Source organism: Streptomonospora nanhaiensis, from assembly GCF_013410565.1.
Taxonomy (GTDB): domain Bacteria; phylum Actinomycetota; class Actinomycetes; order Streptosporangiales; family Streptosporangiaceae; genus Streptomonospora; species Streptomonospora nanhaiensis.
In genome coordinates this window covers 3,656,494-3,882,388 of sequence record NZ_JACCFO010000001.1, presented here as the reverse complement: position 1 = coordinate 3,882,388, position 225,895 = coordinate 3,656,494, and the positions used below count along the sequence as shown (strand labels likewise).

Below are 225,895 nucleotides of genomic sequence, written 5' to 3'. Positions count from 1 at the left end.
CTGCGCACTCGCTAGAGGCTTTTCTCGACAGCACGGGATCACTCACTTCACCAAAAACGGCTCGGCATCACGCCTCACCCCTCACAGGGCACGGATTTACCAACACCCCGGGCTACACGCTTACCCCCGGACAACCACCGCCGGGTAGAGCTACCCCACTGCGTCACCCCATCACTTGCCTACACACCCATCGGATCCCAGACGCACCACAAGGCCAGACCCGAAGGCCCAACCCCAGACACGCCCGGTTAGCATCAGGGCTATCAACATGGACGCGCACAAACGGGTACGGGAATATCAACCCGTTATCCATCGACTACGCCTGTCGGCCTCGCCTTAGGTCCAGACTCACCCTGGGCGGATTAACCTGCCCCAGGAACCCTTAGTCAATCGGCGCCGGAGTTTCCCACTCCGGTATCGCTACTCATGCCTGCATTCTCACTCGCACACCCTCCACCCCAGATCACTCTGGAACTTCACCGGACGCACGACGCTCCCCTACCAACCCACACTCGCGTGCAGGCTCCACAGCTTCGGCGGTGTACTTAAGCCCCGCTACATTATCGGCGCAGAATCACTTGACCAGTGAGCTATTACGCACTCTTTAAAGGATGGCTGCTTCTAAGCCAACCTCCTGGTTGTCTCAGCAACTCCACAACCTTTCCCACTTAGCACACACTTAGGGGCCTTAGCTGATGATCTGGGCTGTTTCCCTCTCGACTACGAAGCTTATCCCCCGCAGTCTCACTGCCATGCTCCACTCCACCGGCATTCGGAGTTTATCTGACCTCAGTAACCTTGTCGGGCCCATCAGCCAAACAGTAGCTCTACCTCCAGGGAGCACCACACAACGCTGCACCTAAATGCATTTCGGGGAGAACCAGCTATCACGGAGTTTGATTGGCCTTTCACCCCTACCCACAGCTCATCCCCCAGGTTTTCAACCCTGGTGGGTTCGGGCCTCCACGAAGTCTTACCTCCGCTTCACCCTGGCCATGGGTAGATCACCCCGCTTCGGGTCCACAGCATGCGACTCAACGCCCTATTCAGACTCGCTTTCGCTACGGCTACCCCACCCGGGTTAACCTCGCCACACACCACGACTCGCAGGCTCATTCTTCAAAAGGCACGCCATCACCCCACACCAAAGCAGAGCTCTGACGGCTTGACAGCACACGGTTTCAGGTACTATTTCACAACCCCTCACCGGGGCACTTTTCACCTTTCCCTCACGGTACTCGTCCACTATCGGTCACCAGGACGTATTCAGGCTTAGCAGGTGGTCCTGCCAGATTCACACGGAATTCCTCGGGCTCCGCGCTACTCGGGAACGCATCCAATGAGACATGCCCTGCCTTCACCTACGGGACTCTCACCCACTACGGCGCCGCTTCCCAACGGCTTCAGCTAACAGAACACACCCCACACCAGGCCGGCAGACCCAGTACAGACACGCCCCACAACCCCACGAACGCAACGACTGCCGTCTATCACACGCCCGCGGTTTAGCCACCATCCCCTTTCGCTCACCACTACTCAGGGAATCACTATTGTTTTCTCTTCCTGCGGGTACTGAGATGTTTCACTTCCCCGCGTCACCACCAACCGCCCTATACATTCAGGCAGCGGCAACCCGACACAACTCGGGCTAGGTTTCCCCATTCGGACACCCACGGATCACAGCTCGGTTGACAACTCCCCGTGGACTATCGCGGCCTCCCACGTCCTTCATCGGCGCCTGGTGCCAAGGCATCCACCGTATGCCACACATACTTGGCCACCACAGATACAAGATGCTCGCGCACACTATCCACAAATCAAAACACCAGCCACACACCCAACCACAACCCCACAAACCCCACTCACAGAGGCTTGAGACCACGGGTCTTCATCAGGGTGGCAAGCAGGAAACAACCAACGGTTGCCCCCTCAGACACCCAACAGCGCGTGACAACATCCTTCGAACCACCCCGGAAACAGCCACCCAGGCCAGCCTGCACAACGCAGACCAACCCAGGCACCAACCGGGTCCACTTACGAGTCCGCCGGCATAACGGAAAAACAACCGGCTCAAAAGACTCCTTAGAAAGGAGGTGATCCAGCCGCACCTTCCGGTACGGCTACCTTGTTACGACTTCGTCCCAATCGCCAGCCCCACCTTCACTCACTCCCTCCCCGAAGGGTTAGGCCACAAGTTTCGGGTGTTGCCGACTTTCATGACGTGACGGGCGGTGTGTACAAGGCCCGGGAACGTATTCACCGCGGCATTGCTGATCCGCGATTACTAGCGACTCCACCTTCATGGGGTCGAGTTGCAGACCCCAATCCGAACTGAGACCGGCTTTTAGGGATTCGCTCCACCTCACGGCATCGCACGCCCACTGTACCGGCCATTGTAGCATGTTTGCAGCCCAAGACATAAGGGGCATGATGACTTGACGTCATCCCCACCTTCCTCCGAGTTGACCCCGGCAGTCTCCCATGAGTCCCCACCATCACGTGCTGGCAACATGGAACAAGGGTTGCGCTCGTTGCGGGACTTAACCCAACATCTCACGACACGAGCTGACGACAGCCATGCACCACCTGTCACCGATCCCAAAAAGGACCCACCATCTCTGATGGATTACCGGCGATGTCAAACCTTGGTAAGGTTCTTCGCGTTGCGTCGAATTAAGCAACATGCTCCGCCGCTTGTGCGGGCCCCCGTCAATTCCTTTGAGTTTTAGCCTTGCGGCCGTACTCCCCAGGCGGGGCGCTTAATGCGTTAGCTACGGCACGGGAACCGTGGAAAGCCCCCACACCTAGCGCCCAACGTTTACAGCGTGGACTACCAGGGTATCTAATCCTGTTCGCTCCCCACGCTTTCGCTCCTCAGCGTCAGGTAAGGCCCAGAGACCCGCCTTCGCCACCGGTGTTCCTCCTGATATCTGCGCATTTCACCGCTACACCAGGAATTCCAGTCTCCCCTACCTACCTCTAGCATGCCCGTATCCACTGCAAAACCGGAGTTAAGCCCCGGACTTGCACAGCAGACGCGACACACCACCTACGAGCTCTTTACGCCCAATAATTCCGGACAACGCTCGGACCCTACGTATTACCGCGGCTGCTGGCACGTAGTTGGCCGGTCCTTATTCCCCACCTACCGTCAACCCCCACCGATATGGGGGCCTGCGTCAGTGGTAAAAGAGGTTTACAACCCGAAGGCCGTCATCCCCCACGCGGCGTCGCTGCGTCAGGCTTCCGCCCATTGCGCAATATTCCCCACTGCTGCCTCCCGCAGGAGTCTGGGCCGTGTCTCAGTCCCAGTGTGGCCGGTCGCCCTCTCAGGCCGGCTACCCGTCACCGCCTTGGTAGGCCACTACCCCACCAACAAGCTGATAGGCCGCGAGCCCATCCCCAACCGAAACAACTTTCCACACACCACCATGCGGTGGCGTGTCGTATCCGGTATTAGACCGGGTTTCCCCGGCTTATCCCAGAGTCAGGGGCAGGTTGCTCACGTGTTACTCACCCGTTCGCCGCTCGTGTACCCCGAAGGGCCTTACCGCTCGACTTGCATGTGTTAAGCACGCCGCCAGCGTTCGTCCTGAGCCAGGATCAAACTCTCCATTAAAGGTCTTCAATCCTGACCGGCCCACCCACACAGGGCGGACCCATCAAAGGAACCCCGAACACCCGAGGGTGTTCAACGGGGCCAAAACAAACATGGCACAAAGAATGTCATACACGCGCTGTTGAGTTCTCAAGAAGCAACCGCTCACCGGGTACAAACCCCGAACCCACTCAATCGGCAGGCCCGCAAAGGCTCTTCCCCCACGGGGCGGATCAATCTCCGCGTTTCCGCTTTGTTGTGTCTTCACATTATCAGGCGTTCCACGCCCCGCCAAATCGGCGGTTTTGCTGAATACCCGAAAACATCCGCACGCAACACCTTTGGGCGCACATGGCGAATCACACCATAAACGATGCGAAACAGTCCTTGTGCCCGATAAGGCGTTGAGGTGAGATGCGGCCACGCCCACCGGATGGTGTTCGTTGCGACCGGAAGACCGTCGCCCGAGCGCGCTGAAGACTCAGCACTGTTTCAGGCGGCTCGACCGAGAATAGCCGGGGAGTCTGCCACTGCCAACTCGCACGACAGTGATCTGGGTCACTTGTCGTGCCTGGGTGTTGCCCCGCTCGGGCGACGTCCGCCTGGGCCCCTCTCTGCCGAGGCTTCCGCGCGAACTCCCCGGTCCTCCCCGGTTCCACGACAGAACCCGCAGCTCCCTGCGCGCGAGCCCGCCCCCTGGCCTCGGCCTCGCCACGGTACCCGGTGGTCTCCGTGTCCCGCTGGATGCCACCGCCGACCCCGGCCCTTCCTCCTGTCCTCTTCTCCTCTCCCTGCTGCCTCCCCGCCCTACCCCTGCCGCGGGCCCGCCCCTGCGCGAGCCGGCCCGCGCCCTCACCCCGCTGCCGACCCGACGCCCCCGGCTCCGCCTCCTCCGGCGCGCACGGCGCTATGAATATTCCCCTCCGCATTTGTCACCGCGGTGACAAGGAAGCCCCATAGCGCCATGTCACGGCCGCCGCCCGCAATGATCGCCGTTTCCATCCCGAGCACGCGAATAATCGCCGATTCCCTTGAATCGGGAGCATGGACACTTCCATGATTACTCGTGTCGGCTTTATCAACCGCACGGTCGATTCCACCCCGGCACCCCTCCGCCCCGCTCGCTCTGCTGCGGAGTCGACCGCCCGAAGTGCGTTGTCGCACGTGCGCGCCCCGCCGCCCCCGGGGCGCGCAAGGAGGCTCCCCCATGGCAACGATGGTCGAAGAATCCCCCGGTCCCCCCAGCGACTTCGAGCACGACGCGTCGGCGGAGGAGCACGGACACACCAGTTGGAAGCGCTTCGCCCTGCTGACCGTTCCCGCCGCCGTGGGCGCGGGCGCGCTGCTCTTTGGAATCATGAACGGCGCCATCGCCGCGTCGTTCGCCGTTTCCGGGCAGCAGTTCAAAATCTCCGCCGACGAAATGCGCGGCGAGGGCGTGGCCATTTACGGCGGTATCGACTACGACCTGCGGCAGAACGTGCACCCCGTCGCAACGGCCGCCATCCGCGACGCCGAGATCGACAACCTGTGCCAGTCCGTCCTCACCGAGTTCCCCATCCTGGGCACGGTCTCGCTCAAGCTGTCCGCCGGCACCGGCGACACCCCCGTGCACGCCACGAACCTGTTCATCGACATGACGCGGATGTCCGGCGACACCCGGTTCGGGGACATGGAGATCGGCCGCGACGCCTCCACCCTGGACCAGGGCCCCGCCAACGCGCGGGGCATGCAGGACCTCTTCGGCATGCAGGGCGAGACGCTGACGGTCAGCGGGCTGGAGCAGACCGCCTGGGCCGCCAACGCCGGCACCTTCCGGCTGAGCGGACTCGACCTCGCCGTCGCGCGCGGCGACGACGAGTGCTTCTGACGTGGCGCGGGGGTGACTCGCATGAACCCTGGCACCGCTCCGGCCGGCCGTGCGCGGCGCCGGCCGCTGCCGTTCCGCCTCTGGACGCGGCTGCGCAGCTGGCGCCGCCGGCGCCCCTTCACCGGCGGCCTGCTGGCCATCCTGTCCGGCGCGTGGATCTGCGCCCTGCCGCTGGCGCCCGTCACCGTGATGATCGCCCAGGGCATCGCCGGCGTCCCCTCGGTGCTGATGGGGGTCTTCCTGATGGCCCTGGGCATGATCGTCTGGGCCCAGCCCCGCCAGGCCACCATCGCCGGGGTGCTGACGGTCCTGATCGGGCTGGCCGCGCTGGTCATGTCCAACCTCGGCGGGTTCGTCGTGGGCAGCCTGCTCGCCTTCGCGGGCGGCGGGCTGATGTTCGCCTGGCGCCCCACGCCCCGGGTGCGGCGGCGCGACCGGCGCCGCGCCGCGCGGGCGGCCGACCCGGTGGGCGCGCCGGCCCCGCGTTCCGCTCCGGCCGAGGGCGGCGGTCCGGCGCCCCGGCCCGGACCCCGCCCGGGCGAGCCCGTGGACCGGCGCCCGCCGTGATCTGCTCCGCCGCCTGAACGCCCACCGCAGCCGGTGGCCGCGCGGATACGCGGCCGCCCCCGGAACCGACAGCCACGCGCTGAACCCCGCATCGGTCGGCTTGGGGTCGTGGACCCAGGCGCGTCGACCGGCCGGTGCGGCCGCGAGGGCGGCGATCGGCGCCGCCCCGCCTCGTATCCGCTCCGGAAGGAGTCCGTCACCCCATGACCAGGACCGACATGTCGACGAAGCGCCCCTCCCACCCCTCCCGGGCCCGCGCCCGCGTGCTGCGCGGCGGGTTCGTCGCGCTGGCCGGGCTCGGCGCGGTCGCGCTGAGCGCCGGTACCGCGCTGGCGGCCGACCCGACGACCGTCACCCCGGCCGGCGCCTACTTCTCGGCGACCGCCACCACGAGCGCCACCTTCACCGTGGGCGGCGTGACCGTCACCTGCGACACCTCGGCGACGACGCCGACGCAGCCGCTGGGCACCGACGCCGCCAACCAGGTCCCGGCCCAGAACAGCAACCCCGACGGGACCGTCAGCTCGGCGATCAACCCGCCGACGTTCGAGGACTGCACGACCAACATCCCGCTGGTCAGTGCCGTGGTGACGACGTCGGGCTCCTGGACCATCGCCGCGCAGGGCGGCGCGTCGCCGACCGCCTCCCTGGTGCTGCCGCAGGGCGGCCTGGTGGTGCAGACGAGCGGGCTGGCCTCGTGCCGGTCCACCGCCGCGCCGGACGCGCCGGCGACCGTGACCGGTGCGTGGGCCAACGGCGACCCCGCGACACTGACGTTCTCGGGTGTCTCGACCCCGGTGGAGACGACCGGCGGGTTCGGCTGCCCGACGGCGGAGCCCTCCGCGGCGTTCTCGGCGGTCTACGAGGTCGCCAACGAGACCGACCCCGCCACCCCGATCGCGATCCAGTAGGGCCCCGGTCCGCCGGTCCGGCGGTCCGGTGACCGGGCGGGCGCCGGCTCCTCTCGGCGCCCGCCCGGTTCGTCAGCCGGTGCGCCGCGTGAGCACGGCGCCGAGGCGGGCCAGCCCCTTGCCGATCTCCTCGGGGGTGTGGGTGGTGAAGGAGAGCCGCAGGGTGGCGGGGTCGGGACGCTCGGCGTAGAAGGGGGCGCCGGGGACGAAGGCCACGCCGTTGTCCAGGGCGGCGCGCAGGTGGCTCTGGGCGTCGGCGCCTTCGGGCAGGCGCACCCAGACGAACATGCCGCCCTGGGGCCGGGTCCAGGTGCTGCCCGGGGGCAGCGCATCGGGGAGGCCGGCGAGCATGGCGTCGCGGCGGGGGCGGTAGGCGGCGCACAGCCGGTCGATGTGGGCCGGGAAGTCGGCCTCGGCCAGGTAGACCGCCGCCGCGGCCTGGTCGATGGTGCTGGTGTGCAGGTCGGCGGCCTGCTTGGCGACGGCGAGCGAGGGGCGCAGGGGTTCGGGGGCCCGGACCCAGCCCAGGCGCATGCCGGGGGACATGACCTTGGACATGCTGCCGAGCACGACGGTGCGGTCGGCGGCGCCGTCGTAGGCGGCGAGGGAGGGGAGCGGGGCGCCCGCGTAGCGGAGTTCGCTGTAGGGGTCGTCCTCGACGATCCACAGGCCGTGGCGGGCGGCGACGGCGGCGATGGCGGCGCGGCGCTCGTGGGGGAGGGTGCGGCCGGTGGGGTTCTGGAAGGTGGGGACCAGGTAGAGCAGCTTGGGGCGGTGCCGCTGGACGGCTTCGGCCAGGGCGTCGGGGTCGGTGCCGTCGTCGTCGGTGGCGACGGTGGCCACGCGCGCCCCGGCCAGGCGGAAGCACTGGAGGGCGGCGAGGTAGCCGGGCTCCTCGACGAGGACGGTGTCGCCGGGGTCGAGCAGGGCGGCGGCGACGAGGGAGAGCCCCTGCTGGGAGCCGGTGGTCACGATGACCTGGGCGGGGTCGGTGGGCAGGCCGCGGCCGGTGTGGCGGGCGGCGATCCAGTCGCTCAGGCGGGGGTCGCCCTCGGTGGGGGAGTACTGGAGCGCCCGGCGGGGGTCGTCGCGCAGGACGCTGTCGAACGCGTCACGCAGGCCGTGGCTGTCGAACAGCTCGGGCGCGGGCAGCCCGCCGGCGAAGGAGACGAGGTCGCCGTGCTTGGCGCTGGAGACCAGCGCGAGCAGGTCGCGCACCGGGGAACTCCCCACACCGGCGAGGCGGGCGGCGGGCGGCGGAGGGGGCGCGGGCTGGACCATGAGGGCTCCTTGTGCGGCGGACGTGCTGGTGGAGGGTCCAGCCTACTCCGGAGTTCCTGAATATGAGATTGATTTCTCAACATATGAGACATCTTGTAAGCGCATCGATGCTTTCCGGCCCGCCCGCAAGCCCGCGCAGTGACGGTCCCCACATTCGCCTCCGGGCCGGCCTGGAATAAATGCGGATGCATTATCTTTCTAGGAAGGTAAATCGCACCCGCATTACCCACCGGAGGAAACGGCCATGAGCGAGCCTGTGAAGCTGAGTGTCATCTACTACTCCGCCACCGGCACCGGCTACCAGATCGCGCGCGAGATCGTGGACACCGCCGAGAAGGAAGGCGCGGAGGTCCGCCTGCGCAAGGTCGCAGAGCTGGCCCCCGAGGCCGCGATCGCCAGCAACCCGGCCTGGGCCGCCAACGCCGAGGCCACCAAGGACGTCGCCGAGGCCACCCCCGACGACATCGTCTGGGCCGACGCCGTGGTCTTCGGCTCGCCGACCCGCTACGGCAACATCACGTCGCAGCTGAAGCAGTTCATCGACACCCTCGGCCCGCAGTGGCAGCAGGGCCTGCTCGCCGACAAGGTCTACAGCGGCTTCACGTCCTCGGCCACGCTGCACGGCGGCCAGGAATCCACGCTGCTGGCGCTGTCGAACACCTTCTACCACTTCGGCGGCATCATCGTGCCCCCCGGCTACACCGACGCCAGCAAGTTCGCCGACGGCAACCCCTACGGCACCTCGCACGTCGACGCCCAGGGCCAGAACGCGGTGGACGACGTGACCCGGACCGCCGCCCAGGTGCAGGCCCGGCGCGTCGTGCGGGTGGCCGCCGCCCTCAAGGCCAGCCGCGCCGACAGCTGACCGGCCCCGCCGGTCCCCAGGACCGCGCCGGCCCACAAGGCCGGCGCATGGGCGGGCCGACTCCGGCCCGCCCATGCGGCGGCGCACCCCTGACCCCGGTGCGCGCGCCGCTTTTCGGCTTTTCGGGGCCGGTCGAGGTGCTCAGGTGGCGGGCTCCACGCCCGCCGGCGGACCCGCGGCGGGCTGCCCGGACCCGCCCGCGGAGGCGTAGGACTCCGCCTGGAGGCTGAAGAGCTGCCGGTAGCGCCCCTCGGGGCGGGCCACCAGCTCGTCGTGGGTGCCGTGCTCCACCACCTCTCCCTCGTGCAGCACATAGATGCGGTCGGCCATCTGCACCGACGCCAGGCGGGGGTGATCAGCAGGACCGTGCTGCGCGCCGCCGCCGCGTGCAGGGTGTCGAACAGCCGCTTCTCGGCGCGGGCGTCCAGGGCCGCGGTGGGTTCGTCGGCGATGACCAGGTCGGCGGTGCGGTAGAGCCCGCGGGCGGCGGCGATGCGCTGGCGCTGGCCGCCCGAGAGGTCGGCGCCGTCGACGAACCGCTTGTCCAGCAGGGTGTCGAGCCCGTGCGGGAGGTCGGCGATGACCGCGTCGGCGCTGCTCAGTTCCAGCGCGCGCAGCAGCCGCTCCTCGTCGGTGTCGGCGGACATGGTGATGTTGCGGCGGGCGCTCAGCGGCCACTGCGTGTAGTCCTGACTGATCAGCCCGATGCGCTCGCGCAGCAGTTCCGGCGACAGCTCGGCGGTGTCGACTCCGCTCCAGCGGATGACGCCCTCCTGCGGGGTGTACAGCCCGGAGACCAGCCGGGCCGGCGTGCTCTTGCCCGATCCGTTCTCGCCGACCAGGGCCACCACCTCGCCCCGGCGGATGTCGAGGTCGACCCCGCGCAGCGCCGGGCGCTCGGCGCCCGGGTAGCACAACACCAGCCCGCGCGCGCTGAGCCCGGTGAAGCGGACCGGCGGTGAGCACCGGAACACCGGTTCGATCCGATGATCCGCCGCCGCGGGCGTGGGCGACAGCCGTTTTCCGTGGACGGGGGTGTTGGGGTGGGACCGGATCACCCGGTGGGCGCCCCGCGGTGGGCCCGCGCCGTTGCCGCAGGCCCGCAGGGTCGGCGCGGCGCAAGCGCGGCGGTACGGACGGCCGAGCGGGGCGGGTAACGGTCGGACCGGAACGGCCCGGGGCGGCGGACGGCGCGCTCAGGCGCCGGGGTCGGAATCGGGATCGGCGGTGCCCGCCGGGCCGGGCTCGCGCACGCCGTTGACCAGCCCGCGCACGACCGGGCGCAGCAGCGCCACGACCTCCTCGGCCGGGGCGTCGGCCAGACCGTCGAGGCGGAGCAGGCGGCGGCCCACGACCACGCCCAGGATGGCGGCCCCGATGATCCCGGCCCGCACGTCGGCGTTGTCGCCGGGCATGGCGGCGGCCGCCTGGCCCTGCTGGGCGCTGACCGCCGCGCGGACGTCGCTCGCGGCCTCGGGGTGGGTCAGCATCGAGCGGAGCATGGCCAGGGTGGCGGTGGCGTCGGTGTCGAGCTTGTCGGCGAAGGACGCCAGCAGGAGTTCGGCGACCTCGTCGGGGGTGCCGCTGATGGGAGCCTCGGGCGCGGCCTCGGTCGCCCGGGAGAACAGCTCCTCCTTGGACCCGAAGTAGCGCATCACCAGGGCGGGGTCGGTGTTGGCGGCGGCGGCGACGGCGCGGATGGTGGTGCGGTCGTAGCCGGACTCGGCGAACAGGGCGCGCGCGGAGGCGAGGACGCGCTCCTCGGTGCGGCGCCGCCGCTCGGCGCGGGTGCCCGGGCGCGGGGTGCCGGTCGGCTGCGGTGGGGTCACGGCTCGATTGTAGGCATCGGTCTACAGGCGTTGACCGAAACCCCGAGCGCCTCTAGGCTCTGAATTCAGTCAACGATCACCGGCCGCGACTACCCCGCCCTGCTGGGCGACGGGCCGGTGCCCAACGCGCTGGGCGGGTGGGTGCTGCTGGTGCTGGCCGCGCTCGTCCTGACGCGGGTGGACTACGCCGGAGCCGCCGCCACCGCCTTCACCTCGATCGCCGCCGGCGTGCTGGCGATGGCCCTCTTCCAGCGGCGCGCACCGGGTGAACCGCCTGGCGGGGCGCTCCGGCCCGGCGCCGCGCGCGACGCCGCGGGCCTAGCCCGTTGACGGGGGAGGAGGTCGGCGCCCCGCCCAGTGGCCGTCGGCGATCGGCGACCGCGCCACCTCAGCTGTAGCGGCCGGCCAGGTAGCGCTCGCGGCACTCCGCCCGACGCAGCTTGCCGCTGGAGGTCTTGGGCAGCGTGCCCGCGTCCACCAGGACCAGGGAGTGCACGCCCACACCGTGCCGCTCGGCGATCGCCGTGCGCACGCGCGCGGCCAGGCGGCGCTCCGCCAACTCGTCCAGCACCACCCCCTCGGCGCGCTCGGCGATCACCACCAGGTACTCCCCCTCGCCGTCGTCCACCGGCACGGCCGCCGCGTGGCCGCGCCGCAGCGCCTCGGCCGCGCCCGGCGCCGCCGCGACGGTGGCCTCCAGGTCGGCCGGGTGGTGGTTGCGGCCGTCGATGATCACCAGGTCCTTGAGCCGGCCCACGACGAACAGGTGCCCGTCGTCGACGAACCCCAGGTCACCGGTGCGCAGCCAGTCGGCGGGCTCATTGGGCGCGGCGTCGGCCCGCCGGCGCCCGTAGACCTCGGCGGTGGCGGCGGGGCTGCCGTGGTAGCCCGCGGTGACCGCCGGTCCGCGCGCCCAGATCTCCCCGACGTGGCGCGGGGGCAGCCCTATCAGCGTCGCCGGGTCGACCACGGCGAACTCCTGTCCCCAGGCGGTGCCGCACTCCACCACCGCGCGCGCCGCGTCACCGCTGCCCTCGGCGGCGGGCACCGCCTGGCCCTTGGCCAGTTCGCGGCGGTCGCAGGCGAAGACGCGCGGCCGGGCACCGGGCGGGGTTGCCGACACCAGGATGGTGGCCTCGGCCAGCCCGTAGGCGGGGGCGTGCGCCTCGGGGGTGAAGCCGTAGGGCGCGAACACCCGGGTGAACCGGTCCAGACTCGCCGGGCGCACCGGCTCGCTGCCGTTGACCAGCGCCTTCAGCGTGGTGAGGTCGAGGCCGCGCAGTTCGTCCGCGGGCGCCGCCTCGGCGGCGTCGCACAGCATGCCCAGCGCGAAGTCGGGGCAGGGCGCGAAGGTGCCGCCGTGCTCGGAGATCAGCCGCAACCAGCGCAGCGGGCGCAGCACGAACTCCATCGGGTCGAAGAGGACGGCGTGGCAGCCCAGGTGCAATGGCACGGTGATGGCGGCGGCCAGCCCGAAGTCGTGGAACAGCGGCAGCCACGTCACCGAGACGGAGGCGGCGTCCTGGCCGAACGCGCGCCCGGACTGCTCGGCGGTGTGCGCGATGTTGGCGCGGGTGACGCGGACGCCGCGCGGCGCACCGGTCGAGCCGGACGTGTACTGGAGGTAGGCGACCTCTCCGGTGGCCGCCGCGCCGCCCCGCTGCGCGGCGCTCATCCGCTCGACGTCGCGCGGCGGGGCCGGGGCGGCGGTGTCCAGGACCACGGGCGCCGGGTCCGCACCCGCCCCGCCGGTGAGCCGCGCCACGGCCGAGGCGTGCCCGGCCGTGGTGAGCACGCAGGCCGGCGCGGCCTGGCCGAGCAGCGCGCGCAACCGCCCGTTGTGCCGGAACGGCACGGGCACATACAGCGGGACCGCGCACACGCCCGCGTACAGGCAGCCCAGAAAGGCGGCGGCGTAGTCCAGGCCCTGCGGGCAGCAGATCGCGGCGGTCCGGTCGGGCGGGCAGTGCGCGCCGAGGAGGGCGGCCACGCGGCGGGCGTGCCGGTCGACGTCGGCGTAGGTCCACGTGGCGGGGGCGCCCTCGGGGTCGGCCGCGAAGTCGACGAAGGTGATGGCGGGCGCGTCGGGCCGCTCGGCGGCGTGGTGGCGGATGCGGGCGAGCAGGTCGGGCGGGACGGTCATGCCGGTCCTTTTCGTTGGGTGTGGCGGTACGGGGCGGCGCCCCGGCGGGAGGGGAGGGTGCGGCTGCGGGGCGCCGCCGGCGCGGCGGCCGGGCCGGGCGGGCCGGCGCCGTCGCGCCCTTCACCCGCGCCCATACCGACCACCCCCGTCAGCGCAGGCAGGCCCGCAGGTAGTCGCGGTCGACGGCGGGCTCGCGGGGGCAGGCGAGGCCGAGTTCGGTGAGGGCGGTGTCGGCGAACGTGCGCGTCATCCGCCCCATCGGCAGGATCCCGGGCACGAGGTCCCCGAGCACGCCCGGCGCGCGCAGGTCGGGCAGGCGGGGGTCGAGGACGCACGGCACGCCCACCCGCTCGGCCACGGCCTCCACCAGAAGGCGGGCGGGCACGTGGTCGGGGGCCACGACGTTGAGGGTGCGCATCGGGATGCCCACGGCCTTGCTGCTCGCGTCGGCCATGGCCCGGGCGGCGTGCTCCACCGGCAGCACGTTGACCGGGGCGTCGCCGTCGCCGGGCACGGCGATCCCCGCGCGCACCTGCGGGTAGCGCTCGACCAGCCAGGCGGCGGTGTCGCGGGCCACCACCAGCGGCTGGGCGGGCGCGCCCGGGTAGGGCGGCAGGTCGCTGGTGAGCAGGGCCAGGCGGAACACCAGCACGTCGCACTGCGGGTGGGCGGCGGCCCAGCGCCGCACGCGCACTTCGGCGTCGTACTTGGAGCGCTCGTACTCGCTGCAGAAGCCGTGGGAGTCGTCCAGGTCGTCGTCGCCGATGACGCCGTGCGCCCGCCGGCCGGCCACCGCGAACGTGCTGCTGTGCCGGAACGCGCGCAGCCCCGGGCAGTGGTCGGCCAGCGCCAGGACGTTGCGCGTGCCCGCGAGGTTGGTGCGGCGCACCTCGGCGGAGACCGCGCTGAGGCCGGTGTGGGCGGCGTTGTGCCACAGCACGGTGGTCTCGCGGACCAGCGTCGCGCGGTCGCCGGGGTCCAGCCCGAGGTCGCGCCGGGTGATGTCGGCGTGCACCACCCGCACCCGCAGCGGGAGCGCGTGCAGGTCCCCGGGCGGGGCGCCGCGCGCCCGAAGGAACGCGGCGACGCGCTCCAGCACCGGCGCGGGGCCGGACCGGGCCAGGACGATGACCCGGTCCTCGCGGTCGAGCAGCTCCGCCAGCAGCCACAGGCCGACGAACCCCGTGGCGCCGGTGACGGCGCTGGTCACCGGGCGGCCTCGGGCTCGGCGCCGTCCGGGCGCGAGGCGGGGGCCGCGGCCCCGGGGGCCCCGGTGGCCGCGCCCGCCCCGGTGCGCGCGGCACCGCCCGTGCCGCCCGTGCCCCCTGTGCCGCCTTCGGGCGAGGGCGCCTCGGCGGCGATCGCGTCGGCGATGAACTCCGCCAGACCGCCCAGCGTGCCGCCGGTCCACAGCAGCTTGGTCGGGATGCGCACCCCGGCGCGCTGCTCGATGCGCGTGCGCAGCTCCAGCGCGCGCAGGGAGTCGATGCCGAGATCGGTGAGCCGGACGTCGGGGCCCAGCTCCCGCGCCGAGTCGCCGATGATCTCGCCGAGCTGGTCGGACAGGTACTCGGCGATGACGGCCGCGCCCCGGCCCTCGGCGATCGCGGCCAGCGCCATGGCGATCAGCTCGGTGTCGCGCCCCTCGCCCTCGGGCGCCCGCCGCTGCCGCGCGAGGTCGGCGAAGTACGGCGACTCCAGCGCGTGCGGCATCACCGCGCTCCACAGGTCGATGTCGACGGGCAGGTAGCCGGTGCAGGCGCGGTCGTGGCGCAGCAGCCGGTCCAGCGCCGCGATCCCCTCGTCGGGGTCGATCATGGTCATGCCGCGTTCGGCCAGGTGCGCCCCGGCGCCGTCCTCGCCCCACGCGCCCCAGGCCACGCTGGTGGCGGGCAGCCCCTGGGCGCGCCGCCACACCGTGAAGGCGTCCAGCCAGGCGTTGGCGGAGGCGTAGCCGGCCTGTCCGGGCGAGCCCACCAGCGCGGCGGCCGAGGAGAAGCAGACGAACCAGTCGAACGCGCGGCCGCCGGTGGCCTCGTGCAGCCGCCAGGCGCCCTGGGTCTTGGCGTGCCAGGTGCGCTCCAGGGTGGAGTCGTCGAGCAGGGCCACGGTGCCGTCGGCGATCACGGCGGCGGCGTGGGCCACCCCGCGCAGCCGGGCGCCCTCCGCCTCGGCCTCGGCGACCAGTTCCTCGGCGAGTCCGGGCTCGGCGATGTCGCCCCGCACCACGCGGACGTCGGTGCCGCCCGCGCGCAGCTTGCCGATCACCTCCTCGGCCCGGGGGCCCGGCGCCGAGCGCCCGTTGAGGACGAGGCGGGCGGCGCCGGACCGGGCGAGGTGCGCGGCCAGCCGCAGCCCGATGGCGCCCAGGCCGCCGGTGACGATGTAGGCGCCGTCGCCGCGCACGACCGGCACCTGGTCGGGGTCGAGCGCGATCTCGGTCTGGGCGGTGGGGGCGGTCAGCACGAGCTTGCCGATGTGCTGGGCGGCGGCCATGGTGCGAAACGCCGCCGGCGCCTCGGCGTAGGGCCGCGCGGTGACCGGGACGCGCGGAGCGCGGCCCGCCGCGATCTCGTCGGCGACCTCGGCCAGGAGCCCGGCCATGAACGCCGGCCGGCCGGCGGCGAGCGCCTGGAGGTCGACGCTGGCGAACACGATGTTCCTGCGGAACGGCGCGGGGTCGATCCCGTTGCCCGCGTAGATGTCCCGCTTGCCCAGCTCCACGAACCGGCCGCCCACCGCCAGGGCCTCCAGGCCGGCGCGCTGCGCCCGCCCGGTGAGGCAGTTGAGCACCACGTCCACGCCCGCGCCGCCGGTGGCCTCGCGCACCTCACGCGCGAAGTCCAGGCCGCGGGAGTCCATCACGTGCTCGACGCCGAGGTCGCGCAGCAGGGCGCGCTTGGCCTCGCTGCCCGCCGTGGCCAGCACGCGGGCGCCCATGGCCTGGGCGATGTGCACCGCGCACAGCCCCACGCCGCCCGTCGCGGCGTGGACGAGCACGGTCTCGCCGGGCCGGGGCCGGGCGAGGTGGCGCAGCGCGTACCAGGCGGTGGTGAGGACGCAGGGCAGCGCGGCGGCCTCGGTGAGGTCGGTGTCGGCGGGCAGCGGCAGCACGGCGGCGGCCGGCACGACGGCGTGGCTGCTGATACCGAGGTCGCCCATCATGGCCACGCGGTCACCGGGGCGCGGTGCGGTGACACCGTCACCGGCGCGCACGACGGTGCCCGCGCCGTCCATGGCCAGCGGCACGGTCCCGGGGTAGAGGCCCATGGCGCCGAGCACGTTGGCGTAGTTCAGGCTGACGGCGTGCACGCGGACCTCGACCTCGCCGGGGCCGGGCGCGCGGCGCTCCGCCGCGACGGCCTCGAAGCCGCCGAGGTCGCCGGGGGGTGCGCAGGCGCAGCGCGAGGGCGTCGCGGTCGGGGTCGCGCCGTTGGCGGCGGCGGTCCTCGGGGCGCAGCGGGGCGTTGCGGAGCCGCGCCACCAGGCGCGTGCCGCCGCGCAGCGCGATGTCGCGGTCGGGGTCGGCGGACAGGACCTCCGCCAGGATGTCGCCGGGCTCGGTCGCCGCGTCGGCGTCGACGTGGCGGACGTCGAGTTCGGGGTGCTCGTGGCACGCCGACCGGGTGAGGGCGCGCAGCGGCGCCTGGTCGGCGGCGCGGCCGTCGCCGGGGCGGACCGGGTGGGCGTCGCGGGTCACCACGGCCAGGGGCGGCGGGCGGTCGCGGTCGTCGCGGACCAGCGCGCGGAGGACCCGCAGCAGCGCGGCGGCCGATGCGCGGGCGGCGGCGGGGTCGGGGGTCGCCGCGGCCGGCGGGGCGAGGAACACCACGCCGTCGGCGGCGGCCAGCGCGGGTACGAGGCGGTCGGCGGTGTCGGTGTCGTCGCGCGGCGGATCGACCACGCGGGCGGTGCCGCCGCGGGCCTCGACGCACGCGGCGAGGGCCGCGGCGTCCTGGGCGCCGGCCGGCCCCACCACCAGCCAGTTTCCGGGGGCGGCGGGTGCGTCGGTGGCGGTCGCGAGAGCGCCCACCCCGGCCGGGCGCTCGTCCCAGACGACCTGGTGCAGGCGGGCGTTGAACGGGTCAAAGCCGCCGATGAGGGTGATCCGCGCGTCCTCGACCGCGGCCATCGGCTCGCCCTGGGCGGAGTAGAGCACGCAGTCGCCGGAGATGTGGCCGTCGTCGACCTGCCTGCCGCTGATGGCGCAGTACCCGGCGGTGAGGCCCCGGCCCAGCGGGCGGATGCGGCCGAACGAGGTCGGCAGGCCGAACCGGGTGTGCGCCCCGCTGAGGAACGCCGCGGCGGAGGTCTGCAGGCAGGCGTCCACGAGCAGCGGGTGCAGGCGGTAGGCCTCGGCGCCGGCGCGCTCGCTCGGGGCGATCGCGACCTCGCCCGTGCCGGTCAGCTCGCCCGACTCCGCCGACGTGCCGAGGCGCCGCACGCCCTGGAAGGCCGGGCCGAAGCGCAGCGGCGCGTCGCGCAGCCGCTCGTAGAACTCCGCGCCGTCCAGGACGTCGGTGTGGGCGTCGACGCGCCGGTCCAGCTCCTCGGGGGCGACCGGCGCGGGGCGGTCGGCGCCCTCGGGGGCGCGGACCAGCGTGGCCGAGCAGGTGGGGATCCACTCCCCGGCCTCGGGGGTGTAGACCTGGAACGCCGCGGTCTCGGCCGCGAGGTCGAGGTCGGCGCGGACCGCGAGGCGGGTGTCGTCGTCAACGGTCTGGAAGGCGGGCACGCTGAGGTCGCGGACCTCCACGTCGGCGGGCTCGGCGCCGAACACCTCGCACGCCGCCGCCACCGCCATCTCGATGTAGGCGGCCGCCGGCAGGAACGCCACCCCGTTGAACCGGTGGTCGGCCAGCCAGGGGTGGCTGCGGGTGCCGATGTCGGCGCTCCACACGTGGCGGCCGTGGTCGTCGGGCAGCCGCACCACGGTGCCCAGCAGCGGGTGGCCGGAGCGCCCGCGCTCGGCCGTGCTCTCGGTGGTGGGCACCAGCAGGACGCGGTGGTCCCACGCGGTGGGCGGCAGCTCCACGGGCGCGCCCGCGGGGTGCTCGCGCGCCCAGTCGATCCGGCCGCCCGCGCAGAACGCGGCCCCCACGTGGGTGCGCAGGCTGGTGACCGGGTCCTCGCCGCGCCGGATGGAGGGGGTGGCGGTGACGGTGCGGCCCCGGTGCCGCCCGGCGGCGGCGATGGCGTGGGTGAGCAGGGGGTGCGGCGACAGCTCGGCGAAGACGCGGTGGCCGTCCTCCAGCGCGGCCTCGACGGCGGCGGCGAAGCGCACCGGTCGGCGCAGGTTGCGCGCCCAGTAGTCGGCGTCGAAGGCGGGGAGGGCGCGGGGGTCGTCCTCGACGGTGCCGTAGCAGCGCACGGCGGGCGCGCCGGAGGCCGGCGGCCGCGCAGGCCGCAGGTCGGCGAGTTCGGCCGCGATACCGGGGAGCAGGTGGTCGGTCAGCGGGGAGTGCGGGGCGCCGTCGATGACCACCCGGCGGGCGGGGACGTCGGCGTCCTCCCACTCCTCCACGAGCCGCTCGATCAGGGCCTCGGGACCGGCCACGACCGTGGACTCGGGCGCGTTGAGGACCGCGACCACGGCGTCGCCGGCGCCGAAGCGCTCCAGGTCGCGGGCGGTCTGCTCGGCGGACAGCTCGACGGCGGCCATGGCGCCGGCCAGGCCGGTCATCAGCCGGGAGCGGCGGCAGACGATCCGGGCGCCGTCGGCCGGGGTGAGCGCCCCGGCGACGACCGCGGCGGCGACCTCGCCCATGGAGTGGCCGATGACCGCGCCGGGCTCGACGCCGTGGGCGCGCCAGGCCGCGGCCAGGCCCAGGTGCATGGCGTAGAGCGCGGGCTGCACCCGGTCGGCGCCGGTGATGGGGTCGGGCGCGGTGATCAGCTCGCGGACGGAGATGCCGGACTCGGCGCGGATCACCGGCTCCAGCTCCGCGACGGCCGCGGCGAACGCGGGTTCGGCGCGCAGCAGGTCGGCGCCCATGCCCGACCACTGCGAGCCCTGGCCGGAGAACACCCACACGACCTCGCGGGCCGCGCCGGCGGGCGCGGTGCCCGCCGCGGTGCCCACGGCGGCGCCGATGCGGCCGCCGGCCGCCGCGCGCAGGCGTTCGGCGAGCTGGGCGTGGTCGGCGGCGGCCACCGCGATGCGGGCGGCTCGGGGCGCGCGGCCGCGGGCGAGGGCGTGGCCGATGTCGGTGAGCGGGGTGTCGGCGCCTTCGGCCTCGACCCAGTCGGCGACGCGGCGCGCGGTCTCGGCGGCGGCGGCCGGCGAGCTGGCCGACACGGGGAAGACCAGCGGGCCGGCGGCGGGGGAGGGCCGGGCGGCCGGGGCCGGTGCGGCGGCGGGCGCGCGGCGGGGTTCGGGCGGGCTCTCCAGGACGACGTGGCCGTTGGTGCCGCTGAACCCGAACGAGGACACCCCGGCCAGGCGGGCGGCGTCGGCCCGCGCCCACGGCTCGGCCTCCTGGGGGATGTAGAGACCGGTGCCCTCGGCGCGGATCTCGGGGTTCCACGCGCGGAAGTGCGGCGTGGGCGGGACGGTGCCGGTGCGCAGGGCCATCACGGCCTTGAGGATGCCGACGATCCCGGAGGCGCACTCGGTGTGTCCGAGGTTGGCCTTGCTGGAGCCGATGGGCAGGCGGCGGTCGCCGCCGGAGCCGGAGCCGTAGACCTCGGCCAGGGCGCGGAACTCGATCGGGTCGCCGAGCGGGGTGCCGGTGCCGTGGGCCTCGATCATGCCGATGTCGGCGGGGTCGGCCCCGGCGGCGGCGAGGGCGGCCCGCAGGACGGTGGTCTGCGCGGTCTCGGAGGGCGCGACGATCCCGTTGGAGCGGCCGTTGTGGTTGACCGCCGACCCGCGCAGCACGGCGAGCACGCGGTCGCCGGCGCGCCGGGCGTCGGCCAGGCGCTTGAGGACGAGGACCCCGGCGCCCTCGCTGCGCACGTAGCCGTCGGCCTCGGCGTCGAAGGCGCGGCAGCGGCCGGTGGGCGAGAGCATGCCCCACTGGGAGAAGCTGATGCTGGCGCCGGGCCCGAGGATGAGGTTGACGGCGCCGGCGAGCGCGAGGTCGCACTCGCCGCTGTGCAGGCTGCGCGCGGCCAGGTGGACGGCGGCCAGCCCGGAGGAGCATGCGGTGTCGACGGCGATGGCCGGGCCGTTGGCGCCGAGGAGGTAGGCGATGCGTCCGGCGGCGACGGAGTGGGTGTTGCCGGTGGAGAGGTAGGCCTCCGGCATCCGTTCGCCGCCGGACACCAGGGGTGCGCAGCGCAGCATGTAGTCGACGTGGGCCAGGCCGGCGAAGACGCCGGTGGCGGTGGCCTCAAGGGAGGTGGCGGGGATTCCCGCGTGCTCCAGGGCCTCCCAGGCGACCTCCAGGAGCACCCGCTGCTGGGGGTCCATGGCCAGGGCCTCGGTGTCGGAGATGCCGAAGAACCCGGAGTCGAAGCCGCCGACGTCGTCGATGTAGCCGCCCCGCCGGCCCACCGTGCGGCCGCGCACGCCGGGTTCGGGGTCGTAGAGCCGGGCGGCGTCCCAGCGGTCGGCGGGGACCTCGCCGATGGCGTCGCGGCCCTCGGCCAGCAGGCGCCACAGGGAGCGGGGGGAGTCGGCGCCGCCGGGCAGGCGGCAGCCCATGCCCACGACGGCCAGCGGCTCGTAGGCGCCGGGTTCGGCGGTCGGCACCGCGGGTGCCGTGGCGCCGGCGGGCGAGGGCGCCGATGCGGGGCTTGCGGTCATGGGGGCTCCGTTCCGGGGCGGTGTGTCAGCCGACGGGGTCGTCGTCGGGTGTGCCGGCGCGCTCGGGGGTGCCGGTGCGGCCGGGGCCTCCCACCGGCCCTGCGGCCCCGGTCAGGTGGGCGGCCAGGGAGTCGATGGAGGGGTAGCGCCACGGCAGCAGGACCGGCACCGGGCGGCCCAGGCGCGACTCCAGTTCGCCGCACAGCGAGACGGCGTCGCGCGAGGAGAGTCCGAGAGAGAGGAAAGGCAGGCGGGGGTCGACGTCAGCGGGGTCGGTCCCGGTGCGCCGCGCCACGGAGTCGATCAGCAACGCCCGAACCTCGGCTGTGCCGGCGGTGGACCCGGTCATCCGAATTCCCCGATTTCCTCGCTGCGAATGACGGGCGAGCACCCGCCCGAACCAACGGAATTCGATTATCCCCGCAGCACCATTGCGCCGCAACACTCTTCCCGGGGATTCCAAAAACGCCAATTCCGCATTTCCCGGATAAAGAACCGGAAACGCGCGCAGACAATGAGGGATTCCACCCATCGCCCGAATGGGGGTTTATCCGCCCGGAGCGGCGGCGGGCACCCTCTGGGGGCGGCGGAGCCGGTGACCGGCCGACACGGCGGCGAGGCGTCGCACCCGGCTACGGGACGCGACCGGGGACTCCGCGGCGCTTGGCGGGCTTTGACCCGGCGAACGGCGTGAGTATCGGCAGTTTTCCCCAATCGCGACCGGCCGGGGAACACCCTAACGACCCGGGGGACCGCCGCCCTGCCGCGGCGCCGCACGACCGGACCGACGGTGAACGGCCGGGCGCATTCTGAAGAAACGAACCGTTCGCCCCGGTCCGCACGGAAAACGCGGAAAACGAGGGCTGCGGCTTTTTCCGGCCCGGGGTCCGCCAATAGGCCGCCGGATGGACGGACCCGTGCGCGTCCTCGGCCGCCGCCGGGGCATGGCGGCCGGGTCGACATGCCGATGTGCCGATGTGCCGATGCGGCGCCGTGTCCGCGGGTCGGCACGGCGGCGGGCCGGCGCCGCCGCCGCGGCTCAGACGAGCCAGCGGCCGTCGCGCATCAGGTCGCGTTCGGCCAGCTCGTTGACCTCGCGCCAGGCCTGGACGCGGCTCGGGCGGACCCGGAAGTAGCGGTAGTCCGCGAGCCCCCGCGGGTCGAATCCGGTCTTGGCGGCGAAGGCGTCGAGCGTCGTGTCGGGCAGCTCGGCGGCCGCGACCACCTCGACCGTGCCGTCGACCAGGACCACGTCGCGGGTGGGGCCGATCCCGAGCCGCACCCGCCCGGAGGCCGCCAGGTTGCGGCCGGTCGGGCTGGTGATCGGCGTGGCCAGCAGCAGGGTCTCGCCGTCCCAGAGGAAGGACAGCGGCACCAGGTAGGGCAGGCCCCCTCCGGCGGTGGCCACCCACAGGTCCACGTCGGCGGCGAGCCGGTCGAGGGTGTCCTGCTTGCGCTGCCGGGGCGCGCGGGGCGGCGGTGCTGCGGTCACGTTCGCGTCTCCTCCGTGGTGGGTGGGGGGTTCCAGACTGCCACGGCGGCGCGGCGCCCACGCGGGCGGGATGGGGCCCGGCGGGCCGCCGCGCGCGTATGGGAGCGCTCCCATACGCGCGCGGTCGGCTCCGCCGGGTGCGGCGGACGCGGTGGGGGGCGTCAGCCGCGCGGGGTGCAGGTGGGCACCGGCGCGGAGTTGGTGCCGCTGTGGGAGCCGGTGAACCCGAACGACGTGCTCTGCCCCGCGGAGAGGTCGCCGTTGTAGCTCTTGTTCACCGCGGTGACGGCGCTGCCGCTGGAGGTGACGTCGGCGTTCCACGCCTGGGTGATGCGCTGGCCGTTGGTGAAGGTCCAGGTGACCTGCCAGCCGTCGATGTCCTCGTCGGCCGTGACCTCGACCTCGCCCTGGAAGCCGCCGCCCCACTGGTTGACGACCTCGTAGGCGGCGGTGCAGCCGGCCTCGGGGTCGGGCGTGGGGCTGGGGTCGGGCGAGGGCGTGGGGGAGGGCGAGGGGTCCGGGTCCGAGCCGTCGTAGACGCTGGCGGTCTCGGCGGTCTCGACGATCCCGTTGGGGCCGTTGAACAGCCGCTGCCCCCACGAGGTCAGGGTGTCGGGGTTGAAGTCCTCCACCAGGTCGAGGTACTCCACCCCGCCGCCGTTGCCGCTGTAGGACCACCCCAGGTAGCCGATCCCCAGGTCCTCGGCGGTGGCGAGGATGGCGTCCTCGTCGGGGTTGCCGTCGCTGTGGTTGTGGCCGAACTCGCCGACCATGATCGGCAGCCCGGCGTCGACGTAGAAGTTCAGGTAGCTCTGGATCTCGGCGGCGGTGTCGTAGACGCCGTACATGTGCACGTCGAAGATGAGGTTGGCGGCCGGGTCGCTCTGGAAGATCTGCCGGGCGTTGTCGCGCATGGTGAACGACCAGTCCTGGCCCCAGTTGGGGGCGTCCACCACGATGGTGTGGTCGAACCCGGCGTCGCGGAGCCGGTCGATCGCCTGGGTGGTGGCGCCGGTCCACTGCTGGTAGTTGGTGTTGCCCCACGGCTCGTTGCCGATGTTGAGCAGCACGTAGGGCTCCTGGCCGGCCAGGACGTCCTGCATGTCGATCCAGTAGTCCACCGCCTGGTCCAGGCTGGCCGCGGCGCCTTCCTCGCCGTAGCCGGTGGTGTCGTGGACCTCCAGCACGCAGATCAGCTTGTTGGCCTTGCACTCGGCGATGACGTTGGCGAGGTCGGCGGCCTCGGTGCGGGTCCAGCGGTGTCCGCTGCTCAGGACCACGCGCACGGAGTTGGCCCCGAGGTCGGCGATCTCGGCGAAAGACTCGGTCTCGCCGGTGTACCAGGCGTGGGGGTGGTTGACCCCGCGGAAGACGAAGTCGTTGCCGTTGGCGTCCACCAGGCGGCCGTCGCGGATCTCGAAGCCGGTCTCGGCGTGGGCCGGCTGGACGACGAAGAGGAGGGAGAGTAAGAGGGCGGCCACCGCCGAGGCGGTGATGGCGAGGCGTGTACGCATGGGTGTTTCCTCAAGGTGGATGTCGTCACGGGTCGTGGACCCGGAACGTGAACGGACGTACCGGCCGGCCGGACGGCTTCCCCCTGAAGCGCCATCGCAACTATAAGCGACGTGACTTTGTTCACTCAACTGCTGAAGTAAGAAACAGCCCGGCGCGCGGGCCGCCGCGCCGCCGGGTGGCGGGGAGGTCCCGCGCCGCCGCCGGGCGGCGGCGCGGGAGCGTGCGGATCAGTCCTGGAGGGGGTCGGTGTCGACCGGCGCCCTGCCGCGTTCGACCCGCCACCAGCGCGTGACGCCGATGTCGGCGAGGAACGCGGTGTCGTGCCCGGCCACCAGCAGCGCGCCCCGGTAGGCGGCCAGCGCCTCGGTGAGCTGGCGGACGCTGTCGAGGTCGAGGTTGTTGGTGGGCTCGTCCAGGACCAGCAGCTGGGGCGGGGGGTCGGCCAGCAGCAGGCACGCCAGGGAGACGCGGAACCGCTCGCCGCCCGAGAGCTCCCCGGCGGTCTGGTCGACGCGGTCGCCCCGGATGAGGAAGCGGGCCAGGTTGGCCCGGACCTCGTGCGGGGTGGCCGAAGGCGCGGCGGCGCGGACGTTGTCCATGACGCTGAGCCGGTCGTCGAGGATGTCCAGGCGCTGCGGGAGGTAGCCGATGCGGTCGGTGGCGCGGACGACCCGGACCACGGGGTGGTCGGCGCCGCCGGTGATCGCCCGCAGCAGCGTGGTCTTGCCGCTGCCGTTGTCGCCGACGAGGGCGATCCGCTCGGGGCCGCGCACGTAGAGCGCGCCCTGCGGGGTGGCGAGCTGGAGGACGTCGCGTCCGGCGGGGACGTCGGTGTCGGGCAGCGCGATGCGGATGCGGTCGTCGTCGCGGACGGCGGCCTCGGACTCCGCCAGCGCCTGTTCGGCCTCCTCCACCTTCTCGGTCTGCATGATGCGGTGCTTGCCCGCCGACACCTGGGCCTCGCGCTTGCGGGCGTTCATGACGATCTTGGGCTCGCGTTTGGACTCATACATCTTGTTGCCGTAGCGGAGCCGGCGGTCGAGCTTGGTGCGGGCCTCGACGAGCTGGCGCTTCTCGCGGCGGACCTCGGCCTCGGCCGCGCGGACCATGCGCTGGGCGGCCTCCTGCTCGGCGGCGAGCTGTTCGGTGTAGGCGGTGTAGTTGCCGCCCCACGTGCGCAGCCGGCCGTCGCGGAGTTCGGCGATCTGGTCGACGCGGTCGAGCAGTTCGCGGTCGTGGCTGACGACCACCAGCACCCCGCGCCAGGAGTCGACGGCCTCATAGAGCAGGCCGCGCGCGCGGCGGTCGAGGTTGTTGGTGGGCTCGTCGAGCAGGGTGATGGCGGGCCGGCGCAGGAGCAGGCCGGCGAGTCCGGTGAGCACCGCCTCGCCGCCGGAGAGGGTGCCCACGGTGCGGTCGAGCGGGTCGCCGGTGCCGGACGGGCCGAGGGAGATGCCGAACCGCGCCAGCTCGGCGATCGCGCGCTCCTCGATGTCCCAGTCGTCGCCCACGGCGGTGAAGTTGGCCTCGGAGGCGTCGCCGGCCTCGATGGCGCGCAGGGCGGCGCGGGTGCGGGCGATGCCGAGCAGGTCGGCGACGCTCTGGCCGGTGTCGAGGGTGAGCCGCTGGTCGAGGTAGCCGACGTCGCCGACGGTGGTGATGGTGCCGGAGTCAGGCGCGAGCCGCCCGGTGATGAGCTTGAGCAGCGTGGACTTGCCGGACCCGTTGCGGCCGATCAGGCCGGTGCGGCCGCGGTCGAAGGCGGCGTTGAGGCCGCTGAAGACGGCGGTGCCGTCAGCCCAGTCGAAGGAGAGGTCGGTGCAGACGATGGAGTGTGACAAAAGGGGCCCCTGGAGTGTTGTGCCGGATGAACGAACGGGTCTCGACCAGCGCGGTCCCGTTGAACAGGCGCAACGTGGGGTCCTCCTTGTCGGTTGACGGCGGGTGCCAGCCGCCGACGGCGCGGTGCCGCACGCTCAGTATGGCACACGCGCCGCCGCTAATGCAACATCCTTCGCATTACGTGGTCGGCGGCGGCCGCACCGGTCTCTCCCGGGGCGGCCGCCGCGCGGGCGGACCGCCGAACGGACTACGAGGTGAGGCCGTGGCCCACCGGGAACAGCGGCTGCTGGCCGTCGCCCTTGTTGATCGGCTCCTGGTCGACCGAGGCCGGCCAGGTGACGGGCAGCCGGCCGGTGAACTCGCGGCGCCCGAAGAGGACGTCGGTCATGCCCGCGCCCTCGGTGCCCGGCAGCCATGAGGCGACGAACGCGTCGGCGGTGCGCAGCTCGTCGCTGACGACCAGCGGCCGCCCCGACACCAGCAGCGCCACGCAGACCTCGGTGCGCGCGCAGATCTCGCGGAGGTTGCGCTTGTCCTGGTCGCTGAGCGCGAGCGTGGCGCTGTCGCCGCGGCCCTCGGCGTAGGGGGTCTCGCCGCCCACCCAGATGCCGATGTCGCCGGAGTAGTCGCCGCCGGTGTCGGTGCCGACGTACTCCAGGTCGGTGGCGGTGCCGGCGGTCTCGGCCTGGATCGCCTCCCAGAAGGTGGTGCCCTCGGTGATGTCGCCGCTCTGGCCCTGCCAGGAGATGGACCAGCCGCCGAGCTGGTTGCCGAGGTCGTCGGCGGTGCGGCCGCCCACGACGATGTCGGCGCCGGAGCCGGCCGACAGCGGAAGCACGCCGTCGTTCTTCAGCAGCACCTGCGACCGGGCGACCGCCTCGCGCGCCACGGCGCGGTGGCGGTCGGAGCCGACGTCGTCGGTGTGGGAGCGGTCGGTGAACGGCCGCGCGAACAGGTCCTGCTGGAACTTGAGGTCGAGGATGCGGCGGACGGCGTCGTCGACGCGGGCCTCGCTGATGCGCCCGGCCTCGACCTCGCTGACGATGGTCTCGATGTTCAGCCGGTAGTCGTCGGGCACCATGATCATGTCGACGCCGGCGTTGATGGACTTGCGCAGCTGCTCGGCGTAGGTGTCGCCCTCGACCTGGCGGACCCCGGCGTAGTCGGAGATCACCACGCCCTGGAAGCCGAGTTCGCCCTTGAGCACGTCGTTGATCAGGTAGTCGTGCTCGTGCATCTTCAGGCCGTTCCAGCTGCTGTAGGACACCATGACCGAGGCGACCCCGGCCTTGACGGCGCTGCGGTAGGGCGGCAGGTGGATCTCGCGGAGTTCGGCCTCGCTGAGCCGGGAGTCGCCCTGGTCGATCCGGTAGCCGTTGTCGCCGGTGCCCCAGGTGGTGCCGCCGTCGGCGACGTAGTGCTTGGCGGTGGCGGCGACGCCGTTGGGGCCGAGCCGGTCGCCCTGGAGGCCGCGCACCGAGGCGGCGGCCAGCGGCTTGACGATCGAGGGGACCTCGCCGAAGCCCTCGTAGGTGCGGCCCCAGCGGTCGTCGCGCGGCACGCTGACGGCCGGGGCGAAGGTCCAGTCGATGCCGGTGCCCAGCACCTCGCGCCGGGTGATGTCCTGGACCCGCTCGACGAGCCGGGAGTCGCGGGTGGCGCCCAGGCCGATGTTGTGCGGGAAGACCGTGGCGCCCTCGACGCTGTTGTGGCCGTGGACGGCGTCGATGCCGTAGATCAGCGGGATGCCGAGCCGACTGCGCAGGGCGTGCCGCTGGTAGTCGTCGTACATGTCGGCCCACTCCTCGGCGGTGCCGCCGGCCCGCCCGCCGGGGCCGCTGCCGCCGCCCGACAGGAGCGACCCGATGCCGTATTCGGCGAGGTCGTCCTTGTTGTCCATGACGTGGGCGTGGTCGACCTGGGTCATCTGCCCGGCCTTCTCGGCGAGGGTCATCTGCGCCAGGCAGTCCTCGGTGGAGGTGCAGCGCGGCGCGGCCGAGGCCGTGGGAGCGGCCGCCGTCATGAGGGGCAGCGCGAGGGCCGCGGCCGCCAGCGTGCACGCCGCGGCGAGCGGCCCGGGCCTGCGGGGTCTCACGGATCGGGTATGGGGACCTGCCATCGTCAACCTCCTTGTGATGCGCCTGCTGCGGCGCTGCGAAAGCCCGGCGGCCCCACCCCCGGCGCGATTGCCCCGACGGGCGATCACCTCTCTCCGTGGTCACGCCAATCCATTCGGTGACTTAACGGTAAATAGGCGGTCATGGAAGCGTCAAGAAGTCCACACCCCTGTGGACGACGCGATCGGCACCCCCCTGCCGACCGGTGGCCCCCGGGCCGCGGACCCGCAACGAGAGGTACTGCGAAGTCGTCCCGAGGGCAAGCAACGCGCCGGACCGCAGGTCAACGGGGTTTCGGCCGGGAACCGGATACAGGGCTCCCCAGGTGGCCGCGGTGTCGCGCCCGGAATCGACATGTCGGCGTGCCGCCGTACCGCCATGCCGACCAGTCGACGTGGCACGACGGTGCCGCGCGGACGGGGCGCACCCGGTCGCGGGCCGCCGCCCCCGGCACCGGAGCGGCCGGCGCGGGCGCGGACCCGCCGCTCAGCGCGCCGCCGCCACCCGGGCGTCGACCCACGCGCACAGGTCCTTCAGCGCGGCCTCGACCCGGTCGCGGTCGCCGGTGGCCAGGTAGTCGCCCTCCAGGCCGGCGTAGGCCGCGTTGAGCAGGGTCGCCGTGGTGCGGGCCGCCGCCTCGGACATGCCGCGCCGGACCAGGCAGGTGCCGACGAACTCGGCGCGGCCGCGCACGAAGCCGGGAACCGGCAGGGGGAGGCGCCCGGCGGCGGCCAGGCCCTCGATCTCACGGATGAGGCGGGTCATGGCCACCTCGTCGGGGCCGAGGTTGCGCCGCCAGGCGTCCTCGACGATCGAGCCGACGGGGACCGCCGGGTCGTCCCATCCGGGGGTGGCGCGCAGCGCGGTGTGCTGGCGTTCGTCCAGCCGCTCCAGGACGGCCGTGAGCAGGGCGTTCTTGTCCGCGAAGTGGTGGGTGAGCACGCGGGTGCTCTGCCCCAGGCCCTCGGCGAGCCCGCGGAGGGTGAAGTCGGCGATGCCGGTGCGCGCGAGCTGCTCGATGACCGCGTCGACCACCGCGCGGCGCCGCTGAGGGTCGGCGGTCCTGGCCATGTCGCAGCACCTCCCCGTTTCCCGCCGAGGACACTGTGACACATCCATTAGGGAAACAACTGTTACCCTAATTGCATGCCGACTTCCTCTCACCGGACGCCCCTGTGGCTGGCCGCACTCGCACTCGCCGCCTTCGCGGTGCAGACCGACGACTTCGTCATCATCGGCGTGCTCGCGGCGATAGCCGAGGGCACGCACGTCTCGGAGACCGCCGCCGGGCAGCTGGTCACGGCGTACTCGCTGATCTACGCGCTGACGGCGCCGGTGTGGGCCGTCGCGCTGGCGCGCGTGCCCCGCCGCGCGCTGCTGGTGTGGGCCCTGACCGTGTTCACGGCGGCCAACATCGCGGTGCTCGCGGTGGACGGCTACTGGCCGCTGATGGCGCTGCGCGTGGTGGCCGCGCTGGCGGCGGCCGTCGTGCTGCCCACGGCGCTGGCGGTGGCGGGCGCGGCGGCTCCGGCCGACCGCAAGGGGCGCTACCTGGCCGCGGTGATGACCGGGCTGACCGGCGCGATCCTCATCGGCGTGCCCGCGGGCACCTGGATCGGCGCGGCCTTCGGCTGGCGCGCGACGTTCGTGTTCGGCGGCCTGCTCGGCGCGGCGGCCCTGCTCCTCGCGGCGCCGTCCCTGCCGCGGGAGAGCGCGGAGGGTGCTTCCGCGCCCTCGCGGACGGCACTGGTCCGGCCGCTGCTGAACACCGCGGTGGCCGGGGTGCTGGCCGTGACCGTGCTGGCGGTGGCGGGGAACCTGGCGTTCCAGACCTACATCTCGGTGCTGCTGAGCGGGATCGCCGACGTGGGCCCGCGGCTGCTGGCCGTCCTGCTGGTCTGCGCGGGAGCCGGCGGACTGGCGGGGACGCAGGCGGCCGGCCGCCTGGTCGACCGCTTCGGCGCGTCGGCGACCTTCTTCACCACGGGGGCGCTGTTCTGCGCCGCGATGGCCGCGCTCGCGGGGCTGTGGCTGCTGCGCCCGGTCCCGGTCGCGCTCGCGGCGGTGCTCCTGGTCGGCTGGTCGGCCGCCGCGTGGGCGATCCCGCCGACCCTCCAGGCCCTGATGCTCTCCCGCACGGGGACCGAGGCGGCCACGCAGGCGATGGCGGTGCACAGCGCGTCGGTCTACGTGGGCGCGGCCGCGGGGGGTGTCGCGGGCGGAGCGGCGCTGTCGGCGGGCGCGGGGCTCCTTCCGGTGGCCGCGGCGGTCTCGATGGCGCTGGCCCTTGCCGTCTGCGGCGTGACGGGGCGGCGGGCGGCGGTGCCCGCGCAGAGCCCGTGATCCCCTCGGCGCCCATCGGCGTTCCGCGGGAGGGCGCGGGCACCGCCCGGCCCTCCCCCTGTGCGGCACGCGACGTGTTGGCCGGGCAGGGGGCCGGGTAGTCGGTCCGCCGACAGGCGTTCGGACGCCAACCACCGCACGACGAGGAGGCACGCCATGGCGGGGGAGAGAACAGGGCGCGAGGTCCGGCTGGCCGCGCGGCCGAAGGGGGAGCCGACGCTCGCCGACTTCGAGGTCGCCGAGGTCGCGGTGCCCGAACCCGGCGAGGGGCAGGTCCTCGTCCGCAACACCTGGATGTCGGTCGACCCCTACATGCGGGGCCGGATGGACGACGTGGAGTCCTACATCCCGCCCTTCAAGCTGGGCGAGCCGATGACCGGGAGCGCGGTCGGCGAGGTCGTCGCCTCCCGCTCCGACTCCGTCCCGGTCGGCGCGACCGTCACGCACTTCCTCGGCTGGCGCGAGTACGCCGTGCTCGACGCCGACTCCGCCACCGTGGTCGACGCCGAGGCGGCGCCCGCGCGCGCCTACCTCGGGCCCCTCGGCTCCACCGGGCTCACCGCCTACGCCTCGCTGGTCGAGGTCGCGCCCGTGCGCGAGGGCGACGTGGTGTTCGTGTCGGCCGCGGCCGGGGCGGTCGGCAGCGTCGCCGGGCAGATCGCGCGCAAGCTCGGCGCCTCGCGGGTGATCGGGTCGGCCGGGGGCCGGCGCAAGACCGCGATGCTGCTGGACGACTTCGGCTTCGACGCCGCCATCGACTACAAGGCCGGGCCGGTCGCCGACCAGCTCGCCGAGGCCGCGCCCGACGGCATCGACGTCTACCTCGACAACGTGGGCGGCGACCACCTGGAGGCCGCCCTCGGCGCCGCCCGCACCGGCGCCCGGTTCGCGCTGGTCGGCGCCATCAGCGTCTACAACGCCACCGAGCCCGTCCCGGGTCCGAGCAACCTGTTCCTGGCGGTCAAGCGGGAGCTGACGCTGCGCGGGATGCTCGTGCAGTCCTACCTGCACCTCTTCCCCGAGTACGTGCGGCGGGCCGGTGAGTGGCTGGCCGACGGCGGCCTGCGCACCGAGGAGACCGTGCGCGAGGGGATCGAGGCGGCGCCGGAGGCGTTCCTGGGCATGCTGCGCGGCGAGAACGTCGGCAAGATGCTGGTCCGCCTCGCCGACTGACCGCGGGAGCCGCCGCGCGCAGGGGAAAACCGCTTCCCGCCGCCGGACCGCGCGTGCGAGCCTGGCCCGCATGCCTACGACACGACGCGAGCTGCTGCGCTGGCAGTTCGAGATGACCTGGTCCCTGTTCGAGTACCACCTGGAGCGGCTGCGGCCCGACGACTTCCTGTGGGAGCCGGCGGCGCTGTGCTGGACGATGCGCCGCGACGCCGCCGGCACCTGGCGCCCCGACTGGGCCGAGACCGAGCCCGATCCCGTCCCCGTGCCCACGATCGCGTGGGTGACCTGGCACATCGGCTGGTGGTGGGGTGTGGCTCTGGACCACGCGCAGGGGCGCACGCCCCGGGAGCGCGACGACATCGTGTGGCCGGGGCCGGGCGAGGCGAGCGTGGAGTGGCTGCGCGGGCTGCGGGCGGAGTGGACCTCGGTGCTGGACCGCCTTGAGGAGCCCGACCTGGACGCGGCCGCCCCCTTCCCCTGGCAGGGCGACCCCGGCATGACCGTGGGGCACATGCTGGCCTGGCTGAACGCCGAGCTGATGAAGAACGCCTCCGAGATCGGGCAGCTGCGGATGGTGCGCGCCGCGCGGCGGTCCGACTGACCCGGGGCGCCGGCCTTGCCTTGACGTTGACGGCAAGGTCTAACGTCAAGGCATGCGCATCGGTGAACTCGCCAGACGCGCCGGGACCACCACCCGAGCGCTGCGGTTCTACGAGTCCCAGGGCCTGCTGAGCGCGCGGCGCGCGCCCAACGGCTACCGGGAGTACGACGAAGCCGACTACCGGCTGGTCAGCGAGATCCTGGCACTGCAGGCGGCGGGCCTGAGCCTCAACGACACGCGGCCGTTCGTGGACTGCCTGCGCTCGGGGCACGAGTCCGGGGACTCCTGCCCGGACTCCATCGAGGTGTACCGCCGCAAACTGGCCGACGTGGACGCCTGCATCGACCGCCTCAAGGAGGTCCGGGCGGGTCTGGTCGTCAAACTCACCGACGCGCTGGAGCGGCAGCCGGGCATGTGCAACATGACCGGGCCGCTCCCCGGCGATACCCCAGGCGACGAGGAGCCGTAATGCCACAGACGAGTGTGTCCGGCCGGGTCACCGCGGTCACCGACGCGGAGTTCGAGGAGCGGGTCCTCAACGCCGACGGACCGGTGCTGGTCGACTTCTGGGCGGAGTGGTGCCCACCGTGCCACATGATCGCCCCGGTACTGGAGGAGATCGCCGCCGAGCGCGCCGACTCCCTCACCGTCGTGAAGGTCAACAGCGACGAGAACCCGCTCACCGCGCGGGAGTACCAGGTGATGTCGCTGCCGACCCTGATGCTGTTCCGCGGCGGCCACCCCGAGCGCGTCCTGGTGGGCGCCCGCCCCAAGGCCCGCCTCCTGGCCGACCTGGTCGACGCGCAGGAGCGCTGACCCCCGGGCGGGGCGCCGTCCACCCCGCCGGCCGACGACGCCCCGCCCACAGCCTGTGGACAACCGGAGCACCGCGAGCGGCGCGCACCGCACACTGGCCCAGGCCACCCCCGAGCCGCCCAGGAGCCCCCCGGTGACCCACCCCCTGCCGCCCCACCACCCCGGCCCCCTAGCCGTCCCGGACCAGCGACCGCAGCCCTCAGCGAAGCAGCCCTTGCCTTACCTCCCCCGGAACGTGACTCCCGAGGTACACGTCTCCCGGATGGTTACCGCAGAGAGTTCCGGAAGAGCCGGTTCCAGGCGCCTCCATATCCACTGCGCCAGATTCTCGCTTGTCGGGTTTTCCAGTCCAGGAACCTCGTTGAGATAGTAGTGATCAAGTTGTGCCCGAATAGGCTCGAAAACCTGCTTCACTTCACCGAAGTCCATGACCCAACCCGCCTGCGGGTCGACTTCAGCGTCCAGGTGCACGGTCACTCGGTATGAATGCCCATGAAGACGCGCGCACTTGTGCCCTTCCGGGACACGGGGAAGCCGATGGGCCGCCTCAAAGGTGAACTCTCGAAATATTTCCATCTAACGAATCCCCAGATATTTGTGCGTCTGCAGCGAGAGCCGCCACCGGGGGTTCTTGAGGCAGTATTCAACGGCTGCCTCGGTGTTGGCCGCCAACTCAGGACCATCCATCGGCTGCAACCGGAAAACACCGAAATCCAGATGTTCGAACTGTGCGGGGTCACCTCCGGCCTGCGGGTAGACCAACTTCAGTTCGTCGCCCTCGGAAACCACCAGCTCAGCCCCGATTTTTGGACTTACGCACAGCCAGTCAACTCCTCGAGGCGGACGCCGGGTGCCATTGGTCTCGACAGCTACCTCAAAACCTCGCTCGTGTAGAGCGGCCACAGCCGCGTCGTCCAACTGCAAGAGCGGCTCACCACCGGTGCACACCACGAACCGATGGCCCCGTGATTCCGACGGCCAGGCGCGCTCAACCGCGTCCGCCAATTTCTCCGCCGATTGAAACCGCCCGCCCCCAACGCCGTCCGTGCCAACGAAATCGGTGTCGCAAAACTTGCAGATCGCCCGATGGCGATCTTTTTCGTAGCCGGTCCACAGGTTGCAACGTGACATGCGGCAGAAGACCGCAGGCCGGCCGGCGTGGCTGCCTTCTCCCTGCAGAGTATAGAAGATCTCTTTGACAAAATAACGCATAATTAGGCGTCCTGATACCGGATCGGGTCAGTGACGCCGGCCTCGGAAAATCCCTTGAGCCGGAGCAGGCATGTGTCGCAGTGCCCGCACGCCCTTCCCTGCTCGTCGGGGTCATAGCAACTCGAAGTCAGCGAGTAGTCCACACCAAGGCGAAGCCCTTCGCGGACGATGTCCGCCTTCGACATCTCGATTAGAGGCGAGTGAATCCTTAGCCGCTGCTTTCCCTCGACCGCAGCGCGCGTCGCGAGATTGGCCATCTTCTCGTACGCCTCAACGTACTCGGGCCTGCAGTCGGGATACCCACTGTAGTCCACCGCAGTGATTCCAGTGAAGATGTCAAACGCCCCCACGACTTCGGCGTAGGCCAATGCATAGGAGAGGAATACCGTGTTGCGGGCCGGAACGTAGGTGATCGGCACGCTCGTAGAGGCGACCTCGTCCACGCTCTCGTGCTTGGGAACGGAGATATCATCAGTCAGCGCCGAACCACCGAAGACGCGAAGATCGATGTCGGCAACCACGTGTCGCACCACGGACATCGTCTGAGCGACCCTTTGCGCTGCCTCGAGCTCGACGCTGTGGCGCTGACCGTATCGAAAGCTCAGCGCGTAAGGGGCAAAGCCGCGGTCTTTCGCGATTGCCAGGACGGTGGTGGAGTCCAGGCCCCCGCTGAGCAGCACGATCGCAGGTCGCTCCATGTCATCGCCCTTCAGTTGACAGCAACATCCCCGCGAGCATAGCGCTCGCAACCGACCGGTAGAGTAGCGGGCGCTCATGCCCGAGTTAGAAGCACAGGGAGTCAGTCCGCGTGAGGCAACTGTCGTTGGTAGTTACCTGCACGGACCGCAAGATAACGACTCCGGACCCAGACTTGCGGGTGCAGACGCTCCCCGAGGGGGACGTCGACCATCGGGTGAGCGTCTGGACGGCTCGCATCGACCGGGCTGACGATCATCTCCCCTTGAACCGGCTCTACAAGGGTGAGCACTGGGTGCAGGTCGGTGCACTGATCGAGCGCGCTCGTCAGGCGGGTTTCACTCCTGAACTGTGGGTGGTCTCAGCTGGGCTGGGACTGCAGCCCGCCTTAGCGACCGCCCCTTCCTATGCCGCCGCGCTCAGCCCTCGGCACGCCGACTCTGTGGCCTCCACCAGCGAGGAGCGGATCCGCTGGTGGGCACGTCTCCAGGCAGCGCGAGGAGCCGCCCGCCTCCAGGACTTGGCCAAGCGTGGCCCCGTGCTGCTTGTACTGTCTGAGGTATACGCCACGGCTTTGAACGCGGAACTGTGTGCGTTGGGTGAGGCAGGAGATGACGTCCTCCTTGTGGGAGGAGACAGAGACGTGACCGGTATTCAACGCGTGCCGGCCAACAGGGCCTTGCGCCGCGCTCTGGGTGGGACACTGACGAGCCTGAACGTCCGCATGGCGATCTCCTGGCTCGAACACTGCAGCCCAGCCGGTCGTCTGACGTCGTCCGACACCACTGCCGCCTGGACTCGGTGGGCGGAGTCGGTGCGATCCCCCGAAAGGTATGACCGCACACCTATGAGTGATGAAGCCGTACGTGCGTTCATCCGCGTACAGACGGAGCAGCATCCCGAGTACTCCAGGACAAGACTGCACCGACTGCTCCGGGAAAGCGGAAGGGCCTGCGAGCAGAAGCGGTTCGCCATGCTGTACGCACAGACGATGGGCGCCTGATGGGCGGTCGCGTCCTCAAGCGCCGGGCTCTGCGCATTCACCAGCACTCCGAAGTGCCGCTCTATGTGTTCACCCTGGCGGCCGAGGAGGTGAGCCAGGTTGCCGATGTGGCCCGCATCTCGCGCGACGATGCGGGAAAGCTCATCGGATACCAGCGCCCGGAGAAGAAGCAGCATGTCAAGCAGATCCTTGAGTACCTTGACAGCGATGAGGTCCTCTTCCCCAATGGATTGATCCTGGCGCTGCCCAAGTCGGTGCGCTTTCGTTCGAGTCCCGGCCCCTCCTCCTTTGACGGCCTGGCGACCAGCGGAACGCTGGAGATCCCACTTCCTGAATCCGACGCCGAGCCTCGCCCCGCCTGGATCGTCGACGGCCAGCAGCGCAGTCTGGCGTTGTCCCGTACCCGGAGGACAAGGCTGCCCGTCACCGCCGCCGGCTTTGTCGCCGAAGACATCCCGACTCAGCGCGAGCAGTTTCTTCGCGTCAACACCGTTTCGCCGCTCCCGAGCAATCTTGTCTCAGAACTCCTGCCAGAGGTGTGGACCCCGCTTCCCGCCAAGCTGTCGGCACGAAAACTGCCATCGGCCCTGGTAGACGTGCTCAACCAGGATCCTGAATCCCCGCTGCGCGGAATGATCAAACGAGCCTCCACCGGCTCGGACAAGCGCGGCGCGGTGATCGCTGACAACGGCCTGATCACCGCGATCGAGGAATCGCTGAACTCATCCGCCGGTATCCTATTTTTGCACCGAAACCTGTCCAACAACACCACCGACACAGTCACCATCCGCCGCCTTCTCATCACTTATTGGTCTGCGGTGCGTGAGACGTTTCCCAACGCATGGGGACTGCCTCCTACAAAGAGTCGCTTGATGCACGGAGTCGGAATCCGAGCCATGGGCCGCCTTATGGACAAGGTCATGGCGAATGTGGACTTGAACACCGAAGATCCGATTCTCAGCGCACGCGGAGAATTGTCGGTAATAAAAGAACAATGCCATTGGACACAGGGACGCTGGCCGGAACTCGGTGTCAACTGGAACGAACTTCAGAACACTCCGCGACATATCAGCACTCTCTCAAATTTCCTTATTCGTGTATATGTTCAGGCTAGGGCAAGCGCGTCGTGAAGTTCTATTTCCCCGATAGTCAGGACCTGGTCAGCCCCACCTATGATTTCCTCAGCGATGAGTACTCGCCAACGCGCGTACGCCAACGTGACGACCTCTACGCCCACGAGGTAGTCGGATCCCAACCCTACGACGGCATCCTCGTCAGCAAGGCGATTGTCGACGGATCAGCCAAGGGTTCGGGAAAGTACACTTCGGCGCAACGCGCGCGACTCTACCGAATGGGGGTACGCCGTTTCTTCAGACTTCCGGAGGGTATGGAATCCCTGGGTGACTGCGGTGCATTTAATTACATCGACGAGGAGCATCCTCCGTATACCGTAGATGAAGTGCTTGACTTCTACGAAGGGTGCGGTTTCGACGCAGGAGTAAGCATTGACCATGTCATCTTCGGGTTCACTCCAGCCGCCGATGACAGAGACGTGGATCCCGCGTGGGTGGACCGCCGATCCATATCGTTGAACCTGGCCGAACTCTTCATTGCCGAAGTCAGGCAGCGCAAGGCCAGCCTCGAACCCGTAGGCGCAGCCCAAGGCTGGAGCCCGAAGAGTTACGCCGACAGCGTCCAGCAACTGCAGGCAATGGGCTACCGCCGGATCGCCCTCGGCGGAATGGTCCCCCTGAAGACTGCCGAGATCCTCGCGTGCCTGGAAGAGATTGATGCGGTAAGGGCGGACGACACACAACTCCACCTCCTTGGCATCACCCGTGTTGACAGCATGGCGAAATTCAAGGACTACGGCGTAACGAGTTTTGACAGCACCTCAGCGTTTCGACAGTCCTTCATGGACGATCGCAACAATTACCATACCCGGAACGAGTCCTTCACCGCCATACGTGTACCACAGGTTGACGGAAACCCGTCCCTTAAACGCCGCATACTGTCGGGAACAGTATCCCAGGCAGAGGCGGTTGTAGCCGAACGAGAATGCCTCAAACGACTCCGCGCCTTCGACCTAGGTGAAGCCGACCTCGATGACGTGATCGATGCCTTGGCGATATACGAGGCACTCGCCAATGGCCCGAAGAAAAAGAGCTATATCGATTTCTATCGTCGAACCCTTGAGGCTTCCCCCTGGAAAACATGTCCCTGCGCCCTGTGCCGAGAGCACGGGATCGAAATCGCGATCTTTCGGGGCACAGAAAGAAACAAACGCAGGGGCTTCCACAATCTGACTGTGCTCGAATCAAAGATGCGGGAACTCGACATCGCATGATGGATGCCTGGTATCCTGCCATCTGACCTAGGAGATAATGTGGCCGATCGTTACACCCTTCGACTGCCGGCCTTGGAGATTCGCCAAGGAAGTCGACGGATCTACTGCTTCGCCGTGGACGGCAAGAAGATGCACGGCTTTGCCGCGGTGTCTCGAATCCACAGGGACGAAGAGAAGAATCTGCAGGGGTACCAGCGGCCCGAAGTACTGAGCCACATCCGCGCCATCCGCCGCTACCTGGAGTCCGACGGCGCCATGCTGCCGAACGCCATCGTCTTGGCGTTCGACCGCCGAGTAGAGTTCGTCAGCCACGGCCCGACCGGGAGTGTTGACTACGCGGTGCCGGGGGAGCTCGTCATACCGGTCGACGAAACCCAGTCCGACGACGAGAAACCGGCGTGGCTGGTCGACGGCCAGCAGCGTAGCGCGGCGATTCGCGACGCCGATCTTGCGGAGTTCCCTGTTGCCGCAGTCGGCTTCATCGCCGATGGTCCCGCCGAACAGCGTTCCCAGTTCATCCTGGTGAATTCCACCAAGCCGCTGCCCAAGGGGCTCATCCACGAGCTTCTTCCAGAGACCGCCGGCCATCTCCCGCCCTCGTATGTGCGGCGCCGTCTCCCTGCGAAGCTGATGACCCGGATGAATATCGATCCCGAAGGACCGTTCTACGGCAAGATCGCCAGCCCCACGGCTCCGGACGGGTACATCAAGGACAACAGCATCCTGAAGATGCTGGAGCACAGCATCTTCGAAGGAGCCCTGTTCCAGTACCGCAACCCCGTCGACGGCTCCGGGGATGTCGACCGCATGCTGCTCCACCTGCGGTCGTACTGGAAGTTGGTCCAGCAGACCTTCCCCGATGCCTGGAGGAAGCCGCCGCGGAACTCCCGCCTGACGCACGGTGTCGGCATTCAAGCCATGGGCTTTGTGATGGACGAACTTACCGAAGACATGCCCGCGGAAGGCGTCAAGTGCGAGCGGGTCAGGGCTGCGCTGCAGAGCTTGGAGCCCCATGTCGCCTGGACGTCCGGCACGTGGAAGTTCGGCGAAGGCGACGAACGCAAGTGGAACGGCCTTCAAAACACTCCGAGTGACGTGCACCTGCTGCACGCGCATTTGAAGAAGGTGATACGCAGGGCCGGGGTGCGGATCTGACCCCTCCGGAACCGCGCAATCACCGTGCACAAGTTGCGGGGTGCGTCCGCCGGCCTCCCTCTGGGCGCACCCCGCTACCGCCCCCTTCTACAAAGCCTGGGCGTAGGTTTTGAGCCCCGCAACAGCCTCTTGCACCAATGACGCCGATCCGCTTCCCCGGGCATACCTGATTGCATCCTTGTCCGCATAGGACTGGATGAACCCGGTCGCCGCGTGGGTGGCACAGCGGGTGGCAAGCACCACAACATGGGCGTTGCGCGCCTTTTCTCGGAGAGAGGGGGACCCCACCTTCTCGTGGGCTACCGAGACCTTCACTGCTGGAGCCACCCGCTCCAGCTCCTCTTTCGTACGGCTGAGCACCCTTTCATCGAGGGAGTAGAGCAGAAGGGACACGGGAGGGATGGCGGTGAGGGGGTCCTTCTCCTCCGGTTCCGCAGCCTCCTCCCATTCATAAGCGATCCCGAGCTCGCTCGACAACTTTCGTGCGAAGTCGCGCATCGAGGGGTCGAGGCGGCGCTGATGCTGGTGGAGCGGATTGAGCAGCGCCACCGCGAGGTTGGTCCGGGCGTCGGGCTCCGGGCAGGCAGCCAACACCAGCCGGTCCGCGAAGTCCAGCGCCTCTATTGCCTTGTCGGGAGACACCCACTGCGGGCATGTACCTCGCAGCGTCTCCAGCAGTTCCGTGTAGGCCACTGCCGGCGGCGACGACCGCAGAGCGATCTCCGTAAGCGAGTGCAGCACCAGGAGGTCGACAGGAGCGAACTTGTCGAACGAGACCGCGTAGGTGATGAGTTCCATCGCGGTGGCGGGAGCCGACCTGTCATAGCCGACGGCCTCGATGAAGGGACTGACCAGCGATTGCCAGACCCTCTCCCACTGTGCATCGTCCAACTCCCCGAGACGCTGACTGAGTTGCGTGTCGTACTCCGCCGGCGAGGGCCATTCCCGCCAGATTTCGTCGGTGCTGGCACTCTTGCTGTCGATGGCACCGGCGGCTGCCAGGTCGATCAACTCCAGCCAGGACTGCGGCTTCGCCCTCGCCGCGTCTTCGTCGGCGCTCGGTGTATCAGGGGTCGCCTTTTCCGGCACGGTGCGGGCATCGGGCGCGGGGCGGGGATGCCGCAGCAGCAGAGCAGCCGCCTCCCGCGCGACGCAGACGGGTACCGCCGCCTCACGGCCGCCCTGACCCAGCGCGGCCCATATCCGGTCGACATCGGCGGGGTGCCTGCGTCCCAGCGCGGCCGTCAGGAGCACGGTCACCGCCTCATCGCCGTACTTCAGGGGATCCTCGTGCAGGGGGAGGTTGATGGGCCCCGCATCGCGGAGAGTTGCGATCGCAGCCTCGACATCTTCTCGCTCCAGCGGACTCCGTAGGTGCACCGAGTACACCGCGTTGAGCACTGCCTCTTTCACTGGCACGGGCGGGTCCTGGCGAAGGACCCTGCCCAGCCCTTCCATGGTGAGAAGTTCTGCGGCCAGACCGAGGCGATCCAAACGCTTGATGCGGAGGTGGGCGAGGTTGGTCGCAGAGACTCCCCCGCGCGCCGCGATCTCCTCGAGCAGCGACTCCGAGAGCGGCGCGCCTCCAGAGGTGAGGGCCGCCTGGAAATCGGCGAGCAGTCTCCCCAACGGCTTGGGGATGCGCCATTCCCGCCGCGGGCCGACCATTGTCACCTGCTGCATCAGTCCCAGGGCCTGCCGTAGGGCAACACGGTGGTGGGGGGCCTTGCCTGTCTCTACGACAAAGGTGGATCGCTCCTGTGCGAACTCGATGACGGCTGCATCGACAGGGTCGCTGGGGTCCAGACGGGCTGGAGCGGCGATCCCTTGAGTAGCGAAGCTCGGGCCGGCGAACGCTTGAAGGAGTTCACGGATGTAGGGGACATCGGCGTCTTTAAGCGCGATCACGTAGATCCCAAATCGATCATCGCTTCTGACCAGGCGCGGCAGAACCACGGGAGCGTCGCTTACGACTTCGAGGCGGTCCAGGAAGGGGCGATAGAGATCGGGATACTGGCGAATGTAGTCGTAGGCATCGTTGCCAACGCCGAAGAACCGATCAGCGAGCGTCTTGAGGCGGCGGCGAGCCTCAGCGACTCTGTCTGGTTGCGGGGGGTTGCTGTCGGTCACCACTCAGACTCTCCACTGTTGCGCGAAGTCCAGGTGCGTCTGGGAGACTCCGCGGCTGTCGACTGTGTACGTCACCTGCTCTTTACTGCTACCGAGCCCGTTGACCGTGAAGTTCATCGACCCGGTCAGCATCCAGTCCCGCCCGCAGATCGTCTTCTCGTGGACGTCGGGATCGAGAACCACGTGCAGTCGCCGATTGTCGCGCACCAGGGAGCGGAGACGGGCAATGAACGTTTCGTTGTGCGCCCCCGGTCTGGTGACCACATGGACTCGCGCCCCCGCGGCGGCGATAAGCGCGAGCATCTCCGAAAGTCGGCATCTCGCCGATGGGCTTCCACCGAGGACCGCGTCGAACGCTCCGCGGGAGTTGTCGAGCACCTCGACGTCACTGATCCAGCCGGAGACGACCCAGAGGTCGTGTCCTGGCGCGATGAGTTCGGCAAGCAGCACCGACGCGATCAAGGAGTCCGCCCGCAAGCCGGTCCCGACACCGGTGCGCACGGTCCGTTCAAGACTGCTCACTGCTCGGCCTCCCGAAGCTCGACCCGGACCCTGAACTCACTGCCGTATCGGGTGATGTCCTCGACCTCGCCGTAGATCCGCATGACATCGCGGTCGACAGCCAACGCCGGTATGCGCGCCACGGCATCGCTAAGGGCCCGGCGGTCACCAGTGGGGCAACTCAATTCGACCGCGCCGGCATCGGCGATCGCCTCCTGGTAGCGCTGCTGCCAATCGGGGTCCGTGACGTCGATGCGGGGCAGGCGCTCGTCGTATGCGGCCTCGAGAAGGAGGCGGTCGAGAACCATCGGCCGGTCCAAGAACGGCTGGTAGTGCTCCAGGTGGTGATTGCGCGCGCGCTCTCCGCGCGGCCAGAGCACACTGAATGCCTGATCCGCGCTGAGTTTTTGACGCCCTCCGATGTCGAGCTTGCCGGAACCGACGGTGTAGGCGATGATTCGCGCGTCGATCTCGATTCCGAGCCGCTGCTGGAGCCGGTCCCACGCGCGAACCAGGCCCAAAGCGGCCGCGTCGGTGTCAGGGCCGCTACCAGGGCGAAGAAGGCGCGTGGAGAGCGAGGCGATGGCGCTGTGCTGCGGCGGTCCGTCGAGTTCCGTCCACGCGTCGCGGAGTTGGCGCAGGGCATGGTCGGACTCCTCGGCCGACTGTGCCGCTCGAAGGCGTTGGACGGCCTTTGCCGCGGCGCCTGAAGGGGAGTCGTGCACGACGTGCTGCAGGAGCCGGGTAAGTGTGGCGTCGACGTACTCGTACTCGTTGGGCTGCAAGGACTTGCGCACCAGGGACCAGAAGCGCCGCGGATCATCACTGTAGAACCGCACCAGGTTCTCGATGACCCCCAGACCGCCGATCGAGGTCTCGCTGAGCCAGATGGTGGCCGGGGTGCCCGGCGAATGCTCTTTTTCGACGTCGACGATGATGTCGGTGTCCTGAGCGTCTGGACAGGCCCGGAGTGTGGCGTCGAGAATGGCGGCAGCCAAGGTGTCGGCGTAGGCGCGGTGAGCAAGGACCGCCGTGCGCTCGGCCACGTCCTTCGCGACGAGGAGTTGGCCGGCGCGGTCCAACGCCTCGATGACGACGGGATCGTGGCTGAGTTCGGTCAGTGCGGCGCTGAGCCGACTGGCGACCTGCGACGGCGACTCGGCCGTCTCGTCGCCCTCGCGGTAGAGCACGCGGAGGATCTCGTCCAGCCGGTCCCGCCAAGAGCCGTTTGCGAGGGTGGCCAGCACCTCCTCAGAGCTGCGGTCGGTGTCGTCCAGGCCGGCAAGGGAGAACGCGGTCAGGTAGATGAGAGCCAGCCAATCGCGCTGGAAGGTGTTGGCCACCTCGGCCAGGCGCGGATCCTCGGCGACCGTGCGGAAGAACGCTTTGGAGCGCCATTCCGGTGACTGGAGGTAGTCCTGGACCGACGGGTCGCCGCTGTCGAGAGGGGCGATCCGGATCCGCATCGCGTCCACATCGAGGGTGAAACCGAGCGCTGTGGGCCGGCCTCCATGGGTGTAGGTGATTCTGCGACGCTGGCTGCCTCCATTCCCCTGCCAACTGACCTCGCAGTCGGCTCCATAGGTCAGGCGACGAACCTCGACCGCGTTCCCCCCGACATGGGTCGCGAAGGCCACTGACATCACTCGGGAACGCCATGGAGACGGATCAGGGACATCGGCTTCGCTCGGGGGGATGTCGTCCGCCCCGGAGATTTCCGTGGCCCAGAGCGGCCGGCCTTGGGAACGGTCGGCGATGTCGTCGGGCGGCGTGCTCAGTTGGATGCGGTCCGGGCGAATGACCTGGATGCCCGGCTCCGCAGCACCGGACCGCCATTCTCCCTGAGGATGCGCCTCGCACACGATGTCCTCAAGTTCGAGGACATCACCGTCGCCGTCGGGAATGGGCAGCCAGGTGCGGTGGTCGTCGCGCTTGTGGCCGTAGCGGCGGCTAACGCGTCCCGGCACGGCTTCCCTGAGAGCCTTGGCCACCGGCATGTGCTCCTGGGTCTCACCGTCCCCGAACGGGAGATCGAATGTGACCTCCGGCAGGTTGAGCGAGTCGAAGAGGGTGCGCGTGATGAACTCAGGCAGCACCGCGTTCGGCGCCGCGCCCGGATCGTTGCTGAGCGGTCGCCATTTGCTGCGCAGGCGACGCAGTGCCGTGGGAGCGACACCGAGCAGCAGCGATCGCGGTTGCTCCCACAGAAGCGCCTGCACCTCGTCGGCATCCACCTGAAGAGCCCGCTCAAGGTAGCGCGCAAGGTCGGTGTGCAGATCTTCGTCTCCGCGCAGAAGGCTTTCGATGCGATCTGCGAGCCAACTGCGATCCGGTGAGTCAGCCTTGTTCAGGTCCCACGGCTGCGACAGCAACTGGCGGGCGTCGGCCCAGCCGTACCTGTGGCGGAGGTCGCGCCCGAGCCAGTCGATGAAGACCTGGGCGGCCTGGATCTTGAGCACGTACCGATTGCCGACCGGCAGGCTGCGTGCCTGCAACTCCGGAGCGAACAGAGACTCATAGCCCTGATAGGCGAGACGGTCGCGACCGTAGTCGGACAGGACGACGATGGTTACCGGCCGGGTGCCCCGCCGCCGACCGGCACGCCCGCGGCGCTGGAGGAACGCCGCCGAATCGTAAGGTGCCTTGTGCTGGAGGACAAGACCAACGCGGGGATCGTTGAACCCCACCTCCAGCGAGGCGGTGGCGACGATGAGGTCGGCGCTGTGGCTGACACCGGTGTCCTGGGACGACGTGCGTCCTACTTCGAGCGCGTGGGCCGTCAGTCCTCGATCGAGGTGGTGCCCGATCTTCGTGACGAGGTCCCACGACTGGCCGTCGCGGTAGCGAGCGTCGTGCTGAGGCAGGTCGGGGGACCGCAGCGCCGCGAGAACCGTCCTTCCCCCGGCGAGGCGCTTTCCGTACCGCGACTGCTTGCCTTCAGCGTCACGCAGATCGTTGTAGAAGCGGTTGGTGACGTCGAGGTCGTCGGTGAAGACGAATCCGGTACTGCCGAAGAATTGGGCCGCAGGGTCGTTCGGATACTCCTTGGGTACCAGGAACCGGCCGAACAGCATGGCCGTCTGGATGGACGTGGAAAGGAGGCTGGTGCCCGAGGTCGGGTCTCCCCGGAGAGCGATGGCGTACTCACGGCTCTCCTCCTCCATGGCGTCAGGCGCGGGCTGAATGTACTGCACGTCAGACGGCGACAGTCCCGTCAACTGCGCGAAGAACCCCTCTGCGTCTTTCAGCGTGGCGCTCAGACCGACGAAGGTGACGCCTTTCTGGGCGGCGTGGCGCCATCGCCGCAGTAGCAGGGCCACCTGGGCCCCTTGGATACCGGAGTAAGTGTGCACCTCGTCGAGCAGTACGAGGGAGGGGCGGGGGCCACCCAACCAGCCGAGAAGGCTGCCGAGTTCCGGATTCGCGCTGTGGCGGTTGAGCATCTCCGCCGTCGCGAACAGAAGGTCCGGGCGCCGGGAAAGCAAAGTGTCGCGGGTGAGCGCGAGGCGCCCTTCCGGGATGGTGTTCCCGCACTTGGCACATACCAGTCGCTCGATGTTGCCCCTGCGATCGTTCTCCCGCCAGACCAGGTCGCCCACGGCGCATCGCGGGCAGGTGAGATATGGGCATACCCACCCTTCGCGGACCCGACGCCAGTTCTTGTAGAGGGAGCTCTGGGTTTTGTCGAGCTCCTGGGCACGCCATAGCGTGTCGGCGTACAACGCACCCAACCGCAGCGGACGCCCTGATCCCCTGGCGAACGCGTCGGCGATGACTTCCGCGGTGCTCAGGGCCTCGCGCACCTGGTCCCGCAGCAACTCCACCCTGGGGTAGATAGCCAGGGTCTGTACAGGCGGAACGCCCTTGCCGGCCGCCTCGGCCATTGCCGCGAACGCCGGCAGGTAGAAAGCAAGAGTCTTACCGCTGCCGGTGCCCGCGCCTACGATGACGCCTCGGCTCTTCCCGCTTCGCAGGGAACGAAAAACCGCCTCGGTGGCGTCCACTTGGAAGCGGGAGAGGTTGCGCGCCCCGATCTGCTGGGCCGCGACCTTGCCGGCGAGGTCACTCCACCCCTTGAGCCGTGACAAGTGCCCCAGGGCCTCAGCAGGGGGGACGTCCCGCTTCGGGTATCGGCGGGGCGCCGTGTGCAGGCGGTAGTCGGCGACAAGGCGCTTGCCCTTCTGCCACCAGTTCTCCGGGGGCTCCGCAGACGAAGGCCACGTCTGGAACACCTGCCGCAACTGCGCCGTGAGCCGCAAGGCCTCAGCGAACCTGCTCCTGTACTGCGGGGGCACCGTTCCGGGGACCTTGAAGAGGAGTGCCCGTTGACACAGGCGTTCCAGTACCGCCTCAGGTGTTGTGTCAGTGGAGGCGGACGGGTCATCGGCCAGTGCGCGCTCGATGGCCTGACGCACCTCGTCTTCAGACAGGCTGCCGCCGGTGACGCCCCACGAAAGCAAGGGGAGTTCCTTGTCTTCGAGCTCGTTCAGCAGACGGTTGATGAATTCGGGGGGTAGCACCGTCAAAGTTCCTTCCTGCGCAACTCGACCGCGCCGTCCCACGCATGGGTACGCAGCAGCGCGACCTCCTCGTCTGTCAGATCGCGCAGGGTCAGGCCGCCGCGATCCAGGCGCTCGAACAAGGCCACGAGTTCTTCGGGGACATCCCCGAACTCCTCCAACTGCTCCTTGAGGTGGTCGTACTGAGAGAGGAACATCGTCAGCGTGGTGGCGGTCGGCACGTCAGCGGCGGCTTGTTTCCTGAGATCGCGCAGCATTCGACGTGCCTCGTCCTGGCGGGTCCGCTCAAGAACCGGGATGTTGCGCAGGGGCAACGAGGCCAACCGCTCCTGCGCCCAGGCGTGCCAGCCCTCCTCTACCTGGGCGGACACCTCCTTGGCTGTCCTTTCGATGTTCCTTCGTGCGTCCGTGAAGGCACGATTGTCGGGTAGACCACCCGCCGCCTTGCGTCGCAATGTGTCAAGGGCGCCCTGTGTCGACGTGCGGGGCATGTCCGCAGCGGTGTGGGTGGCAAGAGCCTTTGCGGCCTCGAGGCTGCTTCGGAGTCCACTCAGAGCGGCGGTGGTCTCGTCGACTCGTTGAGCGACACGCTTGGCCTGCTCCACCCCTTGGTTACTGGCGTCCAAGCGGCGGATCTCACTCTGGAGCTTCAGCGCCTTGTCGAGCACCGAGGACGGCTCGGGCGCGGTCACTGTTCCGGCTCCTTTTCATACTCGGCCACGAGAGCCCCCCAGTCGTCAAGAAGGCCCTGGACTCGCTCTGCGGCGGAATCCCCGAGGGAGTCACTGCGTGCCGCAGCCTGGGCCAGTGCTTCATCCAGCCATGTGTCACCGGCGATGAGGAAGGTATGAATGACGTGGAGGGATTCACCCCTATCCCGAGAAGCGGCGATGACTCGCGCCTCCCAACGCTCCCCCTCGTGTATGTCCCGGACCTTCGTGAGGTCGCCCTCCAGCGTGCCGACCACCTGCCAGTCAGCGGCCGCCGCTTTATCGATCAGGTCGGTGAGGCGTCGCTTCGTCTCTGAGGACGGGCCCAGACCCACCGAGGCTGTGCCATCAAGGGCTTTCGCCACCGCAGCGGCCGCTTCCCGCCCAGAATCACCAGCGGGCAACCGCTTCCGCACACTATCCAGGCGCTGCGACAATTCCGCTACTTGCTGTTCGATCAGCGATTCCCAGTTGGAAAACCCCCGCACCGCGTCCGCAATCCAGGAGGGGAGCCTGTCCGGCGGCACCCACCGCCATACAGAAGCCGCCTCCCGCAGGAGGGGGAGAGCACGCGCCGCGTCGATGAGACGAACGGCGCCCGTAGTACCTTGGGCCACGCCCAGACTCAAGCGCAGCCGTTCCACGAGATCGCGTCTGCGGGCCACGTGGTGCTCGAGGACCGAATTCCACTGGCGGATCCTCACCTCGTGGTCCTGGCGCTGCCAGTCCTCGCCGTAGTCCAACGCCGCGGAAAGCAACTGCTGCTCACTCATATCGGGCCGGGCCTGGCCGGCGAGCGCTGCTCCCAGCAGTGATGCGCGGATCCCCATGACCAGATCGGAGTCGTCGATCTCCAGTTGCCGGCGGATCTCCAAATTGAAGGTGCGGGCATGGACATCTGCCAGGCGGGCAAGCCGCCTGACGTCCTCCGCACGCGGGCGACCGGCGTTGGCCTGGATTTTGACCAGGCTCTGGAAGAACAGGCTGTTGGCGGCGCTGCGCCTGAAACGAATGGGGGCCGAATCCGCGCCAATGCGGTTCTCACCGCCAGCGCCCTCGATGGAAACGATGACCGAGGAATTCTGCCAGACCTTTTCCGACTTCAAAGCCGTCTTGGTTATCTCCTTCATCGGCGGGGACTGCCACCGGTATCGAAGCCTGACAGCCTCCATCACGATGCCGCGGATCTCGCGAGCGACCGCCTGCGGAAGGACCTTCTCGCGGCTCGCCCACTCCTCGATGATCAGGAGGCGTCGACGCAGCGATTCGGGAAGTTGTTCGCCTTCTGAAGGAACGGACTTCGCCTCTGTCGCCTCTACTCGCCTGTCAGGAGACCTCGGCGGCGCCAACCTGCCGAGGGCGTCGTCGTCCTGCGGTAGCGGCCGGAAGGCGAACGCACCGAGAATACCTGCCTCGATGTCCCGGGGGTCATCCGGCGCATCGCCCCAGAACTCCAATAGGAGTTTGCGACGTTCTCCGTCCAACTCGTCGAGGAGATCCACCTTCTCGGAGACTGGAGTGCTCAACGCCTTGTCCTGCTCTACCTGTCGGAACCTCTCGCGGAACCTGCTGTCGGGGAAGGTTCCTTCCGCGATCGCCGAGGCGTGCTCCACCAGGACCGGCCGCACCACGCTCCCGAGCACTGTACGAGGAATGAAGGCCAATGGCTGGTTGGCCGGAGCGACGGAGTGCACAGCGCGGACGAGGGCGGGACGGTTGAAGGGGTAGAGCCCGTATCCCTCCTGGGTGACCCCGAAGGCGTTATGGCACTCCGCCATAACCGGACATGTCTCACACTGGTTGGGAGCGTTCTTCCCCCCCAGGCGCTCGATCGCCTCGCGCCCCAGGCGGGCGGCGTTGAGGTAGCGGCCGACGAAAGAAGCGATCGGTTCCGTGCCGATGTCGTCTTCGCTGAACGGGACGTCCAGGTCGTAGACGTACCCCGCCGTGGCGGCGGAGACCCGGGTCATCGCGGTCTCCGGAAGATCCTGGAAGTAGCCGGTCGTCACAGCCATCAACGTCCGCACGGGCGCGTACTTCACTCGTCCCTCGCGATGGGCGGCCTCGGTCACCGCGTCGAGGAGTTCCCGCTGGACCCCTTGGATAAGGGCGAAGTCCTCGATGAGGAGCACGATCTCCTTGCCCTGGCGGGCGTATGCCTGCCGCACCTGGAGCATGGCCTCATGCAGCCGCCCCGTTCCCAGGTTCGCGACGCTGCGCACCGCGGCTTCCAGGTGCTGGTTCAAAAGGTCAACGGCGGCCGCCTGCAGAGCCGACCGCGCCACCAGGTGCCGCATGAGGCCGGCGGACACCTTGGCCGCCTGCGTCGGGTCTTTGAGGTCCAGCGGCAGGTCGTCGACGGTGAAACCGGGCGGACGTTCCGATGCGGTGCTCTCGCGGTTGTGCAGCAACTGGTGAGCGAGCTGGGGCACAAACCTGCCTGGAGCCAGCATGTGCTCCTGGATATAGGGGTCCTGGAGGATCGTCGCCAGTCCCCTGGGCCCGACGAGCACGCGCGCGTCCCCCGACATCTCCCTGCTGCTGGTCGCGGCGAGCGACTCATTGAGGGCATTGATAAGGCGACGCGCCACCGCGGTCTCGTCCGCGCCTTCGCTGAAGGAGTTGATGTCGTTTCTCAGGCTCGTCAGAGCATCGTCCTCGATCCCGCGGAGGAGTTCCTCGATCACGGCTTTGAGGCTGGTCCGCGACTTCTCCAGATAAATCACCTGGCGCTTGTCGGATGGGGGGACCTGTTCACGCACCCAGCGCACCAGATGGGACTTGCCGGATCCTGAGTCGCCGACCACCGGCATCAGAAGCGCGCCTGTGTCGGCCCTCCGATTCAGGAAGTCGCCGAGGACGGTCGTTTCGTCGACCACCGAATCCGTATCGGTCGGGGTCAACCGCCGTCCTTGGATCCGTGCCCGCCGGATTCGGAGGGGAGCGTGCGTGGCGAGGAAGACGGCCGGCGAAGGGCTAATCGCCTCGGTGTTGATCGTCGTGGCCGCGTTTTCCGGTGTCCAGCACAGGAAGCCTTGAAAGTCAGCCACGGATCTCCTCCATCAGGCGAATGGAACTGCATTGGAGCGGATGTACTGATTCGGGGTCATGGATGCTGAGCCAGTGGCGTGCGTCGGCATCACGCTCGAGTGTGATCCAGCCTTCGTGCTCTCCCCTGAGGAGTGCGAAGGACAGCGCCGCTCCGGCCGCGTCCTCGCCTGGCGAGGGAACGCCTACGGCGACGGAGTACTCGCCGCCCGGCAGCACCGGCAATTCGCGGCGGAGACGGTGCAGCATGTCCACGGCCCCGAGCGCGTCCCCGGGGCTCCAGCATCGCCTGAGTACCTGTTTAACCGCCAGCGTGCAGTCGGGTGTCAAGCGGTCGGTCCACAGGGACGGAGCGGCAAGCCCGAGTGCGGTCGACCAGTAGGCGAAGCGCGTCCATCTGAAGTCGTTGATGATCGCCGGTCTGACCTGGGGCTTGAGGGCATCCTTCTGCCGGGCCTGCGCCTCCTCCCAGTTGAGAGCCGTTTGATGAGGTTCGAGAGACAGGAACCAGCACAGCGCCCGCGTGAGGTCGCGGGCATCCTTCTGGCTGTCGTTTTCGCCGATCCCGGTGTTCCATTGAGGTGCCAGCACCGCGTCTCGCAGCACCTCGTGGAAATGGTCCGCATCGTGGCCGTCGCATTGCCGGGCCGCGCCGGCCAGCGCGAGTTGACCACCTTCATCGGAAACCAGCCCGTAGTCGCGCAAGGTGTTCACGGCAAAGGTGAACATCTTCCCTTCGTCGCGCAGGGCCGGGGGGTTCAGCAGTTCCCTGACTCGTTCGAGCCGCATCGGCCTCTTGGCGGTGCTGAGCAGGCGCACCACCGTCCACATGGGTGTCGGAAGCGATGCGGGGTCGTTGAGAAGAGCCACTACAGGGTCCTCCAGGCAGTCTGGACCGAGATGCTCGGGGTGTGGATGTCGGCGAGAGGGGAACCAGGTCTGTCTGGATGCTCCAGAGTTCGAGGATGGACCAGGTAGAGGACGTCCGCACTCTCGAAGCGCAATCGCGTCAGGTAATCCATGGCGGTGGCCTGGGAGCCGAGAACCCAGATCACAGGGCGGGGATGCCTCTGCAAGAGGTCGCCGTCGTTGTCGTGCACGACTGGATGGGGCAGCGCGCCAGACTGGATCTCCCGTACTTCGGCAGCGGTCAATCCGTCGCCGCCGATGGTTGGCATACCTCGGCGGCACAGGACCGTCAGCAACTGCGGGAGGAGGTGCCGGCGTTCCTGCTCGGTGTCCCAGGTGATGCTGAGGCAGGTCTGCCCGGGCGGCAGGAACCTCCCAAGAACCCCGCCCGGGTGGTGTTCGGGCCATGCGACCACTGGCGGGACCGGCACCCATGGCCGCCGGTAGAAACCCACCAGGTCCTGACCGGGCAACCCCCCGTTGCGGCAACTGGGGCACCCTCGGCACGCTGCGGCGGTGGTCAGCCCTTCAACGACGTAGTACTCCGCGAGGACCTCGCCGATGCATCTGTCTCCCCGCAGCGCTGAACGGAGTTGTTTCAGACCGAGTCGCTGGCTCTCTAGAATGCGCTTCCTGGTTCGATCGAACGTTTCCAGAAAGTGCGTTCGATCATTCGTCCTGCCATCGCGTAAGGCAACCACGATGGAACTGACGACCGTATCGGAAGGGGCCCCTACATACTTCTCCCCCGGATCGTCCGCCGCTTCAGAGGCCGGGTCCGAGGCTTCCGGAGCCGAAAGGGTGATCATCCCGGCTCTGGCCATGAGGTTGAGCGTACGGATGTTCCAGAGCCGATTCTGATCATAGCCTTCCGAGAGGTGGGAAGGTAGGACGTCAAGGTTTACGCGGAATGACTCAGTGCCCCTCTGACGGGAATTGTCTTGGTACATGGCCTTCCAGCGATCCTCGGCCTTCTCCGGCCCGATGATCCGCGTGGAGTTGAGTTTTTCGGCAACGGGCAGATCACCGCGCGTGGTCGCCAAGTACGCCAATGAAGGTGTGCCGTCCCGTCCACCGCGCCCGACCTCCTGGTAGTACCGGTCCACCGTTTCCGGAAGACAGGCGTGCACGATCGTCTTGGCGTCGGGGATATCGACTCCGAGACCGAACGCCGAGGTCCCCACTACCACGTCGAAGAGGGTAGGCACCGGGCCAGCGAGAGACCGACCGCCCCAGCCCTCCAGAGCTGCTTTACGGGTATCGTCATCGGCCTTTCCGGTGATGTGCGTAACCCGTTGCAGACCGGCGTCGCGAAGCCGCGTCGTCCATGCTTGGGCGTCCTCCACCCGGGACACGTAGAGGACCATCGGTCGAGGCAGCAGCGTCAGAGCCCGCAGAACCGCGGTCGTTCGCGCCTCCTCGGAATCAAAGGTGTCGACGTAGTAACTCGGCTCCTCCCGGATCTGCGAAGCCCAGACGAACTCAGTGCCCCCTCGGCCGCCGAAGAGGTCTCGGATCGTGTTGACCTGCTCCTCCGTCAAGGTCGCGCTCATCGCGACGGTGCGCGGGGCACGCCCTTCGGGAGCGATGCGCAGCCATGTGCCGTGCTGGCCGGCGATCGCCTGGTAATCCGGGCGAAAGTCCGTCCCCCACTGGTCGACCAGGTGCGCTTCGTCGATGACGAAGTAGTGGAAGAGGCCGCTCTCCGCGACGTCCTCCAGCGTCTCCTTGAGTCCTTTGGCGACGGACTCGGGCGAGGTGATCAGCACCTTCTGCCGACCTGAGCGAAGGTCGTCCCGCAGGCACTCCTTGATGTCGTCGGCCAGGCCGCCGGTGTAGGCGTAGTGACCGCTCGGCGAGCCGTGGCCGGTCTTCTCCATGATTCCGCGGAGCCGCTGCTCCATGTCGAGCGCCAGCACGACGGTCGGTACGACGATCACCGAGACACCGCTCTGCCGTCCCCTCAGCAGTGCCGCCGCGAACGCCACGTTCGTCTTGCCGTTCCCGGTGGGGAGACACACGACGGTTGTGCTTCCGGGCGGGGCGAGGACGACGCTCCGCGCCGCCTGCCGCTGGCCGGCCGAGAGGTAGTTCCCGAAGCCGACTCCAAGAGCGGTGTCCCAGAAAGGATCGCTCGCGCAGTCCTCGAACTGTCGTCGCTGAACGGAGTCGGCGCCGAGGTAGACCTGTTTCAGATCGGCCTCCGCCGCGGCGGCCGCGGTTCCTTCGGGGGTCGGCGGGTGCCAGGGGTCGGCCCAGACGTTCAGTGTCCCCTCCGCCGTTGGCAGCACCCGGCAGTGAGCCTCTTCCCATTGGTCCTGCGTTGGGAACTGCGGCACTGACGGGATCACCAAAGGCGTTTGGTTGCCCCGGGCATGGGCTTCCAGCAGGACCTGCCGGGTGATGGCGGCGATGTCCCGCCAGCCCGCCGAACCGTCGTCAAGGCCCGCAAGGGCATCCCTAAGGCGGCGGACGGTGCCCGAGAGTTCGCGTTCGACGTTGGACTTCGGCCATTCAGCGAAGAGGCGACTCGCTTCCGCCCAACCGTCATATGCCACTTCGCACCCTTTCGAACCCCGACCGCACAATGCAGGACGCTGCCACAACCCGAACGGTTGGCTCGGAAAGTCCTTCGATCAGCGCTTCGGTGACATCGACGTTCAGCAGCAGGCTCTCCGAGTCGCTCACCAAGTGGCCGGCGGCATGGCGGGCCAGAGCCTGTGCCCGGATCACGGCGTTGCGCTCGCGGGCCCGCTCCTGCGCCTGGGCGCACTTCCGCTCAAGGTCGGTGACCTCGGTCAGTCGCTCTCGGCATATCCGCTCGGCCGCGCGTGCGGCCCCTTGGTATCTGTCCCAGCCTCCGAAAATATCGATAAGTCCCTTGATTCGCTGGAGGTTGTAGTTCCGATCTCCGGATTTCTTGTCGTAAGGACGTCCCAACCAAGCATTCAACTGCGGATCTGTCACCGGCATGTCACTTCCGGACGGAATCCAGACCCTGAGCATGAAAGGGGGAAGGACCCGGTCCGCCTGGCGCCTCAGTTCGGTACTGGCGTCGAACGATCCCGTGTCCAGTTTCAGCGCACCGCCGATATCCGCTTCCACGAGGAAATCGAAACCGAAGTACGGAACGGGCGCTCCCGCGAAGGAACGGTCGAGTCGGCGGAACGCGGCCGCCTGCCCCCGGTCGTCGATACGGAGCAGGGAACCCAGGGCGTCGACGAGAGGGTTGCCGTGCCGGAGAATACGGGTGCCGGGAGTCCGCAACGCGGCTGAGCGGTTGAAGACTCCCTGCGCGGACTCCGGCCGGATCCGCTGCCTCTCCCGGCCCCAGAGCCTCGGATCGAGCAGGGGCTGCGAACCGGTGATGTCGAAGACGTCTCTTCGCCTTCCCTGAACCTGGCGCTCCTCGGCACGGAGTTCGATCCCACCCATGCCGGAGGTGTAGTGCAGCAACGCCTCGCGGGTCTCACGCCACCGCGTTTCGAACTCATTGAGCGCGAGTGCGACGTCATGGGTCTCCGAGACTGTGGAGTGGATGGACTCAAGCATGTCCATCTTGTCGATCGCGGCGCGTGCGGCGGCCAACTCCGCCCGGACCGTGCCGACGCTTTCGGCAAGCCCGTCGACGCTCTGCTCAAGTGCGAGCCGCCAGGTACGCGGCAGTCCTTCGGCGATCGCGTCCTGGAGCGTGGAGACGGATTCGGTGAACAGCCCGTAGCCATTCTCCAGCAGTTCCGCCCAGGCTTCGGTGAGGGTATCCGCATCGACACCGGCTATTCGGTACTGGTCGGCCGGTGCGGACGCGTGGATCGTCTCCATACCGCGATAACGGTCGATCCGTCCGAGCCGCTGCTCCAACTGGTTAGGCGACCAGGGGAGCCGCGCATGGACGACCGTGTCGGCGGTCTGCAGGTTCAGCCCGTCTTCAGCGGAGTCGTCGGCGATGAGTACGGCGGTCTTGACTTCGGGGGACCGCCACGCTGAAACGGCGCGTTCAGCCTCGTCGGCGCCAACCCGGTGAGTGTGTTCGCCGATTCGCACCTTCGGGAAGCGTGCGCGCATCCGTGCCGCCAGTTCCACAGCGAGCGTTCCGGGGCCGCAGAAAACGACGGCGCGCTTCCCTCGAAGCACCGGCACGATGGCGCGGATAAGCCCGTCGATTCCCGCTGCTGTACCGCCTTCGTCGGTGAGGCGGGCCTCAAGCGAGTCGAGCACGGCGTCCTCGACAGTGAGGACCGGGGCTTTGGCGAGTGCGGCCTGTTCCCGGGAACTCAGGCCAGCAGACCTGGCTCCGTCCGGATCACCGCGGACACGCCAGCGGAGCGCTCCAAGGAGGTCTCCCGCCACGACTCCGCAGCGGGAGGCGAGGACCGCCAGGACCATGGCGTAGGCCGGGGCATCCTCGGTGCCACCGGTGTCCAACAGGTAGTCCCAGACCGCGCTCTGCCACTCGGACACCGCGACTTCGGTGGCTTCGTGGACCGGGGTATCCACGCGCAGGGGGGCGGGCGCCTGCCGTCCGCGGACCTCGTAGGGCGCTATGTCCGAATCCGGGTCATCCCGGAGGACTGTGTCGCGGCGGTGCCGAATCACGCGTCGATGCAGCCGGTATGCCTCGCTGAGGTGCCCTCGCACCGCTTGGATACGTGCCGTGAGTTCAGTCGGAGCTACGCCGGACTTGAGTTCGTCATCCTCGTCCAGCAGGTCCAGGACCGCGGAACTCAGTTCGTCGAAGCGCCTGTCTTCGGCGGGCAACTGCTCCCGGATGTCGGCGATTGAGGACGGAAGCAAGGGAGTGAAGTCACTGTCCAGGCCGTAGACGCTGTCGGCCAGACGTTCACGCAGTTCGTAGCGGTGCTGGAACGATTCGCGGTCGTTCCAATCGTAGAGAACGGGATCGAGCAGATGAAGCAGGCCCAGGTGGGTCGTGTAATGGGAGGTGACCGGTGTCGCCGAAAGCAGCAGCAGTCGCTCGGCGGAATGCGCGAGGGCGGTCAACTCCCGATAGGGAGACTCCTCCGGCCCGCTGTCCTGAACCAGCCGGTGAGCCTCGTCAACCACGAGGAGATCACAGCCGTGGTGGGACGTCCAGCGCTCGGGGTCTTCGTGGGCCACGACCTTGACCTTCGCCGCAGGGAAGTCACTGATGAAGAAGCGGTCCAGCAGTTCACCGATCCACTGGCGACGCAGCATCTCGGGGGCGAGGACGGCGATATGGGCGTTCCGGTTGTCGATCAACGTCTGCCGGATGACGAACCCGGCCTCGATGGTTTTTCCGAGGCCGACCTCATCGGCCAGGAGGTACCGCTGCACTGGATCGGAGAGCACGGTCAGCGCGGCATGCACCTGATGGGGATACAGTTCCACGGCGGACGAGAGAAGCGCGAACGTGCTGGCGCTTGCACACCGCTGTGCGATCAGGTTTCGGAGCAGCCCCATCCGCGCGTCCTGGAACGCGGACTCGCTGCCGCCGGCGGCGAGGACGGTTACGGGGTCGCGGACCGGGAGGTCCCAGCGGATGCGCAACTGCCCCTCGGCAACCGGCAGGTCGTACTCGGCGTTCGGGAACCGGATGAAGTAGCGGTCGTCTCCCGACGCCCCCATGACCCGGCCGGCCATCCATACACCTGTATCCGGATTGCGCCAGTACACACGCGTCTCACGCTCAAGGCGTACACGTCTGCAGTCCGACGCGGCGATCCACTCCGAGCGGGCGACGGGCTCGGCAGTCGATTCGAAGAAGTCGACACGCACCCTGGCCCCGTCGATGACGCCAATGCGACCGACCCCCGGGGAATCCGAGTATGCGACCATATGCCCGATCTCGTAACGAGGCGACATCCTTCTCCTCACGCAGGACAGTTAATACTCTCAGCGACGCGAGGGCAGGACAAACCGTTGGCCGACATTGGAAACCGCCCTAATTCCGTTGCCGGCCCGATACCGACTGTCAGCCATCCTCGTTCCCGCAATCGCGCGCCCGCGCCCGGCACCACTTCGTCCCAAAACGATCATGAACTGACTGCGGTGAATGCCGTGTCGCAGGATGACGATTTCTGTATTGAGACAAGACCTTGCCGACTTCCGTCTACATGCCTTGACCTGGACAAACTCATAAATCCAATGATGGAAAAGCGCGACCCGGTACGGGCCGTAGCCGCCCGCGGCCTCATTCGCCTGTCGGCATCAGCTTCCGGCGCCAGCGCAGCTCACCGGCGTGGTGTTCGCCGGTGGGGGTGAGGCCCGCGGCGGTGGCCACGGCGGCGGAGGCGTCGTGGGCCGGGTGGATGTGGGCGGTCACCTCGCGCACCCGGTGGCGGGTGAGCCAGGCGACCAGGGCCCGGGCCGCCTCGGTCGCGATTCCCCCGCGCTGCCACGGGGTGCCCACCACCCACGCGACCTCGGCGGTGCGGCCGTGGTGCGACGTGCGCACCGTGGCCTGGACCGTGCCCGTCAGGCAGCCCTCGCGGCGGAGCCGGATCACCCAGTTCAGCCAGGACACGTCGGGGTCGGGGCAGCCCGCCACCAGCCGCTCGTAGCGGGAGCGCAACTCGGTGCGGGTGTCGGGGCGGCCGCCGGTGAACGCGTGCAGTGCGGGGTCGGCCAGCACCGCGGCCATCTCCTCGGCGTACTCCGCGCGCAGCGGCAGCAGGTCCAGGCGCCGGGTGGCGATGGGCCCCGCCTCGATGCGGCTCATGCCGGGACCGCCGGGGTCAGCGCGGTGCGCTGCGGCCGGCGGCCGCGCCCGTGGCGGGCGCGGGACAGCGGGGGAGGGAGGCGGGGCGATCGCACGGACGGTCTCCTGGGGGGTGGAGGCGTTGCCGCGACGGGCGAGAGGTCGGCGCGGCGGGCGGACCGCGGCGGCCCGACCTCGCCCCGGCACGCCGGTCACGGCATTGTCGCGGCGGGAGCCGCCCGGGCGGTACTCCTTTTCCACTTCCACTCCGGTGGCCGCCTTTCCGGCCGAGGACCGGGCGCACCGCCGATGGTGGGGGAGCCGACGGCCGCCGAGGGGCGCGCGCCGCTGGCGGAGCCGGGCGTCGAGGCCGCTTTTAGGGTCGCGCCAAACCGCCATGGCGACGTGTCCGCATGTCGACATGGCGATGAACGGCGGAGGTGGGCGGTGCGGGCCCACACGCCGACGCTCCGCGGCGGGGGCCGCCGCCCGGAGGGCATCGGGTGGCGGCCCCGCCGCGGAGCGGGGCCCTGGCTCAGCCGCAGGCGTAGAGCCGGAGGCCGCTGTCGTCGGATCCGCCCCAGGCCGAGGCGTCCACCGGGGCGCAGTTCCGCTGGACCCACTCCTGGCGCTCGCTGCCGCCCATCGGCCCTTGGGCGGCCTGCGCGGTGCCGTCCGCACCGCCCGCCCCGCTCGATGCGGTGGTGTCGGCGGTGTCCGCGCCGCCGGATTCGCCGGTGTCGGCGGTCGCGCCGCCCGGAGCACCGCCGCCCATTCCCCCGCCGAGCAGGACGAACCCGAGCTCGCCCGACTCCTTCCACCGGGCGAGCTGCTCGACGGAGGGCGCGTCGTCGGATCCGGTGAACCCGCCCATACCCACCACCGCCAGGTCGGAGTCGATGATGTAGGACGTCGCGCTCATGGCGCCGCCCTCCACCGCGAGCGGGACCGCGGCGCCGCCCGCGTTCTCCGCGACATAGGCCAGCATCCGGCGCTGCTCGTCGGTCAGCGACTCCCCGCCGCCGCCCGGCCCGCCCGGCGTGCCCGACCCGCCGGAGGCCGTGTCCCCGGCCTGGTCCGCGCCCTGCGGCGCCTGGCCCTGCGGCGGGGCGCCCCGCGGCCCCCCCGGACGGCATTCCGCCCTCGGAGTCCCCGCCTTGGGCGCCGCCGTCCGGACCGCCGCCCATGCCGCCGGGGCCGCCCATGCTGTCGGCGGGGCCGGCCATGGGGTTGGTGCCGTTCATCGCCCCCGAGGCGACCGCGGCCGCCAGCCCCGACCACGCGGCCGGAACCGCCAGCACGGCCGCCAGGCCGAGCGCGAGCGCGGCCCGGGCCAGGCCGCGGCGGCCGCCGAACCGCTGCGCCACGAGCAGTACCACCGCCGCCGCCGCGAGCCCGAGCTCCAGGTAGCCCGCCCACACATGCCACTCCGGCGTGCGCCAGACGACCGCCGACGACCAGGCCGCTGTGGTCAGGACCGCCAGCGGAAGCAGCGGCCACGCCCGGCCGGCCGGGCGCCTGTACCACCCCCAGAACCGCACCAGCCCGGCGCCGGCCACGGCGGCGATCGCGGGGGCGAGCATGGTGGTGTAGTAGGGGTGCATGGTGCCCTGCGCGAAGCTGAGCACCAGCCCCACCACCAGCCAGCCGCCCCACAGCACCCAGCCCGCCGCGCCGCGCCGGTCGAGCGGGCGGCCCGCGCGGCGGCGCAGCACCGCCGAGGCGGCCACCGCCGCCAGCACCAGGCCGCACAGCGGCAGCAGCCAGCTGATCTGGCCGGCGAGCTGCTCGTTGAACATCCGCAGGAGCCCGGCCTGGCCGGAGAACCCGCCGCCCGGACCGCCGCCCCCGCCCGGCATGCCCTGGGCGGCGCCGGTCGCGGTGCCCGCGGCCGCCTCCGCCGCGCCCTGCGGCGCGCCGCCGCCCGACCCGCCCGCGCCGCCACCGAGGATCCGGCCGAAGCCGTTGTAGCCGAACACCAGGTCCCAGGCCGAGCCGTCGGTGCTGCCGCCGATGTAGGGCTTGGGGGCGGGCCACAGCACGGTCAGCGCCACCCACCAGAACGAACTCGCCACCAGCACCGCCCCGGCCACGCCGAGGTCGAGCGCCCTGCGCGGCCACGGCGCCCGGCTCGCGATCAGGTAGGCCGCCGCGAACGCGGGCAGCACCATCCACGCCTGGAGCATCTTGGTGAGGAACCCGCAGCCCACCAGGAAGGCCGCCAGCGCGGTCCAGGCGGTGGCGCGCGGACCCTCGGCCGCCCGCGTCATGGCGTAGGCCGCGCCCACCACCAGCAGCACCAGCAGCGTGTCGGGGTTGTTGATGCGGTTGATGGCCACGGTGATCGGGGTCAGCGCCAGGATCAGCGCCGCCAGCAGGGCGGCGTTCTCGCCCGCCCAGCGCCGCACGGTGCGGTGCAGCAGGAACACGGCGGCCACCCCGGCCAGCGCCTGGGGGAGCTGCACGGCGACCGTGGAGAACCCGAGCAGCTTCACCGAGGCGACCTGCAGCCACAGCGCCATCGGCGGCTTGTCGACCGTCACCACCCCGGCGGCGTCGAGGCTGCCGAAGAAGAAGTTCTTCCAGATGGCCGACATCGACTTCACGGCGGCGGTGTAGTAGGTGTTGCCCCACGACCCGCCGATCCCCCACAGGTACAGCGCGGCGGCCAGGCCGCAGACCGCCGCCAGCGCCCAGGGCCGCCATCGGCGCCAGGGCGGGCGGGCCGGTGGTGCGGGCGGCGCGGTCGCGCGCGCAGCGGGTGCGCTCGCGGTGCGGTGGGACATCAGTCCTCCTCCTTGGCCGGGGTGCCGGTGCCGGGCCGGAAGACCCACGACCGCAGCAGCACGAAGCGCAGCGCCGTTCCGGCGGCGGACGACACCACGAGGACGCCGACCTCCAGCCACCGGGCGGGGTCGGGGGCGAGCGCGTGCAGCGCCAGCAGCGCGCCCGAGGTGAGCGCGTAGTACAGGGCGAACACGGCCAGCCCCCGGACGTGGGCGCGCCCGCGCGCGCCCCCCGGGCGCGAGAACGTGTGGCGCCGGTTGGCCTCGGTGTTCCACAGGGTCGTGGCGACCAGGGCGGCGAGGTTGGCCACCAGCGGCGGCAGCCAGGCGCGCAGCACGGCGTAGAGCACCGCCGTGGCCCCGGTGGACACCGCGCCGATCACGGCGAACGACGCCAACTGCCAGGGCAGCCCGCCGCGCGGCGGGGCGAGCACGGCCCGCGGGTGAGCCGGCCGGGGCGCGGGCCGGCGCGGCAGCCCGGCCACCCGGGCTGCGCCGGTGGCCTTGGCGCGGGCCACCCGCGCCAGCCCGGCGAGGTCGTCGAGCGCGGTGCGCACGACGTCGACGCGGGTGTCGACGTCCTCGATCCAGTCGACCGGGACCTCGTGCACGCGCAGCCCGTTGTACTCGGCGAGCAGCAGCAGTTCGGTGTCGAAGAACCAGGCGTCGTCCTGGACGTGTGTGAGCAGCGGGCGGACGACGTCGGTGCGCGCGGCCTTGAACCCGCACTGGGCGTCGGAGAACCGCGCGCCGTGCGTCCAGCGGACCACCGTGTTGTAGGCCCGCGAGATCAGCTCGCGCCGGCTCCCGCGCACCGTCCGCGCCCCGGGAGCCAGGCGGCTGCCGATGGCGATGTCGGAGTGCCCGTTGACCAGCGGCGCGATCAGCGGGAGCAGGGCGTCCAGGCCGGTGGACAGGTCCACGTCCATGTAGACCACCACGTCGGCGTCGCTGTAGCCCCACGCGGTGCGCAGCGCCAGGCCCCGCCCCTTGCGGTCCAGGTGCAGCATCCGCACCCGGTCCAGCTCCTGGGCCAGTTCGTTGGCCACGGCCAGGGTGCGGTCGGTGCTGGCGTTGTCGACCACGGTGACGCACCAGTGGAACGGCATCCGCTCGGCCAGGTGCGCGCACAAAACCTCCAGGCACCCCGGCAGCGCCCGCTCCTCGTTGAACACCGGGACGACGATGTCGACCCACGCGGTCGCGGGCCGCGCCCCGGCTCCCTCCCGGACGGCCGCGTCTGCCACTCCCGTCATCTCGATCACCTCTCTTCGCTCAGGGGCACCCCATGAAGCCGAAGAGAGGTGGGGCGTCTGCGGGAGAAACCTGGCAGAACCCTGGGAACCGGCCGCCCCGCCTGCCGGTCGGCGCGGGCGCGGCCGGGGCCGGCGCCGCCGCGGTGGCCTGCCGAACCGCCATGGCGACGTGTCCGCATGTCGACATGGCGATGATCGGCCGAGGTGGGGAGTGCGGGGCCCGCGCGTCGGCGGGGCTCGGCGGTCGGCCGCCGGGCGCCGGAGGATGTGGGGGAGCCCACGGCGGCCCGGCCGGGCCGGACGCCATGTCGACACGTCGCCGAATCCACCCGGGAAGCGGCCGGGCGGGCGGCGGCCCGCCCCGCGCCGGAAAATGTGGGCGGCCGCACGGCTTCACCGGCCTCCCGGCTGGGCAGTGGGCCCGCGAGTACGGCGGCGGTGACGGGCGCACCACCCGCTCCCCCCGCGGATCCGGTCCGCCGCCGCCGAGGGGCGGGGTCCACCCGCCGGAAACCAGGGGGAGGTGGGCGGCCGTGGACGTCCTGAGCCGCAACAACGTCGTGGTGACCGGCCGCGCCGACGGCCGGGCCGTGGTCCTGGCGCACGGCTTCGGCTGCGACCAGAACCTGTGGCGCCTGGTGGCGCCCCGGCTGGAGCCGGAGTTCCGCGTCGTCCTCTTCGACTACGTCGGATCGGGCGGCTCGGACCTGTCGGCGTGGAGCGCCGAGCGCTACGGGACGCTCGACGGCTACGCCCGCGACGCCGTCGAGGTGTGCGAGGCGCTGGACCTGCGCGGCGCGGTGTTCGTCGGCCACTCGGTCAGCGCGATGGTGGGGGTCCTGGCGGCCGCCGCCCTGCCGGAGCGCATCGACGCGCTGGCCATGGTCACCCCTTCGCCCCGCTACATCGACGACGAGGGCTACCGGGGCGGGTTCAGCACCGCCGACATCGACGAACTGCTGGAGTCGCTCGACTCCAACTACCTGGGCTGGTCCGCCGCCATGGCGCCGGTCATCATGGGCAACCCGGAGCGGCCGGAGCTGGGCAAAGAGCTGGAGAACGCGTTCTGCGCGACCGATCCCGTGATCGCCGGCGTGTTCGCCCGCACCACGTTCCTGTCCGACAACCGCGCGGACCTCCCGTCGGTGGCCATCCCGACCCTGGTCGTGGAGTGCGCCGAGGACGCGATCGCGCCGCGCGAGGTGGGCGCCTACGTGCACGCCGCCATCCCGGGCAGCCGCCTGGTCACCCTGGACGCCACCGGCCACTGCCCCCAGCTCAGCGCGCCCCAGGCCACGGCCGACGCGATCGCCGCCTTCGCGCGCGGCCTGGCGTGATGCGCCGGGCCGGCCGTGGCCCGGAGCCGGCGGGCACCGGGGGCGGCGAGGGCGGCGGCCCCGGCGACTCCGCGTACGCGCCGCTGCTGGAGGACAGCGCGGAGGAGCTGTACGAGAGCGCGCCCTGCGGCTACCTGTCGACGCTCATGGACGGCACGATCGTCAAGGCCAACGCCACCCTGCTGCGGTGGCTGGGCCGCGAGCGCGGCGCGGTCGTCGGCCGGCTGCGGTTCGCCGACCTGCTGACGGTCGGCGGGCGGCTGTACCACGAGACCCACTTCGCGCCGCTGCTGCGCATGCAGGGCGAGGTCCACGGCATCGCCCTGGAGATCCGGACGGCCGACGGCTCCCGCCGACCGGTGCTGGCCACGTCGGTCGTCAAGACCGGGGAGGACGGCGAGCCGCTGCTGATCCGCACGACGCTCACCGACGCCCGAGACCGGCGCTCCTACGAGACCGAGCTGCTGCGGGCGCGCGGCGCCGCCGAGGACGCGCAGCGGCGGGCCGAGGAGGCGCAGCGTGAAGCGGAGGACGCGCGGCGCCGGGCCGAGTCCGACCGGGCGCGGCTCCAGGAGGCGCTGACCGTCCTCCAGCAAAGCCTGCTGCCCGACATGCTGCCCACGATCCCGGGCCTGGAGGCGGCCGCGCACTACCACACGGCCTCTCCCGACCAGGTCGGCGGCGACTTCTACGACCTGTTCCCCCTCGGTGCCAACCGGTGGGGCTTCTTCCTCGGCGACGTGGTCGGCAAGGGCCCCGAGGCGGCCACGCTGACCTCGCTCACCCGCTACACCCTGCGCGCCGCCGCGCTCTACGCGGACGAGCCGACGGCGGCGCTGGCCGTGCTCAACGCCGTCCTCACCGAGCGCGACACCGGCGGCGACCCGCGCTACTGCACCGCCCTGTTCGGGCTGCTCGAACGCGAGGGCGCGGGGTTCGACGTGCGGCTGGCCGGCGGCGGCCACCCGCCGGCCATCGCGGTGCGGGCCGAGGGGGGCGCCGAGCCGCTGGAGACCCCGGGCGGAATGGTGGTCGGCATCCTGCCCGACGCGCCGTTCGCCTCCGCGCGCACCCGGCTGGCGCCCGGCGACAGCCTGCTCCTCTACACCGACGGCCTCACCGAGGCGCGCGTCGGCGGCGACCGCCACCTGTTCGGCGAGGACGCCCTGCGCGCGTTCGCCGCCGAGCACGGCCGCGACGGCCCCCAGGCCCTGGTGCGCGCGCTCGTCGGCCTGCTGGACGACCTCGGCGAGGGCCTCAGCGACGACACCGCCCTGCTGTGCCTGGGCGTGCCCGCCGCGGCGGCTCCCGCCGGCGGGCGGTCCCTCTAGCCGCCTCCCCTTGCGCCTTCGCGGCCCGCTGCGAAGATGTCGGGTTATGAGTCGGTGGGGGAGGACCGCCTGGGCCGCCTCGGCCACGGTTCTGGCCGCTGTGCTGGTCGGGTCGGGCCTGTGGGTGAGCGGCGGGACGTCGTGGCAGGCCGTGGAACGCCTTGGCTGGCTGGCCGGTGTCGGGGCGTTCGTCTTCCCGGTGACCGGCGTGTGGGTGTGGGCGCTGCGCTCCGCGGGCGAGCCCGAGTCGGCCCCCCGGCCTGACCGCGGCGGCTGGTGGTCGGCCCCCGTGCGCGAGGTGGACGCCCTCCGCGCCGGAGCGCACCGCTCCCAGGAAGGGCTGCCGCCATACGTCGCGCGCGACCGCGACGCCGAGCTCGCCGACCGCGTCGGCGAGGCCGTCGAACACGGCGGCATGGTGCTGGTGGTCGGCCCCTCCACGACGGGCAAGACCCGCGCCGCGTGGAACGCCGTGGCGAACCACCTCGGCGACCGCCACGTGTTCGTCCCCGCCCCGGGCTGCGACCCCTGGGCGCTCCTGGGCGCCGTCGCCGAGCACGCGCGCCGCGGGGGGCGCGCCGTGGTCTGGCTCGACGACCTCGACCGCCACCTCCGCTACGGCACCGACATCGACCAGGCCGTCGTCCAGCGGCTCCACGAGGCGCACGCGGTGATCGTGGCCACCATGCGCCAGGGCCCCTATGACGACCTCACCTCCTCCGCCGCCGGTGAGCGCGGCAGCGCGGAGCGGAACCGGCAGCTCGTCCGCACAGCCGTGGTCCGCATGGACCGCACGTGGAGTGAACAGGAGCTGGAGCGCGCCGCCGCGAGCGGCAGCCGGCCGCTGGCGGACGCCGCGCGCCGCCAGCGCGCCGATCGGGGGCACGGGGTCGGCGAGTACCTGGCGTCGGCGCCCCAGCTCCTGGAGCTCTGGCACGCCACCAGGGACCTCGCGCGCGGGGAAGGCGGCCACCCCCGCGGCCACCGAGTCGTGGCCGCCGCCGTGGACCTCGCCCGGATCGGCGTGGCGCGCGCCGACACCGCCCTGCTGGAGGCCGCCCACCACGCCTACCCGCTACCTCCCGTGCTGCGCCCGGAGAGCTTCGCGGAGGCTCTGGCCTGGGCCACGCGGGAGCACGAGAACACCTGCGGCCTCCTGCTGCCGGCCGGCGACGGCGACCCGGACCTCTGGCGCCCCTTCGACTACCTCGTCGACGAGACCGACACACCGGTGCCGCCGCAGCTGTGGGACATCGTCCTGGACCGCCTGGACGACCCGGACGCCCAGGTCGCCTTCGGCTGGGCCGCCTACGACACCGACCGGTTCGCGGTCGCCGAGGCCGTCTGGCGCAAGGCCGCCGAGGTGCGGAGTCCGCGCGCGCTCAACGGCCTGGGCTGCCTGTGCCTGCGCCGCGGCGACGCAGGGGAAGCGGAGTCCTGGTTCCGGCAGGCCGTGGACGCCGGCCACACCGGTGCGATGTGCAACCTGGGGATGGCGCTCTCCGACCAGCCCGGCAAGGAGGGCGAGGCGGAGACGTGGTACCGCCGCGCGATCACGGCCGGGTCGGTCGCGGCCATGACCAACCTCGGCGTCCTTCTCTCGGCGCGGGGGGACAAGGGCGAAGCGGAGTCCTGGTACCGGCGGGCCTGGGAGAAGGGCAGCGCCAAAGCCGCCGCCAACCTCGGCCATCTGCTCGCCGACAGGGGCGACCACGACGAGGCCGTGGTGTTCCTGCGGAGTGCCGCTGAGGCCGGCGGGACGCGCTCCGTGGGCCGCCTGGGGAGGCTGCTCTACCAGCGGGGTCGGCCCGAGGAGGCGGAGGCGTGGCTGCTGCGGGCGGCCGGCAGCGGCGAGACCGACGCCATGATGTACCTGTTCCGCCTGTACACGGAGCGCGGGGAGCCCGAGCAGGCCCTGTCCTGGCTGCGCCGGGCCGCGGACGGCGGCAGCGCCCTGGCGATGTACGGCATGGGAGCGCACCTCACCGCCGACGACCCGGCGGAGGCGGAGGCGTGGTTCCGCCGCGGCGCCGAGGCCGGGCTCCCCGCCGCGGAGTACGCGCTGGGAGTACGGCTGAAGGCGAGAGGGGAGTCGGCGGAGGCGGAGGCGTGGATCCGGAAGGCAGCCGACACGGGGGAGCCCTCCGCGATGTTCGCGCTGGGAAAGGACGCCTACCAGCGGGACGATCGCGTCGAGGCCAGGCGCTGGTTTCACCGGGCCGCCGAAGACGGCCACAGCCCCTCGACGCTCTACCTCGGCCTGCTGTGCGAGGAGGAGGACGACCCCGCGGGCGCGGAGACGTGGTACCGGCGGGGTGCCGACGCCGGTGACGTGGACGCCATGACCAACCTCGGCTACCTCCTCCAGCGCAGGCGCGGTCCGCACGAGGCGGAGGCGTGGTACCGGAAGGCGGCAGAGGGCGGCCGGCTCCGCGCCATGACCCACCTCGCGGACATCCTGGTCGGCCGGGACGAACACGACGAGGCCGGGGCCTGGTACCGGAAGGCCGCGGCAGCCGGCTACCCACGGGCCATGGCGCGCCTTGGCGACCTGCTGTGCAGGCAACGAGAGTTCGGCGAGGCCGAGGAGTGGTACCGGCGCGCCGCGGACCGCGGCGACGTCCACGCCATGTGCGGGTTGGGCGCCGTGTTGGAGAAGGCGGGAAGAACCGCCGAGGCCGAGGCCTGGTACCGCAAAGCGGCCGACGAGGGGCATGTCCCCGCGCACTTCTTCCTCGGCCGGCTCCTGGACGGCCGCGGAGAGGCGGACGCGGCTGAGGCGGGATACCGCGCAGCGGCGGAGAGGGGCTACATCCCCGCTATGGCGAGCCTCGGCGCCCTGCTGTACAGCGGCGGCGAGCCGGCCGAGGCGCGGTCGTGGTGGCTGCGTGCCGCCGAACGCGGCGACACCGATGCCATGCGCCGTCTCGCGCGCGCCCACGAGGAGCAAGGCGACTACGGACAGGCCGAGTCGTGGTGGCGGCGCGCGGCCGAGACCGGCGACGCCGGGGCCATGGTGGGCCTGGCCCTCCTGAAGGAGACGTCCGGGGACCGCCGCGAGGCCGCGAAGTGGTACCGGCGCGCGGCGACCCGCGGCTTCCACGACGATGTCCGGCGCCTCCTCGCGCTCCGACTCCTCATGGTCTTTCCCGCGCCGCTGCGAACCGGCATGTTCCGGCGCCTGAAACAGTGGGAGGCCGAGAACCACACCCGCGTGGAGGCTGAGCGCGGCGACGCCGAGGCCATGGCCGAACTGGCCGTCCTGCTCCACCGCCAGGGGGACGCGGCGGCAGCCGAGCACTGGCTGCGGCGTGCCGTCGACGGCGGGCACACACCCGCCATGGTGGATCTCGCCGAACTGCTCGCGGACCGGGGCGAGACCGCGGAGGCCGACGCCCTGCTCCGCGCGGCGGCCGGCAGCGGAGACACCCGCGCCATGACCCGGCTCGGTCTGCGCGGGGAGGAGCGGGGCGACACCGAGGAAGCGGAGTCCTGGCTGCGCCGCGCCGTTGAGAACGGCGACACCGATGCCATGGTCCTCCTCGGAGGGCTGCTGCTGCGCAAGGGCGAGACCGGCGAGGCAGACCGCCGGTGGCGGCTGGCCGCCGACACCGGCCACCCCGCGGCCATGGACGTGCTCGGCATCCAAGCCGAGGAGCGGGGGGAGGTCGACGACGCGGAGCGGTGGTACCGGCGCGCGGTGGAGGCGGACCCCGACGGAAGCGGGTCCGACGCCATGACCAACCTCGGCAACCTCCTGGAGACGCGGGGCAGGATCGCCGAGGCGGAGGAGTGGTATCGGCGCGCCGCCGCAGCGACAGGGCGGTTCCGACCGGTCGCGCTGCTCAGCGTCGCCCTGGGCAAGCGCAAGAGGCGGCTGCGTGCCGCCCTCTGGCGGCGACGGGCATGGCGCCTCGCCACCCCCGACGACGCCGCCTCCCTCGCCCGCCTGCTCTCCGAGCGCGGAGACCGGCGGGAGGCGGAGCGGTGGTCCCGTCGCTCCCCGGAGGGCGGCCGGCCCGCCGCGGGCCCCGCCGACCGGGCACACCCGACCGGTTCCGGGTGAGGCCTTCGCGGTCGGCACGGGCACCCGGCGACCGCGAAGGCCCGGCCTCTCACGGGAGAGGCCGGGCCCGGTCCTGTGGAAACCGTGGGCGCACCAGGAGACGTGCACCCACCCGCACCACCGGCGGGCGGACGCGGCGCTGGGGACCGGGCGCCGGCCCGCGGCCCGAACCGCGCCCGCCCGGCCGCTATCCGGCGTCTTCCGCCGGCCGCGCCGCCACCGCCGCCAGGCCCTCCGCGCAGGAGGCGTACCTCGGCCGCCAGCCGAGTTCGGCCGCGGCCCGGCCGCAGTCGAGGCGGATGCGGGTGCTCACCAGCAGCGAGTGCAGGTAGGGCGCGGGGCGCAGCAGCGCGCCGGGGACCCGCACGGGCCGGGGCGCGCCCGCGGCGGCCGCGAGGTGGTCCAGGAACACGTCCATGCCGACCGGGGTGTCGTCGGCGATGTTGTAGGCCCGGCCCGCGCCGCCGTGGTGCAGCGCCGCCACGGTGGCCTCCGCGGCGTCCTCGATGTGGACGGGGTGCAGGACGGCGGCCCGCCGCGGCGCGGGGAGCAGCCGCCTGCGGGCCAGCCGCATCATGGACAGCGTCGACGGATCGCGGCCGTAGAAGAGCCCGTAGCGCAGGGCCACCCCCTCCAGTCCGGCGGCGCCGAGCACCTGGTCCTCGTTGGACCGCAGGGAGCGCAGGTGCCCGTCGAAGGCCCCGCCGTCCGGCACCGCGAAGGGGTCCTCCTCGGTGAGCGGCCGGGTTCCGTGGTCCCTCCACCCGTAGCCGAGGAAGAAGGACTGGGTGACGAAGCGCTTCGCGCCGGTCGACTCGGCCGCGCGCATCAGGTTGCGGGTGCCCGCGTCCCGCAGGGCGTCGGTCGCCGCCAGGTCGCGGTGGCGCAGGGGCACGCCGGTGATGGCGGTCGCCTGGTGGACGACCGCGTCGACGTGCTGCCCCTCCAGGGCCCGCGCGAGGCCGTCGGCGTCCATCACGTCGGCCACGACCGGCTGCACCCGCGCCGCCCGGATCCGCTCGGCACTGGCGGGGCGGCGGGTGAGGGCGACCACGGAATGGCCGGCCGCGACCAGCCGGGGGAGCAGCGCGCGCCCGAGTGAGCCGGTGGCGCCGGCGAGCAGGACCCTCATGCCGCCGCCTCCCCGTGCTCGGGCGTCCGCCGCCGGCGCAGGTGGACGGCGAGCGCGCAGCCGCCGACGAGCGCGAAGGCCAGCAGGATCAGGGGGTCGGAGGCGTGCCCGCCCTGCTCCCGGTCCAGGTGGTGGTTGAGGGCGTGGAAGGCATTGGTGAACACGAACCCCGCCAGCGCCACCGCGACGACGTCGCGCCACCACACCGCGGCCGCCATCATGAGCCCGATGGCGATCTGGAATACTCCGGCGTCGTGGAGGAAGTGCTCGTGCTCGGGCCACCCGGCCCACTGGGCGAACCCCGCCGGGTCGACGCGGCACCACGCCCCCACCGCCGCCATCGCCGCGGCGCCCGCCAGAACGACGCCGGCGACGAACCCGCGCGCGCCGGCCTGCCTGTCTCTCATGTACGTGTCCCCCTTCTCGCGTGGACTCGCCCATGGGACAGGCGGGAGGCTCCGGACGTGACATCCCGGCCGCGGTGTGGCCCACGCCACGCCCGCGAGTCACGGAGCGGCCGCTCGCGCCCTCTTGCGCGGCGATCCCCACGACGCCGAAAGGAGCCGCCGATGCAGCCGCCGGAGGAGGACGAGCGGTCCGCGTTCCATCGGCACCGCGGCCTGGTGTTCACGCTCGCCTACGACATCCTGGGGACCGTGGCCGACGCCGAGGACGTCGTCCAGGAGACCTGGCTGCGCTGGGCCGGGGTCGACCCCGCCGGGGTGGACAACCCGCGCGCCTACATCGCGCGCGTCGCCACCCGCCTGGCGGTCGACCGGCTGCGCCGCCTCCAGCGCCTCCTCCGGGAGGACTACGTCGGCCCGTGGCTCCCCGAGCCGCTGGTCGAGCCCGCGGACCCCGCGGACGGGATCGCGCGCGCCGAGGCGGTGACGTTCGGCCTGCTGGTGGTCCTGCGAACGCTCTCGCCCCTGGAGCGGGCCGCGTTCGTCCTGCGCGAGGCGTTCGGGTTCGAGCACGCCGAGATCGCCCGGGTGCTGGACCGCTCACCGGAGGCCGTGCGCCAGCTCGTCCACCGCGCCCGCCGCCACGTCCAGGAGCGCCGCCCCCGCTTCGAGGCCGACCGCCACGCCGCCCGCGCGGTCGCCGAGCGCTTCGTCGCCGCCGCGGTCGGCGGCGACCTGGCCGAACTGCTGACGGCCCTGGCGCCCGACGTCGTGCTGTGGAACGACGGCGGCGGCCGCGCCCCCGCCGCGCTCCGCCCGGTGCGGGGCAGCGACAAGGTCGCCCGGCTGCTCGCCGCGGTGGGCCCGGATTTCGCCGGGTTCACCCCGGTGTGGATCCCCTCCGGCGGCGGCCCCACGGTGGTACTGATCGCCGAGGACGGCCCCCGCGCCGTGGTGGCCGTCGAGACGGACCCGTCAGGCCGCTTCGTCCAGGCGGTCCACGCCCTGGCCAACCCCGACAAACTCCGGCACGTCAACGCCGCGGCAGGAAGGCCCTGACCGCAGGCGCGGACCGTGGCGCACGACCGGCGCACGCGAGACACCCGAAAGGCCCCCGCCCAAGGGACGGGGGCCTTCTCGCAGCTCTACGGGGTGGGCGTACCAGGACTTGAACCTGGGGCCTCATCCTTATCAGGGATGCGCTCTAACCGACTGAGCTATACGCCCGTGTTCCGGCTGGAACTCTACCGCATGTGGTGGACCGGGGCGAACCGGTTACCTGCGGGGAAGGGGGTCGGCGCGGGGGTTTCCGCGCTTGGCCTCCTGGTTGAGTTTAGCCGAGAACGAGGGCTGCTCGGGACGGGGTTACTCGGTCTCCGACAGGGTGACGTCGATGCCGCCGACGAGGTCGGCCGCGAGGTTGTAGAGCATCGCGCCGATCGTGGACAGGGACGTGATCAGGATGATGTTCAGCGCCCCGATCAGGCCGGTGTAGCCCAGGACGCGGGCCGGGGAGAACCACTGGTCGGGGTTGAGGTTCAACTCGTCGCCCTCGCCGCCGTCGGTGAGGGAGGAGATGAGGTCGGTGACCGCGTCGAAGACGCCCAGGCCGGACAGGATCGCGTAGAGGACGGTCACCGCCACGAAGAGGATGATGAAGCACACCAGCGAGATCACGAAGCTGAAGCGCATCACCGACCACGGCTCCACCCGGCTGACCGTGAGGTGGGCCTTGCGGGTGGACTTCGCGGCCTTCACCGAGGGCTCGGGCGTGCTCGGCGCCATCATGGACACTCCCCTTTGCTCGGCCTTCGCCATCGCGGGGGCCTCCTTCGCCGATCGGGAACCGGAAGACTCGCTGGACGCCGTGCCCGAGGCGGTGCCCATGGGGGAGTCGCCGGTCCCGGACGCGCTGGACGTGCCCGACGTGCCGCCGGAGCCGGACGCGCCCGCCTCGGCGCCCGCCGGGGAGGTGCCGCCGGTCGGGCCGGACGTCGTAGTGGTTGTTCCACCCGAGGCCGCCTTCGACACACCCGAGGCGCCGGCCGGCGAGGCCGACCCCGAGGCGGTCGTGGCCTTCGGCGCGGAGCCGCCGGGCTCCTCGGACTCCCGGGACTCCTTGTCCGGCTTCGCCGCGGCGGCCGCAGCGGAGGACTTCGGTGCCGACTTCCCCGACGCCTTCGCCTTCCCGGACGCCTTTCCGGCCGGCTTGCCCGCCGACGTGCTCGCCGGCGTGTCCGCCGCGTCGGCCGAAACCGCCTTCTCGGCCTGTTCCGCTTCTTCCGTGCTCACGGTGCCTTCCGCCTCGGTCTCCTCGGGAGCGGCGGCGGAATTGCGTTGCGTGTTCTCAGACTTAGCCACGTTACCGCTGGACTTTCCATGTGACGGGTGGAACCGGATCAGGGGGGATGGCTGCGCGTGGGCGCTCCGCGTCCGCGGGCGTCGTGCCACGGGAGCACACTCTAGTGCCCCTGTCGGGGATCGTCCGAAACAGCACGCTGGGGGCGTCCGATTCGACCGGTTCGGTCTCGGGCCCGGCCCACCCCGCGGCCCGGGCCCGGCGGCGGCCGCACCGCCCATGGCCGCGCCCGGCCCTCCTCCCCGCTGCCCCCTGAGCGCGCTCTCACACGGCCCCTGGCGGCCGGCCGAGCGTCCGCCCGGCGCGGGGGCGGCACGGCGACGGCGGCCGCCCCAGAGGCCCGCTGAGCCCCGGGACGACCGCCGTCCTGCCACTGCCGCACGCGGCGCGCGCTACTCCTCGGACCGCGACTCCTCGCCCGGCGCACCCGGGTCGGCCGACTCGCCCGAGTCCGCCGATACGCCCGGCTCGGCCGCGGACCCGCCGCCGCCCGGGGTGGCCGACTGCTCCTGCAGCCCCGGCGTGCCCTCGGTGATCTCCTCGTCCTCGCCGGCCTCGGCGTTGCGGGCGATGGCGACGACGTGGGTGCCCTTGGCCAGGTTCATCAGCCGCACGCCCATGGTGGCCCGGCCCGACTGCTTGATCTCGGCGCAGCGGGTGCGGATGACCCCGCCCGAGGACGTGATCGCGAAGACCTCGTCCTCCTCCGGCGACACCATCAGCGCGCCGACGAGCTTGCCGCGCGCCTCGACCACCTTGGCGGTCAGCACGCCCTTGCCGCCGCGGTTCTGCACCGGGTACTGGTCGGCCGGGGTGCGCTTGGCGTAGCCGCCCTCGGTGGCGACCAGGACGTCGGCCGCGCCGTCGGACTCCCGGATGACGTCCATGCTCAGCAGGTAGTCGCCCTCCAGGAACCGCATGCCGATGACGCCGCTGGTGGCCCGGCCCATCGGCCGCAGCGACTCGTCGGACGCCGGGAACCGGATCGCCTGGGCGTCGCTGCTGATCAGCAGCAGGTCGTCGGTGGGGAACACCAGCCGCGCCGCGATCAGCTCGTCGTCGTCGCGCAGGTTGATGGCGATGATCCCGGCCGACCGCGCGGAGTCGAAGTCCTCCAGCCGCGACTTCTTCACCAGGCCCTGCCGGGTGGCCAGCACGAGGTAGGGCGCGTCGTCGTAGCCGCGCAGCGCCATGACCTGCGCGATCTCCTCGTCAGGCTGGAACTCCAGCAGGTTGGCCACGTGCTGGCCGCGCGCGTCGCGCGCCGCCTCGGGCAGCTCGTAGGCCTTGGTGCGGTAGACCCGCCCCTTGTTGGTGAAGAACAGGATCCAGTTGTGCGTGGTGGTGACGAAGAAGTGCTGGATGATGTCGTCCTGCTTGAGCTGCGCGCCCCGCACGCCCTTGCCCCCGCGCTTCTGCGCACGGTAGCCGTCCAGCCGCGTGCGCTTGGCGTAGCCGCCGCGGCTGATGGTGACGACGACGTCCTCCTCGGCGATGAAGTCCTCCATACGCATGTCACCCTCGAACGGGATGATCTGCGTGCGGCGGTCGTCGCCGTACTTCTCGACGATCTCGGTCAGCTCGTCGCGGACGATCGCGCGCTGGCGCTCGGGCGAGGCCAGGATGTCGTTGTAGTCGGCGATCTGCTCCATGAGCTCGTCGTACTCGGCGGTGAGCTGCCGGCGCTCCAGGGCCGCGAGCTTGCGCAGCTGCATGTCCAGGATCGCGCGCGCCTGGATGTCGTCGATCTCCAGCAGCCCCATGAGGCCGGTCTTGGCCTCGTCGGCCGACGCGCTGCCGCGGATGAGCGCGATGACCTCGTCGATCCGGTCGATGGCGCGCAGCAGCGCCCGCAGGATGTGCGCCCGCTCCTCGGCCTTGCGCAGCAGGTAGCGGGTGCGCCGGACGATGACCTCGATCTGGTGGGCCACCCAGTGCCGGATGAACTGGTCCAGCCGCAGCGTGCGCGGCACGCCGTCGACCAGGGCCAGCATGTTCGCGCCGAAGGTCTCCTGCAGCTGCGTGTGCTTGTACAGGTTGTTCAGCACGACCTTGGCCACCGCGTCGCGCTTGAGCACGATGACCAGGCGCCGCCCGGTGCGGCCGCTGCTCTCGTCCCTGACGTCGGCGATCCCGGAGATCTTGCCGTCCTTGACCAGGTCGGCGATCTTCAGCGCGAGGTTGTCGGGGTTGACCTGGTAGGGCAGCTCGCTGACGACCAGGGCCTGGCGGCCGCGGGCGTCCTCCTCGATGTCGACCACCGCGCGCATGGTGATCGAGCCGCGCCCGGTCCGGTAGGCCTCCTCGATCCCGCGGCGGCCCACGATCAGGCCGTAGGTGGGGAAGTCGGGGCCCTTGATCCGCGCGATCAGCTCGTCCAGCAGGACGTCGTCGGGGGCGTCGGGGTGGGCGAGGTACCAGTTGACGCCGTCGGCGACCTCGCGCAGGTTGTGCGGCGGGATGTTGGTGGCCATGCCCACCGCGATGCCCGAGGAGCCGTTGACCAGCAGGTTGGGGAACCGCGCCGGCAGCACGACGGGCTCCTGGGAGCGGCCGTCGTAATTGGGCCGGAAGTCGACGGTCTCCTTGTCGATGTCCCGCAGCATCTCCATGGCCAGCGGCGCGAGCTTGCACTCGGTATAGCGCATGGCCGCGGCAGGGTCGTTGCCGGGGGAGCCGAAGTTGCCGTTGCCGTCGACCAGCGGCATCCGCATCGACCAGGTCTGCGCCAGCCGCACCAGGGTGTCGTAGATGGGGCTGTCGCCGTGCGGGTGGTAGTTGCCCATGACGTCGCCGACGACGCGGGCGCACTTGAAGTACCCGCGGTCGGGTCGGTACCCGCCGTCGTACATGGCGTACAGCACGCGCTGGTGCACCGGCTTGAGGCCGTCGCGGACGTCGGGCAGGGCGCGCCCGACGATGACCGACATCGCGTAGTCGAGGTAGCTGCGCTGCATCTCGACCTGGATGTCGACGGGCTCGACCCGCTGGCCGCCGCCCGCGTCTTCTTCTGGGGCTTGCGGTGTGTTCGCATCCGTCACGGGATGAGAGATCCTTTTCTGCTAGTTCGCTGCCGCGGGATGTCGGGGCGTCAGATGTCGAGGAAGCGGACGTCCCTGGCGTTGCGCTGGATGAAGGAGCGCCGGGACTCGACGTCCTCACCCATGAGCACGCTGAACATCTCGTCGGCCTGGGCGGCGTCGTCGAGGTTCACCTGGAGCAGCACGCGATTGTCGGGGTCCATGGTGGTGTCCCACAGCTCGGCCGCGTTCATCTCGCCGAGGCCCTTGAACCGCTGCACCAGGTCGCGCGGCCGGGGGTCGCGCTTGCCCGCGGCGATGCCCGCGCTGATCAGCTCGTCGCGCTCGCGGTCGGAGTAGGCGTAGTCGGCGTCGGAGCCGCGCTGGTCCCACTTGATCTTGTAGAGCGGCGGCTGCGCCAGGTACACGTGGCCGGCCTCGATGAGCGGCTTCATGAACCGGAACAGCAGGGTGAGCAGCAGGGTGCGGATGTGCTGGCCGTCGACGTCGGCGTCGGCCATCAGGATGATCTTGTGGTACCGCAGCTTGGCGGCGTCGAAGTCGTCGTGGATGCCGGTGCCCAGCGCCGTGATGATCGACTGGACCTCGTTGTTCTTCAGGATCCGGTCGATGCGCGACTTCTCGACGTTGAGGATCTTGCCGCGGATGGGCAGGATCGCCTGGTAGTGGGGGTCGCGACCGCCCTTGGCGGAGCCGCCGGCGGAGTCGCCCTCCACGATGTAGATCTCGCACTTCTCCGGCTCGGTGGACTGGCAGTCCGACAGCTTGCCGGGCAGGGAGGTCGACTCCAGCAGGGTCTTGCGCCGGGTGAGGTCGCGCGCCTGGCGTGCGGCGATGCGGGCGCGCGCCGCCTGGCTGGCCTTGGTGACGATGTCCTTGGCCTCGCCGGGGTTGCGCTCGAACCAGTCGCGCAGGTGCTCGTTGGTCACCCGCTGCACGAACGACTTGGCCTCGGTGTTGCCCAGCTTGGTCTTGGTCTGCCCCTCGAACTGGGGGTCGGCCAGCTTGACCGAGATGATCGCGGTCAGGCCCTCGCGGATGTCGTCGCCGGTGAGGTTGTCGTCCTTCTCCCGCAGCAGCCGCTGCTCACGCGCGTAGCGGTTGACGATCGACGTCAGCGCGGTGCGGAAGCCCTCCTCGTGGGTGCCGCCCTCGGCCGTGTTGATGGTGTTGGCGAAGGTGTGCACCGACGACGTGTAGGACTGGTTCCACTGCATGGCGATCTCGGCCGAGATGCCGTCGCCTTCCTCCTCGAAGGAGATGATCGAGGCGTGGGCGGGCTCCTTCGTCGTGTTGATGTGCCGGACGAAGTCGGAGATGCCGTCGGCGTAGTGGTAGGTGCGCACCACCGGGGCGTCGTCGATGAACTCCGGACGCTCGTCGCGCAGGGTGATGGACAGCCCCTTGTTGAGGAAGGCCATCTCCTGCAGGCGCCGGGCGAGCGTCTCGAAGTTGTAGGTGGTGGTCTCGAAGATCGAGCCGTCGGCCCAGAACGTGGTCTGGGTGCCGGTCTCGTCGGTGTCCTCGTCGCGCGAGAGCGGGGCGGTGGGGCGCGCCATGCGGTAGCTCTGCCGCCAGACGCTGCCGTCGCGGCGGATCTCGACGTCGAGCCGGGTGGAGAGTGCGTTGACCACGGTGACGCCGACACCGTGCAGACCGCCGGAGACGGCGTAGGACTTGCCGTCGAACTTGCCGCCGGCGTGCAGCACGGTGTGGATGACCTCCACTGCCGGGCGCTTCTCGACCGGGTGCATGTCGACCGGCATGCCGCGTCCGTTGTCGGCCACGCGGACGCCGCCGTCGGCCCGCAGGGTGACCTCGATGGCGGTGGCGTAGCCGGCCAGCGCCTCGTCGACGGAGTTGTCCACAACCTCTTGGACGAGGTGGTGCAGACCGCGCTCACCGGTCGATCCGATGTACATGCCGGGGCGTTTGCGAACCGCCTCGAGCCCTTCGAGAATCGTGATCGCTGAAGCGTCGTAGGCCAAGTGGAAACACCCTCCTGCTGGGGACGCCCGCCATCCGGTGCCCCCGAGGCATGGGGAAGGCCGCCGGGCCGTACCGCGTGCAGCGCGAGGATGTACCGCCGGTACAGCACCCGCTGGACACCGCGAACCGCCCCGGTTCCCGCCGCCCTCTCTTGGGGCGGGCTATACCGGCGGAAGCGTCCGAAGAACCGGTTCCATGATACCCCCCGCGCGGCCGGAAAGTGGCATTCGCGGCGCTGTGCCGCCCGAGGAGGCGTGAACAGAGCGGGACCGGACTCCCCACACGCACCCACCCCCGCCGACAATTCCCCGCGCCGTTCAGCGCCGCGCAGCCCCGGGTGATGCGCGAGGCGGGTGCCACCCCACGGTAATCGCGGGGTCACCGGTGCGTCAGGGTCTCAGGTGACCCGGCGGGGACCGGGGCCGCGCCCGCGACCGGGCGCCTGGACCTTGATGGCGTGCACGCTGCCGTGGCCCAGCTCCTCGTTGAGCCGCCGCACGAGGTCGCGCGCCATGGCGCGGGCGTGGGCGGCCATGGTGGGGGAGTCGGCGGCGATGACCAGCTCGCCCGCCTCATAGGAGACCGGCCGCAGGTGCTGGGCGTTGAAGTCGCCGACGATCTCGGCCCAGCGGCCGAAGACGCCGCCGATGGCGACCTGCTCCTGCCAGCCGTGCTCCACCAGCCAGGCGCGCACCGCGTCGCCGAACAGCTGGGGCTCGTTGCGGGAGCGGACCGGGCCGCGCCGCGTGCGGCGGGGGCGCCGGTCGGGCGCCGCGCCGCGCTCCTTGGCGGCCGCCTTGGCCTGGGCGAGCGCCTGGCGGGCGAGGTCGGCGCCGCCGAGCGCGGGCGGCTCGCCGCCGGCGGGCGGGACGGGGGAGTCCTCAGACACGCTCCACACCTCCTTCGCGCACGCGGAAGCGCGCTCCCTGGAGTTCGGGGGGGATGTCGGCGTCGACCGCGGCGCTGACGAGGACCTGCTCGGCGTGGCGGACGTGCTCGGCCAGCCTGCGGCGGCGCTCGCTGTCGAGTTCGGCGAAGACGTCGTCGAGCAGCAGCACGGGGTCGTCGCCGTCGGCGCGCAGCAGCTCGAACCCGGCCAGGCGCAGGGCCAGCGCGTAGGACCACGACTCCCCCTGGCTGGCGTAGCCCTTGGCGGGCAGCTCGTCCAGCCGGAGGTGGAGGTCGTCGCGGTGCGGGCCGACGAGGCTGACACCGCGCTGCAGCTCCTGCACCCGCACCTCGGCCAGCGCCCCGCGCAGGATGTCCACAAGCTGTGGACGGTCCAGCGGCGGGTGCTCGGCCTCGGCCAGCGCCGAGGACCGGTACTGCAGCACCGGCGGCCCGCCCGAACTGGTCAGCTCGCCGTAGGCCTTGGCCACCAGCGGCTGGAGCTCGCCCACCAGAGCCAGGCGGGCGGCCAGCAGTTCGGCGCCGGCCGCGGCCAGGTGCTCGTTCCACACCTCAAGGGTGGACAGGTCGGGTTCGCCGCGCTTGAAGAACTGCGCCGAAGCGGACTTCAGCAGGGCGTTGCGCTGCTTGAGCACCCGCTCGTAGTCGGCGCGCACCCCGGCCATGCGCGGGGCGCGGGCCACGAGCAGCTCGTCCAGGAAGCGCCGGCGCTCACCGGGGTCGCCCTTGACCAGGGCGAGGTCCTCGGGCGCGAAGAGGACCGTGCGCAGCAGGCCGACCACCTCGCGCGGACGGGGGACCGGCGCCCGGTTCAGCCGCGCGCGGTTGGCCTTGCCCGGGTTGATCTCCAGGTCCACCACGGCCTGGCGGTCGTCCTTGACGATCGCCGCGCGGATGATGGCGCGCTGGGCGCCCTTGCGCACGAGGGGGGAGTCCGTGGAGACCCGGTGGCTGCTCTGCGCGGCGACGTAGCCGATCGCCTCGACCAGGTTGGTCTTGCCCTGGCCGTTGGGACCGACGAACGTGCTGATCCCCGGTTCCAGCTCGATGTGCACCGCCGCGTAGGACCGGTAGTCGGTCAGCTGCAGGTGTGAAACGTACATCCGACCTCTCCCGCCTCGTCTGCCCGGTTGCGCGCCGGGACCGCGGCGGCGCGGGTTTCACGTGAAACCCGTGAAACCCGCGCCGACATGGGTCCGCGCCGCCGGAGCGGGTGCCGAAGCCCCCGACTGGACCGCCGCGGCGGTCCGGGCCCGCCTCCGGGCGGCGCGGAATACGTCTGCCGTGCTCAGGCCCGGGGCGTCTGCCCGGGGTCGTCGGTGGCCCGGGTGACCGCGTGCCCGCCGAACTGGTTGCGCAGCGCGGCCACGACCTTCATGGCCGGGCTGTCCTCCTGGCGCGAGGCGAAGCGCGCGAACAGCGCGGCCGAGATGACCGGCGCGGGGACGGCGTGGTCCACGGCCGCCTGGACGGTCCACCGGCCCTCGCCGGAGTCCTGGGCGTAGCCGCGGATGGACTCCAGGTCGGGGTCCTCGCGCAGCGCCCGCACCAGCAGGTCCAGCAGCCAGGAGCGGACCACGGTGCCCTCGCGCCAGCTGTCGAAGGTGCCGGGCACGTCGTCGACGATGTCGGAGGCGGCCATCAGCTCGTAGCCCTCGGCGAACGCCTGCATCATGCCGTACTCGATGCCGTTGTGGACCATCTTGACGAAGTGGCCCGCGCCGACACCGCCGGCGTGCACGTAGCCGCCGCCCTCGTCGGGGGTGAGCGCCCGGAAGACGGGCTCGGCGCGCTGGACGTCCTCGGCGGCGCCGCCGACCATGATGCCGTAGCCGTTCTCGCGGCCCCAGACGCCGCCGCTGACCCCGGCGTCGAGGTAGCGGATGCCGCGCTCCTTCAGCTCGTCGGCGCGGCGGCGGTCGTCCACGTAGTGGGAGTTGCCGCCCTCGATGATGAGGTCGCCCGGTTCGAGCACCTCGGCGAGCTCGGTGATGGTCTTCTGGGTGGGTTCGCCCGCGGGCACCATCAGCCAGACGACGCGCGGGGCGGTCAGCCGCTCGGCGAGCTCGCCGAGGCTGGCGACATCGCGGACGTCGGGGTCGAAGTCGAACCCCACCACGTCGTGGCCCTTGTCACGCAGGCGGGCGGCCATGTTGCCGCCCATTCTGCCCAGGCCGACCATACCTAGTTGCATGCTCGTCTCCCCCAATGCGACCTGTGGATATGTGGATCGTCCGGTACCCGCGCCGCGGTCAGCCCGACAGCCGGACCGGCATGATCAAGTATCGGTAGTCGGCGGTCGCACCGTCGTCGGCGGGCTTGCCGGTGATGATGGCCGGCTTGGTCGAGGTCGTGAACTGCAGGCGGGCGATGTCGGAGTCGATCGCCGTGAGGCCGTCGAGGAGGAAGGCGGAGTTGAACGCGATCTGGATGTCCTCGCCCTCAAGGGAGGAGTCCAGGACCTCGACCGCCTGCGCCTCGTCGCCGGTCCCGGCCTCCAGGACCAGGCGGCCGTCGCCGAAGGCCAGCCGCAGCGGGGTGTTGCGCTCGGCCACCAGCGACACGCGCTTGACGGCCTCGATGAACTCCGAGCGCTGGACCTCGGCCACGGAGTTGAACGTGTCGGGCAGCAGGGCGCGGTACTTGGGGAACTCGCCGTCGAGCAGCCGGGTGGTGGTGCGCCGGCCGCCGCCCTCGAAGCCGATCATGCCCTCGCCGGAGTCGGCGGCCGACAGGGCGATGGAGACCTCGGCGCCGCCGGTGAGCGACTTGGCGGTGTCGGCGAGGGTCTTGGCGGGCACCAGCGCCACGGCGGAGACGTCGGGGTTCTCCGGCTTCCAGGCGAGTTCGCGCACGGCCAGGCGGTAGCGGTCGGTGGAGGCCAGGGTGACGGTGTCGCCCTCGATCTCGACCCGCACGCCGGTGAGCATCGGCAGGGTGTCGTCGCGACCGGCGGCCACGGCGACCTGGCTGACGGCGGCGGCGAAGGCGTCGCTGCCGATGGAGCCGGTCATCTGCGGCATGGCCGGCAGGGTCGGGTAGTCCTCCACAGGCAGGGTGAGGAGGGTGAACTTCGCGCTGCCGCAGGCCACGGTGACCTTGGCGCCGTCGGTGCTGATCTCCACAGTCTGTGGAGGAAGGTTGCGGACGATCTCGGCGAGCAGGCGTCCCGAGACGAGCGTGGTGCCGGGCTCCTCGACGTCGATCTCGACCGAGACCTGCGCCGAGACCTCGTAGTCGAAGCTGGAGAGCTTGAGGCGGCGGCCGCCGTCGTCCTCGGTGGCGTCCAGCAGCATGCCCGCCAGGACGGGCACCGACGGGCGGACCGGCAGGCTGCGGGCGGTCCAGGCGACGGCGTCGGCCAGTACGTCACGTTCGACCCGGAACTTCACAATCCGACTCACTTTCCTCGAAACCAAGTGGCCCCTGTGAGTGATGGGGGCGGTGTCGCGGCGGTGGCACCGGACGCGTCACGGGGACGGGTTCACACCGTACCCGGATTCGCGGCCGTCCGCTGCCCACCACACCCGATCGCCGGGGCCGCCGAGGCGGCGGCGGAGCGAGCGGGGAGCGCCGTCCACAGATCCGGGGCTCAGCCGATTTACCAAGCCACTGATCGTTAAAAAGAGGCGTCGTAGTAATAGGGGCTGTGGAAAGTGTGGACAACCGGTGTTTGCGCAGGTGAGCCCGGGAATTTTTATCCACCGGACCTGTGGGCGGCGGCTGGGGAAAACCGGCCGCGCTGTGGACGGCGTTCGGCTGCGCACAGGTTGTCCACCGGTTGTCCACCGCCGCTCCACAGGTTATCCACGGGCCGCGCACAGGGCCGGGGACGGCGGCGGTGCGGGGCCCCCGGCCCCGCCCACAGGTCATCCCCAGACCGTCCCCAGGTTGTCCACCGGTAACGGGAGGTTATCCGCAGGGTTGTCCACGGGTTGTCCACAGAAATGCCGCGTCCCTGGGGAAAACCAGGGCCGGCGGCGGGGAAATCGCGCGCGAAACAGACCGGAATCGGCCGCGGCGGGGCCGGCCGCGTCAGCCGTTGCGCGACTGCTGCTTGATCCGGTTGGTCAGTTCGGTCACCTGGTTGTAGATGGACCGGCGCTCGGCCATGAGGGAGCGGATCTTGCGGTCGGCGTGCATGACCGTGGTGTGGTCGCGGCCGAACTGCTGGCCGATCTTGGGCAGCGACAGGTCGGTCAGCTCCCGGCACAGGTACATCGCGATCTGCCGCGCGGTGACCAGCACGCGCGAGCGCGAGGTCCCGCACAGGTCCTCGGTGCTCAGCCCGAAGTAGGACGCGGTCTGGGCCATGATCGCCGAGGCCGTGATCTCGGGGCCCTCGTCGTCGGGGATCAGGTCCTTGAGGACGATCCCGGTCAGGTGGAGGTCGACCGACTGCCGGTTGAGGCTGGCGAAGGCGGTCACCCGGATGAGGGCGCCCTCGAGCTCGCGGATGTTGGTCGAGATCTTGCTGGCGATGAACTCCAGCACCTCCGGCGGCGCGGCCAGGCCCTCCTGCGCGGCCTTCTTGCGCAGGATCGCGATGCGGGTCTCCAGTTCGGGCGGCTGGACGTCGGTGATCAGGCCCCACTCGAACCGGTTGCGCAGCCGGTCCTCCAGGGTGACCAGCTGCTTGGGCGGGCGGTCGCTGGAGATCACGATCTGCTTGTTGGAGTTGTGCAGGGTGTTGAAGGTGTGGAAGAACTCCTCCTGCGTCTGCTCCTTGTTCTCCAGGAACTGGATGTCGTCGACCAGGAGCACGTCGATGTCGCGGTAGCGCCGGCGGAAGCCGTCGGCCTTGCCGTCGCGGATCGAGTTGATGAACTCGTTGGTGAACTCCTCGGAGCTGACGTAGCGCACGCGCGCGCCGTCGTAGAGGCGCTGGGCGTAGTGGCCGATGGCGTGCAGCAGGTGGGTCTTGCCCAGCCCCGACCCGCCGTAGATGAACAGCGGGTTGTAGGCCTTGGCCGGCGCCTCGGCCACCGCGACCGCCGCGGCGTGGGCGAACCGGTTGCTCGACCCGATGACGAAGGTCTCGAAGGTGTACTTGGGGTTCAGCCGCGCCGGCTCGGCGGAGGTGTGCGGCTGGTTGCCCCCGGCGGTGTCGGGGGCCGCGGGCGGCGGTGCGCCGGGCGCACCGGGGGCGCCTCCGGGGGCACCGCCCGCGGGGTCGGCGCCGGGGTCGCCGTCGGCCGGCCGCTGGGGCTGCTGCTCCCAGTGCCGGCCGGGTGCGGCGGGGTGCCCCTGCCGGCCGGGCTGCTGCCAGGCGGCGGGGGAGTCCCACTGCGGGGCCTCCCACCGGTTGGGCGCCTCCCACTGGGGCTGCTGGGTCTGCCAGTCCTGCTCGCCGTAGGACGAGGGGCCGGGGTAGGGGCCGCCGCGCGGCGCGAGCAGGTCGTCGCCCTCGCCCGCTGCCGGACCGGGGGAGTCGGGTCGGCGGGGGTCGCCCGGCCGGCCGCCGGCCGGGGGCCGGCCCTGGTGGGGGTGGCCGAACTGGCCGTCGGGGACGGCCTCGGCGGGCGAGGGCGCCCCCGGGAGGTCCTCGGGCATGATGGTCGGCTGCTGCCACGGCGGGCGCTCGCGGGCGGGGTCGGCGGTGCCGGGGCCGTAGGAGCCGCCGGGCGCGGGCGCGGCGGCCGGCGGCGGCTGCACGGCGGTGGGGTCGACGGTGACGGCGACGCGGATCTCGCGGCCCAGTTCGGCGGAGAGGGCCTGGCTGATCGCCGGGCGCAGCCGGGTCTCCAGGACCTCCTTGGCGAACTCGTTGGGGGCGGCCAGCAGGGCGGTGTCCTCGATCAGCCCCAGGGGACGGGTCTGCGGCAGCCAGGCGCGCTGCTGCGGGGGCAGCGTGCTGTTGTCGAGGCTGCTGAGCACGCTCGACCACACCATTGCGAGGTTGACCTGTGCCTCAGACACGGTGACCTGCCATGGTTCGTCCCCTTCTCAATGGTCTCCTCGTGGTGCGGCTCCCCGCCGCGCCCGGTTCGGGTCAAGGGAGCCGGACGGTCCATTGTCCCGGTTGGCGGGGCGGGCGCCGGACGCGGGCCGCGGGGCGTTCGCGGACGGGCCGCACTGTGGGCAACCCGGGGTGGTGCTGTGGGTAACCCAGGGTGGTTCTGTGGACCGGTTGTGTATGTCGACGTGTGGACGAGGTGACGCGGCGGCAGCGGCCCCCGGCGGGCTTCCACAGCCGCCTGCGTGCCGTCCACATGTTGTGCACGTCCTTGTACACAGCCTGGCAGACACCCCAGGCGACTGGCGACTTATCCACAAAGCGCAGGTCACAGAATCGCACAACGCGGAGTGGGGTTGTGGACACCGGCGCGGGGCGGCAGGCTGTGCACACGGCGGTCGCTCGTGCGTTGTCCACAGCTTAGGGGCGCCGCCGGGGGATGCACAGCCTGTGGAGACCGCGTTCGCGCCCTGTCCACAGCCGGGGCGGGCCGGATCCGGCCCCGCGCGGTGTCGGGCCTGGTGGGAAGCCGGGCCGGGGCGGCCCGTTCCGGGGCGCTCCGCGGGTTGGGTATGCTTGGTCAGCAATCCGTCTGTGTGTGAGGGTGCTTTCACGTGGCCGCACGTTTCGTGCTGCCCGGAGCGGCGCACCCCGCGAGCGGCCCCCGTGGCCGCTGGGCGCCCTCAGACCGCCGCGGACGCCCCAGCGGCGTCGATTGGGCGCAGACACCCGCGTCCCGCAGCCCGCGGGGCCGCTGAAGTACCTCGATACCCGCCCTGGAGCCCTGCAGTGAGCAAGCGTACGTTTCAGCCGAACAACCGGCGCCGCGCGAAGGTCCATGGTTTCCGGCTGCGCATGCGGACCCGCGCCGGCCGCGCGATCGTCGCGGCCCGCCGCAAGAAGGGGCGCGTGCGGCTGACCGTGAGCCAGTAGCGGCCACGGTCGACCGATCGACCTTACGGGCCGGCTGCCCTAGCGGCGGTCGGCCCTATGTGTGTGTCCGGTGCCCGCCCGGTTGAGGACCCCATCCCATGTTGTCGCCCCAGAACCGCATGCGCCACAGCGCCGAGTTCGGCCGCGTGCTGCGCTCCGGGCGGCGTGCCGGGCGCGAGGCGCTGAGCGTGGCCTACCTCGCCCCCGGTCCCGGCCCGCACGCCCCGCCGCGCGTGGGGTTCGCCGTCAGCAGGGCGGTGGGCAACGCCGTGGTCCGCAAGCGCGTCCAGCGCCGGCTCCGCCACCTGATGCGGGCGCGGCTGGGTGCGCTGCCGGACGGTAGCCTGCTAGTAGTGCGGGCCAAACCCCTGGCCGCGTCCCTTGGACACGACTCGCTGGCCGCGCAGCTCGACGGTGCCATCGCCTCGGCGATGCGGCCCCGCAACGCGACACGCCGTCGCAAGGGGCCCGACACACCGCCCGAGCCGCGGTCCGGCGGAGATCGGGCGGGTTCATGACTGACGACAGACCGAGCCTCGCGGCGCGGGCGCTGGTGGTGCCCATCCGCGGCTATCAGCGGTTCATCAGCCCCGCCCTGCCTCCTGTCTGCCGTTACTACCCCTCCTGCAGCGCCTACGCCGTTGAGGCGCTGCGGGTGCACGGTGCGCTCAAGGGGTCGTGGCTGGCGGTCCGGCGGATCGCTCGGTGCCACCCGTTCACGCCCGGCGGGCTGGACCCCGTTCCTCCGCGCAAGGGCGCCGCCGACCGCGACGCCTCCACGCCCGGCCCGGGGACCGCACCGGGACCACTGGAGCAGTAGCTGAACTGAAGTCAAGAGGAGTTGGCCGGTGCTGGACCCGCTATACAACGCCGTCGGCTGGGTGCTGATCCAGATCCACTCGGGGCTGACTGCCGTCGGACTCGATCCCGACAGCGGTTGGGCCTGGGGTCTGTCGATCGTGCTCCTGACCGTGCTGATGCGGCTGATCATGGTGCCGCTGTTCGTCAAGCAGATGCAGACGCAGCGCAAGATCCAGGAGATGCAGCCGCAGCTGCTCAAGGTGCGGGAGCGCTACAAGAACGACAAGCAGCGCCTCCAGCAGGAGCAGATGAAGCTCTACCAGGAGAGCGGCACCAACCCCCTGATGGGCTGCCTTCCGCTGCTGCTGCAGATGCCGGTCTTCTTCGCGCTGTTCAGCGTGCTGCGCAGTGTCGCCCAGGGCCAGGCGCAGTACGGGTTCACCCCCGAGCTGGTCGTGAGCGCGCAGAACGCCGCGATCTTCCACGCGCCGCTGGCGGCGCAGTTCCTGATGAGCGAGCAGGAGTTCGCCAGCTACAACGCCGACCCCCTGCTGGCCCGCGTCGTCATCGCCATCGCCTGCATCATCATGGGCACCACGACCTTCCTGACGATGCGCCAGAGCATGAAGCGCAGCGCCGGCACGCTGGCCCCCGACAACCCCATGGCGCAGTCGCAGCGGATCATGATGTACCTGGCGCCCGCCTTCGGCCTCTTCGGCCTGGGCATGCCCATCGGCGTGTTGATCTACTGGGTCACCTCGAACGTGTGGACCATGGGGCAGCAGCACTTCATCTACCGCAACCAGCCGGCTCCCGGCGAGGAGGGGGCGAGCAAGCAGGCGTCCCCCAACGGCTCGGCCAAGGGGCTTCTGGGCAAGCGCAAGGAGAGCGCGCCAGAACCGGTTGAACAGCCTAAGATCGAGCGTAAGCAGCCGAAGAAGCAGACGCGGGCGAAGCGATCCGGCGGAAGCCCGCGCAAGTAGGGCCGATAACGGACGAGTGCGCAGGCAGCCTTGAGCCCTGGAGGCGCACCGCCGGCATCCGCACAGACGTTAGGAGACAGCTCGCTGTGAGCAACGGCAACACCGACGAGCCGGTGGAGGAGCGCGGGAGCGTCGCCGTGGCGGACGCCCCCCCGCCGGAGGACGACGAGGCCGCCGAGCCGGTCATCGACATCGAGGCCCTGGAGCGCGAAGGCGACATCGCCGCCGACTACATCGAGGGTCTGCTCGACATCGCCGACTTCGACGGCGACATCGACATGGACGTCGAGGGCGACCGCGCTCTCGTGTCCGTCGTGGGCGCCACCCTTGACGAACTCATCGGCGAGAAGGGCGAGGTGTTGGAGGCCCTGCAGGAGCTGACGCGCCTCGCGGTGCACCGCACCACCGGCAACCGCAGCCGGCTGATGCTCGACATCGGCGGCTACCGCGACTCCCGGCGCAAGGCGCTCAGTCGGCTGGGTGCCGAGGCGGTCGACGAGGTCAAGCGCACCGGCGAGGTAAAGCCGCTGTCGCCGATGACCCCGTTCGAACGCAAGGTCGTGCACGACGCTGTCGCCGCCGCCGGGCTGCGCAGCGAGTCCGAGGGCGAGGAGCCCAACCGCTACGTGGTGGTCTACCCCGCCGACTGAGGCGGGCGCGGCCGGTGCCGGTCCACCGGCACGGAGCGGCGTACCGCGAAGGTTTCACGTGAAACACCGATGTCCGGCTTCGGCGCCCCTCACGCATAGCATCGTGAGGGGCGCCGCTGTTTCTACGTCCCGGAGATTTCCCGCCATGTCGACCTGTCGATTTGCCGTGCTCGGATTGGAAGGGACCAGGTGGTGACTGATGGCCTCGGGTGCTGACCGGAGTGTGGCACCGCCCGAGCACGCACCGGCGCTGTTCGGGGACTCCCTTCCGCGCGTGGAGCGCTATGCCGAGGTGCTGGCGGCCGCGGGCGTGGAGCGCGGGCTGATCGGCCCCCGCGAGGTCCCCCGACTGTGGGAGCGGCACATCATGAACTGCGCCGTGGTGGAGGAGTTGATCCCCGAGGGCGCCACCGTGGTGGACATCGGCTCCGGTGCCGGGCTGCCCGGAGTGGTACTGGCGCTCATCCGCCCCGACCTGTCGGTGACCCTGCTGGAGCCGCTGCTGCGGCGCACCGTGTTCCTGCGGGAGTGCATCGATCTACTGGAGTTGACCAACGTCGAGGTGCGGCGCGCGCGGGCCGAGGAGGTGCGGTCGCAGGTGCGGGCCGACATCGTGACGGCGCGCGCGGTGGCGCCGCTGACCCGGCTGGCGGGATGGGCGCTGCCGCTGCTCGGCAAGGGCGGCAGTCTCCTGGCGCTCAAGGGGGAGCAGGCCGAGGCCGAACTCGAAGAGGCCCGTGGGGATTTGTCGGCACAACGGCCTTGCGTTGCTGATGTGATCCGGGTCGGGCGCGGTAAAGTCGAACCCGCTACCACGGTTGTTCGCGTGACCGTCACATCCGAGGGCGACCATTCTCATGCATCCCGATCGCGCCGCTCTGCGGGTGGTGGCCGAAGAAAACGCGGACGGAAGAGGTGAAGTCATTCGTGCCCCAGAACCAGTCCGACGGCGCCTATGTTTCACGTGAAACACCGCATTGGGAGGACCCAGCCATGCCCGCCGATGTTTCACGTGAAACCGATGTGGACCTGATGGCGCCGAAGGCCGATATCGACGTCGAATTCGATACGCCCATCGCCCGTGCCGCCCGCGCCGCCATGTCGGTGCGCGGGGTGCACGAGGAGGTCTGGCCGCGCCCCGCCGAGTGCCGCATCATGAGCGTCGCCAACCAGAAGGGCGGCGTCGGCAAGACGACCACGACGGTGAACCTCGCGGCGTCGCTCGCCATGCACGGCAACCGCGTGCTGGTGGTCGACCTTGACCCGCAGGGCAACGCCTCCACCGCGCTGGGGATGGAGCGGGGCGCCGACTCCCGGTCGATCTACCACTGCCTGGTCGAGGACGAGGAGATCCGCGACCTCGCCCGGCCGGTCCCCGACATCGACAACCTGTGGTGCGTGCCCGCCACCATCGACCTCGCCGGCGCCGAGATCGAACTCGTCTCCCTGGTGGCGCGCGAGTCGCGGCTCAAGCGGGCGTTCTCCGCCTACGACGTCAGCGACCTCGACTACATCTTCATCGACTGCCCGCCCTCCCTCGGTCTGCTGACGGTCAACGCCATGGTGGCCTGCGAGGAGGTGCTGATCCCGATCCAGTGCGAGTACTACGCGCTGGAGGGCCTGGGGCAGTTGCTGCGCAACGTCGAACTGGTGAAGTCGCACCTGAACCCCGGCATGGAGATCAGCACGATCCTGCTCACCATGTACGACGGCCGCACCCGGCTGGCTTCACAGGTTGCGGATGAGGTACGCGGACACTTCGGAGATCTGGTACTCAAGACATTGGTGCCCCGGAGCGTCCGCGTCTCGGAGGCCCCCAGCTACGGGCAGTCCGTGATGACCTATGATCCGGGCTCCTCGGGTGCGGTGGCCTACATGGAGGCGGCGCGCGAACTCGCCTACCGGGCCAAGACGGGCGCCAACAACTGATCATGGGACGTGAAGGGAGACGTCGGTGAGCCAGCAGCGGCGCGGTCTGGGTAAGGGGCTGGGGGCGTTGATCCCGCAGGGGCCCGAACCGTCCGGCCGGGACGGTTCGCCCTCGGGTGAGCGCCGCCCGGAGCCGGTCAACGGCGCCTACCTTGAGGAGATCGAGGTCGGCGCCGTCACGCCGAACCCGCGGCAGCCCCGCCAGCACTTCGACGAGGAGGCCCTGGAGGAGCTGCGCGCCTCCATCGCCGAGGTCGGCCTGCTGCAGCCCATCGTGGTCCGCAAGCTCGGTCCCGACCGCTACGAGCTGATCATGGGCGAGCGCCGCTGGCGCGCCAGCAAGGAGGTCGGGCTCGACCGCATCCCGGCCATCGTCCGCGAGACCGGCGACGACGACCTCCTGCGCGACGCCCTGCTGGAGAACCTGCACCGCCAGCAGCTGAACCCGCTGGAGGAGGCCGCGGCCTACCAGCAGCTCCTGGACGACTTCGGCGCCACCCACGATGAACTCGCCAAGCGCATCGGCCGCTCCCGCCCGCACATCACCAACACGCTGCGCCTGCTCAACCTCTCGCCGTCGGTCCAGCGCCGGGTGGCGGCCGGCGTCATCAGCGCCGGGCACGCGCGCGCCCTGCTCTCCGTCGACGACTCCGAAGCCCAGGACCGCCTGGCCCGCCGCATCGTCGAGGAGGGCCTGTCCGTGCGCGCGCTGGAGGAGTTGATCGTCCTCGGCGAGACCGGCGGCGCCTCGGCCAAGACCCGCCGCTCTCCCGCGCGCACCGCGCCCAACCCGGCGGTCGAGGAGTGGTCGCGCCGCCTCTCCGACGCCTTCGACACCCGGGTGAAGATCAACCAGGGCCGCAACAAGGGCAAGATCGTCGTGGAGTTCGCGACCATGGAGGACCTGGAGCGCATCATCGCGGCCATGGCGCCCGGCGCCACCGACCGCTAGGCGGTACGCCTCCTCCGTACGGGGGCGGATGCGCGCCGGTGTCCTGATACGCCCGCCGCGCGGAGACGTGTCCGGCGTATGCCGCCATGCCGCCACGTCGGCAGGTCGGCACGTCGACATTCGGCCGGCCCGGCGCCGCCGCGCCCGGAGGCGGGGCCGCACCGGCCCGCGCGGCCCTTCGACCACGTGGGCGTCCGGTCGGGCACAGGCGCCGGAGCCCCTCAGATCGGCCTTGAGGCGTTGGCCGGCCCGACCCCGTGGCGGGAGGTGGGCCCGGCCGTGGACGGCCCGGACGGTGCGGCTGAGGGCGCCTTCGCTCCCGTGCGGGCGCCCAAGGGCGCCGCGGGCTACCGCCTACGATCGGGTCCGGGCGCACCGCCGGAGTCGGCCGCCCTCGGCACCCGGGGAGGGGAGCGATCCGGATGAGCAGGGAGACCACGGGCACGCTCGCGGCGGCCGGCGCGGGACTGCCCGCCGGCGTGCGCGACCTCGTCTACGTGCGGCGGGCGGGCTGGTGGGCTGACGAGTCCCTGCGGTTCGACGCCTCCGGCGCCGAGGTCTGGCCGCGCGACCTCCACCCGGTGCAGGCGGTCACCGTGCACCACACCGCCCTGGGCGTCGCCGCGGACCCGCACGAGAGCGTGCGCGCCGTCTACCGGCTGCACGCCGTCGAGAACGGGTGGGGCGACATCGGCTACCACCTCCTCATCGACCCGGCCGGCACGGTCTACGAGGGCCGCCACACCGGCGGCCCGGTGCCGGTGTTCGCGGCCGCGCCGCTGCCGGGCCGGGCGTCGGCGGTCACCGCCGGACACGTCGGGGGCCGCAACCCGGGCAACATCGGGGTCTGCCTGCTGGGCGACTTCACCGGCGCGATGCCGACCGAGGCGGCGCTGTCGAGCCTGGTGTCGGTGCTGCGCACCCTGTGCGCGCTCGCCGGCGTGGACCCCCGGGCGGGGGTGGCCTACGTGAACCCGGTCACCGGCGACCGCGCCACGGTACCGGGCACCGCGATGCACCGCGACTGGGGCGGAACCGCCTGCCCCGGTGCGGCGTTCGCCGCACGCTTCGACGAGGTGCGCGGCCGCGTCTGACCGCCGACTGAGCCAGGCGCAGAAAACGCCGACGGCCCCGAGGACACGTCCTCGGGGCCGTCGTTCGGTCCGTCGGGTGCTGGGCCCCACGTTTCACGTGAAACAGCGAACCCGGCCGCGCCGCGCCTAGCGGATGAACTCCTCCAGGTCCTGGAGCAGCTTGCGCTTGGGCTTGGCGCCGGTGATCTGCTTGACGACCTCGCCGTTGCGGTAGACGTTCATGGTCGGGATCGCCATGACACCGGCGTCGCGGGGGGTGTTGGGGTTCTCGTCGGTGTTGAGCTTGACGATCTCGAGCTTGTCGCCGTACTCGTCGGCGATCTCCTCAAGGATGGGAGCCACCTGGCGGCAGGGACCGCACCACTCGGCCCAGAAGTCGACCAGGACCGGCTTGTCGCTCTTGAGGACGTCGGCCTCGAAGCTGGCGTCGGTGACCTGCTTAAGGTTGGACACGGTGAAACTCCTCGTCGGATCGCGTGAGCGGAGAAGGGACAGGGGGGTGCCGGGCGGCCCGTGCCGCGCGGCGGCCGGAGGGCCGGCGGAGGGACGGGCGCCTAGGCGCCGTGCTCGGCCAGGTAGCGTTCGGCGTCGAGCGCGGCGGCGCAGCCGGTGCCGGCGGCGGTGACCGCCTGGCGGTACTGGTGGTCGACCACGTCGCCGGCGGCGAAGACGCCGGGGATGTTGGTGCGGGTGCTCGGGTGGTCGACCGCGAGGTAGCCCTCGGAGTCGAGGTCGAGCTGGCCGGCGAACAGCTCCACGCGGGGGTCGTGGCCGATCGCCACGAACAGGCCGGTGACGTCGAGCTTGGACTCCTCGCCGGTGACGGTGTTGCGCAGCCGCACCCCCGACACCTTGGCGTCGCCCAGAACCTCGACGACCTCGGTGTTCCACTCGAAGCGGATCTTGTCGTTGCCGAACGCGCGCTCCTGCATGATCTTGCTGGCGCGGAGCTCGCCCCGGCGGTGGATGACCGTGACGGAGCGGGCGAAGCGGGTGAGGAAGGTGGCCTCCTCCATGGCGGTGTCGCCGCCGCCGACCACCGCGATGTCCTGGTCGCGGAAGAAGAAGCCGTCGCAGGTGGCGCACCAGGAGGTGCCGCGGCCGGAGAACTCCTCCTCGCCGGGTACGCCGAGCTTGCGGTAGCCCGAGCCCGTGGCCACGATCACCGTGCGGGCGCGGTGGACCTGGTCGCCGACCTTGACGATCTTGGGGTCGGCGGTGAGGTCGACCTCGGTGACGTCGTCGGGCACGAGTTCGGCGCCGAACCGCTCGGCCTGCTTGCGCAGGTTGTCCATGAGGTCGGGGCCCATGATGCCGTCGGGGAACCCGGGGAAGTTCTCGACGTCGGTGGTGTTCATGAGGGCGCCGCCGGCGGTGACCGAGCCCTCGAACACCAGGGGGCGGAGTTCGGCCCGCGCGGCGTAGACCGCCGCGGTGTAGCCCGCGGGTCCCGATCCGATGATGATTACGTTGCGGACGTCGCTCACGGTGGTCGGCCCTCCGGTCGGCTCTGCGGGCCGGGTTTCCGGCGGCCCGCGTGGAAGTCGTCTCTACCAACAGATGGTAGGGCCGGGTGATTCCCGGCGCCGGTCAGGACGTGTCGACCTGGCGATTCGCCGACAGGCCGACTTCCCGGCCGCCTGGAGGCGGGCCGCGGGCCGGTACGGAAACCGGCCCCGCCGCGGGGTGCGGCGGGGCCGGTGGAGCGGCGTTCCGGGCCGGTCCCGGACCCGGGCGGGCGCGCTAGGGCGCGGGCGCCTCGGAGCGGGCCAGCACGGGGTCGTCGCCCGAGCAGCCCTCGGGGACCACGACCACCTCGTAGGACTTCTGGGTGCCGCCGCCGGGCTTGGTGCCGAAGTACATCGCCCACGCGGCCTCGGGGCCGCTCCCGGAGTCGAACTCGGCGAAGTCGATGAGCAGCGGGTGCCCGCCGGCCTCGGGGCCGAGCCTGTGCGCGCACGAGGAGACCTCGGAGGGGACGGCCGAGGGGTCGGGCCGGTTGGCGTCGGCCGGGCCCTCAGCGTCGCCCTCAGCGCCGTCGGGGGAGGTGGGGTCGTTCTCGGTGAGTACCGACTGCGCCTGGGTGGCGAGTTCGGCCTCGGTGTACACTGTGCCGGTGGAGACCAGCAGCGGTTGGTAGCTGAGCGCGGTGTCGCCGCCGACCTCGCCGCTGGGCGCGGAGGCCGCCGGAGGGGCCCCGGCGCCGGAGTCCATGGTCATGCCGTTGAGCACGGCGGTGCCGCCGCCGACCACGACCACGGCGGCCGCGGCCACCGCGAGGTAGTTGACCCAGCGGTTCGCGCCGAACCCGCGGCGGCGCATCGGCACGACGTTGGACGCGCCGGGCACTGCGGCGGAGGAGTCGGTCGCGGGCGCCGTGCCGGTGCCGCCGGCGCGGCGGGCCTCGCCTTCGGCGCGCAGCGCGTCGTCGAGGCGGGCGGCCAGCGCCTCGGGCAGGGGAGGTGCGGGCACCTCCGCCAGAACCCGCGATACTTCGGCCAGCCCGGCCTGCTGCTCGGCGCAGGTGGCGCAGTCCAGCACGTGCCGGCGGACTGCGTTCTCCTCGTCCTCTTCCAGCAGTCCTTCGGCCGACAAGGCGAGAGTCTCCGCGTCCACATGAGACGTCACGATCTCCTGTCACCTCCTCTCGGGGATGTGACGTCTCGGGGGCTTCCAGGGTTCCGCAGATGCGCGAGATATGGCAGAAGTCGCGCCCGTCCCCGGGCGCAGCGGCTCTTCACGGTCCCCGGCGCGATCTCCAGGATCTCCGACGCCTCGTCGACGCGGTAGCCCAGCATGTCGACCAGGACCAGGGCCATGCGCTGCTCCTCGGGCAGCTTGCCCAGGGCGGCGTGGACGTCCATGGCGGAGTCGGAGTGGCCGGTGGGGTCGGGGGTGGTGTGGCGGGTGCGCTCGTTGGAGAGCACGTCGAGCGTGGCGTCGTCGGTGGGCACGGCCGGGCGCACCATCTTGCGGCGCATGCGGTCGTGGCAGGCGTTGATGACGATGCGGTGCAGCCAGGTGCTCACCTGTGCCTCGCCGCGGAAGCGGTGGGCGCCGCGGAACGCGGAGAGAAACGCGTCCTGGAGGGCGTCGGCCGCCTCCTCGGAGTCGCCGAGGACGCGGATCGCGACAGCCCACATGCGCTCGCGGTGCCGCCGGACCAGTTCGCCGAACGCCTGGTCGTCACCTTGAGCGTGCCTGGACAGCAACTCCTTGTCCGGCAACTCCTGAACCGCGTCAATCACCGTCGTCACGTTTTCCCGCGCAGCTCGACCTCGTTGATGGTCCCCCGGTAGTCAGCGCCATCCTGGGGCAAACTAGTGAACCATACGACCACATATCGTCCTTCGGCCGGATCGGAGAGTTCGATGTCGACCTCTCCGCTCACGTTCTCCTGGGTCGCGGCCGGCGACGACCCCTGCCCGAGTTCGGCGGGGTCGGTGCTGTCGCCGACGAGCACCTCCAGGTTGGCGGGGCCCGGGCCGAGGTTGAGCGTCAGTTCGTGCACCTCGGTGGTCTGCCCCAGGTCCAGCAGCAGCCCCACGCCCGGCTTGAGCCGGCCGAAGTCGGCCGACTCGTAGCCCTCGGTGCTCCACCCCGTGGAGGGGTCGCCGTCGATGGCCAGCGCGGCGTTGTCGCCGTGCTCGTTGCCGTCGCCGTTGGGGGGCGGGTCGTAGCCGTCGGCCGAGGCCGGCTGGATCGCGGTGAGTTCGGCCTGCTGCTCGTTGTTGGTGGAGTTCTGCGCGCCGCCGGTGTCGGGTTCGTCGCCGCCGCTCATGGTCGAGCCGATGTTCCAGGCGACCACCACGACCCCGACGAACACCGCCAGGGCCAGGCCGCCGACCAGGGCGCGGGTGATGGCGCCGGTGGTGCCGCCGCCGGAGGAGGAGCGCCGCTCGCGCCGGGAGGGCGCGGGCCGCTGGCGCGGGGGCGCGATGGGGGCCGCGGCCGCCGCGAACTCCCCGGAGAGCCGCGAGGTGCCGCGCGCGGGCTCGGGGGCGCTGTGCGGCGCCGCCGGCAGCGGGACCATGCGCGGCACCCCCGCCAGGGCGTCGGCGATCGCGCGGGCGCTGGTGAGCGGCCCCCCGCCCAGCGGTGCCTGGAAGGCGGCGCGGCAGGCGAGGTCGTTGAGGTCCTTGGGGATCCCCCTGCGGATCTGGCCCGGCTGGGAGGGGACTCCGCCCGCCAGCGGTGCCGCGGGCAGGCCGTTGTGCGCGTGGCCGGGCCAGTGCGCGGTGAGCGCGGCGTAGAGCAGGCGGCCCAGGCCCTGGGCGTCGGCGGTGACGGGGTTCTGCGAGCCGATGCCGCGCAGGGCGGCGTCGACGCCGATCCCGGTCACCTTCACGGCGCCGCCCACGGTCCAGATGAGCTTGCCCGGGGTGAGGTTGAGGTGGTGGAGTCCGGCGGCGTGCGCGGTGGCCAGGGTCTCGGCGGCCTCGGCGACCAGGCCGGCCGCGCGTTCGGGGGCGAGGGGGCCCTGGGCCAGCAGGTCGGTCAGGGACTGCCCGGCCACCCACTCCTCGACCACGTAGGGGGCCGAGCCGCGGTCGTCGGCGTCGAACACCTGGGTGACGCGGGAGTCGGCGATGCGGCTCGTGGCGCGGGCGGCGCGCACGACCTCACTGGTGCGGGGGAAGTCCTCGGCGAAGGTCCAGACGGCGACGAGCCGGGCGAGGGTTTCGTCGGTGGCCTTCCACAGGACGGCGCCGTCGGTCTGGCTCACCTGGGAGTCGAGTCGGTACCGGCCTGCGAGTCGGGCGCCAGGCTCAATCATGAAGGTGCTCATGCCGGGAGTGACGGACGTGACGGCCGACCGAGGACGCCTGCACCGGGGGGTGCCGGAAAGGGGAGAGCTCGGGGGTGTCCGGCCGTGTCGTTGTCTGTCCCCAACCTCCCTTCGGGCAGCTCAGAAAACACGTGGACAACGGCGAAGAACTGCCGTTCCATGCTAGGACGCCTGAGTGGGGCCTTCGGTGGACAGTTGTGGGCTGGTGGGCGAGCATTTGGGTCCTTATGTCGATTACACATGGTCATGTCCGCCTGGTGATCAGCGGCGCAGCAGACGGTCGCGCACCATGTCCAAGAAGGTTGTGACTTCGGTCACACCAAGGCGCTGGGCGACGAGGACGAACAGCAGGCCGCCGACCACCCCGCCCGCCGCCATGGCCAGCAGCGACGGCAGCACCGTGCCGGGCAGGAGCCCGAACATGAGGATCATCGCCACCCCGAACACCGCGCTGGGCACGGTCGCCGCGTGCAGCAGCAGCAGCGTCCGCAGGATCCGCCGCCCGTCCAGCCCGTTCATGCGGGCGCGCAGGCCGCGCCAGGCCAGCACCGAGCCCACCACGTAGTACAGGCCGTAGGCCACCGGGAGCAGCACCACCACCAGCCGGGGCGGCGCCGTGAACAGCAGGGTGACCGCCAGGGCGGCGTGCGCCGCCTCGGCCGGGAGCGCGATCAGCGACGGCGTCTTGGTGTCGCCGAGCGCGTAGTAGACCCGCATCAGCAGCTGGAACAGCGTGAACGGGATGAGCATCACCGAAAAGACCATGAGGATCCGCCCGATGCCCTGGGCGTCGGCGACCGTGGTGCTGCCGTTGGCGTAGATCAGCACGCAGAAGGGGATGGCGAACACCACCATCGCCACCGAGATCGGCACGATCAGCACCGACGACAGCCGGAACCCGCGCGAGAAGTCCGCCCGCACCAGGTCCTTGCGGCCGTCGGCCACGTGCGCGCTCATCCGCGGCAGCAGCGCGGTGATCACCGAGACCGCGATGATGGCGTAGGGCAGCTGGAACAGCATCGACGCGTACTGGTAGGCGGTGATCCCGGCGCCGGCGGCGGCGTCACCCGACTCCGCCGCCCGCACCCCCGCCCGGGTGGCGACGTTGGTGGTCACCAGCAGGCCCGCCTGGGCCACGCCGATGTAGAGCATCATCCAGGCCGCGGTGCGCACGGCCTCGCCCAGGCCCGACCCGCGCAGGTCCAGCCGGGGCCGCCAGCGGAACCCGGCGGCGAACAGCGCCCACACCAGCACCAGCGCCTGCACCACCTGGCCCAGGGTGGTGCCCAGGCCCAGCAGCGTCAGCTGGCCGTCGGTGATGGACTCCGGCGTGCTGCCGGGGCCGGCCACCACGAGGAACATCGCGCCCACGGCGATGATCACCAGGTTGTTCAGCACCGGCGCCCACATCGGCGCGCCGAACCGGTTGCGGCTGTTGAGCATGGCGCTGGCGATCCCGCTGGCGCCGATGAAGAAGATCTGGCCCAGCAGGAACCGCGCCAGCAGCGTGGCGGCGTCGTGCTGGCCGCTGGTGAACTCGCCGGCGTAGAGGCGGATGAGCAGCTCGGCCGCCGCGATCCCCACCACCGTGATCACGGCCAGAACCAGCAGCATCACCGTGAAGAGCCGCTGCTCGGTGGCGGTGCCGCCGTCGGCGTCCTGCTTCTTGCGCTTGACCAGGAACGGCACGAACACGCTGGCCAGCAGGCCGCCGATCAGCAGGTCGTAGACGGCGAAGGGCACCATGTTCGCCGTCTGGTAGGCGTCGCCGAGGAGTTGGGTGCCCAGCGCCGCCGCCAGCACGATGGTGCGGACGAACCCGGTCGCGCGCGAGACCACCGTGCCCGCGGCCATCAGCGCACTGGAGCGCAGCAGGTTGTCGGGGGCGGCGTGCGCCGCGCCGCCGATCTCGTTGCCCTCCTCGCCCGGGCGGTCGGCGGTGCCCAGGTCGCCGTAGTCGGCCGGGTCGTGGACGACGACCAGCCCGGGCTCGGGATCGGTTCCCGGTTCGGTGCGCTCGACGGCGTCGAGGACCTCCTCGGGCATCGGCAGTCGCCGGCGCGGCCGTGGCGCGGGCGGACCGGTCTGGTCGTTCGACACCGGTGAAGCCATCTTCCTGTGGTGCTTCCTGTGGGCGGCGGGGCCGGCTTCGTCCCGGGGACGGGGGTGACGACGACGGCCAGCGGTGGGGTGCGGTCGGCGGCCCGGCGGCCGCACCGCCGGCGCCTACCGTCGCAGACGGGAGCGCACGAGGTCCAGCGCCGCCGACAGTTCCCGCACCCGCAGCGCCCAGGCGCACAGCAGGAACAGCACTCCGCCGATCAGGCAGCCGACCACGGGGGCGCCGAGGTTGGTCCAGATCCCGGGCCCCACCTGCGTGGTGAAGAACCACAGGACGCCGAAGCCCGCGGCGACGCTGGGAACGGCCGCCGCGTGCAGCCGCAACAATGTTCCACCGATGTGCCGCCCGTCAAGCCCGCCCAGGCGGCGGCTGAGGATGGTACCGGCGATGACCAGGCCCGAGAGGAACGAGAGCATGAAGCCTGCGGCCACGCCCGCCACCACGCGGTCGGGCGGCAGCACCGCGTAGGCGGTCAGCGCCAGCGCGCCGTGCACGCTGACGTTGGCGATGCTGATCAGCGCGGGCGTGCGGGTGTCGCCCATGGCGTAGAACACCCGCAGCATGAGCTGGAAGACGGTGAAGGGCACCAGGCCCAGCGCCATCACGGCCAGCACCAGGCCGATGTTGGCGGCGTCGGCGGCGGAGGTGTTGCCGCGCGCGAACACCAGCGTGGCAACGGGCACGGCGTACAGCGCCAGCGCCAGGCCCAGCGGCACCAGCACCAGCGCCGAGATCCGCAGCGTGCGGGAGAACCCGGCGCGCACCTCGTCCCAGCGCCGCTCGGTGGCGTGCGCGCTCATCTGCGGCAGCAGCACGGTGATGAGCGAGACCGCGATGATGGCGTAGGGCAGCTGGAACAGCGTGTAGGCGAAGTTGTAGGCGGTCAGGCCGGCGCCGACGTCGTGGCCCTGGCGCACGCTCTCGGCGCCGGCGCGGTTCACGAGGTTGGCGGTGATGAGCAGCCCGAGCTGGGTCATCAGGGTGTAGAGGAACATCCACCCGGCGCTGCGCAGCGCCTCGCCCAGGCCCGAGCCGCGCAGGTCCAGCCGGGGCCGCCAGCGGAACCCGGCGCGCCACAGCGACCCGAGCAGCACCACGAGCTGGGCCGCCATGCCGGCGGTGGTGCCCGCGCCCAGGAGCACCAGTTCGCCCTGGGTGACGGTCTCGACCGTGCGGCCGGCTCCGGCCACCCACAGGAACAGCCCGCCGACCGCGATCACCACGATGTTGTTCAGCACCGGCGCCCACACCGGGGAGCCGAACCGGTTGCGGGTGTTGAGCATGCCGCTGATCAGGCCGCTCAGCCCCACGAAGAAGATCTGGGCGAGCAGGAAGCGGGCCAGGTAGACGGTGACCTCGGCCTGGCGGGGGTCGGAGTCGCCCAGGTACAGCGCGGTGATGGGCTCGGCCGCCAGGACGGCGGCGGCGGTGACCACCAGCAGCAGCACGACCGCGCCGGTGAACAGCCGGTTCTCGGTCTTGACGCCGCCGTCGTCGTCGCGCATCCGCCGCTTGACCAGCAGCGGGATCACGACGCTGGCCATCAGGCCGCCGATCAGCAGGTCGTTGATGATGAAGGGGATGGTCTGCGCGGTCTGGTAGGCGTCGCCGAGCAGTTGGGTGCCCAGCGCGGCGGCGATCACGATCGCCTTCACGAAACCGGTGACGCGGGAGACCAGCGTGCCCACGGCCATGATGGCGCTGGAGCGCATCATGCCGCCGGAGCCGCCCGAGCCCTGCTCGCCGCTCGCGCCGCCCGTGGGCGCGGTGGGGTCGTCGGGGCCGCTGGGGCCGGGAACGGGGGGGTCGTCGCTGCCGTTCGTGGTCTCGGTGGCCACAGGCCGGCTCCTTTCGGGATTGCGTGGGCAGGGCGAAGCGCCGCGCAGCGGGGGATGTCCGCCTTGCTCAGCCACCGGCCGGGGAGTCGCCGGTGCCGCCCTTGCCACCGGAGGGCGGGGCGGTGTCGGGGCCGCCGGGCCGGGTGGAAGGGGGTTCTTCCTCATTCTCCTGCATCGGGGCGGGCGACTCGCCCGGCGCCGCGCCGCCGTCACCGGCGGAGGTGTCCTGCTGGGCCGTGCCGGTGCCCTCGGACACGGCGCCCTCGGCGTCTTCCGCGCTTTCGGTGCCCTCGGTGCCCTCGGGGGGTTCGGCCGCGGCGGCGGTTTCGCGCCCGCGCCGCCACTTGCGCAGCGCTCGCGGGGTCAGCGCGGCCACCAGCACCAGGGCGCCCGCGCCGCTGATCACCAGGGCCTGGGTGCCCATACCGGTGGCGTTCACCGACAGGAACTGCTCCTCGGCGATCGGCTCGCCGCTGATGTTGTGCAGGTTCATCTGGATCATCGTGCGGCCGTTGACCCGGGCGGTCAGCCGCACGTAGACGGTGGTCCGGTCGCCGGGGCCGATCTCGATGGGGTCCTGGATGGGGTCCTGGTAGTTGCCGATGGCCAGCCGCTCGGGGTTGGCCGACAGCAGCGACAAATTGACCCGGACCGTGTGGTCCTCCAGGTCGTTGGCGATCAGCACCCCGATGGTGCCGGTGGCGCTGGCCAGGGTCACCGGCTCGGAGGGGATGATGCGGACCTTCTCCATGTCGGTGCGCACCGCGTCGGCCACGCGGTCGACCGCGGTTTCGGACAGGTCGTCGCGCTCCCGCCAGGCCACCGACTCCAGCCGCAGGACGGCGGGCCGGAACGGGTCCTCCTCGTCGACCAGAATGCTGTTGAAGAGCCGGATGTTGCCCCGGATGTCCTTGACCTCGTCGAGGTAGGACCCGCTCAGCTCGGCGCGGGACGCCGAGCGGGGGTACTCGGGGCCGGTGCGGTCCTGGCCGGCCGCCCCGCCTTCGGGGCGGACGTCGTTGAGGTCCACCGGCTCCAGCCACGGCAGGGTGTCGGTGGCCTCCAGCACGCCCTGGGCGAAGCCGGCGCCGGGGTTCCAGTCGGCGGGGGGGTAGGCCACCACGGTGCGGTCGGTGCCCGGACGCTCCGCGGCGATCATCGCGGTCTCCGCGGCGAACCGCTGCTGGGCGAGCGCCGCGTCGCCGGGGTCGGAGGTGTCGGCGTCGAGCACCTCGGTCAGGCCGCTGTCGGCCACCAGGGCGGTGCCCTCCTCGCCCTCGCCCAGGTCCAGCGGTGCCGCGGCCGAGGGGGTGTGGCCCACCCACGAGGCGGCGGGCATCGCGGCCTCGCGCAGCAGGAAGCCGGTGGCGCCCATGCGCTGGTACAGCTCGCGGGTGGGGGTGTTGAGCATGCCGTCGGCGGGCACGGCCAGGGCGGGCTCGGCGGGCAGGCCCAGCACGCGCTCCACGGTGTCGTAGCCCAGGGCGATCGCGGTCTCGGCGTCGCTGTCGAGGTCGTGCCGCAGCAGGGCGGCGAGGTCGGCCGAGGCGTAGGGGGTGGCGATCACCGCGTCGTCGGCGAGCGCCGCGCGCGCCTGGTCCAGCCAGACCTCGGCGGCGGCGCTGGCCTCCATGTCGGCGGGGGCGGTGGCGGCGCCGTCGTCGGCCATCACCTGGTAGGGGGAGGTCAGCCGGTCGATGTCGTCGAGCAGGCCGGGGTCGACCGCCCAGGTCACGGGTACCGCGGGGGAGTCCGCGGAGCCGCCGGACCCCGCGCCGCCGGATTCCTCGTCGTCGGCGCCGCCGCCGGGCGAGGGCGACGCCGAGGCGCTGGGCTCGGCTGACTCGGTGGGTTCGGCGGATTCGCCGGGCTCGGCGGGGTCCAGCGACACGTCGTCGTTCTGCGCGCCCGCGGTCAGCAGGCGGCCGAGCCGCCCCTCGGGGGCGAGGCTTTCGGTCAGCGAACCGCCGAGATAGGTGTCGTCGTCGGCGCGCTGAGGGCAGTCCATCAGCGGCCACACCCACGCGATGCCCACGGGGTCGGGCGCCGACCCGCCGCGGTAGGGCAGGAAGGTCCGCTTGGCGCCCATGTCCGCGCCGGCGCCGTTCACCGCCTCGACCACCATCGGGTACACGCCGAACTCCGAGAGGTCCAGGTCGGCGGCCTCGACGCGCAGGGTGAACTCCGCGGACTCCCCGGGCTCCAGGCCGCCCTCGATCTCGGTGTCGGCGCCCACGGACTCCGGCTGCACCCCCTCGCCGGCGGCGTAGGCGTCCAGTTCGGAGCGGTCGGCCACGCCGGTGGTGGAGTAGCGGAACCGGACGGTGACGTCCTCGACCGCCCGCTCGGTGGTGTTGGTGACCTCGCCGGTGATCTCGACCGTGCTGTTGCGCCCGACGGAGGTGGGGGTGATCTCCTCCACGACGAGCGGATCGGGCCGGTTGTCGGCCTGGCCCGGGTCGGCCGCGGGGGCCTGCGCAGGACTGAACGCGGCCAGGGCCGGGAGAAGGGCGGCGGTCGTGGCCGCGACCGCGCCTACGTGAAGGAGTCGACGCACGCCAGTTGGTCTTCCATGAGGTTGACGATGGCCCGCGGGGGATGTGGATGCTGATGCACGGTGCCGCGGTCTCGCGGGTCGCTGCGAACGGCCGAACGGGGCGGCGGATGTCGCGGTGGACTGGTGTGCACAATACCGCTTCGGGCGGGGCGCTCCGAAGCATTACGGCCCGCGCGGAACGCGGTCGTTGCCCTTCCGGATCGGATCGTCGGATCAGCGGGGCACTCCCGGGCCCCCGACCGGCGCCGATTCGCAACACGGGACCGCGACACCTAATCTCTGGTGGTGTGCCGAATTCAGCGCTTCCAGGTGAGACCCCCCGCCAGCCGGTGACCGGTGAGGCCGCCCCGCCAGGCCGCCTCACCGGCGAGCAGCGGGCCGCCGTCTCCGACCTGTTCGACTCGATCGGCACGGTCCTGGCGGAGCTGGGCGAGCTGTTCACGCGCGGCGGCCACGAGATCGCGCTGGTGGGCGGGCCGGTGCGCGACGCCCTGCTCGGGCGCCCGGTCAACGACCTCGACCTCACCACCGACGCCGTGCCGCAGACCATTTTGTCGCTGGTCGACGGCTGGGCCGACGCCGTGTGGACGGTCGGCATCGACTTCGGCACGGTGGGCCTGCGCAAGGGCGGGCTGCAGCTGGAGATCACCACCTACCGCAGCGAGTCCTACCAGCCGAAGTCGCGCAAGCCGGAGGTCCACTACGGCACCTCGCTGTACGAGGACCTCGTGCGCCGCGACTTCACCGTCAACGCCATGGCGGTGCGGCTGCCCGACCGGGAGTTCGTCGACCCCTTCGGCGGCCTCGCCGACCTGCGGGCGCGCCGGCTGCGCACGCCCGGCCGCCCCGAGGACTCCTTCACCGACGACCCGCTGCGCATCATGCGCGCGGTGCGGTTCGCGGCCCAGCTGCGGATGTCGCCCACCCCCGAGGTGCGCGAGGCCGCGGCCGCGCTGGCCGACCGGCTGTCGATCGTCTCGGCCGAGCGCATCCGCGACGAGCTGACCAAGCTCATGGTCAGCGCCGACCCCCGCCGGGGCGTGGAGCTGATGGTCGACCTCGGCGTGGCCGAGCACGTGCTGCCCGAGATTCCCAAGATGCGGCTGGAGATCGACGAGCACCACCGGCACAAGGACGTCTACGAGCACTCGCTGACCGTGCTGGACCAGGCGATCGAACTTGAGCGGGCGCGCGGCATGGCGCCCGACCTGGTGCTGCGCCTGGCCGCGCTGCTGCACGACATCGGCAAGCCCAAGACCCGCGCGTTCGAGTCGGGCGGCCGGGTCACCTTCCACCACCACGAGGTCGTGGGCGCCTCGATGGCCAAACACCGGCTCGGCGCGCTGCGGTTCCCCAAGGACGTCATCGCCGACGTCAGCAAGCTCGTGGCCCTGCACCTGCGCTTCCACGGGTACGGCAAGGGCGAGTGGACCGACTCCGCGGTGCGCCGCTACGCCCGCGACGCCGGCGACCTGCTCCAGCGGCTGCACGTGCTGACCCGCGCCGACTGCACCACTCGCAACCGGCGCAAGGCGGCGGCCCTGGCCCGCGCCTACGACGACATCGAGCGCCGGATCGAGCGCCTGGCCGAGGAGGAGGAGCTGAACAAGGTCCGGCCCGACCTCGACGGCAACGAGATCCAGGAGATCCTGGGCATCGGTCCCGGCCCGGTGGTGGGCAAGGCGTGGCGGTTCCTGCTGGAGCTGCGGCTGGAGAACGGCCCGATGGAGAAGGAGGCCGCGGCGGCGGAGCTGCGCGCCTGGGCGAAGCGGCACGCCGACACGGACGCCTGAGTCGACATGTCGGCGAACCGCTGAAGCGCTGAGTCGGCGAACCGACGGCGGGTGAAGCGGCGGCGCCCGGGGCCGGGGGCGCTGTGACACCTGTCATGGGCGCCCGGCGCGAAACCTCACCGCCGGGCGATGACGGTGTCATCTGGCGGCCGGGCGCGGTGGCGGCTGGAATGGGGGCATGGACCCCCACTCCTCCACCGGCGGGCACGCGGCGCCGACCCTGCCCGAGCGGCTCTACCTCCTCAGCTACGACCTGGACCGCGACCGTCTCGACCCCTACAGCGGCCTGTACCGCCACGCGCTGCTGCGCGGCGCCGCCCTGGCGGAGCTGTCCCTGCGCGGCCTGCTCGCCGACCAGGACGGCAAGGCCGCCCGCCGGGGCGGCGACGGCGAACCCGAGGACCCGCTCCTGGCGCGGGTCCTGGCCGAGGTGCCCTGGGACCGGCCGCGCCGGTGGACCGGCCTGGTGATGCGCGAGCCCGGCGCGGCCGAGCGGACCGTGCGCGAGCGGCTGGCCGAGGCCGGCGTGATCACGGTGCGGACCCGCCGCCTGCTCGGAGTGGTGCCGCTGCGCACGGTCACCCCCCTCCGCCCCGACGAGATCCGCCCGCTGCGCGAGCGGGTGCGCGCGGCGGTGCTCGGCGGCGACCCGGCGGCGGCGCCCGTCGAGGATGCGGTTCTGGCCTCGCTCGCGGTCGAGGGCGACGTCGGCAGCGTGTTCACCGGGCGGGAGCGCCGCGCGAACCGGCACGCGATCGCGGCGCTGCACGCCCATGTCGACGCGGCCGTCCCGGGGGTGCGCGCGGCGGTCCGCGTCGTCGTCACCAACGCCCGCTCCGGCGGGTAGGCGGATGCGGTCGGCGGGCCCCCGCGCCGGGGTGCCCCCGAGCGGGTCGCCGAAGCGCTTTGTCGACATGCCGACCGGGCGGCGCGACGGGGCGCGTCGGACACCCTCCGGCCCGGGGACGGGCGGGCCGGAGGACCGGCGGCGCGCCGTGCCGACATGTCGACACGGCGCCGGACCGACCGCAGACCGGCTGCGCGCCCGGCCGGACCGCCGCTCAGCCCTGGTCGGCCGCCACGGCCGCGCCCCCGCCGCGCACCGCGCGCGCCCGCGCCGCCCACAGGCAGGCCACCAGGCCGTACCCGGCGGCGAGCGCCACCACGGCCGCCGCACCGGTCCCCGCCGGGGGCACCGCGACGGCCGCCACGCCCGCGCCCGCCACGAACACCGCGTTGAACAGCATGTCGTAGACCGAGAACACCCGGCCCCGGTACGCGTCGTCGACATGTCGCTGAACCAGCGTGTCGACCGACACCTTCACGCCCTGCGAGACCACGCCCAGCGCGAACGCGGCCACCGGGAACAGCGCCGGCGAGAACGGCAGCCCGAACACCAGGAGCGCGGCGCAGCCCGCGCCCAGCAGCGCGGCGATCCAGGTGTCGGTGGAGACCCGCGCGGTGGCCCACGGCGTCGCGACCGCACCCGCCAGGAACCCGGCGGCCGAGGCCCCCAGCGCCACCGAGAACCCGGCGAACCCGGCGACGCCGCCGGCCGTGAAGGTGTTGTTGTACAGCAGCAGGGTCATCAGCGTCATGACGCCGTAGCCCAGCCGGTGGGCGGCGATGGTGGCCAGGCCGTAGCGGGCCGGGCGGCGGCTCCAGATGTGCCGCGCGCCGTCGGCCAATCCGCCCGCGATCCGCCCGAGGGCGGCCCGGACGGCGGCGGGCTGCTCGGCCAGGTCGGGGCCGAGTTCGGCGCGGCCCAGCGTGAGGGCGATCGGCGCGGCCGCCGCCATCGCCGTCGCGGCGCCCAGCAGGACCAGGGCGGTGCCGGTGGCGCCGTCGCCGCCGAGCAGCCGCAGCCCCGCCGCCGCGCCGGCGCCGGCGAAGGCGGCCGCCGTGCCGCAGGAGGGGGTGACCGCGTTGGCCATCATCAGCTTGGCGTGCGGCACCACGTGCGGCAGCGCGGCCGAGAGCGCGGCCAGCAGGAAGCGGTTCAGGCCCAGCAGCGCGAGCGCGGCCATCAGGAACCCGGCGCCGTCGGCCCCCGCCCAGACCAGGGCGGCCGTCGCGGCGGCCAGGGCCGCCTTGGCCAGCGTGGACCACACGAGGACTTGTCGACGTGACCACCTGTCGATGAAGACACCCGCGAACGGGCCCACGACCGAGAACGGCAGCAGCAGCGCGGCGAAGGCCGCGGCGACCTGGCCGGCGGTGGTGTGCTGCTCGGGGGAGAAGAAGACGTACCCCGCCAGCCCGGCCTGGTAGAACCCGTCGGCGAACTGCGAGACCAGCCGTACGGCGAACAGGCGGCGAAACCGCGGTCCCTGGAGCACGTCGCGGAGATCGCGGTAGAAGGACACCCGCCCAGCCTAGGCGCGGCGGGGCGCGGCCGCGGGCGGCGGGGCGAACCGGGTGGCCGGGCGTTGCCCCGCCGCCCGTTTCGCGTGAGGATGTGCCGTCGGTCCGGGTGCCCGCCCGTGTCCGGCGCCCTCGTTTTTTGTTTCTTGTGCCGTCAGTGCCGTCAGTGCCGTCAGTGCGGAGTGCCCGTGTCCGAGTTCGCGCCCATGTTCGACGACCCGCGCGCCGTCCCCTTCGGCGGGATGGACGAGAGCCGGATCCTGCCCGCGCTGACCGAGGTCCTGGACTCCCTCGCCGACCTGCCCAAGCTCCGGTACGCGCAAGGGGCGATCGCCCGGAGACTGGAGGAGTTCGACCACGCGCGCTTTGCCTACCACGGGTTGTGGACGACCACGCGCGAGGTCTACGGCGACGCGCGGCAAATCCTCGACCTCGGCCTCGACCGCGCCGCCGGCACCGACCCCGACACGCGCGAACGGGTCCGGCGCCTGCGGGAGGCGGTGGACGCGCTGCCCGGCTCCGCGGCAGTCGACCCCGACTTCACGACCGAGCGCGCAACCGCCGACTCCGCCCGGCACCTCGGGGTGGACGACGAACACGTCCGGCGCAGGTTGGGCGAGGGCCTGCGGTTCCTCGCCAACGCGGCAGCGGCCTACCAGGAGCGCCGGCGCGCACTGGAGGCCGGATGGGCGGCGCTGCGGAGGGCGCTCGACTCCGCCGAGGCCGTGGTGCCCGGCGACACGGCGGGGCGCGGCTCCCTCGGCGGGACAAACGGCCGCCACGGGGAGATCGGCGAGGCGGCCCGGCGGGGCTGGGCCCGGCGCGGGTCGGAGCGGGAGCGGCGGACACCGGCGGCGCGGCCCGCCCCCGAGGTGCTCGCCGCGCTGGAGATCGTGGACGGGGAGCTGTCGCTCCGGGGCGGCGACGGCCTCCTGGCGGAGTCGCGGGAGTGGCTGGAGCGGCTGACCGGGGACCGGGCCCCCGAGGCGTTTGCGGCAACCGGACCGCCGGCGGGCGCGGCGTCCCACCCGGCTGTGGACGGGGCGGCCCGGCCGGTCGTGGACAGGGCGGCCGGGCAGGCTGTGGACGGGGCGGCGGGGCCGCCCGCGCGCACCGCCGAGGCCGCGCCCGGCCGGGGCGGACGGCCTCCGCTCTTCCCGCGGAGTACGGGCGGGCCCGATACGCCCTTCGGCGGCGTGGACGACCGCGAACTCGCGGCGTTCCTCACCGGGCTGGCGGGATGGCACGGAATCGAGCCGGTGGTCGGTGAGACCGAGACGGCCCGCGACTTCCGGGAGTCGCGCGACCGGTACCGGTTCCAGCTGCCGGTGGCCCAGGAGGCCTACGAGCGGGCCCGGCGGCTCGTGGCCGAGATCGACGCCGTGGAGGTCCGGTCCGAGCCGGCCGGATCGGGAGCCGACCGCGCCGGCCTGCGGGAGGCCAGGCACCGGCTCCGGCAGGCGATGGACGACCTGCCCGGCCACCTGGCGCTCGCACCGGCGCGGACCCTGGGCGCGGCGTGGGAGGGACAGCGCGGACACCGCTCCGCAGAGTCCATGAGCCTCGACCTGGCCCTGTACAACCTCGACGCCGCCGCCACGGAGTACGGCCTCCACGGCAACCGGCTGGGCGCGGCCGCGCGGGAGCTGTCCGCCCTCGTCCGCGAGGTCCGGCCCGCGGTGGAGGCCGCCAAGGCAGCGGCCCCGGCTTCACCGGTCCCCGCCCTGGCCAACCCCAAGCTTCCGAGGAACCCCGCCACCACCCGAAGCGCCCCCCCACCCGCCCCCGGACGCACCCACCGCCCCCGGACACCACCCACCCCCACCGCGCCGCACCGTGACGCCGGTCGACCGAGGGGGTGCGGGGTGCGAACCCGTCCTACAGGTCGGCCGCCTTCACCGCCACCAGGAACGCCGCCCACTCGCCACGCGGGACCCCCGGCATTGGATGCTGGCGGCCCTTTCCTCCGCGAGCCGGATTGCCGAAAAGGACAACCGACTGAAAACCCCCTCCGGAAACCGAAGGGGGCGCGTGTGCAGGTCTAGGGATAGGGGACGTGCACCGGGTAGTCCACAGTTACAGCTCGGAACGATGGTGCGACCCATTCGTAGTAGAGAATCGGCCCCTCGCTGTCGCTGTACACGGATGTTCCCGCCAGAATAGGTGAGTCTGCGGGGATCTCAAGGGCCAGTGATTCGCGTTGGTCTGAGGTTCTCGCCTCCCAGTAGTCCCGACCGTGATCCGCTCTGCGCTGGGTCCTCTCGGCGAGTAGCGCCAGGATGTTCGGAATCGGGGAGGGTTCCAGGAGTTCCGGCACCTTCGCCGTCCACGCGGGGTCCAGCCAACTCACGGCCAGGCGGTATGGGTTGCCATCGCGGCTGGTCACGGTTTCTCGGCGCACCACTGTGCGGTTCAGAGCGTCAGCATTGGTGCCGAGGGCCGCTCCCACGCTCGGCAGCATCGGGACAATCGCCGCCCCTGTCACAGCGATGTCGTCGGCCACCTCCCGTGCTCCAGTCCGCTCCGGCGACAACGGCAAGGCGCGCGGAGTGGTGCGAACAGTGGCACCTCTTTGCGTGACATGCACCAGCCCTTCGCCCCGAAGCTGCCAAACAGCCTTCTGGGCGGTTCGCGGGCTGACGTTGAATTCCTCCGCGAGGGCTGCCATGGGAGGGAGGCGGTCCCCCGGACCGAGGGCGCCGGTGGCAATCCGCTCACGTAGGGCATCAGCGATGAGGCGGTAGGGCGGGTCGGGTCTGGTCATCGATACATCATCCCTGGATTCGGCATGAGCCCCTTCACGGTGGTGCTATATATAGGGTATATATATCACGGAGTCAGCTCAGTCAGCCAGGGTGGGCTGCATAGACGGTGGATCACGTGGCCCTGTCGGTGACTGGACACCGACAGGGCCGGAGCCCCGACCTGAAGGAGCCAGGTGGAGACCCATGCCGAACTCTATACGTCCTACAACGCCCTATACGCCCCGTCATTCGGACACGCGGCGGCGCCGTGTTCGTACCAATCGAGTACGGCCCTACGTGTTGTTCCTGTGCCCCGATCCGCAGTGGGGGCAGCGATGAATGTCCTGGTGACCGCCACGACCTTTCCCGGCGAACCGGTGTCGGTCCCTCGCGCGCGGCATTGGATGCTGGCGGCCCTGAACACGGCCGGGGTCCCGGTTCCCGAGGAGCGCCGGGCGGCGGCTCTGCTGCTGTGCTCCGAGGCGGCGACCAACGCCGTCCTGCACACCGGCAGCGCGGGCACGTGCTTCCGGGTCCGCCTGCACGCCTTTCCCGGCCGCATCAGGGTCGAGGTCGAGGACGGCGGCGGCCCGACCCGACCTGTGCTCGTCACCGCCGCGCCCGCCGACGAGCACGGGCGGGGACTCGGCCTGATCGACCACTACGCCGACGAGTGGGGGCCGCGCGCCACCGGCCCCGGGATCTACTACGTCCTCACCTGGGATGCCCGATCCGTCACGGCGTGAACGATCCGACGCGGTCCGGGAAGCGCAGCCTCCCTCGGCCAACGACACCCGGCCGCCCCTACGCCGCTCCCGCCCCCGGCCGCACACGGCTCGGGGCGGGAGCGCCCTACCCCCTGGAGATCATGAACACCCCATCCGCACACCCGCGCTTCTACACCCCCGGCGAGGTCCAGCGCATGTTCCGGGTCAGCCCCGCCACCGTCAGGCGGTGGGCTGAGGCGGGCCACCTGCGGACCGCGCGGACCCTGGGCGGCCAACGGCGCATCTACGCCGACGACGTCGACGCCCTGCTCACTCCCTCGGCCGCAGAGGAGACCCCGCGCGGCTGACGCCGACGGGGGAGGCGGCTGCTGTTCCACGTGAAACAGCGGTGGCCGGTCCCGTTGCGGCGGGACCGGCCACAGGTCGACACGGCGATACGGCGATAGGGCGATTGAGGGACAGGGAGACAAGGCGAGGTGCGGGGCGGCTACTCGCGGTAGAGGGTGCCCTCGGAGACGCTTGTGGAGCCGTCGGACATGGTGCTGCTCACGGTGATGTCCAGCATCCCCTCCCCGGCCGGGACCAGGGTGACGAAGCCGTTGTCGACGCAGTCGGGGTCGTCGGCCACCGAGTAGGAGAACGTCATCTGCGTGTCGCTGGGCTGCACCTCGGAGATCTCCCAGCTGCACCGGCCGTCCTGCTCGGTGCCGAGGTTGTACTCCTCGCCCTCGACGGTGTCGCCCGAGACCGTGACGGTGGCCGACCACGTGCCCATGGGGGCGCCGCCGGCGTCGAGCTGGTCGAGGTCGCCGTCCCACACGCCCTCGTAGGGGGCGAGCGCCGACTGCTCGGCCGTGCCGCCCGACCCGCCGGAGCTGCTGAGCAGCCACAGCCCCACGCCCCCGACCACCACCAGGACGGCGACGCAGACGCTGATGGTGACCAGGACGAGGCCGACGTTGCCGCCGCCGCCCTTACCGCTGGGATAGGACCCGGTCGGCTGGCCGCCGGGGTAGCCGCCGGCGGGGTAGCCCCCGCTCGGGTAGCCGCCGGGCGGCGGGTAGCCGTACCCGCCCGCGGGCTGCCCGCCGGTCGGCGGGCCGTATCCGGGCTGCGGTCCGGGGCCGCCCGGCCCCGGTGGCGGCTGCTGCCATGGTCCCGGCCCCGGAGGGGGGCCGGGGTCCTGGGGGTAGCTCATCGAGGCTCCTTGACCTGCCCGGGCCCACGCGCCCGGATCGGCTTGACTGGAAGGCCATTATGGCCCGCAGCCGCCGCGCGCTCGATCCCCGTGGAGAGCGCCCCCGGCGGCCCCGGCGGCGCCCCCGGCGGCTCCCGGGCGCCCGCGTCCTTCCGGCGTCCGGTCCCGCGCCGTGAGCCGGACGGTCCGCTCCGATCCTCCGGCCCACGGCTCTCCCTCCGCGTCCGCCGCGCCCGCGCCGCGCGCGGTGCTCAGGCGGCGGAGCGGATCAGCGGTCCACCTCGCCGGCGATGAACCGCTCCACGAGGTCGTGCGCCTCGCTGTCGCTGTACTGCTCGGGCGGGGACTTCATGAAGTAGGACGACGCCGAGGTGATCGGTCCGCCGATGCCCCGGTCCTTGGCGATCTTGGCGGCCCGGATCGCGTCGATGATGATCCCGGCGGAGTTGGGGGAGTCCCACACCTCCAGCTTGTACTCCAGGTTCAGCGGGACGTCGCCGAAGGCGCGGCCCTCCAGCCGGACGTAGGCCCACTTGCGGTCGTCCAGCCACGGCACGTGGTCGGAGGGCCCGATGTGCACCGCGCCGGCCTTCAGCTCGTGGGGGATCTGGGAGGTCACCGAGCGCGTCTTGGAGACCTTCTTGGACTCCAGCCGGTCGCGCTCCAGCATGTTCATGAAGTCCATGTTGCCGCCGAAGTTGAGCTGGTAGGTGCGGTCCACGACCACACCGCGGTCCTCGAACAGCTTGGACAGCACGCGGTGGGTGATGGTGGCGCCCACCTGGGACTTGATGTCGTCGCCGACGATCGGCACCCCGGCGCGGGTGAACTTCTCGGCCCACTCGGGGTCGGAGGCGATGAACACCGGCAGCGCGTTGACGAACGCGACCCCGGCGTCGATGGCGCACTGCGCGTAGAAGCGGTCGGCCTCCTCCGAGCCCACGGGGAGGTAGGACACCAGCACGTCGGCGCGGGCGGCCTTCAGCGCGGCGACCACGTCGACCGCGTCCTCGGTCGACTCCTCGATGGTCTCGCGGTAGTACTTGCCCAGGCCGTCGAACGTCGGCCCGCGCTGCACGACCACGCCGGTGGGCGGGACGTCGCAGATCTTGATGGTGTTGTTCTCGCTCGCGGTGATCGCGTCGGCGAGGTCCTGGCCCACCTTCTTGGCGTCGACGTCGAAAGCGGCCACGAACTCCACGTCCCGCACGTGGTAGGGGCCGAACCGCACGTGCATGAGGCCGGGGACCCGGGTTTCGGGGTCGGCGTCAGAGTAGTAATGGACGCCCTGGACGAGCGATGCCGCACAGTTGCCTACACCCACGACGGCTACGCGTACCGAACCCATTGGTCCTTGCTCCTTCTTGGTCGCTGATTGGGACGTGAAAGCGCGCCGCGATGGCGCGCCGGGCGGGGGCGGCGCGGGGCCGCCGCCGTGCTTAGTGCCGGCTGCCGGTGGGTGGTGGTCCGCCCTCGCGAAGGGGGGCGTTTCCGCTGATGGTGGCATCAGCGGCGGGTGCGTGCTCGGCGCACCGCCGTTCCCGCCGGATGAGGTCGTCAAGCCAGCCGACTTCGCTCTCCAGGGCCTCTGCCCGGTGGCGGTGCAGTTCAACGGTGTAGGGGTCCTGGCGGGGATCGGCCAGGAGCTCCCGGAGGTCGGCGAGGCGCTCCTGAAGGCGCGCCCGCCGGCCGTCGAGGATGCGCAGCCGCACTTCGGTGCGGGTGCGGCCGAACAGCGTGAAGTGGACACCGAAGCACTCGTCGTCGGTGGCGGCGGGGGTGCTCTCCGCGAGGAGGTCACCCAGCCGGTCGCGTCCGCTGTCGGTGAGCCGGTAGACGATCCGCGAGCGCCGGCCGCCCGCGCCCTCGCAGTGGGAGGACACCACCAGGCCCTCGCGCACCATCTCCTTCAGGCAGGGGTAGAGGGAGCCGTAGGAGAAGGCGTGGAAGGCGCCGAGTTCGGAGTTGAGGCGTTTGCGCAGCTCGTACCCGTGCATCGGCGCACCGGCGAGATGGCCGAGAACGGCGAGTTCCAGTACGCGGGCGCGTCGGCCGCCCATGCCCGCCACCTCCTACCCGTCTGCCCGTTCCGGCCCGTTGCCTCCTGCGGACCGCGCCCGCGCCAGACCCGCTGCGTAGTTCAGCCGTACCCGGGCGGATATTTGTTCCCGGCGGGCGCGCGCGGTCGGTGCCCCGGCCGCCGGGCTCCGGCGCGCCGGGCGGCGAACCACGGCGGAAAGGTGGCGGACGCGGCTCAATGCGTGGTTTATCCGTATATGACTATATCGCCGTGATATAACGCAACGCTCTGTTGGCTATCTAACACCGCGCCCCCCGGCCGCTCCGTCCGCCGAGCCGCGCCGGAGCACCCGACCTGGAGGGTTGTGACCCGGGCCTCAACGGGACTCCGCCGCAGCCGCGATCGGCCGGCCGCGCGGCCCCGCTACGGTGTCATCCCGGCCGTCCAAAGGCGGCCGGAGAGCCCGTGTCGGCCAAGTACGCTCACGCCTGGGTTGTGCTACGCGCCGTGGTCGCTCTACCGTGACGGGTGCTCCAACCGTGACCGTTCGGTGCTCCTGTGGTGTCCTAACCGCGGGCGCGGCGGTTCACACGGGTCGCGGGCAGTCGCACGGCCCAACGCTCGACCGGGTTGCACCGGGTCTTTACGCCTAGAGGTCGCCGACAGGAGGAAGCAGAGGACAACGTTTCCGGAGTGGTCGAAAACCAATCGCGGTAGTCGGGCGTCCCATATCCGGACGCATGAACCTCCGAAACCGACGGCGCGTTTCGACCCGGCTCCCGGATTCCCTCCGCGTGGGGCCTTCTCCCACTTACCCGAGTCGTAAGGCCGATCGGCCGCTGAACAGCAATCGAGGACGCGTGAGTACCGAAAGACGACGGAATGCCGGCGGGCGCCGCCGGGCCTCTGGCCCGGCGGACGGCGCGCGCGGCAACGGCGGCAGGCGCAGGGCGCAGGGCCCTGCGGGGGACGAACGCTCTGCCGGTCGCCGCAGGCCGCCCGCCGACGACAACGGTGGTTTCTGGGACGAGGGCGGCCGCGGCGCGGCCGCCGCGGGCGCCGGCGGCGCGGCGGGCGGCGGACGGCGCCGTCCCCCCGCCGGCGACGACGGCTTCTGGGACGACGAGCGCCCCCGCCGCCGCTCCGAGGGCGGCGACCGCGACCGCGGCCGGTCCAGCGGCGCGCGCTCCGAGGCGGGCCCCCGCTCCGGCGGGCGCCGCCGCGCCGCGCCCGAGCGCGGGCGGCGCGCGGCCGCCGCGCACGGCGCGCGCTCCGAGGGCCGCGGCGGCGGGCGCCGCCGCGCGGGCGGCGACGACCCCGACGAGTACGACGACCGCGGTCCCGTCAAGCGCTTCTTCGCCAAGGCGTGGAAGCCCGCGCTGATCACCTGCGCGCTGATGTTCGTCGCCGGCGTGGCCGTGCTGGGCATCGCCTACGCCAACACCCCCGACCCCCGCACCCTGGACCAGCAGGACAGCGCCCAGATCGCCGCCACCACGATCAAGTACGAGAACGGCTCGGAGGCGGTGACCACCGGTGAGCTGAACCGGGTCATCGTGCAGCGCGAGAACATCCCGCAGTCGGTGGTCAACGGCGTGCTCGCCGCCGAGCAGCGCAACTTCTACGAGGAGCCGGGCATCTCGATCTCCGGCACCATGCGCGCCGTGCTGACCGCCGGCGCCGCGGGCGGCGGCTCCACCATCACCCAGCAGATGTCGCGCAACTACTACGACACCCTCTCCCAGGAGCGCAGCTACACCCGCAAGCTCCGGGAGATCCTGATCTCGATCAAGGCGGGGCAGACCATGCACCCCGACGAGATCCTGGAGAAGTACCTCAACACCATCTACTTCGGCCGCCAGGCCTACGGCGTGCAGGCCGCCGCCCAGGCGTACTTCGGCAAGGACGTCAGCGAGCTGAACGACGCCGAGGGCGCGTTCATCGGCGCGATCATCCAGCAGCCCGGCAACTTCGAGAACGTCGAAGGCAACAAGGCCATGGAGGACGTCCTCCGCGAGCGCTGGGACTACGTGCGCGACGGCCTGGTCACCATGCACGAGGAGAACCCCGACCTCGGCCTGCCCGCCAGCGAGGCCGACAAGCTGGAGTTCCCCGAGACCATCCCCTACGGCACCGGCGACGAGATCGAGGGCCAGGAGGGCTACATCCGCGACGCGGTGATCAACGAGCTGCAGACGCGCTACGACCTGTCGCCCAACCAGATCGCCACGGCCGGCTACACCGTCGAGACCTCCCTCGACCCCAAGCTGATGACCGCGGCCGAGGAGGCGTTCGCCCAGACGCTGCCCGACATGCCCCCCGAGACCGTCCAGGGCCTCGCGGCGGTCGTGCCCCAGACCGGTGAGATCCGGGCCTTCTACGGCGGCACCGACTTCACGCAGGACCCCAACAACTCGCTGACGCTGCGCGCGCAGGCGGGTTCGGCCTTCAAGCCCTATGTGCTGGCGGCCGGGCTGGAGCAGAACATCAGCCTGCGCAGCGAGTTCAACGGCGACTCCCCGCAGGAGTTCCCCGGCGTGGGCGAGCCGATCCAGAACGACAGCAACAAGGACTGGGGCCAGGTCGACCTGGTGGAGTCCACGGCGCACTCGGTCAACACCAGCTTCGTGCAGCTGGCGATCGAGGTCGGTCCGCCCGCGGTGGTCGACATCGCCAAGGCGGCCGGCATCCGGGAGGAGCAGTTCGAGACCGCCGAGATGGGGCCCAACATCGCGCTGGGCACCTACCAGGTCACCGCGCTGGACCAGGCCGCGGGCTTCGCCACCTTCGCCAACGGCGGCGTGCACATGCCGCAGCACATGATCACCAAGGTCACCAACGCCAACGGCGAGGAGATCCAGCCCAACGACGCCCAGCAGCTGGAGGAGGGCACCCCCGCATTCAGCGAGGAGACCGCGATCGACGCCACCTACGCCATGACCCAGGTGGTCGAGAACGGCGGTGGCGACGCCGCGGCGCTGCCCGACGGCCGCCCCGTGGCCGGCAAGACCGGTACCTCCAACAGCGCCAAGTCGGCCTGGTTCGTCGGCTACACCCCGCAGCTCGCCACGGCGGTGGGGCTCAGCCGCGACGACGGCGAGGCGCTCGTCATCCCGGGCGTCAACGACGTCTACGGCGGTACGACCTCGGCCAAGATCTGGCGCGCCTTCATGGCCGAGGCCATGAAGGGCCAGGAGGTCGAGGAGTTCGCCGACCCGGTGTGGAAGGGCGAGGAGGGCCGCTACGGTCCCACTCCCGAGCCGAGCATCACCCCCAGCGAGGAGCCCTCGGAGACCGCGAGCGAGACCCCCAGCACCACCCCGTCGCAGTCCCCGACGCAGTCGCCGCCGACGACCCCGCCCACGGACGACGACGACTGTGACGGCCTGCCCTGGGAGTGCGAGGACGAGCAGGACACGGGGAGCCCCGAACCCCCGGGCCCGCCGGATGGCGACCCCGACGACACGGGTGAGCCGCCGGGCTGGTTCCGCCGGTTCGGGAGTTCCGGGGACTAGTGTCGGTGAGTTCTGCTGAGCGGGCCGGCGGCGCTGCCGCCGGCCCGCCTTCTGTGTCCCCCGAGGCGCGCCGCACCACCCTGTGGCTGGCCGCGCTCGGGGCCCTCGGTGCCGTGGCGGCCTACCTCGCGAAGTGGCCGTGCCGCTTCGGCGGGGCCTGGAGCGACGGCACCCAGTACGCCGCCGGCTGCTACAGCGACGTCTTCCCGCTGTACTTCCGCGACGCCCTCGACTCCGGCTCCGTCCCCTACCTCGACGTCCCCACCGAGTACCCGGTGCTGACCGGCGGGCTGATGTACGCGATCGCCCGCGGGGTCTCCTGGCTGCCCGACGAAACGGCCCGCGCCCTGGGCTACTTCGACCTCACCGCCGCCGTCATGGGCGTGTGCCTGGTCGCCACCGTGCTGGGGATCGGCCACATCGCCGGACGCGGCGGGATCGCCCCCGTGCCCGGCGCCGCCTTCCGCCCGCGCGCGGCCCTGCTCGCGGGCGGGCTCGTGGCGCTGGCGCCCGCCGCCGTGCTGACCGGGCTGATCAACTGGGACCTGCTCGCCGTGGCCCTGTTCACCGGCGGGCTCGTGGCCTACGCGCACGGCCGGCAGTGGAGCGCCGGCGCCCTCTTCGGGCTCGCCACGGCGGCGAAGTTCTACCCGTTCCTGGTGTTCGGGCCGCTGTTCGTGCTGATGGTGCGCGAGCTGGTGCGCCGCGAGGGCGGTCCCGGCGCGGTCACCGTGGGCGGGTTCCTGCGCCCGCTGGCCGCCGGCGCGCTGGCCTGGGGCGCGGTCAACCTGCCGGTGTACCTGGCGGCACCGCGCAACTGGGCCACCTTCTTCACCTTCAGCCAGGAGCGCGGCACCGACTGGGGCTCCCTCTACTACGCCCTGGGCGGGTACGGCGTGTTCCCCTCGGGCGACCTGGACCTGGTCAACGCCACCGGCATGGCGACCCTGGTGGCGGCGTGCGCCGGGGTGGCGGCGCTGGCGGTGCTCGCGCGCCGCCGTCCGCCGCTGGAGCAGCTGGTGCTGCTGGTGGTGGCGGCGTTCCTGCTGACCAACAAGGTGTGGTCGCCGCAGTTCGTGCTGTGGCTGCTGCCGCTGGCGGCGCTGGCCTGGCCGCGCCGGCTGCCGGCCGCGCCGGCGCTGGTGGTGTTCGGCCTGTGGCAGCTCGCCGAAACCGGCTACTTCTTCGGCATCTGGCAGCACCTGCTCTGGGTGACCCAGCAGGGCGGCACCGCGGTGCCGGGCTCGGGCACCGGGCTCGACGTCGGCGCCTACTCGCTGCTGCTGCTGGGCCGCTGGACCACCGTGCTGGCGGTGTGCGTCCTGACGGTTGTGGACAACCTCCGCGGCGGCCGCTCCACGGTGTGACGACTGGTAGCCTTGGCGTTTGTCTGGCTCAATGCCCTCCTGCCATGGAGAGACCATGGCCGCGACAGTCCAGAGGAGGTACGAACGCCTATGCGTCGTTATGAAGTGATGGTCATCCTCGACCCCAGTCTCGACGAGCGCACTGTGTCGCCGTCGCTGGAGCAGTTCCTCGGAGTCGTCCGCAACGACGGCGGCTCGGTCGAGAAGGTCGACGTCTGGGGCAAGCGCCGTCTCGCCTACGACATCGCCAAGAACTCCGACGGCATCTACGCGGTCATCGACCTCACGGCCGAACCCGCCACCGTCAAGGAGCTCGACCGCCAGCTGAACCTCACCGAGGCCGTCCTGCGCACCAAGGTCCTGCGGCCCGAGGTGCACTGACCCGCCCGCGGCGCCCATCCGCCGGCGTCCCCGCTCATACGCCTGATCCGACTACCTAACCCGGAGCCAACCCATGGCAGGCGAAACCCAGATCACGCTCGTCGGCAACCTCGTCGACGACCCTGAACTGCGATTCACCCCCAGCGGGGCCGCGGTCGCCAACTTCCGCGTCGCCTCGACCCCGCGCACCTTCGACCGCCAGAGCGGCGAGTGGCGCGACGGCGAGTCGATGTTCCTCACCTGCTCGGTGTGGCGTCAGTACGCCGAGAACGTCGCCGAGAGCCTGCAGCGCGGCATGCGCGTCATCGTGCAGGGCCGCCTCAAGCAGCGGTCCTACGAGACCAAGGAAGGTGAGAAGCGCACCGTCTTCGAGATCGACGTCGAGGAGGTCGGCCCCGCGCTGCGCAGCGCCACCGCCAAGGTGACCAAGGTGCAGCGGCAGGGCGGCCAGGGCGGCGGCGGATTCGGCGGCGGTGGCGGATTCGGCGGCGGTGGCGGCTACGGCGGTGGCGGCGGCCAGGGCGGCGGCTACGGCAACCAGGGCGGCGGCTTCGGCGGCCCCCAGGGCGGCCGTTCCGGTCCCCCCGCCGACGACCCGTGGGCGACCAGCGGCGGCGGTGGCTTCGGCGGCGGCGGCGGGTTCTCCGACGAACCCCCGTTCTAGCCGGGGCGCACCGCACACCCCTGTCCGATTGACCATCCCCGGGTGTTCCCGGGGCTCTTGCAAAGGAGCACCACGATGGCGAAGCCGGCAGCGCGCAAGCCCAAGAAGAAGGTTTGCCTGTTCTGTCAGGAGAAGCTGTCCTACATCGACTACAAGGACACCACTCTGCTGCGCAAGTTCATCTCCGACCGCGGCAAGATCCGCGCGCGTCGGGTGACCGGCAACTGCACGCAGCACCAGCGCGATGTCGCGACGGCGATCAAGAACGCCCGCGAGATGGCGCTGCTGCCCTACACCAGCACCGCTCGCTAACGGGGTAAGGAGGTTTTGTCGTGAAGCTGATTCTGACCCAGGAGGTCACCGGCCTCGGCGCCCCGGGCGATGTGGTCGAGGTGAAGGACGGCTACGGCCGCAACTACCTGCTGCCGCGCGGGTTCGCCATCCGGTGGACCCGGGGCGGGCAGAAGCAGATCGACTCGATCCGCCGCGCCCGCGCCGCACGCGACATCCGCAGCCTGGACGACGCCCAGCAGGTGGCGGGCCGGCTGAACTCGCTCAACGTCAAGCTCCAGCAGCGCGCCGGTGACGGCGGGCGGCTGTTCGGGTCGGTCACCGCGGCCGATGTCGCCGACGCCGTGAAGGCGTCCGGCGGCCCCGAGGTCGACAAGCGCCGGATCGAGATCCGCAACCCGATCAAGTCGGTGGGCGACCACAAGGTGCAGGTGCGCCTGCACCCCGAGGTCACGGCCACCATCAAGCTGCAGGTGCAGGGGGTCTGACCCGCCGCACCGGGCCCGCGGCCCCGGCCCCCGCGAGGGGACCGGGGCCGTCGTGCGTCCGGACCCGCGCCCGCGACCGCCCCGCCGCGCCCGAACACGCCTGATTTCTCTGGGTTGTCAATTCGTCACGCTGTGTAGCCTATCTTGTCCTGTGGGTCTGGAACTCCACAGGAAGGATGTGGCCGCTATGTGCAGCTATGAGGGGGCACCGGGGCGGCCGGGTGTGCCGCGCCGCAGTGTCCTTCGGGGAGCCGCCCTGGCGGCGGGCGGAGCTCTGCTGGGCGGGGTCGCCGGCCTCGCGGCCCCGGGCGCGGCGCTCGCCATGGAGGAGCCGCGCATCTACACCCGGAGCGAGTGGGGCGCGCGCTCGCCCAAGCGCGCCGCCACGGTGCTGTCGCAGGCGCCCGACCTGATCGTCGTGCACCACACGGCCACCGCCAACAGCACCGACTACTCCAAGAGCCACGCCGCGGCGCTCTCCCGGTCGATCCAGAACCACCACATGGACACCAACGGCTGGGACGACACCGGCCAGCACCTCACCATCAGCCGAGGCGGCTACGTCATGGAGGGGCGCAACCGGTCGCTGCCGGCCATCCGGGCGGGCGACCACGTGGTGGGCGCGCACACCGCCGACCACAACTCCCACACGGTGGGCATCGAGAACGAGGGCACCTACACCTCCGCCGAGCCCACCCGGGAGCTGCTGAGCGCGCTGATCGAGACCTGCGCGTGGCTGTGCCTGGTCTACGGGCTCAGCCCGTCGAGCGCCATCGTCGGCCACCGCGACTTCAACGCCACGAGCTGCCCGGGCGACAGCCTGTACGCCATGCTGCCCCGGCTGCGCACCGACGTGGGGGCGCGGCTGCGCAGCCTGGAGGCGCGGCTGGTGCTGCGCGACGAGGCCGACCTCCCCGAGGAGCACCTGCCCACCTACCCGCGGGTGCCGGTGGACGAGCGCGCGGTGGAGTTCTACCACGGGCCGGCGCTGGGCTCCGGAGAGTCCTGAGGACCCGTCCGGGTTCAGGGGCGCGCGGCCCCGGCCACCAGCCAGGCCCCGCCGCGCGCCCGCGCGCCCAGCGTGATCCCGCGGGCCAGGATCCACACGGCGAACGCGATCCACAGCCAGGTGAGCCCGTGCGGCGACCCCGCGGGCAGCGCGTAGCGCACCAGGGCCGCGCACGGCAGGAACGCCAGCATCGTCCAGAAGCTCGCCCAGGCCAGATAGCGCTGGTCGCCGGCGCCCATGAGGATGCCGTCGAGGACCATGACCACACCGCTGAGCGGCTGCAGCAGCGCCACCACCAGCAGGGCCGACAGCAGCAGGCCGTGCACGTGGGGGTCGTCGGTGAAGGGCAGCGGGGCCCACGGCCGCAGCGCGAGCGTCAGCACGGCGAACACCACCCCGGCGAACACGCCCCACTCGACCATGCGGCGGGTGGCCGCGCGGGCGCCCGCGATGTCGGAGGCGCCAAGGTAGCGGCCGATGATGGCCTGCCCGGCGATGGCGATCGCGTCCAGGGCGAACACCAGCAGCGACCAGATCTGCGTGGCCACCTGGTGCGCGGCGAGTTCGGGGTCGCCCAGGCGGGCGGCCACGGCGGTGCTGACCAGCAGCACGACGCGCAGCGAGACCGTGCGCACGAACAGCGCGAACCCGGCGGTGGCCGAGGCCCGCAGCCCGGCCAGGCTGGGCGCCAGCCCGACCCCGTGGCGGCGGGCGGCGCGCACGACGACCACCAGGTAGGCGCCGGCTCCGGCGGTCTGGGCGATGACCGTGGCCCACGCCGAGCCGGCGATCCCCCAGTCCAGCACCAGCACGAACCACGCGCACAGCACGATGTTGGCGACGTTGGTGCCCACCGCCACCAGCAGCGGCGTGGTGGCGTCCTGCAGGCCGCGCAGCACACCGGTGCCGGCCAGGATGACCAGCAGCGCGGGGGTGCTCAGCAGGCTGATCCGCAGGTAGACCACGGCGTAGGGGGCGACTGCGGGTGAGGCGCCCAGCGCCTGGACCAGCCAGGGCGCCGCCGGGTAGCAGACCGCCACGATGGCGGCGCCGATCAGCACGGCCAGCCACAGGCCGTCGACGCCGCTGCGCAGCCCGGCCGCGGTCTGGCCGGCGCCGAAGCGGCGGGCCACGGCCGAGGTGGTTCCGTAGGCCAGGAAGACGCACAGGTTGGCCAGGGTGAGCAGCACCTGGCCGGCTACGCCCAGTCCGCCGAGCGCCTGGGTGCCCAGCGTGCCCACGATGGCGGAGTCACTGAGCAGGAACAGCGGCTCGGAGACCAGGGCGAAGAAGCTGGGTACGGCGAGCCGCAGGATCTCGCGGTCGTGGGTGTGCCGGAACGGCGGGGCGGGCAGCGCGCCGCGCAGGCGGGACAGGGCTGGCTTCACGGGCATGGCACTGCGACAATACCGGACACGTGTTCGAGGCTGTGTGCACAGGTTATCCACGGCTCGCGAGCAGCCTGTGGATAACCTGTGGAAAGCGGGCTGTGAACTTTCTTTCGCGCACAGCCGGTGCATAAAGTCTTTGCAGGTCAGAATGGGTGTATGCGACCTGTGAATTAGTTGTCCACAGGTGTTGTGCACAAGCTATCCGCAGGATGGCCTGCCTTCGTCCACAGGATCTCCCCAGCGCTGTCCACAGGCCGCTTTGCGCCGCGGGTGCTCCAGTCGCGACAATCCAAGCCCGGGCATGCTGGACATGTTCGCGAACGTGAAGCAGGGGGAGTCCACGTGAGCGTCGCCGACCTACCGCCGGAGAACACCGGCGCCGGCTTCGAGCGCACACCACCGCACGACATCATGGCCGAGCAGAGCGTGCTGGGCGGCATGCTGCTGTCCAAGGAGGCCATCACCCAGGTGGTCGAGATCGTGCGGTCCGCCGACTTCTACCGGCCGGCGCACCAGACCATCTTCGACGCGGTGGTCGACCTGTTCTCGCGCGGCGAGCCGGTCGACGCGATCTCGGTCAACGCCGAACTCACCAAGCGCGGCGAGATCACCCGGGTTGGCGGCGCCCCCTACCTGCACACCCTCACCGAGGCCATCCCCACCGCGGCCAACGCCGGGTACTACGCCCGGATCGTCGCCGACCGCGCCGTGCTGCGCCGCCTGGTCGAGGCGGGCACCCGGATCGCGCAGATCGGCTACGCCGGCGACGGCGACGTCGACGACCTCGTGGACCACGCCCAGGCCGAGATCTTCCGCATCGCCGAGAAGCGCACCGGCGAGGACTACCTGCCGCTCAGCGACATCATGCCGGGCGCGCTCGACGAGATCGAGGCGATCTCGGCCCACGACGGCTCGCTGACCGGCGTGCCCACGGGGTTCACCGACTTCGACGCGCTCTCCAACGGCCTGCACCCCGGGCAGATGATCATCATCGCCGCGCGTCCGGCCGTCGGCAAGGCGCTCGCGCTGGACACCCCGCTGCCCACCCCCGAGGGCTGGACCACCATGGGCGAGGTCGCCGTGGGCGACCGCCTGCTGGCGCCCGACGGCAGCCCCACCCCGGTGGTCGCGGCCACCGAGGTCATGACCGGCCGCCCCTGCTACGAGCTGCGCTTCGACGACGGCACCACCGTGGTGGCCGACGCCGAGCACGAGTGGCCCGTCCTGGCGGGCGACCGGGCGAGGCGGGGCGAGCGCGTCGAGCTGTGCACCACCGCGCGGCTCGCGGCGTGGCTGGCCGACACCGGTGGCGCCTGCGGCCCGGTCGTCGCGGCGCCGGGCGGACCCGCCCTCCCGGCCGCTCCACAGCCTGTGGACACCGCGGGCGCGGCCGCCGCGCACCGCGCCGGTGCCCTCCGTGCGGCCGGCGGCGTGGCCACCGCGCCCCGGCGGGCCGCCGTGCGCCGGGTGACCGGTGCGCGGCGCGTGCCCAGCGTGCCGGTGCGCTGCGTGCAGATCGACCACCCCGACCACCTCTACCTCGCCACCCGGGCGCTCATCCCCACCCACAACTCCACCCTCGCGCTCGACTTCGCGCGGGCGGCCTCGATCAAACACCAGCTCACCAGCGTCTTCTTCAGCCTGGAGATGGGCCGCAACGAGATCGTCATGCGGCTGCTGTCGGCCGAGGCGCGGGTGCCGCTGCACACCATGCGCTCGGGGCTGATGACCGACGACGACTGGGCGCGGCTGGCCCGGCGCATGGGCGAGGTCGCCAGCGCGCCGCTGTTCATCGACGACTCCCCGAACCTGTCGATGATGGAGATCCGCGCCAAGTGCCGGCGGCTCAAGCAGCAGCACGACCTCAAGCTGGTCATCGTCGACTACCTCCAGTTGATGAGCTCGACCGGCCGCGTCGAGAGCCGCCAGCAGGAGGTCTCGGAGATGTCGCGGTCGCTGAAGCTGCTGGCAAAGGAGCTGGAGGTGCCGGTCATCGCGCTGTCCCAGCTCAACCGGGGGCCCGAGCAGCGCACCGACAAGAAACCCCAGGTCAGCGACTTGCGCGAGTCCGGAAGCATCGAGCAGGACGCGGACATGGTCATCCTGCTCTACCGCGAGGACGTCCACGAGAAGGAGTCCCCGCGCGCCGGCGAGGCCGACCTCATCGTGGCCAAGCACCGCAACGGCCCCACGGCCACCGTCACCGTGGCGTTCCAGGGCCACTACAGCCGCTTTGTCGACATGGCGCCGGGCTGACATGCCGACACGGCGCCGTCCCCGCCGGACCGGCGGGGCGGCCGCTCGGGGCGCCGGGGCATCATGGCGGCCTGGATCCGGTCCTGCCCCGCACCGGCTGAGCGGTCGGCACCCCGGCACGCACCGCCCTGGCGGAGGAGTGCGCCGCGTAGGGCTTCAGCAGGCGGCCGCCGGTGGACCGGCTGCTCCCCGGGCGAGGAGTGCGCCGCGGCGGCCCGGCGCCCGCGGCACAACGGAGCGGCCCCGCGCCGTCGGGTCGACGGTGCGGGGCCGCTGTGCGAATGCCGTGTCGCGAGGTGCCGCGCGCCCCACTAGGCGCGCTCGGCAGCGGCCGCCTTCGGGGCGGGCTTGGCGGCGAGGCCGCGCGGCCAGGCCACCCAGCCCATCAGGCCGATGTAGAGCAACTGCTCCAGCAGCCGCGGCACCAGCGGGGTCGCCGGGTCGCCGGCCAGGGGCACCTCGTTCAAAGCGGCGTAGGCGTTGGCCGGGAACATCAGCACGAACAGCAGCGCCAGGCAGGCGGCGGCCGACCGCCGGGTGCGCGGCCACACCAGGCCCGCGGCGCCGGCGAGTTCGAGCACGCCCGTGGCGTACACCAGCAGCTCCGGGTACGGCAGCTGCGGCGGGACCATGGCCACCATGTCGGCGTGCGTGGGCATCACCGTCACCGACGGCGGCACGAAGTGCGCGCTCGCGGTGAGCAGCAGCATGGCGGCCATGCCGTGGGCGGCGCTGTCCCGCCAGGTGGCGAAGCGGCGCACCCCCAGCGCGCCGAGCCCGCGGAACGCCGCCGTGGACGCCCCCAGCGCGATCAGTGTCACGTTCATGTCTCCCCCTCCGAACTTGTCACTGTCTAGTTTGCCCCGATCGGGCAATCTTGTCAATGACTAGATCTGGGGTAGGCTGCTGTCATGCCAGAACGCACCGGTTACCACCACGGGGACCTGCGCCGGGCGCTGCTCGACGCCGCCGTCGAACTGATCGCCGAGCGGGGCACGGCCGCCGTCAGCCTGCGCGAACTGGCGCGCCGCGCCGAGGTCTCGCACGCGGCCCCCGCCCACCACTTCACCGACAAGGCCGGGCTGTTCACCGCGATCGCCGTCGACGGCTTCCGCATGCTCGCCGACTCCCTCGCGGCGGCCGAACGGGCGGGGGAGGTGCCCGAGCCCGTCGACCCCGACAACCCCTCGGGCGCGCTCTACGAGATGGGCCTGCGCTACGTGCGCTTCGCGCTGGAGCACCCCGGCCACTTCGACGTCATGTTCCGCTCGGAGCTCTACCACGCCGACGACCCGGAGCTGGCCGCCGCCTCGGCGCGCGCCGCGGCCCTCCTTGAGACGGCCGTCCCCGGGGGGCCCGGCGGTCCGCGCACCCCCGCCTACACGCTGGCGGCGTGGTCGGCGGCCCACGGGTTCGCCGTGCTGTGGCGCGAGGGCGTCGTCGACACGTCAATGCGCGGCGACGACCCCGAGAAGCTCTTCCGCCAGGTGGCGGCGGTGCTCTTCCACGGCTACACCACCACCCCCGCCGGCTGAGACCCCGGCACCGGCGGACGGTGGGGAGGGGGCCGGTGCGCCCGCGGCGGCGCGCCTCGGGCACACTTTCCTCACATTCGCCGGGCACCGGGAGAATCGGATGCGCTACGCCGAAGGCCCCTCCACCGAACGCGAGACCACCGTCGCCGCGCCGCCGCAGCGGGTGTGGCCGCTGGTCACCGACATCGCGCTGCCGTGCGCCTACAGCCCCGAACTGTGGAAGGTCGAGTGGCTGGCCCCCGCCACCGGCCCCGCCGAAGGCGCGCGGTTCGCGGGGTTCAACCGCCACCCCCGTATCGGCGAGTGGCGGACCGTGTCCGAGATCGTCGAACTGAAGGCGGAGAGCACGTTCGCCTGGGCGGTGCTCGACGTGGACGGCCGGTTCGGCCCGCCCATGCGCACCGCCGCCGCGCCGATGGCGCTGTGGCGGTTCACCCTGGAGCCTCGCGGCGGCGGTACGCTGCTGCGCCAGTCGGTCCGCCTGGGCCCCGGCCCCTCCGGGCTGAGCGTGGTGATCGACCGCATGCCCGAGCGCGAGGAGATGCTGGTGGCCCACCGGCTGGACGAACTCGCCAACGGCATGGCGGCCGTGCTGGAGGGCCTGCGCCTCCGGGCCGAGACCGGCCCCTGAGCCGGTCGGCGGATCCGGTCAGTGCCACCGCACCGCCGCACCCGGTCGAAAACCCGTTGCGGACAGTGGCCGCGCCCCGCCACCATGCCCGCATGGAGCGCAACGAGGCGCGGGGTCGGCCCCGCATTGGCGTGGTCGGACTCCGGCGCGGGCTGCATATGGCCGAGCACTGCCCCCGGGTGGGCCTGGAGGTGGTCGCCGCCTGCGACCTCGACCCGCAGTGCCGGGCGCAGGCCGCGCCGCGGCTGCCGGGCGCCGCCGTCGCCGAGCGCTGGCAGGACCTGCTGGGCACCGACCTCGACGGCGTCATCCTCGCCAACGACTTCGACGCCCACGCCGAGCCCGCGGTCGCCTTCCTGGAGCGCGGCGTGCACGTGCTCTCCGAGACCGCCGCCTGCGCCGGGGTGGAGGAGGGCCGCCGGCTCATAGCGGCCGCCGACGCCTCCGCCGCCACCTACTCCTTCGCCGAGAACTTCGTCTTCCACCCGCACGTGCGGCTGCTGCGCGCGGCCGTCGAGTCCGGCGAGATCGGCCGCCCCGTTCTGGTGGAGGCCGACTACCTGCACGGGATGGCACCCGAGGCGGTCGACGCCCTCGTGGGCGACCCCGCGCACTGGCGCGGGCGCATCGCCGCGACCGCCTACTGCACCCACACCCTCTCACCCGTCCTCGCGGTCACGGGGGCGCGGCCCCTCGACGTCGCGGCCCACACGGTGGACGGCGACCGTCCCGACTCGGCGGCGGTGCTGGTCGTGCGGCTGTCCACGGGCGCCCTCGCGGTGACCCGGCACGGGTTCCTCCAGGGCGAGCCGGACAGCCACTGGAGCTGGGTCTCGGCGCGGGGCACCCGCGGCCTGGCGGAGTCTGTGCGGGCGCCGGGGGAGCGGTCCTGGTCGCTGCGGGTGCGCACCGAGGCGTGGGCCGCGCCCGGCGGCGTGCCGCGCGAGGAGGAGCGCACCCCGCCGCCGCTGGAGATCGGGGGCGGCGTCGTGCCGCGGGCGGACGAGGGCACGGTGCTGGTGCTGGAGGCGTTCCGCGCCACGATCGCCGACGGCGCGCCGCCCGCGGTCGACGTGCGCGCGGCCGTGGCGGCGTCCCTGGTCGGCGTCCTCGGCGCCGAGTCGCTGGCCAAGGGCTCGGCCCCGGTACCGGTGCCCGACCTCGGAGCCGCCGACTGACACCGCGCCGGGACACCCGACGCGCCGAAGGCGGGGGGTCGGGTGGCGGTGATCGGTTCGGCCGTTGCTGGTTGGGGTGGCGACGGGGCGGCGAAGGCGGTGGGTGGCTGGGCCCGGCGGAACCGGCGCCGGCGGCGGGTGGCTGGCCCGCGTCGGTGGCGCCGAGGGCGGTGGGGGAGGGCCGGGCGGAGACCGGTGCTGGTGTCGGGAGTCGAGGTTCGGAGGGGCGGCCCGGGGAGCGGCCGCGCGTGCCGGTCGTCCGCTCAGCCGCGGTTCGACGGGGCCCGGTGGCGGGTGGCCGCCGCGAGCGGTCGTTTGTTCCGTATGTCCACTTTGGAGTGGCGACGGGGCGGCCCAGTGGGCTTGGCGGCTCGTTATGCCCACGATGTGAGACGACAGGCGAGCTCCCCGGGGGTGCTAGGGGTGGAATGCCCGTTTCAGAGAGTGACGATCGTGCGGTTCCGGCCGCCTGGGTGACCGCACGTGCGAGATCGTCCCGCCTTCAGCGAATTTGTCTCATAAGGTGAGACGAAGGCGGGAAGTAAGCGGTTTCCGGACACTGCGCGGGGACCGGAGCCCAACCGCTCAGCGGGCCGCTCATCGCCGGACCCACCCACCTGCCGCCCTCGGCGCCCCGCCCTCGCCCCCATCTCCCATCCCCACCCGCCTGCGGACGGCTGCCGACTCGGCCGCGGATGGATTTGTCGACAAATCGACATTCCGCGACCCGGCCCCTCCGCTCAGTCCGGTGCCGAGGCCGCCCCGGCCGTCTCGGGCAGTCGGCCGACCACCGGGTTGCGGGTGCTCTGGAAGATCACCGAGGTCCGGAACCCGGCGATCTCCTTCCTCTTGCTCAACTCGTCCAGCAGGAACGCGTGCAGCCGGTCGAGGTCCTGCACCGCCACGTGCAGCACGAAGTCGTCGCCGCCCGCCAGCACGAAGGCCGACAGCACCTCGGGCAGCACGCTGACCTCCTCCTTGAACCGCACGATGACCGGCCGGCTCAGCGGGCGCACCTGGATCGACACCAGCGCCTGCACACCGCGGTTGAGGGCGGCGAGGTCGACGTCGGCGTGGTAGCCGCGGATCACGCCGCGCCGGGTCAGCGAGCGCACCCGCTCCAGGCAGGTCGAGGGCGCCACCCCCAGCCGGCGGGCGAGTTCGCGGTTGGACTGGCGCGCATCCGTTTGGAGTAGCCGGATGATCTCCGCATCAAGTTCGTCCATGTCCATAGTATGACGCGAATTCCGACCGAACGTTCGATTCGGAGTGGCTGAGACCGTCCGTATGTATAGGTTCTCCCGCGTACGCCGATCACTTGGGGAGGCGCGCAATGGCGCTGCGGACGAAGCTGGTACTGGTCGTGGACGAGACGCTGCCGATGGCCCACGCCGTGAACGCGGCGATGGTCACCGGGCTGGCTCTGGGCGGGCGGCTGCCGCACCTGCTCGCCGCCGACGGCAAGGACGCCTCGGGCGGGGTGCACGCGGGGCTGAACCCCAACCCGGTACCGGTCCTGACGGCCGGCTCCGCCGACCTGCGGGCTCTCGCCGAGGCGGCGCGCGCCGACGACGAATTGACCGTGGTGGGGTTCAACGAGGTCGCCCGGCGCAGCCGCGACTACGCGGCCTACCTCGACGCGCTGGCGCTGACCCCCGCCGAGGAGGTCGACTACGTCGCGGTCGCGGTGTTCGGGCCGCGCAACCGGGTCAACCCCCTGACCAAGCGGCTGCCGCTGCTGCGCTGAGGCGCGGCCCCCGCCGCGCGAGGGAGCGCCGCCGGGCGGGGGCGCGGACCGAGCGGGCGTGCGCGCCGATGGCATGGGAACGGCCAAGGGGCGCGCACGACCGAGGGGGCCGACCGCGTGCGCGGTCGGCCCCCTCGGCGCAGGGCCCTGCCCTGCGAGTGCCCGGGATTTAGATCCAGCGGGCCTCCGGCCGCGTGCGGCCGGTTTCGTCGGTGACCAGCTCCCAGGTCAGCAGCGGCCGGTCGGAGGCGACGGCCTCCGCGGCGACGCGCGGCTGGGGCATGGCTGCGGCTGCGGTGCGGGCTTCACCGCTCCGGCGCCGCAGCACGCTGGTGCGCGTGCGGCGCGGGGCCTTGGCGGTACGGCCGACCTGCGTCGCCGGGCTCACCGGGTTCACCATGGCGGCACCCCCTCGTTCGTTCTTAAGAAGTCTTAAGTTAACCCGTCGTTCACCTTGGCGTCAATTCTGATTCGCCTGACAGGTGGGGGTTTGGGCCGGTCCGGGCGGGATTTTGCCCCCGTTGACAAGGGCGGACGCCGCGAAGGTGAACAACAGGTGAACAAAAAGAAGCGCCCGCCTGTCGGCGGGCGCTGGGGTCAGCGTGGGTCCACGACCGTTACCGGCTGCCCGGTTACTCGTTCGGATCCTTGAAGATCAGCCCGACCACCTCAAGGTAGAGCTGCTCGGGATAGGGCACGAAGTTGATCCTGCTCAGCGCCTGGTCCTGACCGGCCGACTCCATGACGAAGGTGCCGTAGCCCAGGAACCGCCCGAGCAGGGTGCGCTCGAAGCGCATGTCCGTGACCTTGCCCAGGGGCATCATGTTCACCTGGCGGGTGATCAGCCCCTGCGTCAGCAGCAGCCGCTGCGACGTGATGACGAAGTAGTCGACCGACCACCCGGCCACCCGCCAGACGAACCACACCAGGATGAGCAGCCACACCCACCAGATGACCGCCAGCACGGCGGCGCTGGAGGCGACGACGGTGTTGCTCAGGATGCCCGCGATGATGAGCGCGCCGAGCACCGCCGCGACCGGCCCGATCAGCACCGCGGGGTGCCGACGGATGGTGACGACGTCCTGTTCGTAGGGCAGAAGGTAGCGGTTGACCGAGGCCGGAGCCCGGTTCGGCGGTGCGACGAGCCTCATGGCCGCCTGGTCCTTTACGCGCTCAGGGTGTTGACGAAGCGGGACAGCGACTCAGCGGCGGACATGAGCCCCCCCACGCCGGTCTGGATGACGCCCGCCGCGCTTTCCGGCTGCGTGAGTAGATAAAACGCGACGAAAGCGATGAGGGCATACCCCAACCACTTCTTCAACCTCGCCATGACCGACTCCCCACGAATGCTGGTGACCCACTGACCCAAGCTGATTGTTACACCGACATTCAGACCCGTAAAGCCAGATGCCCGTAATCGGCGTGGCGTTCGGGGCGGAACGGATGTGGTACCGATCACGGCACCGCGCCGGCGGGGCGGGTGCTCACCGGCGCTCGGCGAAGGCGAGGGCGAGAACCTGCAGGTGCTGGCGGGCGATGCGCTCCACGAGGTCGGCGGTGGCGCGGCCGGTGACGTCGAGGGCGCCCTGGCGCGCCGCGTCGACGCATCTGGTGACGGTGGCGGGATCGTGCACACCGGTGAACTCGGCGTTCAGCCGGTCGACAACGGGGGAGAGGTCGCGCGGCGGGCTGATCTTGTCCGGCATCTCACTCCTTGAGGGGTAAGGGTGATCGGTTGCGCTGTGTACCCGGGTACAGGCGCTCGGTAACCACCCTCGGGGTCAAGATTGTACGTCGGGGCGGACGTGGTGTTCACGGGGGGAGGGTCGGTGCTGGGTGTCCGTCGGGCGAACTGGGGTTATGCGCGTGGGATGGTCGGCTCGTGGCTCATTACCATGATCGCCCTAATGTGTCACGACTCCGTCTCGGAATGAATTCGGCTGTCGCAAACCACGGGCTTCGGCATGCGCGGAACGCGGGGGCAGGGTCGGGTGAGCCTCGTGCGACCTACGGCCGTTGATTCCCCCTTTTCGGACGTTCATTCCTCCGTTTTGAGATTGATACAAAAAACGCGGCCAACGCCGCGCGGTCCGGAGGCGGGCCGGGATCAGACGCTGCCGTAGAGGCGGTCGCCGGCGTCGCCCAGCCCGGGCAGGATGAACCCCTTCTCGTTGAGGCGGTCGTCGATGGCGGCGGTCACCACGCGCAGCGTCGCGGCGGGCTCGCCGACCTTTTCGGCCAGGGTGCGCAGGCCCTCGGGCGCGGCCAGAAGGCAGATCGCCGTGACGTGGTCGGCCCCGCGCTCCACCAGGAGCCGCATCGCCGCCGCCAGCGTGCCGCCCGTGGCGAGCATGGGGTCCAGGACGTAGCACTGCCGGCCGGACAGGTCGTTGGGCAGGCGGTCGGCGTAGGTGGCCGGGCGCAGGGTCTCCTCGTCGCGGGCCATGCCCAGGAACCCGACCTCGGCGGTGGGCAGCAGCCGGGTCATGCCGTCGAGCATGCCCAGCCCGGCGCGCAGGATGGGCACCACCAGGGGGGTGGGACGGGTGAGCTGCACGCCCGTCATCGGCATCAGCGGTGTGTCCACCGTCACGTCGGCCACGCGAACGTCGTGGGTCGCCTCGTAGGCCAGCAGCGTCACCAGTTCGTCCGTCAGCCGGCGGAAGGTCGGGGAGTCGGTGCGGACGTCGCGCAGCGTTGTCAGCTTGTGCGCGACGAGCGGGTGGTCGACGACCAAGGTGTCCATTGGGCACTCCGATGAGCTGGGGAAACGATGGGGAATCGGCGTCTGAGTCTATCGACGCGCGCGTTGCCTGCCGCCGGGCGAGCGCGGGGCGGCGCCCCCGGGCCGGCGCCGCCGCCCGCGACGGGGTTGGCCATATCGTTCTGCCGGGCACCGGATGTCCGTTCTAATAGGACCTGTGAGCGCCGACTTCTACCACGAGGACGATTCCCTCCGGGGAAACCGGGCCGCGGACGACCGCGACCGCTACGATGACGCCGCGCCGGACGATCTGCGATCCTGGCCCGATCACAGCCGGGCTGGTGGGGTGACGATGACGGAACTCGAACTGAGCGACGACGACGGAAGCGGCGACTTCGCCGCGGTCGCCTACCGCGAGGAGAACTACTGGGACGTCTACCTGCTGCCGGTGGCACTCACCCAGGACTTCAAGGGCGTGCTGCACGCCCTGCGCCAGCAGCCCAGCATCAGCGGCGCGATCGGCCTGCTGTCGATCGGTGACGACTTCTTCGTCATCGTGCGCGTCTACGGCGACGACGTCAGCCTCTTCCTCTCCGACGTCACCGCCTCGGTCGACTGGCAGGTGGCGCGCGACGTTCTGGAGTACCTGGACATCGACGTCCCCGACGACGAGGACCTCGACCAGGTCCTGCCCGCCGGCGACATGTCGATCCTGGCCGACCTCGGCCTGGACGAGATGGAGTTGGGCGCGCTCGCCGGCGACCTCGACCTCTACCCCGACGAGGTGCTGGCCAGCATCGCCGAGCGGATCGGATTCCAGCAGGCGTTCCAGCGTGCCGTCGACTCGATGGGGTAGGGACTCCTACCGATCGGTCTAGGACCACGGCGGGCCGCCCCCACGGCCCGTCCGACGCCCGCGAGAGGGGACGGGAGAGCGGTGGCGATCTTCTCAGCGGTCTTCTGCCGCGGCCAGGACGACGAGTGGAGGGGTGTCGGCGTCGAGGGCGACCTCGCCGAGGCCGCCACCATCGACGACATCGCCGACACCATGCGCGACGTCTCCGGCGCCGCGGCCGAGGGCACCATGGTCCTGCTGGTGGAGGCCGACGACGAGTGGTTCGCGGTCGTGCGCGTGGACGACCACACCGACCCCCGCGTCTTCCTCTCCGACGTGCGCGTGGTGCACGAGCACCCCGTCGCCGCGCTGCTGCAGCAGAGCGGCGGCATCGAGGCCCCCGAGCAGACCGAGGGCACCGGGCAGAAGCCCTACCCCGTGCCGGGCGGCGACACCGAACTGCTCGCCGACATCGGCGTTCCGGCGGGCGACCTGGTGTCGCTGACCACCAGCGAGGGCCTGCTGCCCGGCGACGTGCTCGCCGAGATCGCCGAGCGCGCCGGCTTCGCCGAACCCCTGGACGCGCTGCGGCTGTAGCCGCCGCCCCCGTGGAAGAGGACCCCGCCGGCATGACCCGAGCCGAGATCGACGCCGCGCTGCGCCTGGCGCTCGCCGAGAGCGCGCGCACCGCCGAGAGCGGCGACGTCCCGGTGGGCGCGGTGGTCCTCGACCCCGGGGGCGCGGTGATCGGCACCGGCCGCAACCGCCGCGAGGCCGACGCCGACCCCACCGCCCACGCCGAGGTGCTGGCCCTGCGCGCGGCGGCGCGCGCCCGCGGCGAGTGGCGGCTGGCCGGCTGCACCCTGGCGGTCACCCTGGAGCCCTGCACGATGTGCGCGGGCGCCGCCGTGCTGGCCCGTGTGGACCGCGTGGTCTACGGCGCCCGCGACCCCAAGGCCGGCGCGGCCGGCTCCCTCTGGGACGTCCTGCGCGACCGCCGCCTCAACCACCGCCCCGAGGTGGTTCCGCCCGACCTCGTCTCGCCCGGCGTCGCCGACGCCTGCGCCGCCGTGCTGACCGAGTTCTTCGCACGCCGGCGCATCCGGTAACATGGTCGGCGGTGGAGTCGCCTAGTGGCCGATGGCGCTCGCCTCGAAAGCGAGTAAGGGGCAACCCTTCGTGGGTTCAAATCCCACCTCCACCGCCACATCCGCCCGTTCACCCAGGTGAGCGGGCGGTTTTTTCGTGCCCGGTCCCGGCCGCCGCGCCCCGCCGCGCGTTCACCGCGCACGCAGGCGCCTCAGCCGGCCGCCGCGGCGACCACCGACTCCGCGGTGCGGACCACGTCGGCCAGGCGGGTGTGGTGGGCGCCGGGCCAGTAGACCCGGCCGCAGGACCGGCACCGGCTGAAGGTGTCGTGGCTGCGGCGGGTGCCGGGCTCCACGAGGTGGGCCACCGTCTCCTTGGCGGCGGGTGCCACGTCGCCGTTGCACGCCGGGCAGCGCGTCCAGGGGGCCAGCGGCGGCGCGAAGCGGCCGAGGACGTCGCGGAACTGGTCGTCGGGGTCGTGGCCGTGCACGTAGGCGCCTGCCGTGAGCGCGCGGCGGTGCAGCAGGCGGCGGTCCTGGGTGAGCAGGGCGCGCCGCTCGGCGTTGGCGATCTCCACCAGCGTGTCGTCGTCGAGGTCGTTGGCGTAGGCGGTGTCGACGCCGACCAGCCGCAGGCGGCGGGCGAGCGCGCCCAGGTGGACGTCCAGCACGAAGCGCGGCGCGAACGGCAGCCGCTGCGGGCGGCGCACGCCGGCGACCTCGACCGTGTCGCCGGGCGCGGGCCGGTGGGAGTCGGGCACGGCGCGCCCGCCGACCGACAGCCGTCCCACCTCGGTGAGCGGCACGCCCAGTGCCTGCACGAGGTGGCCGAGCGTGGCGGTGGGGTCGTGGGGTGCGCGCACCTCGCCGTGCCGGTGGGCGTGGGGCAGGAAGAAGCGCAGGTCCGCCGCGAACCGCAGGCGCACTCCGGGCCGGTCCATTCCTCCAGGATGCCAGACGCCCGCCGGGTCGCCCGGCGGGCGCGGCCGCGGCCCGTATCAGGCCGGTGTCACCCCGCGGTGGGCCGGGGCGGTGCGGCCTCGTGCAGGCTGCGGTAGACGGGCATGAGCCGGTCGATCTGGCAGATCTCCAGCACCCTGCGGACCGCGCGGTTGGGGGCGGCGACCCGGATGCGGCGGCCGGCGGCGTGGGCGGCGCGCTGGGCGTCGACGAGCACGTGCACCGCGGCGGAGTCGCAGAAGACGGTGTCGGTCATGTCCACGATGAGGGTCCCCGGCGCCGTCTCCAGCAGGGCGGTCAGCCGGTTCAGCAGTTCGGCGCGGTTGTAGACGTCGATCTCCGCGGGCATCGCGGCCACGACGGGCCGGGAGCGGGAGTGGAGCGAGGTTGCGAATGCCGTGACCATACGACCGGTGTCCCTTGGATCCGAAAGCAGGAGGAGAGGCCAGTGGGCCGGACCGGACCGCCGGTTCGGCGGCCTTTCTCCTGTCTACCAACCGGCCGCTCAAGCCATGGCAAACGCCGGTTATGGATCGGCCATGAACGGGGGTGTCGGGCGGTTCACAGTGAATTCGATGTTTGGCGCGCCCTGTGGCGGGCAGCGAAACCATGGGTCCGGAGGCGCGGCCCCAAAGTACGGAGACCGACCATTTCGGCGGTCGTCCGCCAACCGCTTAGTCCCATCCTCGGAACGGGCATCGGCTTCCGGCAGGTGAGTGATGAAACAACCCACGCAGATCGTCGCCAAGGTCGACTACATCGCGCGCGGCGCCATTGTGACCGTGCCGCAGAGCATCGAGCCGTGGCACTGCATGTGCCTTCGCGGCCAGCTCCTCTGGCTCCTCAACGAGCGCATCGAGGAGCTCGTCATCGACTTCAGCCCCACCATCTCCTGCGCCCCCGGCATCGGCGAGGTCATCGAGCGGGTGCACACCCGCACCCAGGCGCACGGGGTGCGGCTCTCCCTCGTCCTGGGTCCCGACTCCGCCGCCGCGCGGGCGCTGCACGGCACCGGCCTGACCCGCCTGCTGCGCGTCCACTCCGACCGCGCCGAGGCCGAGGACCACCTGTACCGCGCCGCGGGCGCGCGGGCCGCCGCGCGCGGCTCGGGGCCGCTGCCCGCCCCGCGCGACCCCGGAGTCGTTCCGCAGGCGTCCTGACCCCCGACCCCCCGCCCCCGCAGGTCCTCACCCCCGTCCTCTGCGGCGCCCGGCCCGCCGGCGCCGCCGCGGCGTGCGCACGTCCGGGCCACCCGGGTCCGCAGGACCCCCGTGTCGGGCCGCCTTCCGGGGCGCGGCGCAGCGGGTCCGGTGGCACCGGTCCGCGCCGCGCCCTGCGGGCGGCACCGGTGCCCGCCTGCCCGCCCTTTCCACCGGCTCAACCGGTTTCCCGCGCGCTGCGGCGGGGCGCGCGCCGCCGTGCCATCCCGCTCCCGCGCGCGCAATGCCGCGGGAAACGCGCGCGGCGGGCCGCCCCTTTTCCCCGGACGCACCAAAACACACCGGCCTTTGCCGGAATCGCCGGTGTGGCGTACCGCAAAGCGTAAATATCCGGTAAAGCGGGAAGAAGTGCTAGCGGGCCGCTGTGCGGACAGGGGAAGGGGCACGCCCTGAATGGATCCGACGCCGCTGTACCTGGAACCCCGCCTGGACGATCCGCTGGCGTCGCTGGTGGAATCCGCGGAGTTCCTGCACACGCTCACCGACGCACTCGGATCCCCGCTCAACATCGTGGTCCCCGACCAGGCCGCGGCCAATGTCGAGCGGTTCCGCGCGGTGTTCCGCCGGCACAGCCTCGGCGGTGAGATCTGCTTCGCGCACAAGGCCACCCGCTCCAGCGCCCTCGTGCGGCGCCTGGCGGCCACCGGCGCCGGAATCGACGTCGCCTCGCTCGGCGAACTCCAGCACGCGCTGGGCGCCGGGTTCACCGGCGACCGGATCGTGGCCACCGGGCCCAAGGACCCCGAATTCCTGTGGCTGGCCGCCCGCACCGGCGCCGTGGTGCACCTGGACGGCCTGGCCGAGCTGGACGGGCTGGCCGAACTCGTCCGCAAGCACGGCCTGCCGCGCGTGCGCGTGCTGGCGCGGCTGTCCGGGTTCGCCTCCACGGGCGTGCGCGTGCTCAGCCGGCGCAGCCGGTTCGGCGTGCCCGCCGCCGGACTCGACCGCCTGCTCGACGCCCTGGAACGCCACCGCGACGCCGTCGAGCCGATCGGCACCGCCTACCACCTCGACACCACGAGCCTGGACGAGAAGGCGCTGGCCTTCGAGGGCTGCCTGGTGGCGCTGGACGCCCTGCGCCGCCGCGGGTTCTCCCCGCGCGCCGTCGACATCGGCGGCGGGTTCGGCACCGGCTACCTGGCCGACGGCGCGCAGTGGGAGCGCTACACCACCGAGCTGCGCCGCGCCGTCCTGGGCGAGCGCCCGCCGCTGACCTGGGGCGGCCACGGCTACGGCCTGCGCGCCGAGGGCGGCACCCTGCGCGGCGCGCTGGGCCTCTACCCCGCCCACCGGCCGCTTTCGGGCCCCGACTACCTCGACCGGCTGCTCGCCCGCACCGCGCCCGGACTCGGCCGCGGCCTGGGCGCGCTCCTCCTCGACAGCCTCGGCGACCTGCGGATCGCGCCCGGCCGCGCGCTGCTGGACCAGTGCGGGATCACCCTCGCCGCCGTGGCCGAGGTGCGCCGCGAGGACTCCGGCGACACCGTGGTGCGCCTGGCCGCCAAGGCCGACGACATCGGCCTGGAGGACCACGGCGTGCTCGTCGACCCGGTGGTGGTGCCGCGCGCGCCCGCCGCCGACCCCGCGCCGGCGGCCGTCTACCTCACCGGCAGCCTGTGCCTGGAGTCCGACCTCATCACCCGCAGGCTGGTCCACCTGCCGCGCCTGCCCCGGCCGGGCGACCTCCTCGCCTTCGCCAACACCGCCGGCTACTGCATGGACTTCGGCGCCACCCGCGCCCAGGGCCGCCCCGGCGCCCGCAAGGTCGCCGTCCACCGGGACGCGGGCCGCTGGCAGTGGTGCCTGGACGACCGCTACTGGCCGATCGGCCGCACGGGAGGCACGCCGGCATGAGATACGACAGCATCACCGACGCCATCGGCGACACCCCGCTGGTGCGGATCGCCCCCGAGGTGCACGGGCTGCGCAACATCGACCTCTACGCCAAGCTGGAGATGCTCAACCCGTTCGGCTCGGTCAAGGACCGCGCCGCCTGGAACATGGCCCGGCACCGGATCGCCGACGCCCAGGCGCGCGGGGCCACCGTCGTGGAGCTGTCCAGTGGCAACACCGCCAAGGCGCTGGCCGTCATCGCGGGCATGCACGGCCTGCGGTTCAAGAGCGTCACCAACCGCATGCGGGTGCCCGAGATCAAGGACCTGCTCCTGCTGCTGGGCGCCGAGATCGAGGAGCTGCCCGGGCAGACCGAGTGCCTGGACCCCGACCTCGCCGACGACCCGCTCACCGCCGTGCACCGCGAGCTGACCGCCATGGGCGACGCCCACCTGCACACCGACCAGTACTTCAACGAGCGCAACACCGAGGCGCACGCGGCCGGCACCGGGCCCGAGATCATCGCCGACCTCGACGGCCGGGCGCCCGACTGGTTCATCGCCTGCGTGGGCACCGCCGGGTCCTCCACCGGGGTGGCGCGGGTGCTGCGCGCCCACGACCCCGGGGTGCGGGTGGTCGGGCTGGTCGCCGGGAAGTCCGACTTCATCCCCGGCATCCGCGACATCGACGAGGTCCGCGAGGTCGGCCTGTTCGACCCGGCGGCCTACGACGCGATCGACCCGGTCAGCACCGACGACGCCGTCGACGGCATGGTCACCCTGATGCGCCGCTGCGGCATCCTGGCCGGTCCCACGGGCGGCGCCGCCTACACCGGCGCCGTGCGCCGGCTGCGCGCGGTCGACGACACGCTGACCGGGCGCGCCACGGCCGTGTTCATCGTCTGCGACCGGAGCGAGAGCTACCTCGGCTACGTCCGGCGCCACCGCCCCGAGCTGTTCGACCGCGCGGCCGCCGACCCCAACACCGTGGCGTCGGTGAGCGCCGCCGAGGCGAGGTCGGCGGCGGCGCTGGACCCCGCGGCGGCGCGCGAGTGGATCGCCCGGCGCCGGCCCACCGTGGTCGACCTGCGCAGCCCGTTCGCGTTCCGCGCCCTGCACATCGAGGGCTCGATCAACATCGTGGACGAGGTCTTCGGCGAGCTGGTGCGCGGCGGACTACCGTTCGGCCGGCGCCAGCCGGTGCTCCTGGCCTGCCCGGTGGGCGAGCAGTCCGCGCGCTACGCCGCGCTGCTGGCGCGCATGGGCCACGAGGAGGTCTACAGCCTGGCCGGCGGGATCATCGGCTGGCGCGACGCGGGCGCGCCGCTGGTCGCCGACTGAAGGGCGCCGCGCCGCGGGCGGCGGCGAGCGGGCAGGCAGGGGGAGGCGTGGCGGAGGGGGCGGCCATGACGGGACGGCGGACCGAGCGGCAGACCGAGCGGGCGACGGACGCGGCGGTGGAGCTGGCGGCGTGGCAGCGCCCGCTGCGCGCGCAGTTCCCCATCATCGCGGGCAACCCGGAGCTGGCCTATCTGGACAGCGCGGCCACGGCGCAAAAGCCCGAGGCGGTGCTGGACGCCGTGCGCGCCTACCTCACCACCGCCAACGCCAACGCCGCCCGGGGCGCCTACCCGTGGGCCAACGCGACCACGGACCTGGTCGAGCGGGTGCGCGAGCGGGTGAAGGCGTTCCTGGGCGATCCCGCCCCCGCCGCCTCCGCCGTGCACTTCACCGGCGGCACCACCGAGGGGCTGCGCACCGTCGCCCGGGACTGGCTCACCGGCCACCTGCGCGACGGCGACGAGATCGTGGTGCCCTTCGCCGACCACCGCGCCAACCTCGACCCCTGGCTGGAGGCCCGCGACCTGCTGGCCCGCCAGGGGGTGCGGATCGCGGTGCGGGAGCTGCCCTACCAGGACTCCTCGGGCGACTACGACTACGCCGCCCTGGCGGCGGCGGTCGGCCCGCGCACGCGGTTCGTCGCGGCCACGCACGTGCACCACGTCTACGGTGTCGACATGAACATCGACCGGCTGCGGCGGGCGGTGGGACCCGAGCCGGTGATCTGCCTGGACGCCGCGCAGAGCGTGGGCCACCTGCCCGTCGACGTCGCGGCACTCGACGTCGACTTCGTGGCCTTCTCCGGGCACAAGGCGCTCGCGCTGCCGGGTACGGGCGCGGTGTGGGCCCGCCAGGCGCGCGGCGCCCCGTTCACCCCCGGCGGGTGGAGCGGCACGCCCAACACCGCCGGGATCGCGAGCCTTGAGGCGGCCCTGGACTGGCTGGAGGACGCCGGCCCCGACCGCGTGCGGCGCTGGTGCACCGCGCTGACGGCCCGGCTCACCGACGCCCTGCGCGCCCTGGACTCCTACGAGGTCCTGGGCTGCCGGCTCAGCCTGGCCGCCGACTCCGCGGTGCAGCACCGGGTCGGCCTCGTGGCGTTCCGCCACCGCGCGATCTCCTCGGGCGACCTGGGGTTCATCCTGTTCAGCCGGGGATTCATGGTGCGCACCGACAGCCACTGCCAGGCGGGGGCGGCGGAGTCCGACGGGTCGGTGCGGGTGAGCGTGCACGTGTACAACACCGTCGAGGAGATCGACGCCCTGGCCGCCGCCCTCGCGGAACTGGACTGACGCCCCAACGACGGGCGCCGTCGGCCGGCGTGGAGGAGCCGGCCGGCGGCGCGCCGCGGGCGATCACCCCTCTTCGGCGACGTCCAGGGCCGTGCCGTACAAACGGTCGACGCGGACGCGGATGACCACGCGGCGCTCGGCCACCTGCTGGGCGAGGAACGCCGCCTCGGCCTCGGGGCCGTCCAGGGCTGGGATCAGCGACAGCAGTTCCCGGCCGACCGCGTCGCCGGGAGCGGTGGTCTCCGCCGACACCTCGGCCTCGCCCTCGGCCACGGCGAAGGCCCACGGTCCCGCGCTCACGTGCACGGCCGCCCGGGGGTTGCGGCGCAGGTGGCGCACCTTGAGCCGGTCGGCCGTGGCCGACACCCGGACCACCCGCTCCTGCGGGCTCCAGTGGTAGAGCACGGTGGACATGTGCGGGTGGCCGGACTTCTTGACGGTGGCCAGCACGCCGAACCGCTGCTCGCTCAGCAGCCGGGACAGCTCCTCGTCGGTGAGCACCCGGGGCGCCGGGCCGGCGGGGGCGGATGCGGTGGTGGTGTCGTCCATGGTCGTGGCTCCAGTCAAAGGGCGGGGACGGGGAACGGGAGTGGATGGGGTCAGCCGCGCGGAGCGGCCGAGGCGCCGCCGGGGCGGCGCAGGACCGTGAACGCCACCGCGAAGGCGGCGGCGATCAGGCCCGCCCCGACCGCGAAGGCGGCGGCGATCAGGCCCGCCCCGACCGCGAAGGCCAGGTGGTAGCCGCCGGTCAGGGCCGTGGCGGTGTCGGCGCCCGCGTCGGCCAGGGCGCCGGTGCGGGCGGCAGCCAGGGTCGAGAGGACGGCCACGCCCATCGCCATGCCGATCTGCTGGGTGGTGTTGAACAGGCCCGAGGCCAGTCCGGCGTCGGCCTCGCGGGCGTCGGACATGCCCAGGGCGGTGAGCGCGGGCAGCGCCAGCCCGAACCCGGCGGCCAGCAGCATGGCCGGCAGCAGGTCGGTGGCGTAGTCGGCCTCCACCGGCACCCGCACCAGCAGCGCCAGCACCCCGAACAGCAGCACCAGGCCGGTGAGCAGGACCGCGCGCTCGCCGAACCGGGCGATGAGGCGCGGCGCCACGACCAGCGACACCACGCCGATGACCACGGCGGCGGGAAGCATGGCCACGCCGGTCAGCGTCGCGCCGTAGTCCAGGACCCGCTGGAGGTAGAGCGCCACCAGCACCTGGAAGGAGAACAGCGCGGCCACCATCAGCACCTGCACCAGGTTGGCGCCCCACACGCTGCGCGAGCGCAGCACCCGCAGCGGCATCAGGGGGGTGCGCGCGGTGGCCTGGCGGGCGACGAACCCGGCCAGCAGGAGCAGCGCGAGCGCGCCCAGGCCCAGGGTGGACCCCGAGGCCCAGCCGTGGCCCTCGATCCGCACCACGGTGTAGATCGCGAGCATCAGCCCGGAGCTGATCAGCAGCGCGCCGAGCACGTCGGCGCCGCCGTCGCGCGCGGCGGGCCGGTCGGCGGGCAGCACCGGCAGTGCGACCGCGATCGCGGCGACGCCGATCGGCAGGTTGATCAAGAAGATCCAGTTCCAGGCGAGCGCGTCGGTGAGCACGCCGCCCAGCACCTGCCCGATGGACGCCCCCGCGGCGCCGGTGAAGCTGAAGACGGCGATGGCGCGGGCGCGTTCGCGGGGATCGGTGAACAGGGTGATGAGGATGCCCAGGGCGACCGCCGAGACCAGGGCGCTGCCGACGCCCTGGGCGAGGCGGGCGGCGATCAGCACGGCCGGGGTGCCGGCGGCGCCGGCCAGCACCGAGGCGGCGGTGAACAGCGCCATGCCCGCGAGGAAGACCCGCTTGCGGCCGACCAGGTCGCCCACCCGCCCGGCGAGCAGCAGCAGGCTGCCGAAGGCGATCAGGTAGGCGTTGACGACCCAGCTCAGTCCGGCGGCCGAGAAGCCGAGGTCGCTCTGGATGGCCGGCAGCGCGACGGTGACGATGCTGCCGTCCAGGACCGACATCAGCATCGCCGACGACAGGACGCCCAGGGCGATCCAGCGCCGGCGCGCGGCCGGAGCGGTGCCGGACCCGGCGGTGGTGCCGGTGGTGGGTAACGCGGCGGTGGCGGTCATTGCTCTCCCCGTCCTCGGTGGTGACGAGAAGAACCATAGCAGAATGTTTTGTTGCAGACGATCTATTGCGGATCTTTTTTAGGTCCGCTGGCGGGCCCGGCGCACCGGCTGCGGCTGCTCGACGGGCTCGGCCAGGTGGCCCCGCGTCAGCCGCTCCAGCGCGCGCAGCAGCACGGTGCGCTCGTCCTCGGGCAGCGACTCCAGGGCCTCGCGGTGCACCCGGTCGACGATCTCCTGGCTGCGGTGGGCGATCTCGGCGCCGGCGTCGGTCACGGCGATGACCCGCGCGCGCCGGTCGGTGCTGGAGGGCCGCCGCTCGGCCAGCCCGGCCTTTTCCAGGGCGTCGACGGTCACCACCATCGTGGTCTTGTCCATGTCGCCGATCTCGGCGAGTTGGGCCTGGGTGCGCTCCTGCCCGATCGCGTGCACCAGCACGCAGTGCATGCGGGCGGTCAGCCCGATCTCGGCGAGGGCGGCGGCCATGCGGGAGCGCAGCACGTGCCCGGTGTGGTCGAGCAGGAAGGAGAGGTCGGGCTCGGCGTTGGGAGGTGCCATGGCGGTCATGGCCTCAGCCTAGCAATCCGGTCCGTTGCGGATTATCGCCAACGGATCGGACGGCGCCGCACCGGCGCGGGCGTGCCTGCCGGTGCCCGGCGGCCGCAGCCGGGCACCGGCAGGCGTCACGGGGGTTCGGGTGCCGCCGAGCGCGGTTCCGGGGCCGCCTGGCCGGCGCGCCCGGTCGCCCCCTCGGCCCACGGAGCGCCGGCGCCGTAGGCCGCCGCCACCAAGCGCCGGTCGAGCTTGCCCGTGCCGTTGCGGGGCAGCGCCGGCGCGACCACGGCGGAGCGGGGGATCTTGTAGGCGGCGAGCCGCCCGGGCAGCGAGGCGAGCACCTGCGCCGGATCGACGCGGCGGCCGGCCGCGGCCACCAGCACCGCGTGCCCGACCTCGCCCCACAGGGGGTCGGGCACCCCGATGACCGCGCAGTCGGCGACGTCGGGATGGCGCAGCAGCGCGAGTTCGACCTCGGCAGGATAGACGTTCTCACCGCCGGAGATGATCACGTCCTTGACGCGGTCGACCACGTGCACGGTGCCGTCGGGGGCCACGCGGGCGGCGTCGCCCGTGCGCAGCCAGCCGGAGGCGAACGCCGCCGCGGTCTCCTGCGCGCGGCGCCAGTACCCGGCCATGACGTTGGGGCCGCGGGTGAGCAGTTCGCCGGTCTCACCGGGGGCCGCCTCGGTGAGGTCGGGCCGCACCACGCGGACGTCGGTGAACATGTGGGGCAGGCCGCCGAGTCCGGCCGGCGGCTCCGCGCCCGCGCCCGTGCCGCCCGCTCCCGCGCCGTCCGCGAGCAGCACGCCGGGCGCCGCCTCGGTCAGCCCGTAGCCCCAGCGCAGGGGGACGCCCCGGCGCGCGTACACATCCGCCAGGTCCTCGGGCACGGGAGCCCCGCCGCACACCAGGGTGCGCAGGGACGACAGGTCGGCGCTGGACCAGGCGGGATGCCCGGCGATGCGGTGGTACATGGTGGGCACGCCGAACATCGCCGTGACGCGGTGCCGCTCGATGAGGCGGAGGGCCTCGCCGGCGTCGAAGGCGTCCATGAGGACACAGGCGCCGCCCTTCAGCAGGACGGGCAGGGCCAGCATCCCCAGGGCGCCGGCGTGGAACAGCGGAGCGGCGACCAGGGCGACCTCGCCGGCCGTCAGGTCGGTGTCGACCAGCATGTTGACGGCGTTCCAGGTGAGGTTGGCGTGGGTGAGGACGGCGCCCTTGGGCCGGCCGGCCGTCCCCGAGGTGTAGAGGATGACGCAGGGAGCGTCCGGCGGGACGGGCTCCGCGGCCGCCGGGGCGGAGGAGGGCGCCGGCGGGTCCGCAAGGTCCGGTGTGTCCAGCCGGAGCCTCGGAGGTCCGGACGGCGGCGCCGGCAGCGCCGAGGCGGCACCGGTGTGCAGGAGGACGCGGGCACCGCAGTCGGCCAGCTGAAAGGCGATCTCCGGGGCCGCCAGGCGGGTGTTGAGCGGTACGAACACCGCGCCCAGCAGGCCGGCGGCGAAGAAGGCGTCGAAGTAGGCGGGCTGGTTGGGTCCGAAGAAGGCCACCCGGTCGCCGCGCCCAACGCCCCGGCCGCGCAGGACGCCGGCCAGGCGGCGGGCGCGCCCGTACATCGCGGCGTAGCCGATGGCGGAGTCGCGGTGGATCAGCGCGGTGCGGTGCGGAGTGCGCCTGGCCCGCCGCTCGGCCCAGGACCCCACGCTCATGTCGTACACGGTGCCGCCTTCCGCCGAATCGGCCCGCCCGTACCGCGAGAGGAGACGCCGCGGCCACGTCTGATCACGTATAGTGCCATGGTGATTACTTTACGCTCTCACGACTGGGGGAGAGGGCTGTGGCAACTGCCGGACCGGGCACTTCGCTCCTGATGGACGTCCGCCTGCGGCTCAGCCCCGCGGCGGAAGAGGTGGACACCCGCGGGGAGCCCTCCGTGTGGCGCGCCCCGCTTCCCGACGGCTCCCGGGTCTGGGTGGCCACCGGCCACGACGCCGTGCGGAGCGCTCTCACGGCTCCCTCGTTCCGCAAACCCGTCGTCCGGGGCGGCGAGCGCTGGGAGCGCTACCTCCACTTCACCGACCCGCGGACCACCGGCTCCATCGTCCGCAGCATGCTCAACGCCGACGGCGAGGACCACCGCCGGCTCCGCGCGCTGGCCGCCCCGGCGCTGGGCCCCGATCGGCTGCGGGAGGCCGCCGCCCACGCCGCGCGGCTGGCCGAGCACCAGCTCGACCTCGTCAGCGGCCATGGGCGCGCCGACCTCGTCCACGACTTCGCCCACCCCTTCGCGGTCAGGGTGGTCACCGAGCTCTACGGCTACCCGCCGGAGTTCACCCGCCGGGTGCTGCGGCTTCCGCGGTGGTCCCCCGCGCCGGTGTTCTCGGCCGCCGGGTCGCCCGAACGCGAGCGGTACGGCGCCGAGCGGGAGGCCATGAGCGCCCTCCTCGGCGACCTCGTGGCCGCCAAGCGGCGCGCCCCGGGCCCCGACCCGATCAGCGAGATCATCGCCCGCGCCGACTCCGCGGGCCTCGACCACGGCCAGGTGACCTCCACCCTCTTCATCCTGCTGGTCGCCGCCTACGAACCGGTGACCGACTTCCTCACCACGAGCCTGTACTGCCTGTGGCAGCGCCCCGAGCTCCTCTCCGACCCGGGCGCCGCCGTCGCCGGGCTGTCCGAGCTGCTCCGCTACACCAGTCCGCTCGCGGTGACCATGCCGCGCTTCGCGGTCGAGCCCACCGAGCTGGGGGGCGTGGAGCTCGCGCCCGGCGACGCGGTGGTCCTGCACCTCGCGCTCGCCAACCGGGACCCCGAGCGCTTCCGCGACCCCAACCGGCTCGACCTCACCCGCCGGGTCGACCACGACCTCGCGTTCGCCCACGGCCCGCACTACTGCCTGGGTACGCGTCTGGCCGTGCTGCTGTGCCGCACCGCGCTGGAGGCCGTGCTGCGCCGACTCCCCGGACTCGTCCCCACCCAGCCCCTGGAGAATCTGTCCTGGCAGCCGGGTTCGTTCGGCCCGCTCTCCCACCTGCACGTCACCGCGGGGCTGAAGGAGCTCCCCGTCGCCTTCGAACCGCAACCGCCCCGCCGCCCGGCCGTGGAAGCGGCCGTCTGATGGCCCGCGTCACCGGCCTGTCCGTGCTGACCGCCTACGGCAGCGGCCCCGAGGCGCTGTGGGACGGCCTGCTCTCCCAGAAGCCCGCCACCAGCGCCGTCACCCGCTTCGACACCGCACGCCACCGTGCGCACGACGCGTGCACCGTGCCCGGCACCCCCGACACGTTCGCGGAGCTGGCGCGCCTCATCGACGACGCCTGCGACCAGGCCCGCCTCTCGCCCGCCGAACGCCGGCAGGCGCCGCTCGTCCTCGCGGTGCACGCGGGCGCCGACACGGCGGACCGCGCCACTCGGCTCGCGGCGGCCTGCGGGCTGCGCGAGGTGCGCACCGTCCACACGGCCGCCTGCGCGGCCGCCTCGTCCGCCGTGGCCGAGGCCGCCCAGCTCGTCACCGACCGCACCGAGGACCGGGTCGTCGTGGCGGGCGCCAGCTTCGTCGACGCGAGTATGTTCGCCGCCTTCGACGACGCGGGCATCCTCGCTCCCGACGGTGTCGCCCGGCCGTTCAGCGCGGGGCGCGACGGCCCTGTCCTGGGCGACGGCGCCGCCGCCGTGGTCGTGGAGCGCGCCGGAGCCGTACGGCCCTGGCTGCGCGTCGCCGGATGGGGCAACGCGGCCGAGGCCCACCACGTCTGCCGGCCCCACCCCGAGGGCGCCGGGCCCGCCGCCGCCATCACGGCGGCGCTGCGCCGGGCCGGGGTCGGACCCGACCGGGTCGGCTACGTCAACGCCCACGCCACCGCGACCCCCGCCTTCGACGCCGGAGAGGCCGCGGCCGTCCTGCGCGCCCTGGCGCCCTACGGCGCCCAGGTGCCGGTCAGCTCCACCAAGGCGCTGCACGGCCACTGCCTGGAGGCGTCCGGCCTGGTCGAGCTGGTCGTCTGCGCGCTGGCGCTGCGGCACAACGAACTCCCCGTCAACGCCGGCCACCTCGGTCCCGACGGCGACTGCCCCCTCGACCTCGTCCTCGAACGGGGGCGCGAGCCGCGCGCCGACCACGCGCTGAGCCTGAACACCGGCTTCGGCGGTGTCAGCTCCGTCCTTCTCCTTGCGAAGTCGTGAAACCGAAAGGCGTGCCATGCACTTGACGGTGCGGTCAGAGGCCCGGTGGCCACCCCCCGGCTCCCCGTCGGAGCCGCTGCCCCGCCTTCCCCGGTTCGAGGCGTCCACGTTCGGCCCCCTGATCGTGGCCGCCGCCGAAAGATGCCTGGGCGCCCACTACGGCGCACCGCCGGTGCCGCCGGAGGCGGGACGGCGTATGGCGCTCGTGCTGGCGGCCACCCGGGGGGACGTGGCGACACAGGCCGCCATCGACGACGCGGTGGCGCGGCGTCAGCCCGTCGCACGGGAACTGCTGTTCCAGAACGTGCCCAGCACCGCGCTCGGCCATCTCAGCATCGTCTGGGGCCTGACCGGGCCGCTCATCACCACGCTCGCCATCGGCCCGCCCGAGCACGCCGCGGATGCCACCGCCGCCCGCGTCCTCGCCTCGGGGGACGCCGACCGCGTCCTGGCCGTGGCGGTCGATCCGGGCGGGGCCGCGCCGGGCACCGCCACCGCCCGCCTGCTCGCCGGTGGGCGATGACGCCCGCACACCGACCGCACGACCACACTTTCGCCGTCTCCACCGACGACCGCAAGAGGCTGTTCATGACCATGACCCCGCAGGCCCGGACCACCACGGCCGAGCTTGGCTTCCCCGCGATCCTGACCCCCGAGGCACTGGAGACGGCGGCCGACCCCGTTCTGGTCCGCCTTGACGAGGGCGCCCGGACCGCGGTCGCGCGGTGCCACGACTACCTGCACCGCTGCCTCGCCGAGGGGCGCGAGATCTACGGCGCGACCACGGGGTTCGGTCCCCTGGTCGGCTTCTCCGGGCGGGACGAGGCGGCCGACCAGTGCGAGAACCTGCTCTGCCACCTCGACGTGGGGCAGGGGGCCGACCTCCCGCCGGGCGTCGCCCGCGCGGCGCTGCTGGCCCGGCTGTGGAGCCTGGCCCACGGCCGGTCGGGGGTGGCGCTGGAGGTCGTCGACGCCCTCAGCGCGACGCTCGCCACACCGTTCGCCCCCGCCGTACCCGAGTACGGCTCGGTGGGCGCCAGCGGCGACCTCGCCCCCATGGCCCACGCCGTCCGGTCCCTGCAAGGGCGCGGCGACGCCTACCTCGGCGCCGTCCGGATGCCGGCCGGCCGGGCCCTGGCCGAGGCCGGGTTGCAGCCCCTGTCCCTCAGCGGCCGGGACGCGCTCGGACTCGTCAACGGCACGCCGGTCACGGCCGCGGCGGCGGGTCTGGCACTCGCCGCCCTCACGCGCTCGCTGGCCTCCGCCACCGCGCTGACCGCCCTGCTCGCCGACATCCTCGGCTGCCGGACCGAGTTCGCCGCCCCCGAACTCTTCACCGCGCTCGGCCACGACGACACCGCGCGCCAGGCGGCCGACCTCCGCGCGCACCTGGCCGGCCACCGCCCCGGCGGGGAGCGCGCGCTCCAGGAGCCGTACACGCTGAGGTGCGCGCCGCACCTCATCGGAGCCGCCGCCACCAGCCTGCGGCACGCCCGCCGGGTCGTCACCGACGACCTTAACGGCGTCAGCGACAACCCGCTCTTCATCCCCGAACGCGACCTCATCCGCCACGGGGGCAACTTCTTCGGGCAGCAGGCGGCCTTCGCGGCCGACCTCATGTCCATCACCGCCGCGCAACTCGGCAACCTCGCCGAACGCCAACTCGACCTGCTCATCGACCCCCGCCGCAACGGCGGACTCAACCCGATGCTGGCCGAGCAGCCGGGGCGCGACCACGGCGTCCAGGGCGTCCAGCTCGCGGCCACGTCCCTCGTGGTCGCCATGCGCCGCGCCGCCGTCCCCGCGGCCATGCAGAGCATTCCCACCAACCACCACAACCAGGACGTCGTGCCGTTCGGCACCCAGGCCGCCATCACCGCGCTGGAACAGGCGCGGACGCTGCGGCTGCTGCACGGCTCTCTCGCCGTGGCCCTGGCCCAGGCCGCCCGCGTCGGCGCGCGCCGGCCCAGCGCCCCCCGGTGCGCCGAACTCCTGGACGCCCTCGACACCGCCGTCGCCGCCGGTTCCACCTGGGCCCAGGCGGTACGCACCACCGCCGACCTGCTCGACACCTGGGAGCCGCTGGAGCCCTCGGCGGAGGCGGGGCAGCCGTGGGCCGCCGAGGCGGGCGGGCGTCCGGCGGGCGGCTGAGACCGGACCCGAGACAAGGCGAAGGCCCCGACCGCGCACCCGGTCGGGGCCTTCCTCTTGCCTGGTCACAGGCGGCGGAGGATACGAGATTCGAACTCGTGAGGGGTTGCCCCCAACACGCTTTCCAAGCGTGCGCCCTAGGCCACTAGGCGAATCCTCCACGGACAATGCTACATGTCGCCGAAGGGTGCCGCGAACGGATTGCGGGGCTCGGACCAGCGCTCCGGCGGGCGGTCGCGGGCGCGGGGCGCGGTGGTGCGCGCGCGGCCCGGGGGTCGGATAGACTGGGCGGCAGACCCCTCGTGCGGCGTCACCTTATGAACCTCCCCAGGGCCGGAAGGCAGCAAGGATAAGTAAGCTCTGGCGGGTGCGCGGGGGGTCCTTTTCTTTGGTCCGCCCCCGCCGCACCGCCGCCAACCCGTGCGGGCTGTCGCAGGCACAGGGTTGAATGGGAACGCGGACCCGCCCGGGCACAACCCGTCGTGCCGATGGCCGCAACGCGCCGGTCCGCGGAGGGAGCAGTGAGCGCGCCGTGAGCATCGCGCTGTATCGCAAGTACCGGCCCGCGACGTTCGGCGAGGTGCGCGGGCAGGAGCACGTCACCGAACCGCTGCGCCAGGCGCTGCGCAACGGCCGGATCAACCACGCCTACCTCTTCAGCGGCCCGCGCGGCTGCGGCAAGACCTCCAGCGCGCGGATCCTCGCCCGTTCGCTCAACTGCGAGCAGGGGCCCACCCCCGACCCGTGCGGCACGTGCGAGTCCTGCGTGGCGCTGGCGCCCGACGGCCCCGGCAGCATCGACGTCATCGAGATCGACGCCGCCTCCCACGGCGGTGTGGACGACGCCCGCGACCTCCGCGAACGCGCCTTCTTCGCGCCGGTGAACTCCCGCTACAAGGTCTACATCATCGATGAGGCCCACATGGTGACCCGCGAGGGCTTCAACGCGCTGCTCAAGCTGGTCGAGGAGCCCCCGCCGCACCTGAAGTTCGTCTTCGCCACCACCGAGCCCGACAAGGTCATCGGCACCATCCGCTCGCGCACCCACCACTACCCGTTCCGGCTCATCCCGCCGAGCACGCTGCGCGAGCTGATGGAGGAGATCCTCAAGGACGAGGGCGTGCCCTTCGACCCCGCCGCGCTGCCGCTGGTGGTGCGCGCGGGCGCGGGCTCGGCGCGCGACTCCCTGTCGATCCTGGACCAGCTGCTGGCCGGCTCCGACGAGAACGGCATCACCCGCGAGAGCGCGGTGGCGCTGCTCGGCTACACCGACGCCGGCCTGCTCGCCGACATGGTCGACGCCCTCGGCGCGGGCGACGGCGCGGCCGTCTTCGGGCTCATCGACCGCGTGGTCGAGGGCGGCCACGACCCCCGCCGGTTCACCGCCGACCTGCTGGAGCGCACCCGCGACCTCGTGGTGCTCGCGGCCGTGCCCGACGCCCTCGACAAGGGCCTGATCAACGTCGCCCCCGACACCGTCGACCGCATGCGCGAGCAGGCCGAGCGCATCGGCCCCGCCCGCCTCACCCGCGCGGCCGACATCCTCAACCAGGGGCTGACCGACATGCGCGGCGCCACCTCGCCCCGGCTGCTGCTGGAGCTGATGTGCGCGCGGATCCTGCTGCCGGGCGCCGCGGCCCCGGGTGGCGACGACTCCGGTGCGCTGCTGGCCCGCCTGGAGCAGGTCGAGCGCCGCCTGGCCGCCGGCGGCCCGCCCGCGCCCGCCGCTGCGGCGCCGGTCCCGGCCGCCCCGGTGGCGCCGCGGCCCGCGCCGCCCGAGGCACCCGATCCCGCGCCCGCCGCACGCCCCGCCGAGCCCGCGCCCGCCGCTGAGCCCCGGCCCCGGCCCGCGCCGGCCGACGACTGGCCCGACACCTCCGCGCCCGCGGCGCCCGCCGCGTCGGCCGCCCCCGCCGCGCGGGGCCGGGCGGCCGCGCCCGAGCCCGCCCGCGGCCCCGCGCCCGGCGGCGGGCCGGTCGACCTCGGCCGCGTGCAGGCGGCCTGGCCGCAGGTCATGGAGACCGTCAAGGGCATCCGCCGCTTCACCTGGATGGTGCTGAGCGGCAGCGACGTCCAGCCCGTCGGGGTCGAGGGCAACCTCCTCCAGTTGGGCTTCACCCGGCCCAACGACGCCAAGGGGTTCTCCAACAGCGGCAGCGACCAGGTCGTGGCCCAGGCGGTCAAGCGGGTCCTCGGCGCCGACGTCCGGGTGGCCGCCGTGCCCGCCGGGGGCGCGCCCGCCGCGCCGCGCCCGGCGGCGCCGCCGCCTCCGCCTCCGCCGCCCGCCGCCGAGCCCGCCGGATGGGACACCCCGCCCGAGCCCGACCCCGCGCCCCCGGCGCCCACCCGGCCCGCGCCCGAACCCGGCGCCCCCGGCGGCCCGTCCGCCGCGCAGCGGCCGCCCGGCCCGCCCGCGGCGCCGCACCAGCAGGAGCCGCCGCCCGACCCCTACGAGGACGCGGCCGCCCCGCCGCCCGACGACTCCGACTTCGGTGCCTCCACCGGGCCCGACCCCGGGGCCGGCCGGCCCACCGCTGCGGCCTCGGCCGCGCCGGCGGAGCCGCGGGCCGCCGATTCCGCGGGACCGGGCGGGCGGAGCATGTCGGGCTTCGCGCTGATCGAGACCGAACTGGGCGGCAAGATCATCAACGAGATCGACCACACCGCGTCCTGACACATCCGCCGGCTCCGGGGTGCCCCGGACGCGGTGCGCTGTCGACTCGGCGGCATGTCGGTCCGCCGACACGTCGCCGAATCCCCCTGGCGCCGCCCGCCGCGCCCGCCTCCGACGCGCCCGAGGCCGCGGCCGGTCCGGCGCGGCGCCGGCCCGCACACCCCGCCGTGGCGCCGTGTCCGCCGTGCGCGAAGTCGCGTTCTTCGGCTGTGGACGCGCGCGGCCGCCTCCGCCGCGAGCGGATACGCTCGCAGGGACGGACACGCAGGCAAGGAGAATCGCAGTGAACCCTGGCGGCGGAATGGACATGCAGGCCCTGCTGCAGCAGGCCCAGCAGATGCAGCAGCAGCTCATGGAGGCCCAGCAGCAGCTCGACGAAGCCCAGGTCGAGGGCACCTCCGGCGGCGGTCTGGTCAAGGTCACCGTCAACGGCCGCGGCGCGGTCGAGGAGATCGTCATCGACCCCCGCGCGATCGACCCCGCCGACCCCGAGGACACCGCGCAGACGGTCGCCGACCTCGTGCTGGCCGCCATCCGCGACGCCGAGTCCTCGGTCGAGGAGCTCCAGCAGGAGAAGATGGGCCCGCTGGCCGAGGGCCTCGGCGGCGGCATGCCCGGCGGCATGCCGGGCCTCCCGGGCTTCTAGCTCCGGCCCCGCCCGCGGGCGCGGGCGGGCCCGGCCCCCCGCCCGCGGGCCCCGCCGGCGCGGTCAGCTCGGGGTGTTCTGCACCGACAGGTGCGCCAGGGCGCGGTGCTCGTTGAACTCCGCGGTCACCGTGCACTCCGGCCGCACGCCCCGCAGCGCCTGCTCGCCCGTGCGCTCCACGGTGAACCCGTGCCGCGCCAGGTAGCCGTGCACGGTCCCGGGCTGGTCGAAGGGGAAGATCTCGATGCCCTGCATGATCCGGCGGGGCAGCGTGACCAGGTCGAACTCCGCGCGCGGGATCACGTCGTCCACCACCATCATCGCGAACCGCGCGCCGGTGTTGGCGGTCACGCTGGCGTAGCCGTAGCCCGACAGCGTGCCCGTGGCCGCCAGGCACAGCCGCTCGGCGGCCATGCGCGGGTCGGCGAAGTCGCCGCACTCCAGCCGGGGCGTCACCAGTTCGGGGATGTCGTACTGCTGGCCGAACTCCCGCAGCGCGATCGACGCCGCCAGCCGCGGCGAGCCCGGCGGGTGCATGTGCGGGTTGGCCCACGCCCACACCCAGCTGCCGTCGGTGCCGAACGTCCCCAGCGGCGCCACGCGCACGGTCTTGTCGCCCTGGCGGAACGTGCTCGCCTCGACGTCGACGTGCCAGTCGCCCGTGGGGTGGTGGGTGTTGTACGTCTCCGTCTGCTCGGCCGCCCAGGCGGAGTAGGCGGCGCCGGCCCGCTCCATGGCGGGGCTGAACCACCGCCGCGGTTCCTGCGGGGGCTGGTCCTGCGTCGGCTCGGTCATGGTGGCCGGGTCCCTTCTGTCGCCGTCTGACGTGTGTTCCGACGCCGCGCGGCGCCGTCCGGATCCCGCGGCGCGCCGTCGAATCCGGGGCGGGCCGTCCCGATACCGCGGCCCGGGTGGCGCCACCGCGCCGCCGTCTCGGCTACGGTGGTAGGCAGTTGCGGACACACACGGGTGGGCGATGTACGAGGGCGCGGTCCAGAACCTGATCGACGAGTTGGGGCGGTTGCCCGGCGTCGGCCCCAAGAGTGCCCAGCGCATCGCCTTCCACCTGCTCGCCGCCGAGACCGCCGACGTCAAGCGGCTGGCCAACGCGCTGATCGAGGTCAAGGAGCGGGTGCGGTTCTGCTCGGTGTGCGGCAACGTCGCCGAGGAGAGCGAGTGCCGCATCTGCCGCGACCCCCGCCGCGACGCCGCCGTCATCTGCGTGGTGGAGGAGTCCAAGGACGTGGTCGCCATCGAGCGCACCCGCGAGTTCCGCGGCCGCTACCACGTGCTCGGCGGCGCCATCAGCCCGATCGAGGGCGTCGGCCCCGACGACCTCCGCATCAAGGAGCTGATGACCCGGCTCGCCGACGGCCAGATCACCGAGCTGATCCTGGCGACCGACCCCAACCTTGAGGGGGAGGCCACCGCCACCTACCTCGCGCGCCTGGTCAAACCCATGGGGCTGAAAGTCACCCGGCTGGCGAGCGGCCTGCCCGTGGGCGGCGACCTGGAGTACGCCGACGAGGTCACCCTGGGCCGCGCCTTCGAGGGGCGCCGCAGTCTGGAGTTCTAGCTCCCGACACGCCGATACGCCCGGCCGGCGGCTCTTCGGCCCCGCCGTCGCCGCAGGCGGCGCCGCGAGTTCGCGTCCGGGGGGAGTACTCCGCCGCGTTCGGGGTACACCCCCGCCTCGGTGCCGGCCTCGCCCTCGCCCTCGGCGGCGCAGCGCCGCAGGTGAGACGGCATACCGACCGTTCCGCTGACTACACTTCCTGATTGATTACCGTGATCCCAACCCCTCAGGAGCAACGACCGTGGCTCTGATCGTGCAGAAGTACGGTGGGTCTTCCGTCGCAGACGCGGAGGCCATCAAGCGAGTGGCCCAACGGATCGTCGCTCAGAAAAAGGCGGGTTACGACGTGGTCGTCGTGGTCTCGGCCATGGGCGACACCACCGACGAACTCCTCGACCTCGCCGAGCAGGTCTCGCCGCTGCCGCCCGGCCGCGAACTCGACATGCTGCTCACCTCGGGCGAGCGGATCTCCATGGCGCTGGTCGCCATGGCCATCGGCAACCTCGGCTACGAGGCCCGCTCGTTCACCGGTTCGCAGGCCGGAGTGATCACCACGTCGCTCCACGGCAACGCCAAGATCATCGACGTCACGCCCGGACGCATCCAGGAGGCGCTCGACGAGGGCTCCATCTGCATCGTCGCCGGCTTCCAGGGCGTCTCCCAGGACAGCAAGGACATCACGACCCTGGGCCGAGGCGGCTCCGACACCACCGCCGTCGCCCTCGCCGCGGCGCTGAACGCCGACGCCTGCGAGATCTACAGCGACGTCGACGGCGTGTTCACCGCCGACCCGCGGATCGTGCCCACCGCCCGGCGCATCCCCAAGATCTCCTACGAGGAGATGCTGGAGATGGCCGCCAGCGGCACCAAGATCCTGCACCTGCGCTGCGTGGAGTACGCGCGGCGCTACGGAATCCCGCTGCATGTCCGCTCGTCGTTCAGTCAGAAGCCCGGAACCTGGGTCGTCTCGGAAGTTGAGGAAGCCGAAGGCATGGAACAACCGATCATCTCCGGAGTCGCGCACGACCGGAGCGAGGCCAAGATCACGGTCGTGGGCGTCCCCGACAAGGTCGGCGAGGCGGCGGCGATCTTCGCGGCGCTGGCCGACGCCGAGATCAACATCGACATGATCGTGCAGAACGTGTCGGCGGCCTCCACCTCGCGCACCGACATCTCCTTCACGGTCCCCATGGACGCCGGCCAGACCGCGCTGGCCGCGCTGAAGAAGATCCAGGACGAGGTCGGCTTCGAGGCGCTGCGCTACGACGACCAGATCGGCAAGGTCTCGCTGGTGGGCGCGGGCATGCGCTCCTACCCCGGTGTCACCGCGCGGTTCTTCGACGCGCTCGCCCGGTCGGGCACCAACATCGAGATGATCTCCACGTCCGAGATCCGCATCTCGGTCGTCGTGGAGCAGGACCAGATCGACACCGCGGTCGCCGCGGCCCACACCGAGTTCCAGCTGGACGCCGCCCAGGTCGAGGCGGTCGTGTACGGAGGTACCGGACGATGAGCGAACGCCTTCCCACCCTGGCCGTCGTGGGCGCCACCGGCGCCGTCGGCACCGTCATGCTCGACATCCTCTCCACCCGCGAGAACGTCTGGGGCGAGATCCGGCTGGTGGCCTCGCCGCGCTCGGCCGGCAAGCGGCTGACCGTCCGCGGCGAGGAGATCGAGGTCCAGGCCCTGGCACCGGAGGTCTTCGACGGTGTCGACGTCGCCATGTTCGACGTCCCCGACGAGGTCTCCAAGGAGTGGGCGCCCGTCGCCGCCGCGCGCGGCGCGGTGGCCGTGGACAACTCCGGCGCGTTCCGCATGGAGCCCGACGTCCCGCTCGTGGTGCCCGAGGTCAACGCCGACCAGGCGCGCAACCGCCCGCGCGGCATCATCAGCAACCCCAACTGCACCACCCTGTCGATGATCGTGGCCATCGGGGCGCTGCACCGCGCCTACGGCCTCACCGACCTCGTGGTGGCCTCCTACCAGGCCGCCTCGGGCGCCGGCCAGGAGGGCATCGACACCCTGCGCGACCAGATCGAGAAGGCCGCCGGCGACCGCACCCTGGGCAGCCGGGCCGGCGACGTCCGCGCCGCCGTGGGCGAACTCGGGCCGTTCCCCGCGCCGCTGGCCATGAACGTCGTGCCGTGGGCGGGCTCGCTGAAGGAGGACGGCTACGCCTCCGAGGAGCTGAAGGTCCGCAACGAGTCCCGCAAGATCCTCGGCCTGCCCGACCTCCGGGTCGCCGCCACGTGCGTGCGCGTGCCGGTGGTCACCACCCACTCCCTGGCGGTGCACGCCACCTTCGCCGAGGAGGTCGACGCCCAGGCCGCCCGCGAGCTGCTGGCGTCGGCGCCGGGCGTGGTGGTCCAGGACGACCCCGCGCGCGGGGAGTTCCCCACCCCGGCCGACGTCGTGGGCACCGACCCCACGTGGGTGGGCCGGATCCGCCGGTCCATCGACGACCCGCGGTCGCTGGACCTGTTCCTGTGCGGCGACAACCTGCGCAAGGGCGCCGCGCTGAACACCGCCCAGATCGCCGAACTGGTGGCCGCGGAGTTCACCCGCTCCTAGCCGTCCCGGCTCCCGGCGGCCGTCCGGCCCGCACCCGCGGGCCGGACGGCCGCCTTTCGCATGGGCCTCAGCGCCGCGCGGGCGCGCGCGGGGTGGCGGGGGCCGACGGGGACGCCGGGCGCGCCAGCGCGCCGATCGCGTCGACGTCGCGCGTGGTCAGCGCCTTGGCCGGGGGCACGCCGGTGCGTTCGGCCGCCGCCAGCCGCTCCCGGACCTCCCGCAGCGTGCGGGGGCGCCACCCGGGGCCGCCGCAGCAGGAGGAGCGGAAGGTCACTCCGGCCTCCAGCAGCAGGGTCAGCACCCGCCAGCCCTCGTGGTCGGTGGCGCGGGGGACCTCAAGGTCCTGCCCGGCGTTGAGCATGGCGCGCCCGCAGCGGGGGCAATCGGTGGTGCCGTCGGGGCGCACGGCCCAGGCCCGCCGCTTGACCGCGAAGCGGCAGGGCGGGCACACGTAATGCAGCCCCAGCACCATGGAACGTTCGCACACGTCTGCCAGGGTCGCAGCCGGACCGGCCGGGGGCAAGCGGGTTCCGCCTGCCCCGGCCGCTATCGGGGCTTCTTGGGCGCGCGCGCCAGGCTGAGCCGGTAGAGCAGTCGGCAGTGGTCGACCGAGCCCACCAGGTCGGAGGTCTCGACCGGGCGCCGCCCGCTGTAGTGGGTGCGCTCCACCACCAGCACCGGCAGCCCCGGCGCCAGGTGCAGCAGGCTGGACTCCGGTTCGCGCAGCGGGCGCACGCCGACCTCCTCGACCACGCGGTCGATGATGACCCCGGCGGCGCCCAACCGCTGCAGCACGCTGGTGCCGGGCTCGGAGTCGGCGGGGGTGCGCAGGGTGCCCTGGGTCAGCGCCGCCGGTTCCCACGCGGTGTGCAGCGCCACCGGCGCGCCGTCGGACAGGCCCAGGCAGCGGGTGCGGAACACCCGCTCGCCGTCGCGCACGCCCAGCCGGCGGGCCACCGCCCCGCACACCGCGTCGGTCTGGGTGCCCAGGTCGGAGCGCTCCAGCGGGTCCACACCCGAGCCGGAGGTGCGGTCGGTGCGGGAGAACCGGTGGATCTGGGGGACGGGGCGGACGTAGTAGCCGGAGCCGGGGCGGGCCTCGACCAGCCCCTCGCTGACCAGGAGCCGCAGCGCGTGCCGGGACACCTGCTCGCTGACGTCGTAGGTGCGGGCCAGCCGGGAGCGCGACGGCAGCCGGGTCCCGGGCTCGAGTTCGCCGTTGAGGATGGGCCGGCGCAGCCGGTCGGCCACCCACAGGTAGCGGGGTCGCCCGTCCATGGCTACGACGCTCCCGCTGCCGCGCCCTCCCCTGCGGTGACTCTCAGCGCGAAGTCGAGTTCGGCGGCCATCTGGCGGATGCGCTCGTCGACCACGAAGGATCCGTGGCCCGCGTCGAATCGGTACACCTCGTGCTCCTTGCCGAGTGCCGCCAGCCGGTCGAGGTAGGTGTCGACCTGGCGGATCGGGCAGCGGGGATCGTTCTCGCCGGCCAGGACCAGCACCGGTGCGCGCAGCGCCGCCGCGTAGGTGATGGGGGAGGAGCGGCGGTAGCGGTCGGGGACCTGGTCGGGCGCGCCGCCGAACAGGGCGCGGTCGAACGAGCGCAGCGCCTCCATCTCGTCGGCGTAGGCGGTGGCGTAGTCGGCGATGGGCACCGCGGCGATCCCGGCGCTCCAGTCGTGGGGGTGGCGGCCCAGCGCGAGCAGCGCGAGGTAGCCGCCCCAGGAGCCGCCCTCGACGACGAGGCGGTCGGGGTCGGCCAGGCCGGTGGTGACGGCCCAGTCGCGGACGGCCGTGACGTCCTCCAGTTCGGTGAGGCCCACCCGGCCCTCCAGGGCGTCGCGCCAGGCGGCGCCGTAGCCGGTGGAGCCGCGGTAGTTGACCCGCACCACCGCGAAGCCGTGGTCGACCCAGGCCGCCACGGCGGGGTCGAAGGAGTCGCGGTCCTGCACCTGGGGGCCGCCGTGCAGGCAGAACACCGTGGGATAGGGGGCCGTGCCGGTCGCGGGCCGCGAGACGAGGGCGTGCACCGTGCCGCCCGGGCCCTCGACGAAGGCGTCCTCGGCGGGCACCGAGGGCGGCGCCTGCGGGCCGTCGGCGCGCAGGACGACCGAGCCCGAGGTGTCGCGCACGACCGGCGGGTGGGCCGCGCTCGACCACGCGTACTCCACCGTGCCGTCGGGCCGCTCGGCGGCGGCTGAGACCACGCCCTCGGGGACGTCCAGCCGGGTCAGGGACTCGGTGCCGAGGTCGTAGCGGTACAGCGCGGTGCGGCCCCGCGCCTCCTCGGTGACCAGCAGCGCGCCCGCGGGGGTCCAGTCGGCCCAGACCTCGCCGGCCAGGCCGAGGCGGATCTCGCGCTCGTCGCCGGTGAGGGGGTCCCACAGAAGGGGTTCGCGGCGGCCGTGCCGCTCGTGCAGGACCAGCAGGCACGTGCCCGCGGGCGCGAACCCCACCGGGGTGAGGTCGCGGCCGGGGCCGTCCCACAGGTCGGCGACGGTGTCGCCCGCGCCCGGGGCGGTGCCGGGCGCGCGCAGCACCCGGACCGCCATGTGCCTGCTGTCGCCGTGCTCGCTGTGCGCCAGCGCGATCAGCGAGCCGTCGCGGGAGAGCCCGCAGACCCAGCCCTCCTCGCGGTGGGCGTAGACGGTCTCGGCCGCGCCGCCCGCCCACCCGGCGTGGGCGCTGAACCCGTGGTCGGTGGAGCGGCCCACCACCGCCGACCCGCTGGCGCCCAGGGCCAGCCCGCCCATGAAGGACGGCTCCAGCCCGGGGAACGCGCGTTCGTCGGGGCCGCCGGTGAACGGCCGGCGCCGCCACACGCCGAACTCGTCGCCGCCGGAGTCGTCGAACCACCACACCCACGCTCCCGTGGGATCGATCGCGCCGGTCTCGGTGCCGTGGTGGCGCTTGGTCACCTGCCGCCGCTCGCCGCTCGCGCGGTCCCAGGCGTACAGCTCCCAGGTACCGCTGACGTCGCTGCGGAACAGGGAGTGGTCCGGGGCCTCCCGGGCCCACGAGGGGAGACCGACCCTGCCCGCGCGAAACCGTTCCTGCCAACGCTCGCCCATGATCTCCAGTAAAGCAGCGGAGTTCCCGGTCAGGGGCGTGAATCGACGAGTCGACAAGGCGACGCGCGGGATCGGACGCGGATCGGTCGCGGCCGCGGCGCGGCGGACCGCGTTCAGCGCGCCAGCACGGCGTCCAGCGGCGTCATCGTCACCCCGTCGGCGGCCAGCAGCCGGCGGATCAGGTCGGGGTCGTAGTCGGCCGCCCCGGCGTCGTTGAGGATGACCATATCCGTGGGATGGGGCAGGACCTCGCGCCAGTGCACCTGCGCGACCTCGGCCACCTCGGCGAGGTCGGTGCAGAACCCCGGCGCCACCGGGCACGGCCGCAGGGCGCGGTAGACGTGCGTGCGGATCCAGTAGGGCCCGGACTCCGGGGAGACCCCGCGCACGTCGTAGACCCCGGTGGGCACCAGCGCGCCCGCCCGCACCCCGGCCTCCTCGGCGGCCTCCCGCCGGGCCGCCTGCTCGGCGCTCTCCTCGGCCTCCACGCACCCGCCCGGCAGCAGCCAGTGGCCGGCGAACACCCCGCGCTGCCGCAGAACGAAGGTGAGCGTCCCCGCGGGACCGGGGACGATCGCCACCGCACCCCGGAGCGGCTCGGCCCCGGCGGTGTGGGTGAATGCGGGAGTCATCAGCGGTGCCTCCTTGGTTCGGCGGGGGCGTCCGCACCGGACATCACGGACAACGGCGGAGGGGCCGCCGAGGCCGGTGCGGTAGCACGCGGACGAACAGCGTCGCGCATCCGCCGCGCCAACGCCACCGACCAGCGAATACGGCGGTTCCGGTCACCCGGGGCCCAGCCCGGCGAACGGTTTCACGTGGAACCATGCGCCCATGCCGCCGCGCACCGTCCCCAACGCGCGGCGGCGCCCGGCCCCCGGGTGGGGGCGGGCGCCGCCGGGTGGTGCGGGTGGGGCTAGAGGATGATGCGCATCGGGTTCTCCAGGACCTCGGCGAGGTCCTTCAGGAACGCCGCGCCGACCGCGCCGTCGACGGCGCGGTGGTCGACCGACAGCTCCAGCGCGATGGTGTTGCGCGCGACGATCTCGCCGTCGCGCACCACGGCCTGCTGGCGCATGGCGCCCACGGCCAGGATCGCCGCCTCGGGCGGGTTGATGACCGCCGAGAAGCTGTCCATGCCGAACATGCCGAGGTTGCTCACGCTGAACGTGCCGCCGCTCATCTCCTGCGGCTTCAGCTTGCCGTCGCGCGCCTTGCCCGCGAGTTCGCGGGTGCGCGTGGCGATCTCCGACAGCGGGGTCTTGTCGGCGTCGTGCAGCACCGGTACCAGCAGGCCGGCGTCCACGGCCACCGCCACGCCGACGTTGATCCGGCCGTGCTGGAGCAGCTTGTCGTCGACCCAGGAGGTGTTGACCTCGGGGTGAGCGCGCAGCGTGGTGGCCGCGGCCTTGACGATCAGGTCGTTGAAGCTGACCTTGACGCCCGTGCTCTCCAACTGCTCGTTGATCTGGGCGCGGAACGCCTTGAGCGCCTCGGCGTCGATCGTGCGGCGCAGGTAGAAGTGCGGCACCTCCTGCTTGCTCTGGGTGAGGCGGCGCGCGATCACCTTGCGCACGTTGCTCACCGGCAGCTCGGTGGAGTCGCGGCCGTCGTCGAACGCCTCCTGCCCGCGCGCGGCGGGCGCGGCCGGGGCCTGGGCGGGGGCCTCCTGGCGGGCGGGGGCGGCCCCGTCCCGGCGCTGCTTGGCGGCGGCCTCGATGTCGGCGCGGACCACGCGGCCCTTGGGGCCCGAGCCGGTGATGGTCTCGATGTCCAGGCCGTACTCGCGCGCCAGCCGGCGGGCCAGCGGGGAGCTGCGGGGGCGGGTGCCCTGCTGGGCGTCGCCCTGGGCGGGCTCGGCGGGCGCGGGACCGGCGGGCTGGGGGGACTCCTCGCCGGCCGGCGGAGCCTGCTCGGCCTCCTCGGCCTGCTCCGCCTGCTCGGCGGTGCCCCCGCCCGACTCCTCGGGAGCGGCGTCGGGGCTGTCGCCGATGTAGCCGATGACCGCGCCGATGGGTACGGTGTCGCCCTCGGAGACGGCCTGTTTCACCAGGTAGCCGTCCTCATAGGCCTCGTACTCCATGACGGCCTTGTCGGTCTCGATCTCGACCAGGACGTCGCCCGAGGCCACCTTGTCGCCGACGTTCTTGACCCAGGAGCTGATGACGCCTTCCTCCATGGTGTCGGAGAGGCGCGGCATGTAGATCTCACTCATCGTGTGCTTCTCCCCTTACCCGACCCGCTTGCCCACGGCGCTCAGGGTCTCCTTGATGGCGGTGGTGACCGACTCGGTCGACGGCAGCGCGGCGTTCTCCAGCGGCTTGGCGTAGGGCAGCGGCACCTCGGCCATGGCCACCCGGCGCACGGGCGCGTCGAGGTAGTCGAAGGCGCCCTCCTGGATGGAGGCCGCGATCTCGGCGCCGATGCCGTAGGTCAGCCAGTCGTCCTCGGCGACCACGGCGCAGCCGGTCTTCTTCACGGAGTCGACGATGGTCTGCCGGTCCAGCGGGCGCAGGCTGCGCAGGTCCACGACCTCGACGCTGATGTCCTCCTTGGCCAGCGCCTCGGCCACCTGGGTGCCCAGCGCGGCCATGCGGGAGTAGCCGATCAGGGTGATGTCGCTGCCCTCGCGGGTGACGGCGGCCCGGCCGATCTCGGCGACGGACTCGTCGTCGTCGGGGACCTCGCCCTTGGTGTTGTACAGCCCGAGGTTCTCCAGCAGCAGGACGGGGTCGTCGTCGCGGATGGCGGCGCGCAGCATCGAGGCGGCCTCGGCCGGGGTGCTGGGCGCCAGGACCTTCAGGCCGGGCACGAAGGCGTAGAACAGCTCGATGTTCTGGGAGTGCGTGGCACCGAGCTGCTGGCCGCCGCCGCCGGGGGTGCGGATGACCATCGGCACGCTGTTCTGCCCGCCGAACATGCCGTAGATCTTGGCGGCGTGGTTGATGATCTGGTCGATGGCGATGAGGGAGAAGTTGATCGTCATCAGCTCGACGACGGGGCGCAGCCCCAGCATCGCGGCGCCGACCGCGGCGCCCACGAAGCCCTCCTCGGCGATGGGGGTGTCGCGCACCCGGCGCTCGCCGAACTCGTTCAGCAGCCCTTCGGTGATCTTGTAGGACCCCTCGAAGACGCCGATCTCCTCGCCGAGCAGGATGACGTTCTCGTCGCGGTGCATCTCGGCGCGCAGGGTGTCGCGCAGGGCCTGGCGATAGGTGATCACAGACATGTACCCGCTCCTTGTCTACTCGGCGAACACCGGGTCGGCGGGCATGCGGCGCGACTCGTTCGCCACGGGGGTGGCGTAGGTGTAGTCGAACAGCGTCGACACCTCGGGGTGGGGGCTGTTCTCGGCGAAGTCCGCGGCGTCGGCGACCTCCGCGCGGACGGACTCGGCGATCTCCTGCTTCCTGTCCTCGGTGAGGATCCCGGCCTGCTCCAGTTCGTGCTCGAACGCCAGCACCGGGTCGTTGGCGCGGGCCTCCTCGACCTGCTCCTGGGTGCGGTACTTGGCGGGGTCGACCACGGAGTGGCCCTTGAGCCGGTAGCTCGTGGCCTCCAGCAGGTAGGGGCGCTGCTCGGCGCGCGCCTTCTCGACCAGGCGGGTGGCGGCCTCGTGCACCGCCAGGACGTCGCGGCCGTCGACGCGCTCGCCCTCGATGCGGAACGCCGAGCCGCGCTTGTAGAGGTCGGGCTCGGCCGAGGAGCGCTCGACGGTGGTGCCCATGCCGGTGAAGTTGTTGATCACCACGTAGACGATGGGCAGGTTCCACAGCGCCGCGATGTTCAGCGACTCGTGCCAGGCGCCGATGTTGGTGGTGCCGTCGCCCATCTGGCACATGACGACCTCGTCGCCGCCGCGGTAGGACACCGCCAGCGCGGCGCCGGTGGCCAGCGGCAGCTGCCCGCCGACGATCCCGTAGCCGCCCAGCATGCGGGTCTTGGTGTCGAACATGTGCATGGAACCGCCCCAGCCCTTGGACACGCCGGTGGAGCGGCCGTACAGCTCGGCCATCACCTCGCGGGCGCTCATGCCCTTGCCGATGGCGTACCCGTGGTCGCGGTAGTTCGTGAACAGGTAGTCGCGCTCCTGCAGCGCGTTCATCAGCCCGACGACCGTGGCCTCCTCACCGAGGTTGAGGTGGCAGTAGCCGCCGATGCGGGCCTGGGTGTAGGCCTGGCCGGTCCGCTCCTCGAACCGGCGGATGAGCAGCATCTGCCGGTAGTAGCCGAGGAGCACGTCCGGCTGCTGGTCGGCGAAGCGCGAGGAGGTGTCGTCCTTCCGGCTCCGCCGGCGGCCCCCCGTGCTCCCGGCGGTGCCGCCGCCCTTCGCCTTGGCCGTGTCAGCCATGCTGGTGCCTTTCTACGTGCCGAGGTGGCCCGTGCCGTGCCGGTAGGCGCGGGGGCCTGCTGCCCGGGGTGCGTCGGCCGACGCCGACCCGGACGGGTGCGCCGCCGCCGGGCTCAATCGGCGGGCGCGCGAGTGGCTGTATGCGGTTGTCGCGCTCGCTCGCCCTGCGAGTGATGCTGCCCAGCCGGGGCCGGGCATCACGTCCGGGGCGGTTCGCGTTGCTCTCTCGACGCACGTATGGTGTGATGTGCGTCGCGCACACTCTACGTACTGATCGATGATCGATCAATACGACTTTAGGGGAGGTCCCGGGCGAAACGGGCCGGGGGTGGCCCTCCGTTGACACCGGTCCCGGCGGCCCGCGACACGGGCGCCATCCGGACGCGATCCGGACGCGACCGGCGGCCGGCGCTCAGCCCGTTCGGTCGTAGGACTGCAGCGCGGCCTCGACGTAGTTGAGCACGTGGGCCCGCACCATGGCGCCCACGGCGGGGTCGCGGCGGCGGAACGCGTCGGTGATCTGCGCGTGGTCGGCGGCCTTGGCGTGCAGCTCCATGTTCAGCCAGCGCACCGACAGCCGGGTCCACACCTCCACCCCCAGCGACTCCCATGTGTGCGACAGCACACTGTTCTCGGCCGCCCGCACGATCTCGCGGTGGAACTCCACGCTGTGCTTGATCTGGCCCTCGACGTCGCCGTCGGCGGTGGCCCGGCGCAGCGCCTCGACCTCGCGCTCCAGCGGGCGGGGGTCGGCGGCCAGGCGGGGCGCGGCGAGTTCGGCCGCCACCAGCTCCAGCCCGGCCCGCACCGGGTAGATCTCGGCCATGTCGGCGACCCCGAAGTCGCGCACCCGCGCGCCCTTGTTGGGCACCGACTCGATGAGGCGCAGGGTCTCCAGTTCGCGCAGCGCCTCGCGCACCGGCGCCTGGCTGACGTTGAACTCGGTCGCGACCCGGCGTTCGACGATACGCTCTCCGGGCTGCCAGCGGCCCGACAGCAGGCCGTCGACGAGCATACGGCGGATCTGCTCCCGCAGCGGGTTGCGGGCCAGGCGGGAGGGATCATCCGGCCACTCGGGCAGGTCGACCATCGACGGCCTTTCCGGTCGGGGCTAATCGCGCGCGGCGCGTGGGCGGCACGGCGGTCTCAGCCGTGTCCATTACGAAGAGTGCCATACCGCAACACGGCCGCCGGACACGGTCGAGCTTGGCTAACGGAACGCCCACCGGCGGGCGGCGTGGGGATGAACAGTGGCCGCAAGGACACTGACGGAACGGAAAATCCGCAGGTGAGGCGGGTTCTCCCGGGTGGGTGGCAGTGCCACGTCGGGTGACGGGACGCTATGCTCTGCTGTCGGAAATGTTCCACAAATACTCGGTAGCGTGGAGGGGTGCGTCCCGCCCCGGCGGCAAGGCCGACCGGACGGCGGTGCCGACCGCCTGTCCCCGGAGTGGACTCCCGCGGGTTCGGCCACCCGCCGCGGGGGCACTCACCTGTCCGTGTCCCCGATCGTTGACCACCTCTACCGACGTCCCGACCCCAGCGGCGAGCCCGTCCCCCCCAACGCACAACAGTGCCGCAGGCCAGCCCACGATGCGTGAGACAGCACTGAGCACATGATGCAGACACTGCGGATCCGGTCGACCCCGCCGCTATGGGCAGGGATTCCGATACCCGTCCTCCGGTCCCGGCGCGCGCTGGACGCCGCGCACCGGGACGCCGTCGAGCGCGCGTCCGGCCGCCGTCCGCGGTCGCCCATGGTGAGCTGGCCCAGTGTGAGCGAGATCGCATGGGGGCTGGCCTCGGACAAGACGGCGATCGTCATGGCCGTGGCACTGATCATCATGACGGTGCTCTCGGCCGGCCCGCTCCACCCTATCGACAACTTCATCAACAACGCACCTCGACCGTACTGGGACCAGATCCGCGAATTCCTGATCTACTGGCCCGACACGGTCGCCTCCCGGTTCGTGGCGCTGCCGGTCCTGGGTGTCACCGCGCTCCAGCTCGCCTACTGGCACCGCTCCTGGCGGCCGATCATCCTCAGCGCGGTCGGCGTGTTCAGCATGCTGTCCCTGGTGGCGTCGATGAAGCTGCTGTTCGCCCGCAGCCACCCGCGCACCGAGGACCCCGCGTTCTTCGCCGACAGCGGGGTGTCCTTCCCCTCCGGGCACGGCGCCAACGCCATCCTCATCTACGGCCTGGTGCTGTTTTTGATCGTCCGCTACCAGGCCGCGCGGCCGCACATCGTGCGCCGCCTGGGCTACTGCATCGTGGGCATCGCCGTGCTGCAGGCCGTGGTGTCGGTCTACCTGCGCTTCCACTGGTTCACCGACCTGCTGACCGGCATGGTCGCCGGCGGCCTCATCCTGGCGCTGACCATCCGGCTGGACCAGATGATCCCGCAGGGCCGCACCTTCACCTGGTGGCCGTGGTACGGCCGCAACCCGTGGAACGGCGCCGACCGCGCGCCGGAGGCCGCCGGGCGCGACTGAGGCGCCGGCCCGCGCCCGGCGCGCGGGGCGGCCCGCCTCACCGCGCCGGGGCGATGGCGCGCAGGCGCTCGTTCAGCTCCTTCTCGAGGAAGTCGAAGAACCCGTCCGGGTCGGGGCCGGCGTTGACCAGCGCGAGCCGGTCGAACCCGGCGTCGGCGAACTGCTGGACCGCCGCCGCGTGGCGCTCGGGGTCGGGGCCGTAGCCGAACGAGGAGCGCAGGTCCTCGGGGCGCACGAACGCGGTGGCGGCCTCGAAGTTGACCACGTTGGGCAGTTCGGCCTGCACCTTCCAGCCGGTCACGCCGAACCGGAACATCCGGTGTGCCGATTCCAGGGCGGTGTCGTCGTCGGGCGCCCACGACAGCGGGACCTCGGCGTAGCGGGGACCCCTCCCGCCCGCCTCGGTGTAGGCCCGCACCAGTTCGGGCTTGGGCTCGGTGGCGAAGACGGCGTCGCCCAGGTCGGCGGCGATCCGGGCCGAGGACGGCCCGCTGATGGCCACCGCGATCTGCGGCGGGACCTCGGGCAGGTCGAAGACCTGGGCGTCCACGAGTCGCAGGTGGCGCCCCTCGTAGGAGTGGTAGCCGCCCTGCCACAGCAGCCGGATGATCTCCAGCGCCTCGCGCAGCATCTCGTGGCGCTCGCGCGCGGCCGGCCACGGCCGCCCCACCACGTGCTCGTTGAGCTGCTCGCCCGCGCCCACGCCCAGGATGAACCGGCCCTCGGAGAGCAGCGCGGTGGTGGCGGCGGCCTGGGCCACGATGGCGGGGTGGTAGCGGATGAACGGGCAGGTCACGCCCGTGGCGAGTCCGATGCGCTCGGTGCGCGCGGCGATCGCCGCCAGGATCGACCAGGCGAACCCGGAGTGCCCGTGGTCGTTGAGCCAGGGGTGGTAGTGGTCGCTGATCTCGACGAAGTCGAACCCGGCGGCCTCGGCGCGTTCGGCCTGGCGCACCATCTCCTGCGGGGAGTACCCCTCAGCGAACAGCTTGTAGCCGATCAACATGGTTCCTCCACCCGGGGCGGCGGCGGACCTCGGGCCGGCCGCGGCGGCGTGCGCGCGGCGGCCGGGCCGAGGCGCCCGCGGACCGGTGTCGTTGTCCCTGTCGCGGGGGCCGCTACCCGGGCCGTTCGGGCGCTATGCGGGCGGAGGCGGGCGGCAAGCCGCCGTCGCGGATGTCGGCGAGGCGGGTGGGCGAGTAGGAGATCTCGGAGAAGCGCGCCGTGCAGCCGGGGCCCGTGGGGCTCTGCGCCGAGAAGCCCGCCTCGGCCTCGCCGGCCAGCGCGAAGTAGCGCACCAGGTCCCAGGGGCCCTGGCCCACGCGGAGATGGAAGGCGTAGGCGGGGCCCAGGCGGCTGACGCGCAGGCGCACGGAGTCGGAGCCGGGGTCGACGGTCACCGAGTTGCAGTCGTCGGAGACCCCGCGGGTCACCACCGACACCACGGTGGGCCGGCCCTGCGGCGACAGCTCCAGGCAGAACTTGGCCCAGGCGTCGGGGCCGGCGTAGACCAGCAGCACCGCCGCGTCGTAGGCGGCGGCGAGGTCGGCGTGCACGCGGGCGCTGAGGGTGAAGTCGCCCTCGACGGGCCCCACGAGCGCGGGCGCGTTGGCGAACCGGGCGCTGCCGTCGGGGTCGGTGAACAGGTCGGTGGACCCGGCGGCGCCGAGGACGAGGGAGTCGTCGCCGACGGCCTGGACGTGGACGGGCGCGTTCAGGGTGCGCAGCGGCGCGGGGAAGGCGGGCAGGTCGATGGCGTCGGCCACGGCGGCTCCTCGGCGGACGGGGGAGCGGCTGGGAGCGCTCCCGGCCCCCGGACGCTAACGGACGCACCCGCCAAGGGCAACGACCTGTCCGCAACCGGCCGGTCGCGCAGCGCGTCCGGCCCGGGCGCGCGGAGAGGTGTGGCGGCGCCGCCCGCTGGGCAGCATGGCGGCCAGTGGCGGTGACCGGCACCGCCCGCACGAGAGGGGATGAGCGCGCGATGGTCGGACGCCTGGCGGCGGTGGTACTCGACGCGGCGGACATCGGGACGTTGGCCCGCTTCTACTCCGAACTCCTCGGCCTGCCGATCCTCAGCGAGGAGGACGACTGGATCGACATCGGCGAGCCGGGCGGCGGCACCCGGGTGAGCTTCCAGTACGCCCCCGACCACGTGCCGCCGCAGTGGCCCGACCCCGCCCACCCCCAGCAGCTCCACCTCGACGTCCGGGTCGACGACATCGAGGAGGCCGAGCGGCGGACCCTGGCGCTGGGCGCCAAGCACGTGCACAGCGACACCGCGTTCCGGGTCTACACCGACCCCGCCGGCCACCCCTTCTGCCTGGTCCACGGCGAGTAGGCGCACCGCGTCCGCGGGTACCGCGGGGGCGCCCTCCGGTGGGGCGGTGCCCCCGCTGTGCGTATCGGACTTCTTTTTCCCGACGTTTTGGTGTTCCGGAACCACCGATAGGCATTCGAAACGCGTTCGAAACTATCGAACTTCCATGCCGTGCGGCTCTCCCGCCGGGCTGGAGCGGTCGGTGCGCACGCCCTGTTCTCCGTTAAGGGTCGGCGATTTCCCGGATTTTCGGTTCGACGTATACCCGCCCTTCCGCTCCGATAGTTTCGAATTCCGTGATCACCAAGCGTGAAATGCCTGGTGCCGGTCTCACGTACGAAAACCGAGCCGTTCGTCCGTAATTTCTTCTTCACGAGCCGCTGCGCCCGGTGTTACGTTCATCACGCTCATGAGCGGGGAGCGCTCCCACTTCACTTTCCGCCGACCGCACCCGGAGGTGCAGCAGTGAGAGCAGAACGACGCGGGAGGCGCGGCACCGCGCCCCGTCCCGGCGGCCGCCTGGCCCGGCGGCTGCTGGGAGCGGCGCTCGCGGCCGTCGCCGGCGCCGCGGTGCTGGCCCCCGCACCGGCCGCCAACGCCGACTCCCCGCTCCGCGTCCACGCGGCCGAGCAGGGCTTCGAGATCGGCGCCGCCCTGGCCGTCAACCACCTGAACAACGACAGCCAGTACCGCGCCATCGCGGCCCGCGAGTTCAACGCCGCCACGCCCGAGAACGAGATGAAGTGGGACACCACCGAGCCCTCGCGCGGCAACTTCCAGTTCGGCCAGGCCGACCAGTTCATGGACTTCGCCCAGGCCAACAACATGAAGGTGCGCGGGCACACCCTGGTGTGGCACAGCCAGCTGCCGTCGTGGGTGTCCGACCGGAGCTGGAGCCAGGCCGAGCTGCGCACTGTCATGAACGACCACATCGACGCGGTCGCCGGGCGCTACCGCGGCGAGATCGCCTACTGGGACGTCGCCAACGAGATCTTCCTTGAGGACGGGTCGTGGCGGCCGTCGGTGTTCTACAACACCCTCGGGGCGGGCTTCGTGGCCGACGCGCTGCGCATGACCGCCGAGGCCGACCCCAACGCCGAGCTGTGGCTCAACGACTACAACATCGAGGGCATCAACGCCAAGAGCAACGCCTACTACGAGCTGGCCCAGGACCTGCTGGCCCAGGGCGTGCCGCTCGACGGCATCGGCATCCAGGGCCACCTCATCAACGGCCAGCTGCCCAGCGGCATCCAGCAGAACATCCAGCGCTTCGCCGACCTCGGCCTGAAGGTGGCCATCACCGAGCTGGACGTGCGCATCCAGATGCCGGCCGACCAGAGCGAGCTGCAGCAGCAGGCACGCGACTACACCACGGTCATGAACGCCTGCCTGGCGGTCGACGGCTGCGTGGCCGTGACCGTGTGGGGCGTCTCCGACCAGTACTCCTGGGTGCCCGACGTCTTCCAGGGCTACGGCGCGCCGCTGCTGTACAACAGCAGCTACCAGGCCAAACCCGCCTACGACGCCGTGCACACCGCCCTGGGCGGCGACGGCGGCGGACCCACCGACCCGCCGCCGGGCCCCTGCGCCGTCACCTACAACGTGGCCAACCAGTGGAACTCCGGGTTCACGGCGTCGGTGTCCTTCACCAACAACGGCACCTCGCCGCTGAACGCCTGGGAGCTGGAGTTCGACTTCCCCAACGGCCAGCGGGTGACCAGCGGGTGGTCGGGCCAGTGGACGCAGTCGGGCTCCACCGTCACGGTCTCCAACGCGGCCTGGAACGGCACGGTCGCGGCGGGCGGCACGGTCAGCCTGGGCTTCAACGGCTCCCACACCGGCACCAACAACGAGCCGACGTCCTTCTCCCTCAACGGCCAGGAGTGCTCCGTCTCCTGACCCGCCCCGCCGCGCCCGCCGAGGCGGCGCGGCCCGCCGGTCCGGCCGACCGGCATCCCCCAGCTCGGCCGGCCCGGCGTCCGGCGCCCCCCTCCCCGTACCGGCGGAGGGGGCGCCCCCGTGCGGGGCCCGCCCACCGCCCGGCCTCAGCCCAGCAGGAAGGCGATCCCCACCAGGACCGGCAGTGTGAGCAGGGTCGACAGCAGCACGATCTCGCGCGTCATGGTCTCGGCGGCGCCGTAGCGCAGCGAGTAGGTGTACATGTTCTGCGCGGTGGGCAGCGCGGCGAGCACCACCACGGCGAACAGCTCGGCGCCCGACAGGCCGAACGCGAAGACGCCCACGGCCCAGGCCGCCGCCGGCTGCACCAGGCACTTGAGCAGCACGGCCAGGCCCACCGCGGCCTTCTCCGGGCCGCGGAACGGCAGCGGGCTGCCGTGCAGCGAGATACCGAAGGCCAGCAGCACGGCGGGCACCGAGATCGAGCCGACCAGTTCGAACGGCTCCATGAACGGCTCGGGCGGGCTCCACCCGCTCGCGGCGACCGCGACGCCCGCCAGGCAGCCGATCACCACGGGGTTGCGCAGCGGGGTGGTGAGGATGCGCAGCGGGCCGGTGCGGCCGCCCGGCTCGCTGCGGTTGACGTCGAGCACCGTCAAGCCGATCGGCCCGAGCACCAGCAGCTGGAACAGCAGGACGGGCGCCACCAGCGACGCGTCGCCCAGCACGTAGGCCGAGATGGGGATTCCCAGGTTGCCGGCGTTGACGTAGGAGGCGCACAGCGCGCCCATGGTGGTGCGGGCCACGCCCCAGCGGCGCAGCAGGCCGACGGCGACGAACAGCGCGGCCACCACCAGCATGCTCAGCGCGCTGACCAGCAGCGGCGCCGAAACCAGGACCGACAGGTCGGCGGTGGAGAGGATGTCGAAGAGCAGCGCGGGCGTGGCGACGTAGAAGGACAGCCGGCTGAGCACCTCGCGGCCGTTGCGGCCGAGCACGTCCAGGCGGCCCAGGATGTAGCCGACGGCGACGATGCTCGCGATCACCCCGAAACCGACGATGACCCCGGACAAGGGGCGGCCCTCCAGATATCCGGCCAAAGAACGCGTTGAGGCTAGCCGTGATCGCGCCGCCGTGCCACGGCGCACGTCACACCCGGTGCTCCCGGCGCTCCGCCCGGAGGTGGCCGACTCGGGACGGGGGCGCCGCGACCGGCCGAAAGCACCGCCGTTCCGGCTCTAGGGTGGTATCCCACAAACCACACGGAAAGGCGCGGGAGTTGCTGCACCTGAGGGTGATCACGCCGCGGGACCGCACGGACGACGTCCTCGCCGTGCTGGAGCGGCAGGTCGGAGTCGCCCACGTCGTGGTGTTCCGCGACGCGGCGGTGCGGCCCCGGGGCGACTCGGTCGAGGCCGACCTCGCCCGCGAGTGCGTCGACTCCGTGCTCAGCGACCTGGCCGACCTGGAGATCGACCGGCGGGGCGCCATCACCCTGGAGGCGCTGGAGACCACCCTGTCGGACTCCGCCGACGTCGCGCGCGCCAAGGCGCCCGGCCACGGCGACGAGGCCGTGGTGTGGGACGAGCTGATCTCCCGGGCCGACGACGAATCCCACCTCAACTGGGTCTACCTGACGTTCCTCACGCTGGGCCTGATGATCTCCGCCGTCGGCGTGGTCACCAACTCCCCGGTGACCGTGGTCGGCGCCATGGCCGTGGCGCCCGACTTCGGTCCGCTGGCCGCCTTCGGGGTCGGGATCGTGGGGCGGCGCTGGGACCTCGTGCGCCAGTCCACGGTCACCACGGCCGTCGGGTTCACGCTGGCCATGGCGATCACGGCGGTGTTCGTGCTGCTGCTGGAGCTGTCGGGGCTGGTGTCGTTCTCGCCGCCGGGGTTCGCCGACGGCAGCCAGGTCGACTTCATCTACGACGTCGGACCGTTCTCGCTGATCGTGGCGCTGCTGGCGGGCGCGGCGGGCATGCTCAGCCTGGTGTCGGCGAAGTCGGCGGCGCTGGTGGGCGTGTTCATCTCGGTCACCACGGTGCCGGCGGCCGCCTACGCCGTGGTCGCGGTGACGCTCGCGGAGTGGCAGCGGGCGGTGGAGTCGCTGGAGCAGCTGGTGATCAACCTCGTCGGCATCATGGTCGCGGCGACGCTCGTGCTGGCCGTGCGCACCGGTCGCGACCGCCGCAAGGGCGCGCCGGGCCGGTCGCTGAGCAGCAGGTGACCAGCCGGAACGCAGCCCGTGGCCGGTCACGGGGCATGTTCGGCGGCGAGTGGGGAAGCGGTGGCGCTACGAAGTGACGCGCAAGCGACCGTTCGGAAGGTGTGATCATGGCCGATACCCCGAGCAGCCCGCTGAAGGACAAGAACTACAACCTGGTGTGGGCCGTCCACCAGTCGCTGGAGAACGTGTGGCGGCTGGAGACCTTCATCCAGGACGCCGAGCGCGAGGGCGACCAGGAGCTCGCCGACTGGCTGCGCCGCATCCAGGAGAACAACAAGAAGGCGGGCGAGCAGGGCAAGAGGATGCTGGTGGAGCGCCTGCAGCGCGAGAACGGCTGAGGCGCTTCGAATCCGCCGCGCGACCCGTCAGCGGTGGTGCGGCACGAACAGCAGCCCGGCGTCGGCCCGCTCGACCTCGCCGCCGTAGCCGTACCGGCGCACCCCCTCGCGGGTGCCGGTGCGGCGGTAGCGGTGCAGGGCGGGCTGCGCCGACGCCAGCCGCAGGACGCGGTCGGCCGGGTGCTCGCCGGGCACCGTGTCGGGCTCGTCGGAGCGCTCGATGACGACGACGGCGTCGGGCGCCTCGTCCACGCGGTAGGTCCGCGCGTCGAGCGGTCCGCCCTCGAAGGCGACCAGGACCCCGCCGGATCGGATCTGCTTCACGCAAGCATGGTCCCGCCCCGCGGGCGCGCGCGCCAGTGCGCCCCGGCCCGCGCCCGCCCCCGCGTTCCGCGCCGCGGGGGCGGGACGCGGATCAGCCGCCGACCGGGGCCGGCCGCCGCGGCCGGTACTGGGCCAGCGCCGCCCCCGCGATGATGATCAGGGCGCCCACGGGCTCGTTCCACGCGAGGTCCTCGCCCAGCAGCAGCACCCCCAGCCCGATCGCCACCACCGGCGCCAGGTAGGTGACCGTGGTGGCGACGGTGGCGCCGGCCTCGCGGATGACCGCGTACTGCAGCACGTAGGCGAACCCGGTGCCCAGCGCCCCCAGGACCGCGACGGCGGCCACAACCGGCAGCGGCAGGGCGGCGGGGGCGTCGGTGAACAGCGCGGCGGCGATCCCGATCTGCACGGTGCCCGTGATCAGCTGCGCGGTGGACAGCTCCAGCGGGCTGTGCCCGGTACCCGACAGGAAGCGGCGCAGGTAGGGGGTGCCGATCCCGTAGCAGACGGCGGCGCCCACGGCCAGCAGCATGCCGACCGGGCCGGCCCCCGCCAGGCCCGTCCACACGCCGAAGACGACCAGCACGCCGAGGAAGCCGAGCCCCAGCCCGGCCAGGCGGGCGCGGGTGGGCCGCTCGTCGGAGAGCAGCAGCAGGGAGAACAGAAGCGCGAAGAGCGGGGTGGCGGCGTTGCAGATACCCGACAGGGCCGAGGGGATGAGCTGCCCGGCGTAGCCGAAGAGGGTGAACGGCACCACGTTGAGCAGGAACGCGGTGACCGACAGGTGGAACCAGGTGCGCGCCCCGCGCGGCAGGCGGCCGCGGCGCACCAGCAGCACGGCGGCCAGCGGCAGCAGGCCGGTGACCATGCGGCCCAGCGTGATGTGGACGGGCACCAGCACCTGCGCGGCGATGCCGATGAACATGAAGCTGGAACCCCAGACCAGGGCCAGGAGCAGGAACTTCAGCCGCCAGTCGACGGCGCGGCGCGGGCGCGGGGCCGCCGCGGACGCCGGGGCCGCCGGTGCGGTGGGCACGGGCGGTCGGCTGTCGGAGGGGAGGGCGCTCATGGAACAGGCATATCGCCCACCTCGGTCTTAGGTCCACTTCATTCTGCTTAACCTGTGGATTAGTATCGCTTCATGCTGAGTGTCGAGCGGATGCGGGTCCTGCACGCCATCGCCGTGAACGGCTCCCTCAACGCCGCCGCCGAGTCCCTGCACGTCACCAACTCCGCCGTCTCCCAGCAGCTCGCCAAACTGGAGCGCGAGGTCGGCCAGGCCCTGGTCGAGCGCAACGGCCGCGGGGTGCGGCTCACCGACGCCGCCCACATCCTGGTCGAGCACACCGGCCAGATCCTCTCGCTGGTGCAGCGGGCCGAGGCCGCGCTTGAGGAGCACCGCAGCGAGGTCATCGGCACGGTGCGCATCGCCGCCTTCGCCACCGGCGCGCGCGGCCTGGTCGTCCCGGCCATCGGGCTGCTCGCCCACAGCCACCCCCGGCTGCGCGTGGAGCTGAACGAGACCGAGCCCTTCAACGCCGTCACCGCCGTCTCCCGCGGCGAGTGCGACCTCGGCCTGGAGGTCGACTGGGAGGGCGCCCCGGTCAAGCTGCCCACCACGATGGTCAAGGCGCCGATCATGGTCGACGTCGCCGACATCGCGCTGCCGGTCGACCACCCGCTGGCCCACCGCGAGATCCTCGACCTCGACGAGGTCCTCAACGAGCCCTGGATCAGCTGGCGCGGCGGCTCCATCTGCGACGACTGGCTGCACGGCATGCTGCGGGCGCGCGGCGCCGAACCCGTGATCGCCCACACCGTCGAGGAGCACCAGACCAAGCTCACCATGATCGCCGCGGGGCTGGGCGCGGCCGTCATGCCCCGGCTGGGCCTGGGCCCGGTGCCCGAGGGCGTGCGGCTGGTGCCGGTGCAGCCCGCGCTGACCCGGCAGGTGTTCGCCTTCTGGCACCAGGACTCCGCCCGCCGGCCCGCCCTCACCGCCGTGCTGCGGGCCCTGCGCGACGCCTCGGCCGACCCCGCCTGACATGCCCCGACCCCCGGCGGGGCCGCCCCGGTGCGTCGGGCTCGGCCGCCACCTGCTGGAATGGAGCGCATGGCTTTCCTGGTCACCCTCGCGGGGTTCGTGGGCCGCTGGTTCGGAGTGCTGGTCCTGGCCAGCGCGGTCGTGGGGCTGCTCGCGGCCGACCAGACCGCGCAGCTGGTCACCTGGGTCAACCCGCTGCTGGGCGTCATCATGTTCGGGATGGGCCTGACCCTGCGTCCGGCCGACTTCAAGATCGTGGCCACCCGGCCGCAGGCCGCCCTGGTCGGGGTGCTCGCCCAGTTCGTGGTGATGCCGCTGACCGGGTGGGGGCTGGCCATGGCGCTGCAGCTGCCGCCCGAGCTGGTGGTGGGCATGGTGCTGGTGGGCTCGGCGCCTGGCGGCACCGCCTCCAACGTCATCGTCTACCTGGCGCGCGGCGACGTCGCGCTGTCGGTGGCCATGACCTCGGTCTCCACCCTGCTCGCCCCGCTGCTGACACCGCTGCTGGTGCTGCTGCTGGCCGGCTCGACCCTGCCGGTGGACGCCGCCGGGCTGCTGACGTCGATCCTCCAGGTGGTGCTGGTGCCGGTGGTCCTCGGCCTGGTGGTGCGCCTGCTGTTCGCCCGGCTGGTCGAGCGCGTGCTGCCGCTGCTGCCGCTGGTGTCGGTCGGCGGCATCGTCGTGGTGGTCGCGGCGGTGGTGGGCGCCAACGCCGACGCCCTGCTGAGCACGGGCGCGCTGGTGGTGCTGGCGGTGGTGCTGCACAACGCCGCCGGCCTGACCCTGGGCTACCTCGCGGCCTGGGCCGTCCGCCTCCCGGAGTCGGCCCGCCGCGCGATCAGCGTCGAGGTCGGCATGCAGAACTCCGGCCTCGCCGCCGCCCTGGCCACCACCCACTTCACCCCGCTGGCCGCCCTGCCCGCCGCCCTGTTCTCGGTCTGGCACAACATCGCCGGAGCCCTCGTGGCAGGCGTCTGGTCCCGCCGCCCCACCGACCCCGCCCCGCCCAACCCCCCCGAATCCGCGGAGAAGCCCACCGCGTCCTGACCCCGGCGGCGCCGCCTCACCCGGGGCGGACCGAGGTGACGCGGACGGGGAGGCCGCCGGCGGGGCGCATGGTGGTCAGGCCGCGGGGGCGGACCTCGCGGGTCTCGGGGGTGAGGGTGGCCCGGGCGACGACGCGCATGGTCGTGACGACGAGTTCGGTCGTGGCCATCGCCGAGCCGACGCAGCGGTGGGCGCCGCCGCCGAAGGGGCAGAAGTGCTCGGGCGCCGGGCGGAAGCCCTCGGCCCAGCGGTCGGGGGCGAAGCGCAGCGGGTCGGGCCACGCCTCGGGGAGGCGGTGGGTGACGTAGGGGCTGTAGACCACGGTCGCCCCCTCTGGAACGCGGTGGCCGGCGAAGGTGAACGGGGCGGCCGTGTGCCGGGCGCTGATGGCGGCCGGCGGGTGCAGGCGCAGCGCCTCGTTGACCGCGCCCGCGATGTAGGGCACGCGGCCCAGGGACTCCGCCGTGGGCGGGCCGGCCCGCTCCGCCTCGGCGCGGGCGCGCCGCCACGCGCCCTCGGTGGTCAGCAGGCGGTGGAGGGTCCAGGCCAGCGCGGCGCTGGTGGTCTCGTAGCCGGCGGCGATGAGGGTCATGGCCTGGTCGCGGATCTCGGCGTCGGAGAGGCCGGCGCCGTCCGCGGAGCGGGCGCGCACCAGGTCGGCGAGGATGTGCCCGCCGCGCGCCCCGCCCCCGTCGCCGTCCCCCTCCCCGTCACCGGGCGCGACCGCGTGCGGGTCCGTGCCGCCGCGGGCCTCGCCGCGCAGCCGCGCGATCTCGGCGTAGAGCCGTTCGTCGGCCGCGCGCCGGGCCGCCATGGCGCGCCGCCAGGCCGGGGTGCGCAGCACCCGGTGGGCGCGCAGCGCCTGGGGCATGCGGTCGATGACGTCGAGCATGGGCTGCAGGCGGTCGCCGAGGAAGTCGGCGTCGGCCGCCAGGCGCGGGCCGAACAGGGCGCGCACGGTGCCGCGGCGGATCGCGGCGCGGAACACCTGGTAGGCGTCGATCCGGTCGCCGGGGCGCCAGGCGTCGATGGCGGCGTCAGCGCTCTCGGCCATGGTCCGCACGTACCCCTCGACCCGCCGGTGGTGCAGCGCGGGCCGGACCAGGGCACGGCGGCGCCGGTGGTCGGCGCCCTCGCTGACGATGAGCGAGGTGGGGCCGTCGACCGGCACCAGCGCCTCAAACGCCTCGCGCGTGCGAAACAGCGCGGTGTTGGCGAAGACGAACCGGTTGGCCTCGGGGCCCAGCAGGTAGACGTAGCCGTGCCGCCCCGCGCCCAGCGTGAACACCGGGCCGTGCCGGCGGTACAGCGTGAGCAGTCCGTCGTAGCCGTGCCGCGCCAACTCCGCGATCGCCGCGCCCTGCCGGAGCATGGCCGCCTCCTCCGCTCGCTACAGCTGTAGTCGAGCAGCATGCTACACCTGTAGCGATCGGACGGCCGCGCCGACCGCCCTGCGCAGCCACGCCCGGTCGGCCGGTGCGAACGGCCGGGCCAGGGCGTCGTAGAGCAGTCCGTCGAGCTGGGCCAGCAGCAGCCGCGCCGCGCCGCGCGGGTCGGCGACCCCGGCGGCGGCCAGGCCAGACGCGGCGCGGTCGAGGAACCGGGCGTTGGCCGCGGCGAGGGGTTCGCGCAGGCCGGGGCGGCGGGCCGCGTCGAGGTACAGCTCCAGCCGGGCGCGGGTGCGCGCCCGCCCGGGGCCCAGGGAGTACTCCAGGAAGCCGGTGAGCGCGTCGGCGACGGCGGCGGCGTCGCCCGGCGGGAACTCCAGCCCGGCCAGCGCCGCCTCGTCCAGTTCCACCACCCGGTCCAGCACCGCCCGCAGCAGCGCCAGGCGGGTGCGGAAGCAGCTGCTGGCGCTGCCCTCGGGCAGCCCGGCGCGGGCGTCCACGGCGCGGTGCGTCAGCCCGCGCAGCCCCTCGTCCGCGATCACCTCGACGGCCGCGTCGGCCACTCGCACCCTGCGCGCAATCACCATGGGATCCACCTTGCCAGCCGGCCGGCGGCCCGCAGGCCGCCCGGCCGCCCGGAGGCGTCGGCCGGGCGGGGGCCGGCGGACGCGCGCGGAGGGGTGCGCCGGGCTCAGCGGCCGACGGCCCGGACCAGGGCCGCCATGCGGTCGGCGTAGCCGTCGGGGGAGCCGAACCAGACGGAGACGTGGTCGGCGCCCGCCGCGCCGAGGGCCGCGATCTCCTCGGCCGCGTCGCGGGGATCGCGGCCGGCGGGCAGGGACAGGCGGGCGCCCGTCTCGATCGGGCGGCCGGCGGCGCGCTCGCGGAGCGCGGCCGCCAGCGCGCCGAAGCGCTCGGCCGTGATGCCCGGAACGGCCTGCCAGACGTCGCCGTGGCGGGCCGCCCGGCGCAGCGCGGCGGCCGAGATCCCGCCCACCAGCAGCGGTACCGGAGCGGTGGGCGCCGGTGCGAACACCCCCGTCTCGAACCCGAAGCGCGGCCCCTCGAACGGGCCCCGCCCCACCGTGTGCAGGTGCCGGATCAGCGCCAGCGCCTCGTCGGTGCGCCCGCCGCGGTCGGCGAAGTCCACGCCCAGCGCGGTGAACTCGGCCTCCTCCCAGCCGGCGCCCACGCCCAGCACCAGGCGGCCCGGCGCCAGGCGCTCCAGCGTCGCCGCCTGCTTGGCCAGCAGGAACGGGTCGCGCAGCGGCAGGATCAGCACCGAGGTCCCCAGCCGCACCGAGCGCGTGGCCCCGGCTATGGCGGTCAGCAGCACCAGGGGCTCGAACACCCCGCCGTAGGTGTCGCTGTACCCGGCCGGCGGCAGGGGGTGGTCGGGCAGCCAGACCGCCCCGTAGCCCAGGTCCTCGGCGCGCCGGGCGAGGTCCACCACGGTGCGCGGGTCGAGGTCGGCGTGCTCGGCGGGCAGCACCGCGTACAGCGCGGGGCCTGCGGCGCTCATGCCGCCTCCCCCGGGTGCTCGGCGAGGAAGCCGGCGACCAGCCGCGCCCACTCGCGCGGGGCGTCCTCCCAGATCAGGTGGCCCGAGGCGAGGTCGGCGCGGCGGGCGTGGGGGATGCCTTCGGCGAGCACGGCCGAGTGGGAGGGGGCCACCAGGTCGTCCTGGGTGGTCGCGATCACCAGTGTGGGCACCGCGACGCGCGGCAGGTCCGCGCGGGTGTCCACGCGCAGGCACAGGTCGACGTGGTCGGCGGTGCCGGGAGGGTCGGCGGCCGGGCCGGCGGCCCGCGCCTCGGCGTGCCAGGCGGAGAGCAGCGCGCGGAAGCCGGGCTCGGCGCGGGCGAACCCGGCCGCGAGCACGAGCGCCGTGACCCGCTCGGGGTGGCGCACGGCGGCGCGCACCGCGACCGCGCTGCCCAGCGAGTAGCCGTGCAGCGCGAACCGCTCCGCCCCGGCCCGCACGGCCGAGTCGACGAGGCGGTCGGCCAGGTCGTCCAGTTCCAGCGGCGCGGCCGAGCGGGGGGTGGCCCCGGCCCCGGGGTAGTCGGGCCCGATGACGGTGTGGCGGCGCGCCCACTCGGCCATGGCCGCGCCGTAGTTGGCCTGGATGCCGCCGCCCGCGCCGTGCGCGAGCAGCAGGGCGGGCCCGCTGCCGAGCACGGTGGTCGCCAGGGCGGCGGACTGCGATGTCGTGGTCATGGCGCGACGCTAAAGCCGTACACCGGTGTGAAGGTCAAGCCCCGCGCGGGGGCGGGGCGGGGGCCCGCCCCGCCCCGCCGCGCGGTCAGCGGGCCGCGCAGGTGACGGCGGGTTCGCCGGCGGCGCTGCCGGTGCCGGTGAACCCGAACTCGGCGGTCTCGCCGGCGTCGAGGCCGCCGTTGTATCCGGCGTCGGTCACCACGACCCGGGAGCCGCCGCCCTCGGCCGTGCCGTTCCAGACCTGGTTGACGCGCTGGTCCCCGGGGAACTCCAGGGTGACCGCCCAGCCGTCGAGGTCGGTGCCGGCGGTGACGGTGACCGCGGCCTGGAACCCGCCGGACCACTGGTTGGTGACCCGGTAATCGGCGGTGCAGTCGCCCTCGGGCTGGGGGTCGGGATCGGGGTCCGGATCGGAACCCGGGTCCTCGGGCGGCGCGGCCATCGCGAGGTCGTAGGCCCGCTGCGGCACGAACTGCCCGGCGCCCGCGATGCACCCGTCGGCCTCGCCCGGCAGCTTGACCCACAGGAACGCGTCGATCCGGGAGTTGCCGGTCTCGGTGGTGCTCGGCGTGCCGATGGCGCGTCCGGCCGGGTCGCACCACTCCGACCCGGCGGGGCCATTGCCGTTGCGGCTGGTGTCGACCACCGCGCGCAGACCGCTGTGGCCGGTGGCGGCGATCACCTGCTCGGCGTAGCGCACCTCGTCGGCGGTCCAGTTGTAGTTGGACACGTTGGTCGAGATCCCGTGCGCGCTGTCGGCGATGTCCGCGCCGTTGAGCCGCGCGGCGATCGTTCCGGGGGAGTGCCAGCCGGAGTGCCCGGCGTCGAAGTACACCCGCGCCTGGTCGGAGCCCGCCATCAGCGCCTTGCCCGCGTAGGCCATCGACGCCATGACCTCGTTCTGCGCCGCCTGGTCCATGCAGTTGCTCATCAGGGACAGCACGTCGGGCTCCAGGACGACGGTCGCCGGGCGGCCCTCAAGGCCGGCGGCGACCTCGTCGACCCAGTCGCGGTAGGCGGCGTGGCTGGGCGCGCCGCCGCCGCTGTGGTTGCTGCAGTCGCGGTTGGGGATGTTGTAGACGACGAGGATGGGGATCTTGCCCGCGGCCTCGGCGGCGCCGACCAGGGCGTCCACCTCGCCGCGCACCTCGCCGGGGTTGTACTGGGTGAACCAGGTGCCCTGCGGGACGTCGGCGATGCGGTTGGCGATCACGTCGGCGCGCGGGTCGTTGGGGTTGTCGCGGACCCACCGGGCGGCCGCGGTGTCGGGGTTGACGTAGAACGCCGACTCCGCGGCCGACGCGGGGGCGGGTGCCGCCGCCAGCGCGGCGGCGGCCAGGATTCCGGCGCTCAGCAGGGAGCGCAGCGGTCTGCGGGACATGCACGACTCCTTACGGTCGTAGGGCTCGCCCCGTGGGGGATGACGGAAGCGCCGATGAGGTTGGGAGCGCTCCCATTGTCGTGTCTCGGAAGGTAACAAGAAGCCTGCGCGCTGTAAAGGCGGTGGAGCGGCCCGGAGCGCGGGCCGCCCCACCGCCGCGCGGACGGGGCGGCCGGCGCCCGCGCCGCCTACAGCGGCGCCCCGCCGAAGCCGATCTCGTTGCCGTCGGGATCGCGGTAGGTGACCTTGCGGACCCCGTTGGCGTAGGTCTCGCGGTTGGCGGGCGCCACGCCGCGCGCGGCGATCCCCGCCACCAGGGAGTCGAGGTCGTCGACGAACACGGTGGTCAGCGCGTGCCCGGCGTGCTCGGGCCGGTGCTCCACGGCCAGCGACCGGTGCTCGGCCAGCTCCCAGACGGCCTCGGTGTCGCTCGCGACGTAGGTGGGCGGCGTGCCCAGCAGGCGTTCGTACCATTCCAGCGCGGCGGGGTAGTCGCTGACGGCGATGCACGCGAACAGGTCCAGTGCCATGTCCGCGATCCTAGGCAGGGGGTGCGACAGGCGGCGCGCCCTCACCCCAGCCGGTCGTCGTGGGCCACGCGCACAATCCGGTCGCAGTTGGCGCGGCTCGCCTTCACCAGTTCGCCGTTGGCGCGGTCGCTGCCCTCCACCCAGGCGCGGGCGGCGGCCGGGTCGCGGCCGCCCGCGAGCTGGCGGGCCACCAGGCGCTCCTCCCGCACCCGGTCGGGCGCCTCGACGTACCAGACCTCGGTGAGCAGCCCGCGCACCTCGCGCCAGAGCGGGGCGTCGTCGGCGAGGTAGTTGCCCTCGGTCACGACGAGCCGCGCGCCGGGGGCCACCACCTGGCGGGCGGCGACCGGCTCGTCCAGGGTCCGGTCGAAGTCGGGCACGTAGACCGGCGCGTCCTCGGCGGCGCGCAGCCGGCGCAGCAGGGCGAGGTAGCCCCACACGTCGAAGGTGTCGGGCGCGCCCTTGCGGTCCCGCCGGCCGAGCCGGTCCAGTTGCGCGTTGGACAGGTGGAACCCGTCCATGGGCAGGTAGGCGGCGGCGTCCTCGCCCCGCGCGGCGCGCACCTCGGCCACCAGATGGCGCGCCAGCGCCGACTTCCCCGCGCCGGGCGCCCCGGCCAGGCCCAGGAACGCCCGCGGCGCGGCCCGCGCGGCCATCCTCCGGGCGGCCGCGGCCAGGTCCTCCAGCATGGCCTCCTCCAGCATGGCGCCACTCTAGGCCGTGCGGGGACCGGCGGACTCCCGCCGCGCGCCCGGTTCGGCGGCGCCGGGGGTCAGTCGGCGCCGCCCGACCCCGTGGCCGACCCCGCCGCCGGGGTCGGGGCCGCGGTCGGCTCGGGGCCGGAGGGCGACCCCGAGCTGTCGCGCCCCGCGCTGCGGTTCGCCGGCCGCGTCTGGGCGCACCACCTGCCGCTGGACGACCCCGCGGTCAGCCCCATCAACGGCAAGCTCGCCGGGCTGCCGCCGGTGTCGCTCTACAGCGGCACCCGCGACACCCTCAACGCCGACGCCCGCCGCTTCGCGCGCCTCGCCCGCGAGTCCGGTGTCGAGGTCGACTTCCACGAGGCGCCCGACCAGCTGCACGCCTACCCGCTCTACCGCATCCCCGAGGGGCGCCGGGCGCGCGACGAGATCGTGGCGACCATCCGGGGGCTGGCGGCCTGACCCGCGCGCGGCCGGGGCCCTCCGGCCGCGCGGTCCCGGCCGGACAAGCCGTACCCGCGCCCGGGGCCGGACGCGGGTACGGGCCGGACGGCGGATCCGTCAGGCCGGGACGAGGACCTTGTGGTCCAGTTCGTTGGCGAAGCGCTCCAGCTTGCCGGCGGTCTCCTCCTCCTGGTTCAGGATCGTCTTGAGGTTCTGCGCCAGCTCGGTGTCGCCCATCATCATCGCCTTGTCGACCAGGCCCCGGTAGGTGGCGATCTCGAAGTGCTCGACCTTGAGCGCCCCTCCCAGCGCGAACATGGTCAGCACCTGCGGCGACGGCTTCTGCGACACGAACTCCCGGTACTCCGCGCGCAGGGCGTCGATCACGCCGCACGGGACGTCCATCGGCGACTCCCCGAGGTGCTGGAAACAGGACTCCAGCATCTTGGCCTGGTCCTTGGTCTCGCGCTGGTGGGCCTTCAGCATCTTGGCGAGGTTGTCGTTGTCGACGTCGCCGGCCACGTCCTTGAGCATCTCGGCGATGGCCTTCTCGCCGGTGTAGATGGCCGACAGCTCGAAAAGGAACAGGTCCTTGGGCTCCTTCAAACGCATGGCGCCCTCTCCGTAGCGGTGTTTGTCCGGTCCCCGCCGCCGCTACCCAGCCCCGCGACCTCGCACACCCGCCGCCGGGCGGCGGCGGGTCAGGCGGGGTCGACGTCGCTCCACCGCCGCCCCAGCCGGTCGCCGGGCACGCTGACGCGCACCGTCTCGCCCAGTTCGCCGATGTGGTCCCACCGCAGGTAGCGCTCGTGGCGGCGCAGCCACCGCAGCAGGGCGCCCAGCAGCGGCGGCGGGTCCAGCGAGCCGCCGTAGCCCCACCGGCCGGCCACCGAGCTGCGGCCGGTGACCAGGCCGACCGCCTGGTAGCCGCCGTCGGCGGTGCGGCGCACGACCACGTCCTGGACGCGGCCGAGGAAGGTGCCGCGGCTGTCGCGGACCTCGCGGCCCAGCAGGTCACTGACCAGGATCGTCGGCACGGCCGGCCCCCGGGATGCGTCCGATGACGTGCGCCCGCAGCCAGTCCTCGGCCGCCCACACGTGCGCGGGCGCACGCATGGACAGGCGCGTGGCCGGGCGGAACTCCACCACCGAGCCGATGGGGATCCGCACCGGCTCGGCGGGGCCGGTGCTCATCCGGCGCATGAACGCCGCCCACGCCCGGCCCAGCTGGCCCGACAGGCGCGGGCCCAGCGCGGCGGTGTCGGTCAGCACCGCCGACACGCGCGGCACGGGGTCGGCCTCGCCCCAGGACAGTTCGATGTCGTCGACCTTGCCCACAGGGCGGTCGTCGCTGTCGTAGATCTGGCGGTCCAGCGCCGCGTAGCCCAGGCGCAGGACCTCCACGGTGGTATCCGGCATGGCTACTGGCCCGCCTTCGTGTAGATCATCAGCGGAAGGGTCACCGCCGAGACCACCAGCACCAGTGCCAGGTAGCCGGTGGCCAGGACGTTGGTGAACCGGGAGTTCACGTGCTCGCCGAGGTAGTCGCGGTCGTTGGCGACGATGAGGATGGGCAGGTAGGTCAAAGGCAGCGCGGCGGCCGAGAGCACGATGCTGTACTCGGTGACCTTGACCGGGTCCAGCGAGGTGAGGATCAGGGCGGTGCCCAGCAGCAGGGTCAGCAGCACCGCGGAGTGGAACCGGGGCGCGCTCACCGGTGCGCGGGTCTTGCCCCACGCCCAGCCGAAGTACTGCGCGACGCTGTAGCCGGCGGCGAGCGCGGCCTCCAGCGCGGCGCCGAACGTCGCCGCGAAGAGCCCGACGATCACCACGGCCAGCCCGATCCGCCCCAGCCCCGCGGCCACCGGCAGGGCCACCTGCGACAGGTGCTCCACCTGGATCGCGGCCGGCATGAAGACCACCGCCGCGCAGGCCATGACCGCCAGCGCGAGCAGGCCGCCCAGCGGGAAGCCGACGAAGACGTTCACCCGCGCCTGGCCGAGGTCCTTGGCGGTCCAGCCCTCCTCCACGCCGCTGGAGGAGAAGAACAGCACGGTGTAAGGGGTCATGGCGGCGCCGAACACGGCGATGGCGTAGTACCACCAGGTCGGCCGGTCCTCGCCGGGCGGCGGTGCGGGGCGCAGCGCGCCGTCCAGGAGGGCGCCCCAGTCGGGGCCCAGCTGCCACAGGGCCACGGCGAACGCGATCAGGGCCAGGCCCAGCAGGCCGTAGGTCTGCTCCATCGCCTGGAACGGCAGCCGCCACAGCACGATCCACACCAGCGCCAGCACGACGGGCACCCACAGCAGGTAGTGCACGCTGCTGGCGATCTCCAGGGCCAGCGCGACGCCGCCGATCTCCGCGGCGAGGGTGAGCAGGGTGATGGTGTAGGAGGCGAGCAGGTTGGCCAGTCCGGCGCGGGCGCCCATCCGCTCGCGCACCAGGTCGAACGTCGCCCGGCCGCTGATGGCCGAGACCCGCGCCGACATCTCGGTGAACAGGGCGGCGCCCACCACCCCCACGGGCACCACCCAGGCCAGCGACATCCCGAAGCGGGCGCCGACCAGGGAGTTGGCCACGAGGTCGCCGACGTCCAGGAACCCGCCGATGGCGGTGAGGAAGCCGAGGGTGAAGGCGAACAGGCGCTTCATCGCCTCGCCTCTGCGGCCAGGACCGCCTCCAGGCTCTGAGCGGTGTCGGCGAGGTCCCCGGCGGCCCGCCGCGCGCTCGCGTCGTCGCCGCGCCGCAGGGCGATCCGCAGGTCGGCCAGGCCGTCGCCCGCGTTCTCGGCGAGCCCGGTCAGCCGGTCCCGCACGGCGTCCTCGCCGGGGGTGGGCGGCTGGCGGGAGGCGAAGGTGTCGGCGACGGAGCGGGCGTCGTCCTCGGCGCCGCTCACGGCGGTGTCGAGGGTGGTGCTGAAGGCGCGGTCGTCCTCGGCGAGCCGCGCGACCAGGGTTCCGGTGCGCACCGCCGACAGCAGCGCGGTGGCGCTCTGCTCGACGTGCCGGTGGTAGCCCTCGACGGTCAGCGCCGGGCCCGGCACGCACCCGGCGGCCAGGACCGCCGCCGCCAGCGCGGCGGCCGCCCTCCGCCGCCGGCCGCGGCCAGCCGATTCCCCCATGTCAGCGCACTACCAGCGGCGGGGGCCGCCAAACGCCGCGGTTCCGTGCGGCCCCGTGCCGGCCCGGGGCGCCCCCGCGTCCCCGGGCCGGCACGACGGCGCGATCGGCGCGGCCGGCGCCGTCAGCGGGTCACGAAGGGGACCAGGGCGTCGTTGACCTCGGTCGCGTGGGTCCACAGCAGGCCGTGCGGCGCGCCCTCGACCTCCACGTACTCCGCCTCCGGCAGCGCCCGGTGGAAGGGGCGGCCGGTGGCGTCGATCGGCAGGATCCGGTCGGCGGTGCCGTGCAGGACCAGGGCGGGCCGCCCGGAGGCCCGCACGGCCTCGACGTCGCGGCGGAAGTCCTCGATCCAGGCGGGCACGACCGCGTAGGCGGCCACCGGCGCGCTGGACACCGCGGTGTTCCAGTTGGCGTCGACCACCTCCTGGCTGATGCGCGAGCCCAGGGTGTCGTCGAGGTTGTAGAAGTCCCGGAAGAACTGGGTGTACCAGGCGTAGCGGTCGGCCTTGGCGGCGGCGGCGATGCCGTCGAAGACCTCCTGGGGCACGCCGGTGGGGTTGTCGTCGGCGCGCACCAGGTAGGGCTCCAGGGAGGCGAGGAACGCCAGCTTGGCGACCCGGTCGGCGCCGTAGCGGCTCACGTAGCGGGCCAGTTCGCCGGTGCCCATGGAGAACCCGACCAGGACGGCGTCGGTGAGGTCGAGGGTCTCCAGGACGGTGTTGAGGTCGGCGGCGAAGGTGTCGTAGTCGTAGCCGGTGCCGGCCTTGCTGGAGCGGCCGAACCCGCGGCGGTCGTAGGTGATGACGCGGCGGCCGGCGGCGATCAGCTCGCGGGCCTGCAGCTCCCAGGAGGAGCCGTCGAGCGGGTAGCCGTGGATGAGCACCACGGGCTGCCCGGACCCGTGGTCCTCGTAGTACAGCTCGACGGCGCCGCTGTTCTCGTGGCCGACGGTGATGTAAGGCATGGCGCGCTCCCTGCGACAGTGGAGAACGGTCGTTCTCCGGTATGTCGCCTACAGTAGAGAACGAACGTTCTCTAGGCAAGGGGCACGCCGGTGGCCGATGAGTCACACCTCCGCCAACAGGTGGTCGAGGCGGCCGACCGCCTGTTCTACGCCCACGGCGTCCAGGCCGTGGGGATGGACGCCGTCCGGGCCGAGGCCAAGGTGTCGCTGAAACGCCTGTACTCGCTGTTCGCCGCAAAGGACGACCTGGTCATCGAGGTGCTGCGGTTCCGCTCGCGGCAGTGGGACTCCGGGATCGCCTCGACCGCCGAGGCCGCGCGCACCCCGCGCGACAAACTCCTGGCCGTCTACGACTTCCTGGGCCTGTGGTTCGAGCAGGACGGCTTCCGCGGGTGCGCCTTCATCAACTCCTTCGGCGAACTGGGCGGGGTCTCGCCCCGGGTCGCCGAGGTGGTGCGGCGGCAGAAGGCCGACTTCCAGCGCTACGTCGCCGACCTCGTGGCCCAGACCGGCGCCCCGCCGTCCCTGGCCCCCCAGTTGGCCATCCTCGCCGAGGGCGCCCAGACCACCGCCGCCATCTCCGGCGACAGCACCGCCGCGGCCGACGCCCGCGCCGCCGCCGAGACCCTGATCGACGCCGCCCTGGGCGCCCGCCCGGCGCGCTAGCACACCGGCCGGGCGACGGGGCGGCGGGGCGGGCGCTCCGCCGAGGTCAGCGCGGGCGGCGCCGGGCGGCCAGGCGGGTCAGCGGCCAGGCCACCGCGCCCGTGGCCGCGCCCACGGCCGTTCCCGTCACGGCGCTGCTGACGAACGCGAAGCCGCGCAGCAGCGCCGCCTCGGCCGCGGGCGGCAGCGCGCCCTCCAGGTTGCCGCCCAGGCGCGGCGGACCGCTGTCGAAGCCCTGGCTCCACAGCAGCAGGTGCACGGCGCCCAGCAGCACCCCGTAGCACGCGCCCACGGCGGTGAGCGTGAGCAGGGGGCGAGGGGCCCGTGCCAGGACGGCGGCCGCGATCCACACCGCGAGCGGCGCGAACACCAGGACGGCGTTCACCGCGGGGCCGACCAGGTCGAGGTCGTGGGCCACCGCGCGCGGCAGTCCGAGCGCGGCCAGCCCGAGGACCGCGAGCGGCGGCAGGCCCAGGCGCCGCGCCCGCCCGGGCCGCTCGGGGCGCTCCGGCCGCGCCGTCACGGGGTGCGCTCGGGGTGCTCGGCGGTTGCGGCCGCGGGTGCTCTCGTGTGCATACGCCTCGTTCCGGGTCCGGGGATGTCCGACCCGGCGACGGTAGACGCGCGAAGGCCGCCGGGTCCTCCGCCCCGGCGCTCACTTTCGGCTACATCCCGCGATGTAGCCGCGCCGCCGGGGCTACGCCGGGGGGCGACCCCGCCGGGCGCGCCCGCGGTCGGCGAAGTAGGCGTTGGACGCGGGCAGGAACAGGCAGACCAGGGCGCCCACCCCCAGCAGCACCGGCACCAGGTCGCGCAGCAGTTCGTAGGCCGACAGACCCGTGAACGCCGCCGGGCCGTCCATGGAGAAGGTGAGCACGTCCAGGGCCGCGACGAGGGCGGCCGCGGCCACGACCACCAGCCGGGCCCAGCCGTGCCCCTGGCGCACGAGGACGGCCACGAGCACGCCCAGCGCCGTGGTCGCCAGCGTGAAGGCGCCCGAGACGGCGGCCTGGCGCAGCGCGCCCGCCTCGCCGGACGCCTCGCGCATGGAGTCCAGTCCCGTGGGGGCGATGACGAACACGCCCAGCACCCATGTCACGGCATCGAGGGCGAACACGGCCAGCAGCAGCAGGAAGGCGGCGTCCACGGTCCTGGGGCGCCCGGTGGCCTCGGGGGCGGTCCTCGTCTGGGTCCTCACTTCCACGCGTGCTGTCGGCAGGGGGCGGTGGCCCGCGCGGCGGGCCGTCCGAACGGTGCCGGACTGTACCGCACCGCCGCGGCGCGGGCCAGAAGAGCCGGTGGCGGCCCGGCGTGGGGGCGGGGTCAGCGCCCGGCGCCGGCGTGGTCGTCGTCGTAGCGGCGCTGGGCGGCCAGGACGGCGGGCATGTGCCCCTCAAGGTGGTCGATCAGGTCGAGCAGCTTCTCGGCGGTGGTGCGGCCGAGGTCGGTCAGGCTGTACTCCACGCGCGGCGGCATGACGGCGTGGACCTCGCGGTGCACGAAGCCGTCGCGTTCGAGGGCCTGGAGGGTCTGGGCCAGCATCTTCTCGCTCACGCCGTCGATGCGCCGGCGCAGGGCGTTGAAGCGGGCGGGCCGGGCGTGCAGGCCGGTCAGGACGAGCACCCCCCAGCGGCCGGTGAGGTGCTCCAGAACCGGCCGCGACGGGCAGGCCCGGGCGAACACGTCGAACTCCGGGTCGCCGGTGGGCGGGGCGGTGCCGGTGTCGGTGCCGGTCTTCGGCGCGGTCGTGGACATGGACCCAGACTACCCAGCGCACAGCACTTTCTAAAAGTTTGTGCTATCTATTGGAAAGTGCATGCTGGGGTGCGCCGGGATGTGGCGCGCCCTCCCCTGACCGCGAAGGAGTCCTCGATGATCGTCGTCACCGGAGCCAGCGGCCGGCTGGGCCGCCTGGTCGTGGAGCACCTGCTGCGCCGCGGCGTGCCCGCCGCCGAGGTCGTCGCCGCCGTCCGCGCGCCCGAGCGCGCCGCCGACCTCGCGGCCAGAGGCGTGGTGGTCCGCGAGGCCGACTACGACCGGCCCGAAACCCTCGCCCCGGCGTTCGACGGGGCCGACCGGCTGCTGTTCGTCTCGTCGAGCGGCCCGGACGACCTGCGCCTCGTCCAGCACCGCGCCGTGGTGGACGCCGCGCGGGCCGCCCGGGTCGGCCTGGTCGCCTACACGTCGATCGTCCGCGCCGACACCAACCCGCTGCGCCTGGCCCGCGTGCACCGCGCGACCGAGGAGGCGCTGGCGGCCTCCTCCTCCGCGCTGATCCCGAAGAAGGCGTGATCGAAGGCGTCGATCTCGATGGTGCCGGCGTGCCAGGGCTTGGACGGGCGGTCCTCCTCGGCCAGCAGCGTCACCATCTCCTTCCACCGCTGCGCGGGGATGGGCGCGACGGCGTCGCGGCCGCCCATCATGAACTCCCAGAAGCCGCGGGGAGTGGTGATTCCGCCGGGCAGGCGGCAGGCGATCCCGGTGACCACCACCGGCACGGGGGCGCAGGTGCTCATCGGGCGGTCACCCGCCACAGCGCGACCGAGCCGCACACCTCCAGGCGCACGTCGGCGAAGCGGTCGTGCAGGACGGCCGTCAGGTCGCTCAGCGTGTCGCCGGTGTTGGCGAAGATCTGCTTGGCGTTGAGGTAGCGCAGTCCGGCCCGCCCCAGGGCGCTGAGGTCGGTGCCCTGGGACAGCACGGTCGCCCCGATGCACACCCCCGTGCCCGGCTTGAGGGCGGCGGCGATGCCGTCGAACACCGCCGCCTTCTCCACCACGCTCTGCCCGGGCACGCAGTGCAGCACCATCGACAGCACCGCCGTGTCCACGCTCCCCTTCTCCAGCGGGAAGGGCTCCAGCGCGCTCTGGCGGTGGGTGACCGGGCGGTGCCGGGCCAGGCGCGCCGCGGAGGCCTGCAGCGGCCCGTCGTGGACATCGAGCAGATGCAGCTCGATGCCGCGCGGCTTGAGGCGGTCGAGGAAGTACCCGCCGCCGGGGCCGATCTCCAGGACGGTCTGGCCGGGGCGGACGGCCTCGGCGTAGAGGGCGAACACGCGTCGCCACGGGCAGCTCCACAGCACCCGGTAGGTGCCGTGGATGACCAGGGCGTCGTAGAGCCAGGTCATGTTGCGGCGGCTCCACACTCGGGAGTCCGATCCGGGGGGCGGGGTGGAGGAGCCGGCGGAGGGCTGTGGCGAAGGCGGGGGGACGGACATGGTGGTGCCTCCAGACGGGAGCCGCAGGGTCAGGTCGGAGTCGCGTCAGAGTGGGGCCGGGTGACCGCCGCGATGTAGGCGCGCGCGGTCTCGGGCTCATACAGCCACTTCTCGTAGTCGGCCGGGTCGGCCAGGCCGCCGATGAACCGGTCGGCCACCGTCGGGATGGTGGCCGCGGCGGCCAGGACCTCGGCTAGGTGGGGCGGGGCGCCGGGCTCCCACATGGAGTGCAGGGCGCTGCTGAGGCGGTCGGCCGCACTGACACCGGACTGCCACGCGGCGGTGAAGGTCTCCTCCATCCACTCCGGTGTGAAGGGCGCGTCGCCGTGGTCGAGGATGCGGGTCAGGTAGACGGAGGCACTCAGACTGGAGACCGCCCATCCCTGCCCGGCCAGCGGATCGGTGTGCACGACCGCGTCGGCCAGCCCGAGGACGTGCCCGCCGGCCAGGGCGGCGACGGGCTTGCGCACGTGCGGGCGCACCGTGGTGACCAGGGCGGCGTGGGCGTCGATCGGCGAGGCGCCGGCGACGCGAGGGTAGACCTCGGGGAAGTGCTCGCCCAGGGCGGACACGATCCACGAGGTGACGGCCTCGGGGTCGGGGTGGCCGCGCTGGGGCCGCAGATGGGAGCCGTCGAGGCTGCCGCCGGGGGCGTCCATGACGCACACCGAGTGCGCGGGGCCGTAGGGGCTGAGGATCGGCGCGATGAGGATGCGCCCCAGCGGCGAGGAGATGACCTCGGCGTAGTCGGCGCCCGAAGGGCTGGGCTCGATCCCCTCGCACAGCACCTGGGTGATCACGCGCCGGTGGCCGCCCACGCCCCGAAGCTCGTCGGTGTCGGGGAAGAGTTCACCGAGCATGCCGCCGCCGGTGGCCACCACGACCAGGTCGAACATGGAGGGGAAGTAGGCGAGGTCGGAGACGGTGCAGCCGGCGAAGATCGCCTTGGCGCCCCGGTCCTGGAGGTACTCCAGCCAGTCCGCCTGCTTCAGCCGCCGGTCGACCGCGATCGCCTCGCTGGCGAAGGCCCCGGAGACCGTCATCGAGCCGGGGTAGCCGGGCGGGTACAGCTCCAGGTGGACGCCGTGGATGCGCGGCGCGAGGTCGGCGTAGAAGTCCAGGCCGAGCCGCTGCTCGACCTCCCGTGCCAGGGGCAGGGAGAACTGGGTGACCGACGGCAGGCTCGTGCGGATCTCCTCCGGCTTCTGGGCGGTCATGACGGTGACGTCATAGCCCGCGCCCTGCAGGCCGTGGGCCAGGTGCAGCCCGGACTGGCCCGCGCCCACGATGAGGATCCGGCGGCTCATCGCACGCCACCTTCCTCAGCCGGGGTGATGCGCACAAGACCAGCGCGCTCAAGGTCGGTGACCGCCACCAGGGCCACACCCTCAGGCAGGTCGCAGGAGGCAGCGGCCTGGGCCACCGTGCAGTCCTCGGCGGTGCGCACGCAGGCCAGCACCTGCCGCGCGACGGGCGCGACCGGCTCCGGGGCCGAGGTGGGAGTCAGCCAGTCATCGGTGGTGATCGGTGTGCGGGACCGGTGCGGTCCCGCAGACGTGAAGCGGTAGGGCTCAAACAGGGGGGTGTCGGGCATGATCACGTGTTCGCAGAGTCGGTGGCGGAGGAGAGGAGTTCACGGCGAACGGCCGGTGTGAGCGCGTGGCCCACACCATCGGCCACCCGGGCCATCTGGAAGGCGACGACCTTCAGATCCGCGCGGGCGGTGGTGATCACCGCCAATCGGGAGCCGTCGCTGATCGCCCTTATCACCAGCCGCCCGCGGGCCATGAGGATCAGCACCTGCTCGGTGTCGCCGAGGTCGAAGAGGCCGCCGACGGCCTCGGCCACGCCCTGCAGTCCGCTGACAACCGCGGCCAGGTCACCCGCACGCTCGTTGTCCAGGCCGCGGGAGGTAGCCATGCAGACCCCGTCGGAGGACACCAGCACGGCATGCTCGACGCCCGAGGTCTCTCCGGTAAATCGCTGCAGCAGCCAGTCGACGTCGTCGGGGGACGCGGACGCAGCGGGGCGATGGGATGAACTCACACCGCCATGCTGTCGAGGAGAACGCTCGGCGTCTTGCCCCTGCGGGCTATCCCCATCATGGGTAGGATCTCCGGACGCCTCCTACCCACACCCCCTGGAGGACGAGCCGCGCCATGAGAGAGCCGCGTCCGCCCGCCGCACTGCCGCCCGCCGTGCTCCAGCGCGTGGACATGCAGCAAGCCTTGGCTGCCCACAACTTCGGGCGCGTGTTCGCCCTCGCTCGGAAATTGGCCGGCATCAGCTACTGTGGGCCCCGACGTCCACGGCGACGCCGGCGTCGGCCACGGGGCCTTCTGCACCCCCGACTACATCGAACTCGAACGGGCACGCGCTTGGACGGCACTGGGCCGCCCCGAGCGCGCCGTCTGCCTCTACGAAGAGGTGATCCCCCGAATGCCAGTGGTCTACCAGCGCGACCGCGGCGTCGCCCTGGCCCGCTGCGCCACCGCCCACCACATGCTGGGCGACCTCGACCACGCCGCCGCCTTGGCGCGGGAATCCCTGGCCATCGCACGCACCACCGGCACCGGAGGCGCCATTGCCGACATCACAGCCCTGGCGGAGTCTTTGCGCCCCCACCGGGCACTCCCCGCCGTCGACGAGCTCCTTCACGACCTCGGTGACACAGGGCAGGATTAGGCCATGGCCACCCCAGCCGAAGCAGCCGCGATGCGCCGTGCAATTGCCCTGTCCGCCCACGGCCTAGGGACCACCGCCCCCAACCCTCCGGTGGGCTGCGTCATCCTCGATGAGTCCGGCGAAATCGTGGGGCAGGGCTACCACCAGCGCAAAGGCGAATCCCACGCGGAGACGATCGCTCTCGCCCAAGCCGGCGAACGCGCCCGCGGCGCGACCGCAGTGGTCACCCTGGAGCCCTGCAACCATGCTGGGCGCACCCCGCCGTGCCGTCAGGCTCTCCTCGACGCCGGGATCGCCCGGGTCCTCATCGCCCTGCTCGACCCCACCTCACGAGAGGAAGGGGGCGCGGCGCGGCTGCGCGCCGCAGGCGTGGACGTCGAGGTCGGTGTACTCGCCGACGAGGCGGGCCTGGTGCTGGGGCCCTGGATGACCACTCTGCGCACCCGCCGCCCGGTCCTGTGGTGGACCTGCGTGCTTGGTCCCCACGGCCTCGCCGAAGCCGACCTCTCCCACCTCCTAGCCAGGATGGACGCCGTCCTTTACGCCGACGGCCGTGTTCGCGAAGCCGTACCCGGCAGCCATGGCGAAGGCATTCTGCACCTGCCCGGCCGCGTCGACCCGGCCGCACCGGACGCAGCTCTTCGCGCGCTGTTCGACGGCGGCGCGCGCACGGTCCTCTTCCGAGGAGGGCGGTCTCAAGCGGATCCGTTCCTGCGGGCGGGCATGATCGACCACATCACCGTGGTCCTGCCGGTCGAGGTCGGCGGGCTGGCCACCGGGGAACTGCTTCCCACTGGCTACAGCATCGACGCCCTCACCCGAGATTCGGACGCCGTCGTCATCCACGCGGCCCGTCGCCCCGCACCCACGGAGGAGGACTCGTGACATTCGTGCCGCGTGCCGCGCTGCCCGACGACGTGCTGCGAAGGCCGGACGTCGAAGACGCCTTGGAGAAGCGGGACTTTGGGCGGCTCTTCTTCCTGGCACGCCAGTGGGCCGGCATCAGCTACAGCGCCATCGCCGAATCCTGCGAGATCAAACCGGAGCGCGTCGGATCCCTTGCCCGGGGCCGCGGAACAATCACAAGCTACGCGAAGATCCAGCAGATCGCCGATGGAATGCGCATCCCCGGACGTATGCTCGGGCTTCTTCCTAGGCATTGGGAGCACGGGCCGACCGGGCGAAGTACTGAAACGCTTGGCGCCAAAGCAAGCGGGACCGCATTTCAGTCGTCTGCACCCTCGCGCGCTGGAGTGCCCGAGGCGATCAATGCTCCCGCAGTCGGAGACGCCGACGGTCTGCTTGCTGATCTTGACCGGTTGGAGCGCGATTACGATGTGGCCTCCTCAGCCGTCCTGCTCGGCGAAGCCGGGCTCGTCCACGGTGCTCTCCGGCGTTCAGGCAGCACTCACCGATTTCTACGGCTGCGTGCCCGGTCGGCTCTGCTCATGGGGCAACTTCTTTGGGATGCTTCCCACCGCCGTGACGGCCACGCCGCCACTGTTTTCTTCCACGAGGCGGTGCTTGCCGCCCATGAAGCCCGCGATCAGGCCACACTCGCCCAAGCGCGGCTGCGCACCTCATTCATCCCGCTCTACAGTGGTCGCCCCCGTGACGCCCTTGTCGAGGTCAAGCGCGCCGCCAACGCCGCAACGGGCGTCCCGTACGTGCGCGCCTTGGTTTCTTTGCATGTCAGCGAGGCATATGCGCGCCTCGGGCGCCGAGCCGAGGCCGAAGGCCACCTGGTCGAGACCGACCGCATCGCTGAGTAGGCTGCTGTCCCCGAACCCGAATGGGCAGGCCGCGTGCATCGCATAGCCGGGTCGGTCTACCTGGCCCTCGGCTTGCCCGCGCAGGCGCAGACCCACCTCGAACAAGCAGCGTTGCTCCAAATGGGTCGGGCGAAGTCGCAAGGGTTGGTCCTGGCCAACCTCGCCCTCGCCTTGGCCCGTCGGCAGCAACCGGAGGAGGCAGCCGCAACTCTGGGCCGCGCCCTGGACGTGGTTGAGGTGACCCACGCCGGCGGAGCGCTCTCCCTCACCGCTGACGCGGCACGCGCACTGGCTCCCTGGTGTGACTTGGGGGCCGTCGCCGATGTTCGAGAACGCTTGTTCACCCTTCTTGCCAGCTAGGAAGCACTATGACCGACATTGACGATGCGAAAGGCGGCGTTCGTCGTCGCGTCTGGGCGCTGCTGGACGCACACAGCGCCGGACGCCGCGGCAGCGTCTACGGCAAGATTCCCGACTTCACCGGCGCCGACCAGGCCGCACACCGGCTTGCTGGTCTGTCGGCGTGGCAGGGCAGCCGGGTCGTCAAGTCCAATCCGGACCGCGCGCAGGCCGAGGTGCGCCTCAACGCCGTTCAGGACGGCAAGCGTGTGTACATGGCCGTTCCCAAGATCGCCGGGACGAAGCCGTTCTTCGACCTCGACCCCAGCCAATCCCATGTCATCTGGGAGGAGGCGGTCACTGCTGAGGGAGCCGCCCGGTACGCCCAGCGTGTTGGACTCGAGGGGATGCGGCCCATCGACGTTGTCGTGTGCGGCAGCGTCGCGGTCAACCGGGAGGGCGTCCGCCTGGGTAAAGGCGCCGGCTACAGCGACATCGAGATCGCCCTGCTCGGGCAGGCCGGGCTGATCAGCGCCGAGACCATGATCGTAACCACGGTGCACGATCTCCAGGTGCTGGATGAGCCGCTGCCCGAGGCCCCACACGACGTCCGGGTGGACGCGATCGTGACACCCCAGGAGGTCGTATTCTGCCGTCCCGGCCCCCGAAGGCTGGGAATCGCATGGGAGAAGATGCCCACCGAGAAGATCGCGGCGATCCCCGTTCTTCGGCGCCTCCAGGAAGAAGCGTGAGCGACCCCCACGGCAAAACCCCAGGGGACGCCCCTGGCTGTTCGGGGGCGCCCCTCTACCAGCGCGATCCGCAAGCATGGCAGGCCCATCTAGCGGAAGGCAACCGCACCCAACCACGCAAACGCGTGGCGGCCGAGGTGATCATCCACGACACCCACGGCCGCATTCTTCTGGTCGACCTCTCCTACAAGCCCCACTGGGACATCCCCGGCGGCATGGCCAGGCCAATGAACCCCCGCGCAGGCGGCCCGGCGCGAGCTTCGGGAAGAACCTGGCCTCGACAGCTGTGTGGACTGCGTAGCTCCGCACGTCCCCTGGGACGACTTCCTGAGGCTGCGGCTTGGGCATGGGTACTCACCGGTCGGTGACCGCGGGCGTGGTCGGCTTGCGGGACTGCCAGGGCCAGCGGCCTTCCAGTTCGACCTCCAGCGAGAAGCTGAGGAAGGTCCGGATGAGTACGATGCCGGCGAGAACACCGACACTGCGGAACGTCGGCGCCACGGCGACCGTGCGGATGATGTCGGCCGCCACGAGGAGTTCGAGCCCGAGGAGGATCGCCCGCCCCAGACCTTGGCGGTAGGGGCGGTATGCCGTCGGTGACGGAGAGCCCACGCGCGATCCGGTAGAAGAAGACAGCGGTCACCGCCGCCGCGCCCACGGCGATCGCGGCCACCCCCGCCAGGTCGATGCCCCTTGCCGACCGCCTCGATCACCTCGGAGAACTCCATACTGCCCTCATCTCGCCGGTCGTCGCGGGGACGGCTGCCCGACGGCGGCCCGGCCTAACCACCGCCTCCACGTGACCGATGAGGCCCGGCGGAGGCCAGTTGCCTCGCGGCCGCTCCCCCTTCGAACGAGGACGCCGTCGGTTCCGCCCTCTTGCGCGTCCGCCGGAACACCAACCGCGAGGGGGCGCCCCGGTTCCCCGGGACGCCCCCTCGCCTTCCTCTTGCCCGCCTTCGTCCTCGTCGCCTGCAGGCTGGATGCGCTACCGCCAAGACCTCTGCCCACCATCCCGCGGTGGCCGCGCTGTGCGAACGCGCCGGCCTGCCTACCGGCGGCCTGCGCCTGCTGCTCCACCACGCCACCGGCGTCTACTTCGCCCCCGACGCCCCCGCCCTGGTCCGCATCAGCTCAGCGGCCGACGCCCCGCGGCTGCGCACCGCCGTGGCCCTCACCCGCTGGCTCACCAGCCACCGCTTCCCGGTCACCGAGCCGCTGGACATCGAGCACCCCCTGACCGACGACCGGCTGACCGCGACGTTCTGGGTCTACTACCCCCAGACCGCCCAGGCGCTCCCGGCCCCCCGGCTGGGCGCCCTCCGGGTCGGCGACACCACTGCCGGATGGGTGCTGTAAGAGGCGGACGCCGAACGGTGTGCCTCCCGCCGCTGCGCGCCGGGGCGGCCGGCCCGGCCGTGTCCGTCAGCGGGTGAGGGACCACTCGGCGGGGACGAGCAGGGGATCGCGTGTGGCGGCGGGCCGGAGCCGGGCGCTCCAGGCCTGTGCGATCGGGCGGCCGTCCTTGTCCCAGGCGGTGAGCAGCGCGGCCATGTCCTGGGCGGTGGCGGCGTCGGTGTGCATCAGCGAGCCGTCGGTGCGCAGCCAGCAGGCGCGGGAGTCGTCGGCGACCAGGGCGCACATGCCCCCGAGGGGGTCGGTGCCGGCGAGGTAGGCGCGGGTGACGCGTTCCTCGCCCGCGCCCAGGGAGAACCAGGCGTCGTTGTAGGCGTCGCCCAGCAGTGGCACGACATCGGGGACAGTGGCGGGGTCTCCCTGGAGGGTGGCCCCGGGGGTGCGGCCCGCGGCTTCGGCGGGGCGCAGCGGCCCCACCGCGGGCATGAAGTCGGCCCACAGGCAGACCCCGACGGTGCCATCGGGCCGCACCTTCATCACGGGGTGCACGCCGGCGTGGGCGAGGGGGGCCAGGACGAACCCCTCGGGGGCGAGCTGGTCGAACCAGGCCGGGGGCACCCCGGCGATGCCCACGGTCGCGATGATCCGGTCGAAGGCGCCCGGCCCGGTATCGGGGTGGCCGAGGTAGCCGTCGCCGTGCACGACGCGGACCTGGTCCTCCAAGCCGAGGCGGCTGACGGCGGCCGCCGCGCCGGCCGCCGCCTGGGCGCCGGCCTCCACGGTGAGGACCTCGGCGCCGGTGACGGCGGCGATCAGCGCCGCGTTGTATCCGGTGCCCGCGCCGATCTCCAGGACCCGCATGCCCGGCCGCAGGTCCAGTGCCTCCAGCATGGGCCCCATGACCAGGGGGGAGCTGGAGGAGGACGCGGGCTCCTGGGGGTCGGCGGGCATGATGGTCAACAGCGACGCGTCGCTGTAGACGATGTCGAGGACCTCCTCGGACGGCAGGGCGTCCTGGGGGACCTCGTAGCGCTCACCCCGGAAGTAGAACGCCTCCATGAAGCGGTGCCGAGCAACGCGGGCGAAGGCGTCGCGCACGCCGGCGGTGGCAAGCGCCCCCTGCTCGGCGAGGCGGTCGGCGTAGTCGCGCAGGCGCTGGTGGATCGCGGCCGGTGCCGTGGTCACGGTGAAGGCTCCTCGTCGGTGGTGAGTGCGGGGGTGAAGGCGGTTCTTGGGTCCTCGGGCTCGCCCACGGGCCCCTCCCGGGTCTCCACCCAGGCGTGGGAGGCGGGCGGTGGCGAGGCGAACCCCACCACCCAGCGGACGCGGCCGCCCCAGGCGCGGCACAGCAGCGCCACGGCTACCGACCGCAGCAGGCAGCCGTGCGGGCCGGCGCAGCGCAGACTCGCGGCGACCACGGCGTCGTGCGCGGCACCGGCCGCAGCGGGTGAGGCGGGCGCCGCGCCGGCGAGCAGGCGCGCCAACGCCGAGTGCAGGCGTGCCGGGCGCCCCTGGGCGGCGGCGAGCAGCACCCGGGCCGCCGCCACCGCCGCCAGGGCGTGCAGGCGCCGGGTGAGATTGGGCGGGTGGCCCGGGCTCCGCAGGACCACCTCGACGCTCACAGCGCACTCTCCACGAGGAGATGGTGCTGGGCGAGTGCGGCCAGGACGGCGGCGGCGTCGCTGCGGGCGCGCTCAGCGGTGATGCCGTAGCGCTCGCGCAGCCGCCGCGCCGCACCGTCGGGCCCGCCGGCCAGCGCCCCCAGCAGGGCGTGGTGCCCGGTCGTGTTGAGGTGGAACACGCGCCCGGTCCGGGTGTCGAGCAGCATCGCGCCGTCGCCGGTGGCCGTCAGGGCAACGTGATCGGGCAGCCTCAGCACGCAACCGCCTCCCCCAGCACGGAGCGGGCCCACAGTTCCAGGCCCACCAGGCCGGTCACGTAGGCAGGTGCCGGACCGGCAGCACCCCAGCGCTCCAGCGCGCCGTGGAGGCGGTCGGCGTTGACCAGGCCCGCCTGGGCCAGGTGCGGCTCGCTCAGCAGTCCGAGCAGGTGGGAGCGGTGGCGGGCCCACCCCTGGTGCACGTCGGTGGTGTAGCTCGCCTTGGTGGAGCGCTCCAGCACCGGGTCGGGCAGCAGGGGGCGCAGGGCGGCGGCCAGCAGCGGCTTGGCCCTCCAGGGGTCACTGCGTGCCTCGGGGCGCACCGCCAGGCACGCCTCCACCACCGGCCGGTCCAAGAACGGGAACGCCGGCTCGGGCCCGCCGATGCCGGCCATGGCCTGGCGGTAGGTGGCGGCCGCAGCCGCCGAGGTGCGGATCCGCGCCAGGGCGGCGTGGGTGGCCAGGTCGGCCCACGGGTTGAGGGGCGCGTGGGTGAGGGCGGCGGCCACCAGGCGGCGGGCGCGCAGGGTCGCCCACGAGGCCAGGCGGGGATGGGCTTCCCAGCCCATGGCCGCGCCGAGGGCGTCGGGTGCGGTGTCCAGGTGGGCGGCGGCCGTGCGGGCCCACCGCGAGGGGGAGGCGGGGGCCAGCGCGTGGCGCAGGAGCGCGGCGCTGGTGGTGTTGTGCAGGGCGGCGTGGCCGCGCAGGTGCCGCAGGAACCCGCGCCGGGGCGCGCGCACCAGGTGACGCAGGTGCGCCAGCGGCACCCCCACCACCTCATCGCCGCCCTGGCCGTTGAGGTGCGGGCCGCTGCCGGCGGCGCGGGCCAGGCGGGCGATGCGCGCGGCCCCGGCCGCCGGCGGCGGCTCATCGGTGGTCGGCAGCACGCCGGGCAGACCGGCGAACAGGTCGGGCGCGTCATCGAGCACCTCAAGCGGGGCGCCGAGGTGGGCGGCGACCTTGTGGGCCCACGGCAGGTCGCCGCTGGCCGCCGACGGCAGGGTGACCAGCCGCAGGCGGCCGGGGCCCACCGCCTCTGCGGCGAGCGCGGCCAGCGCCGCCGAGTCCATACCGCCCGACAGCGCAACGCAGACCGGGTCCCGGCTGCGCCGCGCACGCCCGGCGACGGCCTCGGCCAGGGCCGCGCGCACCCGCCGCGCCCCCTCCTCCAGCGGCAGGACCGGGGCGGGCGGGTGCCAGTAGCGGGCGATGCGCGCCCGCGGCTCCTCGGCGCCCAGCACCGCGCGACACCCCGCCGGAACCGGGGCCACGCCCCGGTAGGGGCTCCGCGTCGTGCGGATGGCCGAGGGCACATCAGGGGCGCACAAGCGTCCCGCCGCCCACACCTCGTCCAAGCCGGCGCCGGCCAGAGCGGCGAGCAGCCTCGCCCGGTCGCCGGCCACCACCCCGTGCGCGCAGCGGGCGGTGTAGAGGGGCCGCAGCCCGGCGGCGTCGCAGTAGAGCAGCATGCGGCCCGGCGCGCTGACCAGCACCGTGTAGCTGCCGGGGAAACCCATCAGCGCATCGAAGTCGCCGCACGCGGCCGCGGCGCGCAGCGCCGCGGCGAACTCGCCTTCCTGCGCCAGGAGTTCGCCGATGGCCACGGCCCTGACCGCGCCGGCCCCGGCCGTGGTGACCGGGCCCGGCGCGCCCAGCACCCAGGGCCGACCGCACGGGTGGCGGGTGACGACCGGGGCGTGGTGCTCCAGCTCGTTGGCGGCGGTGCGCGGCAGCGCCAGCCACCAGGCTCCCCGCAGACCGGGAAGGGGGGTCACCACAGGCGGGGGGAGGTCCCGCCCACCGGCTGGGACCAGTAGCCCCCGTTGGTGCTGTCGTCAGCCTGTTCGGAGGCGTACTGGCCGCGCGTCATCGCGGCGAAGCCGTCGACCTCGGTCAGGCGCGGCGGTTCGTATTCGTCGGCCGGCGGGGCGGGTGCTGGTTCGGTGGTCATGGCGGCCTTTCTCGGTGCGGACTCAGGGCACGGGCCACCAGCAGCATTCCCGGGTTGAGGGCGACCGCGCAGCGGTTCGGACGATGTGGCCGGAACAGGCCAGAGCGTATACCTGCTCAGCAGTCGTAGTCGCGCTACAGGACCGAGGAGGGCGTCGCCCTTGTTTGCGGTGTCATGATCGGAGTGCTGCGCGCAGCGCCTGGCCGAGCGTGTCGGTGCGGGGCTCAGCGGGGACCACGGCGGTGATCCTGGCCAGGAGATGGCGGATACGCAGGGAGGTGATGAGCGGAGCCGTTTGGGCCACGTCCTGAACGACCACGCGTTCGGCCTCGGCCCACTGCCGTGTGCGTACCAGAGCCGCGGACAGGTGGACGGCGTCGTTGTAGCGCCCCCGTCCCGGGCGGCGATGGGCGCAGGCGGCGGCGAAGAGCTCACCGGCCTGGCCCCACTCGCCCATGCTGGCGTGGATCATGCCGTGGTGCCAGGTCAGCTCGCCCTCATCGAGCCACCACGCCCAGGCCGGGTCGTGGCGCGAGGGGCCGTCGTCGAACCGTGCGCGGGCCTGGCGGATCATCGCCAGGGCTCGGATGCGCTCGCCGTGCAGCCCCAGCGCGCGTGCCAGCCTCACCTCGAACAGCACCCGCACACGGGGCGGCAACTCCCGGGCCAGGGCGTGTTCACTGGTCTGGCGGGCGCAGGAGGCCTCCCCGGTCTGCACGGCCCACATCGCCATCTGCGACAGCGCCATCAGTTCGGCAGAGCTGTCGCCGGCCAGGGCGGCCGTTTGCAGGGCGCGCGAGGTGAGATGTGCGCACAGGTCCTGGCGGTCGGCGTCGTAGGCCGCCCACCCGGCGACCTGCTCGGCCTCGCTGACCGCTGACAGGCGGCCGCGCAGCCCCCGTTCGTCAGAGGAGGCGGCCGTGTCGCGGGCCCGGTTGGCGGCGCGCACCGCGAGGTCGACGACGGCGCCGCCGCCGTGCATTCCGTCAAGGCGGATCAGGTCGGCGGTGGTCCGGCGCAGCTCCTCCTCGGCCCCCTCACCGCTGCGGCGCAACGCGTCGGGAGGCAGGGGTGGGGTGGGGGCGGTGTCCTCGACGCCGATGTCCAAGACGCGGTGCAGCAGGAGCCGGTTTCGTTCGGAGGGAACGTAAAGCCCGTTCTCCCAGTTGCGGATGCTGCGCATCAGGCTGTCGGTGGTGGCGCTCTCGGGGCCGGCGGCCTTGCGCAGCTCCCGCGCCAGGCGCTGCACACCCCACCCGCGGTCGCGTCGGGCGCGCTGGATGCGGTGGGGCCAAGACGACGGGGCCATGACGGGATTCTCGCTCTTGGCTCCGGGGGCGGCCACTGCTTCTTCCGCGGTCTTCCCTGATCTTCCGCTCCCTTCCCGAAACGCCATCATGACGGGCCGGCCGCGCGGCGGGAGGCTGGGTGGCGTCGCGACTACCCGACGCCGGTGGGAGGACACCATGGTCCCCGCGTTTCCCGATTCACTCCATGTGCTCACCTACGACGTGCGCGGCACGCTCGCCGACGGCACGGCCAAACCCGCCCGCCAGACCGGACTCGTCGAGCACACCCACCACCTCCTCCGAGGCATCGCCGACCGCCACCCCGCCACCCGGCTGGCCCTGACCCAGACCGGCGCCGCCCGCCCCGGCCCCCAGGGCACCCTTCTCGTGCCCGAGGGGCTCGCCGCGCCGCTGTGGGGCATCGCCTCGGCCCTGCCGCAGTACCTGCGCGACCCCGTCACCGGGGCCAAATGCCCCCACCGCGTCCACCACTACTTCGAGGCCACCATCACCGACCCGGCCAACCCGGTGTGGCGCAGTCTGGCCCAGCAGTACGCCGACGCCGTGCACGCCGCCGCCATCCCCATCCTGCTGGCGCAAAACATCAACCCCCTGGTCGGCGTGCTCAAAGCCGAGGAGTGGGGGCTGCTGGGGGGCCTGGGCGAGGTCGCGGTGACCGGCGTCATCCATGACGCCGAGGGGACCCAGAGCCGCTTCGCCTACCTGGCCCAGCGCATCGCGCAGGGGCGCCGACTGGAACTGATCGCGGTCTCGGACTCGATCCGCCGCGCCCTGGTGGCGGCCGGGGTCCCCGGCTGGGCGGTGCGCACCGTCCTCAACGGCCTGGACACCCGCCGGTTCGAACAGCGGCTGGACCTGGCGCGACGCGGGCGAGTCTTCGACCGGGTCCGCGCCCGCAACGGCCTGCCCCCAGGACGCGTGGTGCTGGTGTCGGCCCGCCGCGTCCCCTGGAAAGGCCACGCCGACGTCATCGAGGCCGCACGCCTGCTCAACGACCGCGGGCAACTTGACAACGCCGTCGTCGTCTTCAACGGCGCCGGCATGGTCGACACCCGCACCCCCCACTACAGCCGTGACCTGGCCGCCATGATCGCCCGGTCCGGTCTGCAAGGCCGCGTCGTGCTGCTCGACGAACTCGACGCCGAGGAGGTCGCCTCCTGCTACACCGGCGCCGACATCGCCGTGCTGCCCAGCCGAGCCCCCGAGCCGTTCGGCTACGCCAACGTCGAGGCGATGCTGGCCGGCGTCCCGGTGGTGTCCACCGCCCACGGCGGCCCGGCCGAGTACATCGACCACGGCGTCTCGGGACTGCTGGTGCCCCCGCGCGACCCGGCCGCCCTCGCCCAGGCGCTGCACCGGCTCCTGACCGATGACCGTGCCCGGGCCCGCATCGGCGCGGCGGGCCCGCGCCCGCGCCCGCCAACTCTCCCTCGAAGCCATGTTCGACGGCTACAGCGACGCTATCGCCCGCAGCGCGGCCGCGCGCACGGTGGCCGGGAAAGGATCACGATGAGCAGAAACTACATCCTCGGCGTCAACGCCGGCTGCACCGTCTACCACGACCCGGCCGCCTGCCTGGTCGACGAGGACGGCCGCGTCCTGGCCCATGTGGAGGAGGAGCGGGTGAACCGTCGGCGCCACTCCACCGGGGTGCGCGCCCCCGCCCTAGGCAGTGTTTGTTGAAGATCACGGCCCGCTTGTCATAGCGGGTGGCCACCGCGCGGTTCTGCTTGAGCAGGTTGATCGCGCGCTCGACGGTGTTGCGCAAGCGGTAGGCCTCCCGGTCGAAGGACGGGGGCCTGCCGCCCGCCGAACCGCGCCGCAGCCGGTTGGCCCGCTGGTCGGCGGGCTCGGCGATGGTCGCCTTGGTCTTGCGCCGGCGCAGGTAGGACCGGTTGGCGCGGCTGGAGTAGGCCTTATCGCCCAGCAACCGGTCCAGGCGGGTGCGCGCCCGCCCCCCGGAGCGCGCCAGGCGCAGCCGCTCCAGCAGAGGCCGCAGCATCACCGTGTCGGCGTGCTGGCCGGGGGTGAGGGCCAGGACCAGCGGCCGCCGGCGGGTGTCGGCGATCAGGTGGAGCTTGGTGGACCAGCCGCCCCGCGAGCGCCCGAGTGCTTGGGCCCTGTCCCCTTCGTCCCGGGCCGCCTCCCCTTTTTTGGGGCTCCGGCGGCGTGGTGGTGGGCGCGGATCACGGTGGAGTCGATACCGGCGGTGAGTTCGGCGCCGGTGAGGGCGTCGATGCGCAGCCGGTCGGCGATGCGCTGCCAGGTGCCGTCCAGGCACCAGCGGCGGTGGCGTCCGGCGGCGGTTTCCCAGGGGCCGTAGCGTTCGGGCAGGTCGCGCCAGGGGATGCCTGTCCTGGTGCGGTAGAGGATGGCGTTGATGACGCGGCGGTGGTCGGCCCACCGCTTGCCTTTGCGGGGGTGGGCGGGCATGAGCGGGGCGAGCAGGTCCCACTCGGCCTCGGTGAGTTCATGGCGTCGGACCATGGATCCCAAGGATTACCGAAGACCAGCCCGCCCCGCAGACCTTTCAAAAAACAGGACCTAGGAGCCGGCGTTCCAGCAACCCATAGACCGGGTTCCCGGCCTGGCCAGTGCTGGCAAAAAACGGACAGTTGTTGCCGCTACCCCAACGGTGCGTTCCCGAGGGGCGCCCTCCACGGTGCCTGAACCGGTCACTGGCACTGCTTGGAGGCGCCTGTTCATGTCGTGGTGGAGATCACGGCTGCGTGGTCGGCGCACACGGGGTGGAGTGTTGCACGTCACCTGAAAAACGGAGTTTCCGTCCCCGGGGACGGACGGATTTGGGGGTCTGGGTGGGGTGGCCGGTGAGCACGCACCGGCGAAATCCGTCCCCATTCCGTCCCCCTGGGAGTCGGTGGCGTTGACGGTAGAGGAAACGCAACGAGGCTTCGACCTGTATTCGCTGGTCGGAGCCTCGCTGCTGCGCTTGCGCGTTGCGCACTCGGGAGGATTCGAACCCCCAACCTTCTGATCCGTAGTCAGATGCTCTATCCATTGAGCTACGAGTGCCGGTTTTGAGTTGTGGTCTCCGGTGGGGCGTTCCCCTGGAAGACGTGTATGACTCTACCACGGGGCACAGGGCGGTTTCGCCACATTAACGGTGGGGGCGGGGGACGTGAGGAGCGTGACACGGGGAGGGCGGGGGCTCGACGGTGGCCTTCTCTTGGGCGTGGTGGGCGATGGTCGCGGCGGTCTGCTCCGGGGTCATCGTGGCGGTGTCCAGCCACCAGCCGACGCCGGCCAGGTTGTGCTCCATCGCGCGGTAGTAGGGGGAGTAGTCGAGGTCCACGCGCTCGCGAGGCGGGCGGGCGGCGTTGCGGGCCAGGCAGACCTCCAGCGGCGGGGCCAGGACGACGAGCATGACCGGGCGGGGGCGCAGGAGGGCCAGCATGTGGTCGAGCAGGCGGCGGTTGTCGATGGTGTACTCGAGGATCGGGAACACGCCGTTCTCGGCGAAGTTGTTCGCCAGGGTGCACATGTTGCGGAGGCACAGCAGGAGCTGGCGGTCGGCCTCCTCGGGCGGGGTGCCGGTGAACCCGACCCGGCCCTGGACGACCATGTAGGACAGCACGTCGCCGCTGATGTGCGCCGCGCGCGGGAAGTGGGCGGCCACCAGCGGGGCCGAAGTCGACTTCCCCGCTCCGGGCATGCCCGTCAGGATCAGGCAGCCGGGGTCCGGGGCCTGCGCGCTGCCGTCGTTCGCCATGCCGCTCCCTCATGGTCTCCGCGTGCGGTGCGGCGGCATCGTCGCATCGGGGCCGGGCGGGGCGCATCCGGTTTTCGGCACGGTGCCGCCGGTCGGCGCGCGGCGCGGCCGTCGGGAACCGGACGGGCCGGGAGCGCCTGGTAGACCTCCCTGGGGTGAGCGGCACGCTGCGGCCAAGGCGGCCGTGGTGCCGGGCGGGCCGCCGCGGTCGTCCACAGGGGCGACCGCGGGTGTGCATTGCCGGGCCTTCTCCGGGCAGCGGTGCACCCACGGACGGTGGAGAGCCGAGGCGAAGGGAGGAGGTCCCGTGTCCTCTTGGCGCGATCGGCCGCGCGGTTCCCACGATCGCCCCTACAGCGCGCTGAACCTGCGCCTGGTGCTGGCCGCGCTGGGGGCCGTCATCTGCGTGGCCCTCGGCGTGGTGGCGTGGGCCGCCGGGTTCCCGGTCCTGGCCGTCGTCCTGTGGGCCCTCGCGGTGGTCGGCGTGGTCGACATCGTGGTCGTCCAGCGCCGCCGCCGGCAGCGCGGGCCCGGACACGGTTCGCTGTTCGAGTGATCGCCGTCCATCGGCCCGCCCGCATGGCACGCGCGGTCCGGGCCGCCCGCTTGGGATGACCGCTGAGGAGGTGGCGAGGTGTCCGAATCCGAACCGCTGGGCCACGAGCCCGAGGAGACCCACGACCGCGAGTTCGCGCCCGTGCTGCGCGACGAGGAGGAGTCGCCGTCGCAGGAGGAGGCGCGCGAGCACGGCCGCAAGGCCACCGGTACCGGTGTGCCCACCTCGGTCCCCGCCGACGGGGAGACCGAGGACCGCTCGGTGCTGGAGGACCCCGACGCCGACGTGCCGCCGCACGCCTGAAACCCCGGCTGAAGGCCCCGCGGGCCGCCGGCCCGCCGCGAGCGGCCGCGCCCTCTCGGCCTCCTTCGCGCCCGCCCCACTCCGGACCCCGGCCGCGCACGCTCCGCCCCTCGCCCGATCGCGCGGTCGGGCCGGGGTTGCCGCCCCTCCTGCCGCGCGCGGCCGCGCCGATCTCCGCGGGCGCCCCGCTACAGCACCCGCAGGCGCGCCCGGGGGCCCGGCGGGGCGGTGCGGGCGGCCGCCCCCTCGCGGGCGGTGAAGGCGAGGCCGAACAGCAGCGTGTTCAGCTCCTCGACCGGGATGTGCAGCTCGGCGGCCACCTGCGCCGCCGACACCCCTGTGCGGCGCAGCCGCTGGAACGCCTTGGTCAGCACCTGCGAGGTCTCGCGGGGGATCCCGTCGGGCTCGCCGCGCCGGTAGCCCAGCTCCGCCAGCTGCGCGCACGTCGACCGGTACTGCCAGTCGCTCAGCAGCCCGAGGTCGTGCATCCGGTGGGTCAGCGCCATCGCCGACACCCGCCAGATGGTCCGCGCCTTCAGGATCTGGTCGACCTGCGCGCCCGAGGGCATGCGCGCGAGCACGTCGGCCCGGGGCATCAGGAACGCGCTGGCGAACTGGTTGGCCTCGCGCTCGGCGTCGGGCCCCGTCAGCGGCCGCTCCTGGCCGTGCATCACCAGGTGCCCCAGTTCGTGGGCGGCGTCGAACCGGCCGCGCTCGGCGGTCTTGCCGGTGCTGAGGAACACGTAAGGGGTGGAGTCGCGCCAGAAGCTGAAGGCGTCGACCTCCTCGTGCTCGGGGTCGAGCGAGAACACGCACACCCCGTGCGCCTCCAGCAGGTGCACCATGTTGGGCGCCGCGGCCTCGCCCAGCCCCCAGCGCGAGCGCACGATCTCGGCGGCCACGTCGGGCGCGGGCCGCCCCAGGGTGGGCACGTCGGGCTCGGGCAGCGCGAACCGCTCGGCCAGCCAGTGGCGCAGCTGCACGCCCAGCGCCGCGCTCGCCCGCACCGCCTTCTGCTTGCGCATCGAGGTCTTGGTGCGGGCGCGGAACGCCACGGCCTCCGAGCCGACCTCCTCGATGTCCTCGGCGGTGAAGAACGCGACCGGGAACCGCAGCGCCGCGGCGATCGCGGCCAGGGTGCCGGCCGAGGGCTCGGCGCGCGCGTTCTCGTAGCGCGACAGGCTCTGCTGGGAGATCCCGCAGGTCCGCGAGAGCTGCGCCAGGGTCACCGCTCGCCGTTCGCGGGCGAGTTGGATGCGGGAAGGGGTGACCATGTGTGGTGTGCGCCCTGTCGTGTGGTGGGTGGTGGCCGGGCGGTGGACCGCCTCAGCGGAAGTCCACCGGGATGACGAGCCCGCCCGGCACCTCGCCTTCGTCGGGGAAGACGACCGGTCCGGCCGCGACGACCGGCAGCGGGAGGCGCTCGATCCAGTCGGTAATGTACCCCTGTTCGTTCGTGGGCCGGGGGAGCGACAGCTCGCTGTGCCAGTACACGGTGTCGTCGCCGGGCCGGGTCATCCGGTTGACCAGCAGCACCCAGACCTCGGGGTGGTCGGCGCCGTCGAGTTGGACCTCGTCGCCCGGCGCGCGCAGCGGCTCGGCGTCGAAGAGCGCGAGCTGGTCGCCGCCGCCCTGCGCGAGCAGCACCTGGCCGTTGGGCCCGCGCGGGTGCAGGTTGCGCGGGGTCTCGGCGGGGTGGCCGGTGGCGGAGTTGCCCAGCATGGTCTGGATGGCCGTGGTGCGCTCGGGGTTCACGGTGAGGTCGATCTGCATCAGGCGGGCGTTGTCCCAGCCGAACTCCGACTTCTGGCCCTCGCGCAGGGCCGACAGCCGCGCCTCGTAGCCGAACCGGCCCGCCGCGCCGGCGCTGTGGTTGGGGGTGGCCTGGCGCCAGCCGGCCTCGCCCATGCGGATGGCGCGCTCCAGGACGCGCCACGAGGTGCCGATATGTGCCAGGCGGGAGTGGAGGCGGTGGAGGTCCAGATCGCCGTGCGGATCGGGCAGCATGCGTTCCTCCGGTCTCGGGGTTGAAGAAACGCTACCGCATTCGCGGTCGGAGATCTTCAACCCGCTAGGCGTCCCGCCGGGCCGTCGCGGCGAGCGAGCCCAGCAGGGACAGCGCCTCGGCACTGGAGGACCCCGGCTCGGCGTGGTAGACCACCAGTTCCTGCCCGGGGCTGGACCGCACGTCGAAGGTCTGCATGGTCAGCTCCAGCGGACCCACCTCGGGATGGAGGAACCGCTTGCTCTCCGGCGCCTTGCCCCGCGCCTCGTGGGAGGACCACAGCGCCGCGAACTCCGGGCTGGTCGCCAGCAGTTCGGCCAGCACCTCGCGCACGCGCGGGTGCTCGGGCGCGTGGCCGTGGCCCAGCCGGAACCCGGCGACCGCGTTGCGCGCCACCACGTCCCAGTCGCGGTAGAAGGACCGCGCGGCCGGGTCGGTGAACACCACGAGCAGCAGGTTGCGCGAGTGCGCCCAGCCGCTGAACAGCGCGTCGGCGATCGCGTTGGCGGCCAGCACGTCGTAGGCGGGGTTGTAGACCATCGCCGGGTTGTCGGGCCAGGCGTCCATCAGCCGCAGCAGGCCGTGGTCCACCCGGTCGGGCACGGCGCCCGACCGGGCGCGCGGCGCCAGCCCGGCCAGGCGGAAGAGGTGCTGCCGGCCGTCCTCGTCCAGGCGCAGCGCCGCCGCCAGGGCGTCGACCACCTGGGCCGACGGCGTGCGCTCCCGTCCCTGCTCCAGCCGGGTGTAGTAGTCGGCGCTCATCCCCGCCAGCAGCGCGACCTCCTCGCGGCGCAGCCCGCTGACGCGGCGCCGGCCCGTGCTCACCAGGCCCGCCCGCTCGGGCGTGATGCGCCCGCGCCGGGCGCGCAGGTACTCCCCGAGTTCGCTCATGGCGCCCACCCTAGGCGGCGCGCCCGCACCGAGCCTGGGCACAGCGCACCCAGGACAACGGCGCCCTTCCTCGGCCCCGGCCGCACCGGCAGAGTCGATGCCATGGACACAACCGACATCCCGACTACGCCGGCACAGCAGCCCCGCGTCGTCCTGGTCACCGGTGCCAGCAGCGGCATCGGCGAGGCGATCGCCGTCCGCCTGGTGGCCCAGGGCCACCACGTCGTGGCGGGCGCCCGCCGCACCGACCGCCTGGACGCCCTCGCCCGGCGCACCGCCGACTCCGCCGCGCTCTCGGGCGGCAGCCTGCTGGCCGTGCGGCTGGACGTGACCGACCGCGCCGACACCGCGGCCTTCGTCGAGGCCGCCCGCGCCCGCCACGGCCGGGTCGACGCGCTGGTCGCCAACGCGGGCGTCATGCCGCTGTCCCGCCTGGACTCCCTGCTGGTCGAGGAGTGGGACCGGATGATCGACGTCAACGTGCGCGGCCTGCTGCACGGCATCGCCGCCGCGCTGCCCGTCTTCACCGCCCAGGGCGGCGGCCACTTCGTCACCATCGCCAGCGTCGGCGCCCACGAGGTGGTCCCCACCAGCGCCGTCTACTCCGCCACCAAGTACGCGGCCTGGGCCATCACCGAGGGCCTGCGCCAGGAGAGCGACCCCTCGGTGCGGGTGACCACGGTCTCGCCCGGGGTGGTGGAGTCCGAACTGGCCGACTCCATCACCGAGCCCGGCGCCGCGGAGATGATGAAGACCTACCGGGCCGACACCATCGCCCCCGACGCGGTGGCCCGCGCCGTGAGCTTCGCGCTCGACCAGCCCGCCGACGTCGACGTCAACGAGATCATCGTCCGCCCCACCCGCCAGCGCTGAGCACGCCCGGCGCCCCGGCCGCGTGAGGCGGCGGGGCCCCTGGGTAGCGGTCCGCCCCGTGACGACGCGCCCGCCCTCGCGGGCCGCCGACCGAACGGAAGGTGGGAAGCCCCATGACCATGCCCGAGGAGTCCGGCAAGAAGACCCCGCAGACCGACCAGGTGCTGCCCGGCACCCGCGACGACGGCCCCGACCGGGAGCCCGACACCCGGCGCGAACTGGAGGCCGAGTTGCAGGACGCCATGGAGGAGGCGGGCACCAGCCGGGAGGACTTCGAGGAGAAGTGACCCGCCGCCGGGTCCGCCGCCGAGGCGGGCCCGGTCGCGGCGACGTTGGCCCCGGCCTCCGTCGCCCGCCGCATGGCCGATTCCGCAATGTTCGTGTCGTTGACGCCATCGCCGGCCGCCGACCAGCATTAACGGCATGAGGCGCGTCGTCCTGGTGGTGTTCGAACGGTTCCAGCTGCTGGACCTGTCCGGCCCCGCCGACGTGTTCGCCTCCGCGGGGCTCTTCGCGCCGGACGGCGGCTACCGGCTGGAGGCGGCCGCCGTGCGCGCGGGCACGGTGCGGGCCCACGGCGGCATCGCCGTCCACGCCGACACGGCCCTGCGCGAGGTGACCGGACCGATCGACACCTTGCTGGTGGCGGGCGGGTTCGGGGTGCCCGACCACCTGGCCGACCGCGAGCTGGTGGCGCAGGTCGCCCGCCTGGCGGGCCAGGCGCGCCGCGTGGCCTCGGTCTGCAACGGGGCCTTCCTGCTGGCCGAGGCGGGCCTGCTGGCCGGACGCCGGGCCACCACCCACTGGTGGGTCGCCGACGACTTCGCCCGGCGCTACCCCGCGACCGAGGCCGACCCCGCCCGCATCTACATCCGCGACGGCGACGTGTGGACCTCGGCCGGCGTCACCTCCGGCATCGACCTCGCGCTGGCGCTGGTGGCCGACGACCACGGCCACGAACTGGCCGCGCGGGTCGCCCGCGCCCTGGTCGTCTACCTGCACCGGCCCGGCGGCCAGGACCAGTTCAGCCTGCCGGTGCGCACCCCCGCGCCGCGCAGCGAGCCCCTGCGCGAGCTGAAGGCGTTCATCGACGCCAACCCAGGCGCCGACCTGCGGATACCCGCGCTGGCCGCGCGCGCCGCCATGAGCGAGCGCCACTTCTCGCGGGTCTTCACCCGCGAGACCGGGATGCCGCCGGGCGCCTACGTCGAGCGCAGCCGCGCCGACGCGGCCCGGCGGCTGCTGGAGACCACGGCCCATCCGCTCGACCGGGTCGCCCGGGAGTCGGGCCTGGGCAGCCCCGAGACCCTCTACCGCGTCTTCCGCCGCCACTGGCGGATCTCACCCGGCGACTACCGCCGCCGGTTCCAGGCGAAGGAGAACTGATCCCATGCACGTCGTGATACCGCTCTACCCCGGGTTCACCGCACTGGACGCGGTCGGCCCCTACACGGTGCTGGCCTTCGCGCCGGGCTGGACGGTCACCTTCGCCGCCCCCGCGCCCGGCCCGGTCCTCGACGACCGCGAGAGCCTCACCCTGACGGCCGCCGCCGCGCTGGCCGACGTGCCCCGGCCCGACGTGGTACTGGTGCCGGGCGGCCCCGGCACGGCCCAGGCCATGGGTGACCCGGTCCTGCTGGACTGGATCCGCGCCGCGCACGAGCACGCCGCCTGGACCGCGTCGGTGTGCAGCGGGTCGCTCATCCTGGGCGCGGCGGGGGTGCTGGCGGGCCGTCGGGCGACCTCCCACTGGGGCGTGGTGGACGGCCTGGCCGGCTTCGGGGCCGAGCCGGCGCGCGAGCGCGTGGTGGTGGACGGCACCGTGGTCACGGCGGCGGGGGTGTCGGCCGGCATCGACATGGCGCTGGAGCTGCTCGCGCGGACCAGCGGCGCCGACACCGCGCGCGCCGTGCAGCTCGTCGTGGAGTACGACCCCGACCCGCCCTTCGACAGCGGCAACGCCGAGCGTGCGGACGCGGCCCTGCGCGAGGCCGCGCTCGGCCTGATCTGACCCGCCGCACGGGCAACGGCCCCGGTCCGCACCCGCACACGGCGCGGACCGGGGCCGCGGCGTCGCGGCGGGGCCGGTCGTCAGCCGGCGGTGGCCTCCTTGACCGCCTCGGACCACACCGCCACGGCGGAGTCGACCTGGTCGGCCGTGACGATCAGCGGCGGGATCATCCGGACCACGTTGCCGTGCGGGCCGCAGGTCAGCAGCAGCAGCCCCTTGTCGGCCGCGATCCGGTGGGCGCGGGCGGCGGTGTCGGTGTCGGGCCGGCCGTCGGCCGTGGTGAACTCGTTGCCCACCATCAGGCCCAGCCCGCGGACGTCGCCGATGCCGGAGTGCTCGGCGGCCACGCCGCGCAGGCCCGCCAGCAGGCGCTCGCCCATCACGCGGGCGTTGTCGACCAGCCCCTCCTCCTCGATGACGTCGAGGGTGGCCAGCGCCGCCGCGCAGGAGACCGCGTTGCCGCCGTAGGTGCCGCCCTGGGACCCCGGCCACGCCTTCTCCATCAGGGCGCTGGGGGCCGCGATCGCCGACAGCGGGAATCCGCTGGCCAGGCCCTTGGCCGTGATCACGATGTCCGGGGTGATGCCGGCGTGGTCGTGCCCCCAGAACCGGCCGGTGCGCCCGAACCCGGTCTGGACCTCGTCGGCCACCAGCAGGAACCCGTGCCGGTCGGCGCGTTCGCGCAGGCCCCGCAGGAACGCCGGCGGCACCGGCACGTACCCGCCCTCGCCCAGGACCGGCTCGATGAAGACGGCGGCGGTGTCCTGCGGCGAGGTCACCGTGGCGAACTGGTAGTCCAGCTCGCGCAGCGCGTACTCCACGGCTGCGTCCTCGCTCATGCCCAGCCGGTAGGCGTAGGGGAACGGGCTGACGACCACGCCCGGCATCAGCGGCCCGATGCCCGCGCGGATCTTCACCCCGGAGGTGGTGAGCGAGGCGGCGGCCATGGTGCGGCCGTGGAAGGAGCCCTGGAACACGATCGCGTTCTGCCGGCCGGTGGCCTGGCGCGCCAGGCGCAGCGCGGCCTCCACCGCCTCGCTGCCGGAGTTGACGAAGAACAGCCGGTCGACGCCGCGGGGCAGCACACCGCCCAGCCGCTCGGTGAGCGCCAGCAGCGGCCGGTGCATCACGGTCGTGTACTGGCCGTGGATGAGGGTGGCGACCTGGCGCTGCGCGGCCTCGACGACGCGGGGGTGGCAGTGGCCGGTGCTGGTGACCCCGATCCCGGCGGTGAAGTCGAGGTAGCGGCGGTCGTCCTCGTCGTAGATGTAGACGCCCTCACCGCGCGCGGCGAGTACGGGCGTGGCCTGCTTGAGCAAGGGGGACAGCTCGGCCGACTGCTCAGCCATACTCAAACCTCATTCCGTGGGTGGTGCGCCCCGGTGGCGCGCTGCGGACCATGCCCGCCCCCGCCCCCCGGGCCGCGGCGCGGGGGCGGGCCTGCCGCGGGCGCCGGGACCGGGGCGGCGTGCGGCAGCACTTCCGTAGGATTGTTGACAATCGACAGAGCTATGGAATCATCCGGCGTGTGGCGGTGTCCAGGTTCGCGCTTACCCCCGCGCGGGCCTGGGCGCCGTCCGCCCGGCATGATGATCCCGGCGGCGGTTAGCCCGCGCACCCACCGGGGAAGGCGTAAGCGGCGGGGTCCGCGCTCTTCTCGGGCGCGTCGCGGCCCCCTCGTTGCGCACGAGCCGAAAACCGAGAAGGGGATGTACCGCAATGTCGTTGGCGGAACGTGAGACGCAGGTCGTCGAACGCGTGGCAAAGCAGCTCTTCATCGGCGGCTCCTGGCGTGACGCCGCCGGTGGGGCCACCTTCAAGGTCGAGGACCCCTCCACCAGGGCCGTGCTGTGCGAGGTCGCCGACGCCTCCGTCGAGGACGCCTTCGCCGCCCTCGACGCGGCCGCCGCCGCGCAGCCGGCGTGGGCCGCCTGGGCGCCGCGCGACCGCGGCGAGGTGCTGCGGCGGGCCTACGAACTCCTGATGGAGCGCCAGGACGACCTCGCCCTGCTGATGACCCTGGAGATGGGCAAGCCCCTGGCCGAGGCCAAGGGCGAGATCGCCTACGCCGCGGAGTTCCTGCGCTGGTTCTCCGAGGAGGCCGTGCGCATCGGCGGCGACTACGCCGTCTCGCCCAACGGCCAGTCCCGCTTTCTCATCATGCGCCAGCCCGTCGGCCCCTCCATGCTGATCACGCCGTGGAACTTCCCCATGGCCATGGGCACCCGCAAGATCGGCCCGGCCATCGCCGCCGGCTGCACCATGGTCCTCAAGCCCGCCCAGCAGACCCCGCTGTCGGCGCTGGCGCTGGCCGACATCCTGCGCGAGGCCGGCCTGCCCGAGGGCGTGCTCAGCGTGCTGCCCACCTCCGACGCCGGCGGGGTCACCGAGCCGCTGCTGCGCGACGGCCGCATCCGCAAGCTCTCCTTCACCGGCTCCACCGCCGTGGGCCGCAAGCTGCTGGAGCAGAGCGCCGAGCAGGTGCTGCGGACCTCCATGGAACTGGGCGGCAACGCGCCCTTCCTGGTGTTCGACGACGCCGACCTCGACGCCGCCGTCGAGGGCGCCATGCAGGCCAAGATGCGCAACATCGGCGAGGCGTGCACCGCCGCCAACCGCATGTACGTGCAGTCGGGGATCGCGCCGGAGTTCGCCCGCCGCCTCAGCGAGCGCATGGGCGCCCTCAAGCTGGGCCGGGGCACCGAGCCCGACGTCCAGGTCGGCCCGCTCATCGACGCCAGGGCCCGCGAGAAGGTGCAGGGGCTGGTCGACGACGCCGTCGGCCGCGGCGCCCGCGTCCTGGTCGGCGGTGCGCCCGGCGAGGGCGGCGGCTACTTCTACCTGCCCACCGTGCTGGCCGACGTGCCGCAGTCCAGCGAGCTGTCCACCACCGAGATCTTCGGCCCGGTCGCCCCGATCATCCCCTTCGACACCGAGGACGAGGCGCTGGCCGCCGCCAACGACACCGAGTACGGCCTGGTCAGCTACGTCTACACGCAGAACCTCAACCGCGCCCTGCGGGTGTCGGAGGCCCTGGAGACCGGCATGGTCGGCCTGAACCAGGGCATCGTCTCCAACCCGGCCGCCCCCTTCGGCGGCGTGAAGCACTCGGGCCTGGGCCGCGAGGGCGGCAGGGTCGGCATCGACGAGTTCCTGGAGACCAAGTACATCGGCCTCGGCGGCCTGTGAGCCGCGCGCTGCGCTGAGCGGGCCGGACCCTCGCCGCAGGAGTCCGGCCCGCGCCGCCGGAAGGCCGCCGGGGCGCGGGCTCAGCCGCCGTCGCGGGCCAGGGCGGCGACCTCGCGCACGGCCCGGGCGACGGCGCGGTAGTCCTTCCGCAGGATCGCGCCGTGGTTGCTGGGGACCTTCGCGCTGAGCCCGATGTTGGGCTTGCGCTCGAACACCGGGTCCAGGCCCGAGCGGATGACCTCCTGCTCGTCGCCCCTGCTGCCCAAGGACGCCCCCGAGGCGAGCACGTAGCGCACCGGGACGGTGATGCCGTCCAGCACGGGGCCGAGTTCGCGCTCGCGGGCGATCCGGCCCAGTTCGATGTTGCAGTGCGCCATCTCCTCGGCGGTCATCCGGGGGGTCAGCCCCGTCGGGCGCAGCAGCCGCACCAGCGGGCTCATCCGGCGGAACATCGTGCGGATCCGCCGCTCCAGGTCGTCGGTCAGCCAGTCGTAGGGCTGCGCGCCGTCGTGGGGGAGGTGCTGCTCGTGGGCATGTCTTCTTCCTGTTCGGGGGGTGCTGGGGGTCGGGCCGCCGTGCGGCCGGCGCGGGCCGCACGGCCGGGCGCGGCTACTCGCAGAACACCTGGACCTGGGCGTCGGGGTCGTCGACGTCGATGCTGACCTCGTCGAGGTGGTCGATGAGGTCCTCGATGTGCTGGGGCTTCAGCTCGGTGAGGTCGATGGGCACCCCGGCCCTGTCCAGTTCGGTGTTGACCTTGGCCAGGGCCTGGGGCGGCAGCAGGCTGGCGATGCGGACCCCGGCGCGCAGGAGTTGGAGGGGGACGCGGACGTTGACGCGGGTGGCGCCGCCCTCGTCCGTGGAGGGGTCGGCGGCGTTCACCACCACGCGCAGGTACTTGGGGCGGGATTTGGGGCCGGGGGCGGCGCCCGGCGGCGCGGTCTCGGGCCGGGTCTGGAGGGCGTCGATCAGCCGGTCGGCCTCGTCGGCGCTGATCTTGCCCTCGGCCAGCATCTGCAGGACCTGGCGGCGCTGCTCGTTCATGTCGGTTGCCTCTTCCTCGCGTTATCTGATGCTGACCAGGACGGCCGCGGCGCCCTGCTCGATCTCCAGCCGGGTGCCGGGCAGCGCCAGCACCAGGCGGCCGGCGCCGCGCAGGGCGCCCCCGGGGCTGACGCGGGTGGCCAGGCAGGCGACCACGCCGGCGGCCGCGGCCACCAGCAGCAGCGGGGACAGCACCAGCGCCACCGGCAGGACGGGCACGTGCAGGCGCCGGGTGCGGCCGCCGGGGCGGCGGTAGCCCACGGTCACCAGCTGGGGGATCACCGGGTGTTCTCAAGCTCGGCGAGGGCCTCCTGGGCGCTGATCTCGCCGCGCCGCAGGCGCTCGATGACCTCCGCGCCGGTGGGGGCGGGGTCGGTGTCGACGAAGTCGAGGCGTTCGGAGATCCGGTTCAGCCGGGACTTGACGGTGGGGTAGCTGATGCCGAAGATCCGCTCCATCTCCTTGATGGAGCCGTGGGAGCGGACGAACGCGGCGACGAACACCTGGTCCTCGGCGCTGAGCTGGGCCAGCTGCGGGGGCTCGAACCGGCCCTCGATCGCGACGCCGTTGTCGGCGAGGCGGACCCGCTCGACCACGAACGGCTGTCCGCGGGTCAGGTCGGTCAGTTCCTGCCAGTCCACCCTGGGCCTCCCGGTCTCGGTGATGTGCTCACAGTTCATTTGTACATTGATTTTCTTGAGATATCAACGCGGGAAGTTTGATTTTTCCAAGTCCGCATTCAAGAGTGTGCGTAGCGCGCGTCCGGTCGCGCGGCGGCGCCGCGGCTCCGCCGGGGGCATGGGCGCGGGGCGCGGCGGCGGCGCGCCGCGCGGCGCGTGCGGACCGAAGATGTCCTGGGCGGACCCGGGCGCCCCACGGTGCGCGGGCGTGGGGCACGCCGACCGATCGCAGCGCCGGGGTCCGGCGCGTCCGCCGCTGACCGGGCCGGGAAAGGGAACGCCGGGCCGGCGTGCTAGGACTGCTCGGCCGCCAGCCGGTCGAGTTCGGCGCGCAGTTCGGCGGCCAGGGCGCGGGCGCGGTCGAGGCGGGGGGTGTCCGCGCCGGCGGCGGAGGCGGGCGCGGTGCCGGGCGGGGGCTCGGCGAACGCGGTGCCGGGGTGCAGCCGCAGCTGCTCGGCGGACTCGTCGGCCTCGATGTCGAACACCACGCGGTCGGAGCGGTGCCAGCTCTCGAACCACTCCAGGGGCGCGCCGTGCCGGTCGAAGGTGCTGCCCTCCAGGAGCAGCAGGGGCGCGCCCGCCGCCACACCCAGGGCGGCGGCGATCGCGGAGTCGGCCGGGACCGCCCGCACCTGGCGCCGGCCGCTGACCGGCTGCGCGCCGAAGCGCGCGGCCAGCAGCCGGTGCAGCGAGGCGTCGGTGAGCATGTCGGCGCTCAGCCCGGGCACCCGGTCGGCGGGCAGCCAGGTGCGCACGTAGGACAGCGGGTCGTCGCGCACCGAGCGCACCCGCTCCAGCCGCAGCACCGCGCGGGTGCCCAGGTGGCGGGCCACGTGGGCGGGCGGCGCGGCCTCCTCCAGCCGCACCACCCGGGTGGCCAGGTCCAGGCCGCTGCGGGAGAACTGGTCGAACAGGCCGGTGACCCGCTGCACGAGCCGCCGGTGCTCGACCCCCGCCGTGGCCACCGCCGCCCGTCCGGGGTCGCGGCGGACGACCCCCTCCTCCTCCAGGGTCGCCAGGGCCTGGCGCACCACGCTGCGCGAGACGCCGAACCGCTCCTGCAGCGCGGCCTCGCTGGGCAGGGTGTCGCCCGGCGCGATGGTCCGGTCGCGGATCTCGGCGCGCAGCTCCGCCGCGATCTGGGCGTACAGCGGGCGCGGATCGGACCGGTCGACGGACATGGTCGGCATTCTAGGCGGGGAGGGCGCGGCCGGCCGGTCGGCCGGCCACCGGACGGCGGCGGGGCGGCCGCGGGCTCAGCCGGCCGCCTGGGCCGTCCGCCACACGTGGTCCCAGCCGGGCGCCAGCTCGGCGGCCCGCCGGATGGCCAGCACCAGGCTGGACTCCCGGGCGATGCCCTGCCCGGCGATGTCGAAGGCGGTGCCGTGGTCGACCGAGACCCGCACGACCGGCAGGCCCACGGTGATGTTGACCCCGTCGTCGCCGTAGACCGCCTTGAACGGCGCGTGGCCCTGGTCGTGGTAGCACACCACCACCAGCTTCCACTTGCCCTTGACCGCCGCCGGGATGAGCGCGTCGGCGGGCAGCGGCCCCGAGGCGTTGATCCCGGCCGCGCGCGCCCGCGCCACGGCGGGCTCCAGCACGTCGGCGTCCTCGTCGCCGAACAGCCGGTTCTCGCCGGCGTGCGGGTTGAGGCCGGCCACGCCGATGGCCTCGTCCGGGCGGCCCAGCGCGGTGGCGAACGCCCCCGCCAGGCGAAGCACGGCGTCGGTGCGCTGGGGGGTGACGTTCTTGATGGCGTCGGCCAGCGACACGTGCGTGGTGAGGTGGAAGAAGTAGAGGTCGCCGGCCGACAGCACCAGGCTGAAGTTCTCCACCCCGAACTCGTGCGCGAGCAGTTCGGTGTGGCCGGGCCAGCGGTGCCCGCCCAGGTGCATGGCTGCCTTGTTCAGCGGCGGGGTGACGATCCCGTCCACCAGGCCGCGCCGGGCGAGGTCGCAGGCGGCCATGACGAACCGCGCCGCGCCGTCGCCGGCCTCCGCGCTCAGCTCGCCGTGGGGCACGTGCGCCAGCGACCCGCCGACCTGCACCACGTCGATCGCCTCGGGGTCGGCGCCCGCGTCGGCGGGGGAGTCCACGACGCGCACCCGGTCGGGGTCGCCCCCCACGAGCCGCACGCCGGCGCGCAGCGCGTCGGCGTCGCCCACGACCACGGGGCGGCAGACCTCGCGCACCTCGGGGTGGTGGAGCAGCGACTTGGCGGTGATCTCGGGACCGATCCCGGCGACGTCGCCGAGGGTGATGGCGAGGGTCGGACGGCTCATGACTGGTGCCTCCTGTGTCGGATCGCCGTGGCGGCGGTGATCAGGGCGTCGGGGTCGCCGAAGCCCCCGGCCTTGGTGACGACGGGCAGCCCGTGCAGCGGCCCGCCGGTGAGCGTGCCCGCGGGGATTCCCGCCGCGACCTCGCCCGTGAGGGCGATGCCGGTGGCGCCGAGGGCGTCGACGACCGCGCGGGCGCCGTCGCCGCCGGTCACCACGAGCCCGGCGAGCCCGTGGCGGTGGGCGAGTTCGGCGGTCAGCGCGCCGAACCGGTGCGCGACCTCGGCGGGGTCCAGCCCGAGCGCGCGGTCCTCGGGCGCGACCACGGCCAGGACCTCGGGCCCCTCGGCGAGGCGGTCGGCCACGCGGTCGTGCCACGCCTGCCACGCGGCGGTGTCGGCGATGGCGGCGGCCGGGCAGTACTCCACCGGCGCGCCGCCGGCCAGCCGCTCGACCTGGCCGCGGGTGGCGGCGTGCAGCGAGGTGACGACCACCAGCGCGGTGCCGGGCGCGGCGCCGGCGGCCCAGGCGCCCGCCATCGGCGCGGCCAGCCCGGCGGAGCCGACGGGCACGGCGCGCGGGCCCAGGTGGGCGATGGCGGCGGCCAGGCGCTCCAGGTCGGAGTCGGTACGGGCGTCGACCACCACCACGGGCCCGGCCGCGGCGATGAGCGCGGCGTCCTCGGCGGTGCCGTCGCCGGTCAGTCGCACGTGCCCGGCGCCCAGCAGGGTGGGGATGTGGCTTTCGCGCACCGGGGTGACGGGGTCGGTGCCCACCGGGGTCTCGTGGGCCGGGGTGCCGTCGACCAGCAGCACGCCGTCGACGACGGTGCGCCCGGCCTCGGGGAAGGCGGGGCAGACCACGGCCACCGCGTCGGGCGCCCACGCGCGGCGGGCGGCCTCGATCTCGGCGGCCATCCGCCCGCGCAGTGTGGAGTCGACCTTCTTGTAGAGGTGGCGCGCGCCGTGCAGGCGGCGCACCTGCTCGGCGACCGCGGCGGCGGCGTCCTCGGCGCCCAGCGCGCGGGAGTCGGTGCTGACCGCGACCACGTCGGCGGTGCCGCCGGCGGAGCCCAGCTGCAGCTCGGTGGACCACCCGGCGCGCAGGAAGCGCACGGCGGTGTCGTTGGCGCCGGTCAGGTCGTCGGCGACCAGGGCGATGACGGGGCTCATGCGGCGGCCTCCTGCTCGGCGGCGGACTCCTTGGCCAGGGTGTCGGCGGCTCCGCTGCGCTTGAGCAGCCAGGTGGCCAGCAGCGGCGCCAGGATCGCGGTGACCAGGACGCAGGCGGCGATCTGGGAGGTCGCGGTGCCCACGTACTGCTGGAAGGAGGGGTCGGCGGCGGCGACGATGGCGGGGGTGGCCACGGAGTTGCCGGAGGTGGTGCCGGCGGCGAACCCGATGCCGCTCTCGGCGCCGCGGCGCAGCAGCACCCGGTAGCCCAGGTAGACCAGGCCGCCGGTGACCACGGTGAGCAGCACGCCCAGCAGGATCCCGCTGAGGCCGCCCGCGGCGACGTCGGCGAGGTTGATGCCGGTGCCCAGCGAGAACGAGAAGAACGGGATCACGATGTTGGGCACGGGGGTCAGGACCTCGCGCCACTTGGCGTCGACGTTGCCGACGATGACGCCGAGCACGAACGGCAGCACGGCCGCCAGCAGCGCCAGGAACGGGATCTCGCCGAGGCCGGAGGCGCCCAGGAACAGCAGGGCGAAGAACGGGCCGTCGTTGATGGCGCCGGCGATGTAGGCGCCGCGGTCGCGGGCGCGGCCGTACTGGCCGGTCACCGCCAGCCACAGGCCGCCGTTGGAGTTGGTGGCGGCGGCCAGCAGGGCCAGGATCGACACGCCGAGGACGCCGTCGGCGCCGGTCACGGCGCCCAGGGCGATCACGAGCAGGCCGGGGATGACGCTCTTGGCCAGCAGCACCACGCCGGTGGTGGCCAGCACGGGGCCGCCGGTGCGCATGGTGACCTGGGTGCCGGTGGCGAAGATGAGCAGCGCGATCAGCGGGAGCGCGCTGTCCTTGAACAGGGCGGTGGTGAACCCGCCGATCTCCAGCGCGCCGGGCGCGAAGGTGCCGATCACCGACCCCAGCAGCAGCGGGATCAGCATGAGCCCCCCGGGCAGGCGGTTCATGGTCCGAAACAGCGGGACCAGCGTGCCATGGCCGTCGCGCATGGCTGCTCCTCTCCGGGGGCGGGATGCGGATCCTTCCCCACGCGTGTGAATACCATCATTGTACGGACAGAGTGTACGTACAATTCTGGGAGAGTGCGACACCGGCTTCACATCGGGCAACACCGCGGCCCTCGGCGTGGGGGCGGCGCGCGGCGGGCGGGTCCGGCGCGGTGGGGTCTCCACCGGTCGAAAACCCCGGTGAACTGGGATTTCTTCCACTCCGCGGCGCGGGCGGGCGGCCCCACGGGGCGCCGCGCGGCGGCGGAGCCGGGCGGGGCGGGCCCGCGTGGGCCGGTGTGAAGGTGTCCGTACAGGTTCACAGCCCGGCGCGTGTTCGACCGGCCGGTCCGGACCGGCACCGCCCCGGCCTCCGCGCGGCGACCGCCGACCGGCTCGCCTTCGGCGGGCCCTTCCGGGCGCCCGCGGCCGAGCCCGCGAAAACCTGTTGGCGGCCCACGGCGGCCACTGGTACTTTCCCGGAGGCCGCGCGAGAGACCGAGGAGGTGGTACCCGTGAACGTTTCGACATGGGTGCTCCCCTCCGGGGTCGCGGTCGGGCGATAGGTCGTCCGGGAGCGCCGTTTACGAGCACTCCCGAAAGGCACGACCGTGCGATTCACCTCCGAACAGCGCCTCGACGGCGGCGTCCTCGAGCGCGAATTCACCCTCGGCGAGATCCCCGGCATCCTGTGGACGCCCGGATCCGCCTCCGCACCGGCCCCGCTGATCCTGGTCGGCCACCCCGGCGGCCTGCGCCGGATGTACCCCCGGCTGGCGGCCCGGGCCCGGCACTCCGTGGCGGAGGGCTTCGCCGCGGCCACCATCGAGCTGCCCGGGGGCGGTGACCGGCCCCGGCTGGCCGCCGCCGAGGAGGCCCGCGCCGACCTGCTCCGGGCCCTGGCGGCCGGCGAGCCGGTCAGCGGCGAGATCGTCGACCGGCTCGTCCTCCCCCTGGTGGAGCAGGCGGTCCCGGAGTGGCGGGCCGCCCTGGACGCCCTCCTCGCCCTGCCCGAGATCGGCGGCCCGGTGGGGTTCTCGGGGGGAGTGATCTCCATCGGCGTCCGGCTGGCGGTGGTCGAGCCGCGCATCGCGGCGGCCCTTCTGTTCGCCGGGAGCTTCGTGCCCGCCGGCGTGTTCGAGGAGGCCCGGCAGGTCACCATTCCGCTGCAGGTGCTGCTGCAGTGGGACGACGAGGGAAACGACCGGCAGGCGGCCCTGGACCTGTTCGACGCCTTCGGCTCCAGCGAGAAGACACTGCACGCCAACATGGGCGGGTACACCGGCGTCCCGCACTTCGAGTGGGAGGCCGGGGACCGGTTCTTCGCCCGGCACCTGAAGTGAGGCCGGGCCGGCGGGCCGGCTACAGGAGATAGGCCGCCGGGCGGCGCGGGCGGCGGAGCCATCACGGCAGCGGCCCGCGCCGCCCCCTCCGTGCGGGCGGCGCGGGCCGTTCGGGCCGTCGGTGCGGGTCGGCGGGTCAGTTGCGGG

General features: G+C 72.6%; 203 protein-coding genes, 4 tRNA genes, 2 rRNA genes, 1 other RNA gene and 4 pseudogenes (2 of these 214 running past the window's edge). 86 read left to right on the top strand and 128 right to left on the bottom strand.

All coding sequences use genetic code 11. The features are described from left to right. Together HNR12_RS16995 and HNR12_RS16990 are read right to left on the bottom strand one after the other, a co-directional pair. Positions 1-1,780, bottom strand: a 23S ribosomal RNA gene (locus tag HNR12_RS16995) (it extends 1,317 nt beyond the left edge of the window). Between the two features lie 306 nt (positions 1,781-2,086). Beyond that, positions 2,087-3,619: ribosomal RNA gene (locus tag HNR12_RS16990) — 16S ribosomal RNA — on the bottom strand. Together the 16S and 23S rRNA genes form the textbook arrangement of a ribosomal RNA operon. Before the next feature lie 1,186 nt (positions 3,620-4,805). Here HNR12_RS16990 and HNR12_RS16985 point away from each other — a divergent pair. From HNR12_RS16985 to HNR12_RS16975, 3 genes are all read left to right on the top strand, one after another. Continuing rightward, positions 4,806-5,468 (top strand): DUF6230 family protein, encoded by a 663-nt coding sequence (locus tag HNR12_RS16985; protein ID WP_246425106.1) that lies wholly within the window; start codon positions 4,806-4,808, stop codon positions 5,466-5,468. A 21-nt stretch (positions 5,469-5,489) separates the two neighbouring features. Continuing rightward, positions 5,490-6,035 carry a DUF6114 domain-containing protein gene (locus HNR12_RS16980; protein ID WP_218901961.1) on the top strand — a complete coding sequence of 182 codons (546 nt, stop codon included), beginning with the start codon at positions 5,490-5,492 and terminating at the stop codon, positions 6,033-6,035. 203 nt (positions 6,036-6,238) lie between these two features. After that, positions 6,239-6,946, top strand: a complete 708-nt coding sequence (locus HNR12_RS16975; protein ID WP_246425105.1) for a hypothetical protein — start codon at positions 6,239-6,241, stop codon at positions 6,944-6,946. 72 nt (positions 6,947-7,018) lie between these two features. Here HNR12_RS16975 and HNR12_RS16970 read toward each other — a convergent pair whose 3' ends face one another. Next, positions 7,019-8,227, bottom strand: a complete 1,209-nt coding sequence (locus HNR12_RS16970; RefSeq protein ID WP_179768473.1) for an aminotransferase-like domain-containing protein — start codon at positions 8,225-8,227, stop codon at positions 7,019-7,021. 244 nt (positions 8,228-8,471) lie between these two features. Here HNR12_RS16970 and wrbA point away from each other — a divergent pair, with 244 nt between their 5' ends. Beyond that, positions 8,472-9,092: an NAD(P)H:quinone oxidoreductase gene (wrbA, locus tag HNR12_RS16965; protein WP_179768472.1), complete on the top strand. Its 621-nt coding sequence runs from the start codon at positions 8,472-8,474 to the stop codon at positions 9,090-9,092. A 491-nt stretch (positions 9,093-9,583) separates the two neighbouring features. Here the strand turns inward: wrbA and HNR12_RS28565 are convergent. Both HNR12_RS28565 and HNR12_RS16955 read right to left on the bottom strand, forming a co-directional pair. Further along, positions 9,584-9,940, bottom strand: a pseudogene (locus tag HNR12_RS28565) (ATP-binding cassette domain-containing protein); the annotation flags it as partial. Positions 9,941-10,288: 348 nt separating this feature from the next. Then, the gene (locus HNR12_RS16955; RefSeq protein ID WP_179768470.1) at positions 10,289-10,921 is read right to left on the bottom strand and encodes a TetR/AcrR family transcriptional regulator; all 633 of its coding nucleotides are present in this window, start codon (positions 10,919-10,921) and stop codon (positions 10,289-10,291) included. A gap of 117 nt (positions 10,922-11,038) precedes the next feature. Between HNR12_RS16955 and HNR12_RS16950 the strand changes: the two genes are divergently transcribed. After that, complete coding sequence (locus HNR12_RS16950; RefSeq protein WP_179768468.1) at positions 11,039-11,251, top strand: hypothetical protein; 213 nt, start codon at positions 11,039-11,041, stop codon at positions 11,249-11,251. 58 nt (positions 11,252-11,309) lie between these two features. Here HNR12_RS16950 and HNR12_RS16945 read toward each other — a convergent pair whose 3' ends face one another. The 10 genes from HNR12_RS16945 to HNR12_RS16900 all read right to left on the bottom strand — a co-directional run bounded on the left by HNR12_RS16945 (position 11,310) and on the right by HNR12_RS16900 (position 28,851). Beyond that, positions 11,310-13,064, bottom strand: coding sequence for a fatty acyl-AMP ligase (locus tag HNR12_RS16945; protein WP_179768466.1), 1,755 nt, complete (start codon positions 13,062-13,064; stop codon positions 11,310-11,312). A gap of 148 nt (positions 13,065-13,212) precedes the next feature. Then, entirely contained in the window at positions 13,213-14,274 is a 1,062-nt protein-coding gene (locus HNR12_RS16940) for an SDR family oxidoreductase (RefSeq protein ID WP_179768464.1), read from the bottom strand. After that, positions 14,271-16,376, bottom strand: a complete 2,106-nt coding sequence (locus tag HNR12_RS16935) for an SDR family NAD(P)-dependent oxidoreductase (protein WP_179768463.1) — start codon at positions 16,374-16,376, stop codon at positions 14,271-14,273. Before HNR12_RS16935 ends, HNR12_RS16940 begins: the two co-directional genes overlap by 4 nt. Beyond that, positions 16,267-20,814, bottom strand: a complete 4,548-nt coding sequence (locus HNR12_RS16930) for a type I polyketide synthase (protein WP_179768461.1) — start codon at positions 20,812-20,814, stop codon at positions 16,267-16,269. The genes HNR12_RS16935 and HNR12_RS16930 overlap by 110 nt, the downstream gene beginning before the upstream one ends. 25 nt (positions 20,815-20,839) lie before the next feature. After that, entirely contained in the window at positions 20,840-21,124 is a 285-nt protein-coding gene (locus tag HNR12_RS16925; protein WP_179768460.1) for an acyl carrier protein, read from the bottom strand. Positions 21,125-21,853: 729 nt separating this feature from the next. After that, positions 21,854-22,306, bottom strand: a complete 453-nt coding sequence (locus tag HNR12_RS16920; RefSeq protein ID WP_217782895.1) for a pyridoxamine 5'-phosphate oxidase family protein — start codon at positions 22,304-22,306, stop codon at positions 21,854-21,856. Between the two features lie 161 nt (positions 22,307-22,467). Next, positions 22,468-23,820, bottom strand: a complete 1,353-nt coding sequence (locus HNR12_RS16915; protein ID WP_179768456.1) for a cellulase family glycosylhydrolase — start codon at positions 23,818-23,820, stop codon at positions 22,468-22,470. Positions 23,821-24,048: 228 nt separating this feature from the next. Beyond that, on the bottom strand, positions 24,049-25,662 hold the full coding sequence (locus HNR12_RS16910; protein WP_179768454.1) for an ABC-F family ATP-binding cassette domain-containing protein: 1,614 nt from the start codon (positions 25,660-25,662) through the stop codon (positions 24,049-24,051). Between the two features lie 248 nt (positions 25,663-25,910). Continuing rightward, positions 25,911-27,758 carry a glycoside hydrolase family 3 protein gene (locus HNR12_RS16905; protein WP_217782893.1) on the bottom strand — a complete coding sequence of 616 codons (1,848 nt, stop codon included), beginning with the start codon at positions 27,756-27,758 and terminating at the stop codon, positions 25,911-25,913. A gap of 508 nt (positions 27,759-28,266) precedes the next feature. Beyond that, positions 28,267-28,851, bottom strand: coding sequence for a TetR/AcrR family transcriptional regulator (locus HNR12_RS16900; RefSeq protein ID WP_179768452.1), 585 nt, complete (start codon positions 28,849-28,851; stop codon positions 28,267-28,269). A gap of 75 nt (positions 28,852-28,926) precedes the next feature. On the opposite strand from HNR12_RS16900, the gene HNR12_RS16895 reads away from it, so the two are divergent. The 5 genes from HNR12_RS16895 to trxA (HNR12_RS16875) all read left to right on the top strand — a co-directional run bounded on the left by HNR12_RS16895 (position 28,927) and on the right by trxA (HNR12_RS16875) (position 32,713). Further along, positions 28,927-30,123: an MFS transporter gene (locus HNR12_RS16895; protein ID WP_179768450.1), complete on the top strand. Its 1,197-nt coding sequence runs from the start codon at positions 28,927-28,929 to the stop codon at positions 30,121-30,123. A gap of 156 nt (positions 30,124-30,279) precedes the next feature. Further along, positions 30,280-31,296, top strand: a complete 1,017-nt coding sequence (locus HNR12_RS16890) for an NADP-dependent oxidoreductase (protein ID WP_179768449.1) — start codon at positions 30,280-30,282, stop codon at positions 31,294-31,296. Between the two features lie 70 nt (positions 31,297-31,366). Beyond that, the gene (locus tag HNR12_RS16885) at positions 31,367-31,897 is read left to right on the top strand and encodes a DinB family protein (RefSeq protein ID WP_179768447.1); all 531 of its coding nucleotides are present in this window, start codon (positions 31,367-31,369) and stop codon (positions 31,895-31,897) included. Positions 31,898-31,949: 52 nt separating this feature from the next. Further along, positions 31,950-32,366 carry a MerR family transcriptional regulator gene (locus HNR12_RS16880; RefSeq protein WP_179768445.1) on the top strand — a complete coding sequence of 139 codons (417 nt, stop codon included), beginning with the start codon at positions 31,950-31,952 and terminating at the stop codon, positions 32,364-32,366. Then, positions 32,366-32,713 (top strand): thioredoxin, encoded by a 348-nt coding sequence (gene trxA, locus HNR12_RS16875; RefSeq protein WP_179768443.1) that lies wholly within the window; start codon positions 32,366-32,368, stop codon positions 32,711-32,713. Before HNR12_RS16880 ends, trxA (HNR12_RS16875) begins: the two co-directional genes overlap by 1 nt. Before the next feature lie 219 nt (positions 32,714-32,932). Here trxA (HNR12_RS16875) and queD read toward each other — a convergent pair whose 3' ends face one another. The 3 genes from queD to queC are packed head-to-tail and all read right to left on the bottom strand — an operon-like array spanning position 32,933 to position 34,605. Further along, on the bottom strand, positions 32,933-33,289 hold the full coding sequence (queD, locus tag HNR12_RS16870; protein WP_179768441.1) for a 6-carboxytetrahydropterin synthase QueD: 357 nt from the start codon (positions 33,287-33,289) through the stop codon (positions 32,933-32,935). After that, entirely contained in the window at positions 33,290-33,925 is a 636-nt protein-coding gene (gene queE / locus HNR12_RS16865) for a 7-carboxy-7-deazaguanine synthase (RefSeq protein WP_179768440.1), read from the bottom strand. It lies immediately after the preceding gene. A 2-nt stretch (positions 33,926-33,927) separates the two neighbouring features. After that, entirely contained in the window at positions 33,928-34,605 is a 678-nt protein-coding gene (gene queC / locus HNR12_RS16860) for a 7-cyano-7-deazaguanine synthase QueC (protein WP_338119779.1), read from the bottom strand. A 128-nt stretch (positions 34,606-34,733) separates the two neighbouring features. Here queC and HNR12_RS16855 point away from each other — a divergent pair, with 128 nt between their 5' ends. Genes HNR12_RS16855 through dbpB (HNR12_RS16840) form a run of 4 tightly spaced genes read left to right on the top strand, consistent with a single transcriptional unit; the run spans position 34,734 to position 39,126 of the window. After that, a complete protein-coding gene (locus HNR12_RS16855) occupies positions 34,734-35,624 on the top strand; it encodes a hypothetical protein (protein ID WP_179768436.1) in 891 nt (296 codons plus the stop codon). After that, positions 35,624-36,754, top strand: coding sequence for a DGQHR domain-containing protein DpdB (gene dbpB / locus HNR12_RS16850; protein WP_179768434.1), 1,131 nt, complete (start codon positions 35,624-35,626; stop codon positions 36,752-36,754). Before HNR12_RS16855 ends, dbpB (HNR12_RS16850) begins: the two co-directional genes overlap by 1 nt. Further along, positions 36,751-37,971 carry a tRNA-guanine transglycosylase DpdA gene (gene dpdA, locus HNR12_RS16845; RefSeq protein WP_179768432.1) on the top strand — a complete coding sequence of 407 codons (1,221 nt, stop codon included), beginning with the start codon at positions 36,751-36,753 and terminating at the stop codon, positions 37,969-37,971. Before dbpB (HNR12_RS16850) ends, dpdA begins: the two co-directional genes overlap by 4 nt. A 39-nt stretch (positions 37,972-38,010) precedes the next feature. After that, on the top strand, positions 38,011-39,126 hold the full coding sequence (gene dbpB, locus HNR12_RS16840) for a DGQHR domain-containing protein DpdB (protein WP_179768430.1): 1,116 nt from the start codon (positions 38,011-38,013) through the stop codon (positions 39,124-39,126). An 87-nt stretch (positions 39,127-39,213) separates the two neighbouring features. Here dbpB (HNR12_RS16840) and dpdD read toward each other — a convergent pair whose 3' ends face one another. The 12 genes and pseudogenes from dpdD to HNR12_RS16785 form a co-directional block, all read right to left on the bottom strand. Next, entirely contained in the window at positions 39,214-41,256 is a 2,043-nt protein-coding gene (dpdD, locus tag HNR12_RS16835) for a protein DpdD (protein ID WP_179768428.1), read from the bottom strand. A 3-nt stretch (positions 41,257-41,259) separates the two neighbouring features. Next, positions 41,260-41,778, bottom strand: coding sequence for a phospholipase D-like domain-containing protein DpdK (dpdK, locus tag HNR12_RS16830; RefSeq protein ID WP_218901960.1), 519 nt, complete (start codon positions 41,776-41,778; stop codon positions 41,260-41,262). Beyond that, a complete protein-coding gene (gene dpdJ / locus HNR12_RS16825; protein ID WP_218901959.1) occupies positions 41,775-46,277 on the bottom strand; it encodes a protein DpdJ in 4,503 nt (1,500 codons plus the stop codon). The genes dpdK and dpdJ overlap by 4 nt, the downstream gene beginning before the upstream one ends. 2 nt (positions 46,278-46,279) lie before the next feature. Then, a complete protein-coding gene (locus HNR12_RS16820) occupies positions 46,280-46,969 on the bottom strand; it encodes a hypothetical protein (RefSeq protein ID WP_179768424.1) in 690 nt (229 codons plus the stop codon). Next, a complete protein-coding gene (gene dpdH, locus HNR12_RS16815) occupies positions 46,966-50,037 on the bottom strand; it encodes a protein DpdH (RefSeq protein WP_179768422.1) in 3,072 nt (1,023 codons plus the stop codon). The genes HNR12_RS16820 and dpdH overlap by 4 nt, the downstream gene beginning before the upstream one ends. After that, a complete protein-coding gene (gene dpdG, locus HNR12_RS16810) occupies positions 50,030-50,905 on the bottom strand; it encodes a protein DpdG (protein ID WP_179768420.1) in 876 nt (291 codons plus the stop codon). Before dpdG ends, dpdH begins: the two co-directional genes overlap by 8 nt. Further along, complete coding sequence (gene dpdF, locus HNR12_RS16805) at positions 50,905-53,502, bottom strand: protein DpdF (RefSeq protein WP_179768419.1); 2,598 nt, start codon at positions 53,500-53,502, stop codon at positions 50,905-50,907. The genes dpdG and dpdF overlap by 1 nt, the downstream gene beginning before the upstream one ends. Beyond that, positions 53,492-56,788, bottom strand: coding sequence for a protein DpdE (gene dpdE / locus HNR12_RS16800; RefSeq protein WP_218901958.1), 3,297 nt, complete (start codon positions 56,786-56,788; stop codon positions 53,492-53,494). Before dpdE ends, dpdF begins: the two co-directional genes overlap by 11 nt. Positions 56,789-57,116: 328 nt before the next feature. Next, a complete protein-coding gene (locus HNR12_RS16795; protein WP_179768418.1) occupies positions 57,117-57,644 on the bottom strand; it encodes a GNAT family N-acetyltransferase in 528 nt (175 codons plus the stop codon). A gap of 514 nt (positions 57,645-58,158) precedes the next feature. After that, positions 58,159-58,611 (bottom strand): hypothetical protein, encoded by a 453-nt coding sequence (locus HNR12_RS29900; RefSeq protein WP_449338322.1) that lies wholly within the window; start codon positions 58,609-58,611, stop codon positions 58,159-58,161. 1,126 nt (positions 58,612-59,737) lie between these two features. After that, positions 59,738-60,145 (bottom strand): annotated as a pseudogene (locus HNR12_RS29895) (glycosyltransferase family 39 protein); the annotation flags it as partial. A 263-nt stretch (positions 60,146-60,408) separates the two neighbouring features. Next, entirely contained in the window at positions 60,409-61,665 is a 1,257-nt protein-coding gene (locus HNR12_RS16785) for a bifunctional glycosyltransferase family 2/GtrA family protein (RefSeq protein ID WP_179768416.1), read from the bottom strand. 533 nt (positions 61,666-62,198) lie between these two features. Here HNR12_RS16785 and HNR12_RS16780 point away from each other — a divergent pair. Genes HNR12_RS16780 through HNR12_RS16770 form a run of 3 tightly spaced genes read left to right on the top strand, consistent with a single transcriptional unit; the run spans position 62,199 to position 68,399 of the window. Beyond that, positions 62,199-63,002 (top strand): alpha/beta fold hydrolase, encoded by an 804-nt coding sequence (locus HNR12_RS16780; protein ID WP_179768414.1) that lies wholly within the window; start codon positions 62,199-62,201, stop codon positions 63,000-63,002. Continuing rightward, positions 63,002-64,333 (top strand): PP2C family protein-serine/threonine phosphatase, encoded by a 1,332-nt coding sequence (locus tag HNR12_RS16775; protein WP_179768412.1) that lies wholly within the window; start codon positions 63,002-63,004, stop codon positions 64,331-64,333. The genes HNR12_RS16780 and HNR12_RS16775 overlap by 1 nt, the downstream gene beginning before the upstream one ends. 46 nt (positions 64,334-64,379) lie before the next feature. Further along, on the top strand, positions 64,380-68,399 hold the full coding sequence (locus HNR12_RS16770; RefSeq protein ID WP_179768411.1) for a tetratricopeptide repeat protein: 4,020 nt from the start codon (positions 64,380-64,382) through the stop codon (positions 68,397-68,399). Between the two features lie 187 nt (positions 68,400-68,586). Here HNR12_RS16770 and HNR12_RS16765 read toward each other — a convergent pair whose 3' ends face one another. Both HNR12_RS16765 and HNR12_RS16760 read right to left on the bottom strand, forming a co-directional pair. Next, positions 68,587-69,531, bottom strand: coding sequence for an NAD-dependent epimerase/dehydratase family protein (locus HNR12_RS16765; protein ID WP_179768409.1), 945 nt, complete (start codon positions 69,529-69,531; stop codon positions 68,587-68,589). Beyond that, positions 69,528-69,938, bottom strand: coding sequence for a hypothetical protein (locus HNR12_RS16760; RefSeq protein WP_179768408.1), 411 nt, complete (start codon positions 69,936-69,938; stop codon positions 69,528-69,530). Before HNR12_RS16760 ends, HNR12_RS16765 begins: the two co-directional genes overlap by 4 nt. Positions 69,939-70,100: 162 nt before the next feature. On the opposite strand from HNR12_RS16760, the gene sigJ reads away from it, so the two are divergent. Further along, positions 70,101-70,994 (top strand): RNA polymerase sigma factor SigJ, encoded by an 894-nt coding sequence (sigJ, locus tag HNR12_RS16755; RefSeq protein ID WP_179768406.1) that lies wholly within the window; start codon positions 70,101-70,103, stop codon positions 70,992-70,994. A gap of 94 nt (positions 70,995-71,088) precedes the next feature. On the opposite strand, the gene HNR12_RS16750 is transcribed toward sigJ, so the two are convergent. The 9 genes from HNR12_RS16750 to dnaA form a co-directional block, all read right to left on the bottom strand. Then, a tRNA-Ile gene (locus tag HNR12_RS16750) sits at positions 71,089-71,162 on the bottom strand. 138 nt (positions 71,163-71,300) lie between these two features. After that, positions 71,301-71,753, bottom strand: coding sequence for a DUF3566 domain-containing protein (locus HNR12_RS16745; protein WP_246425103.1), 453 nt, complete (start codon positions 71,751-71,753; stop codon positions 71,301-71,303). Positions 71,754-72,686: 933 nt separating this feature from the next. Beyond that, positions 72,687-75,335 carry a DNA gyrase subunit A gene (gene gyrA, locus HNR12_RS16740; protein ID WP_308118484.1) on the bottom strand — a complete coding sequence of 883 codons (2,649 nt, stop codon included), beginning with the start codon at positions 75,333-75,335 and terminating at the stop codon, positions 72,687-72,689. Between the two features lie 50 nt (positions 75,336-75,385). Continuing rightward, entirely contained in the window at positions 75,386-77,323 is a 1,938-nt protein-coding gene (gyrB, locus tag HNR12_RS16735) for a DNA topoisomerase (ATP-hydrolyzing) subunit B (protein ID WP_179768404.1), read from the bottom strand. A 398-nt stretch (positions 77,324-77,721) separates the two neighbouring features. Then, positions 77,722-78,213, bottom strand: coding sequence for a DciA family protein (locus HNR12_RS16730; RefSeq protein ID WP_179768402.1), 492 nt, complete (start codon positions 78,211-78,213; stop codon positions 77,722-77,724). Further along, positions 78,206-79,336 (bottom strand): DNA replication/repair protein RecF, encoded by a 1,131-nt coding sequence (gene recF, locus HNR12_RS16725; RefSeq protein ID WP_179768400.1) that lies wholly within the window; start codon positions 79,334-79,336, stop codon positions 78,206-78,208. The genes HNR12_RS16730 and recF overlap by 8 nt, the downstream gene beginning before the upstream one ends. A 185-nt stretch (positions 79,337-79,521) precedes the next feature. Further along, positions 79,522-80,427 carry a phosphogluconate dehydrogenase (NAD(+)-dependent, decarboxylating) gene (gnd, locus tag HNR12_RS16720; protein WP_179768398.1) on the bottom strand — a complete coding sequence of 302 codons (906 nt, stop codon included), beginning with the start codon at positions 80,425-80,427 and terminating at the stop codon, positions 79,522-79,524. Positions 80,428-80,485: 58 nt separating this feature from the next. After that, positions 80,486-81,625, bottom strand: coding sequence for a DNA polymerase III subunit beta (dnaN, locus tag HNR12_RS16715; RefSeq protein WP_179768396.1), 1,140 nt, complete (start codon positions 81,623-81,625; stop codon positions 80,486-80,488). 643 nt (positions 81,626-82,268) lie between these two features. Beyond that, on the bottom strand, positions 82,269-84,152 hold the full coding sequence (dnaA, locus tag HNR12_RS16710; RefSeq protein WP_179768395.1) for a chromosomal replication initiator protein DnaA: 1,884 nt from the start codon (positions 84,150-84,152) through the stop codon (positions 82,269-82,271). An 826-nt stretch (positions 84,153-84,978) separates the two neighbouring features. On the opposite strand from dnaA, the gene rpmH reads away from it, so the two are divergent. The 9 genes from rpmH to HNR12_RS16665 all read left to right on the top strand — a co-directional run bounded on the left by rpmH (position 84,979) and on the right by HNR12_RS16665 (position 91,531). Further along, positions 84,979-85,122 carry a 50S ribosomal protein L34 gene (gene rpmH / locus HNR12_RS16705; RefSeq protein ID WP_179768393.1) on the top strand — a complete coding sequence of 48 codons (144 nt, stop codon included), beginning with the start codon at positions 84,979-84,981 and terminating at the stop codon, positions 85,120-85,122. Between the two features lie 98 nt (positions 85,123-85,220). Further along, a complete protein-coding gene (gene rnpA, locus HNR12_RS16700; protein WP_179768391.1) occupies positions 85,221-85,640 on the top strand; it encodes a ribonuclease P protein component in 420 nt (139 codons plus the stop codon). Further along, positions 85,637-85,942 carry a membrane protein insertion efficiency factor YidD gene (yidD, locus tag HNR12_RS16695; protein ID WP_179768389.1) on the top strand — a complete coding sequence of 102 codons (306 nt, stop codon included), beginning with the start codon at positions 85,637-85,639 and terminating at the stop codon, positions 85,940-85,942. Before rnpA ends, yidD begins: the two co-directional genes overlap by 4 nt. Before the next feature lie 28 nt (positions 85,943-85,970). Then, positions 85,971-86,906 carry a membrane protein insertase YidC gene (yidC, locus tag HNR12_RS16690; RefSeq protein WP_179768388.1) on the top strand — a complete coding sequence of 312 codons (936 nt, stop codon included), beginning with the start codon at positions 85,971-85,973 and terminating at the stop codon, positions 86,904-86,906. 137 nt (positions 86,907-87,043) lie between these two features. Continuing rightward, positions 87,044-87,556: a Jag family protein gene (locus tag HNR12_RS16685; RefSeq protein ID WP_308118486.1), complete on the top strand. Its 513-nt coding sequence runs from the start codon at positions 87,044-87,046 to the stop codon at positions 87,554-87,556. A 199-nt stretch (positions 87,557-87,755) separates the two neighbouring features. After that, positions 87,756-88,475, top strand: coding sequence for a 16S rRNA (guanine(527)-N(7))-methyltransferase RsmG (rsmG, locus tag HNR12_RS16680; RefSeq protein ID WP_179768385.1), 720 nt, complete (start codon positions 87,756-87,758; stop codon positions 88,473-88,475). A gap of 179 nt (positions 88,476-88,654) precedes the next feature. Further along, complete coding sequence (locus HNR12_RS16675) at positions 88,655-89,485, top strand: ParA family protein (protein ID WP_246425582.1); 831 nt, start codon at positions 88,655-88,657, stop codon at positions 89,483-89,485. A gap of 25 nt (positions 89,486-89,510) precedes the next feature. After that, the gene (locus HNR12_RS16670) at positions 89,511-90,437 is read left to right on the top strand and encodes a ParB/RepB/Spo0J family partition protein (protein ID WP_179768381.1); all 927 of its coding nucleotides are present in this window, start codon (positions 89,511-89,513) and stop codon (positions 90,435-90,437) included. Positions 90,438-90,859: 422 nt separating this feature from the next. Continuing rightward, entirely contained in the window at positions 90,860-91,531 is a 672-nt protein-coding gene (locus HNR12_RS16665) for a peptidoglycan recognition protein family protein (protein ID WP_179768379.1), read from the top strand. A gap of 126 nt (positions 91,532-91,657) precedes the next feature. On the opposite strand, the gene trxA (HNR12_RS16660) is transcribed toward HNR12_RS16665, so the two are convergent. The 8 genes from trxA (HNR12_RS16660) to HNR12_RS16625 all read right to left on the bottom strand — a co-directional run bounded on the left by trxA (HNR12_RS16660) (position 91,658) and on the right by HNR12_RS16625 (position 102,837). Then, complete coding sequence (trxA, locus tag HNR12_RS16660; protein ID WP_179768377.1) at positions 91,658-91,984, bottom strand: thioredoxin; 327 nt, start codon at positions 91,982-91,984, stop codon at positions 91,658-91,660. Positions 91,985-92,085: 101 nt separating this feature from the next. Further along, complete coding sequence (trxB, locus tag HNR12_RS16655; RefSeq protein ID WP_179768376.1) at positions 92,086-93,018, bottom strand: thioredoxin-disulfide reductase; 933 nt, start codon at positions 93,016-93,018, stop codon at positions 92,086-92,088. 256 nt (positions 93,019-93,274) lie between these two features. Next, positions 93,275-94,126, bottom strand: a complete 852-nt coding sequence (locus tag HNR12_RS16650; RefSeq protein WP_246425102.1) for an anti-sigma factor family protein — start codon at positions 94,124-94,126, stop codon at positions 93,275-93,277. Between the two features lie 29 nt (positions 94,127-94,155). Then, positions 94,156-94,776, bottom strand: coding sequence for an RNA polymerase sigma factor SigM (gene sigM, locus HNR12_RS16645; protein WP_179770661.1), 621 nt, complete (start codon positions 94,774-94,776; stop codon positions 94,156-94,158). An 8-nt stretch (positions 94,777-94,784) separates the two neighbouring features. Beyond that, on the bottom strand, positions 94,785-96,320 hold the full coding sequence (locus tag HNR12_RS16640; protein ID WP_179768374.1) for a protein kinase family protein: 1,536 nt from the start codon (positions 96,318-96,320) through the stop codon (positions 94,785-94,787). A gap of 261 nt (positions 96,321-96,581) precedes the next feature. Further along, a complete protein-coding gene (gene murJ / locus HNR12_RS16635) occupies positions 96,582-98,432 on the bottom strand; it encodes a murein biosynthesis integral membrane protein MurJ (RefSeq protein ID WP_179768373.1) in 1,851 nt (616 codons plus the stop codon). Positions 98,433-98,546: 114 nt separating this feature from the next. Continuing rightward, positions 98,547-100,280 carry a murein biosynthesis integral membrane protein MurJ gene (gene murJ / locus HNR12_RS16630; RefSeq protein ID WP_308118483.1) on the bottom strand — a complete coding sequence of 578 codons (1,734 nt, stop codon included), beginning with the start codon at positions 100,278-100,280 and terminating at the stop codon, positions 98,547-98,549. 67 nt (positions 100,281-100,347) lie between these two features. Then, positions 100,348-102,837 (bottom strand): DUF6049 family protein, encoded by a 2,490-nt coding sequence (locus HNR12_RS16625; protein ID WP_179768369.1) that lies wholly within the window; start codon positions 102,835-102,837, stop codon positions 100,348-100,350. A 287-nt stretch (positions 102,838-103,124) separates the two neighbouring features. Between HNR12_RS16625 and HNR12_RS16620 the strand changes: the two genes are divergently transcribed. Both HNR12_RS16620 and HNR12_RS16615 read left to right on the top strand, forming a co-directional pair. Then, positions 103,125-104,630 carry a CCA tRNA nucleotidyltransferase gene (locus HNR12_RS16620; protein WP_179768367.1) on the top strand — a complete coding sequence of 502 codons (1,506 nt, stop codon included), beginning with the start codon at positions 103,125-103,127 and terminating at the stop codon, positions 104,628-104,630. 178 nt (positions 104,631-104,808) lie between these two features. Further along, positions 104,809-105,477: a GOLPH3/VPS74 family protein gene (locus HNR12_RS16615; RefSeq protein WP_179768365.1), complete on the top strand. Its 669-nt coding sequence runs from the start codon at positions 104,809-104,811 to the stop codon at positions 105,475-105,477. Positions 105,478-105,691: 214 nt separating this feature from the next. Here the strand turns inward: HNR12_RS16615 and HNR12_RS16610 are convergent, their stop codons facing one another. Beyond that, complete coding sequence (locus tag HNR12_RS16610) at positions 105,692-106,996, bottom strand: MFS transporter (RefSeq protein WP_179768363.1); 1,305 nt, start codon at positions 106,994-106,996, stop codon at positions 105,692-105,694. Positions 106,997-107,182: 186 nt separating this feature from the next. Between HNR12_RS16610 and HNR12_RS16605 the strand changes: the two genes are divergently transcribed. Beyond that, positions 107,183-109,039: a hypothetical protein gene (locus tag HNR12_RS16605; protein ID WP_179768361.1), complete on the top strand. Its 1,857-nt coding sequence runs from the start codon at positions 107,183-107,185 to the stop codon at positions 109,037-109,039. On the opposite strand, the gene HNR12_RS28560 is transcribed toward HNR12_RS16605, so the two are convergent. Both HNR12_RS28560 and HNR12_RS29775 read right to left on the bottom strand, forming a co-directional pair. Beyond that, positions 109,036-109,497, bottom strand: a complete 462-nt coding sequence (locus HNR12_RS28560; RefSeq protein ID WP_217781955.1) for a UTRA domain-containing protein — start codon at positions 109,495-109,497, stop codon at positions 109,036-109,038. The genes HNR12_RS16605 and HNR12_RS28560 overlap by 4 nt on opposite strands. 69 nt (positions 109,498-109,566) lie before the next feature. Then, positions 109,567-109,758, bottom strand: a pseudogene (locus HNR12_RS29775) (winged helix-turn-helix domain-containing protein); the annotation flags it as partial. Between the two features lie 327 nt (positions 109,759-110,085). On the opposite strand from HNR12_RS29775, the gene HNR12_RS16595 reads away from it, so the two are divergent. Next, complete coding sequence (locus HNR12_RS16595; RefSeq protein WP_179768358.1) at positions 110,086-110,484, top strand: ATP-binding protein; 399 nt, start codon at positions 110,086-110,088, stop codon at positions 110,482-110,484. A 122-nt stretch (positions 110,485-110,606) separates the two neighbouring features. After that, on the top strand, positions 110,607-110,813 hold the full coding sequence (locus tag HNR12_RS16590) for a helix-turn-helix domain-containing protein (RefSeq protein WP_179768356.1): 207 nt from the start codon (positions 110,607-110,609) through the stop codon (positions 110,811-110,813). Between the two features lie 140 nt (positions 110,814-110,953). Here the strand turns inward: HNR12_RS16590 and HNR12_RS16585 are convergent, their stop codons facing one another. The 3 genes from HNR12_RS16585 to HNR12_RS16575 all read right to left on the bottom strand — a co-directional run bounded on the left by HNR12_RS16585 (position 110,954) and on the right by HNR12_RS16575 (position 113,724). Beyond that, on the bottom strand, positions 110,954-111,664 hold the full coding sequence (locus HNR12_RS16585) for a hypothetical protein (RefSeq protein ID WP_179768354.1): 711 nt from the start codon (positions 111,662-111,664) through the stop codon (positions 110,954-110,956). 268 nt (positions 111,665-111,932) lie between these two features. Continuing rightward, a complete protein-coding gene (locus HNR12_RS16580; protein WP_179768352.1) occupies positions 111,933-113,012 on the bottom strand; it encodes an inositol-3-phosphate synthase in 1,080 nt (359 codons plus the stop codon). A gap of 91 nt (positions 113,013-113,103) precedes the next feature. After that, positions 113,104-113,724, bottom strand: coding sequence for a PadR family transcriptional regulator (locus HNR12_RS16575; protein WP_179768350.1), 621 nt, complete (start codon positions 113,722-113,724; stop codon positions 113,104-113,106). Positions 113,725-114,544: 820 nt separating this feature from the next. Here HNR12_RS16575 and HNR12_RS16570 point away from each other — a divergent pair. From HNR12_RS16570 to HNR12_RS16540, 7 genes are all read left to right on the top strand, one after another. Further along, positions 114,545-117,199: a transglycosylase domain-containing protein gene (locus HNR12_RS16570; RefSeq protein WP_179768349.1), complete on the top strand. Its 2,655-nt coding sequence runs from the start codon at positions 114,545-114,547 to the stop codon at positions 117,197-117,199. Between the two features lie 5 nt (positions 117,200-117,204). Further along, positions 117,205-118,566, top strand: a complete 1,362-nt coding sequence (locus HNR12_RS16565; protein ID WP_338119777.1) for a glycosyltransferase 87 family protein — start codon at positions 117,205-117,207, stop codon at positions 118,564-118,566. A 90-nt stretch (positions 118,567-118,656) separates the two neighbouring features. Further along, positions 118,657-118,947, top strand: a complete 291-nt coding sequence (rpsF, locus tag HNR12_RS16560; RefSeq protein ID WP_179768345.1) for a 30S ribosomal protein S6 — start codon at positions 118,657-118,659, stop codon at positions 118,945-118,947. A gap of 73 nt (positions 118,948-119,020) precedes the next feature. Further along, positions 119,021-119,611, top strand: a complete 591-nt coding sequence (locus HNR12_RS16555) for a single-stranded DNA-binding protein (RefSeq protein ID WP_179768343.1) — start codon at positions 119,021-119,023, stop codon at positions 119,609-119,611. A gap of 75 nt (positions 119,612-119,686) precedes the next feature. Continuing rightward, on the top strand, positions 119,687-119,923 hold the full coding sequence (rpsR, locus tag HNR12_RS16550) for a 30S ribosomal protein S18 (RefSeq protein WP_017595522.1): 237 nt from the start codon (positions 119,687-119,689) through the stop codon (positions 119,921-119,923). Between the two features lie 20 nt (positions 119,924-119,943). Further along, positions 119,944-120,390, top strand: a complete 447-nt coding sequence (gene rplI, locus HNR12_RS16545) for a 50S ribosomal protein L9 (protein ID WP_179768341.1) — start codon at positions 119,944-119,946, stop codon at positions 120,388-120,390. Between the two features lie 187 nt (positions 120,391-120,577). Further along, positions 120,578-121,399, top strand: a complete 822-nt coding sequence (locus HNR12_RS16540) for a peptidoglycan recognition protein family protein (RefSeq protein WP_179768340.1) — start codon at positions 120,578-120,580, stop codon at positions 121,397-121,399. A gap of 14 nt (positions 121,400-121,413) precedes the next feature. On the opposite strand, the gene HNR12_RS16535 is transcribed toward HNR12_RS16540, so the two are convergent. Continuing rightward, positions 121,414-122,793: an MATE family efflux transporter gene (locus HNR12_RS16535; RefSeq protein ID WP_179768338.1), complete on the bottom strand. Its 1,380-nt coding sequence runs from the start codon at positions 122,791-122,793 to the stop codon at positions 121,414-121,416. A gap of 339 nt (positions 122,794-123,132) precedes the next feature. Between HNR12_RS16535 and dnaB the strand changes: the two genes are divergently transcribed. Further along, on the top strand, positions 123,133-125,046 hold the full coding sequence (gene dnaB / locus HNR12_RS16530) for a replicative DNA helicase (protein ID WP_308118538.1): 1,914 nt from the start codon (positions 123,133-123,135) through the stop codon (positions 125,044-125,046). Positions 125,047-125,357: 311 nt separating this feature from the next. On the opposite strand, the gene HNR12_RS16525 is transcribed toward dnaB, so the two are convergent. Then, positions 125,358-125,873 carry a DoxX family protein gene (locus HNR12_RS16525; RefSeq protein WP_179768337.1) on the bottom strand — a complete coding sequence of 172 codons (516 nt, stop codon included), beginning with the start codon at positions 125,871-125,873 and terminating at the stop codon, positions 125,358-125,360. A gap of 84 nt (positions 125,874-125,957) precedes the next feature. Between HNR12_RS16525 and HNR12_RS16520 the strand changes: the two genes are divergently transcribed. The 3 genes from HNR12_RS16520 to HNR12_RS16510 all read left to right on the top strand — a co-directional run bounded on the left by HNR12_RS16520 (position 125,958) and on the right by HNR12_RS16510 (position 128,390). Further along, entirely contained in the window at positions 125,958-126,581 is a 624-nt protein-coding gene (locus HNR12_RS16520) for a TetR/AcrR family transcriptional regulator (RefSeq protein ID WP_179768335.1), read from the top strand. A 100-nt stretch (positions 126,582-126,681) separates the two neighbouring features. Further along, positions 126,682-127,212, top strand: coding sequence for an SRPBCC family protein (locus HNR12_RS16515; protein WP_179768333.1), 531 nt, complete (start codon positions 126,682-126,684; stop codon positions 127,210-127,212). A 92-nt stretch (positions 127,213-127,304) separates the two neighbouring features. Next, complete coding sequence (locus HNR12_RS16510; RefSeq protein ID WP_179768331.1) at positions 127,305-128,390, top strand: Gfo/Idh/MocA family protein; 1,086 nt, start codon at positions 127,305-127,307, stop codon at positions 128,388-128,390. Positions 128,391-129,130: 740 nt separating this feature from the next. Here the strand turns inward: HNR12_RS16510 and HNR12_RS16505 are convergent. Continuing rightward, positions 129,131-129,616, bottom strand: a complete 486-nt coding sequence (locus tag HNR12_RS16505; protein WP_179768329.1) for an Lrp/AsnC family transcriptional regulator — start codon at positions 129,614-129,616, stop codon at positions 129,131-129,133. Between the two features lie 107 nt (positions 129,617-129,723). On the opposite strand from HNR12_RS16505, the gene HNR12_RS16500 reads away from it, so the two are divergent. Beyond that, a complete protein-coding gene (locus HNR12_RS16500) occupies positions 129,724-130,137 on the top strand; it encodes a DUF2000 domain-containing protein (protein ID WP_179768327.1) in 414 nt (137 codons plus the stop codon). 169 nt (positions 130,138-130,306) lie between these two features. On the opposite strand, the gene HNR12_RS16495 is transcribed toward HNR12_RS16500, so the two are convergent. The 5 genes from HNR12_RS16495 to upp form a co-directional block, all read right to left on the bottom strand. Continuing rightward, positions 130,307-130,525, bottom strand: coding sequence for a hypothetical protein (locus tag HNR12_RS16495; protein WP_308118539.1), 219 nt, complete (start codon positions 130,523-130,525; stop codon positions 130,307-130,309). A 244-nt stretch (positions 130,526-130,769) separates the two neighbouring features. Next, the gene (locus HNR12_RS16490; protein ID WP_179768324.1) at positions 130,770-131,288 is read right to left on the bottom strand and encodes a PH domain-containing protein; all 519 of its coding nucleotides are present in this window, start codon (positions 131,286-131,288) and stop codon (positions 130,770-130,772) included. A 14-nt stretch (positions 131,289-131,302) separates the two neighbouring features. Continuing rightward, the gene (locus HNR12_RS16485) at positions 131,303-131,467 is read right to left on the bottom strand and encodes a hypothetical protein (RefSeq protein WP_179768322.1); all 165 of its coding nucleotides are present in this window, start codon (positions 131,465-131,467) and stop codon (positions 131,303-131,305) included. Between the two features lie 154 nt (positions 131,468-131,621). Beyond that, a complete protein-coding gene (locus tag HNR12_RS16480; protein ID WP_179768320.1) occupies positions 131,622-131,843 on the bottom strand; it encodes a three-helix bundle dimerization domain-containing protein in 222 nt (73 codons plus the stop codon). A 401-nt stretch (positions 131,844-132,244) separates the two neighbouring features. After that, positions 132,245-132,883, bottom strand: a complete 639-nt coding sequence (gene upp, locus HNR12_RS16475) for a uracil phosphoribosyltransferase (protein ID WP_179768318.1) — start codon at positions 132,881-132,883, stop codon at positions 132,245-132,247. A gap of 310 nt (positions 132,884-133,193) precedes the next feature. Between upp and HNR12_RS16470 the strand changes: the two genes are divergently transcribed. From HNR12_RS16470 to HNR12_RS16455, 4 genes are all read left to right on the top strand, one after another. Beyond that, positions 133,194-133,697 carry a tRNA adenosine deaminase-associated protein gene (locus HNR12_RS16470; protein WP_179768317.1) on the top strand — a complete coding sequence of 168 codons (504 nt, stop codon included), beginning with the start codon at positions 133,194-133,196 and terminating at the stop codon, positions 133,695-133,697. Between the two features lie 81 nt (positions 133,698-133,778). Continuing rightward, positions 133,779-134,273, top strand: a complete 495-nt coding sequence (locus tag HNR12_RS16465) for a tRNA adenosine deaminase-associated protein (protein WP_179768316.1) — start codon at positions 133,779-133,781, stop codon at positions 134,271-134,273. Positions 134,274-134,305: 32 nt separating this feature from the next. After that, complete coding sequence (locus tag HNR12_RS16460) at positions 134,306-134,785, top strand: nucleoside deaminase (RefSeq protein WP_179768315.1); 480 nt, start codon at positions 134,306-134,308, stop codon at positions 134,783-134,785. Between the two features lie 10 nt (positions 134,786-134,795). Continuing rightward, positions 134,796-134,883 (top strand) — tRNA-Ser (locus HNR12_RS16455). Positions 134,884-134,976: 93 nt separating this feature from the next. On the opposite strand, the gene HNR12_RS16450 is transcribed toward HNR12_RS16455, so the two are convergent. Together HNR12_RS16450 and HNR12_RS16445 are read right to left on the bottom strand one after the other, a co-directional pair. Beyond that, a complete protein-coding gene (locus tag HNR12_RS16450) occupies positions 134,977-135,705 on the bottom strand; it encodes a Mut7-C RNAse domain-containing protein (protein ID WP_179768313.1) in 729 nt (242 codons plus the stop codon). Positions 135,706-135,773: 68 nt separating this feature from the next. Then, positions 135,774-136,130, bottom strand: coding sequence for an STAS domain-containing protein (locus HNR12_RS16445; RefSeq protein ID WP_179768311.1), 357 nt, complete (start codon positions 136,128-136,130; stop codon positions 135,774-135,776). A 313-nt stretch (positions 136,131-136,443) separates the two neighbouring features. Here HNR12_RS16445 and HNR12_RS16440 point away from each other — a divergent pair, with 313 nt between their 5' ends. The 4 genes from HNR12_RS16440 (at position 136,444) to HNR12_RS16425 (ending at position 141,409) form a co-directional block, all read left to right on the top strand. Further along, positions 136,444-136,884 (top strand): hypothetical protein, encoded by a 441-nt coding sequence (locus HNR12_RS16440; RefSeq protein WP_179768309.1) that lies wholly within the window; start codon positions 136,444-136,446, stop codon positions 136,882-136,884. A gap of 453 nt (positions 136,885-137,337) precedes the next feature. Then, positions 137,338-138,798: an alanine racemase gene (locus HNR12_RS16435; RefSeq protein ID WP_179768308.1), complete on the top strand. Its 1,461-nt coding sequence runs from the start codon at positions 137,338-137,340 to the stop codon at positions 138,796-138,798. Continuing rightward, positions 138,795-140,117, top strand: a complete 1,323-nt coding sequence (locus tag HNR12_RS16430) for a pyridoxal-phosphate dependent enzyme (RefSeq protein WP_179768307.1) — start codon at positions 138,795-138,797, stop codon at positions 140,115-140,117. The genes HNR12_RS16435 and HNR12_RS16430 overlap by 4 nt, the downstream gene beginning before the upstream one ends. Before the next feature lie 65 nt (positions 140,118-140,182). Continuing rightward, on the top strand, positions 140,183-141,409 hold the full coding sequence (locus HNR12_RS16425) for an aminotransferase class V-fold PLP-dependent enzyme (RefSeq protein WP_179768306.1): 1,227 nt from the start codon (positions 140,183-140,185) through the stop codon (positions 141,407-141,409). Between the two features lie 63 nt (positions 141,410-141,472). On the opposite strand, the gene HNR12_RS16420 is transcribed toward HNR12_RS16425, so the two are convergent. From HNR12_RS16420 to HNR12_RS16405, 4 genes are all read right to left on the bottom strand, one after another. Beyond that, positions 141,473-141,958, bottom strand: a complete 486-nt coding sequence (locus HNR12_RS16420; RefSeq protein WP_179768305.1) for a TIGR03618 family F420-dependent PPOX class oxidoreductase — start codon at positions 141,956-141,958, stop codon at positions 141,473-141,475. A gap of 50 nt (positions 141,959-142,008) precedes the next feature. Then, positions 142,009-143,514 carry a DHA2 family efflux MFS transporter permease subunit gene (locus HNR12_RS16415; protein WP_179768304.1) on the bottom strand — a complete coding sequence of 502 codons (1,506 nt, stop codon included), beginning with the start codon at positions 143,512-143,514 and terminating at the stop codon, positions 142,009-142,011. A 78-nt stretch (positions 143,515-143,592) separates the two neighbouring features. Then, positions 143,593-144,078, bottom strand: coding sequence for a MarR family winged helix-turn-helix transcriptional regulator (locus HNR12_RS16410; RefSeq protein ID WP_179768303.1), 486 nt, complete (start codon positions 144,076-144,078; stop codon positions 143,593-143,595). A gap of 116 nt (positions 144,079-144,194) precedes the next feature. After that, positions 144,195-145,778: an acyl-CoA synthetase gene (locus HNR12_RS16405; protein ID WP_218901954.1), complete on the bottom strand. Its 1,584-nt coding sequence runs from the start codon at positions 145,776-145,778 to the stop codon at positions 144,195-144,197. Between the two features lie 128 nt (positions 145,779-145,906). Here HNR12_RS16405 and HNR12_RS29555 point away from each other — a divergent pair, with 128 nt between their 5' ends. The 4 genes from HNR12_RS29555 to HNR12_RS16385 all read left to right on the top strand — a co-directional run bounded on the left by HNR12_RS29555 (position 145,907) and on the right by HNR12_RS16385 (position 150,402). Beyond that, on the top strand, positions 145,907-147,187 hold the full coding sequence (locus HNR12_RS29555; protein WP_179768301.1) for a cytochrome P450: 1,281 nt from the start codon (positions 145,907-145,909) through the stop codon (positions 147,185-147,187). Then, positions 147,187-148,251 carry a beta-ketoacyl synthase N-terminal-like domain-containing protein gene (locus tag HNR12_RS16395; protein ID WP_179768300.1) on the top strand — a complete coding sequence of 355 codons (1,065 nt, stop codon included), beginning with the start codon at positions 147,187-147,189 and terminating at the stop codon, positions 148,249-148,251. The genes HNR12_RS29555 and HNR12_RS16395 overlap by 1 nt, the downstream gene beginning before the upstream one ends. A gap of 196 nt (positions 148,252-148,447) precedes the next feature. Then, the gene (locus tag HNR12_RS16390) at positions 148,448-148,774 is read left to right on the top strand and encodes a hypothetical protein (RefSeq protein WP_179768299.1); all 327 of its coding nucleotides are present in this window, start codon (positions 148,448-148,450) and stop codon (positions 148,772-148,774) included. Then, positions 148,771-150,402 carry an aromatic amino acid ammonia-lyase gene (locus HNR12_RS16385; RefSeq protein ID WP_218901953.1) on the top strand — a complete coding sequence of 544 codons (1,632 nt, stop codon included), beginning with the start codon at positions 148,771-148,773 and terminating at the stop codon, positions 150,400-150,402. The genes HNR12_RS16390 and HNR12_RS16385 overlap by 4 nt, the downstream gene beginning before the upstream one ends. Positions 150,403-150,477: 75 nt before the next feature. Here the strand turns inward: HNR12_RS16385 and HNR12_RS16380 are convergent. After that, positions 150,478-150,562 (bottom strand) — tRNA-Ser (locus tag HNR12_RS16380). 131 nt (positions 150,563-150,693) lie between these two features. On the opposite strand from HNR12_RS16380, the gene ffs reads away from it, so the two are divergent. The 3 genes from ffs (at position 150,694) to HNR12_RS16365 (ending at position 153,722) form a co-directional block, all read left to right on the top strand. Then, positions 150,694-150,789, top strand: an RNA gene (gene ffs, locus HNR12_RS16375) — signal recognition particle sRNA small type. Positions 150,790-150,934: 145 nt separating this feature from the next. Then, the gene (locus HNR12_RS16370) at positions 150,935-153,076 is read left to right on the top strand and encodes a DNA polymerase III subunit gamma and tau (protein ID WP_308251277.1); all 2,142 of its coding nucleotides are present in this window, start codon (positions 150,935-150,937) and stop codon (positions 153,074-153,076) included. Between the two features lie 301 nt (positions 153,077-153,377). Beyond that, positions 153,378-153,722, top strand: a complete 345-nt coding sequence (locus tag HNR12_RS16365; RefSeq protein WP_179770658.1) for a YbaB/EbfC family nucleoid-associated protein — start codon at positions 153,378-153,380, stop codon at positions 153,720-153,722. A 63-nt stretch (positions 153,723-153,785) separates the two neighbouring features. Here HNR12_RS16365 and HNR12_RS16360 read toward each other — a convergent pair whose 3' ends face one another. Further along, positions 153,786-154,517, bottom strand: a complete 732-nt coding sequence (locus HNR12_RS16360) for a DUF6882 domain-containing protein (RefSeq protein WP_179768297.1) — start codon at positions 154,515-154,517, stop codon at positions 153,786-153,788. 181 nt (positions 154,518-154,698) lie between these two features. On the opposite strand from HNR12_RS16360, the gene recR reads away from it, so the two are divergent. From recR to HNR12_RS16345, 3 genes are all read left to right on the top strand, one after another. Continuing rightward, positions 154,699-155,298: a recombination mediator RecR gene (recR, locus tag HNR12_RS16355; protein WP_179768296.1), complete on the top strand. Its 600-nt coding sequence runs from the start codon at positions 154,699-154,701 to the stop codon at positions 155,296-155,298. Positions 155,299-155,539: 241 nt separating this feature from the next. After that, positions 155,540-156,811 carry an aspartate kinase gene (locus tag HNR12_RS16350; protein WP_179768295.1) on the top strand — a complete coding sequence of 424 codons (1,272 nt, stop codon included), beginning with the start codon at positions 155,540-155,542 and terminating at the stop codon, positions 156,809-156,811. After that, positions 156,808-157,869 (top strand): aspartate-semialdehyde dehydrogenase, encoded by a 1,062-nt coding sequence (locus tag HNR12_RS16345; RefSeq protein ID WP_179768294.1) that lies wholly within the window; start codon positions 156,808-156,810, stop codon positions 157,867-157,869. Before HNR12_RS16350 ends, HNR12_RS16345 begins: the two co-directional genes overlap by 4 nt. 67 nt (positions 157,870-157,936) lie before the next feature. Here the strand turns inward: HNR12_RS16345 and HNR12_RS28550 are convergent, their stop codons facing one another. From HNR12_RS28550 to HNR12_RS16305, 8 genes are all read right to left on the bottom strand, one after another. Next, positions 157,937-158,356, bottom strand: a complete 420-nt coding sequence (locus HNR12_RS28550; protein WP_338119774.1) for a hypothetical protein — start codon at positions 158,354-158,356, stop codon at positions 157,937-157,939. 59 nt (positions 158,357-158,415) lie between these two features. Then, positions 158,416-159,147, bottom strand: a complete 732-nt coding sequence (locus tag HNR12_RS16335; RefSeq protein WP_179768293.1) for a GntR family transcriptional regulator — start codon at positions 159,145-159,147, stop codon at positions 158,416-158,418. Positions 159,148-159,149: 2 nt separating this feature from the next. Then, a complete protein-coding gene (locus HNR12_RS16330; protein WP_179768292.1) occupies positions 159,150-160,940 on the bottom strand; it encodes a S9 family peptidase in 1,791 nt (596 codons plus the stop codon). A 113-nt stretch (positions 160,941-161,053) separates the two neighbouring features. Further along, entirely contained in the window at positions 161,054-161,572 is a 519-nt protein-coding gene (locus HNR12_RS16325; RefSeq protein ID WP_179768291.1) for an NUDIX domain-containing protein, read from the bottom strand. Between the two features lie 284 nt (positions 161,573-161,856). Further along, positions 161,857-163,155, bottom strand: coding sequence for a dihydrolipoamide acetyltransferase family protein (locus HNR12_RS16320; RefSeq protein WP_179768290.1), 1,299 nt, complete (start codon positions 163,153-163,155; stop codon positions 161,857-161,859). A 15-nt stretch (positions 163,156-163,170) separates the two neighbouring features. Further along, positions 163,171-164,169 (bottom strand): alpha-ketoacid dehydrogenase subunit beta, encoded by a 999-nt coding sequence (locus HNR12_RS16315; RefSeq protein WP_179768289.1) that lies wholly within the window; start codon positions 164,167-164,169, stop codon positions 163,171-163,173. Positions 164,170-164,184: 15 nt separating this feature from the next. After that, positions 164,185-165,291 (bottom strand): pyruvate dehydrogenase (acetyl-transferring) E1 component subunit alpha, encoded by a 1,107-nt coding sequence (gene pdhA, locus HNR12_RS16310; protein ID WP_179768288.1) that lies wholly within the window; start codon positions 165,289-165,291, stop codon positions 164,185-164,187. 412 nt (positions 165,292-165,703) lie between these two features. Beyond that, positions 165,704-166,381, bottom strand: coding sequence for a GntR family transcriptional regulator (locus HNR12_RS16305; RefSeq protein ID WP_179768287.1), 678 nt, complete (start codon positions 166,379-166,381; stop codon positions 165,704-165,706). Positions 166,382-167,048: 667 nt separating this feature from the next. Here HNR12_RS16305 and HNR12_RS16300 point away from each other — a divergent pair. Continuing rightward, entirely contained in the window at positions 167,049-167,786 is a 738-nt protein-coding gene (locus HNR12_RS16300; RefSeq protein ID WP_179768286.1) for a phosphatase PAP2 family protein, read from the top strand. Positions 167,787-167,823: 37 nt separating this feature from the next. On the opposite strand, the gene HNR12_RS16295 is transcribed toward HNR12_RS16300, so the two are convergent. Beyond that, entirely contained in the window at positions 167,824-168,792 is a 969-nt protein-coding gene (locus HNR12_RS16295; RefSeq protein WP_179768285.1) for a TIGR03557 family F420-dependent LLM class oxidoreductase, read from the bottom strand. Between the two features lie 112 nt (positions 168,793-168,904). Continuing rightward, positions 168,905-169,552, bottom strand: coding sequence for a DUF1349 domain-containing protein (locus HNR12_RS16290; RefSeq protein WP_179768284.1), 648 nt, complete (start codon positions 169,550-169,552; stop codon positions 168,905-168,907). Between the two features lie 218 nt (positions 169,553-169,770). Between HNR12_RS16290 and HNR12_RS16285 the strand changes: the two genes are divergently transcribed. Continuing rightward, positions 169,771-170,127, top strand: a complete 357-nt coding sequence (locus HNR12_RS16285; RefSeq protein ID WP_179768283.1) for a VOC family protein — start codon at positions 169,771-169,773, stop codon at positions 170,125-170,127. A 444-nt stretch (positions 170,128-170,571) separates the two neighbouring features. Further along, on the top strand, positions 170,572-172,005 hold the full coding sequence (locus tag HNR12_RS16280; RefSeq protein ID WP_338119773.1) for an endo-1,4-beta-xylanase: 1,434 nt from the start codon (positions 170,572-170,574) through the stop codon (positions 172,003-172,005). A 146-nt stretch (positions 172,006-172,151) separates the two neighbouring features. On the opposite strand, the gene HNR12_RS16275 is transcribed toward HNR12_RS16280, so the two are convergent. Beyond that, a complete protein-coding gene (locus tag HNR12_RS16275; protein WP_179768282.1) occupies positions 172,152-173,078 on the bottom strand; it encodes an AEC family transporter in 927 nt (308 codons plus the stop codon). Positions 173,079-173,284: 206 nt separating this feature from the next. Here HNR12_RS16275 and HNR12_RS16270 point away from each other — a divergent pair, with 206 nt between their 5' ends. Together HNR12_RS16270 and HNR12_RS16265 are read left to right on the top strand one after the other, a co-directional pair. Further along, positions 173,285-174,235, top strand: a complete 951-nt coding sequence (locus HNR12_RS16270; protein WP_179768281.1) for a DUF389 domain-containing protein — start codon at positions 173,285-173,287, stop codon at positions 174,233-174,235. Between the two features lie 107 nt (positions 174,236-174,342). Continuing rightward, positions 174,343-174,573, top strand: coding sequence for a hypothetical protein (locus HNR12_RS16265; RefSeq protein WP_179768280.1), 231 nt, complete (start codon positions 174,343-174,345; stop codon positions 174,571-174,573). Between the two features lie 27 nt (positions 174,574-174,600). Here HNR12_RS16265 and HNR12_RS16260 read toward each other — a convergent pair whose 3' ends face one another. Together HNR12_RS16260 and HNR12_RS16255 are read right to left on the bottom strand one after the other, a co-directional pair. Then, on the bottom strand, positions 174,601-174,897 hold the full coding sequence (locus HNR12_RS16260; RefSeq protein WP_179768279.1) for a hypothetical protein: 297 nt from the start codon (positions 174,895-174,897) through the stop codon (positions 174,601-174,603). 91 nt (positions 174,898-174,988) lie between these two features. Next, positions 174,989-175,966 (bottom strand): DMT family transporter, encoded by a 978-nt coding sequence (locus HNR12_RS16255; protein ID WP_179768278.1) that lies wholly within the window; start codon positions 175,964-175,966, stop codon positions 174,989-174,991. 72 nt (positions 175,967-176,038) lie between these two features. On the opposite strand from HNR12_RS16255, the gene HNR12_RS16250 reads away from it, so the two are divergent. After that, positions 176,039-176,941 carry a LysR family transcriptional regulator gene (locus tag HNR12_RS16250; protein WP_179768277.1) on the top strand — a complete coding sequence of 301 codons (903 nt, stop codon included), beginning with the start codon at positions 176,039-176,041 and terminating at the stop codon, positions 176,939-176,941. A gap of 69 nt (positions 176,942-177,010) precedes the next feature. After that, the gene (locus HNR12_RS16245; RefSeq protein ID WP_179768276.1) at positions 177,011-177,988 is read left to right on the top strand and encodes a bile acid:sodium symporter family protein; all 978 of its coding nucleotides are present in this window, start codon (positions 177,011-177,013) and stop codon (positions 177,986-177,988) included. A 16-nt stretch (positions 177,989-178,004) separates the two neighbouring features. On the opposite strand, the gene HNR12_RS16240 is transcribed toward HNR12_RS16245, so the two are convergent. From HNR12_RS16240 to HNR12_RS16210, 7 genes are all read right to left on the bottom strand, one after another. Next, the gene (locus HNR12_RS16240) at positions 178,005-179,360 is read right to left on the bottom strand and encodes a cytochrome P450 (protein WP_179768275.1); all 1,356 of its coding nucleotides are present in this window, start codon (positions 179,358-179,360) and stop codon (positions 178,005-178,007) included. A 42-nt stretch (positions 179,361-179,402) separates the two neighbouring features. After that, entirely contained in the window at positions 179,403-179,963 is a 561-nt protein-coding gene (locus tag HNR12_RS16235) for a TetR/AcrR family transcriptional regulator (protein WP_179768274.1), read from the bottom strand. 104 nt (positions 179,964-180,067) lie between these two features. Next, complete coding sequence (locus HNR12_RS16230) at positions 180,068-180,898, bottom strand: TIGR03619 family F420-dependent LLM class oxidoreductase (RefSeq protein WP_179768273.1); 831 nt, start codon at positions 180,896-180,898, stop codon at positions 180,068-180,070. Further along, positions 180,895-181,596 carry an alpha/beta fold hydrolase gene (locus HNR12_RS16225; RefSeq protein ID WP_179768272.1) on the bottom strand — a complete coding sequence of 234 codons (702 nt, stop codon included), beginning with the start codon at positions 181,594-181,596 and terminating at the stop codon, positions 180,895-180,897. The genes HNR12_RS16230 and HNR12_RS16225 overlap by 4 nt, the downstream gene beginning before the upstream one ends. 85 nt (positions 181,597-181,681) lie before the next feature. Continuing rightward, entirely contained in the window at positions 181,682-182,977 is a 1,296-nt protein-coding gene (locus HNR12_RS16220) for a glycoside hydrolase family 6 protein (RefSeq protein ID WP_179768271.1), read from the bottom strand. A 188-nt stretch (positions 182,978-183,165) separates the two neighbouring features. Beyond that, positions 183,166-183,507 carry a VOC family protein gene (locus HNR12_RS16215; protein WP_179768270.1) on the bottom strand — a complete coding sequence of 114 codons (342 nt, stop codon included), beginning with the start codon at positions 183,505-183,507 and terminating at the stop codon, positions 183,166-183,168. Between the two features lie 41 nt (positions 183,508-183,548). Then, positions 183,549-184,196: a nucleoside/nucleotide kinase family protein gene (locus tag HNR12_RS16210; protein ID WP_179770656.1), complete on the bottom strand. Its 648-nt coding sequence runs from the start codon at positions 184,194-184,196 to the stop codon at positions 183,549-183,551. A 105-nt stretch (positions 184,197-184,301) separates the two neighbouring features. On the opposite strand from HNR12_RS16210, the gene HNR12_RS29550 reads away from it, so the two are divergent. Further along, on the top strand, positions 184,302-184,670 hold the full coding sequence (locus HNR12_RS29550) for an alpha/beta hydrolase (protein ID WP_179768269.1): 369 nt from the start codon (positions 184,302-184,304) through the stop codon (positions 184,668-184,670). 99 nt (positions 184,671-184,769) lie between these two features. Here HNR12_RS29550 and HNR12_RS16200 read toward each other — a convergent pair whose 3' ends face one another. The 6 genes from HNR12_RS16200 to HNR12_RS16175 form a co-directional block, all read right to left on the bottom strand. Continuing rightward, entirely contained in the window at positions 184,770-185,264 is a 495-nt protein-coding gene (locus HNR12_RS16200; protein ID WP_179768268.1) for a YciE/YciF ferroxidase family protein, read from the bottom strand. Positions 185,265-185,353: 89 nt separating this feature from the next. Then, complete coding sequence (locus tag HNR12_RS16195; protein WP_179768267.1) at positions 185,354-185,689, bottom strand: PRC-barrel domain-containing protein; 336 nt, start codon at positions 185,687-185,689, stop codon at positions 185,354-185,356. Then, positions 185,667-186,071, bottom strand: coding sequence for a hypothetical protein (locus HNR12_RS16190; RefSeq protein ID WP_179768266.1), 405 nt, complete (start codon positions 186,069-186,071; stop codon positions 185,667-185,669). Before HNR12_RS16190 ends, HNR12_RS16195 begins: the two co-directional genes overlap by 23 nt. Before the next feature lie 2 nt (positions 186,072-186,073). Beyond that, a complete protein-coding gene (locus HNR12_RS16185; RefSeq protein ID WP_179768265.1) occupies positions 186,074-187,303 on the bottom strand; it encodes an NRAMP family divalent metal transporter in 1,230 nt (409 codons plus the stop codon). Next, positions 187,300-187,773 (bottom strand): hypothetical protein, encoded by a 474-nt coding sequence (locus tag HNR12_RS16180; protein WP_179768264.1) that lies wholly within the window; start codon positions 187,771-187,773, stop codon positions 187,300-187,302. The genes HNR12_RS16185 and HNR12_RS16180 overlap by 4 nt, the downstream gene beginning before the upstream one ends. Positions 187,774-187,895: 122 nt before the next feature. Continuing rightward, on the bottom strand, positions 187,896-188,738 hold the full coding sequence (locus HNR12_RS16175) for an alpha/beta fold hydrolase (protein WP_179768263.1): 843 nt from the start codon (positions 188,736-188,738) through the stop codon (positions 187,896-187,898). 90 nt (positions 188,739-188,828) lie between these two features. On the opposite strand from HNR12_RS16175, the gene HNR12_RS16170 reads away from it, so the two are divergent. Beyond that, on the top strand, positions 188,829-189,404 hold the full coding sequence (locus HNR12_RS16170) for a TetR/AcrR family transcriptional regulator (protein WP_179768262.1): 576 nt from the start codon (positions 188,829-188,831) through the stop codon (positions 189,402-189,404). Positions 189,405-189,450: 46 nt separating this feature from the next. Here HNR12_RS16170 and HNR12_RS16165 read toward each other — a convergent pair whose 3' ends face one another. The 3 genes from HNR12_RS16165 to HNR12_RS16155 form a co-directional block, all read right to left on the bottom strand. After that, the gene (locus HNR12_RS16165; RefSeq protein WP_308118428.1) at positions 189,451-189,927 is read right to left on the bottom strand and encodes a hypothetical protein; all 477 of its coding nucleotides are present in this window, start codon (positions 189,925-189,927) and stop codon (positions 189,451-189,453) included. 174 nt (positions 189,928-190,101) lie between these two features. Next, positions 190,102-190,602 (bottom strand): hypothetical protein, encoded by a 501-nt coding sequence (locus tag HNR12_RS16160; RefSeq protein ID WP_179768261.1) that lies wholly within the window; start codon positions 190,600-190,602, stop codon positions 190,102-190,104. Between the two features lie 125 nt (positions 190,603-190,727). Then, on the bottom strand, positions 190,728-191,159 hold the full coding sequence (locus HNR12_RS16155; protein WP_179768260.1) for a winged helix-turn-helix transcriptional regulator: 432 nt from the start codon (positions 191,157-191,159) through the stop codon (positions 190,728-190,730). 117 nt (positions 191,160-191,276) lie between these two features. Between HNR12_RS16155 and HNR12_RS16150 the strand changes: the two genes are divergently transcribed. After that, positions 191,277-191,696 carry an NAD(P)H-binding protein gene (locus tag HNR12_RS16150; protein WP_179768259.1) on the top strand — a complete coding sequence of 140 codons (420 nt, stop codon included), beginning with the start codon at positions 191,277-191,279 and terminating at the stop codon, positions 191,694-191,696. On the opposite strand, the gene HNR12_RS16145 is transcribed toward HNR12_RS16150, so the two are convergent. The 5 genes from HNR12_RS16145 to HNR12_RS16125 all read right to left on the bottom strand — a co-directional run bounded on the left by HNR12_RS16145 (position 191,582) and on the right by HNR12_RS16125 (position 194,667). Beyond that, entirely contained in the window at positions 191,582-191,920 is a 339-nt protein-coding gene (locus tag HNR12_RS16145) for a beta-ketoacyl synthase N-terminal-like domain-containing protein (protein WP_179768258.1), read from the bottom strand. The two genes, HNR12_RS16150 and HNR12_RS16145, sit on opposite strands and share 115 nt — an antisense overlap. Continuing rightward, entirely contained in the window at positions 191,917-192,531 is a 615-nt protein-coding gene (locus HNR12_RS16140; RefSeq protein WP_246425098.1) for a class I SAM-dependent methyltransferase, read from the bottom strand. Before HNR12_RS16140 ends, HNR12_RS16145 begins: the two co-directional genes overlap by 4 nt. A gap of 119 nt (positions 192,532-192,650) precedes the next feature. After that, positions 192,651-193,928, bottom strand: coding sequence for a styrene monooxygenase/indole monooxygenase family protein (locus HNR12_RS16135; protein ID WP_179768256.1), 1,278 nt, complete (start codon positions 193,926-193,928; stop codon positions 192,651-192,653). After that, entirely contained in the window at positions 193,925-194,215 is a 291-nt protein-coding gene (locus HNR12_RS16130) for a MarR family transcriptional regulator (protein WP_179768255.1), read from the bottom strand. The genes HNR12_RS16135 and HNR12_RS16130 overlap by 4 nt, the downstream gene beginning before the upstream one ends. A 2-nt stretch (positions 194,216-194,217) precedes the next feature. Further along, positions 194,218-194,667 carry a roadblock/LC7 domain-containing protein gene (locus tag HNR12_RS16125; protein ID WP_179768254.1) on the bottom strand — a complete coding sequence of 150 codons (450 nt, stop codon included), beginning with the start codon at positions 194,665-194,667 and terminating at the stop codon, positions 194,218-194,220. 246 nt (positions 194,668-194,913) lie between these two features. Between HNR12_RS16125 and HNR12_RS16120 the strand changes: the two genes are divergently transcribed. The 4 genes from HNR12_RS16120 (at position 194,914) to HNR12_RS16105 (ending at position 198,169) form a co-directional block, all read left to right on the top strand. After that, positions 194,914-195,306 (top strand): hypothetical protein, encoded by a 393-nt coding sequence (locus HNR12_RS16120; RefSeq protein ID WP_179768253.1) that lies wholly within the window; start codon positions 194,914-194,916, stop codon positions 195,304-195,306. 3 nt (positions 195,307-195,309) lie between these two features. Beyond that, positions 195,310-196,191, top strand: coding sequence for a bifunctional diaminohydroxyphosphoribosylaminopyrimidine deaminase/5-amino-6-(5-phosphoribosylamino)uracil reductase RibD (ribD, locus tag HNR12_RS16115; RefSeq protein ID WP_179768252.1), 882 nt, complete (start codon positions 195,310-195,312; stop codon positions 196,189-196,191). Then, complete coding sequence (locus HNR12_RS16110; protein WP_179768251.1) at positions 196,188-197,078, top strand: hypothetical protein; 891 nt, start codon at positions 196,188-196,190, stop codon at positions 197,076-197,078. Before ribD ends, HNR12_RS16110 begins: the two co-directional genes overlap by 4 nt. A 368-nt stretch (positions 197,079-197,446) precedes the next feature. Further along, entirely contained in the window at positions 197,447-198,169 is a 723-nt protein-coding gene (locus tag HNR12_RS16105) for a 5-formyltetrahydrofolate cyclo-ligase (RefSeq protein WP_179768250.1), read from the top strand. 354 nt (positions 198,170-198,523) lie between these two features. Here HNR12_RS16105 and HNR12_RS28540 read toward each other — a convergent pair whose 3' ends face one another. Continuing rightward, positions 198,524-198,781, bottom strand: coding sequence for a DUF1622 domain-containing protein (locus HNR12_RS28540; RefSeq protein WP_308251274.1), 258 nt, complete (start codon positions 198,779-198,781; stop codon positions 198,524-198,526). 408 nt (positions 198,782-199,189) lie between these two features. On the opposite strand from HNR12_RS28540, the gene HNR12_RS16095 reads away from it, so the two are divergent. Next, positions 199,190-199,528, top strand: a complete 339-nt coding sequence (locus tag HNR12_RS16095; RefSeq protein ID WP_179768249.1) for a hypothetical protein — start codon at positions 199,190-199,192, stop codon at positions 199,526-199,528. Between the two features lie 66 nt (positions 199,529-199,594). On the opposite strand, the gene HNR12_RS16090 is transcribed toward HNR12_RS16095, so the two are convergent. The 6 genes from HNR12_RS16090 to HNR12_RS16065 form a co-directional block, all read right to left on the bottom strand. Then, on the bottom strand, positions 199,595-200,710 hold the full coding sequence (locus tag HNR12_RS16090) for a protein-L-isoaspartate O-methyltransferase family protein (protein ID WP_179768248.1): 1,116 nt from the start codon (positions 200,708-200,710) through the stop codon (positions 199,595-199,597). Beyond that, positions 200,707-201,147 (bottom strand): lasso peptide biosynthesis B2 protein, encoded by a 441-nt coding sequence (locus HNR12_RS16085; protein WP_217781897.1) that lies wholly within the window; start codon positions 201,145-201,147, stop codon positions 200,707-200,709. Before HNR12_RS16085 ends, HNR12_RS16090 begins: the two co-directional genes overlap by 4 nt. Next, positions 201,144-201,404 (bottom strand): PqqD family peptide modification chaperone, encoded by a 261-nt coding sequence (locus HNR12_RS16080; RefSeq protein ID WP_308118425.1) that lies wholly within the window; start codon positions 201,402-201,404, stop codon positions 201,144-201,146. Before HNR12_RS16080 ends, HNR12_RS16085 begins: the two co-directional genes overlap by 4 nt. After that, positions 201,398-203,179 (bottom strand): asparagine synthase-related protein, encoded by a 1,782-nt coding sequence (locus HNR12_RS16075; RefSeq protein WP_179768247.1) that lies wholly within the window; start codon positions 203,177-203,179, stop codon positions 201,398-201,400. The genes HNR12_RS16080 and HNR12_RS16075 overlap by 7 nt, the downstream gene beginning before the upstream one ends. Continuing rightward, complete coding sequence (locus HNR12_RS16070; RefSeq protein WP_179768246.1) at positions 203,176-203,355, bottom strand: hypothetical protein; 180 nt, start codon at positions 203,353-203,355, stop codon at positions 203,176-203,178. Before HNR12_RS16070 ends, HNR12_RS16075 begins: the two co-directional genes overlap by 4 nt. Before the next feature lie 172 nt (positions 203,356-203,527). Further along, positions 203,528-204,664: a helix-turn-helix domain-containing protein gene (locus tag HNR12_RS16065; protein ID WP_179768245.1), complete on the bottom strand. Its 1,137-nt coding sequence runs from the start codon at positions 204,662-204,664 to the stop codon at positions 203,528-203,530. On the opposite strand from HNR12_RS16065, the gene HNR12_RS16060 reads away from it, so the two are divergent. Then, positions 204,636-206,348, top strand: coding sequence for a glycosyltransferase family 4 protein (locus HNR12_RS16060; RefSeq protein ID WP_338119771.1), 1,713 nt, complete (start codon positions 204,636-204,638; stop codon positions 206,346-206,348). The genes HNR12_RS16065 and HNR12_RS16060 overlap by 29 nt on opposite strands. On the opposite strand, the pseudogene HNR12_RS16055 reads toward HNR12_RS16060, so the two are convergent. The 3 genes and pseudogenes from HNR12_RS16055 to HNR12_RS16045 all read right to left on the bottom strand — a co-directional run. Next, positions 206,344-207,152: pseudogene (locus HNR12_RS16055) on the bottom strand (IS5 family transposase); the annotation flags it as partial. The gene HNR12_RS16060 and the pseudogene HNR12_RS16055 overlap by 5 nt on opposite strands. Positions 207,153-207,625: 473 nt before the next feature. After that, positions 207,626-207,698 (bottom strand) — tRNA-Arg (locus tag HNR12_RS16050). An 85-nt stretch (positions 207,699-207,783) separates the two neighbouring features. Then, positions 207,784-208,395 (bottom strand): AAA family ATPase, encoded by a 612-nt coding sequence (locus HNR12_RS16045; protein ID WP_179768243.1) that lies wholly within the window; start codon positions 208,393-208,395, stop codon positions 207,784-207,786. 307 nt (positions 208,396-208,702) lie between these two features. Here HNR12_RS16045 and HNR12_RS16040 point away from each other — a divergent pair, with 307 nt between their 5' ends. Together HNR12_RS16040 and HNR12_RS16035 are read left to right on the top strand one after the other, a co-directional pair. Then, positions 208,703-208,951 carry a DUF6343 family protein gene (locus HNR12_RS16040; protein ID WP_179768242.1) on the top strand — a complete coding sequence of 83 codons (249 nt, stop codon included), beginning with the start codon at positions 208,703-208,705 and terminating at the stop codon, positions 208,949-208,951. A gap of 78 nt (positions 208,952-209,029) precedes the next feature. Next, positions 209,030-209,254, top strand: coding sequence for a hypothetical protein (locus HNR12_RS16035; RefSeq protein WP_179768241.1), 225 nt, complete (start codon positions 209,030-209,032; stop codon positions 209,252-209,254). Between the two features lie 188 nt (positions 209,255-209,442). Here the strand turns inward: HNR12_RS16035 and HNR12_RS16030 are convergent, their stop codons facing one another. The 3 genes from HNR12_RS16030 to HNR12_RS16020 all read right to left on the bottom strand — a co-directional run bounded on the left by HNR12_RS16030 (position 209,443) and on the right by HNR12_RS16020 (position 212,150). Then, positions 209,443-210,528 (bottom strand): ImmA/IrrE family metallo-endopeptidase, encoded by a 1,086-nt coding sequence (locus HNR12_RS16030; RefSeq protein WP_179768240.1) that lies wholly within the window; start codon positions 210,526-210,528, stop codon positions 209,443-209,445. 52 nt (positions 210,529-210,580) lie between these two features. After that, complete coding sequence (locus HNR12_RS16025) at positions 210,581-211,261, bottom strand: hypothetical protein (protein ID WP_179768239.1); 681 nt, start codon at positions 211,259-211,261, stop codon at positions 210,581-210,583. A 64-nt stretch (positions 211,262-211,325) separates the two neighbouring features. Next, positions 211,326-212,150 (bottom strand): helix-turn-helix transcriptional regulator, encoded by an 825-nt coding sequence (locus HNR12_RS16020; protein WP_179768238.1) that lies wholly within the window; start codon positions 212,148-212,150, stop codon positions 211,326-211,328. A 102-nt stretch (positions 212,151-212,252) separates the two neighbouring features. On the opposite strand from HNR12_RS16020, the gene HNR12_RS16015 reads away from it, so the two are divergent. From HNR12_RS16015 to HNR12_RS16000, 4 genes are all read left to right on the top strand, one after another. After that, a complete protein-coding gene (locus tag HNR12_RS16015) occupies positions 212,253-213,023 on the top strand; it encodes an SDR family oxidoreductase (RefSeq protein ID WP_179768237.1) in 771 nt (256 codons plus the stop codon). A gap of 113 nt (positions 213,024-213,136) precedes the next feature. Then, positions 213,137-213,310, top strand: a complete 174-nt coding sequence (locus HNR12_RS16010) for a hypothetical protein (RefSeq protein WP_179768236.1) — start codon at positions 213,137-213,139, stop codon at positions 213,308-213,310. A gap of 136 nt (positions 213,311-213,446) precedes the next feature. After that, on the top strand, positions 213,447-214,409 hold the full coding sequence (locus tag HNR12_RS16005) for a GlxA family transcriptional regulator (RefSeq protein ID WP_179768235.1): 963 nt from the start codon (positions 213,447-213,449) through the stop codon (positions 214,407-214,409). A 4-nt stretch (positions 214,410-214,413) separates the two neighbouring features. Continuing rightward, positions 214,414-215,034: a DJ-1/PfpI family protein gene (locus tag HNR12_RS16000; protein ID WP_179768234.1), complete on the top strand. Its 621-nt coding sequence runs from the start codon at positions 214,414-214,416 to the stop codon at positions 215,032-215,034. Positions 215,035-215,114: 80 nt separating this feature from the next. Here the strand turns inward: HNR12_RS16000 and HNR12_RS15995 are convergent, their stop codons facing one another. After that, positions 215,115-216,383: an aspartate aminotransferase family protein gene (locus HNR12_RS15995; RefSeq protein ID WP_179768233.1), complete on the bottom strand. Its 1,269-nt coding sequence runs from the start codon at positions 216,381-216,383 to the stop codon at positions 215,115-215,117. Between the two features lie 370 nt (positions 216,384-216,753). On the opposite strand from HNR12_RS15995, the gene HNR12_RS15990 reads away from it, so the two are divergent. Further along, entirely contained in the window at positions 216,754-218,223 is a 1,470-nt protein-coding gene (locus tag HNR12_RS15990) for an NAD-dependent succinate-semialdehyde dehydrogenase (protein WP_179768232.1), read from the top strand. An 80-nt stretch (positions 218,224-218,303) separates the two neighbouring features. Here HNR12_RS15990 and HNR12_RS15985 read toward each other — a convergent pair whose 3' ends face one another. The 8 genes from HNR12_RS15985 to HNR12_RS15950 form a co-directional block, all read right to left on the bottom strand. Then, positions 218,304-218,663, bottom strand: coding sequence for a hypothetical protein (locus HNR12_RS15985; protein WP_246425097.1), 360 nt, complete (start codon positions 218,661-218,663; stop codon positions 218,304-218,306). A 169-nt stretch (positions 218,664-218,832) separates the two neighbouring features. After that, positions 218,833-219,267 carry an SHOCT-like domain-containing protein gene (locus HNR12_RS15980; protein ID WP_179768231.1) on the bottom strand — a complete coding sequence of 145 codons (435 nt, stop codon included), beginning with the start codon at positions 219,265-219,267 and terminating at the stop codon, positions 218,833-218,835. Between the two features lie 21 nt (positions 219,268-219,288). Next, the gene (locus HNR12_RS15975) at positions 219,289-219,549 is read right to left on the bottom strand and encodes a hypothetical protein (RefSeq protein WP_179768230.1); all 261 of its coding nucleotides are present in this window, start codon (positions 219,547-219,549) and stop codon (positions 219,289-219,291) included. Further along, complete coding sequence (locus tag HNR12_RS15970) at positions 219,546-219,947, bottom strand: DUF2089 domain-containing protein (protein WP_217783032.1); 402 nt, start codon at positions 219,945-219,947, stop codon at positions 219,546-219,548. Before HNR12_RS15970 ends, HNR12_RS15975 begins: the two co-directional genes overlap by 4 nt. A 293-nt stretch (positions 219,948-220,240) precedes the next feature. Continuing rightward, positions 220,241-221,137 carry a GntR family transcriptional regulator gene (locus HNR12_RS15965; protein ID WP_179768229.1) on the bottom strand — a complete coding sequence of 299 codons (897 nt, stop codon included), beginning with the start codon at positions 221,135-221,137 and terminating at the stop codon, positions 220,241-220,243. Positions 221,138-221,203: 66 nt separating this feature from the next. Next, positions 221,204-222,232 carry a 4-hydroxythreonine-4-phosphate dehydrogenase PdxA gene (gene pdxA, locus HNR12_RS15960; RefSeq protein WP_179768228.1) on the bottom strand — a complete coding sequence of 343 codons (1,029 nt, stop codon included), beginning with the start codon at positions 222,230-222,232 and terminating at the stop codon, positions 221,204-221,206. Continuing rightward, positions 222,229-223,401 carry a four-carbon acid sugar kinase family protein gene (locus tag HNR12_RS15955; protein WP_179768227.1) on the bottom strand — a complete coding sequence of 391 codons (1,173 nt, stop codon included), beginning with the start codon at positions 223,399-223,401 and terminating at the stop codon, positions 222,229-222,231. Before HNR12_RS15955 ends, pdxA begins: the two co-directional genes overlap by 4 nt. Continuing rightward, complete coding sequence (locus HNR12_RS15950; protein ID WP_179768226.1) at positions 223,398-224,408, bottom strand: 2-keto-3-deoxygluconate permease; 1,011 nt, start codon at positions 224,406-224,408, stop codon at positions 223,398-223,400. Before HNR12_RS15950 ends, HNR12_RS15955 begins: the two co-directional genes overlap by 4 nt. A gap of 608 nt (positions 224,409-225,016) precedes the next feature. Between HNR12_RS15950 and HNR12_RS15945 the strand changes: the two genes are divergently transcribed. Further along, positions 225,017-225,748: an alpha/beta hydrolase gene (locus tag HNR12_RS15945; RefSeq protein ID WP_179768225.1), complete on the top strand. Its 732-nt coding sequence runs from the start codon at positions 225,017-225,019 to the stop codon at positions 225,746-225,748. A gap of 136 nt (positions 225,749-225,884) precedes the next feature. On the opposite strand, the gene HNR12_RS15940 is transcribed toward HNR12_RS15945, so the two are convergent. After that, positions 225,885-225,895: the end of a GntR family transcriptional regulator gene (locus HNR12_RS15940; RefSeq protein ID WP_179768224.1), read on the bottom strand. Its footprint extends 667 nt past the window's final position; 11 of the gene's 678 nt are visible here — the last part of the coding sequence; its start codon lies off the right edge, out of view — the gene reads right to left on this strand; its stop codon occupies positions 225,885-225,887.

What these genes read in the sequence shown, in the direction of transcription:
- HNR12_RS16320 (WP_179768290.1), bottom strand. Translation starts at nt 163,155, where the DNA reads ATGAGTGAGATCTACATGCCGCGCCTCTCCGACACCATGGAGGAAGGC.
- HNR12_RS16785 (WP_179768416.1), bottom strand. Translation starts at nt 61,665, where the DNA reads ATGACGGGAGTGGCAGACGCGGCCGTCCGGGAGGGAGCCGGGGCGCGG.
- HNR12_RS16895 (WP_179768450.1), top strand. Translation starts at nt 28,927, where the DNA reads ATGCCGACTTCCTCTCACCGGACGCCCCTGTGGCTGGCCGCACTCGCA.
- HNR12_RS16425 (WP_179768306.1), top strand. Translation starts at nt 140,183, where the DNA reads ATGACGGGACGGCGGACCGAGCGGCAGACCGAGCGGGCGACGGACGCG.
- recR (WP_179768296.1), top strand. Translation starts at nt 154,699, where the DNA reads ATGTACGAGGGCGCGGTCCAGAACCTGATCGACGAGTTGGGGCGGTTG.
- queE (WP_179768440.1), bottom strand. Translation starts at nt 33,925, where the DNA reads ATGCGTTATTTTGTCAAAGAGATCTTCTATACTCTGCAGGGAGAAGGC.
- HNR12_RS16445 (WP_179768311.1), bottom strand. Translation starts at nt 136,130, where the DNA reads ATGGTCACGGCATTCGCAACCTCGCTCCACTCCCGCTCCCGGCCCGTC.
- HNR12_RS16010 (WP_179768236.1), top strand. Translation starts at nt 213,137, where the DNA reads ATGACCATGCCCGAGGAGTCCGGCAAGAAGACCCCGCAGACCGACCAG.
- HNR12_RS16480 (WP_179768320.1), bottom strand. Translation starts at nt 131,843, where the DNA reads ATGCCGGACAAGATCAGCCCGCCGCGCGACCTCTCCCCCGTTGTCGAC.
- murJ (WP_179768373.1), bottom strand. Translation starts at nt 98,432, where the DNA reads ATGGCTTCACCGGTGTCGAACGACCAGACCGGTCCGCCCGCGCCACGG.
- HNR12_RS15965 (WP_179768229.1), bottom strand. Translation starts at nt 221,137, where the DNA reads ATGCCGACCATGTCCGTCGACCGGTCCGATCCGCGCCCGCTGTACGCC.
- HNR12_RS16440 (WP_179768309.1), top strand. Translation starts at nt 136,444, where the DNA reads ATGAAACAACCCACGCAGATCGTCGCCAAGGTCGACTACATCGCGCGC.
- HNR12_RS16410 (WP_179768303.1), bottom strand. Translation starts at nt 144,078, where the DNA reads ATGACCGCCATGGCACCTCCCAACGCCGAGCCCGACCTCTCCTTCCTG.
- HNR12_RS16070 (WP_179768246.1), bottom strand. Translation starts at nt 203,355, where the DNA reads ATGACCACCGAACCAGCACCCGCCCCGCCGGCCGACGAATACGAACCG.
- HNR12_RS16255 (WP_179768278.1), bottom strand. Translation starts at nt 175,966, where the DNA reads ATGAGCGCCCTCCCCTCCGACAGCCGACCGCCCGTGCCCACCGCACCG.
- HNR12_RS15955 (WP_179768227.1), bottom strand. Translation starts at nt 223,401, where the DNA reads ATGAGCCCCGTCATCGCCCTGGTCGCCGACGACCTGACCGGCGCCAAC.
- HNR12_RS16745 (WP_246425103.1), bottom strand. Translation starts at nt 71,753, where the DNA reads ATGGCGAAGGCCGAGCAAAGGGGAGTGTCCATGATGGCGCCGAGCACG.
- HNR12_RS16615 (WP_179768365.1), top strand. Translation starts at nt 104,809, where the DNA reads ATGGACCCCCACTCCTCCACCGGCGGGCACGCGGCGCCGACCCTGCCC.
- HNR12_RS16765 (WP_179768409.1), bottom strand. Translation starts at nt 69,531, where the DNA reads ATGAGGGTCCTGCTCGCCGGCGCCACCGGCTCACTCGGGCGCGCGCTG.
- HNR12_RS16315 (WP_179768289.1), bottom strand. Translation starts at nt 164,169, where the DNA reads ATGTCTGTGATCACCTATCGCCAGGCCCTGCGCGACACCCTGCGCGCC.
- HNR12_RS16540 (WP_179768340.1), top strand. Translation starts at nt 120,578, where the DNA reads ATGTGCAGCTATGAGGGGGCACCGGGGCGGCCGGGTGTGCCGCGCCGC.
- HNR12_RS16435 (WP_179768308.1), top strand. Translation starts at nt 137,338, where the DNA reads ATGGATCCGACGCCGCTGTACCTGGAACCCCGCCTGGACGATCCGCTG.
- HNR12_RS15995 (WP_179768233.1), bottom strand. Translation starts at nt 216,383, where the DNA reads ATGGCTGAGCAGTCGGCCGAGCTGTCCCCCTTGCTCAAGCAGGCCACG.
- recF (WP_179768400.1), bottom strand. Translation starts at nt 79,336, where the DNA reads ATGTACGTTTCACACCTGCAGCTGACCGACTACCGGTCCTACGCGGCG.
- HNR12_RS16265 (WP_179768280.1), top strand. Translation starts at nt 174,343, where the DNA reads ATGGCCGATACCCCGAGCAGCCCGCTGAAGGACAAGAACTACAACCTG.
- HNR12_RS16365 (WP_179770658.1), top strand. Translation starts at nt 153,378, where the DNA reads ATGGACATGCAGGCCCTGCTGCAGCAGGCCCAGCAGATGCAGCAGCAG.
- HNR12_RS15985 (WP_246425097.1), bottom strand. Translation starts at nt 218,663, where the DNA reads ATGAGCCCGCTGGTGCGGCTGCTGCGCCCGACGGGGCTGACCCCCCGG.
- HNR12_RS16295 (WP_179768285.1), bottom strand. Translation starts at nt 168,792, where the DNA reads ATGTTGATCGGCTACAAGCTGTTCGCTGAGGGGTACTCCCCGCAGGAG.
- upp (WP_179768318.1), bottom strand. Translation starts at nt 132,883, where the DNA reads ATGGACACCTTGGTCGTCGACCACCCGCTCGTCGCGCACAAGCTGACA.
- HNR12_RS16890 (WP_179768449.1), top strand. Translation starts at nt 30,280, where the DNA reads ATGGCGGGGGAGAGAACAGGGCGCGAGGTCCGGCTGGCCGCGCGGCCG.
- HNR12_RS16185 (WP_179768265.1), bottom strand. Translation starts at nt 187,303, where the DNA reads ATGAAGCGCCTGTTCGCCTTCACCCTCGGCTTCCTCACCGCCATCGGC.
- rpsR (WP_017595522.1), top strand. Translation starts at nt 119,687, where the DNA reads ATGGCGAAGCCGGCAGCGCGCAAGCCCAAGAAGAAGGTTTGCCTGTTC.
- HNR12_RS16470 (WP_179768317.1), top strand. Translation starts at nt 133,194, where the DNA reads ATGACGGAACTCGAACTGAGCGACGACGACGGAAGCGGCGACTTCGCC.
- HNR12_RS16575 (WP_179768350.1), bottom strand. Translation starts at nt 113,724, where the DNA reads ATGGGCGGCCGACGCGCCCGCGTACTGGAACTCGCCGTTCTCGGCCAT.
- HNR12_RS16250 (WP_179768277.1), top strand. Translation starts at nt 176,039, where the DNA reads ATGCTGAGTGTCGAGCGGATGCGGGTCCTGCACGCCATCGCCGTGAAC.
- HNR12_RS16665 (WP_179768379.1), top strand. Translation starts at nt 90,860, where the DNA reads ATGAGCAGGGAGACCACGGGCACGCTCGCGGCGGCCGGCGCGGGACTG.
- HNR12_RS16180 (WP_179768264.1), bottom strand. Translation starts at nt 187,773, where the DNA reads ATGGGGGAATCGGCTGGCCGCGGCCGGCGGCGGAGGGCGGCCGCCGCG.
- HNR12_RS16390 (WP_179768299.1), top strand. Translation starts at nt 148,448, where the DNA reads ATGGCGCTCGTGCTGGCGGCCACCCGGGGGGACGTGGCGACACAGGCC.
- HNR12_RS16880 (WP_179768445.1), top strand. Translation starts at nt 31,950, where the DNA reads ATGCGCATCGGTGAACTCGCCAGACGCGCCGGGACCACCACCCGAGCG.
- HNR12_RS16230 (WP_179768273.1), bottom strand. Translation starts at nt 180,898, where the DNA reads ATGAGCGCCGCAGGCCCCGCGCTGTACGCGGTGCTGCCCGCCGAGCAC.
- yidD (WP_179768389.1), top strand. Translation starts at nt 85,637, where the DNA reads ATGACTGACGACAGACCGAGCCTCGCGGCGCGGGCGCTGGTGGTGCCC.
- HNR12_RS16020 (WP_179768238.1), bottom strand. Translation starts at nt 212,150, where the DNA reads ATGAGCGAACTCGGGGAGTACCTGCGCGCCCGGCGCGGGCGCATCACG.
- HNR12_RS15990 (WP_179768232.1), top strand. Translation starts at nt 216,754, where the DNA reads ATGTCGTTGGCGGAACGTGAGACGCAGGTCGTCGAACGCGTGGCAAAG.
- rnpA (WP_179768391.1), top strand. Translation starts at nt 85,221, where the DNA reads ATGTTGTCGCCCCAGAACCGCATGCGCCACAGCGCCGAGTTCGGCCGC.
- HNR12_RS16930 (WP_179768461.1), bottom strand. Translation starts at nt 20,814, where the DNA reads ATGACCGCAAGCCCCGCATCGGCGCCCTCGCCCGCCGGCGCCACGGCA.
- HNR12_RS16760 (WP_179768408.1), bottom strand. Translation starts at nt 69,938, where the DNA reads ATGAGAGACAGGCAGGCCGGCGCGCGCGGGTTCGTCGCCGGCGTCGTT.
- HNR12_RS16045 (WP_179768243.1), bottom strand. Translation starts at nt 208,395, where the DNA reads ATGGCGAACGACGGCAGCGCGCAGGCCCCGGACCCCGGCTGCCTGATC.
- HNR12_RS16140 (WP_246425098.1), bottom strand. Translation starts at nt 192,531, where the DNA reads ATGACCTGGCTCTACGACGCCCTGGTCATCCACGGCACCTACCGGGTG.
- HNR12_RS16515 (WP_179768333.1), top strand. Translation starts at nt 126,682, where the DNA reads ATGCGCTACGCCGAAGGCCCCTCCACCGAACGCGAGACCACCGTCGCC.
- HNR12_RS16385 (WP_218901953.1), top strand. Translation starts at nt 148,771, where the DNA reads ATGACGCCCGCACACCGACCGCACGACCACACTTTCGCCGTCTCCACC.
- HNR12_RS16585 (WP_179768354.1), bottom strand. Translation starts at nt 111,664, where the DNA reads ATGAGCTACCCCCAGGACCCCGGCCCCCCTCCGGGGCCGGGACCATGG.
- HNR12_RS16360 (WP_179768297.1), bottom strand. Translation starts at nt 154,517, where the DNA reads ATGACCGAGCCGACGCAGGACCAGCCCCCGCAGGAACCGCGGCGGTGG.
- HNR12_RS16395 (WP_179768300.1), top strand. Translation starts at nt 147,187, where the DNA reads ATGGCCCGCGTCACCGGCCTGTCCGTGCTGACCGCCTACGGCAGCGGC.
- HNR12_RS16535 (WP_179768338.1), bottom strand. Translation starts at nt 122,793, where the DNA reads ATGCCCGTGAAGCCAGCCCTGTCCCGCCTGCGCGGCGCGCTGCCCGCC.
- HNR12_RS16175 (WP_179768263.1), bottom strand. Translation starts at nt 188,738, where the DNA reads ATGCCTTACATCACCGTCGGCCACGAGAACAGCGGCGCCGTCGAGCTG.
- queD (WP_179768441.1), bottom strand. Translation starts at nt 33,289, where the DNA reads ATGGAAATATTTCGAGAGTTCACCTTTGAGGCGGCCCATCGGCTTCCC.
- HNR12_RS16500 (WP_179768327.1), top strand. Translation starts at nt 129,724, where the DNA reads ATGGCGCTGCGGACGAAGCTGGTACTGGTCGTGGACGAGACGCTGCCG.
- HNR12_RS16405 (WP_218901954.1), bottom strand. Translation starts at nt 145,778, where the DNA reads ATGAGCGTGGGGTCCTGGGCCGAGCGGCGGGCCAGGCGCACTCCGCAC.
- ribD (WP_179768252.1), top strand. Translation starts at nt 195,310, where the DNA reads ATGGCCACCCCAGCCGAAGCAGCCGCGATGCGCCGTGCAATTGCCCTG.
- HNR12_RS16970 (WP_179768473.1), bottom strand. Translation starts at nt 8,227, where the DNA reads ATGGTCCAGCCCGCGCCCCCTCCGCCGCCCGCCGCCCGCCTCGCCGGT.
- HNR12_RS16145 (WP_179768258.1), bottom strand. Translation starts at nt 191,920, where the DNA reads ATGAGCACCTGCGCCCCCGTGCCGGTGGTGGTCACCGGGATCGCCTGC.
- HNR12_RS16770 (WP_179768411.1), top strand. Translation starts at nt 64,380, where the DNA reads ATGAGTCGGTGGGGGAGGACCGCCTGGGCCGCCTCGGCCACGGTTCTG.
- HNR12_RS16330 (WP_179768292.1), bottom strand. Translation starts at nt 160,940, where the DNA reads ATGGGCGAGCGTTGGCAGGAACGGTTTCGCGCGGGCAGGGTCGGTCTC.
- HNR12_RS16215 (WP_179768270.1), bottom strand. Translation starts at nt 183,507, where the DNA reads ATGGCACTGGACCTGTTCGCGTGCATCGCCGTCAGCGACTACCCCGCC.
- HNR12_RS16240 (WP_179768275.1), bottom strand. Translation starts at nt 179,360, where the DNA reads ATGCTCCGGCAGGGCGCGGCGATCGCGGAGTTGGCGCGGCACGGCTAC.
- rpsF (WP_179768345.1), top strand. Translation starts at nt 118,657, where the DNA reads ATGCGTCGTTATGAAGTGATGGTCATCCTCGACCCCAGTCTCGACGAG.
- trxA (WP_179768443.1), top strand. Translation starts at nt 32,366, where the DNA reads ATGCCACAGACGAGTGTGTCCGGCCGGGTCACCGCGGTCACCGACGCG.
- HNR12_RS16030 (WP_179768240.1), bottom strand. Translation starts at nt 210,528, where the DNA reads ATGGTCACCCCTTCCCGCATCCAACTCGCCCGCGAACGGCGAGCGGTG.
- HNR12_RS16985 (WP_246425106.1), top strand. Translation starts at nt 4,806, where the DNA reads ATGGCAACGATGGTCGAAGAATCCCCCGGTCCCCCCAGCGACTTCGAG.
- HNR12_RS16000 (WP_179768234.1), top strand. Translation starts at nt 214,414, where the DNA reads ATGCACGTCGTGATACCGCTCTACCCCGGGTTCACCGCACTGGACGCG.
- HNR12_RS16450 (WP_179768313.1), bottom strand. Translation starts at nt 135,705, where the DNA reads ATGGACCGGCCCGGAGTGCGCCTGCGGTTCGCGGCGGACCTGCGCTTC.
- HNR12_RS16975 (WP_246425105.1), top strand. Translation starts at nt 6,239, where the DNA reads ATGACCAGGACCGACATGTCGACGAAGCGCCCCTCCCACCCCTCCCGG.
- HNR12_RS16235 (WP_179768274.1), bottom strand. Translation starts at nt 179,963, where the DNA reads ATGGTGATTGCGCGCAGGGTGCGAGTGGCCGACGCGGCCGTCGAGGTG.
- HNR12_RS16580 (WP_179768352.1), bottom strand. Translation starts at nt 113,012, where the DNA reads ATGGGTTCGGTACGCGTAGCCGTCGTGGGTGTAGGCAACTGTGCGGCA.
- pdxA (WP_179768228.1), bottom strand. Translation starts at nt 222,232, where the DNA reads ATGAGCCGTCCGACCCTCGCCATCACCCTCGGCGACGTCGCCGGGATC.
- HNR12_RS16305 (WP_179768287.1), bottom strand. Translation starts at nt 166,381, where the DNA reads ATGGTCGACCTGCCCGAGTGGCCGGATGATCCCTCCCGCCTGGCCCGC.
- HNR12_RS16775 (WP_179768412.1), top strand. Translation starts at nt 63,002, where the DNA reads ATGCGCCGGGCCGGCCGTGGCCCGGAGCCGGCGGGCACCGGGGGCGGC.
- HNR12_RS16325 (WP_179768291.1), bottom strand. Translation starts at nt 161,572, where the DNA reads ATGACTCCCGCATTCACCCACACCGCCGGGGCCGAGCCGCTCCGGGGT.
- HNR12_RS16430 (WP_179768307.1), top strand. Translation starts at nt 138,795, where the DNA reads ATGAGATACGACAGCATCACCGACGCCATCGGCGACACCCCGCTGGTG.
- HNR12_RS16005 (WP_179768235.1), top strand. Translation starts at nt 213,447, where the DNA reads ATGAGGCGCGTCGTCCTGGTGGTGTTCGAACGGTTCCAGCTGCTGGAC.
- HNR12_RS16885 (WP_179768447.1), top strand. Translation starts at nt 31,367, where the DNA reads ATGCCTACGACACGACGCGAGCTGCTGCGCTGGCAGTTCGAGATGACC.
- sigJ (WP_179768406.1), top strand. Translation starts at nt 70,101, where the DNA reads ATGCAGCCGCCGGAGGAGGACGAGCGGTCCGCGTTCCATCGGCACCGC.
- HNR12_RS16065 (WP_179768245.1), bottom strand. Translation starts at nt 204,664, where the DNA reads ATGGCCCCGTCGTCTTGGCCCCACCGCATCCAGCGCGCCCGACGCGAC.
- HNR12_RS16420 (WP_179768305.1), bottom strand. Translation starts at nt 141,958, where the DNA reads ATGGACGACACCACCACCGCATCCGCCCCCGCCGGCCCGGCGCCCCGG.
- HNR12_RS16200 (WP_179768268.1), bottom strand. Translation starts at nt 185,264, where the DNA reads ATGCGTTTGAAGGAGCCCAAGGACCTGTTCCTTTTCGAGCTGTCGGCC.
- HNR12_RS16460 (WP_179768315.1), top strand. Translation starts at nt 134,306, where the DNA reads ATGACCCGAGCCGAGATCGACGCCGCGCTGCGCCTGGCGCTCGCCGAG.
- HNR12_RS16025 (WP_179768239.1), bottom strand. Translation starts at nt 211,261, where the DNA reads ATGCTGCCCGATCCGCACGGCGATCTGGACCTCCACCGCCTCCACTCC.
- HNR12_RS16105 (WP_179768250.1), top strand. Translation starts at nt 197,447, where the DNA reads ATGACCGACATTGACGATGCGAAAGGCGGCGTTCGTCGTCGCGTCTGG.
- HNR12_RS16980 (WP_218901961.1), top strand. Translation starts at nt 5,490, where the DNA reads ATGAACCCTGGCACCGCTCCGGCCGGCCGTGCGCGGCGCCGGCCGCTG.
- HNR12_RS16345 (WP_179768294.1), top strand. Translation starts at nt 156,808, where the DNA reads ATGAGCGAACGCCTTCCCACCCTGGCCGTCGTGGGCGCCACCGGCGCC.
- HNR12_RS16155 (WP_179768260.1), bottom strand. Translation starts at nt 191,159, where the DNA reads ATGTCCACGACCGCGCCGAAGACCGGCACCGACACCGGCACCGCCCCG.
- HNR12_RS29900 (WP_449338322.1), bottom strand. Translation starts at nt 58,611, where the DNA reads ATGCTGGCCTATGTCGCGGAGAACGCGGGCGGCGCCGCGGTCCCGCTC.
- HNR12_RS16210 (WP_179770656.1), bottom strand. Translation starts at nt 184,196, where the DNA reads ATGCTGGAGGACCTGGCCGCGGCCGCCCGGAGGATGGCCGCGCGGGCC.
- HNR12_RS16900 (WP_179768452.1), bottom strand. Translation starts at nt 28,851, where the DNA reads ATGGCCAGGACCGCCGACCCTCAGCGGCGCCGCGCGGTGGTCGACGCG.
- HNR12_RS16060 (WP_338119771.1), top strand. Translation starts at nt 204,636, where the DNA reads ATGCGGTGGGGCCAAGACGACGGGGCCATGACGGGATTCTCGCTCTTG.
- HNR12_RS16555 (WP_179768343.1), top strand. Translation starts at nt 119,021, where the DNA reads ATGGCAGGCGAAACCCAGATCACGCTCGTCGGCAACCTCGTCGACGAC.
- HNR12_RS16150 (WP_179768259.1), top strand. Translation starts at nt 191,277, where the DNA reads ATGATCGTCGTCACCGGAGCCAGCGGCCGGCTGGGCCGCCTGGTCGTG.
- HNR12_RS16130 (WP_179768255.1), bottom strand. Translation starts at nt 194,215, where the DNA reads ATGCCCGACACCCCCCTGTTTGAGCCCTACCGCTTCACGTCTGCGGGA.
- dbpB (WP_179768434.1), top strand. Translation starts at nt 35,624, where the DNA reads ATGGGCGGTCGCGTCCTCAAGCGCCGGGCTCTGCGCATTCACCAGCAC.
- HNR12_RS16505 (WP_179768329.1), bottom strand. Translation starts at nt 129,616, where the DNA reads ATGGACGAACTTGATGCGGAGATCATCCGGCTACTCCAAACGGATGCG.
- HNR12_RS15980 (WP_179768231.1), bottom strand. Translation starts at nt 219,267, where the DNA reads ATGAACGAGCAGCGCCGCCAGGTCCTGCAGATGCTGGCCGAGGGCAAG.
- dpdE (WP_218901958.1), bottom strand. Translation starts at nt 56,788, where the DNA reads ATGTCGCCTCGTTACGAGATCGGGCATATGGTCGCATACTCGGATTCC.
- HNR12_RS16590 (WP_179768356.1), top strand. Translation starts at nt 110,607, where the DNA reads ATGAACACCCCATCCGCACACCCGCGCTTCTACACCCCCGGCGAGGTC.
- HNR12_RS16415 (WP_179768304.1), bottom strand. Translation starts at nt 143,514, where the DNA reads ATGACCGCCACCGCCGCGTTACCCACCACCGGCACCACCGCCGGGTCC.
- HNR12_RS16225 (WP_179768272.1), bottom strand. Translation starts at nt 181,596, where the DNA reads ATGACCACGACATCGCAGTCCGCCGCCCTGGCGACCACCGTGCTCGGC.
- HNR12_RS16945 (WP_179768466.1), bottom strand. Translation starts at nt 13,064, where the DNA reads ATGACCGTCCCGCCCGACCTGCTCGCCCGCATCCGCCACCACGCCGCC.
- HNR12_RS16300 (WP_179768286.1), top strand. Translation starts at nt 167,049, where the DNA reads ATGGTGAGCTGGCCCAGTGTGAGCGAGATCGCATGGGGGCTGGCCTCG.
- rsmG (WP_179768385.1), top strand. Translation starts at nt 87,756, where the DNA reads ATGGCCTCGGGTGCTGACCGGAGTGTGGCACCGCCCGAGCACGCACCG.
- HNR12_RS16915 (WP_179768456.1), bottom strand. Translation starts at nt 23,820, where the DNA reads ATGCGTACACGCCTCGCCATCACCGCCTCGGCGGTGGCCGCCCTCTTA.
- HNR12_RS16640 (WP_179768374.1), bottom strand. Translation starts at nt 96,320, where the DNA reads ATGAGCACCTTCATGATTGAGCCTGGCGCCCGACTCGCAGGCCGGTAC.
- HNR12_RS16490 (WP_179768324.1), bottom strand. Translation starts at nt 131,288, where the DNA reads ATGAGGCTCGTCGCACCGCCGAACCGGGCTCCGGCCTCGGTCAACCGC.
- gnd (WP_179768398.1), bottom strand. Translation starts at nt 80,427, where the DNA reads ATGCAACTAGGTATGGTCGGCCTGGGCAGAATGGGCGGCAACATGGCC.
- wrbA (WP_179768472.1), top strand. Translation starts at nt 8,472, where the DNA reads ATGAGCGAGCCTGTGAAGCTGAGTGTCATCTACTACTCCGCCACCGGC.
- HNR12_RS16135 (WP_179768256.1), bottom strand. Translation starts at nt 193,928, where the DNA reads ATGAGCCGCCGGATCCTCATCGTGGGCGCGGGCCAGTCCGGGCTGCAC.
- HNR12_RS16335 (WP_179768293.1), bottom strand. Translation starts at nt 159,147, where the DNA reads ATGGACGGGCGACCCCGCTACCTGTGGGTGGCCGACCGGCTGCGCCGG.
- HNR12_RS16510 (WP_179768331.1), top strand. Translation starts at nt 127,305, where the DNA reads ATGGAGCGCAACGAGGCGCGGGGTCGGCCCCGCATTGGCGTGGTCGGA.
- pdhA (WP_179768288.1), bottom strand. Translation starts at nt 165,291, where the DNA reads ATGGCTGACACGGCCAAGGCGAAGGGCGGCGGCACCGCCGGGAGCACG.
- HNR12_RS16285 (WP_179768283.1), top strand. Translation starts at nt 169,771, where the DNA reads ATGGTCGGACGCCTGGCGGCGGTGGTACTCGACGCGGCGGACATCGGG.
- HNR12_RS15950 (WP_179768226.1), bottom strand. Translation starts at nt 224,408, where the DNA reads ATGCGCGACGGCCATGGCACGCTGGTCCCGCTGTTTCGGACCATGAAC.
- HNR12_RS16795 (WP_179768418.1), bottom strand. Translation starts at nt 57,644, where the DNA reads ATGAGCCGCATCGAGGCGGGGCCCATCGCCACCCGGCGCCTGGACCTG.
- HNR12_RS16245 (WP_179768276.1), top strand. Translation starts at nt 177,011, where the DNA reads ATGGCTTTCCTGGTCACCCTCGCGGGGTTCGTGGGCCGCTGGTTCGGA.
- HNR12_RS16190 (WP_179768266.1), bottom strand. Translation starts at nt 186,071, where the DNA reads ATGCCGGATACCACCGTGGAGGTCCTGCGCCTGGGCTACGCGGCGCTG.
- HNR12_RS16485 (WP_179768322.1), bottom strand. Translation starts at nt 131,467, where the DNA reads ATGGCGAGGTTGAAGAAGTGGTTGGGGTATGCCCTCATCGCTTTCGTC.
- HNR12_RS16220 (WP_179768271.1), bottom strand. Translation starts at nt 182,977, where the DNA reads ATGTCCCGCAGACCGCTGCGCTCCCTGCTGAGCGCCGGAATCCTGGCC.
- HNR12_RS16675 (WP_246425582.1), top strand. Translation starts at nt 88,655, where the DNA reads ATGTCGGTGCGCGGGGTGCACGAGGAGGTCTGGCCGCGCCCCGCCGAG.
- HNR12_RS16015 (WP_179768237.1), top strand. Translation starts at nt 212,253, where the DNA reads ATGGACACAACCGACATCCCGACTACGCCGGCACAGCAGCCCCGCGTC.
- HNR12_RS15970 (WP_217783032.1), bottom strand. Translation starts at nt 219,947, where the DNA reads ATGAACTGTGAGCACATCACCGAGACCGGGAGGCCCAGGGTGGACTGG.
- HNR12_RS16525 (WP_179768337.1), bottom strand. Translation starts at nt 125,873, where the DNA reads ATGAACGTGACACTGATCGCGCTGGGGGCGTCCACGGCGGCGTTCCGC.
- HNR12_RS16520 (WP_179768335.1), top strand. Translation starts at nt 125,958, where the DNA reads ATGCCAGAACGCACCGGTTACCACCACGGGGACCTGCGCCGGGCGCTG.